This is a genomic window from Herbaspirillum sp. DW155, from assembly GCF_037076565.1.
Lineage (GTDB): Bacteria > Pseudomonadota > Gammaproteobacteria > Burkholderiales > Burkholderiaceae_D > Herbaspirillum.
Genome location: NZ_AP029028.1, coordinates 283,881 through 514,566, shown reverse-complemented (window position 1 = coordinate 514,566; position 230,686 = coordinate 283,881). Strand labels below are relative to the sequence as shown.

The following is a 230,686-nucleotide window of genomic DNA, read 5'->3' as shown; positions in this document are numbered from 1 at the left end:
ATCGACGTGGCTCTCGGCGGCGAAATGCACAATGGCGCGCGGCTTGTGCTCGAGAAACAGCGCATGCACCCGTTCACGGTCGACGATGTCGCCCCGTACAAAAAGGTGTCGTGCATCCTCCGCAACGCTCTTGAGGTTCTCAAGATTGCCGGCGTAGGTAAGCTTATCGAAATTAACGACAGGCTCATCAGAGGTTTTCAGCCAGTCCAATACGAAATTGGAACCAATGAAACCTGCGCCTCCAGTGACAAAAATCATCTCACGACCTTAATAGATTCAGCTTTTTTACAATGCGAATCTCGAATAATTACAAAATGGCAATGGTACAGCGGAAACGGGAGATTATCTCAGAAGTTAAGAGTGAAGGCGAGATTGAATGGCTGCCAAATTTACCCGAATTGCAACATGTAAAGACAGCCATGATGGTCCAAAAGCTAGATGCCGAGGCCATCACCGGTCAGCGCTGCACGGGCAACAACACTTGCAGCAGCGCCAGTGTCTTTCGGGTTGCGCCGCGATGCTGTTGCGCAAATCGGGATGCATTGCGTCCCATGGCGAACAGGCGAGCGGGGGCGTCCAGCAAGGCGGCGGCCTCTGCCAGCATCCTGCCGGCCGAATCGATACGCGATGCCGCCTGCATATCGATTGCCGACTCCGTAATGGATTTGAAATTGAAAGTATGCGTTCCGACCAGCACGGGCTTGCCGATTGCAAAGGCCTCAATCGGGTTCTGCCCGCCCAACGGCAACAGGCTGCCGCCGATGAATGCGAGTTCGCAGGCCGCAAAATAGGCGGACATTTCGCCCATCGAGTCGCCCAAGACAGCATCGATGCCGGTCATGTCCACACCGTCGCCCCATTGTGATCGCCGCTGCACCGCCAGGCCGTAGGAGCGCATCAATGCGGCCACCTCCTCGAAGCGCTGCGGATGACGCGGCACAATCATCAGGAGCCAATCCCGTCGCCCAAAATCGCGCAAGGCATCCAGGATCAGGACTTCTTCACCCTCTCTGGTGCTGGCGCATAACAACACCTGGCGCTTGCCGATAGCCCGCTTCCATTCGTGTCCGAGCGCGACCAGTTCGGGCGGCACCTGCACGTCGAACTTGAGACTGCCAGTCACCTCCACATGACGCGCGCCAAAAGCGCGCAAGCGCTCGGCATCCGCCTCGGACTGGGCCGCCACCACATCGATCGCCTCGGCCGCGGGGCGCAGCAACGCGGCAAAACGCAATCCACGCCGCAACGAACGTTCCGAAAGACGCGCATTGGCCAGCATCACCGGCACACCATGGCGACGGCATTGCTCAATCAGGTTGGGCCAGACTTCGGTTTCCATCAGCACGCACACGGACGGACGGAAATGACGCAGGAAGCGCGCGCACATCCATCCCGTGTCGTAAGGCAGGAAGCTCTGCACCACTCGCTGGCCATGCTTGCCATAGACCTGGGCGCCGGTGTCGCGGCCGGTGGCCGTCATGCAGGTGAGCAAAATAGAATGCTGCGGATACTGCTGCAACAAGGCGTCGATGAGCGGTTCGGCGGCACGGGTCTCACCCACCGATACCGCGTGCACCCAGATGAAACGCGCCTGTGGATCAGACAGGCGCGCATCGTGCGGATAAAAGCCCAGGCGTTCAGCCAGGTGCGCCCGATAACCCGGCTCCTTGCGACCACGCCGCCACAGGCGCAGCAGGACCAGCGGCAGCAGCAGCCACCAGAGGAAGGAATACAGCAGCCGCATCTCAGACCAGCGGGTGGCCGACCAGGCGCGTGAGAATGGCCAGCGGGCTCGACTGCGGATCGTATTGCAGTTCCGGCGCCAGGTGCAGGGTCTGTTCCATCATGTACTGGCCCGACATGACCGCATGCGAGGCCTGGTCCGAGAAGCAGATCCAGACCGAACCGGCGGCAAATGGCATGGTGACTTGCTGGGCGTCCTGCTGGTATTGCATGTCGCCTTTCATGCCGTCGTGCAGTTGCAGCATGAGGTGGTCGTATTCACTGCGGAAGGATTTGGTCACGTGCAGGGCCTTGAGCGCACTGGCCTGCCAGCGTACATAAGGCTTGGCACGCGGCAGGAAACGCCGTGCCACAGTCTCGAAGGGCTCGCCCACGCGCCAGACGCGCGGCACCCCGTCCGGATTCACATTGGTAAAGACGCGCAGGATGCGCTCACCATAGTTGGGGCGTGAGGGGAAGGCATCAACGTGCATACGCCGGTCATCGGCGCGCCAGGACTGGGAGCGCGTTTCCACTTGCATCGGACGATAGCTGGTGGGTGCGATGCGCAAGGCGTCACGGTATTTGGGCAGCAGCGTATGCACCAGGGACAGTGCCTGCTCGCGGAAGCGACCGACCATGGCGGCCAGAGCCAGTTGCTGCTCGGTGCCGCCAGCGGCGCCCTTGATATGGCCACGCGCGTCCAGGCTGATGTTGCGCGACTTGGGGGCGCGCACGGATGGATCCAGCAGCGCGCGCTCGGACTCCAGCAACTGAAAAGCCAGTTGCGGGAAGTACAGCACCTTGCCCGCTTCCAGCGCGGTAATCCATTCCGGATTGGGGTGGTCGACCTGCCATTCGGTCAGGCCAATCTCGATAATTTGCGATTCCATGGCGCGTATTATGCCCGCAAGCGCCCTGCCCGTGTGACCGGAACACCTGCCCTGTCTTGCCTGAAAGTCGCGTCGCACGGGGCTTCTACGGCAAAGTTGGCGCTTTGAGCGGGGCTTTTGATCTGCTTCAACATATGCCCAAGTGGTCCCCCGCCGCGTCAGATCAGTCCAGCAAGTCCAGTGCGGCCCGCAACACGTCCTCCTCGGGAGGCGGGTTGCCCAGGTCGCCCAGATTGAAGATGGAGGGAGACCAATTGCCTTCGGTCTTCCAGCGCGGGGAATCGCAGTAGAGCTCGACCGTGGGCTTGCCATAGGCGGCGGCGATATGGGTCAGCCCGGTATCGAGCCCGATCACCAGGCGCGCCTGCTGCACCAGCGCCACGGCCTGCATCATCGGCAGCGCCGGCAGCACGGTCGCGCCGGGGATACCGGCGGCGAGTTGGCGGGCAGCTTCCTGCTCGCTGACGCTCCCCCATGGCAACAGGACCGGCAAGCCGCGCGCGGCCAGGGCCTGGCCCAGCTTGACCCAGCGCTCCTGCGGCCATTGCTTGGCCGCACGCGCGGTGCCGTGGAAGAAGACGACATAAGGCTGCTCCGGCATCCAGTCAAATCGCGCCGGCTCCGGCGGCTGCAAGGCGAAGTCGGGCAATCCCTCGATCTGGTAGCCCAGCGCCCCCGCCGCTACCAGCCTGGCGCGCATGACCGCATGGGTGCGAATGCCGACCGGAATGCTCTGATCGTGAAAGATGCGCGATACCGGCTCATACCCCGAACCTTCGGTCGCATTGGCCAGGCCGATGCGGCGCCCCTGCGGCGCCAGGCGCGCCATGCGCATGACCACGCTGGTCTTGAGCAAGCCCTGGGTATCGAACACCACGTCATAGCACTCGGCCCGCAACTGCCGGCGGAACGCGCCGATCTCGGCGCGCGTGGCCGACGAGAACAGGGTCTTGCGCCAGCGGCGCAAGGCGATGGGGATGATCTTGTGCACGTGCCGATTGAGGCCGACCAGGCTGGTGTAGCCCTCTTCGACTACCCAATCGATCTGTGCGCCGGGGAAATGCCGATGGATGTCCGCCACCATCGGCATGTTATGAACGACGTCTCCGAGCGAAGAGACACGGACGATAAGAATTTTCAAGGCTGACCCACGTTGGCTGACTGAATGGTGGGCCAGCATCTTACCTCATCGGCTGCTCAGAACGGCAGCGTCACATCAGGACGGGCGGCCAGGATGACCTTGCGGAATTCGCCCTGGATGCGTTCCAGCGCCTGTGGCGTCTCGGCCTCGAAGCGCAGCACCACTACCGGCGTGGTGTTGGAGGAACGGGCCAGGCCGAAGCCGTCGGCGTATTCCACACGCAGGCCGTCGATGGTGATGATGTCCTGGGCGCCTTCGAATTTGGCATAGCTTTGCAGCTTGCCGATGAGCGCGAAGTTCTCGCCTTCCTGCAGTTTGAGCTGCAGTTCCGGGGTGCTCACCGATTGCGGCAGGGCATTGAGCACGGCCGACGGATCACTCTGGCGGGCCATCAGTTCCAGCATGCGCACGCCGGCATAGAGGCCGTCGTCGAAGCCGAACCAGCGATCCTTGAAGAAGATGTGGCCGCTCATCTCGCCGCCCAGCGGGGCGCCGGTTTCACGCAGCTTGGCCTTGACCAGGGAGTGGCCGGTCTTCCACATCAGCGGCTGACCACCGCGCGCGGTGATCCACGGGGCCAGGTGGCGGGTGCACTTGACGTCGTAGAGGATTTCCTTGCCCGGGTTACGGGTCAGCACGTCTTCGGCGAAGAGCATCAGCTGGCGGTCCGGATAGATGATCTGGCCATCCTTGGTGACCAGGCCGAGGCGGTCGCCATCGCCATCAAAGGCCAGGCCGAGTTCGTTGTCGGTTTCCTGCAGGCAGCGGATGAGATCCTGCAGGTTTTCCGGATGCGCCGGATCGGGATGGTGGTTGGGGAAGTTACCGTCCACTTCGCAGAACAGCTCGGTGACTTCGCAGCCCAGGGCCCGGTAGATCTCGCCGGCGAAGGCACCGGCCACACCATTGCCGCAGTCGACGGCGATCTTCAGGGGACGCGCCAGCTTCACATCCGAGATCATCCGCGCGATGTAGGCCGCCTTGATGTCATGGGTGCTGTAGCTGCCGGCGCCCTGAGGGAATTCGCCCTTGACGATGGCCTGGTACAGGCCCTGGATGGTCTCCCCATGGATGGCTTCACCCGCCAGCACCATCTTGAAGCCGTTGTAGTCCGGCGGATTGTGGCTGCCGGTGACCATGATGCCCGATTGCGTATCCAGCACGTGGGTGCCGAAGTAGACCATGGGGGTAGCCACCATGCCCAGATCGATCACGTCCACGCCGACGGCCTGCAAGCCCTTGGCCAGCGCAGCAGAAAGCGAGGGACCGGAGAGGCGGCCATCCCGACCGATCACGACCTTCTTCTGGCCCTTGGCCAAGGCCGCGGCACCGAAGGCCTGACCGATCTGGAAGGCGACCTGGTCGTCCAGGGTTTTGTCGATGATGCCGCGGATGTCGTAGGCTTTGAAGATGGAATTGGAGATCATGGAAAGGTGGTCCTCAAGGTACGGGTTGGATGGAATGCGCAATCAGAGTAAGCCGTCATGATTTGCTGACGACTTCGAAACGAGGGGCCTCCTGCCGCTGCGCGCCCTGGCGGCGCTTCTCGACAAAGGCCCAGTCCACGATCTCAGCCGCCGGCTGATAACCGCTGACCAACTTGTGCAGCAGGGCGCGGATCGCGCCGACATCATTGGCCTGCAAGGCATCGTGCAGATGGCGAAGCTCCTCCGCCAGACGATCCCAGGGGATGAAATCTTCATGCGCGGTCATGATGCGCGGATGTGCGGTTGGCTCAGGCTGTTCGCCGATGAGCAACTCTTCATAAAGCTTTTCACCCGGGCGCAACCCGACCGTCTGGATTTCTATGTCGCCCTCCGGGTTGTGCTCGTCGCGAATAGTCAGACCGGACAACTCCACCATGCGCCGCGCCAGGTCCAGGATGCGGACCGGCTCACCCATGTCGAGTACGAAGACGTCACCGCCTTCGGTCATGGCACCGGCCTGCAGGACCAGTTGCACCGCCTCCGGAATGAGCATGAAGTAACGCGTCACCTCCGGATCGGTCAGGGTGATGGGGCCTCCGGCCTTGATTTGTTCACGGAACAGCGGCACGACGGAGCCGGAAGAACCGAGCACGTTGCCGAAACGCACCATCGAGAATCGGGTCAGATTGCGCGTACCGGGGCCATTGGCCTCCTGACCGAGAAAACGCGGCACCACGTCGACATCGGACAGCGACTGCAAGACCATTTCCGCCATGCGCTTGCTGGCGCCCATGATATTGGTCGGCCGGACCGCCTTGTCGGTACTGATGAGTACGTAGTCACTGACCTGGTTCTCGATGGCCGCCCGCGCCACGCAATACGTCCCGAAGACGTTGTTGGTCACTCCCTCCACGGGGTTGTGCTCGACCAGCGGCACATGCTTGTAGGCCGCTGCGTGGTAGATGGTGCGCGGTTGCCAGGTACGGCAGACCTGGTTGATCCGCTCGAAATTGCAGACGTCGCCCAGCAGCGGAATCAGTTCGGTGCCGGGCGAGGTGCTAGCCTGCCGTTGCTGCAGATCACGATGGATCGTGTAGAGGTTGAATTCGTTTTGCTCGAACAGCAAGAGCTTGGATGGCCTGGAACTGAGGATCTGGCGGCAAAGCTCGCTGCCGATGCTGCCACCGGCGCCAGTCACCAGGACGACCTTGTTGCTGACGTTGCGACCGACCAGTGCCGGATTGGGAAGGACCGGCTCCCGCCCCAGCAGGTCGAGAATATCCAGCTCGTGAGCCTCCGTGACGGCCACTTTTCCTTGTGCCAGGTCCGCAAGATCCGGGACCGAACGGATGTGTACGTGGAAAGGACGAAGCTTCTCGATGATTTCCTTGCGGCGGGCACGACTGATGGAAGGCAGGGCGAGCAGGATATCGGTAATGGCAAACGTGTCGATGAGCCGTTCTGCCTCGCTGGCCGGATAGACCCGGCGGCCATTGATGGTCTTGCCGTAAAGCTCGCGGTTGTCTTCGAGGAAGCCGAAGAGGACCAGTTGGTGCTGGCGTTCCATGGCTTCGGCAATCTGTGCCCCCACCTGCCCGGCACCGTAGACCAGCAGTCGCGACTGGCGCAGGTGCTTGCGTTTGGAATCGGCCTGGCTCAGCCACAGCCGTGCAAAAGCGCGACTCCCTCCCACCATCACCAGCAACAGCAGCGGCTGCAGAACGCCGAGCGAACGCGGGATGCCGGGCAGGGCCAGCCACACCAGCAACGTGAAGAGCAGCAGGCCATAAAGGGCGACGGCCTTGGCGATGGTCACGATCGCGGCGATGCCCGTATAGCGGAATACCGAGCGATACAGCCCCATGCGGATGAAGATGGGCAACATCAGCACGGGGGCGATCTGGTAGACGTGCCATTGGTAGCCCTGCGGCCAGTGCAGGCTGTCCAGACGCAAGGAGAAAGCGATCCAGGTCGCCAGCAGGGAAATCAGGACGTCGATCGTGGCGACAATGGCTTGCTTGTTCAGCCGCGGCAAATCCAGCACATGGCGTCTCATGACTGCCTATCCTTCATTGTTGTTGGTTCCTTGCAAGATTGTCAGTGGGAGATGCCATCGCGCCCGAGCACCTTGACCACCGTCATCCACAGGATGCGCAGGTCGAAGAAAAAGGAGCGCATCCGCAGGTATTGCTCATCGAACTGCACCTTGACCGGGATGGGCAACTCGTCGCGGCCGTTGACCTGGGCCCAGCCGGTCAGCCCCGGTTTGAGCCTGCTGACGCCCAGCTCAGTACGCAGAGCAATCAGGTCATGCTGATTGTAAAGGGCTGGCCGAGGACCGACCAGCGACATGTCTCCCCGCAGAATGCTCCACAGTTGCGGCAGCTCATCCAGGCTGGTCTTGCGCAGCAGACCGCCGATGGGGGTCAGGTGCGATCCGGAGTCGGTCAGCAGATGCGTGGCCACCGCCGGGGTGCCCGTTTTCATCGAGCGGAATTTGGGCATGCTGAATATCCGGTTATCCTGCCCCACGCGATCCGACCAGTACAGGACAGGCCCCCTGGAGGTCACCTTGACCAGGATAGCCACCAGCAGCATGGGCAGCGCCAGTATCACGCCAGCCACGAGCACAACGAGAATGTCAAAGAAACGTTTCATCATGAAAATAGGCACAGACGTGCAAATACCGTCGTATGATAACTTTTATGTATGACGGCCGCTAACATTTCCTTGCCCAATCTTGCAGGCCAAGCAAGCTCTTTACTTCGTATGCACTCCTCTTCCACGACTTATATCATCGGCGATCTCCAGGGTTGCGCCGGTTCCCTGGAGCAACTCCTGACTCGCCTCAGTAACGCATCCAGTTCGCTCATCTTCGCCGGCGACCTCATCAACCGCGGCCCCCAATCCCTGCAAACCCTGCGCACCGTAATGCAGATGGGCGAGCGCGCCCGGTCAGTGCTGGGCAACCACGACCTGCACCTGCTGGCCGTGGCCTGCGGTATCCGTCCGGCACACCGCGACGACACCCTGGACGAGATCCTCAATGCCCCCGATCGCGAAGAACTGATCCACTGGCTGCGCCACCGGCCGCTGGCCATCCATGAACAGGGTCACCTGATCGTGCACGCCGGCGTGCTACCGCAATGGGATCTGCAACAGGCGCTGACGCTGGCCGGAGAAGCGGAAAGCATGCTGCGCAGCGACCAGTGGATCGACTTCCTGCGCCACATGTACGGCAACCAGCCCGACCGCTGGAGCGATGACCTGGCCGGCCACGAACGCCTGCGCTGCATCATCAATGCCTTCACCCGCCTGCGTTTCTGCCAGGCCGATGGCACGATGGATTTCGCCGTGAAGGAAGGCGCCGCAGCGGCGCCGGAGGGATTGATGCCCTGGTTCGACGTGCCAGGGCGGTGCACACAGGATGTGACCGTGGTCTTCGGTCACTGGTCTACGCTGGGGCTGGTGATGCGCCCCAACCTGATCGCTCTGGATACGGGTTGCGTGTGGGGCGGAAAGCTCAGCGCGGTGCGACTTGAGGATCGGGCACTGTTCCAGGTGCAGTGTCCGCAGGCACGCCGGCCGGGTTGAGCGACTCCGGCGAATAACCCAGCCCGATGGCAATCGCTTCACGTGCGGCGCGCGCGAGGTCGCGGCGATGCGCCCCCTCCGTGCTGATGAGTGACAATTGCTTCAGCTCGGCCGTCATCCCGCGTGCCTTGAGGATGGTGAGGATGCTCTCGGCAATGGACATGTCGCCGATGAAGTCAGCCGCCGCATGCAGTTTGCCCTCGGCATCCACATAGCGAAGCGCATAGGGTTGCACCGGCGCCTTTGCATCGATGGCGGCCTCGAACAGGTTCGCGTGAAATGGCAACAGGGTGCCTTGCGGCGCGGTGGTGCCCTCGGGGAAGAAGGCCACGTGTTCATCCTTCTCGATACTTTCCACCAGTCCCTTGAAGATGCGGCGCACGTCGCTGGCCTTGCCGCGCGAGATGAAGATGGTGCCGGTCTTGGCACACAGCCAGCCGATCAGCGGCCAGCTGCGGATTTCCGATTTGGCCACGAAGCGGCAGGGCTGCAGCGAATTGACCACGAAGATATCCAGCCAGCTCACGTGATTGGACACCAGCAGCGAACGCGGAATCGGCAGGGGGCTGTCGATCTTGATGGCGATGCCGCAGATGCGCAGCAGCTTGCGCGACCAGCGCCGGATATGCGCCTGCCTGCCCTTCTCGGAAGTGAACGGGAACAGGAAGGCACACACCGCCATGCCCTTGAAGAGATGCGCAATCAGGCGCAACAAACGAAAAACGAACATGGCGTATCGGCTTGTGATCGGGTCGTGAAGGGCAAATTCGACGTAAGCAAAAATCAAGACCGAGGTTACCCGAAAGTAACCATCGATCAAGCAGGAATCAAGCTGCAGCGGACATCAGCGTTCGAAAGCGATATGCCCCGACACGATGGTGGCCTTGACCACGCCCGGCAGCTCGTAGCCCAGGAAGGGCGTGTGCTTGCCCTGGCTGGCCAGCGCCGCCCCCTGCACCTTCCACATGGTGTTCGGGTCGAACAGGCAGAGGTCAGCCACGCTGCCCACGGCCAGGTTGCCGGCCTTCAGGCCCGCGACCCTGGCGGCGCGGTGCGTCACCTTGGAGATCGCCTTGGACAGCACTTCCTTGCCCTGGCCTTCGCTCTCCAGCGCCCATTTCAGCGACAGCGACAGCAGCAGTTCCAGGCCGGTGGCGCCTGGCGAGGCTTCGCCAAAAGGCAGCAGCTTCTCGTCATCATCCACCGGGGTGTGGTCGGAGCAGACCGCATCGATGGTGCCGTCCAGCAAGGCGGTGCGGATCGCTTCGCGGTCGCGCTGCGAGCGCAGCGGCGGCGTCAGGCGGGCGTTGGAATCGAAGAAACCGATATCCAGATCACACAGGTGGATGTGGTGCACACCCACGTCGCAGGTCACCGGCAGGCCTTCGCTCTTGGCCTGGCGCACCAGCTCCAGCCCTGCAGCGGAGGACATGCGGCAGAGGTGGACACGGGCGCCGGTGGCGCGCATCAGTTCGAAGAGGGTGTAGAGCGCAATGGTCTCCGACATCACCGGCACGCCCGACAAACCCAGGCGCGAGGCAGCCGGGCCGCTGTGGGCGATGCCGGAACGGCCCAGGTGCGGGTCCTGCGGGCGCAGCCAGACGGTGTAGTTGAAGGTCTTGGCATATTGCAGCGCCGACAGCAGCACGGTGGTATCGGTGATCGGCTCTTCGGCTTGCGAGAAGCCGATGCAACCTGCCTCGGTCAGCTCGGCCATCTCGGTCAATGCCTTACCCTTCAAGCCGGCGGTCAGTGCGCCCAGCGGATAGACGTGGGCCTGATTGAGCGAACGGGCGCGGTGCTTGAGCATTTCCACGAGGCCCGGTTCGTCCAGCACCGGATCGGTATCGGGCGGACAGACCAGGCTGGTCACGCCGCCCTGGATGGCGGCCTGCATCTCGGATTCCAGCGTGGCCTTGTATTCGTAGCCGGGCTCGCGCAGGCGCGCCGACAGGTCCACCAGGCCGGGGGCCACGATCAGGCCGGTGGCATCGATGGTCTTGTTGGCCACGAAGTCGGCCGGGGCCTGGCCCACACCGGCGATCTTGCCGGCGGCCACATACACATCCTGCTGGGCGTCGATGCCGTTGGCCGGGTCGATCAGGCGGCCGTTCTTGATATGCAGTTTCATCAGTTGAATGTCTTTTTAGCGAGTCGTCTTAATTCTTCAAAATTTCCTGCGAGCCAGGCTTCTTTTTTCCTGCGAGTCCAGCCCTTCAATTGTTGCTCCGCCGCCAGAGCCTCATCTCTGGTATCGAAGCTTTCAGTCTTCAGCAGCTGCACCGGTCGCCGCGTCGATGTATAGCACTTCAATGCAGCAGACTGATGCTGTGCCATCCGCGTCTCGATATTGTCCGTATGGCCTACGTAATAGCTTCCATCCGAACAGCGTAAAAGATAAACATAAAACGCCATGCTCACCTCTACTTCTGATCGCGCACACCGTGCGCTGGCTTCGATACGGCCCTGCGGACCTACTCAGCCCGAACGGGCTCAGATGGAACGGAATCGTCAAACATCGACTCCGTTCGCCCTGAGTAGCCGCGCAGCGGCGTATCGAAGGGCAGATTCAGGACATCTTGCTCAATTCAATTGCCAGCCACGATGCTCATGACCGCCATGCGCACCGCGATGCCGAAGGTCACCTGCGGCAGGATCACGGCTTGTGCGCCATCGGCCACGGCCGAGTCGATTTCCACGCCGCGGTTCATCGGGCCGGGGTGCATGACGATGGCGTCCGGCCTGGCCAGGGCCAGGCGTTCCGGGGTCAGGCCGTAGCTCTTGAAGAACTCCTGCGCCGAGGGCAGCAAGGCGCCGCTCATGCGCTCGTTCTGCAGGCGCAGCATGATGATGACGTCCACATCCTTCAAGCCCTCTTCCATGTTGTGGAAGACGCGCACGCCCATCTGCTCCAGGCCGCTGGGCAGTAGCGTGCGCGGGCCGATGGCGCGTACTTCCGGCACGCCCAGAGTGGTCAGCGCATGGATGTCCGAGCGCGCCACGCGGCTGTGCAGGATGTCGCCCACGATGGCCACCCGCAGGTTGGTAAAGTCCTTCTTGTAGTGGCGGATGGTGTACATGTCCAAGAGACCCTGGGTCGGATGCGCGTGGCGGCCGTCACCGGCATTGACCACGTGGACGTGCGACTGCTTCGTATCGATCAGGTGCTTGGCGATCAGGAAAGGCGCGCCCGATTGCGCATGGCGGACCACGAACATGTCGGCATGCATGGCCGCCAGGTTGTCGATGGTGTCCAGCAGCGACTCGCCCTTGCTGGTGCTGGAAGCCTGGATGTTGAGGTTGATCACGTCCGCCGAGAGACGCTTGGAGGCGATCTCGAAGGTGGTGCGGGTGCGCGTGGAATTCTCGAAGAACAGGTTGAAGACGCTCTTGCCGCGCATCAGCGGCACCTTCTTGACTTCGCGGTCGCCGATGCTGACGAAGGAGGATGCGGTATCGAGGATGTGCGTCAGGATCGAGCGCGGCAGGCCCTCGATGGTCAGCAGGTGTTGCAGTTCGCCGTTTTTGTTGAGTTGGGGATTAAGCATGGACCACCGTAAGGGAGAAGCGGCCGTCGTCGGCGCGTTGCAGTTGCAGGTTTTCTTGTTTGCTCAGGGTGACCGTGGCCGCTACGAAGTCGGCGGCAATCGGCAGCTCACGGCCGCCACGATCCACCAGCGCCGCCAGCAGCACGCGCGCCGGACGGCCATAGTCGAACAGTTCGTTGATGGCCGCGCGCGTGGTGCGGCCGGTGTAGAGCACGTCATCGACCAGCAGGAGGGTGGCGCCTTCGACATCGAAGGGCACCTGGCTGGGTTTCACATCGGCGCGCAATCCCTTTTCGGAAAAGTCGTCGCGATAGAAGGACACGTCGACAAAGCCCAGGCGGTCCGTCAGGCCCAGTTCCGCGGCCAGGCGTTCGGCCAGCCAGGCACCGCCCGAGTGGATGCCCACCAGCGCAAGCTCGGTTGCGCCCTGCAGGCCGGCTTTGATCTGCTGCACCAGGGTCTGGTACAGCGCTTCTGCATCAAGCTGGGAAGGTGTTGTGCTCATGAATGTGCGTCGTCAAAGTATTGCTGCAAAATGATGGCGGCGGCCTGGTCATCGATCTGTTCGCCGCGCTGGTGCCGGATCACCGCCGAACTGTAGCGTTCATCCACCAGCGTGACCTCGACGCCGTAGCGGCCGTGCAACTGGTTGGCAAAACGCCGGCAGCGCACGCTCATCTCGTGCTCGGCGCCGTCCGGATGCAGGGGCAGGCCGACCACGCAGCGCGCCGGTTGCCACTCTGCGATCAGGCGCGCGATCGCCGCGAACTTGCCGTCGTTGGTCGCTTCGCTAATCACCGCCAGCGGCTGCGCCTGCTTCAGGCCCGTATTGCCCACGGCCACGCCGATGCGCTTCAGGCCGAAGTCGAAGGCCAGGATGGTGTCCAAGTGCCCGTGCTCCTTCAGGCCCGTCCGGCATCGCCGGAGAGCATCACCGGATCGATGCCCAAAAGGGCCAGTGCCGCCGTGAAGCGTTGCTCCACCGGCAACTCAAAAATGATGGCCGGATCGGCCTTGACGGTCAGCCAGCCATTGCGGCCGATCTCGCCTTCCAGCTGACCCGGACTCCAGCCCGAGCAGCCCAGCGTGACCAGCACGCGTTCCGGGCCGTTACCGTGTGCCACTGCTTCGAGCACATCCTTGGAGGTGGTCAGCGCCACCTCATCGGTGACCTGCAGGGTGGAGGAATATTTTTCCGAGGTCGAATGCAACACGAAACCGCGCTCCACCTGCACCGGGCCGCCGAACATGACCGGGCGGCGATACAGTTCCGGCATGGCGTCGGGCGTATCGGGGCGGATCTCCAGCTTGAGGTTGATGCGGTCGAACAGCACGTCCATGGTCATGTCGGTGGGCTTGTTGATGACCACGCCCAGCGCGCCGTTGTGGTTGTGCTCGCAGAGATAGACCACGGTGCCGCCGAAGATCGGGTCCAGCATGGACGGCATGGCGATGAGGAAATGATTGGTCAGGTCCAGTTCCAGCGGTGGACGGACTTCCTCGGCGGAGTCATCCCCGCCCTCGGCGCGCTTGCCGTCACCGGCCGCGCTCGCCTGGCGCAAGGATGAGTCGGAATGGAATGGGTCGAAAGCGCCAAAGGAATCCATGGATTCATCGAAATCCTCGGCTGAGAAACTGAAGGGAGAATTGCGTCTCTTGATCATCCCGGCATTTTAGCAGTTTTGGCCGGGATCCCATGTGGCTCATGGGGAAGCGCCCGAAAAGCCGGCTCCTGCGAGCCGGTTTTACCGAGGCTTGCCCCACTTCAATTGCCGGCCAGCATGGTCTTGACGGCCTGCCGCGCCTGCGCCCCCAGCTCGGCCAGGTCCACACCGGGGATGGCGTCATCGCGCACCACTGCGCGGCCACCGACCCACATTGCCTTCAGGAAAGGCCGACCACCCGAAGCCACCGGACCGATGGCCGGATCATGCAAGCCAAAGTAGCGCGGATCGTCCAGCCGGTACAGCGCGATGTCAGCTTGCTGACCCACCTGCAAGCCATCCAGCGCCTTAAGTCCCAGCACGCGTGCGCCACCGGTGGTCCCCCAGCGCACCACATCCTCCACCGTCGCCTCGTCGGCCCCGCCTTCGAAGTGACCGCCCCGGAACGTGGGAGTCGCTTCCTGGCCGCGCCGGGCGCGCTGCATCAGCCAGGCGGCATGGGTTTCGGAGATCATGTCGGCCGCCTCGTTGGAGGCCGCGCCATCCACGCCGATGGAGACCGGCACACCGGCCGCCTCCAGCGCACGGATCGGCGCGATGCCACTGCCCAGCCGACCGTTGCTTTGCGGGCAATGGGCGATGCCCGTTTTGGTGCTTCCCAGCAATGCAATTTCCTCGGCATCGAGCTTGACCAGATGCGCAAACCACACGTCCGGCCCCAGCCAGCCGACGCGCTCGCAGAATTCCACCGGCCGGCAGCCGTGCATGGCATGCGCGCTGTCCTGGTAGCCGACCGTCTCGGAGAGATGGCTGTGCAGCCGCAGGCCCATGACACGCGCGGCCTGGGCGATCTCGCGCAGTTCACCGGGTGCGGCCGAATAGAGCGGCGTGGTCGGCGCCATCACCACGCGCCGCATCGACGCCGGTGATGGATCGTGGAAGCGGCTGGCCAGACCTTGCATGTCGGCAAGAAAGCCATCGAGCGTCTCCGGCCGCAAGGCGCTGGGCAATTCCGCTTCCAGCTGCCGCGTGCGCGTGGCCGTGCCCCGGCACAGCACGAAGCGCAGGCCCAGCCGCCCGGCTTCCTCGAAGAGGATTTCCGACGTATCGAAGGGCATGCCGGGGTAATACAGGTAGTTGTGATCGGCAATCGTGCCGCAGCCCGAGCGCATCAGATCGACCATGCCGATACGCGCGGCCAGGCGGAACAGCCCGGCATCGAAGCGGGCACGATAGCGATAGGGTGTGGCCGCCAGCCACGGTGTGAGCGTGGCATTGATGCCCAGCGGATCGCCCTTGAGCAGCGACTGGAACAGATGGTGATGGGTATTGACCCATGCCGGATAAGCAACGCAATCGCTGGCATCGATGACGCTTTCGCCGGGCAGCGCGTCGAGCTTTCCGATGGCGGCAATCACGCCGTCGGCCACGCGGATGTCGGGACCGGGATGGCGCGCGGCCGCGCCGGGCAAGCCGGTCATGATGGCCTGCAGGTTGCGGATCAGGAAGGTGTTCATGGAAATGCGGCTCCTCGGATAAACGTCGTCATGCCATCTCGCTCTCATGCCAGCCGGCCAGCACGGCGCGCGACAGCGCGCTCATCAGCCAGAACAGCAGGATGCCGGTCAGCGTGATCAGCAGCAAGGCCGCAAACAGGCGCGGAATGTTGAGCTGGAAGCCCGCCTGCAGGATCTGGTAAGCCAGTCCCGAACCGGTGCCGCCCGTGCCGGCCACGAACTCGGCCACCACCGCGCCGATCAACGCCAGTCCGCTGGAGATGCGCAGGCCGCCGAAAAAATAAGGCAAGGCGCTGGGAATGCGCAAGCGCCGCAGGGTCTGCCAGCGCGTCGCCTTGTTCAGCCGGAACAGGTTGAGCAGGCCCGGATTGACGCTGCGCAGTCCCAGCGTGGTGTTGGAGATGATGGGAAAGAGCGCCATGATGGTCGCACACACCGTCAGCGCCGCCGTCGTGTCCTTGACCCAGATGATGATCAGCGGGGCGATGGCCACGATGGGCGTGACCTGCAGGATGATCGCATAAGGAAAGAGACTGATCTCGATGAAGCGGCTCTGCACGAACACGAAGGCAATCGCCACCCCCAGGATCACCGCCAGCGCAAAGGCCAGGAAGGTGATCTTCAAGGTCACCAGCAGCGACTCCATCAGCATGCCCCAATCGGCCACCAGGGTCCTGGCGATCAGCACGGGACTGGGCACCAGGTAAGGCGGCACCTCCAGCAGCGTGCAGACGATCTGCCAGGTCAGCAGCAGGGCCATGCCGATGCCCAGCGGTGCGGCCACGCGCCAGAAACCGGGACGATTGACCAGCGGATTAGTGTTGGGCTGCATGGCCGTCTCCCTGCTGGTTGGCCAGCGTCAGGTAATCCGAAAGGGTCTTGCAATATTGCATGAAGGGCGCGGAAATGCGGAAAGCTTCATCGCGCGGCCCCGCTGCATCGATGGCCACATCCGCAATCACCCGCCCCGGGCGGGCCGCCATCACGATCACGCGCGAGGACAGGAAGACCGCTTCATAGATGCTGTGGGTCACGAAGACCACCGTCAGATCCTGCCTGCTCCAGATGTCGCGCAGGTCGGCGTCGAGCTTGTTGCGGGTGAATTCATCGAGCGCGCCGAAGGGTTCGTCCATCAGCAGCAGGTTGGGTGAAGTGGCCAGCGCGCGCGCAATCGAAGCGCGCATCTGCATGCCGCCCGAGAGTTCGCGCGGCAGCACCTTGTGGAATTTTTCCAGGCCCACCAGCTTCAAAGCCTCGGCCACGCGCGCATCGGCCTGCGTACGCGGTACGTGGCGCAGGTCCAGCGGCAGCCGTGCATTCTGCTCCACCGTGGCCCAAGGCATCAGGGTGGCCTCCTGGAACACCATCGCCAGGGTGCGCTCGGGCGTGCCCACCGTGGCCAGGTTGCCGCCCCACCAGCGGATGTGGCCGTGAGACGGTTCTTCCAGCCCGGCGAACATCTTCAGCAGGGTGCTCTTGCCGCATCCTGAGGGGCCCAGCAGCGAAACGAACTCGCCACGACCGATATCGAGCCTGACTTCATCGAGCGCACGGGTGCCGTTGCGATAGGTCTTCTCCACCCGCTGCGCCGACAGCACCGGCGGCGGACCGGCGGCTGCACCTTCCTGCTCTCTCACTTCCCATGCCGCAGCCTGCGACATGGCGTGTTCATCTCTGTCCATGGAATCTCCTGGCGCGTTCATGCAGCGGGGTGGATGCGGAACACTTCGGATTCGCCGTGCTCTTCCAGCAATTGCAGCAGCATGCGGCGCATGATGAGGCCGGGACGATCCGAGGCCATGTGGAATTCCTGGCGGCGGCGCACGTCGATGCAGGCATCGGGATCGGTGGCTTCCAGGATCTCGCGGTCTTCCACCAGGATGGGTGCATCCCAGGCGATCAGCTCGGCTTCGGAACACTCTTCTTCGGTGTCGTTGCGATACAGCCATTGCGACAGCATGATGGAACCATCATCGATGGGCGTGGCGCAGTTGTAGATGATGTGATGCCGCCCGCTCTCCGGATAGGTGCAGCCGAAGCGACGCACGAAGGGCAGGTACCAGCGGTTGAACATGTGGCGCACCGTGGTGTCGGCGGTGCTGCCGGTCACGCGATGGCTGGCCGGCACGTTCTTGATGGGCACGCGGGTTTCTGCTTCGAAGCCGTAGTCGGTTTCGGTGATCTCGTATTTCTCCGGCTTGGGCTGGTCGTACAGACCGAAGGTGGCGCGGTGCACGTAGCTGAAGTGGGAATTGTCGAAAGAATTTTCCATCATGCGCAGGGCACTGGTCTCCCAGCGCTCGTAGAACTGGAAGATGCGCCGATAGCCCGGCGCGCCCTCTTCGGGGAAATCCGGGATGTCGCGCAGCGGTTCTTCCAGCGCGACCCACACGTAACCGTAGCGCTCCTTGCAGAAATACGACTTCACGCAGGCGCCGGAGGGCACGCTGCCATCCACGCTCTGCGGCACGCGCACGCAGGCGCCCTCGCCGTTGAAGGTCCAGCCGTGATAGCCGCAGACGATGTTGCCGTTTTCAACGAAGCCCTTGGACAACTTCGCCGTGCGATGGCAGCAGCGATCCTGCAGGGCGGCGGGAGAACCATCCTCCCTGAGCCAGAGCACCAGCTTCTCGCCCAGCAGCGTAAAGGGTTGCGGACCATCCTTGAGATGCGAGACGGGCATGAGCGCGTACCAGAACTTGCGCAAGACTTTTTGTTGGGTGACCAGCATGTCGACTCCTTCTGCTTGGACTGCGAACGCCAGGGTCCGCAGTGGTCCGGCCGGCGTGCCAACACGGTCGCCTTCGCCGGAAAATCTGTTCAGGCCGCAGCCACCGCCCCGAAGGTCTGCCGCACCTTCATCTCCAGGTAGTCACCGATGGTGCAGGGCGCATAACGCGCCGGGTGCTCGGCGCTGCAGCAGCTGGGCAGGCAGGCCACCACGGCGGCCTGGTCGCCATCCTGGAAGAACGGCAGTGAATAGCGCGGCGCGCTGCCGGCATTGAGTACGCGATGCGCATTGCTGTGATACAGGTCATTGCTCCAGCGCTGCAGCAGGTCGCCGATGTTGACCACGAAGCTGCCGGCAACCGGCGGTGCGCTCACCCACTCGCCATCGGCATTGCAAATCTCCAGTCCGCCGATGGCATCCTGCGCGAGGATGGTGACCAGGCCCCAGTCGGTATGCGCGCCCGCGCCGATCTGGTTGCGCTGCGCCCCTGCCGGCTGCGGCGGATAGTGCAGCATGCGCTGGGTGGCAATGGGCGTCTGCAAGACCGGCTCGAAGAAATCCTCGGGCATCTCCAGCGACAGCGCGATCACGCCCAGCAGACGATGGGAAAGCGTGCGCACCGCTTCGTAATACCGCCGCGCATGTGCCTCGAATCCCGGCAGGTCCTGCGGCCACAGGTTGTGGCCATAGCGCAGCAGGCCGCGCTGCACGTAAGGATGATCGGGCGCGATGTCGAAACCGAACTGGAAGCCCTCCTTCAGGTCGGCCGGCGAACCTTCATCGAGCGCCTGAGCGCCCATGCGCTCATAGCCATAGCCGGAGGGAGAATGGCGCATGTCGATGGCCGATTTGCTGGCCTGCGGCAGCGCGAAGAAACGCCGCGCCCAGTCGAACTGCCCGTCGATGAGCGCCTGCGGCACGCCGTGGTTGACGAGGTAGAAGAAGCCGACGTCACGCGAGATCTTGTGGATCTCCCACGCCAGCGCCTCGCGGCGGGCCAGCTCGGGAGAAAACGCGTCAGCGAAATCGATCACCGGGATACGGCGCGCGGTCATCGGTGGAGTGTAGGGAATCATGGCGTCCTCACGCTAAGAAAGATGGCTGCCCGAACCTGCACAGCAGCAGCCATCCAGACCATCATCAGGCTCAGGGCATGACCTTCATGTCCTTGACGAACTGGGTGGTGTAGGCCTTGTGATAATCGGTCCCGGCCTTGAGCAGGCCGGTCGAGACCATGACGTCATAAGTCTGTTTCCAGCGCTCGTCGGTCATCACGCCGATGCCCAGCCTGGCCGCATCGCCACCGGTGACCACCTTCAGCTCCTTGAGTTTGCCCACGGCATAGGCCAGCTGTTCGTCGCTCATGTTCTTGTTGTCCGCCTTGATGAGGGCATTGGCCGGTGCCGGATCTTCCAGATAGCTCTTCCAGCCCTCGGCGGTGGCCTTGACGAAGCGCTGTACCAGATCGGGCCTGGTCGCCACTGTCTTCTGCAAGGTCACGATGGTGGTGCCATACGGCGGATAGCCTTCGCTGGCGAAGAGGAAGAACTTGCTCTTCACGCCTGCCTTGTCGGCCTGGAACAGTTCGGAGGACGGATAGGCCTGCTGCGCGATATTCGGATCGGCAAAGAATGGCTGCAGGTTGAAGGTATAGGCCTTGGACTGCGCATCGGTATAGCCGTACTTGGCCTTGAGCCACGGCCACCAGCTCGACTGGCCGGAACCGGCGACCAGGATGGTCTTGTTCTTCAGACCGCCCAGGCTGGTGACGTCCTCATGAGTCATCATGCCCTGCAGGTCGGACTGGAAGGAGGTGCCCACGGTCACCAGCGGCAGGCCCTGCTCGATTCCCTTCATCACCGCGAAGTCATAGCCCATGCTGAAGTCGGCCTGCCCCGCCACCAGGATCTGCATGTTGTTGACCTGCGGCCCGCCCATCTTGATGGTCACGTCCATGCCATATTTTTTATAGATACCTTTGGCCACGGCCTGATAGAAGCCGCCGTGCTCGGCCTGCGCATACCAGTTCGACAGCAGCGTCACCTTGTCTTCGGCGTGAGCCAGGCCCGTCATCGCCAGGGTCGCCGCGCCCAGCCACAGCGCGGCCATACGCCGCATGAACGTCCGCTTTTGCATCGCTTGCTTCTTCATAGCCTTCCTCTCCAGGTGGGTTGAACTTGCACTGACAAAACACAGACCGACATCACAGATCCAGCACCAGCCGCGCGCCCGCGCAGCGCGACACGCACGGCAGGATGCGGCGTCCGCTGGCACGCTCGGCCGCCGAGAGCACGCTGTCGCGATGCCAGGGCTGGCCTTCCAGCACGGTGCTCTCGCAACTGCCGCAGAAACCCTCGCCGCAGGAGGTGCCGATCACCACGCCCAGCTGCGCCGCTGCGGCGACGATGCTCTGGCCCGGCTGCACCTCGCAGCGCAGGCCGGAACGCTGCAGCACCAGCTCGAAGGGATGCTCTTGCATCGGCTCCGTTGATGGGGTATCCGCAGCGTCCTTCGCGGACGCGGCAAACAATTCGAAGTGGATGTCCTGCTCGCGCCACCCTGCCTGCTGCGCATGGCTGCGCGCGGCTCCGATGAAGGGCGCAGGTCCGCAGACATACAGCGGCGAGGAACGCGGCACCGCCGCCAGCGCCGCCGCAATGGCGCCTGCGGTCTGGGCGTCATCCAGGCCCAGATGCAGGGACATGCCTTGCGAGCAAGCGGCCAGTTCGTGGAAGAAAGCCGCATGCGCCAGAGTGCGTGCGAAGTAATGCAGGCGATGCCGGATGCCTTGCGCGGCCAGCTCGGCGGCCATCGCATGCAGCGGCGTGATGCCGATGCCGGCCGCCAGCAGCAGCGGCGCGCGCGCATCGGCGAGCAAGGGGAAGGCGTTGACGGGCGGCGCTGCCGTGAGCGTGGCGCCCTCCTCCACCTGTTCATGCAGGAAGGCGGAACCGCCACGCGAAGCAGGCTCACGCTTGACTGCAATGACATAGCAATCACGCTGTTGCGGGGTATTGCAGAGCGAATAGGCGCGTACCAGTCCGTGCGGCAGATGCAGCCGCAGATGCGCGCCCGGCGACCAGGGCGGCAGTGCATTGCCATCGGCCGATACCAGTTCGAACAGACGGATGTCCGCAGCAGCCTTGCGCACGGCCCTCACCCGCAAGGCCAGGGTGGAGGCGGCTGTACGGCCATCGAAACGGTCGATGACGGCGTTCATGGCGCACCTCGCAGGGCAGTGCGCCGACGCAGACGGATCAAGGGGAATGCCGCAGAAAACGGCAACAAGGAAAGAGCAAGCGCGTGGGCAATAGGCATGGTCTCGTGTCCTGTCCAAAGAGAGGGACCATCGGCGCATGCCGATGGCGTCACGAGCAATGCCCCGCAAGAAGGTAAGTGTTTTCGTTACCGACTGCTAGCCGCTTCTACTCAAAAGCTTGATTAGCAAACCGCGTGCCAAGGCCGGATCGCCTCTGATCGACTGGCTTTCACGTGGTATACCCATGTGTTTTTTTCCGCGTGCCAATGAAAAAGGGACGGCCATCACCGTCCCCTGCCTCATCGCGCTGCACATCTTGGTGCGCCCTGCCTTGATCTGCATCAGAAGCGCACCAACAAGAAGCTCGGCCACACTATCGCATCACGCTACCCCGTGCTGCCTGAAGAAAGCCACGACCTTGCTCCAGGCATCCCTGGCATCGGCCTCCACGTAGCTGGGACGGTAATCGGCATTGAAGGCATGGCCTGAATTCATATAGACGTGGAATTCCGACTGGTTGCCCGCCTTCTGCAGCGCTTCCTTCATCTGCTCCACGGTAGAGACCGGGATACCCTGGTCTTTGCCGCCATAGAGTCCGATGACCGGCGTCTTCAGCACCGGCGCGATATCGATGGGCTGCACGGGGAACAGTGGGCTCTTCTCGCCCACCAGGCGGCCATACCAGGCCGCGCCGGCCTTGACCTTGGGATTGTAGGCACTGTAGAGCCAGACGATGCGGCCACCCCAGCAAAAGCCATTGATGCCCAGATGGTTCAGGTCGCCGCCGTTTTCGCCGGCCCACTTTACATAGGCATCGATGTCGCCCATCACCTGCGCATCCGGTACCTTGGAAATGATGTCCTTCTGCAGCTCGGCAATGGAGGTATAGGCCATGGGATTACCCTGACGCACGAAGAAGTCCGGCGCAATGGCCAGATAGCCCAGCTTGGCGAAGCGACGCGCGATATCGGCGATGTGCTCATGCACGCCGAAGATCTCGGACACCACGATCATGACCGGCAAGCCGGTCTTGCCCTCGGGCTGGGCGCGATAGGCCGGCACGCGCTGGCCGTTGATCTCGATGGACACCTCGCCTGCGCTCAGGCCTTGGGTATCGGTCTTGATCATGGTCTGCGCACACACCGGCAGGACGGCCGCAGCAAAGCCGGTGCCCAGTGCGGTCTTGAGGAAGGTGCGGCGATCAGCGTTGCCGGACAGCTTGCTCTGCCCCAGCAGGCTGTTGAAATCATTGCGAAGATCGTTCATCGGGTTCTCCATCGTGATGGCACTTGGCCTCGTTGTGGTGGACATGATGCGGGAAGCGAGGGCATCCAGAAAAAACGGCCCGTGCGGACCGCTTTCATCGGGATCACCGGAGGCAATCCGGCGCATCCCTGCCGGAGTCTAACCGCAATCCGCGCGACGCGCCGGGCGGGCTTCAGCCCTGCGCCGCCAGCGTCGCGCTGCCGGCCGGCAGGCCAGGTGCCGCGGGCGTTACATCGATGATGCGCGCGGCCGCCTCAGGCTGACCGTATGAGGCCGTAGCCACCCGCGCCTGCGCCGGGTCGATGCGGAACACGCTCACCAGCTGCTGCAAACCGGCCGCCTGTTCCTGCAGCTGGCGGGCAGCGGCGGCGGCCTGTTCGACCAGCGCGGCATTCTGCTGCGTCATGTCGTCGATTTGGATGATGGCTTCGTTGACCTGCTCGATGCCGCTGCTCTGCTCGCGGTTGGCATGGGTGATCTCGGTCATCACGTCGGTGACGCGGCGGATGCTGGTGACGATCTCGGTCATGGTGCTGCCGGCCTGCTCGACCAGCTTGCTGCCGTTTTCCACCTTGCCCACGGAGTCGCCGATGAGCACCTTGATTTCCTTGGCCGCCGAGGCCGAGCGCTGCGCCAGCGAACGTACTTCGGAGGCGACCACCGCAAAGCCGCGCCCCTGTTCGCCGGCACGCGCGGCTTCGACCGCCGCGTTGAGCGCGAGGATATTGGTCTGGAAGGCAATGCCATCGATCACGCTGACGATATCGGCCACCTTCTGCGAAGAGGCATTGATGGACTGCATGGTCTGAACCACCTGCGACACGATGCTGCCGCCCTGCACCGCCACGTCGGAAGCGGCCAGCGCCAGATCGTTGGCCTGATGCGCATTCTCGGCATTCTGCTTGACGGTGGAATTGAGCTGTTCCATCGAGGATGCGGTTTCCTCAAGTGCACCGGCCTGCTGCTCGGTGCGGGATGAGAGGTCGAGATTGCCGCGGGCGATCTCGGTAGAGGCCGCGGTGATGGTCTCCGAGCCACGCCGCACTTCAGAGACGATGGCGGCGAGCTTGTCGCGCATCACGCCCATGGCGGCCAGCAGGCTGTCCTTGTCGCCGGCGCGGGTATCGATCACGACGGCCAGGTCGCCTTCGGCAATCTGGCCGGCGATCTGCACGGCGTAATCCGGCTCGCCGCCCAGCTTGTGCAGGATCTGCCGCGTGATCCAGAACGCCGCCAGGATGGCGGTGACCACGCCGATGGCGCTAAGCACCAGCATCAGCAAACGCGCATGACCGTAGGCAATGGCACTGCTGTCGGCGGCTTCGCGGTTGAGCTTATCTTCCAGCGCGGCCAGGGCCTTCAACTCGACCTGCCAGGATTTCTGCACCGGCAGGTATTGCTCCTTCAGGAATTGCGCCAGTTCATAGGCTTCGCGCCGCTTGCCGAATTCGACGGCCTCGTTGATGAGTTTTTCGGCAGTAGCCGCCTGCGCCTGGATCTTCGGCAGGGCCGCCTTTTCTTCCTCGCTGGTATCGGCGGAGTCGGCAAAGAGCTGTTGCAGCTTCTGCGCGGCGGCCTGGTATTGGAGGGTCTGGGCTTCGATGTACTTGGCCTCGATGTCCACGTCGTCGGGCGCGGCAGGCAGCATCAGGTTGCGCAGCGAGATGGAGCGCTCGCCGACCGTCTCCAGCATTTCCTTGACCAGCGCGCTCTCGGGGTTCTTGACCTCGACCACGTGGGTGAAGCGCCCCTGCACCTGGTGCATGTTGTAGATACCAAAGCCGGTCACCAGCACCAGCAGCAAGACCACCCACGCAAACCCGAGTCCCAGGCGCGTGCCCACTTTCATTGCTGACTTCATGACGTCTCCTCCCATGTGTTCATCGGAGGCCGGGCGCAAAGACAGAGATGACGAGCACCACAGACCGCGCGAGCGGTCATGGCCAGTAACGAATGTGCGTGTCCCCTACCCTGCTGCTTCCCTGCCTCAGCCTCGGTTGCCCGGTCTTCGTCCGGTTTCACCCAGGGCACCGTCCCGTCCTGGTCTGGCTGCGGTGATGGCGCCGGTCTGCTTGTCCTGATCGTTCAGTGCTGACATCGGCTGACTTGCTTGCCTGTCAATCTTGTATTTTTGCCTAATCCTTCACGCCCCTGCACTGCCAAGCGGCGCAATACCGCTTGCCCGTGTAAGGGTAGTGAAGATTAATGCACTTCGTCCTTAATGCGCTTCGTCCCAATTCTTACCGATTCCGACCTCGGCAAGCAAGGGAACTTTCAGCTCCGCAACATTTTTCATCAGTTCGGGCAGCTTTTCACGCACTGTGGCCAGCTCCTCTTGCGGGACTTCCAACACCAGTTCATCGTGCACCTGCATGATCATGCGGCTTTGCATGCCGGTCGATTCCAGCCAGTCCTGCACGGCGATCATGGCCAGCTTGATGAGGTCGGCCGCGGTGCCCTGCATGGGCGCATTGATCGCCGCACGCTCGGCACCCTGTCTGCGCGGACCGTTGGGCGAATTGATCTCGGGCAGCCACAGGCGGCGACCGAACACGGTTTCCACATAGCCGCGCGCCTTGGCCTGCAAGCGCGTCTCATCCATGTAGCGCTTCACGCCCGAGAAGCGCATGAAGTACTTGTCGATGTACATCTGCGCGGCCGCACGTTCGATGCCCAGGTTGCCGGCCAGTCCGAAAGCGCTCATGCCGTAGATCAGGCCGAAGTTGATGACCTTGGCATAGCGGCGCTGCTCGGACTCGACCTGCTCGGGCGCGATGCCGAAGATTTCGGCGGCGGTGGCGCGGTGGATGTCTTCGTTGTTGGCGAAGGCTTTCAACATGTTCTCGTCTTCGGAGATATGCGCCATGATGCGCAGCTCGATCTGCGAATAGTCGGCCGAGACGATCACGCTGCCTTCGGGCGCGACGAAGGCTTCGCGGATGCGACGACCTTCGGCGGTGCGGATCGGGATGTTCTGCAGGTTGGGTTCATTGGAGGACAGGCGACCGGTGACTGCCACCGCCTGCGCATAGTTGGTATGCACGCGGCCGGTGGCCGGATTGATCATCTTGGGCAGCTTGTCGGTGTAGGTGGACTTGAGCTTGGCCAGGCCGCGATAGTCCAGCAGCACCTTGGGCAGCGGATAATCCTCGGCCAGTTTCTGCAGCACTTCTTCATCCGTGGAAGGCGCGCCCGAAGCGGTCTTCTTGACCACCGGCAGTTCCAGCTTGCCGAACAGGATTTCGCCCAGCTGCTTGGGCGAATTCAGGTTGAAGGGCTGGCCGGCCAGCTCATAGGCCTGCTGTTCGATTTCCAGCATGCGCTTTCCGAGGTCGTGCGATTGCTGGCCCAGGCGGTCGCTGTCGATGAGCACGCCATTGCGTTCGATCTTCTGCAGCACCACCGAGGTCGGGACTTCGATCTTCTCGTAGATGAAACGCAGCTTGTCGTCATGCTCGATCTGCGGCCACATGGCGTGATGCAGGGCCAGCGTGACTTCCGCATCTTCGGCGGCGTATTCGGTGGCGCGCTCGATGGCCACTTCATTGAAGCCGATCTGGGACGCACCCTTGCCGCACACTTCGGCATAGGTGATGGTCTTGCGCTCCAGGTGGCGCGCGGCCAGGCTGTCCATGTCGTGCGGACGATGGGATTCGAAGACGTAGGATTCCAGCAGCGTGTCGTGCTTTACGCCTGCGAGGCGCACGCCGTAGTTGGCGAAGATATGGCTGTCGTATTTCAGGTGCTGGCCGAGCTTGGGCTTGCCGGCGTCTTCCAGCCAGGGTTTCAGCTTGGCCAGCACGTGGTCGCGCGACAATTGTTCGGGTGCATCCTGGTAGTTGTGCGCCACCGGAATGTAGGCGGCACGGCCCGGCTCGCAGCACAGCGAGATGCCGACCAGCTCGGCCTGCATGGCTTCGAGCGACGTGGTTTCGGTATCGACGGCGGTGAGTTCAGCGGCATTGATGCGTGCGATCCACTGGTCGAGCTGGGCATCGGTAAGCACGGTCTCGTACTCGACCTTGGGCGCGGCTGCGAAGAGGCCAGCTTGCGCGGGAGCCTCCAGCGCGGCAGCGGCCGATGCTCCCACCATGGGAGCTTTCGATGCCCCCGTCTCGCTGCCATCGCTGAGCTCGCGCAGCCAGGTGCGGAAGTTGTAGCGCGTGAAGAGATCCTTGAGTACCTCCTTGTCCTGTGGCTGCATGGTCAGCGATTCGAGGATGGACTTCATGTGCGCCGACAGATCGCAATCGGTCTTGACCGTCACCAGCACGCGGCCTTGCGGCAGCCAGTCCAGCGCACGACGCAAGTTCTCGCCGACCACGCCGGTGATCTTGTCGGCATTGGCCATGACGCCATCGAGCGAGCCATAAGCGGAGAGCCACTTCACAGCCGTCTTGGGGCCGCACTTTTCGACACCGGGCACGTTGTCCACGGTGTCACCGATCAGGCTCAGATAATCGACGATGCGCTCGGGCGGCACGCCGAATTTTGCGGTCACGCCGGCAATGTCGAGAACTTCATTGCTCATCGTGTTGACCAAGGTAACGTGTTCGTTGACCAGTTGGGCCATGTCCTTGTCGCCGGTGGAGACGATGGTGTCGAGTCCGGCGGCGGTGGCTTGTACCGAGAGCGTGCCGATGACGTCATCGGCTTCGATACCTTCGACCATCAGGATCGGCCAGCCCAGTGCACGCACGGCGGCGTGGATGGGCTCGATCTGCAATGCCAGGTCTTCCGGCATGGATTTGCGGGTGGCCTTGTAGTCGGGATAGAGATCATCACGGAAAGTCTTGCCCTTGGCATCGAACACACAGGCCACGTAACTTGCGGGATAATCGTTGCGCAGTCGGCGCAGCATATTGATGATGCCGTACAGCGCACCGGTGGGCGCGCCTTCCGCGTTACGCATATCGGGCAGTGCATGGAATGCGCGATAGAGGTAACTGGAACCATCAACTAACAACAAGGTTTTTTGCATATGGAACAGAGAGGAAAAAATGTCCCGCGTCTGCGGGAGGTAGGGGACATCGAACGCGCGACGGCCAAGAAGGCGCGCGAGTCGTGGCATGTACTCACGATTATGGCAGAATTCATCGAATCGACCGAACGTCTCTCCGAGCTGCGTCCTGCCGTTTCCATCTTTGGTTCTGCCCGGATCAAGCCCGACAATCCCCATTATCAACTATGCGTGGAGATCGCCCGTCTGATCTCCGACGCGGGCTACGCCGTCATCTCCGGTGGCGGGCCCGGCATCATGGAGGCTGCCAACAAGGGCGCCTACGAAGGCGCATCGCCTTCGGTGGGCCTGAACATCGAATTGCCGCACGAACAACACGGCAATCCCTGGCAGGACATCTCGCTGTCCTTCCGTCATTTCTTCGCGCGCAAGGTGGCCTTCGTCAAGTATGCCGATGCGTATGTGGTCCTGCCGGGCGGCTTCGGCACGCTCGATGAACTGACCGAAGCGCTGACCCTGATGCAGACCGGCAAGTCGCGCATGATGCCAGTGATCCTGGTGGGTAGTGAATTCTGGGCGGGCCTGGTGGACTGGATCAAGACCCGCCTGGTGGACGACGGCATGATCTCGCCCAAGGACGTCAATCTGCTACAGGTGATCGACGAGCCTGCGCAAGTGCTGGCGGCGATCCAGAAATTCCACGCCGAAAAGGCCAGGCCGGCGGAGACCCAGCAGGAAGCGGAGCGGCAGAGCGGGATGTATCTGTAAGCGGCTGCGGTTGTAGTCTTGAACCATGCGGGCGGGACGTGAGAGCGTTTCGCCCGCTTTGTTTTTGATGAGCGTTACAGGAGCAAAGCGAGGTCAAGTACGATTTTCACCCAAGTTTTTCGAGATGTGCCTGCAGTTCGATGCTCTGAGCCGCCGAAACATTGACCCAAGGAAACATCGACACGTACCGTGGCGGACTCTTCTTTTGACTAGAGCATCGCCATGGCAACGCGCAAGCTTCCTTACTATCGGATGGAATCCTCGTCGGTGCCGTTTCGGCCGGTTCGCTGGCAGCACTATGCTGGATCGCGCGGGTGCGTACCACTGGCCACGCAGGGCGCCGTATCGCTGGAGCGACCGGCACCGGGCGCAACACCCTTGCCGCCTCCGCCACCACCCCCGCCTGAGAGCAGACAGGCGGCCAAGGCACGCAAAGCGCAGGAGCGCCTGCAGAAACGACTGGATGCAGCCGCAGTCAAAAAACAGGCCGACAGCAAACACCCGCAACGCGACGATGGACTGGTGCTCGAAGAGTGCAAGGATCCGCCGGTGTTTGATCTGCAGGATATTCCGGGGGCGATGGAGAAGATGGGGTGGCCGATATCGGCCAAGTTTGCGCGGATGTGGTTTAACGGGCAGAAGCATGTCTACGATAATGACCCGAACTCAGTACAGCCAATTGTGGAGTCTGTGGTAACGCTGGATTGGGTGCTTCAGTTTGGTAACGTTCACAAAAAACTAACCGAACTTCTCGGCAATCGCGTTTACTCCATTGCCGCCAAAACTGAGCTCAAGCGCATATTGCATCGCCATCTCAACAGCGTTTTTCTGGCGCAAAGAAATCTGAGCTTTACTAGAATTCATTTCATAAATAGGGTCTGTTAACTTTTTATCGTGCGTGTTAACTTCTTCGTATGGCACGAAGAGAAGAACTAACAGACGAACAATGGGCGATTCTGGAGCCGCTGATACCAGAAACACCTAGACGTGATGATGGGCGTGGACGCCCGGAATTGCACAGCAACCGCGCCGTCATGAACGGGATTCTCTGGGTGCTACGCACCGGTGCGGCCTGGTGTGATTTGCCAGATCGGTTCCCCTCTGGCACGACATGCTTCCGAAGATTTTCGCGCTGGGTCAAGAGTGGCGTGCTACGGCACATACTCGAAGCACTGGCGCAACACCTCGAAGAGGTTGGCCAAATCAATCTTTCCGAATGCTTTATTGACGGCACGTTTGTGTTGGCAAAAAAAGGGGCCCAAAGGTCGGAAAGACCAAGCGGGGCAAGGGTACGAAGCTCATGGTTATTGCAGACGCTACTGGTCTTCCACTCGGCGTGCACACGTCTTCTGCTAGCCCACATGAAGTCACCCTTGTCGAGGCTACCCTCGATGAGATTGTCACAGTGGGACGACCCGAACGAATTATTGGGGATCGCGCCTACGATAGTGATCCGCTCGATCAAAGACTTGCTGCCAAAGGCATTGAACTGATCGCACCACACAAGAGCAATCGAAAAAGAGCGGTCACTCAAGACGGCCGGGCGCTGCGCCGATACCGGCGCCGATGGAAGATCGAACGACTGTTTGCCTGGCTTAATGCCTTCAAGCGTGTACTTACCCGATGGGAGCGTTGCGCCGATCATTACACAGGCTTCGTTCATCTCGCTTTCTCCGTCATCCTCATGCGGCGCTATTTATGAAATGGGTTCTACAGAGAGATTTCTTTCCGATCTCCGGCAGTTTCATATCAATTGGCACTTTCAACATCTCACTGTTTCAGAAGAAGATACGCTGACAAAAGCTTGGGGGATTACCGACCTTACCGGAGCATTGGCGAACTTCAATCTCTACGCGGCGATTGCTGATGTAACGGTATCAGGTGAGAAATACTTTAAATATGACAATCTCAAGAAAACCAAAACACTTTGCCAAGATCCTCGTGTCGCCATCACGCATCTGTTCGTTTACGTCAAAGACAATTACTCATTCAACGAAGGCAAAGACTCCCGGAAATCCCAATATCTGGGCCATTGGAACAGCACTGGCGCCATTATTACCTCTGGAGGATTGGTGAGTCAGGTAATAGATGGACGTGAGCGTGGCCTTTATAAAAAAATGGGCTTCAGTCTTCCGCTTGCCATTCATACGGACCTAGGAAATTCACCGGAAGACCGAAGTAGACTACATTTTCCCTATCTCACCAACGATGGCTTGGAGTTGGTAGTAGATACCAGGGAAGGAATGTTATCGAAATATCGTAAAGCGGATGTCTATTTTCCGATCTTTAACAAGACCTATAACGAATGGAGAGAGAAGCATCAACGCGGTGGAGACTTCATGATTTACTCATCGCCGGTTCGAATGAAACTGAATCGCCCTATCTACGTTGAACTCGACACAATATGCCGACCACCCGAACCTATGTATTGAAACTGCTACTAGGCATCTTTCTCGTAACACTTTTCTTGGTCGTTACTCCGATCATCCTCGGATTAATTGTTCTCGCGTTGCCCCCTTCACTGGCAGAGTATGCGGCCCCATTTTTCATGCGGCCACGCGAAGAATTCGTGACTCATTTTTTCTACTCGCTATTTGGTGTCTTGCTTCTGACCGCCACCCTTCTTTTTTATCGCATGCTCAATAGAGCCATCCCAGCAGAAAATCCAGTTCACATTGTTTGGTATCGGGCATTTTCTCTTCTGGCAACCATCTTTATGGTCTATGGATTTTCAATCATTATCGCTACCGCTTTCGGACCGAGTTATGGAAACTGCGAAGCAGTAGGCGAGAAGCTCAAGGGAGGCGTTCATGAGTTCTTCGGCAAAAAATATCGCATCCAGTTATGCGGCACCGATCCGGACGACAGTCATTACGTGAATGTCAGATTGCGCGTCTTCAACGAAGACAATCGCCTTCTCGCAAGCCGCTATTTCAAGGCGGACTGGGATTTCCAGTATCCCCATGGATTGGAGTATGCAAGTGATCGCATCCGGTATTTCGACGTCGACGATCCGGACTATGAGAAGACACTCTTCATGCCGCCCTCATGGGGTGATCGCGTCCGGACGGTAATACCACTGTTGCGGTAGGTATTGCACCCTCGCATCTAAAACGGTTTCCACGCCCGACCCGGCCCGAATGCCTGATATTTCACATTCCGCTTGCGTCCTGACACCGCCCCCCCTGCCACACGCTGCTCTCACCAACCCCACCACCACCCATCAGTGTAAAAACCTTCACTTCCCTCCCCAACGTACGATTTGAAACAACCCCACAAGAATTCATGATGCAAGGCAGATACATGAAGATTCATCCCATTTTTGCCCTTGCACTTCCATGCCCGTCGCCCGCGCCTATTTCACGCAGCTGCTTCTGGGGACGCTCTACGCGGTGCTGTTCGTGTGCCTGATGCTCATGGTCGCAGGTGCCGCCATGCTGTTGCTGCCCTCCACTGTGCTGCGGCAATGGGGACTGAACAACGCCGGGCCGGCCCTGCAACAACACCGGGAAACCGTCTACTGGCTGGCCGCTGGCCTCATGGCCATCACCCTGGGCTGGTTCTACACCGGCGTCAGCCGTGTCATCGCCCTGGCCATGCCGCGCTGGCGACCGATCTACCAGACCACGACCGTGCTCTACATGCTGGCCCTGAGCTATGGCGCGGCCATCGCGGTAGTGGCCGCCCTCCGGCCACACTACCAGCAGTGCGACATGTACACCCAGCGACTCAACGGCGGCACCCGCCAATACCGGGGACAGCAGCTGCGCATCGAGCTGTGCGGCAGCGGAGTCGCCTCCGGCCTGCAGGATCCCATCCGCCTGAGGATCTTCGATGAGCAGGGACGCTGGCGCGCGGTACGTTACTTCACCGTGCAATGGGGCGGCCACTATCCGCTGCTGCTCGACTACGCCCACGATCACTTCGCCTACTTCGATGCCAGCGAAGACGAAGATGAAGATTTCGTCAAGATCGTCCCCATGCCGCCTACCCTGGCCGACTGGCTCAGTACCCGCATCCCCCTGCTGGACTAGCGCCCGCGCCCGGCATGGGACGAAAGACCCCGCCTGCGCTCGCGTTTGGATGTTGCCTTATTGATCATTCCTATGAAGAAACGCGAGGGCCAGCCCTTGATGGTTTGCTACAATGAAGAAAACGACACTCCCTTTTTCTTCATACGATCATGAAACCATCCCAACTCCGGTTCAAAGAGTCCCTGGCAGCGTTGCTGCTGTGCGCATCGGCTGGCCTGGCCGCGCCCCTGGCCCTGGCGCAGACGCCTGCAGGCGTGACCGCCCAGCCGGCGCCGCCCCCGCCCGAACTGGAGAAGCTGGAAGAGGGCGAGCCGCCCGCCGTGACCATCCGCAAGCCGGGCGAAGACAGCCGCACCCAGGGCAACAGCATCAAGGAACGGCGCGACCACGGCCAGACCAAGGAAATCGAAGTCAAGTCCGGTCCCAGCACCTATTACATCCGTCCCAACCCGCAACTGGGCGGCTCCACCCCGGGCGATGCACAAAGTCCGCCGCCGAGCTCGGCCCAATGGAAGGTCGGCGAATTCGACTGGGGCGTCAAGAAGCCACAGGATGGCAGCACCGACGACACCACCAAGAAGTGATCCAGTGATCTTGCCCATCGCCCCACGGTGATGGGTACGCCATCCCGAACCGATGGCGCGCATGACCCGGCTGCCGAGGCGGCCGGTCCAGGAACAGGTAGGGCGGCGCATCTGCCGTCCGTCTCGCGCGGCTGCAGGACTTGCCTGCGGCGCGCCTCAGTCAGCATCCTCTTTTCATTTTCGTCATGGCAGTCTTTACACCGGTCAGTCTGGAACAACTCTCGGACTGGATTGCACAATTCCCGCTCGGCCGCGCGACCTCGATCAAGGGCATCTCCTCGGGCATCGAAAACAGCAACTTCTTCATCGGCACGGAACGTGGCGAATACGTGCTGACCCTGTTCGAAAAACTGCATATCGAACAGTTGCCCTTCTATCTCGAACTGATGCGCCACCTGGCCCAGCGCGGCATTCCGGTGCCCGCGCCGGTGGCCAATGACCAGGGGGCCATCGTCAACCTGCTCAACGGCAAGCCTGCCGCCATCGTCAGCAAGCTCGAAGGCCAGTCCCAGCTCGATCCGCAACCGGTGCACTGCGCCGCCCTGGGCGATATGCTGGCGCGCATGCATCTGGCGGCCAAGGATTTCAAGATCCTGCAGCCCAACCTGCGCGGCCTGGCCTGGTGGCTGGAAACCACGCCCGCGGTGCTGCCCTTCCTGCCGGCCGAACTGGGCGCGCTGCTGGCCAGCGAAGTGCAGTACCAGAAGGACTTCGCCGCCACCGCCGAGTACCGCGCCCTGCCGCGCGGGCCGGTGCATGCCGACCTGTTCCGCAACAATGCGATGTTCCTGGGCGAGCAGCTCTCGGGCATCTTCGATTTCTATTTTGCCGGCGTCGATACCTGGCTCTTCGACCTGGCCGTGACCGTCAATGACTGGTGCGTGGACCTGCCCACGGGCGTGCTCGATACCGCCCGCAGCGACGCCATGCTGGCCGCTTATGCCGCCGTACGTCCGTTCTCGGACGCCGAGCGCACGGCCTGGCAGCCCATGCTGCGCGCCGCCGCGCTGCGCTTCTGGCTCTCGCGCCTGTATGACTTCTACCTGCCGCGCGAAGCCGAGATGCTTACGCCGCATGATCCCACGCACTTCGAACGCATCCTGCGTCTGCGCATCCAGGATGCGCCCCCGGCGCTGTAACCACTGGAGCTATGGAAAAGATCCCCGCACACACCGGCTGGACCTGGGTCAAACAGGGCTTTGTCCTGTTCAGAAAGCAACCGGCCGAGATCTCCACGCTGTTTCTGGCCTACATGTTCCTGATGCTGGCCCTGGGCATCATCCCGGTGCTCGGCCAGATGCTGCCGCTGATCCTGATCCCGCTGTTCTCGATGTCCTTCATGCAGGCCTGCGCCCAGATCGAGCGCGGTGAACGGGTGTTCCCCAACCTGCTGCTGGTGGGTTTCCGCAGTCCGGCGCGCAATACGCTGCTGAAACTGGGCCTGCTGTATCTGCTGATGGCGACCGTGGTGGTAGCGGCCTCAGCACTGGCCGATGGCGGCACCTTCTGGAAGGCCATGATGGGCGGTGGCCTGTCGGCCGATGAACTGCAAAGCGCCGCCGGCAGCATGCGTATGGCCATGCTGGTGGCGGCCGCCCTCTACGTGCCGGCGGCGATGGCCTTCTGGTATGCGGCACCGTTGATCATGTGGCAGCAGATGTCGCTGGGGAAGGCGCTGTTCTACAGCTTCTTCACGGTGCGCCGCGCCGGGGGGGCGTTCCTGGTCTATGGCTTTGCGTGGATCCTGATCGCCATCGTGGTGCCGACCGTGATCAGCATGGTCATCACGCTCCTGACCGGGAGCCTCACGGCGGTCTTCTTCATTCTGCTGCCGATCTCGATAATCCTGACAGTCATCATGTACTGTTCCTTCTATCCGACCTACACTAGCGTCTTCGGAAAGCCCCGCAGAGGATCCGACGGCCCGCCCAACGGAGACAATCCCGTCGCCTGACGTCTGATTCCCGTCAGGCAGGACCTGCGCCAGGCTGTCGTTGCCTGGCGCGTCGGGCAAGAAGCGTTTGCAAGGAAGGGGGGAACGCTGCCTGTCCTCCCGCCGCCCCGCCAGCTGGACTTTCCTTCACCACGCAGCTTCTCAGCACAGGGGATACAAGATGCGCATGAACATGCCCGTCACGGGGCAGGAACGCCTGCTCATCGATGGCAAGGCCATCGTTTCCAAGACCGATCTCAAGGGCAACATCACCTACGTCAATCCCTACTTCATCGAGATCAGCGGTTTCGAGGAAGCGGAATTGCTGGGCGCCCCGCAAAATCTCATCCGGCATCCCGACATGCCGGCTGAAGCCTTCGCCGACATGTGGGCCACCATCAAGGGCGGCCTGCCCTGGACCGGGCTGGTCAAGAATCGCAGCAAGAACGGCGACCATTACTGGGTACGCGCCAACGTCACGCCCATCCGCGAGAGCGGCCAGGTGGTCGGCTACATGTCGGTACGGACCAAGCCCGAGCGCGCGGCGGTAGAGGCCGCCGACAAGCTCTACGCCAGTATCCGCCGCGGCCAGGCCAAGGGCATTGCCCTGCATCGCGGGGAAGTGGTACGTACCGGGCTGGCGGGATGGCTGGGCAGGCTCGCGCGCATGCAGCTCAATACGCGGCTGAATCTGTCCATGGGCGTGATGCTGGCCATCCAGATCGCCGTGGTGCTGGCCGGCATGGTGGCGCTGCATCAATGGTGGATCAGTGCGCTGGCGGCAGTCGCAGCGCTGCTGTCCATCGTGCAGTGGATCGCCCTGCGCGCGGCCCTCATCAAGCCGTTGCAGCAGGCGCTGGACATCACCCACGCCATCACCGGTGGGGACCTCTCGGTGCGCATCGAGACCAGCCGCCATGATGAGCTGGGACGCCTGCTGGCCTCACTACGCCAGATGAACGTGAACCTGACGGCCATCATCGGCGACGTGCGCTCCAACGTCGAGACCATCAACCAGGCCACGCGCGAAATCGCCACCGGCAACACGGACCTCTCGCGCCGCACCGAACAGCAGGCGGCCAACCTGGAAGAAACCGCATCGAGCATGCACCAGCTCGCCTCTACCGTGCGCCAGAACGCCGACCACGCCGGCCAGGCCAATACGCTGGCGGGCACCGCCTCATCGATTGCCATGCGCGGTGGTGAGGCCGTGGCCAGCACGGGCAGGACGATGAACGAAATCAGTGAATCTTCCAACAAGATCGTGGACATCATCAGCCTGATCGACAGCATCGCCTTCCAGACCAACATCCTGGCGCTCAACGCCGCAGTGGAAGCGGCGCGCGCCGGGGAACAGGGACGCGGCTTTGCGGTGGTGGCTGCGGAAGTGCGCATGCTGGCGCAGCGCTCGGCGGCAGCGGCCAAGGAGATCAAGCAACTGATCGATGACTCGGTGGCCAAGGTGGAAGTGGGCAATCGCCAGGTCGAGCAGGCCAGCAGCACCATGCGCGACATCGTGGCCTCGGTGCAGCGGGTCTCGTCCATCATGGGCGAGATCAACGAAGCGACCCAGCAGCAGAGCGCCGGCATCAACCAGGTTCACGAAGCCATCACGCAGATGGATGCCAGTACCCAGCAGAATGCCTCGCTGGTGGAGGAAGCCGCCGCAACGGCCACCAGCCTGGAAGAGCAGACCATGCGGTTGTTGCAGGCGATCTCGGTGTTCAAGTTCCAGCGCAAATAAACGCGCAGGGGAAACCGCTCAACCGCCTTCGGCCTGCAATGGCGCAAACGGCGCATAGATGGCCCGATAACGTTGCAGGCGCACCTGCAAGGCCGTATGACGGGCCGCATCGGGCTGGTACTGCGCCTGCTGCGCCGGCTTGCGGCACACCTCGGCTTCCTCGCCGCCATCGGCCAGCCAGGCCAGGCGCGCGGCACCCAGCGCGCCACCGGCCTCGCTGCCGACATGGGTGACGATGCGCACCTGCAGCGCATCGGCCAGCAACTGTGCCCAATAGGGGCTGCGCGCCCCGCCGCCTACCAGCGACAGTTCGGCCACATCGGTGCCGGCCGCGCGCAAGGCATCCAGTCCATCGACCATGCCGAAGGCCACGCCTTCGAGTACGGCATAGCCGAGCGCGGCGCGCTGGTGCTCCGGCGTCAATCCATGGAAGACGCCGGTGGCATAAGGATCGTTGTGCGGCGTGCGCTCACCGGACAGGTAAGGCAGGAACAGCGGCGCATTGTTGCGCGCTTCCTCGTCGAGTTGTTCGATCTCGGCCAGCAGGCTCTTCTCATCGACCGAACACAAGCGGCAGAACCAGCGCAGGCAACTGGCCGCCGAGAGCATCACGCTCATCTGGTGCCAGCGCTGCGGCAGGGTATGACAGAAGGCGTGGATGGCCCGTCCCGGATTGGGACGGAAGCGGTCATTGACCACGAACAGCACACCGGAAGTGCCCAGCGAGAGGAAGCCATCCCCCGGCTTGACCGCACCGATGCCCACCGCACTGGCCGCGCCATCGCCGGCACCACCGGCCACGATCACATCCGCACGCAAGCCCCAGGCCTGCGCCACCGCAGGCAGCAGCGGGCCGGAGAGCGCACTGCCATCGACCAGCGCCGGCATCTGATCGCGCCGCATGCCGGACGCGGCCAGCAATTCGTCGGACCAGTTGCGGCCTTCCACATCCAGCCACAGCGTGCCAGCTGCATCCGAAGGGTCGGAGACCTTGCGCCCCGTCATCATGAAACGCAACCAGTCCTTGGGCAGCAGCACGGTGGCAATGCGCGCAAACAGCTGCGGCTCATGGCGCGCCACCCACATCAGCTTGGGCGCGGTGAAACCGGGCATGGCCAGGTTGCCGGCGATGCCGTGCAGACGCGGCGCACGACGTTCCAGCTCGGCGCATTCGGGCGCACTGCGCGAATCGCTCCAGAGGATGGCAGGACGCAATACCTCATCGTGCTCGTCCAGCAGCACGGCCCCATGCATCTGGCCCGACAGGCCGATGGCGCGGATGCTGCGGAATCGCTCGCTGCCGAGCTGCGCGCGCAGCTTGTCCACGGTCGCACAGGTGGCCTGCCACCAGTCGGCCGGGCTCTGCTCGGACCAGCGCGGATGCGGACGCGAGACGTTGAGCGTGCTGCCGGCCAATGCCACCAGCGCGCCCGCTTCATCGATCACCACCGCCTTGACCTCGGACGTACCCAGGTCGATCCCAAGATACATGGTGCTCCTCGTTATTCGTTATTGAACGGCAATTCTATGATGCCTGGGCCACAAACGCAGCCTCACTGCGGCTGCGCCAGCCACTGCTGCACGCGCCCATAGGCCGCGCGCACCAGCGCCACCAGCCGCGCATCGCCAGCCAGTTCGCCCCACAGCACGGCATCCGCGCAGAAGGCCTGCACCACGTCATCGGCGCCCAGCATGCGGCGCGCAGCGGCGGCGTCGAAGATGCCGTCCTGGTATTCGTAAGGCAGCTGACCAGCGGCCCAGCGCTGCAGGAACACCAGGAACAAGGCCGGCAGCATGGCAGTGGCTTGCGGATCGCGGCCGGCGGCCAGGCTCTCCTGCAAGGTCGGACGGATGAAGCCGGGGATCTTGGAATAGCCATCGGCGGCCACGCGCTGGTTGGTATCCTGGATGGCCGGATTGGAGAAGCGCGCCAGCGTCGTATCGCGGTAGGCCGCCAGATCGATGGGGCTGGGCGTGAGGCAGGGGATCACATCCTGCGTTACATAGTCATGCGCCATCTGGCGGATGTCGTCGCGCAGCGTGCCTTCGTGGATGTATTGCAGCCCGGCCAGCGTACCGGCCCAGGCGATGCAGCTGTGGCTGGCGTTGAGGATGCGGATCTTGGCTTCTTCATAGGGCAACACCGATTGCACCATCTCCACGCCGGCCGCTTCCAGGCGCGGGCGACCGGCCTTGAAGTCGTCTTCGATCACCCATTGGATGAAGGACTCGCCCATCAGGGCGCAGGGATCGTCGATACCTGTCTTTTCTTTCACACGGGCCGCAACCGCCGCTGTGGGGCGGGGGGTGATGCGGTCCACCATCGCATTGGGACTGCTGGTGTACGCCTCCATCCAGGCCACCAGTGCGCTCTCGCCGCGCAGCGTCAGGAACTGGCGCAGGCCGTCCCGGAAACGCTCGCCGTTGTGGCGCAGGTTGTCGCAGTTCAGCAGGGTCAGTGCCGCCTGCGGATGGGCCTGGCTGCGCGCGCGCAGGATGGCGGCGATGGCGCCGTAGATGGTGCGCGGCGCGCCGCTGCCATCGAGGGCACAGCGCAGGTCGTCGGCCAGGTCGGCGTTGCTGGTGTCTAGCTGGTAGTGGTGATCGAGGTAGTAGCCGCCTTCGGTCACGGTGAAGGAGATGATGCGGGTGCGTTCTTCGGCACCGGCGGCGATCAGTTGCGTGAGCCGTTCATCCCACGGCAGGATGCGGCCGATGGCGGCGATGCGCTGATAGCTGCGCTCGCCCTGGGGCGTGACGGTCTCCAGCGTGTACTGGCCCTGCTGGCGGGCCAGCGCTTCGAGCAGCGGACTCATGTCGGCGCGGATGTTGGCCAGCGCCAGTTGCCAGCGGCGGTCGACGCCGCTCTCGCGCAGCGCATTCAGGTAGACCGCCTGGTGGGCGCGGTGGAAAGAGCCGGCGCCGATGTGCAGCCAGGTCAGGCTGTCGGCGGCGTCCTGGTCGATGGAGGTGGCGGTGCGGGTCATGCCTGGTCCTTGTCGATGAGGTGAAGATGCGGAGGAATCAATGCGGGCGCTGTGCCGCCACGCCCGACGCCAGGCGCGGCAAGGCCTGACCGTCGGCACCGAACAGATGGCAGCGCGCCGGATCGGCGGCCAGCGGCAAGACGCTGCCGTGCGGCGGATCCAGACTGTCGGGCACGCGCAGGATCAGCGCATCCTCGCTGCCTTCGCAGGCGGCATACAGGTAAGAGAAATCCCCCAGCAGCTCCAGTGCCGTACAACGCGCCTGCAATGCGGCCTGCCCTTGCGCGATGTTGAGATGTTCGGGCCGCACGCCCAGCGTGACCTTCTGGCCGACCTGCAACGCACTGCCATCAACGGCAGCCCATTGAAGACCGCCACCGGGCAATTGCACCTGCACGCCATCGGCCTGCACGGCGGCCACGGTGCCGTCGATGAAGTTCATCTTGGGCGAACCGATGAAGCCGGCCACGAAGCGATTGGCCGGATGGTGATAGAGCTGCTGGGGCGAGCCGACCTGTTCGATGCGGCCCTCGGAGAGCACCACGATCTTGTCGGCCAGGGTCATGGCTTCGATCTGGTCGTGGGTGACGTAGATCATGGTGGTCTTGAGCTCATCATGCAGCTTGGCGAATTCCAGCCGCATCTTCACGCGCAGCGCGGCATCGAGATTCGACAGCGGCTCGTCGAAGAGGAACACGCTGGGCTGGCGCGTGATGGCGCGGCCGATGGCCACGCGCTGGCGCTGGCCGCCGGAGAGCGCACGGGGCTTGCGGTCCAGCAGGTGATCGATGTGCAGGATTTTCGCGGCATGCTGAACGGCGGCATCGATCTCGGCCTTGGACTTGCCGGCGATCTTGAGGCCAAAGGCCATATTGTCGTACAGGCTCATGTGCGGATACAGCGCATAGGACTGGAACACCATCGCCACGCCGCGCTTGGAAGCGGGCACCTCGTTCATGCGGCGCGCGCCGATGTCGAGATCGCCATCGCTGATCTCTTCCAGCCCGGCGATCATGCGCAGCAAGGTCGACTTGCCGCAGCCCGAGGGGCCGACAAAGACGACGAATTCGCCGTCTTCGATTTCCAGATTAATGTCGCGCATGACTTCGTTGTCGTCATAACGCTTGGCCAGGTTCCTGATGCTCACGGCTGCCATGGGGTTCTCCTCGTTCTCTTGTAGGGGGACTGCGCGCTGCCTGCTCAGCGCAGCCAGATCAATTCACTCACCAGTTGCGGAAACTGCTGCATGTCCTCGAAGACGTGGTGCGCGCCGGCGTCCTTGAGCTTGCGCGCCATCGCCTTGCGGTCATGCGCCACGCCGGTGAAGCCCAGCACATGCATGCCAGCCGCCACGGCTGCGCGCACGCCGGTCACGCTGTCATCCACCGCCACGCAGCGCGCCGGATCGACACCGAAGCCGGCAGCGGCGGCGAGATACACATCCGGGGCCGGCTTGGGATGGGCCACGTCATGACCGCTGTAGATGCGGCCGGCGAATTGCGGATACAGGCCGCAGCGGCGCAGACCGGCTTCGATGCGCGGCACGTCGCTGTTGCTGGCCACTGCGCGCGGCAGGCGGATCGCCTGCAAGGCTTCGGCGATACCCGGCACCGGCTGCGCCTGCTCGCCGCAGGCCAGGGCCACGGTCTGGTGGATGCGCTCGGCCTGGGCCGCATCCAGCCCCAGTTCGAATTCCATATCGACTTCGCCCAGCAGGATGTCGGTGTACATCCCGAGACGATGGGCGATGGCGCTATGCAGGGCGTGGCTGCGCTGCGCTTCCTGCGCTTCATCGTCGGCCCCGCTCCAGGCGGGCAGCAGCGGCAAAAGTTCACGATGCAACACGCGCAGGGCGATGCTTTCGCTGTCGAGCAGCACGCCGTCGCAGTCGCAGATCAGATGGGTAATCGCGGGCCGCGCCGTCATCACTTCACCGCCCCGAAGGTCAGGCCCCGCACCAGCTGCTTCTGCGCCAGCCAGCCCAGCGCCATGATGGGCGCGATCGCCAGCAGCGACGCGGCCGACAGCTTGGCCCAGAACAGGCCTTCCGGATTGGAGTACGAAGCGATGAAGACCGTCAGCGGCGCGGCATTCACGCTGGTGAGGTTCAGGCTCCAGAAGGCCTCGTTCCAGGACAGGATGATCAGCAGCAAGGCGGTCGATGCCAGGCCCGGCATGGCGGTGGGCAGCAGCAGGTACAGCATTTCCTGCCAGGCGTTGGCGCCATCGATGCGCGCCGCTTCGAGGATTTCCTTGGGCACGTCATTGAAGTAGGTGAAGGCCATCCACACCGCGATGGGCAGGTTGATGAGCGTATAGATGATGGTCAAGCCGGTGACCGTATCGAGCATGCCGGTGTTCTTGGCCAGCAGATAGATGGGGATCAGCACGCCCACGGCCGGCATCATCTTGGTGGAGAGCATCCACAGCAGCAGCTTCTGCGTGCGGCCGGTCGGGAAGAAGGCCATCGAGTAAGCAGCCGGCACCGCCAACAGCAATGAGAGCAGCGTCGAGCCCAGCGAGACGATCAGCGAATTCTGCACATAGCCCAGGTAATGGCTGCGACTGAAGACTTCGCGGAAGGTGTCCAGCGTCGGCAGGAAGATCAGCGAGGGCGTATAGGCCTGGGATTCGGTCTTGAAGGCCGTCACCGCCACCCAGAAGATGGGGAAGAACAGCACGATGGCGCAGGCCCAGCCCAGCAGCGCCACCCACAGGGGGCTTTTCTTTGGATCGCTCATTTTTCGTTGACTCCCTTGAGGTTCCTGGCCAGCATGCGCACCAGGAAGAACGAGACGATGTTGGCCAGCACCACCGCAAAGATGCCGCCCGCCGACGCGATGCCGATATCGAACTGTTGCAGGCCAATCGAATAGACCAGGAAGGTCAGGTTGGTGGTGGCCGTGCCGGGACCGCCTGCCGTGGTCGTGAAGATTTCAGCGAACACCGACAGCAGGAAGATGGTCTCGATCATGATGACCACCGTGATGGCGCGCTTCAGGTGCGGCAGCACGATGTAGAAGAAGATGCGCACCGGCCCTGCGCCATCGAGCTGGGCGGCTTCCTTCTGGTCGGTATCGAGCGACTGCAGCGCGGTCAGCAGAATCAGGAAGGCGAACGGAATCCACTGCCACGCGACAATGATGATGACCGACAGCATCGGATACTCGGCCAGCCAGTCGATGGGTTCCAGTCCGAGATGGCGCATCACGTAGGCGAGGATGCCGTAGACCGGATGCATGATCATGTTCTTCCAGATCAGCGCGGCTACCGTCGGCATCACGAAGAAGGGACCGATGACCAGCAGGCGCGCAATGCCGCGTCCGCGGAAAGGCTGGTCGAACAGCACCGCCAGCAGGGTGCCGCCGATCACGCTGATGGCCAGCACCGAACCGATCAGGAGCGCCGTGTTGCCGATGGAGGGCCAGAAGGCCGGGTCCTGCAGCAGGAAGACATAATTTTCCAGACCGACGAAACCGGTCTGGTCGGGCGCCATCAGGTTGTAGCGATTGACCGAAAAATAGATGGTCATCGCCAGCGGTACGATCATCCAGGCCAGCAGGATCAGTACCGAAGGCGTCTGCATCAGGCGGATGGGATTGAAGCGCTCCTTGCGCGGCGCACTGTTGCGCTGCGTTCGCGCAGCGGGCTGGGAGGAACTCTGCATCATCGGTGAGGTGGACGACACCTGGGTGGAGTGGAGCGTGGACATGGCGGCCTCGGCATATCTGTGCGGCCGCCGCGCCAACAAATTGCGGGCGGCCGGGAGGACGGCGCGGATGAAGATCGACATGCAGGCATGCCGATCACATCGCGCAGGGGGCATGCATCGCTATGCATGCCAGGGATAGACAGCGCTTACTTGATGTAGCGGCCCTGACGCATCATCCGCACCGCCTGTGCCTGGGCGGCATCCAGCGCCGCATCCGCACTGGTCTTGCCAGCCAGCGCACCGGCGATGGCCTGGCCGGTCACGGTGCCGATCGACTGGAACTCGGGGATGGTGGCGAACTGCACGCCGGTATAGGGCACCGGTTTCAGAGTCGGCTTGTTGGCGTCGGCAGTCTGGATCGCATCGAGCACGAAGTCGGAGAAGGGCGAGACCTTCTTGTACTCGGCCGAAGCATAGGTCGAATTGCGCGTACCCGGCGGCACCAGCGCCCAGCCCGAATCCTTTGCCACCAGGTTGATGTATTCCTTGGAGGTGGCCCAGGCGGCGAACTTCTTGGCGGCTTCCTGCGACTTGGAGGACTTCGGCACGGCCAGCGACCAGATCCACAACCAGTGCGAACCCTTGTCGGTCACCTGCTGCGGCGCGGGCGCGAAGGCGGTCTTGTCGGCCACCTTGGAATCCTTGCCGTGATAGAGCATGCCGGCGGCCACCGTGGCATCGACCCACATGCCGCACTTGCCGCTGGAGAACAGCACCAGGTTTTCATTGAAGCCGTTGGAGCTGGCTCCCGGCGGGCCGTATTTGCGCATCAGGTCGACATAGAAGTTGACCGATTTCTTCCACTCCGGCGAAGACAGCTGCGGCTGCCACTGCTCATCGAACCAGCGGCCACCCCAGGCATTGGCCATGGTGGTGATGATGGCCATGTTCTCGCCCCAGCCGGCGCGGCCGCGCAGGCAGATGCCGTAGACACCCTTGGCCGGGTCATGCAGTTGCGCGGCCAGCCTGGCGACTTCGTCCCAGGTCGGATGCTGCGGCATGGTCAGCTTCTTCTGCTCGAAGAGATCCTTGCGGTAGTAGGTCATCGAGCTTTCGGCGTAGAACGGCAGCGCATAGAGCTTGCCGTCGACCGTCAGTCCTTCGCGCACCGGCTTGATGAGGTCGGCTTCATCATAGTCCGCCGGCAGGCCGCTCATCGGTGCCAGCCAGCCCTTCTTGGCCCAGATCGGCGCTTCATACGCACCGATGGTCATCAGGTCGAACTGGCCGCTGTTGGTGGCGATGTCGGTGGTCAGGCGCTGGCGCAGCACGCTCTCTTCCATGGTCACCCAGCGCAGCTTGATGTCGGGATTGGCCTTCTCGAACGCCGGTGCCAGCTTCTGCAGTTCGATCATGTCGGGATTGTTGATGGACGCGATGTTCAGCGTCACCGGCTCGGCTTGCGCCAGGCCGGCCGCAAACAGGGCCGAGACGGCCGCAGCGGCCAGGGTGAAGCGAAGGCGGGTGAAGCCGGACGCACGGGTGCGCACGAGTTTGGACATGCTGGTCTCCGAATGTTATGTGCCCTCCTGCACGTTCTTCCTGGGTGGCAACGGCCGGTGAGGCCCGTGCACACATGCAGGGGAAGGCGGTTTTCGTGAACGACTTTTTGAGCAAATATTATTTTATGGGCAAATATTCATCGATTCTCGAATTTGTGTCAAGCATTTGCTTTTTGATTGAGCAATTGCCCAAGCTTGGCAATAATGAAGTGGGCAACAAGCCGTAAAATGTCGACCCATCGGGGATTGACGACCATCAGCCACAATCAACCACAATCAATTTCAAGGACAGCACAAGCCCGCGCCCGCCAGCGCGGCCGGGCCGGCTGGCAAGGAGAACATGTCTAGCAGCGCCTCCAAACTGGACCTGGCCGCCCGCGCCGCGTGGATGTACTACGTGGCCGGCAACACCCAGAACGAAATCGCCGAACGGCTAGGTATCTCGCGCCAGATGGCGCAACGCATGGTGGCCTATGCGGCCGATGCCAACCTGGTCAGGGTGCAGATCACCCATCCGGTCTCGTCCTGCCTGGAACTGGCGCAGGGCCTGCAGGAGCGTTACGGGCTGGAAGTCTGCCGGGTAGTGCCGGGCGCTGGCGGTGCGGACAATCCCAACGAATCGCAGGAAGTGCAGCAGATGCTGGCCGTGGCCGGCGCCGAAGTGATGGAGCAATACCTCAGTTCGGAGGCACCGCTGGTGGTCAACGTCGGCTCGGGCCGCACGCTCAAGGCGGCCATCGAGCGCCTGTCGGAACTGGAGCGCCCGCAACACCAGATCGTCTCGATGATTGGCGCCTTCGCCTCCGACGGTTCGGCCAACCGCTACGATGTAGCCCTGCAGGCGGCCGAAAAACTGGGCGCGCGCTTCTACCTGCTGCCCGCCCCGCGCGTGGCCGAAAGCGAACGCGACCGCCAGCAATGGTGCAACCACCGCGCCTACAAGATCGTGACCGGCCTGGCCGAGCGCGCCGATGTGACCTTCCTCGGCATCGGCACCATCGCCCTGCAGGGTGCGATGCACGAAGACGGTTTCATCGACGATGAGGAAGTGGCCGACCTGCAGCGCCAGGGTGCCATCGGTGAAATGATCTGCCACGCCTTTGACGTCGACGGTGCCATGCTGCCCTCGTCGCTGGCGGCCCGTGTGACCACGCCGCCGCTGGCACAGCAGCCGCAGCGGCCGGTGATCGCCTTTTCCGGCGGCAGCAAGAAGGCCGATGCCGTGCGCGCAGCCCTGCGCGGCGGCTGGCTGACCGGCCTGGTCACCGATGAAACCTGCGCACGCCACGCCTTGCAGGATTGAACCGATTACGCCTTCCCTCCCTCACACAACGACAAACCCACGGAGACCAGCATGACCCAGAGCGCCGCATTCGTCGTCTTCGGCGAAGCCCTGACCGATTTCATCCGCCAGCCTGACGGCCAGTGGCGCGCCATTCCCGGCGGCGCCTGCTGGAACGTGGCGCGCGCCGCCGCCCGCCTGGGCGTGCCCACCGGCTATGCCGGCAGCGTCAGCACCGATGTCTTCGGCGCCGAGCTGTACGCCCTCACCGAAGCGGCCGGGCTGGACATGCGCTTCACCCAGCAGCACGCCAAGGCACCGCTGCTGGCCATGGTGACCTCGACCACGCCGCCCGATTATTTCTTCATCGGCGACGACAGCGCCGACCTGCATTTCGACCCGCAACGCCTGCCGGCCGGCTGGATGGACGAGGCCCGCGTGCTGCACTTCGGCTGCATCAGCCTGGCCCGCGAACCGCTGGCCTCGCGCCTCTTGCAGATCGCACAGGAAGCCGCGCTGCGCAACAAGAAGATCGCCTTCGATCCCAACTGGCGCAAGCTCATGGACAGCCCGTCCTATCGCATCCTGTTGCAGCAGTTGCTGTCGCTGTCGCATTACGTGAAGGTGTCCGACGAAGACCTGGAGCGTCTCTTCCCCGGTGACGGCAATGCGCTGGCCACCTTGCAATCGCTGGCCCCGCAGGCGGAGATCCTCTACACCCTGGGTGCCAGGGGCATGCAGTGGATCAAGGGGCAGCAGTTCATCGACCAGCCGGCCTATCGCGTCGATGTCGTCGATACGGTCGGCTGCGGCGACGCCTCCATGGGCGGCTGGATCGCAAGCCAGCTGCGCCAGCCGGAGGCACCGGCGCAGGTCCACCTGCAATGCGCGGCAGCCGGCGCGGCCATTGCGGCCTCCAAGGCCGGTGCCTATGCCGCCACCTGGGACGAAGTGCAGGCCATGATCGAACACGGCTGAATCGGCAAGAGCGCGACGGCGCTTGTCGGCGCGTCGTCCACTGCCTAGAATGCGGCATGCACTCCGTCCCCTCAGTCCATGAAAAAATCCACCGAACAAGCTGTCACGATCTCCGACTCGCAACAGAGCGCCCCCCTGTCGCCCGCGCAACGACGCTTCAACGATCTCATCGCCAAGATCAAAACACGGCGCGCACGACTCCTGGAATGGGACAAAAGCTCCTCGGACTTTCATAAGAAGTATGCAGAGCAATTCATTCCACTAGACCAGGAATTGCGTGAACTCCACATCCAGTCCATCCATCGCCTGCATGAAGCTTGGTCGCAAAAAGGGCTGACCAAGGGTGAGCGGGTGACGCTCTCGGAGATCATTGCCGATATGGCTTTCGCCACGCTTCGCCATACCGACGATATCGAATTGAAACTGATCTATAACCAGCACAGCGGCTCGGACTACGATGGCGAAGCAAGAGCCGACCTCGACGATATGAAGCAAGCGATGGAGGAAGCGCTGGATATGGATCTGGGGGACGAACTCGACGGCGCCTCGCCAGAGGAGATGATGGAAAAGCTGCAAGCCGTCCTCGATGAAAAGGAGCGCCAATATCTCGCTGCCGAGCAGGCCCGGGAAGAAGCCAGGCGCGCCAGCCGCAAGAAGTCGGCCCGCCAGCAGGCAGCAGAAACAAAGAAGGAAGCCGAACGCACCGAATTGAGCAAGTCCATCCGCGAGGTCTATCGCAAGCTCGCCAGCGCCTTGCACCCTGACCGCGAGCCCGACGCCAGCGAGCGTGAGCGCAAGACCATGCTGATGCAGCAAGTCAATCAGGCCTACGAGAAAAACGATCTGCTCAGATTGCTCGAACTACAGCTCGAACTGGAGCACATCGATCAGCATGCCCTCAACGGCATCCACGAAGAACGTCTGGTCCACTACAACCAGATCCTGAAGGAGCAACTGGGCGAGCTCGATCAGGAAATTCGTCATGTCGAAATGCACTTCAAACAGTCGTTCGGCCTCTCACCCCATGCGCGCGTCAATCCAGCCATGATCGTGCGCAACCTGAACAAGGACCTGACCGTGATGCGAGAGGAGCGACAGCATGTGCGAAGCCAGCTGGCTGACTTCGGCGATGTCCAGCACATCAAGCTGTGGCTCAAGCATGCCAAACGTCAACGCGCCCGCCTGTGGGATGAGGACGGGCTTTATTGACGCTCTCTGCGGCACTTGCTCAGATCTTGTCCAGCTTGGCCACCGACAGATCGAGCAACTTCATGCCGAACTTGCCGAAGTTGATCTGCGCCCGCGCCGCGCCGCCACCACCTTCGATGTTGACGATGACACCCTCGCCGAACTTGGCGTGCGACACGTTCTGGCCGATGCGCCAGCCGGAATCGGTCTGGCGCGTGAAGCTCTGGGCGATCCTGTTGTTGCCCGCTTCCGGCACTTCATCCCAGGCCGACTTGGGGTTGGCGAACCAGTGATGCTGGGCGATCTTGGGTGAGAGCCACTTGATCGACTGCTCCGGCATTTCATCGAAGAAGCGTGAGCGCATGTTGTAGCGCGTCTGGCCGTGCAGCATGCGGGTCTGCGAGAAGGTCATGAAGAGGCGCTTCCTCGCGCGCGTGATGGCCACGTACATCAGGCGGCGCTCTTCTTCCACACCGCCTTCTTCCTTGGCGCTGTTTTCATGCGGGAACAATCCCTCTTCCATGCCGGTGATGAAGACCGCATCGAACTCCAGCCCCTTGGCCGAGTGCACCGTCATCAATTGCAAGGCATCCTGGCCGGCCTGCGCCTGGTTGTCGCCCGCCTCCAGCGAGGCATGCGAGAGGAAGGCCGACAGCGGCGACATGATGGTCACCAGCGGCGCATCGGCATCGAGCACTTCCACGCCATCGGCGGTGGTGATGGCCGTGCCGGCCGAGGCCTGCGCCTGCGGGCCGAGGAAGGCCGGCGCATCGAGGCCATAGCCCTCTTCCGAGACGAAGAGCGTGGCCGCACTGACCAGCTGCTCCAGGTTCTCGATGCGGTCTGCGCCTTCCTTTTCGTTGCGGTAGTGGGTCATCAGGCCGGACAGGTCCAGCACCACCTTGACCATCTCCGGCAGCGGCAGATGCTGGGTCTCGAAGCGCGCGCCTTCGATCAGCTTGATGAAGGCGTTCAGCGACGAACCGGCCTTGCCCGCCACGTAAGGAACGGCTGCATAGAGCGAGCAACCGTACTGGCGCGCCGCATCCTGCAAGGATTCCATGGCCTTGGCGCCAATGCCGCGCGTGGGGAAATTGACCACGCGCAGGAAGGCCGAATCATTGTGCAGGTTGTCCATCAACTGCAGGTACGCAATCGCGTGCTTGATTTCGGCGCGCTCGAAGAAGCGCTGGCCGCCATAGACGCGATAGGGAATGGCCGAGCTGAACAGCGCATGTTCCAGCACCCGCGACTGCGCATTGGAACGATAGAGGATGGCGATCTCGCTGCGCGCCCAGCCTTCGGCGATCAGATCCTTGACCTGCTCAATGATCCACTGCGCTTCCTGCAGATCGCTGGTGGCTTCATAGACGCGCACCTGCTCGCCGTGGCCGGCATCGGTGCGCAGGTTCTTGCCCAGGCGCTTGCTGTTGTTGGCGATCAGTTCGTTGGCGGTGTCGAGGATGTGGCCGTGCGAACGATAGTTCTGCTCCAGCTTGATCAGGTTCTGGACATGGAATTCCTGCTCGAAGGCCTGCATGTTACCCACGTTGGCGCCACGGAAGGCGTAGATGCTCTGGTCATCGTCGCCCACCGCAAAGACGGCATTGTGCTGGCCGGCCATGAGTTTCAACCATTTGTATTGCAGGTCGTTGGTGTCCTGGAACTCATCGACCAGGATGTGACGGAAGCGGCTCTGGTAGTGCTCGCGCAGCGGCTGGTTGCGCGAGAGCAATTCATAGGTGCGCAAGAGCAGCTCGGCAAAATCCACCACGCCTTCGCGCTGGCACTGCTGGTCGTAGAGCTCGTAGAGTTCGACGAACTTGCGGTTGTAGTCGTCGTAGGCATCCACATCCTTGGCGCGCAGACCCTGGTCCTTGGCGCTGTTGATGAAGTACATCAGGTTGCGCGGCGGGTATTTCTCATCGTCCACGTTCATCTGCTTCAACAGGCGCTTGATGGCCGAGAGCTGGTCTTGCGTATCCAGGATCTGGAAGGTCTGCGGCAGGCCGGCATCCTTGTGATGCGCGCGCAGCAGGCGATTGCACAGTCCGTGGAAAGTCCCGATCCACATGCCGCGCGTATTGATGGGCAGCATGCCCGAGAGGCGCGCGGTCATTTCCTTGGCGGCCTTGTTGGTGAAGGTCACCGCGAGGATGCCCGCAGGCGAGACCTGCCCGGTCTGGATCAGCCAGGCGATGCGGGTAGTCAGCACACGGGTCTTGCCGGAACCGGCACCGGCCAGGATCAGCGCCGATTGCGCGGGCAGCGTCACGGCGGCGAGCTGCTCTTCGTTGAGGTTGTGGAGAAGATTTTGCATCCCGCGATTATAAAGGGCGCGTGCCATGACCGGGCGAGCAGGCGCAGCGCTATACTGCGGGGGCTTTGATTTATCCACAGCCGTTTTCAGCCCACGACTCTTTCACCCATGCGCCACCTGCCTTCCGCCGCCCTCCCCGCTCTCATCGCCCTGCTGCTCACCGCCTGCGCCACGCCGCCACCGGCCACGCGCAGCGACGTCGAACAATTGCTGACGCTGCAAAAGGCCCGCCTGGACGTGGCGGCCCCGGTGGCGCGCAGCAAGTGGAACTCGCATGCGCCCATCGATGACCCGGCGCGTGAAGGCGTGATCCTGGACGACGTATCCGCCCGTGCGCAGAAACTGGGCCTCGATGCCACGTGGACGCGCCGCTTCTTCCAGGACCAGTTCGAGGCTGGCAAGATCGTGCAGCGCGACCTGCATCGCCAGTGGCGCGTCGAGCAACGCCCGCCCTTCGCCAATCCGCCCGACCTGGCCCTGCAGGTGCGCCCGGTGCTGGACCGCCTCACGCCTGACCTGCTCAACGCCCTGGCCCGCCTCAACGGACACTGGTGCGAACCCGGCGTGCAGCGCGACCTGGCCGAGCTGGAACCGGAAATCCTCGGCGCCGACTATGCACCGGCCGTGCGCGAGCGGGCTGTCGAGGCCCTGCGTTGCGAGCGCTGAGTTGAAGCATTAGGGCAACATTACGTCGCACAAATACGACTAAGTTGCTGAATTGACAGGCAAAAATCTTTTGCTGTCCTGCAGCAATTTTAGGGCGGGAGTAAAATTCGGTCTGGCTGTTCACGTGCACATCCGCGCGCGCGGCCTCCCATGCCGGCCTGCGGTTCAGTTTCGCACTCCGGCTTCACATTCCGATTTCCCCGCCATGTCCGACGATTCCTGTAGTCCCAGTTCATCCGGCACGCCCGTGCCGCGCGCCCCATCACGTCCGCTCACGCCGGTCAAGGTGACCCGGCAGATCATCGCCACCGCCCTGTTCACCTTCCTGGTCTATCTGGCCATCGGCATCCCGATGGCGGTGCTGCCGGGCTACATCCACCTGGACCTGGGCTATAGCTCGGTGATCGCCGGACTGGGCATCAGCGTGCAGTACTTCGCCACCTTCGTCAGCCGCGCCAATGCCGGCCGCATGATCGACACCATGGGTGCCAAGCACACCGTCATGCGCGGCATGCTGCTGTGCTCGGCCAGCGGCGGCATGCTGCTGCTCTCGGCGCTGGCGCAGCCGCTGCCCTTGCTCTCGCTGGTGCTGCTGTTTGCCAGTCGCGGCTTGCTGGGCCTGGGCGAGAGCCTGGTCGGTACCGGCGCCATCATGTGGGGCGTGGGCCGCGTAGGTTCGGAAAACACCGCCAAGATGATTTCCTGGAACGGCATCGCCACCTATGCCGCGCTGGCCATCGGCGCCCCGCTGGGCGTGGTGCTGGACCGCTCGCTGGGCTTTGCCATGATCGGCCTGACGGGCATGCTGCTGACCGTGCTGGGTTACGTACTGGCCCGCGGCGGTCCGGTCACGCCGGTGGTGCAGGGCGAGCAGCTGTCCTTCAAGCTGGTGCTGCGCAAGGTCTTCGCCTATGGCATGGGCCTGGCGTTCGGCACCATCGGTTTTGGTTCGATCGCCACCTTCATCACCCTGTATTACGCCGACCTGCACTGGAGCGGCGCGGCCTTCGCGCTGACCGCCTTCTCCAGCGCCTTCGTCGGGGCGCGCCTGCTGTTTGCCGATTCGATTACGCGCTTCGGTGGCTATCGCGTGGCCGTGATCTGCTTCCTGACCGAGGCCGTCGGCCTGCTGCTGCTGTGGAGCGCCACCACGCCCGCACTGGCGTTGCTGGGTGCGGGCCTGGCCGGTTTCGGCTTTGCGCTGGTGTTCCCCTCGCTGGGGGTGGAAGCGGTCAATCTGGTATCGCCAGCCAATCGCGGTGCGGCGCTGGCGGCGTACTCCGTGTTCCTCGACCTGGCGCTGGGCATCACGGGCCCGCTGGCCGGTGCCATTGCAGGACAGCTCGGGTATGCGCAGGTATTCCTGTTCGCGGCCATTGCCGCTATCGGTGGGGTGGCCTTGTCGCTGTCCTTGTATCGCAGCGCGCAGCAGGCCGCAAAGCCTTGATCTGCTTACGTCAGAAGCGCACGAACATGGGGCCGATAGATTTTTGTCTATCGGCCCCATTGATTTATAACTGTGCATTTATCGGAAAAATCGATTGAAATACGGAACGCAGTCCTCACTCTCTTAACAATAATTGCGTAGTCGCAGTTTGTCCGTTTGCGATTTGCAATAGAATCGCGGAGTTGCGCAGTGTTATGTACCCCGCTTACGAACAACCGAACAGCTAAGGAGCGAATGATGGCAAAGAAGAATGTGGCAGCCCCCTCGATCAACATCGGCATCAACGACAAGGACCGCAAGAAGATTGCCGACGGCCTGTCCAAGCTGCTGGCCGACACCTACACCCTGTACCTGAAGACCCACAACTTCCACTGGAACGTGACCGGTCCGATGTTCAACACCCTGCATCTGATGTTTGAAGGCCAGTACAACGAACTGGCGCTGGCAGTGGACCTGATCGCTGAACGCATCCGCGCGCTGGGTTATCCGGCACCGGGTTCGTACAAGGAATTCGCCAAGCTGTCCTCGATCCCCGAAGCCGATGGCGTGCCCAACGCGCAAGAGATGATCGCCCAGCTGGTGGCCGGCCAGGAAGCCGTGACCCGCACCGCACGTTCGATCTTCCCGACCGTGGATGCGGCGGCCGATGAACCGACCGCCGACCTGCTGACCCAGCGCATGCAGCTGCATGAAAAGAATGCGTGGATGCTGCGCAGCCTGCTGGAAGGCTGATGATCGCCGGGCCTTGGCCCAATCAAAAATGCCGTTCACTCGAACGGCATTTTTTTTGCGAGCCGTTCGGATTGCCTGCCTCAGCGATAGAGATCAGCCAACTCCCGCGTCTTGCGCTCAGCCACGGGCACCAGATACACACTGCTGATGACGGCCACCATGTCCGCCCCCTGCTCCACCAGCGGCGGCGCGTTCTCCAGCGTGATGCCGCCGATCACCACCACCGGCAAGGGGATCTCGCGCTTGGATTGGGCGATGATTTCCGGTGCGGTCCGGAAATCATATTTTTTGACGCGCGAGGGATAGAAGCCGCCGAAGGCCACATAGCTTGCGCCGTCGCGATGCGCCGCATGCGCCAGTTCCAGCGTGCCGTAGCAGGAGGCACCGACGATGCGGTCCGGCCCGACCGCTTTGCGCACTTCAGCGATGGACGCATCGGTACCACCCACATGGACGCCATCGGCGCCAATCTCCAGGCACAGGTCCACGTGATCGTTGATGATCAGCGGCACATCATATTGGTGGCACAGCGCCAGCAGCGCCGAAGCCTGCGCAAGTCGCTGCCCGGCACTGGCGCTCTTGTGTCGGTACTGCACCAGCGCGGCACCATTTTTCAGCGCCAGCTCAGTCGCAGCCATCAATTGGGACAGATCATCCCAATCGGGTGTGACGATATAAAGGCCGCGCAGATGCTTTGCATACTCGGGTTTCATGTCATGCTCCTGCCGCAACGGCGGCATCTATAACGGGTTCAAAGGCAGGCACGCGATTGGGGATGCGCTGCCCTTCGGCAATCGCATAGGACGTCGACAGCGCATGCTGCGTGTACTGCTGCGCCAGCTCGATGGCCTCGCGCATGGGCAGGCCGCGTGCCAGGCAGGCCGACAGGGCGGCCGCCAGCGTGCAACCGCTGCCGTGGAATTCATCGCTCAGGCGGGGCCAGCACCAGCGCGCGCTTTCGATGGCCTCTTCGGCAAACTCGGAACGGAGCAATTGTCCGTACCAGCGATTGATCACATCCTGCTCCTGCGGACCATGGCCGCCCTTGAGCAGCACATGCGCACATCCGCGCTTCATCAGCAGGGCCGCCTGCCGCGCCGGTTCCACATCACCGCAGAGGCGCCGCGCCTCGTTGAGGTTGGGAGTGATGACGGTAGCCAGTTCGTAGAGCGGTTCGATCACGCGCGCGGCATCGTCGCGCGAGAGCTGGTCGCCCTTGCCATTGGCCAGCACGGGATCGAGTACCACCGGCAATTGCGGATCACGTGCGCGCAACTGACGAATCAATCCGGCGATCACTTCAGCATTCTCGTGACTGCCGGCGATGCCCAGCTTGACCGCAGCGATGTCGAAGCGATCGATCAGAACCTGGGCCTGATGCCGCACCAGTTCCGGATCGAGCGCATGCACGGCGAAGACGCTGACGTTATCCTGCACGGTCAATGCAGTGGGCACCGACAAGGGATGGCAGCCCAGCGCCGTGATGGCAGGGATATCAGCCTGCATGCCGGCCCCGCCGCTGGGGTCGGAGCCGGAGAAGACCAGCACGCAGGGTGGCGTGGCGCGATAGGCGGCCTGCATCGTCACGCCACGCGCCCGGCCATCGGCGAGGACGGCGAGGCAGCAAACTTGCGCGCGATGCGCCCGGCCAGGAAAGCTTCGCGGCCCGCTTCCACCGCCAGCTTCATGGCACGTGCCATGCGAATCGGATCGCGTGCACCAGCGATGGCGGTGTTCATCAGCACGCCATCACAGCCCAGTTCCATCGCAATGGCTGCATCGGATGCGGTGCCCACGCCGGCATCGACCAGCACCGGCACGCGCGCCTGTTCGATGATGAGCGAGAGATTCCAGGGGTTCAGAATGCCCATGCCCGAGCCGATCAGCGAGGCCAGCGGCATGACGGCGGCCACACCCAGGTCTTCCAGCATGCGCGCCTGAATCGGATCGTCGCTGCAATAGACCATCACGTCGAAGCCATCCTTGACCAGGGTCTCGGCGGCTTTGAGCGTTTCGGGCATGTTGGGGAAGAGCGTCTTTTCATCGCCCAGCACTTCCAGCTTGACCAGCTTGTGACCACCCAGCAGTTCGCGCGCCAGTTGCAGCGTGTAGACCGCATCGGCGGCGTTGTAGCAGCCGGCGGTGTTGGGCAGGATGGTGAATTCGGAAGGCGGCACCGCATCCAGCAGGCTGGGTGCATTCGGGTCCTGGCCGATGTTGACGCGGCGGATCGCCACCGTGATGATCTCGGCGCCGCTGGCGACAGTCGCCGCGCGGGTTTCGTCGAGGTCCTTGTACTTGCCGCTGCCCACCAGCAGGCGCGAGCGATAGGTCTTGCCGGCGATGGTCAGGCCCTTGTCGTCATTGACGAGCGGGGCGTCGTTCATGTTCATGTCGATTCCTTGTCTTTGAGAGCTGCGTGCCATGGGGTGCGGCCGCTGGCGGCACTCGCGCGCCGCAGCGGAACACTCTTTCATCCGCCCCCGATGGCGCGCACTACGTCTACCTTGTCGGCCTCGGCCAGCGCGCGCGAGGGCCATTGCGCACTGGGCACCACCTGGCGGTTGACCGCCACGGCCACTGCCTTGCCGGCCAATGACAGGCCGGCAATGAGCTGGTCCAGCGTGGCGCCGTCAGGCAGCGGATGCGGCTTGCCGTTCAGTTCGATCTGCATGGCGCTTACTGCTTCGAATAGATCTCGGCGCCCATCTTGACGAACTCGACCGATTTCACCTGCATGCCCTGCTTCAAGGCGTCGATCTCGGAGATGCCTTCCTTGGCCGCGTAATCACGCACTTCCTGGGTGATCTTCATGGAACAGAAATGCGGGCCGCACATGGAGCAGAAATGCGCCACCTTGGCCGAATCCTTGGGCAGGGTTTCGTCGTGGAATTCGCGTGCCTTGTCCGGGTCCAGGCCGATGTTGAACTGGTCTTCCCAACGGAACTCGAAGCGCGCCTTGGACAAGGCGTTGTCGCGGATCTGCGCGCCCGGATGGCCCTTGGCCAGGTCGGCGGCGTGAGCGGCGATCTTGTAGGTGATGATGCCGTCCTTCACATCGGTCTTGTTGGGCAGGCCCAGGTGTTCCTTGGGCGTGACGTAGCACAGCATGGCCGTGCCGTACCAGCCGATCTGCGCGGCACCGATGCCGGAGGTGATGTGGTCGTAGCCGGGAGCGATGTCGGTGGTCAAGGGGCCGAGGGTGTAGAACGGCGCTTCGTGGCACTGCTCCAGCTGCAGATCCATGTTCTCCTTGATGAGATGCATGGGCACGTGGCCGGGGCCTTCGATCATTACCTGCACATCGTGCTTCCAGGCGATCCGGGTCAGTTCGCCCAGGGTGCGCAGCTCGCCCAGTTGCGCTTCGTCGTTGGCGTCGTAGATGGAACCGGGACGCAGGCCGTCGCCCAGGCTGAAGCTGACGTCATAGGCCTTCATGATTTCGCAGATCTCTTCGAAGTGTTCGTAGAGGAAGGATTCGCGGTGATGCGCCAGGCACCACTTGGCCATGATGGAGCCGCCGCGCGAGACGATGCCGGTCATGCGCTTGGCGGTCAGCGGCACGTATTGCAGGCGCACGCCGGCGTGGATGGTGAAGTAGTCCACGCCCTGCTCGGCTTGCTCGATCAAGGTATCGCGGAAGATTTCCCAGGTCAGGTCTTCGGCCTTGCCGTTGACCTTTTCCAGGGCCTGGTAGATGGGCACGGTGCCAATCGGTACCGGCGAATTGCGGATGATCCATTCACGGGTTTCGTGGATGTTCTTGCCGGTGGACAGATCCATCACGTTATCGCCACCCCAGCGGATGGCCCAGGTCATCTTTTCCACTTCTTCGCCGATGGAGGAGGTCACCGCCGAGTTGCCGATGTTGGCGTTGATCTTGACCAGGAAATTGCGGCCGATGATCATCGGTTCGACTTCCGGGTGGTTGATGTTGGCGGGGATGATGGCGCGGCCGCGTGCCACTTCGTCACGCACGAATTCCGGCGTGATCTCGGCGGGAATCGAAGCGCCGAAAGACTGGCCGGGATGCTGGCGGCCCATCAGGTCGGCCAGCTTGTTGCCCATGGGGCCGGAGGCTTTGAGTTGATCCAGGTACTCCTTGCGGCGCAGGTTTTCGCGGATGGCGATGAATTCCATCTCCGGCGTGATGATGCCCTGACGCGCATAGTGCATCTGGGTGACGTTGGCGCCCGCCTTGGCGCGGCGCGGCTTGCGGTGCAGGTTGAAGCGCAGCTCGGCCAGGGCCGGGTCGTTCAGGCGCTGCTGACCGTATTCGGAGGTGGGGCCGGGCAGTTCTTCGGTATCGTTGCGCTCCAGGATCCACGGCAGGCGCGGCGTGGCGAGGCCGGCGCGGATATCGATCTTCACGTCCGGGTCGGTGTAAGGGCCGGAGGTGTCGTAGACGTAGATGGGCGGGTTCTTTTCCGAACCGAACATGGCGGGCGTGTCGGCCTGGCTGATCTCGCGCATGGGCACGCGGATGTCCGGGCGCGAGCCGGTCACGTAGATCTTGCGGGAATTCGGCAGAGGCTGGACGGCGGCCTCGTCGACGGTGGCCGTCGCGGACAGGAATTTCGGGTTGGCATTCATTTCGGCTCCTTTGCTTGATGACTCTTGGCTCGGAGCCAGCAAAGGAGGTTGCGGAAGAGGACGAACGGCGTGGAGGTAATACAGGGCCGTGGGTGCGTCATGCTGCCGGTTGCTTCCCTTCGCTGGCATTATCCAGATCAGGTTCAAGGGTATTTCTCACCCGGCTGCCAGAGCATGTGCTCCGGTGCCAGGACCCCTAGCGGTGCGACGCGGGCCGCTTGCGCGGTCGTTGTCGTGGGCCGGATTCTACTCCAAATATCGTGATGGACAAGGCTTCATTTCGGATGGGCTGGGTGTGCAGCGCAGCATTCGGACCAGGCAACATGCCCTGGGGCAATGGATTGGCGGGCTGCCAAATCCCGGCGTTGAGCGCGTCAATTTCGCGCCTGTGGCGAGATTTGCCCTGTCCGTCCCTTATAATGCTGGGTTTCGCAAAAACACACGTCAAATCATGGAATTAGCCAAGTCGTTCGAGCCTGCCGAGATTGAGAAATTCTGGCGCGAGGAGTGGGAAAAGCGCGGTTACTTCGCCGCCACCACCGACGCGGAGAAGCCCTCGTTTTCCATCCAGCTGCCGCCGCCCAATGTGACCGGCACCCTGCACATGGGTCACGCGTTCAACCAGACCATCATGGATGGCTTGACGCGCTACCACCGCATGCGCGGCTACAACACCGCCTGGATCCCGGGTACCGACCACGCCGGCATCGCCACCCAGATCGTGGTGGAACGTCAGCTGGATGCGCAAAAGGTCTCGCGCCACGACCTGGGCCGTGAGAAATTCGTCGAGAAGGTGTGGGAGTGGAAAGAAAAATCCGGCTCCACCATCACCGGCCAGATGCGCCGCATGGGCGCCTCCACCGACTGGGCCCGTGAATACTTCACGATGGACCCGAAGATGTCCAAGGCCGTCACCGAAGTCTTCGTGCGCCTCTACGAACAAGGTCTGATCTATCGCGGCAAGCGCCTGGTGAACTGGGATCCGGTGCTGGGCACCGCCGTCTCCGACCTGGAAGTGGTGTCGGAAGAAGAAGACGGCTCGATGTGGCACATCAAGTATCCGCTGGCCGATGGCAGCGGCCATATCGTGGTGGCCACCACCCGTCCGGAAACCATGCTGGGCGACGTCGCCGTGGCCGTAGACCCGACCGATGAGCGCTACGCCGCACTGGTGGGCAAGATGATCCGGCTGCCGCTGGTGGGCCGCGAAATTCCCATCATCAAGGATGAATACGTCGACAAGGAATTCGGCACCGGCTGCGTGAAGATCACCCCGGCGCACGACTTCAATGACTACCAGGTCGGCGCCCGCCACAACCTGGAAATGATCAGCGTCTTCACCCTCAAGGCCACCATCAACGAGAACGCGCCCGAGAAGTACCAGGGCCTGGACCGCTTCGAGGCGCGCAAGCAGATCGTGGCCGATCTGGATGCGCTGGGCCTGCTGGAACAGGTCAAGCCGCACAAGCTGATGGTGCCGCGTGGCGACCGTACCGGCGTGGTGATCGAGCCGATGCTGACCGACCAGTGGTTCGTGGCCATGAGCAAGCCGGCACCGGAAGGGACCTTCTTCCCCGGCAAGTCGATTGCCGAGACCGCGCTGGAAAAAGTCTCCTCGGGCGAGATCAAGTTCGTGCCCGAGAACTGGACCAACACCTACAACCAGTGGCTCAACAACATCCAGGACTGGTGCATCTCGCGCCAGCTGTGGTGGGGCCATCAGATCCCGGCATGGTACGACGAGGACGGCGGCATCTACGTTGCCCGCACCGAAGAAGAAGCCCGTGCGCAAGCCGGCGGCAAGGCCGTCAAGCGCGATGAAGACGTGCTCGATACCTGGTTCTCCTCGGCGCTGGTGCCCTTCTCCACCCTGGGCTGGCCGGAAGAAACGCCGGACTACAAGCTGTTCCTGCCCTCCTCGGTACTGGTGACGGGCTTCGACATCATCTTCTTCTGGGTGGCGCGCATGGTCATGATGACCACGCACTTCACCGGCAAGGTGCCTTTCGATACCGTCTACGTGCACGGCCTGGTGCGCGATGCCTCGGGCCAGAAGATGTCCAAGTCCAAGGGCAATACGCTGGACCCGATCGACCTGATCGATGGTATCGGCGTGGATGAACTGGTGACCAAGCGTACGGTCGGCCTGATGAACCCCAAGCAGGCGGCCAGCATCGAGAAGGCCACCCGCAAGGAATTCGCCGACGGCATCCCGGCCTTCGGCACCGATGCGCTGCGCTTCACCTTCGCCTCGCTGGCGACGCTGGGCCGCAACATCAACTTCGACCTGAATCGCTGCGAAGGCTATCGCAACTTCTGCAACAAGCTGTGGAACGCGACCCGCTTCGTGCTGATGAATACCGAAGGCCAGGACTGCGGTTTCGAGGGCCACGAGAAGGGTGTCTGCGACAAGGAGAAGCTGCAGTTCTCCAAGGCTGACCGCTGGATCGTGTCGCTCCTGCAGCGTACCGAAGCCGAAGTCGAAAAGGGTTTTGCCGACTACCGCTTCGACAACATCGCCACCGCCATCTACAAATTCGTCTGGGACGAATATTGCGACTGGTACCTGGAAATGGCCAAGGCCCAGATCCAGAGCGGCAACGAGGCGCAACAGCGCGCCACCCGCCGCACGCTCCTGCGCGTGCTGGAAAGCGTGCTGCGCCTGGCCCATCCGGTGCTGCCCTTCATCACCGAGCAGCTGTGGCAGAGCGTGGCCCCGCTGACTGATCGCAAGCCGGATCCGGCAGGCGACTCCATCATGCGTCAGGCCTATCCGCGCCCGGACCTGGAGAAGATCGATACCGAAGCCGAAGCCTGGGTCGCCCAGTTCAAGGCCTACACCGACGCCTGCCGCAACCTGCGCGGCGAGATGCAACTGGCGCCATCGCTGCGGGTGCCGCTGATTGTCGAAGCCGCCGATGCCTCGGCCGTCGAATCCTTCCTGCCCTACCTGCAAGGTCTGGTGCGCCTGTCGGAAACCACCGTGGTGGCGCAACTGCCGGAGTCGCCGGCACCAGTGGCCATCGTCGGCGAGGTCAAGCTGATGCTGAAGGTGGAGATCGATGTTGCCGCCGAGCGCGAACGCCTGGGCAAGGAAGTCACCCGCCTGACCGCCGAGATCGCCAAGGCCAACGGCAAGCTGTCCAACGAAAGCTTCGTGGCGCGCGCGCCCGAGGCGGTGGTGGCGCAGGAGAAGGAACGTGTGGCCAACTTCAGCGCTACGCTGGAGAAGGTCAAGGAGCAACTGGCCAAGCTGAAGTAGGCCAGCGTCATCCTGATGACGAAGCCGCCGTCCCGATGAGGGCGGCGGCTTTTTTCATGGTGCTGATCCGATTGCGCGAAACAAACCAGCTTCAGTGCGTCACCGTCAGGAGCACCTGGCCATTGCTGCTCTGACCGTTGGTCCAGCGTGTCTGCCCGGCCGAGGGCGGTGCAAAGGCCGCCATCGCCTGCACCAGCTTCTCGACGTCGCTGTCGTAGAGGGTCATGCCGTCGGCCGTGCTGATACGCTCGATGTGGTTGTCGGCTCCACTGGCGCCTCCTATGTACCAGTCCTTGACCCTGATCTGATCCGTCGTACCCAGCACATCGATCTGCAGATCATTGCCCACGTGACGGAACCATAGCTGGGTCTGGTCGATGTCCGTCAATGTCAGGAGGTCGATGTTGCCGCTGGCCGCATCGCGATCCACAAGAATGTCTTTCCCATCGCCCGCGCCGTACAGGTAAGTATCGTTGCCACTCCCCCCGATCAACATATCGTTTGCGCGCCCGCCGGACAGGATGTCATTCCCTCCGTAGCCTTCGATCCGATTGTCATTGGCGTCGCCGACGAGGCGGTCGGCTGCATCGGTACCGCCCAGGTTTTCGATGCCGATCAAGGTATCGACGCCACCGCCGAGAATGACCGTGCCACGGACCAGCGAGGCATCCATACCCATCCCCGCCCCTGCCAGATAGTTGGCCCGGTAGTCGACGGTATCATTGCCGGCATCACCGGCCAGCACCTTGTCGTCGCCAAAGGCTGGCAGGCCGTACAAGGTCATGCTGGCCAGCCCGTAGCCGCCGGCGGTGGTGCTGGTCGCCACATTGGTCAGCTTGCCTTGGGTATCCCAGTTGAAGAGACGGCCCAGTACGTTGCCGCGAGTGTATTTGGCATTGAGCACGCTGGCCGTGAAACCGCCCCCGGCCCGATCCGTGAACCGGACCTGGATCGCCTTGCTGTAGACGGCGCCGTCGTAGAAGCCGATCCATGCCGTGGCCTGGCCGGCAACGCGGGTGTCGAGCTGCAGCACCCGGGCGGCGTAGTTGCCGGCGACCGACGCGCCATTGAGCGTGAAGCGGCTACCAACCAGGTCAAGCGAGGCCAGCTTGCCGCTGGTGCTGATGAGGCTGGCATTTCTGGTCAGGAAGCTGTCCCACGTCAGGCTGCTGCGCTGGTAGTCGTGCGCCACCTCGATGCGATCGTCGCCATCGCCGCCGGAAACCTGATCCCTGCCTGCGCCGGTGTAAAGAACGTCGTTACCGGCATAGCCTTCGAGCCGGTTGTCGTTGGCGTCGCCGGCCAGGCGATCGGCGGCATCGGTGCCGCCCAGGTTTTCGATGCCGCTCAGCGTATCCGTGCCGCCGCCGACGAGGACGGTACCGCGCACGAGCGAGGCGTCGATGCCCACGCTGGCGCCCTCCGCATAGCCTGCCCGATAGTCGACCGTGTCGTTGCCAGCACCGCCCTCGAAGCGCCTGCCATCGACGAAGGTCGGCACACCGTTCAGGCGCATGCTGGCCAAGCCGTAACCGGCGCCCGAGTTGCTGGTCGCCACATTGGTCAGCTTGCCATTGGTGTCCCAGTCGAAGTCCGTGCCGAGGACATTGCCTGGGGTGTATTTGGCGTTGAGCACGGTGGCGGTGACGCCACCATCGGCCTTGTCGGCAAAGCGCACCTGGACAGCCTTGCTGTGGGCACCCCCGCTATAGAAGCCGATCCATGCCGTGGCCTGACCCGCGACCCGGGTATCGAGCTGGAGTACCCGGGCAGCGTAGTCGCCGCCAACTGAGGCTCCATTGAGGGTGAAGCTGCTGCTCATCAGATCCAGATCAGCCAGCTTGCCGCTGGTACTGATGACGCTGGCGTTCCTGCTGAGGAAGCTGTCCCGCGTCAGACTGCTGCGAGTGTATTGGTGCGACGCTTCGATATGGTCGTCCCCACCGTTGTCTGGCGCTTCAGATTGGGCGTGTGCGGCAAGCTCATCCGCAGTCCATCGCGTGCCATCCGCGAATACGACCTGCTCGATGCGGCCCGACGCGTCTGCCGCAAAGAAGGCATTCACGATCACGGCATCATCGCCGCCCCAATTGAGGATCAGATCATCGCCTTGGCGCGTCACCACCGTGGCAGCGGCTGTCAGCCCGCTACCGAGTTGCAGAATATCGACGTCGCTCACATTTCCTGCGGCTTCTCTGATGAAGTCGACGCCATCGCCGAGATGGAAGAGATAGGTATCACTGCCCGTGCCACCCTGCAGGATGTCGTTACCCCGTCCGCCCATCAGCGTGTCGTCTCCCGCGCCGCCGTCCAGCACATCGTTGCCACCCGGGGCGGCCTCATCGGCTTGATAGCGTTCGGCATAGCTGGACAGCGTGCCGTTGGCCAGTTGCGTTTGATAGAACCTGGCACTCCATTCGGTGGCGCTCACGTAGAGGTGCGTCCCCGCGTCGCGGTCCGCGGCCGATGGCAGGTCTCCCACCAGGCGGTCGTTTCCGTCTCCACCGTACAGCAGGTCATCGCCTTCGCCCCCTACCACCAGGTCATGGCCCTCGTCTCCGTAGGCGATGTCATCGCCGCCACCCGCATAGATCCTGTCATTGCCGGCCCCGCCTGAAATCCAGTCGTCACCGTGAAACTTGAGCGGCGTGAACGCATCATCGCCCCAGATCCGGTCATCCCCGTCGCCGCCCCAGAGATCGTCCTGCCCGCCGTTGCCGAACAGGGTGTCGTTGCCCGCACCACCGTCCACGAAGTCATCTCCATGCCGGGCACCGGCCGTATTGAGCGTGAGGTCGTCGCCTGACAGGATGTCGTCGCCGTCTCCGCCCGTGACCTCGTCCCGGCCTTCGCCACCATAGACCACATCGTTACCGGCATCGCCCGCCAGCACATCGTCGCCGCCCTCGCCCCACAGCCAGTCGTCACCCTGACCACCGGCATAGCTGTCCTTGGTATTGGTGTTGATGCGGTCAATGGTGCCGGTCAGCGTATGCATCACGATACCGGTCGTGCCCAGTGTGCGCTCCTGTCGCTCCACGTCGGGCACGTCGGGCTCGTCACGCCAGTAGCCCGGCCCCTGTGTCCAACCGAGGAAGGGGACGTAGTACTGATCGCCCTCCTGCCAGACCGGGCGCGAGATGTAGTCCAGCATCACGCCATCGGCCAGCACATCGTTGCCGTTGCCACCCTCGCCATAATTGTCGCCGTCGGTGGCGATGAAGACATCGTTGCCGTCCTCGCCGTAAAAGATATCTCCGCCCCCGACCGAGGCCACCTGATCATCGCCCGCTCCCATGCGAAAGGTCTCACGGCCGGTGGTCTCGTAGTAACCGACACCATAAATGCGCTGCCACTCCCAGATGTCGCGCAAGTTACTGCCGGTGTAGACCCTGCCATCGCCCGGCGGTGTCGCCACCTCGCCCGTCAGCGCCAGACCCAGCACGCCGCTCGGTGCGGCAAGACGGCGCAGATAGCCGTCCTTGATCGTGATGCGTTGGGCGTCCAGTGTGATGTCCAGATCATCGCCATTGCGGGTGTAGATTTCTCCGGCGGCACCCTGCCAGCGGTGTTCACTGAGCCGCTGCGTGGCACCGGTCAGGCGCTTGCCGGCCAGAATGACCACGCCCTGACTGTCAGCATCAAAGAGGATGTCGCCGTCCGCGGCCTGATAGATATCAGCACCATTGCCGCCCTCCAGATAATCGGCGCCGTCGCCACCGATCAGGGTGTCGTCGCCATCACCACCATACAGGTGGTCGCGTTGATCTTTACCCGTCAGGGTATCGGACGTGTCGGTGCCAAAGATGATCTGATGCGCCGTGCTGAACAGATCGCCGCGTCCATCCACCTTCATCGCGATCTTGGCGGCCATATCGGTGTAGTCCCAATCGCCCTCGGTGGTATCGCTGCTGATGACTTTGGCGTAGTCTGCGTCGGCATTGTTCTTACTGATTTTCCAGACGAGGAAGTTAGCCCGGTCACTGAGGTATTGCTGGGTCAGCTTGCCCGTGCCGCTGGTCTTATCAAAGAGATCCAGTTTGCCGTTTGTATTGACAGCGCTGTAGTCTGCGCCTGTGACGACGAAGGGGTTGCCGGTGACCAGGGCGTAGCGGTAGGCCACATCCATTAAGGCGTGCTGCACAAGGTTTTCGGCATTTCTTCCACCCAGATAGTCGATGGTCAGTCTGCCTTCAGCAGACTTGAACGCTGCTTTTTCAGCCAATGCTGAGATATTGACGTAAAAGGAATCTCTAGAAACTGGATCTGATTCCTTGTTAAGCGATGTCGGGGCAATACCCTCAGGGAAAAAGAGCCGCCTGAAATCATCAAGCAGCTCTTCGTAACTGTGAGCCGAAATATTGGAGACTGAATCAATCAGAGACTTGGCCAGTCTTGCATCGGCTGCGTAACGTGGATCCAGTTTCCCGATCAACTCCGTCAGAGCCAATCCATCGACGCTATTAACTTTGTCGTGGTTGACTGAAAATGGCGAAAATACACTCCGCTCACTTTCTTGCCCAAGCAGCACCCGCTTGCCTGGATACACTGTGCCGATTTCAGACACGCCATCGCCCGTTCCTTCCATGCGAAGTATTTTTTCGTCTTTCCAATTTGGACTGAAACGACTCAGCACAGATTCTGCTACCGGCAAAAAACCAGGTCCATTGAGTGTGACGACTTGGTCGGCGAGTTGTGGAAAAAAGCGCGACGCCAGGATGGCCAAATGGCCGCCCAAACTATGGCCTACAAAGTCAAGCAAGCTGCCTTCAGGAATCAGCGCGCCGCCCCCCTGATTTGCATTGATGCCTCTGTCTGCCAAGAGACTCGATTCGACGGACGTCCAGTTGAATACTCTTGCCGCATATTCCGACAGCGTATCGGCGGTATCAAAGTAAATGGCTTTGAGCCCTGACAGTTCGGCCTGCGAGTAGCGTACTGCTTGATCTGCCGGTGTCGTCAATCGCTTGATGTAGCGGTAGGTAGAGATTGCCTGAGGAGATGCGTACCCGCGTAATGGGGAAGTCCGTGCCGGTCACAATCCGACGCACTGCGTCGAGCACGCGCTCAAGGCTGGCCTGCATGTCATTGCTGGCCGCTTGCACAAGGGTATTGAGCTGCGAAAACGTGAGTGTCGGCGCAAGCTTCTCCAAGGCTGAGGCAAAGATTATCCGGACCTCTATCGTTGATTTTTATTAACTTACTCATGAAGTTAATATCATTTTTGCACATGGATGTATCAGGCATAGGCTGCCTGAATAAGCTGCGCGATCTCTTTGAGTTTTGTCGTTCTTTCCATGATATTTCCTAATAAAAAAGGACTAGGGTTCTCTAGAACCCATTTCATAAATAGCGCCGCATGAGGATGACGGAGAAAGCGAGATGAACGAAGCCTGTGTAATGATCGGCGCAACGCTCCCATCGGGTAAGTACACGCTTGAAGGCATTAAGCCAGGCAAACAGTCGTTCGATCTTCCATCGGCGCCGGTATCGGCGCAGCGCCCGGCCGTCTTGAGTGACCGCTCTTTTTCGATTGCTCTTGTGTGGTGCGATCAGTTCAATGCCTTTGGCAGCAAGTCTTTGATCGAGCGGATCACTATCGTAGGCGCGATCCCCAATAATTCGTTCGGGTCGTCCCACTGTGACAATCTCATCGAGGGTAGCCTCGACAAGGGTGACTTCATGTGGGCTAGCAGAAGACGTGTGCACGCCGAGTGGAAGACCAGTAGCGTCTGCAATAACCATGAGCTTCGTACCCTTGCCCCGCTTGGTCTTTCCGACCTTTGGGCCCCTTTTTTTGCCAACACAAACGTGCCGTCAATAAAGCATTCGGAAAGATTGATTTGGCCAACCTCTTCGAGGTGTTGCGCCAGTGCTTCGAGTATGTGCCGTAGCACGCCACTCTTGACCCAGCGCGAAAATCTTCGGAAGCATGTCGTGCCAGAGGGGAACCGATCTGGCAAATCACACCAGGCCGCACCGGTGCGTAGCACCCAGAGAATCCCGTTCATGACGGCGCGGTTGCTGTGCAATTCCGGGCGTCCACGCCCATCATCACGTCTAGGTGTTTCTGGTATCAGCGGCTCCAGAATCGCCCATTGTTCGTCTGTTAGTTCTTCTCTTCGTGCCATACGAAGAAGTTAACACGCACGATAAAAAGTTAACAGACCCTATTTATGAAATGAATTCTAGTAATTAAAGCGAACAAAGTATTTAGTTCATAAAAGATTGGCCCGCGTGGACCGCATCCGAAACTATCCCAGATGAAATCCCCCGTTTTGTAGCTGTAGGCGATAGTTTCAGCAACTAGCTGCTTTTCCTTCCTATGTAATGTGTAGTGGGTTTTGTATAAGCGATACGGCAAAATCTCCCTCGTCTCGTTGATCGTGTAATCTGCTTGAGAGGGCGCAGACTCGACAAGCATTAGCGAACCGTGAATTTCCTCGACCTTATCCATAGCAGTTGAAATCAACTTTCCATCCTCGCCCCTTTCATAAACTGCGTAGGCCGTTGGTCTGACATTGTTAAATTTTTCGTCGCGAACTTCGACCTGCTGTATCGATGGGAATTTATTGAATACATACCTAGGTGTGAGGAAGCTACCCTCCACCAATCTGATACGTCTCGCGGGGGGGAGGTCCTTTTCGTAGACCTTCAAACCGGCATCGGCATAGCAAGCCATCTTGAACCGGACATAACCGTATGGAATGTCCCATGTGAGCCAGACTACGGGGGACAGCACGACCGCAAACCAAAACAGTTTCCCCCATCGCGTCTTGGGCACTCGCAGCGCCAATATCATGAGCACGACAAAAACTGAGAGTGCGATCAGGAAAGCGGGAACGATGACTACGCCCATGCTTTAGGTCTCCTTTTTTCTGTGTCTGCAGTGTCGATTTCCAACGCGATCTGACGGCCCTTGGCGAACAGATCGCCGCGTCCATCCACCTTCAGCGCGATCTTTGCGGCCATGGTGGTGACTTCAGCGACATTGGCACCGAACAGAGGCGTGAAGGCAGTGGAGAGATATCCACCAAGGCTGTGACCGTTGACGCCTCTGATGGTATTGACCTGGCCGTAGAGTTCACCAGTCGCTTTGGCCGGAGTGTCGGCGATGAAGGTGTAGGAAGTCAGCAGCGGTGTGACTACGCTGTCCAGCTTGATCTGTTTGACCATTTCACCGGGCTTGGCGGTTGCTCGCATCCACCAGTTCACCATGTCGCGCACCTGCTCGTAAGGCCGACCGCAAGAGCGGAAGCGAGCAAGATCAGCCCGATCGGAAAGCGGCTTCTATCGCTGCTGAACATGCGATATAAAAATGACCCGTTAGATTGCATAGCAGTTGTGCTTGGAAGCTAAAAAATATTGGTCGAATAAATCAGGAGCCGGATTTCTATTGCCGTAACTACCTATATCAAAGATACGTATGGCAACGGGAGCCACTTGGGCGTAGCGCGTCTCTCTTGAAAGAGCTGGCCTTCTCAAGCATAAGCAGGCAGAAAATAATTTCTACAATCTTTCGCCTAATCTTCATTAGGAAAAATCTAGGAAATTAAATCTCGGGGAGGTCAGGAGGAAGGGATGGATCGTCCATTTCTGACGCTAAGTGACCGGGACAGAAATGAAATCAACGAATCGCAAGTCTTGAATGGATTGCGGACGTCCTCACTCAAAGAACGGACCTTCGAAACGGACGATCTATGAACCTGAGTAGATCTGATGCCGCTGACCTGTGCACGAGGCTCGCGCCAGACAGTCATCAAGCGAATAGGCCAAGGCTTGAAACAATAAGGAAAATTGCCGGGCAAAAGTTCATCGCTGGCCAGCCGAACTTTGCTGTGTTCGCTGGTGCAAGAAAAGCGTAGCCGGATCACGATTGGGTAGCCCGCACTCAGGCACACACTTTGCGGCACATCGATGGGGACGGGACGCCATCATGACCAAGGGAACGTGTCTCACGAAAACATCGCATCCACGCTGCGCATCAAACCTGCACTCGCTGACAGCGACTGGTGTAGACTAGCCCGATAAAAATTAGAACAATCGTGCTTTTTATCAGACAGTCCAACTTCATTACCAGGAGACAAGCATGCCCCGACTCAATCGGCCTTCCCGTCTGATGACCGCTCTCGCACTGATGGCCGGTCTCGCCTGCAGCGCCACCGCCTGGGCCGATGGCTCACCGGTGGGTCTGTGGAAGAGCATCGATGACGCCACCGGCAAGCCCAAGGCCTTGATCCGCATCAGCGAAAACAATGGCGAACTGAGCGGCAAGATCGAGAAGCTCTTCCGTGCGCCGGACGAAGACCAGAACCCGGTCTGCCAGAAGTGCGAAGGTGAGCTGAAGGACAAGCCGGTCATCGGCATGACCATCCTGTCGGGCCTGAAGAAGGATGGGGATGAGTACAACGGCGGCCAGATCATCGATCCGGCCAATGGCAAGGTCTACAAGAGCAAGCTGTCGGTCGTCGATGACGGGCAAAAGCTCAATGTGCGCGGTTATGTCGGCATGCCCATGCTGGGCCGCACCCAGACCTGGCTGCGGGAGCAGTGATATCCGCGGGATCAGGCCGGACGTGAAGCTTTGAGCACGTAGCGGTCCAGTTCGCGGGCGAAGGCGCGGCCGTCGCTGGCACTGAAGGCGGCGGGGCCGCCGGTCTCCACGCCGCTGCTGCGCAGCTCTTCCATGAAATTGCGGGTGCTCAAGTGATGGCCGATGTTCTGGGCCGTATACAGCTCGCCGCGCGGATTGAGTGCCACTGCGCCCCTGGCCACGACGTCGGCGGCCAGCGGGATGTCGGCGGTGATGACCAGATCGCCGGGCGCGACCTGACGGGCGATCTCCTGGTCCGCCACGTCGAAGCCGGCGGGCACCACCATGGATTTGATGTAGCGCGAAGGCGGCGTGCGCAAGGGCCGGTTGGCCACCAGCGTCACGAGGATCGTGGTGCGGTCGGCGACGCGAAACAGCATCTCCTTGATGACGCCCGGACAGGCATCGGCATCCACCCAGATGGCCATCAGCGCGGCAGGGCCGTGGTCAGACGAAGGAGACCGTCAGACCCGGCAGGGTCACGCCGGAGAAGGCTGTGATCCAGGTCTGGCCCGGCCCGATGGGACAGGCATCGGTCCAGGTGCCGGTGCTGATGATCTCGCCGGCCTGCAACTGGCGGAAGCGGGTCTGCTTCTGCAGCAGCTGGTGCAGGTGCCACAGGGCATGCAGGGGACTATCCATCTCGTCATTGCAGAAACCGGCCGCGCGCAGCACGCTGGAGGATTCGGTATTGCAGGACAGGGAAACACTGGCGCTGGCCAGGATCTGCGGCAGGTGGTGCTTGGTCGCAGAGGACAGCACGTGCGGCTCGCCCACGATCAGGGTGCCATGCAGGCCGAAGGCGGCAATCGAATCGGCCACCGTGAATTCCCAGTTGGGGAACGGGCAGACCACGATCTCAAAGCCATGCGCCATCCATTCCAGGCAATCGGCCAGCTCATCGAGCGAGGCGCCGGGCGCCGGGGTCTTGCCGAGCTTGAAGACGATTTCCGGTTCGATACGCGGCTGCACGGCTCCGGTCAGCGACTGGACGCCATGATTGTCTTCGGCGAAGCGTACCGTGGCGTCGTACATCGGTGCCCAGGTCGGGATGCGGCCATCGTCGAGGATGCCGTAACGTTCCCAGTTCTTGCGCACCACGAAACCGATCTTGCGGCCGATGGGCTGCTCGCCTTGGGCGACGCGGATGTTGCGGATGTTGTGGGCGATTTCGTAGGCGTCTTCGACCGACAGCGGTTCGGACTCGGAAATGCGCGGGATGATGCGAGACTGGGCGCGCGCATCCAGCAACTGATGCGCATAACGAAGGGCTTGGCTCGACATTAGCATGGGGCTCACATCGAAAGATAGTGAATAGCTATCCATTGTCGATGACGATTAATTTTTGCACAAGCAAAAACTCGCTTTTTGACGATATCTGACAGAAATTTCATCAGATTACACTGCTGTGCAGCACGCTGTTTTTCATCCCTGACAATAGTCATCCGGCCCATGAGAATGGCCGCGCTCAAGCTCCCCAGAGCTCGCCGTTGGGCCCGGTGCGCGGGGCCGTGACGCCAAAGTGCTGATAGGCCGCACCGGTGGCAATACGGCCGCGCGGGGTGCGCTGCAGGTAGCCTTGCTGGATCAGGTAGGGTTCCAGCACGTCTTCGATGGTGTCGCGCTCTTCACCGATGGCCGCTGCCAGGTTGTCCAGTCCGACCGGTCCGCCGCCGAACTTGAAGAGCACCGCTTCCAAGAGCTTGCGGTCCATCAGGTCGAAGCCGACCGGATCGACGTCCAGCATCACCAGCGCCGCATCGGCCATCTCGCGGGTGATGCGGCCCTCGCCCTTGACCTCGGCATAATCGCGCACCCGGCGCAGCAGGCGGTTGGCGATACGCGGCGTGCCACGGCTGCGGCGGGCGATTTCCAGGGCGCCATCCTCGACGATGGGCGCATTGAGCAAACCGGCGCTGCGCGTGACGATGCGTGCCAGTTCGGGCGGGGTATAGAACTCCAGCCGGGCGACGATGCCGAAGCGGTCGCGCAGCGGGTTGGTCAGCATGCCGGCGCGGGTGGTGGCGCCGACCAGTGTGAAGGGTTGCAGGTCCAGGCGCACCGAGCGGGCGGCCGGGCCTTCGCCGATCATGATGTCGATCTGATAATCTTCCAGCGCCGGGTACAGGATTTCCTCGACCACCGGCGACATGCGGTGGATCTCGTCGATGAAGAGCACATCATTGGCTTCGAGATTGGTGAGCAACGCGGCCAGGTCGCCGGCGCGTTCCAGCACGGGGCCGGAGGTCTGGCGCAGGTTCACGCCCATTTCGCGGGCGATGATGTGGGCCATGGTGGTCTTGCCCAGGCCGGGCGGGCCGAACAGCAGGGTGTGGTCGAGCGGTTCGCCGCGCTTGCGGGCGGCCGAGATGAAGATTTCGAGCTGGGCGCGCACCTTTTCCTGGCCGACGTATTCGTCCAGCTGCTTGGGCCGCAGGGCGCGTTCGATGGCTTCCTCGTTGGCCGAGGCCGGGGTGGCGGAAATGATGCGCTGTTCGGAGAAATCGTCGGTCTGGATGCTCATGCTCTAATCCTTGTCTGCCCGGGCTCAGCCCTTGGAGAGTGCCTTGAGGGCCAGCTTGATGCCGTCCGAGACGCTGCTGTCCTTGGGCACCTGCTTCATGGCCAGGGTCGCTTCCTTGTCCGAATAGCCCAGCGCCAGCAGGGCGTTGAGGATGTCGGCCGAGGCGTCGCTATGGACCACGCCGGCAACCGCGCCCAGGTCGGCGCCGAGCTTGCCCTTCAACTCCAGCAACAGGCGTTCGGCGGTCTTCTTGCCGATGCCCGGCACGCGCGTCAGGCGTCCTGCTTCCTGCAGGGTGACGGCCTGCGCCAGGTCGCTCACCGACATGCCCGAGAGAATCGACAAGGCGGTGCGCGCGCCCACGCCGGAAATCTTGATCAGCTCCTTGAACGTATTGCGCTCTTCGGCGGTCCCAAACCCGAACAGAATGTGCGCATCCTCGCGGATGGCCAGGTGCGTCAGCAAGGTGACCTTCTCGCCCAGGGACGGCAGGTTGTAGTAGGTGCTCATGGGCACAGCCACTTCGTAACCGACCCCCTGGCAGTCGACCAGCAGGTTCGGGGGGATTTTTTCCAAGAGAATTCCGGAGAGGCGACCGATCATGGCGTCAGGGATGTGCGCGGGAGGCAACGTCTGTGATAATCCCGCGATGATACAGCACTGTTCGGATGAACAGTATCCAAGCCCCCCTCAGATGAAGACAAAGGAAAAAACATGGCCGGCAGCGCCTTCTTCGCATTGATTGACGACATCGCCACCGTGCTCGATGACGTATCCCTGATGACCAAGGTGGCCGCCAAGAAGACGGCCGGCGTGCTGGGCGACGACCTGGCCTTGAATGCCCAGCAGGTCGCGGGCGTGCGGGCCGAGCGGGAGCTGCCGGTGGTGTGGGCGGTCGCCAGGGGTTCGTTGAAGAACAAGGCCATCCTGGTACCGGCGGCGCTGGCCATCAGTGCCTTCATCCCGTGGGCGGTGACGCCGCTGCTGATGCTGGGCGGCGCCTTCCTCTGCTTCGAAGGCTTCGAGAAGCTGGCCCACAAGTATCTTCCCCACGAGGAAGAACATCATGAAGTCGCCGCCAGGACCGCCGACGACATCGACCCGCTGGTCTACGAGCAGGAAAAGATCAAGGATGCCGTGCGCACCGACTTCATCCTGTCAGCGGAGATCATCGCCATCACGCTGGGCACCGTGGCCGGGGCGCCCTTGCAGCAGCAGATCACGGTGCTGGTGGGCATCGCATTGATCATGACGGCGGGCGTGTATGGGCTGGTGGCCGGCATCGTCAAACTCGATGACGGCGGCCTCTACCTGGTGCAACATGCGGGCGCAAGCGCCTGGGGACGCTTCAAGGCTGGCATCGGTCGGGCAGTCCTGGCGGCCGCACCGAAGATGATGCGCAGCCTGTCGGTGATCGGGACGATTGCCATGTTCATGGTCGGCGGCGGCATCCTGACCCACGGCCTGGCCTTCGCGCATCACGCCATCGAGGCGGCAGCCCAAGCCGTGGAGGGTATCGCGGTAGCCGGTCCGCTCCTCGGGGCGATCACCCCGGCGGTCTTGAATGCCATCTTCGGCGTAGTCGCAGGTGCAGTGGTGCTGATGGTGGTGAAGCTGGCGCAGCGTGTGCTGTCCCTCTTCAAGAAAAAGCACTAACCGATCAGACGCCCGCCGCGCATGCGGATGCCATTGCGCGCCAGCGCCGGGGCCAGCGCGCCCAGGCCGGACAAGACCCCTCCGCCATGCGCGTGGCAGATCGCCACGCCCAGCGCATCGGCCGCATCGGTGCCGGGCAGGCCGGGCAACTTCAAGAGCCGCGCCACCATCTCCTGCACCTGCGCCTTCTGGGCGCGTCCATGACCGGCCACGGCCTGCTTGACCTGCAGGGCCGTGTATTCGGCTACCGCCAGATCAGCCGCCACCAGCGCGCAAATGGCCGCGCCGCGCGCCTGCCCCAGCAGCAGCGTGGATTGCGGATTGACGTTGACGAACACCTTTTCGATGGCGGCGCAATCGGGTGCATAAGACTTCACCACTTCGCCGACACTGGCGAGGATGACTTTCAGGCGCGAGGGAAGGTCGCCGTCCGGGGTCTTGATGGTGCCGGAAGCGATATAGGACAGCGTGTTGCCCTGCTTGTGGATGACCCCGAAACCGGTGGTGCGCAAGCCTGGGTCGATACCGAGGATTTTCATGCCCGCCAGTCTAACCGATCAGGCGGACATGCCGCGTCAGAACAAGACACCCTGCCCCGGATCCTGAGTTTTCTGGCGCGGCGCGCGCCGGGTGGTCGATGGCAGGCCGCTCTTGCGCGAACCGTGCTTGTCCTGGATGGCCTCGGCTTCCGCACGCGCAGTACTGCTGCTGCGCTGGCCGTAGAGCGCCTCCTTGGCCCGCTTGAGCGCCGCCTTCTCATCAACGATGGGATCGGGATAAGCGGCCGTACCATACTCCGGCACCCAGCGCCGCACGTACTCCCCCAGCGGATCATGATCGCGCGCCTGCTTGGCCGGCGAATAGATGCGCAGCGTGTTGATGCCGGTGGTGCCGGACTGCATCTGCATCTGGCTCCAGTGGATGCCCGGTTCGAAATCCAGAAACTGCCGCGCCAGGAACAGCCCCGGCGCCCGCCAGTGCAGCCACAGGTGATAGGCGGCGAAGCTGACCAGCATGGCGCGCATGCGGAAGTTGAGCCAGCCGGTGGCGCACAGCTGGCGCATGCAGGCGTCGATCATGGGATAACCGGTACGGCCTTCGCACCAGGCATCGAAACGCGCCTGCGCCTCCACGCCCCACGGGCCGCCATCGCCGGGACGCAAGCCATCCAGCGAACGCGCCACGTTGCGCCATTCGATATCGGGCTGGTCTTCCAGCTTCTGCATGAAGTGGCAATGCCAGCGCAGACGGCTGGAGAACCCGCGCAAGCCGTAGGCCAGCTCGCGGTCGGCCGTGTGTTCGATGGCCAGCTCGGTGGCCTGATGCACGCTGCGCATGGAAATGGTGCCGAACGCCAGATGCGCGCTCAGACGACTGCAGGCCTCGGGTGCGGTCAGCGGACTGGACATGCCGCGCCGATAATCGCGCCCGCCGCCGCCGAGGAAGGCGCGCAGCGTATCCCACGCTGCCGCCTCGCCAGCGGGCGGTTGCAGGCGCACCTCGGGCAAACCCAGTTCGGTCAAGGTGGGCAGTCTGTCCGGCCGCATCCCTTGCGGTGCATGAAAGCCAGCAGGATTGGCAATCTGCGCCGCCTCCATGCGCTGCACCCAGCGCGTGGCCCAGCCATCGCGGCTGCGCAGGCGGCGCACCACGCCGGTTTGTAGAAACTCGTGCCACTGCACGCCCTGGATGCGGCTCCAGCGGTTCACCGAGATATCGCGCGCGTAGCTCCAGGCCGGGCCGGTTTCTTCGTGGCTGAAGAGGTGGGTCACGCCCCACTCGCGGCGCAGGGATTCCAATACCTGCACCGCCTCGCCCATGCGCACCAGCAAAGGCAGGCCGCGCTGCTGCAATTCGATCTGCAAGGGGGCAAGGGAACGCAACAGAAAATCCACATGCCGCGGATCGCATTCAAAGCTCTGCAGCCACGCCGGCTCGATGATGAAGACCGCAAACGCACGCTCGCATCGCGCAGCCTCGGCCAGCGCCGCGTGATCGCGCAAGCGCAGGTCGCGCTTGAACCAGACCAGGCCGACGGACATCTCAGCGGCGCTCCCGGCGGCGTTCCAGCCGCACCGCCAGCCGCTGCACGGCCGGCCGCACGCGCAGGAAGCCGCGATAGCTGCGCTCCATCAGCCACAGCATGCCCGGCAGGCGTGCCAGCCGGGCCAGCCAGCGCCATCCCGGCAAGGTGGCCCACAGTTGCACGAAGGCTTGGGCACCGCTGAAAACCATGCCATCCCCCCGCCGGACGTGGAAACGCGCCAGCAGCTGGTCGCGCGTGAGCCCGGTCGGCAGTTCGGCGGGGGCCGCATCGGCGCGGCTGATGTCACAAAAGCGCAGCGGCGCATCCCCGGCGCTGCGCTGGTAAAGGCCGATCTCGCGGCGGCACAGCGGACAGGCGCCGTCATAGAGCACCGTCAATTCATCCGCATCGGAATCAGCCATCACGCCGCTCCCTGCGCTCGGTGCGCGCCAGCAGTTCGGCGGCGGTCTGCAGGCCCTGGGTGCTGCGGCGCCACCATTGGGTGAAGAGGTCGCTGGGCTTGTCGACCACCGGGAACAGTTCCGCGGGCGCCACGCACTGCGCCCACAGAGGCAACCACGGCGCCAGATGCGGATCAGCCAGACAACGTACGCTGCGCGCAGACTTGAGCGCACGGCCGACAGTGGCGGCGTCACCGTGCCAGCACAGCGAGGTCAGCTCCCGCATGCGCGCGCCGACGAAATCCCAGCGGCGCTGGTCCCAGGGCCAGAGCAGATGGAAGTCCGACAGATACAGACCCACCACCACGGTATCGGCCGGCAGATCGGACGGCAGCTCGCCCAGGCTCCACGGATGGACCAGCCAGACATCGCGCCCGGCCACGGCCTGGGCCTGTGGCGTCAAACTGCACAAATGTTCAGGTGGCGCCTGGAGCAGCGCCGGCTCCTTGCAGCGTTCCCGCGCACGCTGGGCGGGTTCGGCGGCCACCGGGTCGGGATTGAGCGCGATTTCGCCTAAAGCTTCATATGAGGTATCTACCACCGTGCCCGGGCTATGCCACCCGGCCGGGGCGTACTTGGCCACGTTCTCGGCATTGAACAGATAGGGCTTGTGGCTGCCGGTACCGGCCACCCACTGCCAGCTCAGGTGATTGCTGCCCAGGTCGCCATCCAGCAGATGGCCGACCATCCAGTCCGCCCCGGCGCGCCAATGCACCTTGCGCAGGTGCACCACATAGCTGGCCAGCCACATGCGCGCGTGGTTGTGCAGGGTGCCGGTGGCGTACAGAGTGCGCACGGCCTGGTCGATCACGGGCAGGCCGGTGGCGCCTTCGCGGATGTCGGCCGGCAGTTCGCGTGCATAGGCCGACTCCGGCAGCGGACCGGCATGCAGCGAATCGAAGATGCGCGCCCCGCGCCTGGCCCAGACGTAGCGGTAGAAGGCGCGCCAGCCCAGCTCGTAGACGAACTTGTGCTGTACCTCCAACGCATGGCGGCTGCAGACGCCGGCCAGCACCTCGCGCAGGCTGACGATGCCGTGCGTGAGATAAGGCGAGAGACCAGTGACGGCGCCATCGAGGCTGTTGCGAGTGCGGGCGTAGGCGCCGGGGCGCACCGCCGCGATGCGCTCGCGGGCCGCTGCCAGAGTGGGCTGCAAGGGCAGCAGCGCCAGCGGTGCCAACGGTGCCGCAGCGCGCACGGCGGGGGCCGAAGCGGCGGCGGGTTCGTCTTCCGGGGAAGGCGCATCCAGCACCAGGTCGAATTGGTGTTTGCGATACATGGCTCGACTCCTCAAAGGCCGGGGTGGGCACGCTTGCGGCGACAGGCCTCGGAACAATAGCGGACCTCGGCCCAGTTTTTCGCCCAGGCGCGCCGCCAGGTCATGGGCCGGCCGCACACGGCGCAGGGCTTGCTGGGCAAGTGCGCCTTGTTGCCGCGATAGCCGGTGGCCGGGTTCCTGGGTTTCATGACTCAGGATTGTACTGAATAAATGCGTCACACTTGACTCATGAAGCCAAATTAGCGCCTATAATCTGCGTCAAACATGATTCAATGGAGAATCCTATGAGCCCTGCCCATCCGACCAATTCCCCTGCTCCGGCCACCGACAAGCCCGCCGGTGAAGCTTTGCGCCGCACCGGTGCGGTAGCGCGCATGCTGCGCATGCCGGTCGCCACCCTGCGTGTCTGGGAGCGCCGCTATGCGCTGACCCAAGGCAAGCTCTCACCCAGCGGCCAGCGCCTGTATTCGGAGGCGGACGTGCGGCGCCTGGCGCTGATCCGCCAGTTGACCGAGCTGGGCCACGCCATCGGCAGCCTGGCGGGGTTGGACATGGATCAGCTCCAGCAGGTCGCCGCCACCCATGCCGAACTGCATGCGGCCAGGCCGACGCCGCCGGAGGCCGCGCAAGGCCAGTGGCGCCTGGCCGTGATCGGCTCCACGCTGGCGCAGCGGCTGGACAAGCCGGGCCTGCTGCAGCGCCTGGGCCGTCCGCTGCAATTGCTGGGACCGTTCGAGAACATCGAACAGGCGGCCATGGCCCTAAAACGCGAAGAAGTGGATGCCCTGCTGCTGCACGAGCCGCAATTGCATGCCGGCTGGCTGGGCGCCTTGGAGAGTTCGGCACCGGCCCTGAGCGGGCTGCCGATGGCGGTGCTGTATGGATTTGCCAGCGAGGCCGTGTGCGAGACGCTGGCGACGGTGGGCATCAGCCTGTTGCGCGCGCCGCAGCCGGACGTGGTGATCCTGCAATGGCTGCGCGGCCTGGCGGCGCTGTCCCTGCCCGCACGCGCGGAGGAGGAAGCCGCCACGGCCCTGCCGGCGCGCCGCTGGGACGACAACGAACTGATCGCCTTCGCCAACCAGTCCACCACGGTGGCGTGCGAATGCCCGCGCCACGTGGCCGAGCTGCTGATGCAGCTGTCGCAGTTCGAGCGCTACAGCGCCCAGTGCGCCAACCGCAATGTGGCTGACGCGCAATTGCATCAATACCTGCAGCAGCTGACCTCGGAATCGCGCCAGCGTTTTGAAGCCGCGATGACGCGCATTGCCCTGCATGAAGGATTCATCACCGAGGACAGCTGAAACCAGCCTGCAGCGGCGCACGCGCCACCAACAAAAACGCCCGGCATGAAGCCGGGCGTCATTTTTTGGAGCAAGCCGCAATCAGTGACGGAAGTGACGGGTACCGGTCAGCAGCATGACGACATCGCGCTCATTGGCGGCATCGATGACTTCCTGGTCGCGCATGGAGCCACCCGGATGGATGACGCAGGTGGCACCGGCATCGACCACCACATCCAGGCCATCGCGGAACGGGAAGAACGCGTCGGAGGCCACGGCCGAACCGGCCAGGGTCAGGCCGGCATTCTGCGCCTTGATGGAAGCGATGCGGGCCGAATCGATACGGCTCATCTGGCCGGCACCGACGCCCAGCGTCATGCCATTGCCGCAGAAGACGATGGCATTGGACTTGACGAACTTGGCCACGCGCCAGGCGAACATCAGATCCTGCAGTTGCTGCTGGGTCGGCTGCTTCTTGCTGACCACCTTCACATCGGCCAGCAGCACGTTCTTGGCATCCGGCGACTGCACCAGCAGGCCACCGCCGACGCGCTTGAAGTCATAGCCGTTCAGACCCGTACCCAGCGGGATTTCCAGCAGGCGCACGTTCTGCTTGGCCGCGAAGATCTGCTTGGCCTCGGCGCTGAAGGACGGGGCGATCAGCACTTCCAGGAATTGCTTGGCCACGGCTTCAGCCGCTGCGGCGTCCACTTCGCGATTGAAGGCGATGATGCCGCCGAAGGCCGAGGTCGGATCGGTCTGCAGGGCCTTGCTGTAGGCTTCCAGCGGATTGGCACCGATGGCCACGCCGCAGGGGTTGGCGTGCTTGATGATGACGCAGGCCGCTTCCGTGGCGGGGTCGAAGCTCTTGACGCATTCCCAGGCGGCATCGGCGTCGGCGATGTTGTTGAAGGACAGTTCCTTGCCTTGCAGCTGGGTGTAGTTGGCCAGGGCGCCATCGACCTTCTTGATGTCGCGGTAGAAGGCGGCGCTCTGGTGCGGGTTCTCGCCGTAGCGCATGTCCTGGACCTTCTCGAAATGCAGGTTCAGGGTGGCGGGATAGGCGCTGCGGGTGCTGTGCTGCTTGTCTTCACCCAGCGAGGTGAAGTAATTGGTGATGGCGCCGTCGTATTGCGCGGTGTGGGCGAAGACCTTCTTGGCCAGCGCGAAACGCTTTTCATAGGGCAGGTCGCCGCCGGACTTCAGCTCGGCCAGCACGCCTTCGTAGTCGGTCGGATCGCAGATGACGATGACGTCCTTGTGGTTCTTGGCCGAGGAACGCAGCATGGCCGGGCCGCCGATGTCGATGTTTTCGATCGCGTCTTCCAGCGAGCATTCTTCCTTGGCCACGGTCTGCTGGAAGGGGTACAGGTTGACCACCACCATGTCGATGGTGGGGATGCCGTGCTGTTCCAGGGCGGCGACGTGCTCGGGGAAATCACGACGGGCCAGGATGCCGCCGTGCACCTTGGGATGCAGCGTCTTCACGCGGCCATCCAGCATTTCCGGGAAACCGGTGTAGTCGGCCACTTCGGTGACCGGCACGCCATTGTCGGCCAGCAGCTTGGCGGTGCCGCCGGTGGACAGGATGTTGACGCCCATGGCGGACAGCGCGCGCGCGAAGTCGAGCACGCCTGCCTTGTCGGATACGGAAATGAGTGCTTGTTTGATCATGGTAGGCAAGACTGGTAAGGAAAAGGAAACCTGAAAAACCGTGGAAGGAAGCTGCATCCGCGCACCCTCCCGACGCCCTCACTGGCGCGCCGGCAAGGACGGTGGCGGCTACAGCAGGCCGTGCTGCTGCAGCTTCTTGCGCAGCGTGTTGCGGTTGATGCCGAGGATCTCGGCGGCCTGGGACTGATTGCCCTCGGCACGCGCCATCACGGTCTCGAAGACCGGTTTTTCGACCGTGGCCAGCACCATGTCGTAGACATTGGTGGGCAGCTGTTCACCCAGATCCCGGAAATATTTTTCCAGGCTCTTCTTGACGACATCCTCAATACTTTCTTTGCTCATTGCTCTGCTGCTTCTGTTCTTGTCGGCGCCACCCCGCAAATCCAACGCGCCGTTTTCCCCCTGGGCGCGCTGCTGCATGATGAAGCCATGTTGTTGATCAATTGCGCCCGCCGTTGCTACCGGGGCCGGCGCATCCGATACCCTGTCCTGCCGTACGTGCTGCTCTCTTGCCGGACTGCCTCAGGCAGCCAGCGGCACCTCGTCGGCCAGTCCGTATTGCAGGCGTTCGCCATGCACGGCCTGAGCGGCAAAGAACTGCCGCACCGCCTGCAACTGCTGGTCGCAGTCTTCGATGCGGTTCATGCTGCGGCGGAACTGCTCGCCGCCCGGCAGGTCGCGCACATACCAGCCGATGTGCTTGCGCGCCGTGCGCACGCCCAGGTAGTCGCCATAGAAGGCGTAGTGGGCTTGCAGATGTTCGGCCATGAGGTGCTCCACTTCGCTCACCAGCGGTGCCGGCAGATGTTCACCGGTACGCAGGAAGTGGTCGATCTCGCGGAAGATCCAGGGCCGTCCTTGTGCGGCGCGGCCGATCATGACGGCATCGGCGCCGGTAATGCGCAACACTTCGCGCGCCTTCTCGGGCGTGGTGATGTCGCCATTGGCCACCACCGGAATCTTCACGGCCGCCTTGACGGCGGCGATGGTGTCGTATTCCGCTTCGCCGCTGTAGCCGTCGGCGCGGGTACGGCCATGCAGGGTGAGCATGGCGATGCCGGCGGCTTCGGCGCGGGCGGCGATCTTGAGAGCGTTCTTGTTGGCGCGGTTCCAGCCGGTGCGAAATTTCAGCGTCACCGGCACGTCCACCGCCGACACCACCGCGTCCAGGATGCGCGCCACCAGTTCCTCGTCCTGCAGCAGGGCCGAACCGCACCAGCTGTTGCAGACCTTCTTGACCGGGCAACCCATGTTGATGTCGATGATCTGCGCGCCGCGTTCGACGTTGTACTTCGCGCAATCGGCCAGCATGGCAGGATCGGCTCCGGCGATCTGCACCGCCTTGGGTTCCATCTCGCCATCGTGGTTGATGCGCCGCGAAGTCTTCTCGCTCTGCCACAACCGCGGATCGGACGCCGCCATTTCGGACACGGCATACCCCGCCCCCAGCTGCTTGCACAGCTGGCGGAACGGTCGGTCGGTCACACCCGCCATGGGGGCGACGAACACGTTGTTGCGCAGGGAATAGGGCCCAATGTTCACGACGTGGATCAGGGGGAGGTTCGGGGAAGGGCGCTATTTTAGCGCGATTGCCGGGGCCCGCCCAACAAGAATCGGGCGCGGTTACATCTTTGAGGCTGATTATTTATTGGGCAGCTTTGATTGTTGGTGAAATGCCAATGGCAAATATCACCGCACAGGAAATTCCGTCATCCTGGGCCGACAGCGAACCTCTCAGGTTGATGCCGGGCAAGGGAAGGCGGGCGCTAGCGATCCACCTCATCCAGCGTCTCCCGCTGGAGATGTCCGATCTCGCCCCAGGAGCGGATATGGGCGCGCTGGCCATCCCAGTGCAGGCGGTTGACGCTGGCGTTGAAGATGTCGAAGCTGCGCGGCTGGGCGAAGGAGCTCTGGCTGGCCCAGTGATGAACGCATTCCAGCACGCCGCCGTGGGTGACGATGGCCACCTTGCGATAGCGGCCCGTGGCCAGCACGCGCTGCATGGCCGCTACCGAGCGTTCATAGAATTCGCGCATGGTCTCGGCGATGCGCTCGCCGGCCGGATAACGGAAGTCCGGCTCGCGCGCCTTCCACTGTCGATAGGCCTCGGGATAACGCGCCTCGATCTCCACATGACGCAATCCCTCGAAGGCCCCGTAGCAGCGCTCGCGCAAACCCGCGTCGATCTGCACGGACAACCCCGCCGCGTCCGCCACGGCCTGCGCGGTATCGCGGGCGCGCTGCAGGTCGCTGGCGAAGACGGCATCGATGCCCTCCCCCGCCAGCGCCTCGCCCAACGCCAGCACCTGGCGCCGGCCCGCGGCATTGAGGCCGATGTCGATATGCCCTTGCAGGCGCTTGTCCACGTTCCAGTCGGTTTCGCCGTGGCGGATCAGCAGGATGTCGGTCATGCGGGCAGTTCAGCTACGCGGTACCGCGTTGGGGTTGAGGGTGTACAGGCCGGTGATCGAAGCCTGTTCCAGCACATGGTCGCGCAGCGCCGTGACCACCACCGAACCTTCCAGGTTGCCGGACACCGGCAGCTGTTCCACGTCCAGTGCATAGAGGGTGAAGATGTAGCGGTGCACCAGCGCATCGTTCCACGGCGGGCAGGGACCGTCGTAGCCGAAGTAGTCGCCGCGCATGTCGCCGTCGCCGGCAAACCAGCCGGTGTAGTCATTGATGCCCTGGCGCGCGCCCGGCATCACGTCGCCCAGCACCGCCGGGCCCGGCTTGCCGCGTGCGGTCACGCCATTGCTGAACTGACCGGCCTTGATCTCGCTGACATTGGCTGGAATGTCGACCAGGGTCCAGTGATAGAAATCCACCCGCGGCAGTTCCAGCGGCACGGTCTTGCCTTCCTGGTTCACATCGTCGCCGCGCGAGGGCACGTCGGGATCATGCACCACCAGCGCCAGCGACCGGGTGCCGGCCGGCAGGTCGCTCCAGGCGAAGTGCGGATTGCGATTGGCAGACAGGGCCACGTGGGTCTTGGGGTCCATCACCGCAAAGGCGAACTCGCCGGGGATGTTGGCACCGTCCTTGAAAGAATCGCTCCAGAATTTCATATCACCTCCTAAAGTAAGGCCACATTCAACACGCAGTACGAATCCATTTGGGGCCACGCCCACGGGCTTCAATGCCGGGATGAGATTTATACAGCAACGTTCATATCGGGCGCCGGCACCTTGGGCCTGATCTGCAGCCAGAAGGTCACCGGGCCGTCGTTGGTGAGAGAAACCTTCATATCGGCTCCAAAGCACCCTGTGCCCACCCGTTCCTGCCCGTGACGCGCACGCGCCTGTGCCACGAAGTGATCGAACAATTGCCGTCCCAGTTCCGGTGCCGCCGCCGGGGTGAAGGACGGTCGCGTGCCCGAATTGGTATCGGCCGCCAGCGTGAATTGCGGGATCAGCAGCAGGCCGCCTTGCACATCGGCAACACTGCGATTCATCTTGCCGGCCTCGTCGCCGAAGACGCGATAGGCCAGCAGCTTCTTCAACAAGGCATCGGCTTCGGCCACGGTGTCATGGCGCTCGGCGCAGACCAGCACCATCAGCCCGGTGCCGATGGCGCCCAGGGTCTGGCCCTCCACCACCACGGCGGCCTGGCTGACCCGCTGCAAGAGAGCGATCATGCGCGCTCCAGCTTACGCCAGGGTGACGCGGGCGAACTTGCGCTTGCCCACCTGCACCACGCACTGGCCGGCCTCGACCTTCAAACCCTTGTCGCTGATGACGGTGCCATCGATGCGCACGCCGCCCTGCTCGACCATGCGCAGCGCTTCCGAGGTGGAGGCGCACAGGTTGGCTTGCTTCAACAACTGGCCGATGCCCAGCGGGGCGCCGGTCAGCGAGACTTCCGGGATATCGTCCGGGATGCCGCCCTTGGAGCGGTTCACGAAGTCGGCCAGCGCATCTTCGGCGGCCTGCTGCGAGTGGAAGCGGGCGACGATTTCCTGGGCCAGCGCCACCTTGATGTCGCGCGGATTCTTGCCGGCTTCGACCTCGGCCTTGAAGCCGGCGATCTCGGCAATGGAACGGAAGGACAGCAACTCGTAGTAGCGCCACATCATCACGTCGGAAATGCTCATCACCTTGGCGAACATAGTGTTGGCCGGTTCGGTGATGCCGATGTAGTTGCCCTTGGACTTGGACATCTTTTCCACGCCGTCCAGACCTTCCAGCAGCGGCATGGTCAGGATGCACTGCGGTTCCTGGCCGAAGTCCTTCTGCAGTTCGCGGCCCACCAGCAGATTGAATTTCTGGTCGGTGCCGCCCAGTTCCAGATCGGACTTCAGGGCCACCGAGTCGTAGCCTTGCATCAGCGGATAGAGGAATTCATGCACCGAGATCGGCGTGCCTTCCTTGAAGCGCTTGGTGAAGTCATCGCGCTCCATCATGCGCGCCACCGTGTAGCGCGAGGCCAGCTGGATCATGCCGCGGCTGCCCAGGGCATCGCACCATTCGGAGTTGTAGCGGATCTCGGTCTTGCTCGGGTCCAGCACCAGGCTGGCCTGGGCAAAATAAGTCTTGGCGTTGACCTCGATCTGCTCGCGCGACAGCGGCGGACGGGTCGCATTGCGGCCGGACGGGTCGCCGATCATGGAGGTGAAGTCGCCGATCAGGAAGATCACCTGGTGGCCCAGGTTCTGCAGCTGGCGCATCTTGTTCAACACCACCGTGTGGCCCAGGTGCAGGTCAGGTGCGGTCGGGTCCAGGCCCAGCTTGATGCGCAGCGGCTGTCCACTTTGCTCGGCGCGCGCCAGCTTTTGCGCAAATTCGCTTTCGATGAGCAACTCATCGATACCGCGCTTGGTGATGGTCAGGGCCTCCTGCACCTTGTCGGTGAGGGGCAAACGGGAAGGAGCTGCGGCGGCGGGAGAGGTGGACTGATCGGCGTTCATCGATATAACTAAAAAATAGGCTTTTGTAGGACAGGACCGCTAAATCGTGTTGCTATAATTCCGACTTCGTTTTTTCTGCCCAGCGCCAGGACGCGGCCTCAGAAGCTCAGCAGCAGGAAAACGTTCTCGACCCGTAGGCGATGTTTCGCGGGCGCAACACGGCGAAGGGGACAGGAAACGCCGCATTGCAGCCATACCCGCCATCGGCCACGGAAACGTCAGATTTTAACGTATTCGGTTTGCATGTTCCCACAAGATAAACTCAAGCACGTCTGGTCCCAGTGCTTCTCCGCGTTGCAGTCCTGCCACCACAAAGTCGCCGCCTCCTCGCCCAAGACCCGCATCATCGGCGCCAGCGCCCTCTTCCTGGCCGCCTTCACCATCGGCGCCGCCGGCTTCGCGCCGGCCGAACCTGACCTGCGCGATGCCCCGGTCAACCCGATTTCCAAGGAACTGGCCCTGCCCGACCTGCAACAGCAGATCAGTGCGCTGGAGGAACGCTCGCAGTATTACGTCAATGAAGAGAAGGTGCGCAGCGGCGACACCCTGGCCACCCTGCTCAACCGCCTGGGCGTGGATGACGCCGAGGCCGCCGCCTTCATCAAGTCCGATACCCTGGCGCGCACGGTGATGCAACTGCGCGCCGGCAAGCGCGTGGTGGCCCAGACCGACGACAACGGTGAGCTCATCAGGCTGTCGGCCACGCTGGATGACGGCAGCGACACCCCCAAGAACCTGGTGATCTCGCGCCAGGACGGCAAGTTCACCGCCCAAGCCCAGCCCGCCGTGCTGGAACGCCGCGTGGAAATGCGCGCCGGCACCATCTTCTCCTCGCTCTTTGCCGCCACCGATGCCGCGCAGATCCCCGATGCGATCGCCATGCAACTGGTGGACATGTTCGCCACCAACATCAACTTCGCCTCCGACCTGCGCCGGGGTGACCGCTTCAACGTGGTCTACGAGACCTACTACCAGAACGGCGATCTGGTACGTACCGGGCGCGTGCTGGCCGGTGAATTCGACAATGCCGGCAACCGCTACCAGGCCGTGTGGTTCAGCGACCCGGCCAGCAAGACCGGCGGCGGTGGCTACTATGCCTTCGACGGCAAGTCGCTCAAGAAGGCTTTCTTGAAGTCGCCCCTGGCCTTCACCCGTATCTCGTCCGGCTTCTCGATGCGCCTGCATCCCATCCTGGGCAAGTGGAAGCAGCACACCGGCGTGGACTTTGCGGCCCCCACCGGCACCCCCATCCACGCAGCCGCTGACGGCGTGGTCGATTTCGTGGGCCAGCAGAATGGCTACGGCAACATCGTCATCATCAAGCACTGGAGCGGCTACTCCACCGCCTACGGCCACATGAGCCGCTTCGCGCCCAATATCAGGAAGGGCATGAAGGTCAGCCAGAACGACGTGATCGGTTTCGTCGGCATGACCGGCTGGGCCACCGGGCCGCACCTGCATTACGAATTCCGCGTCAACAACCAGCCGCGCGACCCGCTGTCGGTGGACGTGCCCAACAACCAGGCGCTGACCGGCCCGCAGTTGCAGCGCTTCCGCGCAGTGGCGGCCGACATGCAGCACCGCATGGTCATGCTGCGCGTGCCGGGTGCAACCGATGTGAAGCTGGCGGCGGCCAAATAAACGGCGGCTGTCACGTATCGCCTGTGGGGGCGGCCGCTGTAGAATCAGCGGCCGCCCTTTCTTTTTCTGCCCTGCCTGCCATGAACGATTCTTACGGTTCTTCCCTGTTGTATATCGGCCTGATGTCCGGCACCAGCCTGGATGGCGTCGATGGCGTGCTGGCAGAGTTTGACGGCCAGGCCATCTCGGCCACGCTGGCTGCGGCCTATGTCCCCTTCCCGGCGCATCTGCGCGCGGACCTGATGGCCTTGCAGTCGGCCGGCCCCAACGAGATCGAACGCGAAGCCCTGGCCGCCAATGCGCTGGCGGTGCACTACGCCGATTGCGTGGCGCAGTTGCTGCTGCAGGCGGGCAAGACGGTGGCGCAGGTGCGCATGGTCGGGGTGCATGGACAAACCATCCGCCATCGTCCCGAACTGGGCTTCACGCGCCAGACCAACAACCCGGCGCTGCTGGCCGAGCTGTGCGGCATCGATGTCGTGGCCGATTTCCGCAGCCGCGACGTGGCCGCAGGCGGCCAGGGGGCGCCGCTGGTGCCGGCCTTCCATCGCGCCCTCTTCGGCGCGGCGGAACAGTCGCGGGTCGTGGTCAACATCGGCGGCATCGCCAACATCAGCATCCTGCCGGCCGGGGAAGACGGCGCTTACGGCTTCGATACCGGGCCGGGCAATGCGCTCATGGATGGCTGGATTCATCTGCACCAGCAACGCGCTTATGACGCCAACGGCGACTGGGGCGCCTCTGGCCAGGTGCATGCGGGCCTGCTGGCGCAATTGCGCGACGAGCCCTTCTTCCGCGCGCCGCCACCCAAGAGTTCCGGACGCGACCTGTTCCACCTCGACTGGCTGCAGGCCGCGCTGCTGCGCATCGGCGAGCCGCTTGCACCGCAAGATGTGCAGGCCACCCTCGCCATGCTCACGGCCAGCACCATTGCCGATGCCATCGGCGCGCATGCGCCTGCGGCGCAACAGGTCTACGTCTGCGGGGGCGGGGCCGAGAATGCGTTGCTGATGCGGCTGTTGCAGCAACAACTGCAGGGCCGCGCGAGTGTGCAATCGACCGCAGCACTGGGCGTAGCGCCGCAGCATGTGGAGGCATTGGCCTTCGCGTGGCTGGCGCGCCGCTTCGATCTGCGCCTGCCGGGCAACCTGCCGGCAGTGACGGGCGCGCGCGGCTTGCGGGTGCTCGGTGCGCTGTATCCGGCCTGACACGCACAGACAGAAACGACAAAGCCGTCCGGTGTCGAACCGGACGGCTTTGTTTTTATTTCTTTGTTTTTATTTCGATACCGAACGGATCGGTATCAAAATACCAGCCCAATTAGTAACGGCTGATACGACCGTTATCGAGGCGCACACGATCCCCCACACGGAAATCGGTATTGTCTTCCTGCGCGAACGTTTGCAGCGAGCCGTCACTCATGCGCACGCGGATGTTGTAGGCCTGCTGGCCTGCAGCGCTGTTGCGCTGGACCTGGTTACCGGCATAGGCCCCACCGGCAGCGCCCGCCACCGTCGCCAGCACGCGCCCCGTGCCCCCGCCCACGGCGTTGCCGAGCAGGCCACCGGCCACGCCACCGACGACCGCACCGGCCACGCCGTTGCTTTCCTTGTGGGTGACTTCGATGGCCTCGACCACACCGGTGCCGGAATAGGCCGCCACGCGTTCATCGTTTTGCGAAGTCGGTGCGGCGCCGTAGGGGGCCTGTTGCGGGCTGGCGCAGCCGATCAGCAGGCCGGCGAAGCTGGCGCTGATCACGGCCAGCGAAATGTAGTGATGACGGACGGACATGGTGTTCTCCTCTGCATGAAGGCAATGGGCGATGAGAACAGTGTGCCGCCCGCAGCCCCTGTACGGAATCGGAGAAGTCCGGCAAGCGGTGTCGGAGAAATGAGGACGTCGCCGTCAGCAGACAGGGCTCAATTGAGCCAGCCGCGCCGACGGAAATACCAGAACGGCGCAATGGCCGAACCGACCATCATCAGGATGGCCAGCGGATAACCGACCACCCAATCCAGCTCCGGCATGACCTTGAAGTTCATGCCGTAGATGCTGGCGATCAGCGTGGGCGGCAGGAAGGCCACCGAGGCCACCGAGAAGATCTTGATGATCTTGTTCTGGTTGATGTTGATGAAGCCGACCGTGGCATCCATCAGGAAGTTGATCTTGTCGAACAGGAAGGCAGTGTGGCCATCCAGGGATTCGATGTCGCGCAGGATCTGGCGCGCATCCTCGAACTGCTCCGAACTGAGCAGGCGTCCGCGCATCAGGAAGCTCACCGCGCGGCGCGTGTCCATCATGTTGCGACGGATGCGGCCGTTCAGGTCTTCTTCGTGGGCGATGGTGTTGAGCACTTCGGCGGCGGCCTGGTCGGACAGGCTTTTCTTCAAGACGCTGGTGCTCACCGCTTCGAGTTTCTGATAGATGCCTTCGAGCGCATCGGCCGAATATTCGGCATCGGTCTCATACAGATCCAGCAGGACGTCGCGGTAGTCGCCGATGGAGCCGGGCCGCGAACGCGCGCGCATGCGCACCAGGCGGAACACCGGCAGGTCTTCGGCGTGCACCGAGAAGAGGATGTTGCGGGCCAGGATGAAGGCCACCGTCATGGTGGAGGACGAATCGTCGTCACCTTCGAAGAGGAAGTCGGTGCGCAGGTGCAGGTCGCCGTTCTCGGCTTCGAAGTAGCGGGCCGAGGCTTCGATGTCGCTGAATTCATCCTCGTCGGGCAGGGTCACGCCATAGATGCTCTTGACCCAGGCGCGCTCCTCGTCATTCGGTTCGGTCAGGTCCACCCAGACCGGCGCGGCCTGCTCCAGGTCGGTCCGGCTGTCGATGTTGACCTGGCTCAGTCGTCCGTTTTGCAACACGAATACATTGATCATGGGTTCTCGCTGGGTGGAACGCGGGGGGAGGTACAGGCGGCCCGTGACGACAGGCGCGAAACGTGCGCAAGTGTACGTTCAAGCCCAGCGCCAGGCAAGCGCAAAGCGCGCCCGCAGCAAGCTCGACAGGAGCGGCGGATTACTTGTGCGCAGGCGGCAGCGTGGCTGCGTTCATGCGGCGCAGGATCAGGCTGGTGCGGGCGGCCAGGTAACCGGAGCCGCGATTGCGGTCGTAGTAGCGCGGACGCGGCAGCATCACCGCCAGCCGTGCGGCCTGCTCGGCACCCAGGCTGGCGGCGCTGCTGCGATAGTAATGCTGGGCGGCCGCCTCGGCGCCAAAGACGCCATTGCCCCATTCCACCACGTTGAGGTAGATCTCGAAGATGCGTTGCTTGTCCAGCAGGAATTCCAGCATGTAGGTGATGATGAATTCCTGACCCTTGCGCAGATAGCTGCGCTCGCCCGACAGGAACAGGTTCTTGGCCAGCTGCTGGGTGATGGTGGAACCACCGGCCACCACCTTGCCCTTCTTCTCGTTCTTTTCGTAGGCCTTTTGCAGGGCGTCCCAGTCGATGCCGTCGTGCTCGGAGAAATTGGAATCCTCCGAGGCGATGATGGCGCGCTTGAGGTTGTTGGAGATGCGCGCATAAGGCACCCAGCGGAATTGCAGCTGGGCGTTCGGATCCTTCTCGCGCAACAGCGACAGTTGCTGGCGCATGAAGCTGGTGGATTCGGGATTGTGATCCTTCCACCACCAGATCTGCACGAAGAAGTACAGCTGCAGCAGCAATACCAGCGTGACGGGCAGGACGATGATCCAGAAGAGCAGCTTGCGGAGCGATTTCATGTACCGGTGGTCGTTCTGTTCCAGATTTCTATCGTTGCGGGATCATAGCGTCATGCAGACCTGCGGTCATCCACACCTGCAGTCCTCTACAGGTGTAGCGGACTGTCTTCATTGCGCCAGTTGCCGGCGCAGGCTGGCAAACACCTCGGCGGTCGCCGGCCGCACGCCGCGCCAGAGCAGGAAGGCTTCGGCGGCCTGCTCGACCAGCATGCCCAGGCCGTCACGCACGCTGGCGCCATGCTGCTGGGCGCTCTGCAGGAAGACCGTGGGCTGGCGGCCATACATCATGTCGTAGGCCAGGGTCTCGCTGCCGTAGACCGACACCGGCAGCGGCGGCAGATCATCCGACAGGCTGGCCGAGGTGGCGTTGATGATGACGTCGAACACGCCGCCCAGATCGGCATAGGCCGCACTGCGGACCGGGCCGTATTCGGCGAACTGCTGCGCCAGCTCGTCGGCCTTGGACTGCGTACGGTTGACGATCACCAGTTCGGCCGGCCGCTGCTGCAACAGCGGCAGCAAGGCCCCGCGCGCGGCGCCACCGGCCCCCAACAGCAGGATGCGGCGGCCCGCCAGGGCCTGGCCGGCATTGACCGTGATGTCGGTGACCAGGCCGGCGCCATCGGTGTTGTCGCCGAGGATGCGGCCGTCCTCGAACCTGAGCGTGTTGACCGCACCGGCCAGGCGCGCGCGCTCGCTCAGGTGATCGGCCAGGGCGTGGGCTTCCAGCTTGAACGGGACGGTGACGTTGGCGCCGCGTCCGCCGCGCCGCTGGAACACCTGCACCGCCGCCTTGAAGCCATGCAGCGGCACCAGCAGGCGATCGTAGTGCAGCGACTGGCCGGTCTGGGCGGCAAACTGCGCATGGATCTCGGGGGATTTGCTGTGGGCAATCGGATTGCCGATGACGACGTATTCATCCATGGTGTTCTAGGTGCTCCCTCGTTATCTGTTTTTGTAAGTGGCCGGGCCGCGCCGGTGTCAGCTGGCGCCCAGTTGTGCCTGCACACCCTGGTCGCGGGTGAAACGGAAGGTCACGATGACTTCCCACACGTCATCCTTGCCGCTGGTGCGCATATTCTCCGGAAAGCGGCCGAAGGGCGCTGCGCGCCGCACGATGTCGACCGCCGCACGATCCAGTGCCGCATTGCCCGAACTGGTACGCACCACTACGCCGCCCTCGCGCTCGTAGAGGCTGCCATCCTGGAACACCGGAATCACCACCAGCAATTCGCCATAGAGCTTCTTGCCGTCGCGGGTCGGGAAGTTCAGCGTGCCGACTTTTTCCACCTTGTCCTGCAAGGCCTTGAAGTACTGCGCATAGCCCACTTCGCGGGTGCTCGGGGTGATCTGGGTCTTCTTTGGCCGCTTGTTGTATTGCTCGATGTCCCTGGCCAGCTCGGCTTCCATGCGCGCCATCGCCTTGGCGGTTTCCGTCAGCTCGCGCGCGTTCGGTTGCGGTGTCTCGGCCGGTTTTTGCAGGTCGGCGCTGGCCACGTGCTGCCGGGCCTCCTGCAGTTGGGCCAGCATCTTGCGTTGCTGCTGTTCCAGTTCGGCCACCTTGCGCTGTGCGGCCTTTACGCTGTCACCGCTCTCCACGTGCTGCATGTCCGGCAGCGGCGACTTTGCGCGGCCCTCATCGGCATTGCCGCCGCCATCCAGATTGGCCTGTGCCAGCGCCTGCGCGTTGACCGGCTTCTTGTCATGCTTGGCGTTGACCAGGATGACTTCCAGTTCCGGGTCGGACGGCTTGAAGCGGAAGGCGTCGGGCGCGGCAAAGTGCACGGCCAGCAAGAGGCCATGCACCAGCAGCGAAATTCCGAGCGCCAGGCTCAGCAGACGGTGTTGGGCAAACAGATTCACAGCAAACGGGAAGCGACGACGATAGACACAGCGCCAATTCTACGCCAGCACTGCTTCATTGGGCCGCTTGGGCGGGCGGGTTTTCGCCGGCGTCGGCGGTATCGGGGGCATCTGGCACCGGCACATCGCCGGCCTGCTCCTGCGTCTGTTCTGCCTCAGCTTGTTCCCCCTGCTCTGCGCTGCCCATGGCGGCCATGCCTTCGAGCAACTCCTCTTCGTCCTCTTCTCCGATATCGGTGGCCAGGGCCTGGGCGGCAGCAGCTGGCACTTCCAGCAGGCGCGCCTCCACGCTCAGGTCGACCTCATCCCAGCGCAGCAGGTCCAGCTTGACCTGCAACCCGCGCGCCAGTTGCGGCAGGCCCGGCATGCGCAGTACCAGCGGAATCTCGACCAGTCGCAGGATTTCATCCTTCAACACCACGGCCTCCACGGTACGGGCGTTTTCCTGCGCCAGCCAGCGCAGGCACCAGTAGCGTTCCATGGTGGACTGGAAATCGGCATACCCCGAATAGGCCGCATCAAAGCCGGAGACGATGGCGAACAGCTCGGCATCGCGCGGCTTGAAGGGCGCCACCAGCGGCGCGGTCACGCCATGTTCGATGCAGGCCAGGATCTGCCACTGGTTCACCAGGTCGGTATAGCGGCGCAGCGGCGAGGTGCTCCAGGCATATTGATCCACGCCCAGCCCCTGGTGAGGCGCGGCGTGGGTCACCATGCGCACCTGCATCTTGGCGGCCCAGCCTCCAGCCCCGCCGCCCTGCGCGCGATAGATGCCGGGCACGCCGTGATCGGCCATGAGCTTGCCCCAGGTGCTGTTGGCGAAGATCATCAGCTCGGCCACGATCTTGTCCAGCGGCGCGCCACGACGGCGGCGCACGATGCTCACCACATCGTTCTCGACGTAGAAATTGAAATCGACGCGGTTGTTCTGTTCCGGGCGCAGACCGAAGCTCTCGCGCTTGGCCATGCGGCCCTGTTCCAGCAATTGCACCCACTGCCACAAGAGCGCGATCTCTTCCTTGTGCGGATACTCGCCGCGATTCTCGGCCAGGGCTTCCTCGGTGACCAGCTCGTCGAGATCGTTGTGGCGCAGGTTGGCCGCAATGGGTACCCGCTCGGCGCGGGTCTCGGTGGCCAGCACTTCCCAGCTGGCAGGGTCCAGCGTGGCATAGAGCGACAAGGCCGGACGGGCGGCACCGGCATCGAGCGTATAGGTGGCCACCAGGTCGTCCGGCAGCATGGTGATCTTTTCGCCCGGCATGTAGACGGTGGACATGCGCGCCCGGGCAATCGCATCGATGGCATCGCCGCGCTTGATGGCCAGGCCTGGCGCTGCGATGTGGATGCCCACGCGCAGCTTGCCATCCGGCAGGCGGGTGACGGACAGGGCATCATCGATTTCGGTGGTGGTCACGTCATCGATGGAGAAGGCCTGCACATCAGCCAGCGGCAGATCGGTGGTGGCCGGCGGGATGTCGATGGCCGGGAAGCCGGTGCCGCGCGGGAAGAATTCGTAGAGGAAGCGCGCGTAATGCAGATCCTTGGGCGAGGCCACGCCACCGGCGGCCAGCATCAGGCGCTGCGGCGTGGTCTGCAGCTCCTTGGCAGCGGCATCCAGGGCCTTGAATTCGATGCCGTTCTTGTCCGGCTTGAAGAGCAATTGCAGCGCGATGGGACGGAAGACGTCGGGCAGCCTGTGGGCCTTGAGCTCCTCGACATACACGGCCTGCGCAGCCAGTTGCTGCTTCTTCTTTTCCAGTCCGGCCAGCGCGGCCTGCAGCGAGGCTTGCGGGGCGGCCTTGTAGCGCCCACGCCCCTTCTTGTAGAAATAGATCGGCGCATGATGCAGGCACAGCAGCAGGCCGGCCGCCTCGGGCGGCAGCGGGGCATGGCCGAAGTACTCGGCGGCCAGGTCGGTGAAGCCGAATTCGTCTTCGCCGGCCACTTCCCAGAGGAAATCCAGATCGATTTCCTGCGCGATGGCTTGCGCCTGTTGCAGCAGTTCCTGCGGCGCCGGGGCAGCGAATTGCAGCAGCGCATCGCGCGACTTGACCTTGGCGCGCTTGCCGGAGGCCATCTCGACCTGGTAGGACTCGCCCTGCTGGGTCATGATGGAGCCGGCCTTGAAATCGCCGGATTCTTCGAACAATAAATTCATCTGCTTCTATCGCTTTTCAATCGGTACGTGGGCCGGCAACGGACGCATGAGCGCCTGCAATGCCGGCAGGAAAACATCGGTCACCATGAGCACGCCGCCACGCCGTGTAAACAGGGAGCGGCGCGCCAGCAAGGTAGCCGGCAATTCGGTCTCGGGCAGGGCCAGCGCGATGCGCTGCATCAGCGGGTGGCCGGCGGCCAGCCGAGCATACTGGATGGGGCTGCGCCCGACCAGCGGATCAAAGAACAAGTTGGCGCCCAGGGGCGTGGTGCCCAGCTTGCTGAAGAAGGGCCAGTCGGACTTGACCGAGCCGGTCGACAAGACCGTATGCCCGAACACCACCGGCTGCCCGTCGGCCAGCAGGATCACATCGCGCTCAACCACGCGGCTGCGGGGCGATATGCACAAGGCTTCATGCTCATCGGCCAGGATGCGGCCCGGGCGCTGGCGCAGCAGGCGCACGCTGAAGCTTTGGGTCCGATTCTTGAGTTTGAGCGTCATGGAACCGGGGTCCGACAGCCAGGCGCGGGTGCGGCGCATCAGGTCGCCATCAACCGCCAGCAGCGAGGCCAGCGCCTGCGGGTGCGCCCTCCAGCGCCCCATCCGTACAGCATGCGGCATCAGCGCACCGCCTTGCCGGGCAGGTCCACGCCACAAAAGCTCAGCACCGCGTCCAGATGATCGGCGAACTCGGCCATGCCGTGATCGCTGCCCTCGATGACGGTCTGGCGCGCGCCGGGGTAATGGGCCACCATCTCGCGCCAGTCCAGTACCTCGTCGCCGGTGGCGGCCAGCAGGAAATAACGCTCGGGACGCGTGATCGCCGGCACGGCCAGGGCCAGCAGCTCGGCGATGTACTCGCGCTTGAATTCGAAAGGTTCGTCGGAATGGTATTGCGTGGTCACGCCGACATAGGATTGCAGATCGCGCGGCGGCTTCACGGCCGGGTTGACCAGCACCGCGCGGCAGCCGGTGTGCTCGGCCAGCCAGGTGGCGTAATAGCCGCCCAGGGATGAGCCGACCACGGTCAGCTGCGCCGGGTCCACGCCGGCCACGAGCGAGCCGGCCAGGGCGATGGCGCCGGCCGGCGAGGCGGGCAGTTGCGGACAGACATACTGATCCTGCAAACCCAGTTCGGCCATGCGCTGTCCCATCACGCGCGCCTTGAAGGACTGCGGCGAGGAACGAAAGCCGTGCAGATAGAGGATCATGCCAGCGCGTCCAGCAGCTTCTGGTGCACGCCGCCGAAGCCGCCGTTGCTCATCACCAGCACGTGGTCGCCCGGCCGGGCCGCGGCCTTGACGGCCTGCACCAGTGCATCCAGATCGTCGAAGGCGGCGGCCTTGTCGCCCAGCGGGGCCAGCGCCTCGGCCAGGTCCCAGCCCAGCGCGTCGCGCCCGGACCGGGCGCCGAAACCGAAGACCAGATCGGCCTGCACCAGACTGCCCGGCAGGGCGTCCTTCATGGTACCCAGCTTCATGGTGTTGGAACGCGGTTCCAGCACGGCCAGGATGCGCGCCGCTCCGACCTTCTTGCGCAGGCCCGCCACGGTGGTGGCGATGGCGGTCGGGTGATGGGCGAAATCGTCATACACGGCCACGCCCTTGGCGGTCCCGCGCAGCTCCATGCGCCGCTTGACGCTCTGGAACGCACCCAGCGCCTCGATGGCCTGCGCTGGCGGCACGCCCACGTGGCGGGCGGCGGCGATAGCGGCCAGGGCGTTCATACGGTTGTGTTCGCCGGTCAGCGACCAGTCCACCGTGCCTTGCGACCGGCCCTCGAAGAAGACCTCGAAACGGCCATCCTCGCGGGTCTGCAGCGACCAGCCGGGCTGGCCGGTGGCCACGCCGAAATCTTCACGTTCGCTCCAGCAGCCGCGCGCCAGCACGCGCTGCAACGCGGCTTCGCGGCCATTGACGATAACCCGGCCGATGCCGGGCACGGTGCGTACCAGATGATGGAATTGCGTCTCGATGGCAGCCAGATCAGGGAAGATGTCGGCGTGATCGTATTCCAGATTGTTCAGGATGGCGGTGCGGCTGCGGTAGTGGACGAACTTGCTGCGCTTGTCGAAGAAGGCGGTGTCATATTCGTCGGCTTCGATGACGAAGAAGGGCGACGGCCCACCCTGGCCATCGCTGCCCAGGCGCGCCGAGATGCCGAAGTTCATCGGCACACCGCCGATCAGGAAGCCCGGCTGGTAGCCCGCGTGTTCCAGCACCCAGGCCAGCATGGCCGAGGTGGTGGTCTTGCCGTGGGTACCGGCCACCGACAGGACCCACTTGCCCTGCAGGATGTTCTCGCCCATCCATTGCGGACCGGAGACGTAGGGCAGGCCCCGGTTGAGGATCTCTTCCATCAGCGGATTGCCGCGCGAGACGACATTGCCGATCACGAACAGATCAGGCTGCAACTCCACCTGGGACGGCTCAAAGCCCTGGATCAGGGTGATGCCCTGGGCTTGCAGCTGGGTGCTCATGGGGGGATAGACGTTGGCGTCGCAGCCGGTCACGGTATGGCCGGCCTCTTTGGCCAGCACGGCCAGGCCGCCCATGAAGGTGCCGCAGATGCCGAGGATGTGTATGTGCATAGCGAATCTTGGGGTGTAATCCCGCGATTTTACCTGAGGCGGCGGGTGCTGCCGCTAACGCGTATGATGTCGCCCATGCCTGAATTCGAATTCACTTCCCCCACCGAGCAAATGCGCGCCGAAATCGCCGCTGCCGCCGCCCGCATGATCGCCGAAGATGGCGCCGACTACGGTACCGCCAAGCGCAAGGCCGCCAAACAGATCCTGGGTAGTCAGAAGATACGCGGCGAGATCATGCCGGATAACGAGCAGATCGAAGAAGAAGTGCGCCTCTACAACGAACTCTTCTTTGCCGACACCCAGCCGGCGCGCCTTTTGCACCTGCGCCAGGTGGCCTTGCAACTGATGCAGGACTTGCAACAGTTCAATCCTTATATTACCGGGGCGGTGTGGAACGGCACGGCAGGTGAACATTCTGACATCCACTTGCAGCTGTTCTCCCCCAGCGCCAAGGATGTCGAGATTTTCCTCCTGAACAAGAATGTGAACTTCGAGGTCGGGGAAACCAGTCACTTCCGCACCGGCCAGGCAGTGGAAACCCTGAGCTTCCTGCTGCCTCAGCGCGGTGCCGATCCCGAACTGGCCCATCTGGCCCTGTATGACGAAGACGATCTGCGCGGCAGCCTGCGCGCTGCCCCCGGCAAGCGCCCCGAGCGCGGCGATGCGGCCGCGCTGGCCGGGCTGATCGATGCCACCTCCGAGGATGAGAATTCATGACGAAACTGAAAAATGTGATCTTGTTGGCCGTGGTTGCAGTGGTGTGCGTGGGTGTTGGCTTGTATGCCAGCCATCGCGCCAACCCGCCCGTCTCTGCCCAAACCCAGGCCTTGAACCAGCTGCTCTCGCAATCGCTGCCCGACGCCAGCGGCCAGACGCAATCGCTGGCGCAATATAAAGGCAAGCCCCTGGTGGTCAACTTCTGGGCGACCTGGTGCGGCCCCTGTGTGGAAGAAATGCCGGAGCTGACTGCCCTGCAGAATGAGATCGCGCCGGTGCAAATCCTGGGAATTGGCGTCGATAGTCAGGAAAATATCGCCAAGTTTGCGCAAAAGTACCAAATCCGCTATCCTCTCTTCGTTGCCGGAACCGGCGCCACCGATTTGCTGCGGCAATTCGGCAATCAGGCGGGCGGTCTTCCGTTCACCGCTCTGGTGGGCAAGGACGGCAACGTCAAGAAGGTCTACCTGGGCCGCATCAAGTTCGACGAACTGCGCGCCGACCTCTCCCAGCTCTGACATCACCCTCTGCACCGGCGTAAATCCGTGAAAAGAAAGTTTTTCTTGCCAAATGAATGCATTTGACGGCAAAATGCGCGCATCGTCGTCAAACGGAGCTTAATCTCCATGGCAAAAAAGCTTCTCCTGCTCAATGGCCCGAACCTGAATCTGCTCGGAACCCGGGAGCCGGAAGTCTACGGAACTACCACGCTGGCCGACATCGAGCAGCGTGCACAAGAACAGGCGCGCGCCGCCGGCGCATCCCTGGCGACCTTCCAGAGCAACCACGAAGGTGCCCTGATCGACCGCATCCATCAGGCCCGCCAGGAAGGGGTGGACGGCATCATCATCAATCCGGGCGGATTGACGCATACCAGCGTGGCCCTGCGCGATGCCCTGGCCGGGGTGGCCATTCCCTTCGTGGAACTGCATATCTCCAATGTGCACCAGCGCGAGGAGTTCCGGCATTTTTCCTATCTGTCCGGCATCGCCCGGGCAGTCCTGTGCGGCTTCGGGGTCGATGGCTACCGTATGGCCGTCGATTTCTGGCTGCGTCAATCCTGAGGGCGGACCCGCCGCTTCGAACGGATCGCATCACGTACTGCAAGACCCAGACTGAACCCGCCGGCTGCGACACAGCGCCGGCGCTTCGTTAACAACACTACTCATCTACATTCCGAGGGATTCAAATGGATTTACGAAAACTCAAGACGCTGATCGACCTGGTTGCTGAATCGGCCATCGAAGAGCTGGAAGTCACCGAAGGCGAAAGCAAGGTCCGCATCGTCAAGTCTTCCCCGAATGCCCAGAACCAGGTGGTGATGGTGCCGCAACAGCAAGCCTACGCGCCCGCCGCCGCTCCCGTGGCCGCCGCTCCCGTGGCCGCCGCGCCCGCTGCTGCTGCTCCGGCGGCCGCCCCGGCTGCCCCGGCCGTGCCGGAAGGCCACATCGTCAAGTCGCCGATGGTCGGCACCTTCTACCGTTCCTCCGCGCCGGGCGCACCGGCCTTCGTCGAAGTGGGCAAGGAAGTCAAGGAAGGCGATACCCTGTGCATCATCGAAGCCATGAAGCTGCTCAACGAAATCGACGCCGACAAGGGTGGCGTGGTCAAGCAGATCCTGGTGGAAAACGGCCAGGCCGTCGAGTTCGGCCAACCCCTGTTCGTGCTGGGTTAAACTCCGCCGCAGTCCCTGGCCCGGCCGCAACGGCCGCCGCGCGGCAGATGCCCGCGGCCTGGCTTTGGAACCTATAACGCTTGAACCTGGCGACGCCTCATTCCTGTTATGTTTGAAAAAATCCTCATCGCCAACCGTGGCGAAATTGCCCTGCGTATCCAGCGCGCCTGCCGCGAACTGGGTATCAAGACCGTGGTCGTGCACTCCGAGGCCGACCGCGAGGCCAAGTACGTGAAGCTGGCCGATGAGTCGGTCTGCATCGGCCCGGCCCCGTCCACGCTGTCCTACCTGAACATGCCGGCCATCATCAGCGCCGCTGAAGTCACGGACGCCCAGGCGATCCACCCCGGCTACGGCTTCCTGTCGGAAAACGCCGATTTCGCCGAGCGCGTGGAGCAGTCCGGCTTCGTCTTCATCGGCCCGCGCGCGGAAAACATCCGCATGATGGGCGACAAGGTCTCGGCCAAGCAGGCCATGATCCGTGCCGGCGTGCCCTGCGTGCCGGGTTCGGAAGGCGCGCTGCCGGACAATCCCAAGGAAATCGTCCAGATCGCGCGCAAGATCGGCTATCCGGTCATCATCAAGGCCGCCGGCGGCGGCGGTGGCCGTGGCATGCGCGTGGTGCATACCGAAGCCGCGCTGATCAATGCCGTGACCATGACCAAGACCGAAGCCGGTGCCGCCTTCGGCAATCCGGAAGTCTATATGGAGAAGTACCTGGAAAATCCGCGCCACGTGGAAATCCAGGTCCTGGCCGACGAGCACAAGCAAGCCATCTGGCTGGGCGAGCGCGACTGCTCCATGCAGCGCCGCCACCAGAAGGTCATCGAGGAAGCGCCAGCACCAGGCATCCCGCGCAAGATCATCGAGAAGATCGGTGAACGCTGCGCCGAAGCCTGCCGCAAGATGAACTATCGCGGCGCCGGCACCTTCGAGTTCCTGTATGAAAATGAAGAGTTCTACTTCATCGAGATGAACACCCGCGTGCAGGTGGAACACCCGGTGACCGAAATGATCACCGGTGTGGACATCGTGCAGGAACAGATCCGCATCGCCGCCGGCGAAAAGCTGCGCTACCGCCAGCGCGACATCGAACTGAAGGGTCACGCCATCGAGTGCCGCATCAACGCCGAGGATCCCTTCAAGTTCATCCCGTCGCCGGGCCGCATCACGGCGTGGCACGTGCCGGGTGGTCCTGGCATCCGCGTGGATTCGCATGCCTATTCGGGTTACTTCGTGCCGCCCAACTATGATTCCATGGTGGGCAAGGTGATTTCCTATGGCGCCACCCGCGAGCAGGCCATCCGCCGCATGCAGATCGCGCTGTCGGAAATGGTGGTGGAAGGCATTTCGACCAACATCCCGCTGCACCGCGAACTGATGGTCGATGCGCGTTTCTTCGAAGGCGGAACCAATATCCATTATCTGGAACATAAGTTGTCGGAACGCCCGACGGCGCCGGAAGCGGACAAGTCCACCAAGAAGTAATCGCAGCACATCAGCATCAACGGTAACGCAACAGCAAAGGCAAACCAGCATGGCATGGGTAGAAATCGTCATCGAAGTGGCGCGGGAAGAGGCGGAGGCATTGTCCGACGCCCTGATGGATGCTGGCGCCCTGTCGGTGTCGGTGGAAGATGCCGATGAAGGGACGGACGCCGAGCGCCCGCTCTTCGGCGAGCCCGGCATGGAGCCCGAAGAAGCCGCCTGGGACCGCAGCCGTGTAGTGGCGCTGGCCGGCAAGGATGCCGACCACGCCACCATCGTCATGGATGCGGCCAAGGCCATCGGCCTGGACTATGCCCTGCCCTTTGCCACGCGCAACGTGGAAGAGCAGGACTGGGTGCGCCTGACGCAATCCCAGTTCGAGCCCATCCACATCGGCCAGCGCATCTGGGTGGTGCCCAGCTGGCACGAAGCCCCGGCCGATCCCGATGCCCTGGTGCTGGAACTGGACCCGGGCCTGGCCTTCGGCACGGGCAGCCATCCGACTACCCGGCTGTGCATGGAGTGGCTGGAAGCCAATGCGCCCCAGGCCCAAACCCTGCTCGACTACGGCTGCGGCTCGGGCATCCTGGCACTCGTGGCCGCCAAGATCGGCGTGCCCCAGGTGATCGGCGTGGACATCGATCCGCAGGCGCTGGAAGCGGCGCATCACAATACCGAACGCAACGGCTGCAGCGCTACCTATTACCTGCCGGAACCCTTCGCCGCCGCTCATCCGGAAGGCGAACGCTTCGACGTGGTGGTGGCCAACATCCTGGCCGGTCCCCTGCAACTGATGGCGCCGATGCTGGCCGGACGCGTGCGCGCGGGCGGTTCGCTGGTACTTTCGGGTGTGCTGGAGCGCCAGGCGCAGGAAGTCATCGCCAGCTACGCACCCTATATCGCCCTGACCGTGTGGGCCGAACACGAAGGCTGGGTGGCCCTGGCAGGCCGCCTGCCGGAGTAATCCATGGCGTTGGCGACGCAGTGTCCGCACTGTCTGACCATCTTCAGGGTCGCCAGCGACCAGCTCAAACTGCGCGGCGGACTGGTCCGCTGCGGCAATTGCCGCCAGGTCTTCAACGGTAACGAGTTCCTGGTCGAGCCCAGCGTGGCCGACGGCCACTACCAGCCCGCACCGGGCAGCAAGGCGCAGGCCGGCATGGCCAGCCCGTCCGTGGTACCGACGCCGGCATCGCAGACATCCCCGGTTTCCCCGGCTCCAGGCGCATATGAACGAAATATCGCGCCGCCAGCCTCCCAGCCCGTTTTCTCCGCGCCCCCTTCGCCGGCTCCACTGCCGGAGGTGAACGTTCCTGCTCCGGAGCCGACCATCGCTGCTGCTGCAGCGGCGGCACCCGCGGCCATTCCGGTGATCGCCGAACCCAAGGTATTCCGCTCGCCCGCCAGTCCGGGCTACATTCCCGACCTGGGTGCGGCGCTCAAACCCGCCGCGCCTGTGGACAAGATCAACCTAGCCGACCAGGCCGGCAGCTCGCCTGCCCCGTCGGAACACGACCCCGACAGCGGCGCCCTGCTGCAGCGCTCTTCCATCGATACCGATGAGATCGCCGCCCCGCCCGAGGTGGCTGCGGTGTTTCGCATCGACGACGAACCGCTGCCAGCTGTGGAAGAAGAACGGGAAATCCAGGACGAGAGCGAACCCGCCGACGCTCCCGGCTTCGTCAAGCACGCCGAGCGCCGCGCTCGTATCAGCCAGGTGATGAAGATGGTGATGATGGTGCTGGCCGGCGTCATGGTGCCGGTCCTGCTGCTGCAATCGCTCTATTACTGGCGTAATCCCCTGGCCGCCGCCGCGCCGCCTTTGCGTCCCCTGCTCAATGGCATGTGCGTAGCCTTGCATTGCACCGTAGGCCTGCCCACCGAGATCGACCGGCTCTCGCTGGAAGCCAACGAACTGCAGGTGGTGCCGCCCAACCAGAACGTCTATGCGCTCTCGCTGGTGATGCGCAATCGCGGCGACACTGCGCAGGCCTGGCCGCATATTGAACTCACGCTCAACAATGATGACGAGAAGGCGGTGGTGCGGCGGGTCTTCCGTCCGCGCGACTATCTGGCCGATCCGGCCCAGGTCGACAGCGGCATCGCGCCCGCGAGCGAGCAGCAGATCAGGCTCAACTTCGAGCTCAAGGAAGCGCTGGTCTCGGGCTATCGCATTTATCTGTTCTATCCCTGAGCCGCCCTGCTGCTCCGGCAACGCGGCGCTGCTTGCGCCAAGTCCAGCCTCCCGGCCGCTTTTCTTCTACAATGCGGCATCGTTCACTCACTTGTACCGACCACGCCATGAGCTCACTGATCTGCGGTTCCCTCGCTTACGACAACATCATGCAATACGAGGGCCGCTTCGCTGAAGCCCTGCTGGCCGACCAGTTGCACAAGGTCAACGTCTCCTTTCTGGTGCCGACCATGCGCCGCGAGTTCGGCGGCTGTGCCGGCAACATCGCCTACAACCTCAAGCTGCTGGGCGGCGAGCCCATCGTGATGGCCACGGTGGGACTCGATAGCGCGCCCTATATGGAGCGCCTGGCCACGCTGGGGATCTCCACGCAATGCGTGCGCCAGATCGAGACGTCGTTTACGGCCCAGTGCTTCATCACCACCGATGCCGACAGCAACCAGATCACCGCCTTCCACCCCGGTGCCATGACCTGGTCGCATGAAAACAAGGTGGCCGATGCCGGCAGGGTCAAATTCGCCATCGTCGCTCCCGATGGCCGCGATGGCATGCTGCAGCACGCGCAGCAGGCCGCCGAACTGAACATCCCGCTGATCTTCGATCCGGGCCAGGGCATGCCGATGTTCGATGGCAATGACCTCAAGAACTTCATCGACCTGGCCACCTACGTGGCCGTCAACGATTACGAAGCCGAGCTGCTGACCGCCCGCACCGGCCTGACGCTGGCGCAGATCGCCGAGCGCGTCACGGCGCTGGTGGTCACGCGCGGTGAGCTGGGAGCGGACATCTTCGTGGGCGGTAAGCACCACGCCATCCCCTGCGTGCGGGCCGACAAGATCGCCGATCCGACCGGCTGCGGCGATGCCTTCCGCGCCGGCATGCTCTACGGTCTGACCGAAGGCTATGACTGGGAAACCACCGGCCGCCTGGCCAGCCTGATGGGTTCCATCAAGATCGCTTCGCAAGGTCCGCAGAACCATGCGCCGTCCAAGGCAGAGATCGAGGAACGCTTCCACAAGGCTTTCGGTTATCGCTTCTGATGTCATTCCCGGCCGGTGCCGCGCAGCGTGACACCGGCAGCAGCACGCCACAAGGAGATTCGCCATGCTGAGCCATTCGTCGTCTGTCATGTCTGCCGGGGTCTGCTCGCGCCTGCGCCGTGTGGGTAACGCGTGCGTCTTGCTGGCTGCGGCACTGTGTTCGCAAGCCGCGCTGGCCGCACTCAAGCCCGGCGACAAGGCGCCCGAGTTCTCCGCGCCGAGTTCACTGGGAGGACAGGTCTCGACCTTCTCGCTCTCGGAAGCGCTCAAGAAAGGTCCGGTGGTGCTGTACTTCTATCCGGCGGCCTTCACCTCCGGCTGCACCATCGAAGCCCACCTCTTCGCCGAAGCGGTGGATCGCTACAAGGCACTGGGGGCCACCGTCATCGGCGTGTCGGGGGACAACATCGAGACGCTCAACAAGTTCTCCGTCAGCGAATGTCGCAGCAAGTTCGCCGTGGCTGCCGACGTCGACAAGAAGATCATGAAGGCCTATGACGCCCAGTTCCTGAAGGTGACCGGCTATGCCAGCCGCACCTCCTACGTCATCACGCCGGACCATGCCATCCTCTATGAATACACCGACATGAATCCGGAAAAACACGTGGAGAACACCATGCAGGCGCTGGAGCAATGGTCGGCCAGGCAGAAGCGCTGACCAGAGAAGCGCAGGCAGACATCAAAAATCAAAAGAGCCGGACGTGTGTCCGGCTCTTTTGCGTTGGGGCAAGGCCGCAGCGTCTTCAGTAGAGCGTGAAGAAGAGCGCGTCGATCACCCGTACCGCAATCTGCAGCAGGATCAGCAGTACCAGCGGCGACAGGTCGACACCGCCCAGCGGCGGGATGAGACGGCGCAGCGGGCGCAGCAGCGGGTCGTTCAGGGCGCGCACGAAGGGGGCTAGCGGCGCATGCGGATTGACCCAGCTGAAGACCGCTTCCATGATCAGCGTGGCCATGAAGCCGTAGCAGATCCACTGCAGCAAACGCTCCAGCGCCACCAGCAAGATGATCTTGAAGTTGAAGCCGGTCTGCAAACCGAGGATGGCGATGATGGACAAGAGCACGATGAGGAAGGCACCCACCAGGCTGGCCCAGTCGTAACCGCTGCCCGGCATCACCCGGCGCAGGGGACGCACCAGCCAGTCCGAGAGCTGGTAGACGAACTGCCCCACCGATTGGGGCGGACGCACGCGCACCACTTGCATCCAGAAACGCAGCAGCATGACGCCGGCCAGGATGCTGGCGACGGCGTTGACGATCATCGTGAAAATACTAAGCAGCACAGGGATCTCCATCAGTGAGAGGCAGGGCACATACTAGTGTGCCAGCGGCTGGGGCGCAATCGCCAGGTGCGGCGGCGACATCATCTGGCAGGCATGCACGCGCAGGGCGTGTGGGCATGCACCAGCTTCTTCATATTGTGCCATTGCGCCGGATTGCCAGAGCAGAGCTTGCGGCATCCTTCTGATCGCGGTGGCTATCTCTACGGCAAGACCAGAACGGTGAGGCATAAAAAAACCGCTGCATGGCGCGATGCCATACAGCGGCCTTCAGTCTGAGGGGATCAGACTGGACGCACGCCCGGATTACGGACGGCCAGCGCCGGTCGGGAACGGCCATGCTGCGGCCGGGTTCAACACGGTCTTGGCGGCGGCCGGAGCTGCAGCGGCTGCCGGCTTGGCGGCGGCCTTCTTGGGCGCAGCGGCCTTCTTCGGAGCAGCGACCTTCGGTGCTGCTGCCTTCTTGGCGGCGGCCTTCGGAGCTGCAACCTTCTTCGCTGCTGCCTTCGGTGCTGCGGCCTTCTTGGCGGCGGCCTTCGGAGCTGCAACCTTCTTCGCTGCTGCTGCCTTCGGTGCTGCGGCCTTCTTGGCGGCGGCCTTCGGAGCTGCAACCTTCTTCGCTGCTGCTGCCTTCGGTGCTGCTGCCTTCTTGGCGGCGGCCTTCGGAGCTGCAACCTTCTTCGCTGCTGCTGCCTTCGGTGCTGCGGCCTTCTTGGCGGCGGCCTTCGGAGCTGCAACCTTCTTCGCTGCTGCCTTCGGTGCTGCGGCCTTCTTGGCGGCGGCCTTCGGAGCTGCGACCTTCTTCGCTGCTGCCTTCGGTGCTGCGGTCTTCTTGGCGGCTGCCTTCGGAGCTGCAACCTTCTTTGCTGCCGCCTTCGGTGCTGCGGTCTTCTTGGCGGCTGCCTTCGGAGCTGCAACCTTCTTGGCTGCTGCCTTAGGAGCGGCTGCCTTGGTCGCTGCGGCCTTCTTCGGCGCTGCAGCCTTCTTGGCAGCTGCCGGCTTGGCGGCGGCCTTGGCCACGGTCTTCTTGGCGGCTGCGGCCTTGGGGGCTGCTACCTTCTTGGTGGTTTCCTTGGCGGCGACCGCCTTTTCCTTCTTTGCCGCCGGCTTCTTCGCCGCGGTCTTCTTTGCTGCTGTTGCCATTTTGTTTCTCCTTCTTCACGTGAATGGAAAAAATCAAGCTTGATATAAGCAACCCGCACGCGACATCGCGATGACGCGGGCGAGCTATTCATCGGCACAAGCCGCCTGTGGCTTGCGCTAATGAATTCGGCACCAGCTGAACTGCTGCATCCCCTCACCTATGCAGCGCTTCAGCTATCTTGGCGACGCCCCTCCGGTAGTGCCCGCGCAATGGCGCAGGAAGATGCGACTACGGGAGCAGGCGCGACACCAAAAAAAACGCCAGCGTGTTCAAACGCTAGCGTCGGAATCGCGTTCCTGAAAAACCTCGGTGTTTTTCAAAGGAAAAGCCGCCTGACCCGACACGAGGGGGTTAAGCGGCGATAACAGAGAAGATTGATTCGGTCTCTGACTGTTCATTAATTTGGCGTAGGCCTTTTCCGTTTCAGCAGCCGGGCATCTTGCAAGCTACCCGGCTACTGTTGTGCATCACGTCTCGATGAAGAGAACTTCGAGACTGCACATCATTCCCAACTCAGTGCGCCCCCGGTTTGGTATTCGATGACGCGGGTCTCAAAGAAGTTGCGCTCCTTCTTCAAGTCGATCATCTCACTCATCCACGGGAACGGATTTTCTTCTTGTGCGAACAGCGGATCCAATCCGATTTGCTGTGCGCGGCGGTTTGCGATGAATCGCAGGTAGCTCTTGAACATCGGTGCGTTCAACCCGAGCACGCCTCGCGGCATTGTATCCTCTGCGTAACGATATTCCAACTCCACCGCGCGTAAAAACAACGATTTGATCTCTTCGCGGAATTCAGGAGTCCACAGGTGCGGGTTCTCCATCTTCACGGTGTTGATCAGGTCGATGCCGAAGTTGCAGTGCATCGATTCGTCGCGCAGGATGTATTGATACTGCTCGGCTGCACCCATCATCTTGTTCTGTCGACCCAGCGCCAGGATCTGCGTGAAGCCGACGTAGAAGAACAGACCTTCCATGATGCAGGCGAAGACGATCAAGGACTTCAACAGCTTCTGATCATTCTCCATCGTGCCGGTCTTGAACTCGGGATCGGTCAGCGTATCGATGAAGGGAATCAGGAACTCGTCCTTGTCGCGGATCGATGCGACCTCGTGATACGCATTGAAGATCTCGGCTTCATCCAGGCCCAGCGACTCGACGATGTACTGGTAGGCGTGGGTGTGGATCGCTTCTTCGAAGGCCTGGCGCAGCAGGTACTGGCGGCACTCCGGCGCGGTGATGTGGCGATAGGTGCCCAGCACGATGTTGTTGGCGGCCAGCGAGTCGGCGGTGACGAAGAAGCCCAGGTTGCGCTTGACCAGACGGCGTTCGTCTTCGGTCAGGCCGTTCGGATTCTTCCACAGCTCGATGTCGCGCTGCATGTTGATCTCTTGCGGCATCCAGTGGTTGGCGCAGCCGGCCAGGTACTTGTCCCAGGCCCACTTGTACTTGAAGGGCACCAGCTGGTTGACGTCGGTGTGGCCGTTGATGATGCGCTTGTCGGCGGCATTGACGCGGCGGGTGGTGTCGACCTGCTCGCCGTTGCCGGCCATCAGCGCCGGGTTCAGCGCAGCGTTGGACTGGCCGAAAGCCTGTTGCAGTTGCGGCTGCAGGTTGGGGGTGCGCGGCGCCTGGGCCGGCTGCTTGACTTCATCATCCCAAGAAAGCATCTGTGGTTCCTCTTTACTTTATCGGTCGCTGCCGGCAGGTCGGATGACCGTGGCGCGGCGGGTGTCTATCAGGTGACAACGGCGCATCCGGTGAAGTTCACCGCGATGCGCCGGCTAGGGTGGGTGGGACTTGGACAGTGGTGCTGCCATCATCTCGGATGACCTTGATCATCCTCATCAGCAGGCCGTCCGGCCCCACCCGGATTGCTTGCTTACTGGCAGGCCTCGCACTCTTCAAAGCCCGGGTCGCCCGGACGCATGGTGCAGACCGGACCATCGGCTTCGATCGAAGCACCCGGGTTCGGCATCACGTAGGCAGCCGAGGCAGCGGCGGCCGAGGCGATCGGTGCAGCCGGCACGGCCGTACCGGAAGCCGATGCCATCGCACCTGCACCGCCGTCAACGGCCACGGCGTTCAGTGCGCCCGCACGGGAAGTAGACTTCTCGGTGTGGGTCGCGCCGATGGTGCGCAGGTAGTAGGTGGTCTTGAGGCCACGCAGCCAGGCCAGCTTGTAGGTCTCGTCCAGGCGCTTGCCGGAAGCACCGGCCATGTAGATGTTCAGCGACTGGGCCTGGTCGATCCACTTCTGACGACGCGAGGCGGCTTCCACCAGCCAGGACGGATCCACTTCGAAGGCGGTGGCGTAGATGTCGCGCAGGTCTTGCGGGATGCGGTCGATCTTGGCCAGGCTGCCGTCGAAATACTTGAGGTCGGCGACCATGACTTCATCCCACAGGCCACGGGCCTTCAGGTCGCGCACCAGGTACTCGTTGATCTCGGTGAATTCGCCCGACAGGTTCGACTTCACGTACAGGTTCTGGTAGGTCGGCTCGATGCAGGCGGACACGCCGATGATGTTGGAGATGGTCGCCGTCGGCGCAATGGCCACGCAGTTCGAGTTGCGCATGCCGTGTTCGGCGATGCGCGCACGCAGGGCGGCCCAGTCCAGGGTCTCGGTGGTGTCGGTTTCCAGATAGCCGCCGCGTTCTTGTGCCAGCAGCTTCAGGGAATCCTGCGGCAGGATGCCGCGATCCCACAGCGAACCGCGGTAGGAAGCGTAACGGCCGCGCTCTTCGGCCAGTTCGGTCGAGGCCATGTAGGCGTAGTAGCAGACGGCTTCCATGGAGCGGTCGGCGAACTCGACGGCATCCATCGAGGCGTAGGGCACGCGCTTGATGTGCAGGCAGTCCTGGAAGCCCATGATGCCCAGGCCGACCGGACGGTGGCGCAGGTTGGAGTCGCGGGCCTTCTTGACGGCGTAATAGTTGATGTCGATGACGTTATCCAGCATGCGCATGGCGGTGCGGATGGTCTTTTGCAGCTTGGCATGGTCCAGCTCGCCATTGACCAGGTGCGCCGGCAGGTTCACCGAACCCAGGTTGCAGACCGCGATTTCGCTGTCGTTGGTGTTCAGGGTGATCTCGGTGCACAGGTTGGAGCTGTGGACCACGCCCACGTGTTGCTGCGGCGAGCGGATGTTGCAAGGATCCTTGAAGGTGATCCACGGGTGGCCGGTTTCGAAGAGCATCGACAGCATCTTGCGCCACAGGTCGTTGGCCTGCACCTTCTTGAAGAGCTTCAGCTCGCCACGGGCGGCCTTGGCTTCATAGGCGGTGTAGGCTTCTTCGAAGGCACGGCCGAACTTGTCGTGCAGGTCCGGGGTGTCCGAGGGCGAGAACAGGGTCCACTCGCCCTTTTCCATCACGCGCTTCATGAACAGGTCGGGAATCCAGTTCGCGGTGTTCATGTCGTGGGTGCGGCGGCGGTCGTCGCCGGTGTTCTTGCGCAGTTCGAGGAATTCCTCGATGTCCATGTGCCAGGTTTCCAGGTAGGCGCAGACCGCGCCCTTGCGCTTGCCACCCTGGTTGACCGCCACGGCGGTATCGTTGACCACCTTCAGGAAGGGGACCACGCCTTGCGACTTGCCGTTGGTGCCCTTGATGTGGGCGCCCAGGGCGCGCACCGGGGTCCAGTCATTGCCCAGGCCGCCGGCGAACTTGGCCAGCAGGGCGTTTTCCTTGATGGCTTCGTAGATGCCGTCGAGGTCGTCGGCCACCGTGGTCAGGTAGCAGGAGGACAGCTGCGAACGCTGGGTACCCGAGTTGAACAGGGTCGGGGTCGAGCTCATGAAGTCGAAGGACGACAGCAGGTCGTAGAACTCGATGGCGCGCGCTTCGCGGTCGATTTCGTTCAGTGCCAGGCCCATGGCCACGCGCATGTAGAACGCCTGGGGCATCTCGATGCGGGTGCCGCCGATGTGCAGGAAATAACGGTCATACAGGGTCTGCAGGCCGATGTAGCCGAACTGCAGGTCGCGCTCGGGCTTCAGGGCTGCGGCCAGCTTGGCCAGGTCGAACTGGGCCAGCTTGGTGTCGAGCAGTTCGGCCTCGATACCCTTCTTCACGTATTGCGGGAAGTATTCCAGGTACTCGGCGGGAGCGTCGGCCTGCGCCACTTCCTTGCCGAAGACTTCCTTGCGGATGGTGTGCATCAGCAGGCGCGAGGTCACCTGGCTGTAGGCCGGGTCCTTTTCCATCAGCGCGCGGGCAGCCAGGATGGCGGACTTGTACAGCTCTTCGACGGGCACGCCGTCGTACAGGTTCTTGACGGTCTCGGCCAGGATGGCTTCGGCATCCACGTGCGCTTCCAGACCGACGCAGGCGGCGGCGATCAGGGCGCGCACTTCATTGATGTCCAGCGGACGGCTCTGGCCGTCTTCGGTCACGTGCAGCTGCGGTGCGGCCACTTCGGTCTTGGTGGCAGCGCCTTGCTGGGCGCGCTCTTCCATACGCTTGGCGCGATACAGCACATAGGCACGTGCCACGTCATGCTCGCCCGAACGCATCAGGGCCAGCTCGACCTGGTCCTGGATGTCTTCAATATGGAAGGTGCCACCGGTGGGCTGGCGGCGCACCAGCGCCGACACCACGTTGGTGGTCAGTTGCTCGACCATTTCGCGCACGCGCGCCGAGGCCGCACCCTGGCCACCGTTGACGGCCAGGAAGGCCTTGGTCACGGCGATGGAAATCTTGGAGGGCTCGAAACCGACCACCGCGCCATTGCGGCGGATGATGCGGTATTCGCCCAGGCCTGCAGTCTGGGACACGATGGACTGGCCTTCAGCGGAGCCATCCAGCTCGGCGGAGACGCCAAACGGGGCGGGCGATTTGACGGAAATTTCTTGGGTTGAGCGCACTTAGCCTCCTGAGGTACATGGGGGCAGACGGATGGGGTATGCCGTCTGCGTTGCTAATAACTTCATCCGGGCCGCGAACTGCACGGGCCCTGCGAACGACGGAAGCGTCCCACAATGAATGTCCCTTGCGTGGACATTCATGCTGACGCAAAACTGCTTGAAACTGATGTGTGGAACGGATTTAAAAGAAGGAGAACCGGGGGCGTTGTCATACTTGGTTACTGCCTCGCGGCTCTTGCACCTTCTGAAGCACTGCCTGGAACGGGCCTGCTGAGGATACAGACCCGACTACAACAACAAGTTCAACTGAGCACTACATCTAGTATCAAAACAACGATTGGGACTAATTCTAGTAGCGGACCTAGGCAGATGCAATCGCTATTTCGAGAATTTTTCTGCTCATCAAGCTTGACTTTTGTGAAGGCCAAGAGGGAAGCGCAATTGCGCCGCGTTAATAATTTTCGCCATTTCGTTGTGATAGCCGGCCCAGTCGAAGAAGGGACCGGGATCGGTCTTGCGTACCGGCGCGATGTGCTCGTGACCGGCCACGGCGGCCAATCCGTAACGCGTTACCAGGGCCTGGGAGAGCTTCACCAGCGTCGCATATTGGGCCTCGGTGAAGGGTTCGAAGTCGGTCCCCTCCAGCTCGATGCCGATGGAAAAATCATTGCAGCGCTCGCGTCCTTCGAAGCTGGAAACGCCCGCATGCCAGGCGCGGCGATGGGCAGGCACGAACTGCACCACCTCGCCGTCGCGGCGGATCAGGAAGTGGGCCGACACCCGCAGCGCACGCAGCTGGTCGAAATAGGGATGGGCGTCGAAGTCGAGGCGATTGCAGAACAGGTCAGCGATGTAGGGCCCGCCGAACTGGCCGGGCGGCAGGCTGATGTTGTGGATCACCAGCAGCTCCGTGGCCACGCCCTCGGGGCGGTCGTCGCAGTTGGGCGAGGGTTCGCGGCGGGCGTGATTGCACCAGCCGTCGCCATCGATGATCCAGGCGCCGGGCTCAGAGAAGGCAGTGTCCATGATCAGAAGGAGGCCAGGCGGCGATGCTCTTCGCAGCAGTAGTGCGCGCCGGAGGCATGCACCACCGCCTCGGAGGACGGGAAGTGGATGCCGCAATGGGCGCACTGCACCATGGTCTCGACGTTGCTGTCGCTACGGCGGCGAAAGCGCGAGGGCTTGGGACGCGGCATGCCGGGCTCGGCATTGCCATCAGCAGCGGGGTCGCTACCGGCCAGCATGGATTTCTTGGCGCGCTGGAACCACACTACCACGGCCAGCAGCACGACCAGCCAGATCAGATATTTCATGTCAAAACCCGATGCAGCACGACTTCAAGCACGAACCGGCTGCCCACATAAGCTAATAGAAGAATGGCGAAACCGGCCAGCGTGAAGCTCAGCGCAGTGCGCCCCCGCCATCCCTGCCAGCGACGGCCGGCCAGGAGCAGGCCGAACAGCAGCCAGGACAGCATGGTGAAGACCGTCTTGTGGTCCCACTTCAATGGCGTCCCGAACAACTGCTCGGAGAAGACCACGCCCGATAACACCGTCAGCGTCAGCAAGGTGAAGCCGAAGGCGATCAGGCGGAACAGCAATTTTTCCATGGTCAGCAGCGCCGGCAGGCGATCCAGCGCCAGCCCGAACCAGCTGGACTGGGCGGCCGGACCGGGGCGGGTATGCAGGCGCGACTCCTGCAGCACCATCAATACCGCATGGAAGGCGGCGATGGTCAGGGTGCTATAGGCCAGGATGGAGATGGCGATGTGTGCCAGGAACCAGTCGGACTTTCCGGTGAGCGCCACCATGTTGCCGGGGAATATGCTGGGCAGTACCACCGCCAGGGCCGCCACCGGCAGCACCAGCACACGCATGCTGTCGAGCGAGAAATTGCGATTTTCCAGCCAGTAGGCCGCAACGGAAATCCACAGCGTGGACGAGAGCATGACCGCAAAACCCACCCGCAGTGCCTCCGGCGCGAACATGTCCGACAGCAGCGCCGCACCATGCAGCACCCAGCCCGCGACGATGCCCAGTGAAATCGGCACGCGCCGCTCCGAGGGCATGAAGGCGCAGCCCAGATAGAGCAGCGCAGCCAGGATGAAAAAATAAGTTTGCATCGCCCGAGTTTACACTATCTCGGCCCCGGCCCGGCTTGTGCCGGGTCAGGCGGCGGGCAAATCGGCCCGGCCAAATGCGACACGGCAGGGAGCGCCTGCCGTGTCCGGGTACTGCATCAGGGACAACGCACTGCCTCAGTCGACGGCGGCCGCCTTCATCTCGGCGTTGTGATGGCGCTGCTGCTCTTCCATCACCAGCTGGCCGAGTTCGCGCTTGAGGGCATTGAACTCGGGCGCGGCCGGATCGCGCAGGCGCGGCAGGTTCACCAGCATATCGCGCTTGACCGTGCCGGGCCGGTAGGTCATGACCACGATACGGTCGGCCAGGTAGATGGCTTCCTCGATGCTGTGGGTGACGAAGACGATGGTCTTCCTGAACTCGTCCCAGATGCGCAGCAGCTCATCCTGCAGGTTGCGCCGGGTGAGCGCATCGAGGGCACCGAAGGGTTCGTCCATCAGGAGGATGGGCGAATCCAGCGCCAGCACCCGGGCAATGGCCACGCGCTGGCGCATGCCGCCGGACAAGTCCTTGGGGAAGCGGGTACGGAAGTCGATCAGGCCCAGCTTGTCCAGCAGCTGCGTCACACGCCGGGCGATCTCGGCCTTGGGTGTTCCCTTGATCTCCAGACCGAAGGCCACGTTCTGCTCCACCGTCATCCAGGGGAACAGCGCATATTCCTGGAATACCATGCCCCGATCCGGCCCCGGCTCGCTGACCACCTTGTCGCCGGTCAGGATCTGGCCGGACGAGGGCAGCGCAAATCCGGCGATGGCGTTCAGAAGCGTGGACTTGCCGCAGCCGGAAGGACCGAGCAGGCAGACGAACTGGCCATCGGGGATGTCGAGATTGATGTCCTTCAGGGCCACCACCTCGCGGTCATCGGTCTTGAAGACCTTGTTCACACTCTGTATACAGATACGGGGAGAGAAATCGGTCGGTTTCATGTCAGTTCTCCAGCCCGCGATGCCAGCGCAGCATGTAATTGTTGAGGCGGCTCATGCCCAGGTCGATGGCCAGGCCGAGCAGGCCGATGGTGATCATGCCGGCGATGATCTTGTCCGACCAGAAATACTCGCGCGCCTCCATGATGCGAAAACCCAATCCATTGCTGACCGCAATCATCTCCGCCACGATCACCACGATGAAGGCCGTGCCGATGCCGATGCGCACCCCCGAGAGGATGTAAGGCACCGAGGCCGGCAACATCACCCGCAAGAACAGCGTGGACTGGCTCGCCCCCAGGTTACGGGCGGCGCGCAGGTAGATGCTGTCGACCTGGCGCACCCCGGCGATGGTATTCATCAGCACCGGGAAGAAAGCGCCCAGCGAGATCAGGAACAGCGCCGGCGGATTGCCCAGCCCGAACCAGAGGATGGCCAGCGGGATATAGGCAATCGGCGGGATCGGGCGAATCACCTGCACCGTCAGGTTCATCAGCCCGTAGATGCGCTGGCTGGAGCCCATCAGCAAGCCCAGCGGCAGGGCCAGCCCGGCACCGATCAGGAAGCCCGCCACCACCCGGTAGAGACTGCCGATGGCATCCATCACCAGTTCGCCCGAGAAGGCCCAGGCCAGCCAGCTGCCGGACTCGGGGTCGTAGGGTTTCAGGGGCGTGGCGTATTCCACCCATTTCTTCAGCACCGCCCAGGGCGAGGGCAGGATCTGCGGATTGATCCAGCCCGCCCGCGAGGCCCCCTCCCACAGCGCGATCACGATGATCGGCACCAGCAGCCCCTGCAGGAAGCTGCCCTTGTTTTTCTTTGCCATGCGCGATTTCCCCTTGGCTTACTTCAGGTTCATGCTCTTCTTGGCCTGCTCCAGCAGATCGGTCTTCACCCAATCCTTGGCCACCGGCGGCTTGGCCATCTTGCCGGTGCCGTACTTGGCCATGGTGTCGGTGGTGATCTGGATGTGCTCGGCGGTGATGTCGTAGGCGTAGGGCGAATTGCCGATGGCGTCAAAGAAGTCTTCCTTGGTGATCTGGTTCTTGAAGATCACTTCACGCACGTATTTTTCGGCCACGTCCGGCTTGTCGATGAAGGTCTTGGTCGCCTCCAGGAAGCAGCGCATGAACTTTTCTGCCAGCGCACGCTTCTCCGTATAGAACTTCTCGGTCATCACCATGGTGCGATAGGGCTCGCCGATGGGAGTGTCATAAGGCTTCATCACTTCCACGCCGAAGCCCTTGTTGATGGCCTGCGAGGATTGCGGCTCGCTCTGCATCATGGCGTCGATGTTCTTGCCCAGCAGAGCCTGGTTCAGGTCGGCAAAGGCCAGGTAGACGATGGTGACATCCTTGGCGGTCAGTCCGTTCTGGCCCAGTTCGGCATCCAGCAGCACTTCATGGATACCACCACGGGTCACGCCCACCTTCTTGCCCTTCAGGTCCTTGACCGACTTGATGCCCGAGTCCTTGCCCGCCACCAGGCGCGCGCCACCCTTGGCGAAACCGGCCACCACATAGATCGGCGCACCGTTGGCGCGGCCCGAAATGGCCGCTTCGGAGGCGGTCGTACCCACATCGAGCTCACCGGCCAGGATGCCCTGCATCACATCCGGACCCTTGGCGAAGACCTTTTCATCGACCTTGATGCCGCATTTGGGGGCGATCTCCTTGATGTAGGACACCGCACCATAGTGGGCGAACTTCAAATTGCCCAGGCGGATCACGTCATCCGCCGCATGGCTGGTGGCCGAGAAACCGGCGCTGGCCAGCAGGGCCAGGGCGATCCATTGTGTTGGCTTTTGCATTTCCACTCTCCTCTTGTGTGTATCGTTGTTGATACGGCGCGCCGCGACCCGCAATGCAGTCCGGCTGTCTCGATGGCGTTTGGCCCCGGCTGCGTGGCGGGGGCCTTGATTGTTCTATGCGCTTGGAAATTCAGCGCCCATGTATACACAAAGAGTGCAAGCCGTACAAGCTGTTAATTTTACGTAGCATCCCCATCTGGACCGCACGCGCCAACCGGGGCGCAGCAGGGCTGATCGGTTAAAATGCAGGATTGCCCGCCGCCCTTGCTGCGTACGCCTGTGCGCCCTCGTGCCCTTGTGCAGGCCAGCGGCCCTCCGGCCCTTCACTCATTTGCAGATATCACCATGCTAGACAACCTGACCCAACGCCTCGCCAAAGTCGTCAAAACCATGCGCGGCGAGGCGCGACTGACCGAATCCAATACCGCCGAGATGCTGCGCGAAGTGCGCCTGGCCCTGCTGGAGGCCGACGTGGCCCTGCCCGCCGTACGCGAGTTCATCGCCAAGGTGAAGGAAAAAGCCATGGGCGAAGAGGTCATCGGCTCGCTCACCCCCGGCCAGGCGCTGGTGGGCGTGGTCCAGCGCGAGCTGGCCAGCCTGATGGGCGCCGACCTCGGTGCCGAAGCCTCGCAACTGAACTTTGCGACCCAGCCACCCGCCATCATCCTGATGGCCGGCCTGCAGGGTGCCGGTAAAACCACCACCGTCGGCAAACTCGCCAAGTACCTGCGCGAGAACAAGAAAAAGAAAGTCCTGACCGTCTCCGCCGACGTCTACCGCCCGGCCGCCATCGGCCAGCTGCAGACCGTGACCGGCCAGGCCGGTGCCGACTTCTTCCCCAGCCAGCCGACCGACAAGCCGGTCGACATCGCCCTGGCCGCGCTGGATTACGCCAAGAAGCACCACCATGAAGTGCTCATCGTCGACACTGCCGGCCGTCTCGGCATCGACCAGGCCATGATGGATGAAATCCGTGCCGTGCACGCCGCCATCAAGCCCATCGAAACCCTGTTCGTGGTCGATGCCATGCTGGGCCAGGACGCCATCAACACCGCCAAGGCCTTCAACGATGCCCTGCCGCTGACCGGCGTGGTGCTCACCAAGCTGGACGGCGACTCGCGCGGCGGTGCGGCGCTGTCGGTGCGCCACATCACCGGCAAGCCCATCAAGTTCGCCGGCGTGGCCGAAAAGCTCGATGGACTGGAAGCCTTCGATCCCTCGCGCATGGCTAACCGCATCCTCGGCATGGGCGACATCCTGGCCCTGGTGGAAGAGGCGCGCAAGGGTGTGGACATGGAAGCCGCGCAGGATCTGGCGCACAAGATCAAGGGTGGCGGCAAGTTCGACCTCAATGACTTCAAGGCGCAGCTGTCGCAGATGAAGAAAATGGGCGGCCTCACCAGCCTCTTGGACAAGCTGCCGGCCCAGATGCAGGCCGCTGCCGGCAACGCCAACATGGACCAGGCCGAAAAGCAGGTGCGCCGCATGGAAGGCATCATCAACTCCATGACCCCGCAGGAGCGCGCCAAGCCCGAACTGATCAAGGCCACCCGCAAGCGCCGCATCGCTGCCGGTGCCGGGGTGCAGGTGCAGGAAGTGAACCGCATGCTGTCCCAGTTCGAGCAGATGCAATCGATGATGAAGAAGCTCAAGGGCGGCGGCATGATGAAGATGATGCGCAGCATGAAGGGCATGCTGCCGGGCGGCATGCGCTGACATCACCGGCCGCAAAGCCTTTCTGGAACTGGCTTTGCGGCGAACACCCTGACTCCTTGCGGCGGTGCCTCTGCCGCCGCAGCCTCCCCTCCTCCGCAGCAGCTCTCCCCTTCCACATGCCTCGCCGCCGATGCGTTTTCGGCCGCTTCGACTGCGTGAAAACCTGCCCTTTTTTCATCGCTTTTGCGTGGGTAGCAAGCTGCCCGGAGCACCCCTTTTCCGGACTTCGGCGATCCGCCGCGATCCCTTCACCGGCGCGGCTTGACGCCGGATCGGGGCGGCTCGTTGTTTCCTGGCGCTTTGGCGGGAAAATCCGCTAAAAAATACTTGCATGGCCGTGCAAAGAGCACCACTATTAGCGGTGCGTAAATGACGCATTCATCTCATTCTTGTGAGGAGTCTTTCCGATGGCCACAGCAAAAAAAGCAGCAGCCGCAGTAAAGAAGCCAGCAGCAAAACCCGCCGCCAAACCGGCAGCCAAGGCAGCCGCCAAACCAGCCGCCAAAGCCGCCGCCCCCAAGGCAGCAGCGAAGGCAGCTCCCAAGGCAGCCAAGGCAGCGCCGAAAGCCGCACCGAAGGCAGCAGCGAAAGCAGCACCCAAGGCAGCGCCAAAGAAAGCCGCAGCAAAGCCCGCAGCAAAACGCACTCCCAATGCCGCCTTCATGAAGCCGCTGACCCCATCGGCTGCCCTGGGCGAAGTGGTCGGCGCCAAGCCGCTGCCGCGCACCGAGGTGACCAAGAAGGTGTGGGAATACATCAAGAAGCACAAGCTGCAGAACGCCGAAAACAAGCGCAACATCGATGCCGACGACAAACTCAAGGCAATCTTCGGTGGCAAGAAGCAAGTCACGATGTTTGAAATGACCAAGCTGATCTCGGCGCACCTGAGCTGATCGACGCCCGCGGTTTGCAAGCGACTTGCAAACAAAAACGCCCGCAGATGTCATGCGGGCGTTTTTGTTTCCGGATGTTTCAGCGCGCATGCGCACGGCCCTGCTGCGGCCCGCTGTTCCTCTTGTCTGACGTCTCTTGCAGCGCTTGACTGATGGCAGGCGGCCCTGTCGCCGCCTACCATGGCGGTTTGCAGGATGGGCCGACGGCCGCAAAGGCTTGTAACAAACTCTTTCGCTCACAATGCCGTCGGCAGAACTGAATAAAAGAACCGAAAACCGGAAAACGGGTCTACCCTGTGCCATTCACAGATGAGCTTGGACGCTCATGACCAAGAGAAAGGAAATGACCATGCCAAATCAAACCGCACCCACCGCATCCCTGCGCCACCAGCTGCTGCGCTCGGCCAGCGCCCTCGTGATCGGCCTGGCTGCCCTGGGCGGCGCCTCGCACGTGTTCGCCGCCGGCAAGGCGGGCAATTCGGAATACCAACAGCAGATCGCCGCCTGCAAGAGCGGCGCTTCCACCGAGGACCGCGCCACCTGCCTGCGTGAAGCCGGTGCCGCCCAGCAGGCCGCCGCACGCGGCACCCTGACCGATCCGGGCGCTGCCCAGCTGAAGGAAAACGCCTTGCGCCGCTGTGAAGGCCTGCCGCAATCGGACCGCATCGATTGCGAGAAGCGCGTCAACGGCCAGGGCAAAGTCGACGGCAGCGTCGCTGAGGGCGGCATCCTGCGCGAGACCGTGACCATCGTACCGGCCAAGTAAGCGCAGCTGATTTCCCTGCCCCAAAAACAAAGGCGGACGCCCATGGCGCCCGCCTTTGTCATTGCAGCCTGTGGAAAAATCAGGCGGCCAGCTTGCCCTGGATGAAAGCCAGCGCATCGGCCAGCGGCACTTGGGTGGCCTCGGTGTCGCGGCGCCCCTGGTATTCGATGTTGCCTTCCTTGAGGCCACGATCACCGACCACGATGCGATGCGGCACGCCGATCAGCTCCCAGTCCGCAAACATCGCGCCGGGGCGTTCGCCACGGTCGTCCAGCACCACGTCCACACCGGCTTCGGTCAGTTGCGCATAGAGCTTGTCGATCTCGGTCTTGACGGCTTCGCTGCGGTCGTAGCCCATCGGGCAGAGCACCACTTCGAAGGGCGCAATCGAGGTCGGCCAGATGATGCCGCGGTCGTCGAAATTCTGTTCGATGGCCGCGCCCAGGATACGGGTCACGCCGATGCCGTAGCAGCCCATCACCAGCGGTTGCGGCTTGCCGGATTCGTCCAGGTAGGTCGCCTTCATGGCTTCGGAATAGGTGGTGCCGAGCTGGAACACGTGGCCCACTTCGATGCCGCGCTGGATCGCCAGCACGCCCTTGCCGTCCGGCGAGGCATCGCCTTCGACCACGTTGCGGATGTCGGCCACCAGCGGTTCGGGCAGGTCGCGTCCCCAGTTGGCGCCGGTGTAGTGGAAATCGGCTTCGTTGGCGCCGCAAACGAAATCGGCCATGTTGGCCACCGTGCGGTCGGCCACGACCTTGACCGGCTTCCTGGTGCCGATCGGGCCGAGGTAGCCCGGCGGCGTGCCGAACCATTCGACGATCTCGGCTTCGTTGGCGAAGCGGTAGGTGGACAGGCCCGGGATCTTGCTGGCCTTCACTTCGTTCAGTTCGTGGTCGCCGCGCAGCAGCAGCAGCCAGATTTCCTTCTTGGCCGGGTCTTCGTTGTCCACGGCCAGGACGATGGATTTGACGGTACGTGCCAGCGGCAGGCCCAGCAGCTCGGCCACGGCTTCGCACTTGGACTTGCCGGGGGTGGCGGTCTTCTCCAGTGCCTGGGTGGCGGCGCCACGGGTGCTGTCCACGGCCAGCGCTTCGGCCGCTTCCATGTTGGCGGCGTAATCCGAAGTCGGGCAATAGACCAACGCATCTTCGCCGGTGGCCGCGATGACATGGAATTCATGCGAGCCGGAACCGCCGATGGCGCCGTTGTCGGCAGCCACCGCGCGGAACTCCAGCCCGAAGCGGGTGAAGATGCGCACGTAGGCGTCATACATGGCCTGGTAGGACTTCTTCAAGCCCTCGACATCGCGGTCGAAGGAGTAGGCGTCCTTCATCGTGAATTCGCGGCCGCGCATGAGGCCGAAACGCGGACGGCGTTCGTCGCGGAACTTGGTCTGGATATGATAGAAGTTGACCGGAAGTTGCTTGTAGCTGCGCAGCTCCGAACGTGCCACGTCGGTGACCACTTCTTCGGAAGTCGGCTGGATGGCGAAGTCGCGGCCATGGCGATCCTTCACGCGCATGAGCTCGGCGCCCATCTTGTTCCAGCGGCCGGTTTCCTGCCACAGCTCGGCCGGCTGTACCACCGGCATCAGCAGCTCGACGGCGCCGGCGCGGTTCATTTCCTCGCGCACGATGGCCTCTACCTTGCGAATCACGCGCAGACCCATCGGCATGTAAGTGTAGATGCCGGCGCCCAGACGCTTGATCATGCCAGCCCGCATCATCAGCTTGTGGCTCACGATTTCAGCGTCGGAAGGGGCTTCTTTCAGGGTGGAAATAAAAAAACGTGAGGCGCGCATGACGGTCGGTTCTTTTTAAAAAGAGGAGGGTTATAATCATTCCAATTTTAAAGGATTAGCTGGCTGATGCGCCCTTTCTTTGCAGATTTGCTCCTAGTTTCAATGACATCCGTGCATCGATGTGATTGCTCCTGACCCGCCTGGCGTACCGGTTTTCCCGCGTGCGCCCGCAGTCGCATGAGCCTGCCTGAAAGGGACTTCCAGCCGCAGAAAGTTTGAGGATCACCATGCTGGATCGAGAAGGCTTCCGCCCGAACGTCGGCATCATCCTGCTCAACGCCAATAACGAGGTGTGGTGGGGCAAGCGCGTACGCGAGCACTCCTGGCAATTCCCGCAAGGCGGCATCAAGCACGGCGAGACCCCCGAACAGGCGATGTTCCGGGAACTGGAAGAAGAAATCGGCCTGCGTGCCGAGCACGTCAAGATCATCGGCCGCACCCGTGACTGGTTGCGCTACGAAGTCCCCGACCATTTCATCAAGCGCGAAGTGCGCGGCCATTATCGCGGCCAGAAACAGATCTGGTTCCTGCTGCGCATGGTCGGGCGCGATTGCGACGTCAACCTGCGCGGCACCTCGCATCCGGAATTCGATGCCTGGCGCTGGCACGACTACTGGGTGCCGCTGGACGTGGTGATCGAATTCAAGCGCGAGGTCTATCAGCAGGCGCTGCAGGAATTGTCGCGCTTCCTGAATCGTCCCGGTCATGGCCCGCGCCGTGCCGAGCAAGCCGGGCGCATTGCGCATCCCCACAAGAATCCGGGCCAGGCCGCACAAGCCCAGCCCTGCAACGGCGCGAGCACGCCGGAAACCAAGTGAATTCCATGCCCTCTTTCCTGCAATCCGATACCCCACGTTCCCTGTTGACGGTGCGCAACCTGCGCCGCGCCGTGCTGGCCTGCTCGCTGCTGGCGGCTTGCGCCGGTACGCTGGCGCAGAGCTTCGATGAAGACTTCGACGACGAGGAAAAGCCCTGGCAGGAGATCGCCGTACACCTCCCGCCCACGCCACAAGAACAGAATCTCGCCGAGTTCTACCTCAGCCCGCAAGCCACCATGAAGGCGTACATCGATGTGAACTCGGTCTCCATCGGCACCGACAAGGTGGTGCGCTACACCGTCGTGACCAAGACCCAGGGCGGCGCGGTGAACGTGATGTATGAAGGCATGCGCTGCGAAACCTGGGAAAAGAAGACCTATGCCTTCGGTCATCCCGATGGCACCTGGTCGCGTTCGCGCCGCGACAAGTGGCAACCGATCCGCGATATCGGCGTGAACCGCATCGATGGCGCGTTGTTCAAGGATTATTTCTGCGAAGGCAAGATCATTGCCGACAATGAAAACGTCAAGAGCATTGTCGGTCGCCTCAAGAGCCAGACCCGCATCGATCCGGTGCGCCGCTGATACCGGTGCCGGCCGAGCCATAAAAAAACGCGGCCCTAGCCGCGTTTTTTACTTGAATCAACCATATCGTTTAAATTTTTTAAATGATTTAGAAGATTTAAACGATTTACAAACTTTCTCCGATCCCCATCACAGCAGCACCAGGTTATCCCGATGCACCAGCTCCGGCTCCTCGACGAAGCCCAGGATAGCCTGGATTTCGGACGAAGGATGGCGGATGATGCGCCGCGCATCCGAGCTGTTGTAGTTGCTCATGCCACGGGCGATGGCGCGTCCGCTCTCATCTACGCAGGTGATGACATCGCCCCGGCCAAACTCGCCCGAGACTTCCACCACGCCGATGGGCAGCAGCGACTTGCCTTCCAGGCTCAGTTTCTGGACCGCGCCTGCATCCAGCACCACGCGGCCGGCGGTCTTCAGGTGATCGGCCATCCATTGCTTGCGTGCGGTCAGTTGCGCCGTCTCCGCATTGAGCTGGGTACCAATGGCCTCCCCGGCGGCCAGGCGCGTCAACACCTGGTCTTCGCGGCCCCAGGCGATGACGGTATGCGCGCCGGATGTGGCGGCCCGCTTGGCGGCGAGGATCTTGGTCAACATGCCGCCGCGGCCGATGCCGGTACCGGTGCCACCTGCGATCAGTTCAAGCGACGGATCGCCGGCACGCGCTTCGGAAATCAGGGTGGCCGTCGGATCCTTGCGCGGGTCGGCGGTAAACAGGCCCGGCTGGTCCGTCAGGATGATCAGCGCTTCGGCTTCGATCAGGTTGGCGACCAGCGCCCCCAGCGTATCGTTGTCACCGAACTTGATTTCATCGGTGACCACCGTGTCGTTCTCGTTGATGACCGGCACCACGCCCAGTTGCAGCAGGGCGAACAGGGTGGAGCGTGCATTGAGGTAGCGTTCGCGGTCGGCCAGGTCGGCGTGGGTCAGCAGCACCTGGGCGGTGTGCAGCGCATGCTTGCGGAAACTGGTTTCGTAGATCTGGGCCAGGCCCATCTGACCCACGGCGGCGCAGGCCTGCAGGTGATGGATGCCGGTGGGACGCTTCTCGAAGCCCAGGCGCTGCATGCCTTCGGCGACAGCGCCGGAGCTGACCAGCACCACTTCCTTGCCCAGCGCGCGCAATTGCGCGATCTGCTCGGCCCAGCGGGCGATGGCGTTGGCGTCCAGGCCCTTGCCATCATTGGTGACCAGCGAAGAGCCAACCTTGATGATGAGTCGCTTGGCGCGTTGAATGACCGATTGCATAGTGTTCCGGGTTCTGATTCTTCTGGGGGCGATCGGAAAATCCGACAGGCTGAGATGATAGCCCGAACCGCCCCCCTTGCGCAGCCCCATCAAGGGCTGCGCAAGGGAGGAATCAGTCCAGGACCTTGAAGCGCGGATCGTCCGGATCGATGCTGGAAATGGCGCGGGCTTCCTCGGTCATCTGCGTTTCTTCGGCGCGATGCTCTTCGGCGCGTTTGGTTTCCAGATACTTGTAGATCTCGTTGATGAGTTCTTCGCAGCCATCGCGGTTCAGCGCCGAAATCTCGAAGACCGGCCCCTTCCAGCCGAAGCGCTTGACGAAATCCTTCACGCGCTTGGCGCGCTCGGCCTCGGGCACCACGTCCAGCTTGTTGAGCACCAGCCAGCGCGGCTTGTCGAACAGGGACTGGTCGTATTTCTTCAACTCCTGCACGATGGCCTTGGCTTCCTTGACCGGATCGACTTCCTCATTGAAGGGCGCCAGATCGACGATGTGCAGCAGCAGGCCGGTACGCTGCAGATGGCGCAGGAACTGCACGCCCAGACCAGCACCATCGGCCGCGCCTTCGATCAGGCCGGGAATGTCGGCGATCACGAAACTCTTTTCGTGGCTCACGCGCACCACACCCAGGTTGGGATGCAGGGTGGTGAAGGGATAGTCGGCAATCTTCGGACGGGCGTTGGAGACAGCCGTGATGAAGGTCGACTTGCCCGCATTGGGCATGCCCAGCAGGCCCACGTCGGCCAGCACCTTCAGTTCCAGGCGCAGTTCGCGGCGCTCGCCTTCCTTGCCTTCGGTCTTCTGACGCGGGGCGCGGTTGGTGGAGGTCTTGAAGTGGATGTTGCCCCAGCCGCCTTCGCCGCCCTTGGCCAGCATCACGGTCTGGCCGTGGAAGGTCAGGTCGGCGATGTGCTCGCCGGTGTTGATGTCGACGATCAGGGTGCCCACCGGCATGCGCAGGTAAACATCGTCGGCGCCCTTGCCGTAGCAATCCGAGCCACGGCCGTTTTCGCCGCGACCGGCGCGGTGCAGCTTGGCGTAGCGATAGTCGATCAGGGTGTTGACGTTGCGGTCGGCCACGGCCCAGATGGTACCGCCCTTGCCGCCGTCACCGCCGTCGGGACCGCCGAAGGGGCGGAATTTCTCGCGGCAGAAGCTGGCGACACCGTTGCCGCCATCCCCCGCCACGACTTCAATACGTGCTTCGTCGATGAATTTCATGATTTGGACGCCTCATGGGACATGGGAGCCGCTAACAAAACGTCGATGCATCCTCGATCCTGATCAGGACCACCCTGTACTCACCATGGAAGCCGGGGCTCGGCGCTTTGTTGACGGCTCTTCAAAAATCAAAAAGGCTCCACCATCGGCAGAGCCTTTTTTATGCCTGGTTTCCGGGCGAACCCGGATGACAGGAACGCTTACGCCGTAACGACGGTAGCGTATTGACGCTGTTGCAGGCCCTTGACAACGAACTTGACCTTGCCGTCCTTCAGGGCGAACAGGGTGTGGTCCTTGCCGACGCCGACGTTTTCGCCAGCGTGGACGCGGGTGCCGCGTTGACGGACGATGATGCCGCCAGCGTTGATCACTTGGCCGCCATAAACCTTGACGCCCAGGCGTTTCGATTCTGAGTCACGGCCGTTGCGCGTAGTGCCGCCGCCTTTTTTGTGTGCCATTTAAAACTCCTTGATGACTTTGGATGAGCAGTTCGTTTGGTTCAACGCTTAGGCGTTGATCGAGACGATTTGCAGTTCGGTGTAGTTCTGACGATGGCCTTGACGCTTTTGGTAGTGCTTGCGACGACGCATCTTGAAGATGCGGACCTTGTCATGGCGACCTTGTGCTACCACAGTAGCCAGCACCGTAGCACCTGCGACCAGCGGCGCACCGAACTTCACGGTTTCGCCTGCGCCCACTGCGAGCACTTGATCCAAAGTGATTTCGGAGCCAATGTCAGCCGGTATCTGTTCTACTTTGAGTTTTTCGCCAGCAGCAACTTTGTATTGTTTGCCGCCGGTTTTTATGACCGCGTACATGTGAAACCTCACGAATGAATGAATAAGAACGATTTTTCCCTTGCCGCGCCCGTCAAAAACCCATGGCGAAACAGGAAAACCGCAAATTATACAGGCACTTAGCCGCACGGTCAAAAGGCTTGACACTTCGGCCGGCCTCTGTACAACACAGTTTCCGACAGGACAACGCAAGCCAGCTTACCCATCTGACAACACGCGGTATGCAAGCATTTTCATTGCGGCAATGAAAAACCTGCAGTTTCTGCCCACATGCTCTTTGGCGTGCCGCCTGCTTGTCATCGTATAATCCGGGGAATAACCATTTTCCACAGGTTCCGCCTTGTCTGCCGCCGTACAAAACGCTTCGCAACAATCCATCATGCACCCGATCGTCGCCGACATGGAGGCGGTCAACGCAGTCATCCGCCGGCAGCTGTACTCGGAGGTGCCGCTGGTCAACCAGGTCGCCGAATACATCATCAGCGCGGGCGGCAAGCGCCTGCGCCCGGTGCTGGTGGTGCTCATCGCCAATGCCTTCGGCTACAAGGGCGAGCATCATCACGCGCTGGCGGCCGTGATCGAATTCATTCATACCGCTACCCTGCTGCATGACGATGTGGTCGACGAATCCTCGTTGCGTCGTGGCAAGCAGACTGCCAATGCCATGTTCGGCAATGCGGCCTCGGTGCTGGTGGGCGACTTCCTGTATTCGCGCGCCTTCCAGATGATGGTGGACGTCGACAATGCGCGCGTGATGAAGATCGTCGCCAACGCCACCAACGTCATCGCCGAGGGCGAGGTGTTGCAGCTGCTTAACATGCACAATCCGGATGTGGACGAAGCCGGCTACCTGCAGGTGATCCGCTCCAAGACAGCCAAGCTGTTCGAGGCCGCCAGCCAGATCGGCGCTCTGATTGCGGGTGCTGACGAAGCCGGCATCGAAGCCGCTGGCGAATATGGCCGCTCCATCGGTACCGCCTTCCAGCTGATCGACGACGTGCTGGATTATTCCGGCAACAGTGCCGAGATCGGCAAGAACGTCGGCGACGACCTGCGCGAAGGCAAGCCCACGCTGCCGCTGATCTGGCTGATGCAGCACGGCACGCCGCAGCAGCGCGAACTGGTGCGCACCTGTATCGAGAATGGCGATGAACAGCATTTCGACGAAGTGCTGTCGGCCATCACCCATTCCGGCGCACTGGCTTATACCCGTGAACAGGCAGAAATTGCTGCGCGACGCGCCGCGGATGCAATTATTTCACTTCCCGATAGCCAATTCAAAAAATCCCTGTTAGAATTATCGGCTTTCGCAGTAGATCGAAATCACTGACTTAGATCTCACTCGACGGGGTGTAGCTTAGCCTGGTAGAGCGCTACGTTCGGGACGTAGAGGCCGGAGGTTCGAATCCTCTCACCCCGACCAGAATTATCCAAGTAAAAACAGCGAGTTATTCAACTCGCTGTTTTTCTTTGTGGAGTATTAGTGGCAAATCAGTGGCAAATCGGCTTTAACAACCTCTTTGCACTTACCAACATCGCAATACAGGGTCGGCCAACTGCTATGTCTGTTGTGGCGCTATTTGGAACTATTCGACGCTGGTACATCAGAGACCGCATCTCCATTGGGAAAATTGCCCGCAACACACTTCGCCGCTACATCCGATCTCAGCGAACTCACCCGGTAGCCCGTAATCACGGACGCTAACAGCTTGATGTCCGTGAAAACGGACCCGCTTGTTGCTACTGGAAAAGCTAAATTATTTACAGTCGCGCGGCATCATGCCGACAACCGTGGCCCGATGCGCCCATGACGCACCGGACCATCTTCAACGACTTACCAATTGTCATCCTTGGCCGGTGCGCTGGCCTTGGGCGCTTCAGTGGCTGCCGCTGCAGGTCTGGCGCTCTTGGCCTTGGCCGGTGCAGCTGCCGCGGCACCAGCAGCCGACGTGGTCTCCGCCTTGCCCTCCGCTGCACCGGCCTCTACCGCCGCAGCCTTGGGCAGTTGCCCACGCAACTCGATGGCGCCGGCCACGAAGGGCTTGTCAGCCAGCTTGACACCCGCCTCCACGGTGCCATACGAGGTCTGCGCGGCAACGCGGTCAATGCGAATCGTGCCGACCGGCGTCTCCTTGCGGCCCAGCGAATTGCCGGTCTGCGGATCCTTGAGCTCCTCACCCAGATAGACCGCCTTCCAGCGCTGGCCCACCTGTAGTGATTCGCCACCCTGGCTCAACACCACCTGATCACCATCGAGCGACACCACCGACACCGGGAAAATCTCGGTGACGATGGCTCCGCCGATCTGGCCGGCCAGCGAATCCATCAACCCCGCCGCCATGCTCTTGCCATCGATCACGCGTGGCATGGTGCTCGGATCGGCACTGGCCAGCTTCTGCTCGAAGCTCTGCGACATCACGACCTGACCGGTCGCCGCATTGACCAGCCGCAGCGTGATGCGCCCGCCGCCCGAGTAAGACACCAGTTCGCGATCAGACATGCGCAGCTTGCGTACCGACTTGGGATATTCGAAACGCTCGATGGTCGGAATCAGCAACAGATCCGTGGCCAGCTGCTGGCCGATGCGCGCACTGTCCTGTGCACGCACGTTGCCACTGTTGATGTGATCGATCTCGGCTTGCAGGTCTGCACCGAATTCACGATCCAGCACAATGAAACGCTTGGTCTGCGTGAGGATGTCCGACAGGCGCCCACGCACCGCGCGTGCCACCTCGTCGGCCGGCACCTGGCTGTCGCCCACCGGATAGGTCTGCATCAGGGTCTTGGGCAAGACCACCACGATCTTCGGCTGCCCCTTTTCATCGGGCGCCTTGTACTGGGCGATCTCGGCGCGCAGCTTGACCTTCCAGTAGCTGCGCATCTTCTTGTGGCTCAGGTCGGATGAATAGGAACTGGCACCGCGCTTGACGTCGACGTTAGCCGATTCGCTGGAAGCAGCCGAACCGGAATAGGACGCCGAGGCACTGGCGCTCGCGTCACCACCACGGGCACTGCCTTCACCGCTGGCCTTGACCTTCATATTGCTTTCGGACGAGGCCGATGCCGAGTAGCTGTAGCCGCCATCGCTGGCACGCACCTTCGCCACCACCTCTTCATCGACCTTATCCACCTCTTCCTGGGACAGAATCTCGTAACCCAGCACCGTCCCCTGGGACCCGGCCACCATCTTCTGCACGAAGGCATCAGCCCGCACCGAGCCAGCATTCTGGCCATCGACACTGACGTCGAGCCCCTGCCGCAAGCCCTGCAACTGACTGGCAACCTTCACGCCATTGACCTGCGCCACCGCCGACTGCAAGGCAGAGACCACGGCCAGTTCCAGGGTACTGCCCACGGCCTCGGCCTCGCGGCTGACCTTGGTGACACCACCAAAGTCAGGCGCGCTACGCTTGGGCTGCTCCGGTGCGGCCGCGACGGGCTCGGCCACTTTCTTCGGTTCTTCCTTTTTATCGCACCCCGACAGCAGAGCCATCGTCAACGCAATAACACCTACTCCAATTCGTCGCTGCATATCAAACTCTCTTGTCGGATGCGATCATCGGGAATCAGAGCACACTGGTCGCGTCAGCCGGCACGGACACGCCATTGCTCTTGGCGAAGTCCACCGCGTTCTTGAGCACGTCGGTCAGCGCGGACACGTTGGAGGGCAGTGTCTTGGCCACATAGGCACCGGCCTGCAGGCCGGGCAGTTGCAGCGGCGATGCGCTGGTGAGGCCATTGGCGAAGCTCTGGGCATCATTGCGCAGGCCAATGTACTTCTTCAGACCGAGCGCCAGGGACAGGAGGCCCTGTGCGAATTTCTTCTTGGATTCGCCATCCTTCAGGGTGGCGCCCTTCTTGAGCGCATCCGAGACCGACTGGGCATTGGCGCTGATGGCCTTGTCCTTGGCTTCGAGTTCGCTGGCCGACAGGGAATCGGAGGTAGCCGAGGCATCAATGGATTGCAGCTTGATGCCCAGCGCATCGCCGATGTGGCTATTGGCCGTCACGACGTCCTGGCCGGCGGCGGCGTAGTTGCGCACCAGCTGGGTCTGCAGGCCGGACAGATCGGCGCCACCGGAGGCGGGCTTGCTGCCGCCCAGCAGATTGCCCAACTGAGCCGAAGCCGTCATGGGGAGGGTCACGGCGAGGGAAATGGCGACCAGGGCGAGGATTTTTTTCATGGTTTTTCTTCCTTGATGAGGTAAGGGATGGATGAACAAACGGGATCGAGAACGAGGGGAAACAAACGGACAGCAGAACGCCATCCGGGCGTGAACGACATCCATGCGTCAAGCCATCAGCGCATGGATGTCATCCCGCCAGACCGGCAAGCTCAGCGCAGACCCATGGTGGTCATGCGGCTGGACAATTCTTGCGCGGCATTGCTGGCAGCGGCCTTGAGGGCATTGCCGCGCGCTTCATCTTCGGTAGGTCCTACTCCGGCGTAAGCGACCGGACCGACTGCCAGGCGAGTGCGAGGAATGGGCTTGGTGACATCCCACACCTTGGCATTGACGGTGACGGCCACGCGCATGAGGCCGGTTTGTGGATCCTTGTCCGGCAAGCCGACATCGAGCGTGCCCAGGGCGATATAGGGAATCTGGTTTTCCTTCATGCCTGCCGCAATGGCGCGCAGTGTCTGCGGTTGCAGGTCATTGCCGGACTTGTAGTCCGCTTCGATGTTGGCGATCTTGAAGACAGCCGACTCCACCATGGCAGCCTCGATCACGTCATAGCCCGCTTCGGAAAACTTGGAGACGAACACCTGGTTCAGGTTGGCACTGGGCAGCACGCGCCAGGTGGTCTCGGTCGCCTTGCGGGTGGTGCTGCCACCGGTTTCGGAGGTCACCGTCGTCTTGACCGACATGTCCACGTTCTGACCTGTTTCGCGGGTGGCCGAGCCACTGGTGCTCACACGCGACTTGCCCACCGACTCACCTTCGCTGGTGGACTCCTTGTAACTATCCTTGCTCACTGCCGAACCTGCTACTTGCGCCGAATTGTCCTGGCGCTTGTAGACGCGGGCGTCATAGGACTTGGCCGATTCGACCTGGCGCGAGACGAAGACGAAGCTCATGGCCGACTTTTCGCCTTGTGCCGCCTTGCCGATAGCCGAGGATGCCTGCACCGCATTGCGCAGGTTGGCCACGTTCAGCGAGACGCGCACCGCGACGGTGTAGCGCAACTCCTTCGGATCATCGGTCTCGGAAAGCACTGTGGTATCGAGGATGTAGCGATCCTGGTTCTCCAGAATCCTGGCGCGGATCGCATCAAAGTTGGCCGACTCCGATTGCCCTGCCTCAGCATAGTAACTTTCGACTGCTTTGAGGGCCGCTTCCTGCCTGGCCTTCTGCTTGATCGGTGCAGGGACTTCCTTGCGGTCGAAGACGCCAAGCGCGTCCTTGTAACTGATCGAATACTGGCCGCGTGCCTGCTGGATCTGGGCGCTGGCCGGCAGCAGCAACATCGCCAGCATCAGCGCAATGAGGGTTCGGATTACTTGCATGACTTCATCAACTCCTTGGTTTGCACAATCTGCTGCTCGATGGCGGGGGCGGCGGCCGCACTCTTGATCCACTTGTCGTCGCCGGTGCCATCGATGACCTGCGCCAGCTTGACGAACATGCCGTTGAGGGCATCATAGAAATGCGAGAAGTCGTCCACGTATTGCTGGCTGGCCGGGATGATGCGGGTCTCGCCATTCTTCAGGGTCGTGTCGAGATAGACCTTGTTGCCCAGGGGCTCCACGATGCGGATCGCACCATAGGCGCCATAGACGTAGGTGGTGGCGCCACCCGCCACTTCGCTGAATTTGATCTTCTTGAAGTTGCTCAGGTCGACGCTGATTTCGTAGTCGGGCCTGGGCAGCTTGAGCTGCCATACGGCCCCATCGGAGACGCGCAAAGACATCACGTTGCCGATCGCATAGCCCTTGGAATACGGCACGATGGGCACGCCTGCACGGGTGGAAATGGCTTCCCCCACCAGGTCGGCAGCCCAGGTCTCGACCGCCCCCGGCTCGGAGCGGAGCGAAGCGGGAATCATCGCCTGCGCCTCGGGACTCACGCGCACATTGACCACCTGCAGGTATCGCGTGACCTGCGCCGGGATCTGCGCCTTGGCCACACTGTTGACGAAGCGTGCCAGGATGCCGGGCTTGTCGCCGGTCCCTTCGTAGACCATCCTGACGCGCGCCATGATTTCATTCTCGCTGGCGGCATGATCCAGGACATCGACATAAGCGAAACTGAGCGGATACGAGCGCACCACGTTCATCGACTTGAAGTCGAAGAACATCACTTGCGCGCGAATGACCACCATCAGCTTGTGCACGTTGCCGAAGGCCTCATCGGAAACGGTCTCATTACCCACGACCAGCGCCACGGCCAATGCCTGATCGCGCCCCTTGAGCTCATCGAGCTGGGTGGTGATGCGCAAGTGCGTCGGTGGATTGGTCTGCAACTGCTGCATCAGGGACTGGTAGACAGTCTTGCCGCCGCTCTGCTGCGCAGCTTCATAGCGGAGTGAATAAGGGAAACGCGCCTTCATGGTGCTCTCGCCGCCAGCATAGGCAAACCCGGCAAAGGCCACGTCCAGTGGCTGTTGCGCTCCCGCGAAGGACGAAATCATGGACACCAGCAGCAAGACCCCAAGTCGCTGCAGCATATATCTGAAGTAAATCACCCACCCCCCAGTGGTTGAAATCGCTCCTCCGAAATCCGGACTGAACGACGTGTTATCGCCAAGGATCCATGAATGGATGGAGGACGGCACTGCGCCACCGGCACGGCTTCATGTACTGCTCATGCCGCACTCCACCCCAAATGGATCGCGGCGTCACCGCACTCCCTGCGGTGGTTGAAGTCCTGCACGGACACATCCCCTGCTGCCCTGCTGCCCCCGACTCTGAAAATTTTTCGGTACATTACCACTGCGCATCATGTTTGCCAACAACATTGCGTAACTTAAACGTAATCGCTAATCAATCATCAGCAAACACCAAGCAAAACAAGAAAACGCAGGAACCTCCTTCCCAGAGGAGGTCTTGAATTTTCCCGCAGCAATATCTTATTTAGATAATACATTTAAATTCTATATCTAAATTAAGGGAATTTGACCGCGATCAACAAAACTTTTCGCACATGCTCGCAAAGCGATGGATCAATAGCCTTTCGGACGGCCGCGCTCAGCCCCCGGGACGCGCCTGAACAAGGCGATCAGCAATCGACAGAAATAGAGGACGATGAGGGTGCCGCTCAGGTCGCCAATGAACATGACGCACCAGCTCTCCGGCGAGGCATGTCCGTCCCGGCTCAGCCAGAACCAGAAGTGGTGCAGGCTGCTGCCGGCAAAGGCATAGAGTACGGCGGCAGTGAGCAGACGCAAGCCGGACAAACCCTTGAGGGAAGTGGCCAGTCCGTATCGGCGCTCCACGAAAAGATAGGAAAGATAGGGAGCCAATGCCGCAATCACCGCGCCGGCGACCGAGCGGATGAGATCGTCGGGAAAGAAATACAGGAAACACGCCAACCAGGATGCGATGAACAAGCCGACCGCGCCGGCTTCGGCAAAGAGCAGCGTGCAAAGCAGCCTGATGCCGGCCGGCAGGTAGATCCAGTTGACTCCGGTAATGAAGGCCAGACCGGGAAAGATGAGCTCATTGGCCAGCAGCGCGGTGAGGAACAGGAATGCCGACAACATTACGCCTAGACCGAAGCTACGAAAGCTTGTGGTATTCATGACCTGAAAGATCACCCCTTGATATGGATGCTGCAGCGGTAGTGGAGCGGTAGAATACACGCTCTATCTGCAGAGGGATCATTATGGGTGCTAACAAGCGAAAACGGCACATGGATATCTACGTGCGTTTTCTCGAACTCATCGAATCGATTCGCGACCTGCCCTCGCTGGAGCCGCTGGAAAAGAAGGTCTTCGACCATATCACCAGGGCACTGCATACCGATGCCAGCTTGTCGGTGACCGATGTGACCGGCGATGCCTCGCTGGGCTCGCCGGTGACCGTTCACCTGCGACTGAAGTCACTGGTGGCAAAAGGATGGATTGCCCTGTCCGAGACCGAAGACGGCAGGCGCAAGCAGATCAACCTGACCGAGGCAGCCCAGCAACATCTGGCCAAGGTATCGCAATGCCTGATCAAGGCGGCTGATAGCGGGCGCAGCCGCTAGGCTGCCCCAGGAAGGATCACGACCGGGGACGGCAGGGCTGGCACAGGCCGGCCTCATGCCAGCCAATCCTCATCCAGCGCCGGATCAAGATTATCGATCACCGCCCTGGCCCAAGCCATCCCGCGCTCGACGGCGAGCACAGCGCTGGCGGAACGGCCCGGCAAATGCCGGCGTGGAAACAGCGGTGGCACCAGCCCGCTGCCGTGGGCAATGTGCACCTCGCTGACCTCCCACAGATCACGCACGCCGCTACAGCGCAGCGAAATGTGAAAGCCCTTGTAGTGCTCCTGATGGATGAACGGAGCTTGCATATTCTTTTTCTTTCGCAAAACCGATCACGGGGGCCAGGTTCTCGCCCTGGACAGACGGGCCGAGGGGCCCGCGATGTCAGCGGCGACGGAAGCCCGGACGGGGACCGCTGGGGCCGCGCTGTTCCAGGTGACGGAAGATGATGCGGCCCTTGTTCAGGTCATAGGGAGACAACTCCAGCGTCACCTTGTCACCCGCCAGGATCTTGATGAAATTTTTCTTCATGCGACCGGCCGTGTAGGCGATCAGCGAATGGCCGTTGTCCAGTGCGACGCGAAAGCGCGAGTCGGGGAGGACTTCGGAAACTTGTCCTTGCATTTCGATCAGTTCTTCTTTTGCCATTTTCTCTTTCTTGTGCGTGAGCGCGCGACCTCGACAGAGGAAGGGCTCGGGGATTTGCAATCTCTGGCTTTGACGACTGGCCACGCCAAGTGGAGGCCGGGAGCGTTAAGGTCGGAGGACGGTCGAACACACTGGCGGCGAAGCCGGCAGCGCAGGTTCTTTACTCGGGGAAGCGGATGAAGATGCGAATCACGCGGATTGCAAGGTGCAGGGTCGACAAGGCGCGTGGGGATCAGGATTTCCGCTCTGTTCTTGAGCGATCGCGTTATTATACGCGCAATATGCACTTTCCGCCAATCCACGGCGGGCGCGGCGGAAATCCGGGACCAAAAAAAACGCCACCTCGAAGGCGGCGCAAAAACTACCAGAGGTCTTGCAAATCAGCTAAATCATTTACGCTTTTCGCCTGGCTCAGCGTTCGATGGTGCGGCTCCAGCGTGTATTCCAGACCGCACGGTTCTTGTTGATCTCATCCCAGTCCACCGCCCGTGCCGCTTTGACGAAGCCATTCATGCGCGCCTGCTCGGCCGCCGCTGCGCCAGTGACCTGGACCTTGGTATTGGTCGGGTTGTAGTTGCCGTTTTCCAGCGCCAGCGCCTGGGCCTGCGGCGAGAGCAGATAGGCCGCCAGCTCCTGCGCCAGTTGCGGTTCGCTGTTGTTGGCGATCACGCACTGCGCCACCATCAGCACGATGGCGCCTTCCTTGGGCTGCACGTATTCCACCGGCACGCCCTTGCTCTTGAGCAGCGTGGAGAGCGTGGGCGTGTAAGGGAACAGCGCGGCCTCGCCGGTCTGCGCCATCTCGGAAATCTTGGCGGAGTTGGAGATGTACTCCAGCACATTGGGGCCGATGGTGGAGGGCCAGGCCTTGAAGGCGGCATCGACATTGCCATCGGTGCCGCCCTTGATCTGGTTGAAAGCGAGGAAGGCGTGCAGGCCGAACGTGGACGAGGGCAGCGACTGGAACACCACGCGCCCCTTGAGCTTGGGATCGGCCAGGTCCAGCCAGGAGGTCGGCGGCGCCCAGCCCTTCTCGGCGTAGACCTTGGTGTTGTAGGCCAGGCCGGTGACGCTGATGGTCACCCCGGTGGCCATGTCATCCTTGATGTGCGCCACCGGCAGCAGGTTGGCGAGGTTGGGATTGGGCTTCTGCTTCTCGCACAGGCCCATGCCGACCGCGCGAACCATGACGCCATCGTCCAGGAACATCAGGTGCATCTGCGGCTTGTCCCTGGCCGCCTGGGCCTTGGCCAGGATGTCGGCCGAGCCGCCCGGCACCACGGCAATCTTGACGTTGTGCTTCTGCTCGAAGGGAGCAAATACCGCCTGCGTAAAAGTCTTCTCCATGCTGCCGCCGTTCATGCCGACATACAGCGTGCGGGTCTGCGCCTGCACCTGCAAGCCGACGGTGGCGGCGGTCAGCAACAGTCCGAGAGCAGCGGTGCGGGAAAGCGACGTCATGAGATCTTCCTTTCAGCGTGAGAGGACAACAGGTCGGGAGCATCGGCGCCTGCCGGGAGGAAGCGGCCAATGGAGAAGGCATCCAGCGCAATCGTGCTGCGCCCGTGCAGCACCAGCTCGGCCAGTGCTTCACCCGCGGCGGGGCCGATCTGGAAGCCGGCACCGCAGAAGCCGAAGCCGTGCAGCAGGCCCAGTTGGGTGGTGCTGGGGCCGATCACCGGATGCTGGTCCGGCAGATAGCCTTCCACGCCGCTCCAGGTGCGGATGATATGCACGTGGCGCAGCGCCGGCAGCAAGGCCGCCGCCTGCGGCAACAGACCCAGGATGGAATCGTGCGAAGCGCGTGCGCGCTGCTCGTCGAGCACGTAGCCGCGTCCGCCGCCCAGCACCACGTTGCCGCGCGCCACCTGGCGGCAATAGATGGAACCGCCCTCCACGCCCAGGCTCCAGGGCAGGAAGTGGGCAATCGGCTCGGTCACCACCATGCTGGGATGGCCGCTGGTCAGGGGCACGGTTTCGCCAAAGGCTTGTGCCACGCGATTGGCCCAGGCGCCGGCGCAATTGATGAGCACTTCCGCGCGCACCTGCAGTGTGTCGTCACCCTGCCGCGCTTCGGCCACGAAGTCGCGGCCATCGTGGCCCACCTGCAGGACTTCGCAGCGTTCGATGAGGGTGGTGCCCGCCGCTGCGGCCGCACGCGCAAAGGCCGGCGAGACCAGGCGCGGATTGGCCTGACCGTCTTCCGGACACAGCGAGCCGCCGACCGCCGCGCCGCCCAGCCAGGGACACTGCTGGCGCAGGCGTTCGCCGCTGATGAGTTCGATGCCCAGACCATAGGGGCGGCTCAGTTCGGCATAGGCGATCAACGACTGCATGTCAGCTTCGCTACGGGCCAGTTTGAAGTGGCCGCTGCGTTCGTATTCACCGGTCGTGCCGATCAGTGACTGCAGATTTCCCCATATCTCATGCGCTCGTTGCGACAACGGCAGCTGTACCTCGGGCCGCCCCTGGCGGCGCACGCCGCCATAGTTGATGCCGCTGGAGCGCGCACCACACAGGTCGCGTTCCAGCACGGTCACGCGACGTCCGGCCTTGGCCAGCACCAGCGCAGCAGACGCACCGACGATGCCGCCGCCGATGATGAGGACTTCGGTGTCAAGGCGCTTCATGAGGCATCCTCCTGCGCATGCAGCGCGATCACGCGCGCCGCGACCGGCTCGGGCGCCGGCACATGCATGCCCAATGGAATCGGCTTGATCGGCGCCTGGCCGCGCAGGCGTCCGACTTCCTGCACCGGCAGGCCGGCGGCATGCGCCAGGATTTCGGCGGCCGCTGCGCCACACATGCGGCCCTGGCAACGACCCATGCCCACGCGCGTGAGCGCCTTGAGCCGGTTCATTTCCGCCGCGCCTTGCTCGCGTACGGCAGCGCGCAATTCACCGGCGCGGATGTTCTCGCAGCGGCAGATCACCAGATCGTCCGATGCGGTCGCCGCCCAACGTTCGGGGAAGGGGAAGGCGCGTTCCAGTCCGAGACGGAAAGCGCCGATGCGTGCCAGCGCGCCTTCGATCTGCGCCACCCGGGCCGCATCGACGGTGATGCCGCGATCCTGCAGCAGCGCCAGCGCGGCGCGTTCACCGGCCAGTTCAGCCGCATCCGCGCCCATGATGCCGGCGCCGTCACCCGCGAGATAGACACCCGGCACGCTGCTGCGGGTACTCCGGTCGCGCACCGGCAGATGTGCCCGCTGCAGGGCATCGAACTGGAAACGGCAGCCCAGCAGATCGGCCAGTTGCGTCTCAGAACGCAGTGCATAACCGAAGCCGACGGCATCGCATTCAATGCGCTGCTCAAGGCCCGGCTTACCACCCGCGCGTGCCAGATTCTCGCGACGCCAGACCAGCGCATGCACACGGGCATCACCTTCCACACGCTGCACCTGGGCGTGGGTATGCACTGGTACGCCGTGCAGCTTGAGCCAGGCGAGATAGTAGATGCCCTTGGCCAGCAAGGCCGGCTGGCCCAGCATGGCCGGCAGCGCGGCGATGCGGTCGGCCAGGCTGCTGCTGTCGAGCACGGCGGCCACATGCGCACCGGACTTGGCATATTGATAGGCCACCAGATAGAGCAGCGGCCCATTGCCGGCCAGCACCACCGAACGGCCGATAGCGCAGCCCTGGAACTTGAGCGCCACCTGCGATCCGCCCAGCGTGTAGACGCCGGGCGTGGTCCAGCCGGGGAAGGGCAACACGCGGTCGGTCGCACCGGTGGCCACGATGATGTCGTCCCAATCCAGCGTGGAGGCCGATTGCGCCATGCCGTCCATCAGGTCGAGCAAACCCGGCTGGGCATTCCAGACCAGGGTGTTGGGCCGGTAATCGATGGCCTCGCGCAGTGCCTGAAAAGCGCCATGCACCGATTGCGCCCGGCCGGCTTCGAAACCGTAAAGTGTCTTGCGGCTGCGCAGGAATCCGCGCGGCGGCTGGCGATAGATCTGACCACCGGCCTGCGCCGCTTCATCGATGACAATCGGATGCAGACCATGCGCCAGCAGCGTCTGGGCCGCGCGCACACCGGCCGGGCCGGCACCGACGATGACGGGAGCGGGACGCGTCATGCGGCCTCCCCTGCACCGCTGCGCAATTGCATGCCGGCGCGGATGAAGGTGGAACAGGCACGCAGGCGCTCGCCGCTGTCGGTGGCGATCCAGCAATCCTGGCAGGCCCCCATCATGCAGAAACCGGCGCGGGGCTGACCGCTGAATTCATTGCGGCGCAGACTGGAAGTATTGGTCAGCACCGCGGTCAGCACCGTATCGCCTTCCAGCGCCGTGGCCGGCTGGCCATCGAGCGTGAAGCTGACCGTGGCGCGCTCGCGTTCGGCCAGCCGCACCAGCTGTGCGTTTGCGGACATCGGGTTCTGGCTCATGAACGCCCCACCAGCACGCGGTCCAGACCATAGACGCGATCCAGGATGATCATCGCCACCGCCGTGATGCCCACCATCAGCGCCGACACCGCGGCCATCATCGGATCGATCGACTCGGTGGCATACATGTACATGCGCACCGGCAGCGTCACCGTCGAGGGCGAGGTCACGAAGATGGACATGGTGACTTCATCGAAGCTGTTGATGAAGGCCAGCAGCCAGCCCCCGGTGATGCCCGGCAGGATCATCGGCAGCGTGATGCGCAGGAACACCGTCGAACGCGCGGCGCCCAGCGACAGCGCGGCCTGCTCGGCACTGCGGTCGAAGCCGACCAGCGCGGCCATGATCAGGCGCATGGTGTAAGGCGTCACCACCAGCGAGTGCGCCAGCACCAGCCAGCCGAAGCTGCCGGTGCCACCCACCACCGAGAACAGTTGCAGCAAGGCCACGCCCAGCACCAGGTGCGGGATGATCAGCGGCGACAGGAACAGGCCCTGCAAGGCAGCGGACCAGCGATGCGGATAACGCACCAGCGCCATGGCCGCCGGAATGGCCAGCGCCGTGGAGATGGTGGCGGCGGCCAGGGCCAGCCAGAGGCTGTTCCAGAAGGACGTCACGAAATCGGGGAATTCAAACACCGCCTTGAACCAGCGCAGCGAGAATTCCGGCCCGTTCATGGTCAGCGTGTTTTCGGGGGTGAAGGCGATCACGCACACCACCAGGATCGGGGCCAGCGTGAAGAGGATCACCAGCGCATTGAAGCACAATGCAATCGGTCCGTTCTTGTTCATGGTTCAGCCCAGCGCTTTCTTGTAGCGGCGTTCGATCATGCGGTTCCAGCCCAGCATGATGACCAGGTTGGCCACCAGCAGCAGCAACGCGATGGCCGCGCCCAGGGGCCAGTTCAGTTCGTGCAGGTATTCGTCATAGATGATGGTGGCCATCATCTTCAGGCGCCGTCCGCCCAAGAGACCCGGAATGGCAAAGGAACTGGCCGACAGGCCGAAGACGATCAGGCTGCCCGAGAGGATGCCGGGCATGATCTGCGGCAGCACGATTCGGCGCAGCACGGTGATGGGCGAGGCACCCAGCGACAGCGCCGCATTGGCTACACCACCATCGAGCTTCTGCAGCGAGGTCCATACCGGGATCACCATGAAGGGCAGCATCACATGCACCAGCGCAATGACGATGGCCGTTTCGGTATAGAGCAGCTTGACCCTGGCAAAGCCCAGCGCCACCAGCGTGCCGTTGATGAGGCCTTCGGGACCGAGCAGCATGCTCCAGCCGAAGGCGCGCACCACCACCGAGATCATCAGCGGGGCCAGCACCACCAGCAGCATGATGGAGCGCCAGGGCTTGCGCATGCGGTTGAGGATATAAGCCTCAGGCGCACCGACGACGATGCAGATCAGCGTGACCAGGCCCGAGATCCACAGCGTGCGCCAGAAGATGCCGTAGTAATACGGATCGGTCAGCACGGCCTGGTAGTGCTCCAGCGTGAAGGTGCCGGCCTTGGGGCCGGTCTCGGCATCATAGGCGTTGAAGGACAGCACGAAGGTCAGCACCAGCGGCACCAACAGCATCACCGTACACAGCAGGATGGCCGGGGCCGACATCAGCCAGGGCAGGCTGCGCTGGCCGGGAGCCTTGCCGCTCTCGACGGCACTCACCACGGGCGGGGCCACGGAAGTCGTGCCGGCCGCGCTCATGCCGCCACCCCTTCATCGCTGCGCGCGGTGGAGACCAGGCGCAGGCTGTAGTCGCTCCATGCCAGGCCGACAGCGGCGCCCTGTTCCAGCGCCTCGACGCCATCGTTGGCCGAGAGGACCGAGAGCGGGCCCAGCGGTGTCTCCACCTCATACATCCATTGGCTGCCGAGGAAGAAGCGGCGCACCACTTCGCCATTGCAGCGGCCCTGACCGGGCGCGGTACAGCGGATTTTTTCCGGACGCAGACCCAGCACTACGCGGCCACCGGTGCGCAGGCCGCTGTCGGCACTTTCCAGCGACAGCATCATATTGCCCACGACGATGTCAGCACGTTCACCTGCGGCGCGGACCACCTGGCCTTCCAGCAGGTTGGCCTTGCCCACGAAGGTGGAGATGAAGCGGTTGGCCGGATGTTCATATACGTTCAGGGGACGGCCGACCTGGGTGATGTGGCCGGCTTCCATCACCACCACGCGGTCGCTGATGGACATGGCTTCGCTCTGGTCGTGCGTGACCATGATGGTGGTGGTGCCGACCTTGCGCTGGATGTCGCGCAGTTCGAATTGCATCTCTTCGCGCAGCTTGGCATCGAGATTGGACAGCGGCTCGTCCAGCAGCAGCACGGGCGGTGCGATCACCAGCGCACGCGCCAGGGCCACGCGCTGGCGCTGGCCGCCGGAGAGTTCACGCGGATATCGCGCGCCATGTTTTTCCAGATGCACCAGGGCCAGCGCCTGCGCCACGCGGTCGCGCTTTTCACTGGCGTTGCACTTGCGCATCTCCAGGCCGAAGGCCACGTTCTGCTCCACCGTCATGTGCGGGAACAGCGCATAGGTCTGGAAGACGATGCCCAGACCGCGCGTGTTGGGCTTGGCATGGGTGATGTCGCGGCCGTCCAGTTCGATGCGGCCGCCGCTGACGGCTTCGAAGCCCGCGATCATCTGCAGGGTAGTGGTCTTGCCGCAGCCCGAGGGACCGAGCAGGGAGATGAACTCACCCTTTTCCACCGTGAGGTTGAATCCTGATACCGCCTGGGTATCGCCATAGAACTTACTGACATTGGTCAGCGTGAGAAATGACATTGCAAGCTCCCTGTCGCAAGGTTCGGGCGCTGCACGGCTGGCGGGCTTGTCGGCCGGCGGGCGCTCCGATGCATACTTTCAAGTACGCCGCCCCATCGTTGAGCGATGTGAGCGGCGCATCTCCTGTTTCGTTATTGATGCAATTTCGGTGCCAATTCTGCTATCGTATTTCGACAGTCGGGAAATTTTTTATATTTATTCCATTCAATGAAATCCATCGGCCAGGCAATCGCTGCCGATTCCACCCAGCAGACAAAGCCCCCTCATGAGCGAGCACAACGACGAGGCCACGGCCGCCAGCGCCCCCGCATCCCTGCCGGTCAACGGCATCCAGCGCACCTTTGCGGTGTTGCGCGCCCTGGCCGATGCACCAGCGCAAGGCATGCGCGTGACGCAAGTGGCCAAGGCCATCGGCCTGACCCAGGGCACCACGCACCGGCTGCTGCAATCGCTGGCCGGTGAAGGCGTGGTGGAACAGGATGAGCGCAGCAAGCTGTATCGCCTGGGCATGGACCTGTTCGCTCTGGCCGCGCGTGCCGGCAACGCGTCGGATGTGCGCAGCCTGTGCCGGCCGGCGCTGCTGCGGCTGTGCGGCAGCCTGGGCGATACGGTCTTCCTGCTGCTGCGCTCGCGCTTCGATGCGGTGTGCGTGGATCGCGTCGATGGTCCCTTCCCGATCCGCGCCTTCACCGGCGACATCGGCGGGCGCGTCGCCTTGGGCGTGGGACAGGGCGCGCTGGCCATCCTCGCCTTCCTGCCGGAAGAAGAACGCGAAGAAGTGATCCGCTACAACGTGCCGCGCCTGCGCGAGTTCGGTGTCTATGACGAGGTATACCTGCGCACCGAAATCGAACGGGTGCGCGAGACCGGCTACGCGGCACGGCAGGCCGGGCTGCTGGATGGGATGGCGGGCCTGGGCGTGCCCCTGTTCGATGCCTCTGGCGGCATCGTCGGCGCCTTGAGCGTGGGCACGCTGACCTCGCGCCTGACCGAGGAGCGCCTGCCGACCGTGGTGCAGATGCTGCAGCGGGAAGCCGCCGCCCTGTCGCGCCGGATCAATCCCTTCGACCCGGCCTTGCGCCGGCCCATGCACCAGGCCAATCCGGTGGAGCCGCATCCATGACCGCTTCCGCTTCTGCCGCCGCACCGGTGCTGCTGGTCAAGTCGGGCGGTGCTGCTGCCCTGCCCGAATGGCGCGCCAGCTTCCATGAGTTCGCGCCCGGGCTGGGGCTGGAAGTGCGCGCCTGGGATGATCCCGAGGTCGATCCCGGGCGCGTGCACTTCGTGCTGGTCTGGCAGCCCGAAGCGGGCCGGCTGGCGCAGTTTCCAAATCTGAAGGCCATCATCAGCGCGGCCGCCGGGGTCGATCACATCCTGGCCGATCCGCACCTGCCGGACCTGCCCATCGTGCGCATGGTCACGCCCGAGACCCAGCAGCGCATGGCTGAATTCACGCTCATGAGCAGCCTGATGCTGTTGAAGGACATGCCGCGCATCATCGCCCAGCAGGCGCGGGCGGAATGGCGCGAATTCTCCACGCCGCGCACCGCGCGCGAAACCCGCGTGGGCGTGCTCGGTCTGGGTGCGCTGGGCTTGTCAACGGCGCGCATGCACGCAGCGATCGGTTTCGAGACGGCCGGCTGGGCGCGCTCGCCGCGCAGCGAAACGGGCCTGGCCTGCTTTGCCGGAACCGATGCGTTGCCTCATTTCCTGGCCCGCACCGATATCCTGATCTGCCTGTTGCCAGAGACCCCCGATACCCGCCACCTCATCGATGCCGATCTGCTGCGCCAGTTGCCACGCGGCGCAGCGCTCATCAACGTCGGACGCGGCAGCCACGTCTGCCTGCCCGACCTGCTGGCCGCGCTCGACAGTGGACACTTGTCCGGTGCCGTGCTGGACGTGTTCGACGAAGAACCCTTGCCCGCCGACGCCGCCGTCTGGCACCATCCGCGCGTGCTGGTCACGCCGCATGCCGCGGCCACGCCCTCACGCCGCGAACGTGCGCGGCAGGCGGCCGTGGCGATTGCGGCCATGCTGGGCGGCCTACCGCCACCGCATTTGTACAATCGTGTACGGGGTTACTGAAGAGCAAGTCAGGTGCCCACGCGGCACCGGCTTGCGGGATACGCCCCCATCGTCTAGACTTTGGCGCTCGCTGGCCGCCCTGCCTTGCTGTCATGACGACAAGCAAACAGGCCCGCCGACTCCCTCCCGTGCGTGAGGGCAACCCACTGACGGCAACGTTTGGATACCGTACCCATATGGGTGCAAGCTCTTGCACTCCTGATCCTGATCCTGCTCTCGGCCTTCTTTTCCATGACCGAGACGGCGCTGATGGCCGCCAACCGCCATCGCCTGCGGCACCTGGCCAAACAGGGCAACCGTGCCGCCGTCACCATCCTGTGGCTGCTGGACCGCACTGAACGGCTGCTCTCGCTGATCCTCATCGCCAATACCGTCATCAATGCGCTGGCCACGGCGCTGGTGACCGCTCTGGCCATCGCCGCCTTCGGCAACCACCAGCGCGTCATCACGGCCGCGACCGCCTTCGTGGCGGCCCTGCTGATCGTCTTTGCCGAGATCGTGCCCAAGGTCATCGGCGCCACCCATCCCGAGCGTATTGCGCTGTTCACCAGCTTCATCCTCAAGCCGCTCATGCGGGTGGCCAAGCCGCTGGTGTGGTTCGTCAACCTGTTCGTCTCGGCCATCCTCAAGGTGTTGCACGTGAAGACCGGGGCGCGTGCAACCGAGCAACGCATTTCCCCCGAAGAGCTGCGTTCCATCGTGCTCGAAGGCGGCAGCTTCATTCCGCAGAAGCACAAGAGCATCCTGCTGAACCTGTTCGATCTGGAAAAGATTTCGGTGGAAGACGTGATGACCCCGCGCCCCCAGGTCGAGGCCCTGAACCTGGCCGCCCCGGTGGACGAGATCCTGCACCAGCTGGCGACCTGCTATCACAACAAGCTGCCGGTATTCGAGGGCGAGATCAACCACATCGTCGGCATCCTGCATGTGCGCAAGACGGTGGCGCTGTTCCGCCACGAAGACGAGATCACCCACGACGACCTGCGCGCGCTGCTCTCGGCGCCCTACTACGTGCCGGTGGAAACCGATGTCTTCACCCAGCTGCAATACTTCCAGGAAAACCATGAACGCCTGGGCATCGTGGTCGATGAATACGGCGAAGTGCAGGGGCTGGTGACGCTGGAAGACATCATCGAAGAGATGATCGGCGAATTCACCACCTCCTCGCCCGGCTCCTCCGGTGAAGGCTTCGGCTGGGACAAGGACGGCAGCTGCCTGCTCGAAGGCAGCACCACGCTACGCGACATCAACAAGCGCCTGGGCCTGAAGCTGCCACTGGATGGCCCCAAGACCATCAACGGCCTGCTGCTGGAAACCCTGCAGGACATTCCCGAAGCCAGCGTGGCCGTCAAGATCGACGGCTGCGTGATCGAGATCGTGCAGGTGCAGAACCAGGCCATCCGCATGGTCAAGCTCATTGCGCTGCCGTCCAAGGTGAACGCGCAGGACTGAAGACGCTCGTGCCGGCCCCGGCAGCGCATCGAACTCCGCCGATTTTGACCCACGCAAACCGCTGGCCCGCTTTTCGGCCAGCTGCAGAGCGTGGGAGACTTGCCCTCCCTGCGCGTTGCCCCATGGCGGCGCCCCTGCGCGAGAGGTCTCCCATGCAAGCTCCCGACACGGCCGTGGCCGACGACGATGTTCCGGTGGTGCGCCTGCTGCACAAGCTGCTGGCCGATGCGGTCGGCATGGGCGCCTCCGACCTGCATTTCGAACCCTTTGAACATCTCTTCCGTGTGCGCCTGCGTGTGGATGGCGTTCTGCACGAGCTGGCGCAGCCGCCGCTGAGCCTGCGCGACAAGCTGGCCACGCGCCTGAAGATCCTGGCGCGGCTGGATATCGCCGAAAAGCGCCTGCCCCAGGACGGCAAGATGCGCCTGGCGCTGGGCGCACGCACGGTGGACTTCCGCGTCTCGACGCTGCCCACGCAGTTCGGCGAAAAGATCGTGCTGCGCATCCTCGATACCACCCAGGCCGCCTTGTCGATTGCCGAGCTGGGTTATGAGCCGGCGCAGCGGGAAGCGCTGCTGCAGGCCATCAGCAAGCCGCACGGCCTGGTGCTGATGACCGGGCCGACCGGCTCGGGCAAGACGGTCTCGCTGTATGCCTGCCTGCAGCGCCTGAACCAGCCGGGCGTAAACATCGCCACCGCCGAGGATCCGGTGGAGATCAATCTGCCCGGCATCAACCAGGTCAGCATCAACGAACGCGCGGGACTGGATTTCGCGCTGGCGCTGCGCGCCTTCCTGCGCCAGGACCCGGACGTGCTGATGGTGGGCGAGATCCGCGACCAGGAAACCGCCGACATCGCCGTCAAGGCCTCGCAGACCGGGCATCTGGTGCTCTCCACCCTGCACACCAACGACGCTCCGGCCACGCTCACGCGGCTGCTCAACATGGGCGTGCCGGCCTACAACATCGCTGCCTCGGTCAGCCTGATCGTGGCCCAGCGGCTGGTGCGCAGGCTGTGCCACTGCCGTCGTCCGGCCGGTGGCACGTCGGCCAGCTTCGTGCCGCATGGCTGCCCGGCCTGCAACCAGACCGGCTTTCGCGGACGCACCGGGATCTACCAGGTCATGCCGGTCAGCGCCGCCATGCAATCGCTCATCCTGGCCCAGGCCGGCACGCTGGAGCTGGGCCGGCAGGCACAGGCTGAAGGCATCATCGACTTGCGTCGTGCGGGACTGCTGAAGGTCTTGCGCGGCGAAACCAGCCTGGGAGAGATCCTTGCCTGCACCTGAGCGCTTGCCTTCCGGCCCCCTCTTCCGCTGGGAGGGGCTGGACCGCCACGGCCGCCCGCAGCGCGGCGTCCTGAACGCTGCCGATGAAGCCCAGGCACGCGCCCGACTGCGCCAGCAGGGCATGCGGGTAGCGCGGCTGCGGCGCGATGACGGCCGGCGCACCGGCGAGATCACGCATGACAGCAGCAGCACGCCGATCATGCGCGGACGCATCACCGCCAAACAGATCGCCCTGTTCACCCGCCAGCTCGCCACCATGCTGCAAGCCGGCCTGCCGCTGCTGCAATCGCTGGACATCGCCATCCGCGGCGCAGCCAGAACCGCGCTGGCCGTGCTGCTGGCCGACGTGCGGCAAGCCGTGGCGCGCGGCGACAGCCTGCATGCGGCACTGGCGCGCCATCCACGGCAGTTCGATGCGCTCTTCTGCAATCTGGTGCGCGCCGCCGAGGAAGCCGGCATGCTCGACAGCATGCTGGAGCGTATCGCCCTCTACCGCGAGAAATCGCTGGCCTTGCGGGGCAAGGTGCGCGCGGCACTGGCCTATCCCTGCGCGGTGGTGCTGGTCGCGGTAGTGGTGACGGTGGTCATCATGCTGTGGGTGGTACCGGCCTTCGAGCAGATGTTCCAGCAGTTCGGTGCCGAGCTGCCCTTGCCGACGCGCATCGTGATGGGTATGGCGCATCTGCTGGGCCGCCATGGTCCGCTGTTGCTGCTGGGCTTGCTGAGCGCAGGCATCATGGCGACGCTGGCGTGGCGGCGTTATCCCGCGCTACGGCTGGCGGCGCAGCGCCTGAGCCTGTCGCTGCCGATCTTCGGCCGGCTGCTGCGGCAGGCGGCGCTGGCGCGCTGGAGCCGTACCTTCGGCACCCTCTTCGGCGCGGGCATCGCCCTGGTGGAGGCGCTGGAAACGGTGGCCGGTGCTGCAGGCAACGTGGTCTATGCCGAAGCCTCGCTGGCCGTACGCGACGCCGTGCGCAATGGCGCCTCGCTGCATGCGGCCATGCAGGCTGCGGGTGTGTTTCCCGATCTGGCGGTACAGATGACGGCCGTGGGCGAAGAGGCCGGCGCCCTCGACGCCATGCTGGCCCGCATCGCCGAGCTCAACGAGCGCGAGGTCGATGAAGCCGTCACCGCCCTCACCAGCCTGATGGAACCCGTTATCATGGCGGTGCTCGGCGTGGTGATAGGCGGCCTGGTGGTGGCCATGTACCTGCCGGTGTTCCGCATGGGTGCGGTGGTGTGAGCCCACAGGCTTGCCTTCCCTGCTGCGCTTGATGACCAACCCCAACCTGAACGACGCGACGATGCCCTTCCTGGATGCCCTGGCCCTCCCCGGCGACCCGGCCCTGGCCGCTGTGGCGGCACTGCTGGGCCTGCTGGTGGGAAGCTTCCTGAACGTGGTGATCCACCGCCTGCCGCTGATGATGCTGCGCGAGACCGCCAACTTCGTTGCCCAGGAACGCGGCGAAGCCTTGCCGCACAGCGCCCGCTACAACCTCTGGCTGCCCGCCTCGGTCTGCCCGCATTGCGCCCGGCCCCTGGCCCTGCGCCACAAGGTGCCGGTGCTGAGCTGGCTGCTGCTGCGCGGACGCTGCGGCTTCTGCCAGGGCAGCATCAGCGCGCGCTATCCGCTGGTGGAACTGCTGACGGCGCTGCTCTTTGCGCTGCTGGGCTGGCGCTTCGGGTTGGGCACACACGCTCTGGCACTGATGACTTGCGCCGCCTTCCTGATCGCGCTGGCCGTCATCGATGCCGAAACCATGCTGCTGCCCGATGACCTCACCCTGCCATTGCTGTGGCTGGGCCTGCTGGTCAATCTCGCGCATGGCGGGGTGCCGCTGCAGGATGCAGTATTGGGCGCGATGGCCGGCTATGGTGCGCTGTGGCTGGTGTTCTGGATCTTCAAGCTGGCCACCGGCAAGGAGGGACTCGGCTATGGCGACTTCAAGCTGATGGCCGCGCTGGGTGCCTGGCTGGGCTGGCAAGCCTTGCCGCTGGTGCTGCTGCTGGCCTCGGCCCTGGGCGCCGTGCTGGGGGCAGCCCTGATGGGCCTGGGGCGCCACCAGCGCGGCCAGGCCATTCCTTTCGGGCCTTGCCTGGCGGCGGCCGGCATGCTGACTTTGCTGATGGGCCATCACTGGCTGACACGGCTTCTTTACGATTTCTGACTCATGACTTCTCTGACTGAACGCTTCACCATCGGCCTGACCGGTGGCATCGGCAGCGGCAAGACCACCGTGGCCAACCTGTTCGGCGAACTGGGCGCCTCGCTGGTCGATACCGACGCCATCGCCCATGCCCTGACCGCACCGGAGGGCCTGGCCATCGCGCCCATCCGCGATCATTTCGGCGATGCCTTCATCGATGCGCGCGGCGCCATGGACCGCACCCACATGCGCCAGCATGTCTTTGGCAATCCTGCTGCACGCCATGCGCTGGAAGCCATCCTGCATCCGCTGATCCGCAGCGAAACCGTGCGTGAAGCCGAGGCTGCCACCGGTCCCTACATCATCTTCGTGGTGCCGCTGCTGGTGGAGTCCGGTACCTGGATCGGACGCGCCAGTCGCATCCTGGTGGTGGACTGTCCGGAAGAGGTGCAGATCGCCCGCGTCATGCAGCGCAACGGCCTGCAGCGCGAGGAAGTGGAAGCGATCATGGCCGCCCAGGCCAGCCGCCAGGCGCGGCTGGCGGTGGCCCAGGACGTCATCGACAACGGCGGCAGCAATGCCGATCTGCCGGCGCAGGTACGCGAGCTGCATGCGCGTTACCTGCAACTGGCGAAGGGGGCATGAGCCTTTGGGGGCCGTCCCTGCCAACGCGGCAGTATGCGCAGGCAGGCGGGCAAATACGATGCGGTACAGCATCTTCATTTGATGCCGGCTGCATTTGTAATTTTCTTCTGCATGGGTCAGAATCACAGACATTGCACATGTTGACGAGGTTATTGCACCCACGCGGCCTGTCAGCGGCCTAACAAGTCCGGTTCAACCAATAAAGGGATCATGCTTTGATCGTCTACGAATACCCTTTCAATGAGCGTATTCGCACGCTGTTGCGACTGGAAGACCTCTACGAGAAGTTTGTCTTCTTCCTGCACCAGGAAAGCCCGCATCAGCATCACATCGCCCTTGCCACCATTTTTGAAATGCTGGAGGTCGCCGGACGCGCCGACCTCAAGTCCGACCTGCTGCAGGAGCTGGAACGGCAGAAACAGATTCTGCTGGCCTACCAGTCCAATCCCAATGTCGAGCCCGAGATGCTCAACGCCATCCTGGCCGAAGTCGACCAGGCCAGCAGCGCCCTCGCGGCCGCCCAGGGCAAGACCGGCCAGAACATCCGCGACAACGAATGGCTCATGAGCATCCGCGGCCGCACCATCATCCCGGGCGGCGCCTGCGAATTTGACCTGCCGGCTTATTACGCCTGGCAACAGCATCCGTTCGAGCGCCGTTTCCAGGATATCTCCAACTGGTTCGCACCCCTGATCCCGCTGTTCGATGCCATCTCCATCGTCATGCGCCTGCTGCGGGAATCCGGACATGCCGTGAAAATCAACGCAGAAGGCGGCAGTTACCAGCAGATGCTGCAAGGCAAGGTCTACCAGATGCTGCGCTTGTCGCTCGACATCGAGCTGGGTGCCATCCCCGAGATTTCGGCCAACAAGTACATGCTGTGGGTGCGTTTCACCCAGCAGGATGGCGACGAGAAGCCGCGCTCCTTCGAAGGCGAAGTGCCCTTCGAACTGGCGCTGTGCGGCTTTTGACCTGTAATCTGAATCGAATGAAGTGAAGTAAAACGTATGGCAACGATCGTAGACTGCCCGACCTGCGGCACCAAGGTGGAATGGAGCGAGAAGAACAAGTACCGCCCCTTCTGTTCCGAACGCTGCAAGCAGATCGACCTGGGTGCCTGGGCGGAAGAAAAGTACACCATCCCCGCAGTGAACCTGCCCCTGGAAGACGAAGGGGACAAGCCCGTGCAGTGATGACGGGCTTTTTCCTTCATATCGCCTCAAACCGGCTTATCTTCAGGCTTTGTCCCCATACCTGAGCTGATCCAGCCACTGGAGCAGCGGGATGGTGGCCGGCAGCAAGGGCTCCACGCCCACGCTGCCCTGCCAGGCGAAGGCCTGGCCTTCCAGGCTCTGCGGCTCGCCGCGCCACTGGCGGCTGATATAGAAATGCAGGCGCACATGGGCATGCGGATAGACGTGCTCGACGCCGCACCAGGGCTCGCCGTCCAGCACCTCGATCCCCAGCTCTTCCTTGAACTCGCGCTGCAAGGCGGCGAAGATGCTTTCGCCCGGCTCGACCTTGCCGCCGGGGAATTCCCAATACCCCGCATAGGGCTTGCCCTCCGGACGCTGGCCCAGCAGCACGTCGCCATTGGGCTGCATCAGGATGCCGACAGCGACATCGACCGGCTTGGCGGCGGACTCAGAAGCAGCGCTCATCAGGCCTGCGCCTTGCCCGCGTAGTCGCGCGCAAACTGCCAGGCCACGCGGCCCGAGCGCGAACTGCGTTGCAGCGCCCAGCGCAGCGCATCGGCACGCGCATCGGCGATTTGCGCCTCATTGCAGCCGAAGTGGCGCAGCCAGTGGGCCACGATGTCCAGGAAATCATCCTGCTTGAAGGGGTAGAAAGTCACCCACAGGCCGAAACGCTCGGAGAGCGAAATCTTTTCTTCCACCGTCTCGCCGGGATGCAGGTCGCCATCCTCGGTGTGGGTGTAGCTGCTGTTGTCGGAGAGACGCTCCGGCATCAGGTGGCGGCGGTTGGAGGTGGCATAGATCAGCACGTTGTCCGACTGCGCGGCGATGCTGCCGTCCAGCGCCACCTTCAGGGCCTTGTAGCCGCCCTCGCCTTCCTCGAAGGACAAGTCATCGCAGAAGACGATGAAGCGCTCCGGACGCGAAGCCACCAGCTCCACGATGTCCTGCAGGTCGTGCAGGTCGTCCTTGTCCACTTCGATGAGGCGCAGGCCCTGGTCGGCATACTGGTTCAGGCAAGCCTTGATGAGCGAAGACTTGCCGGTGCCGCGCGCACCGGTCAGCAGCACGTTGTTGGCCGGACGGCCGGCGACGAACTGGCGGGTGTTCTGGTCGATCTGTTCCTTTTGCGGGCCGATATTGTGCAGGTCGGATAGCGCGATCTGCGAGATATGGCCCACCGCCTGCAGGTAACCGGGACGCTGGGCGGTGGCGCCGCGCCAGCGGAAGGCGACGGCGGCATTCCAGTCCGGTTCACGGGCGGCGGCATTGGGGAGGATGGCTTCGACGCGTGCCAGCAAGGCTTCGGCACGCTGCAGGAATTGGTCTAACTGGGTCATGAGCAGGCGATCAGGAACGGTAGTCGGCGTTGATCGACACGTAATCGTGCGACAGGTCGCAAGTCCAGATGGAAGCCTTGGCCGTGCCGCGCGCCAGCTTCACGCGCACCACGATTTCGGCCTTCTTCATGACGCGCTGGCCGTCTTCTTCGCGGTAATCCGGGTTGCGGCCACCATCCTTGGCGACCCACACATCGTCCAGCCACAGGTTGATCCTGGAGACATCCAGATCATCGATGCCGGCGTAGCCGATGGCGGCCAGGATGCGGCCCAGGTTCGGATCGGAAGCGAAGAAGGCGGTCTTGACCAGCGGCGAGTGGCCGATGGAATAGGCGATCTGGCGGCACTCTTCGACGCTCTTGCCGTCTTCCACGGCCACTTCGATGAACTTGGTGGCGCCTTCGCCATCGCGCACGATCTGGTGCGCCAGGTTCTGCGACAGGTCGGTGACGGCAGCGGCCAGTTGCTTGTACTCGTCGCTGTCGGCGCTGGTGATTTCCAGTTCGCCGGCACCGGTGGCCATCAGGATGAAGGAATCGTTGGTCGAGGTATCGCCATCAATGGTGATGCAGTTGAAGGAGTGGTCAGCGGCATCCTTGACCAGCTGGTTCAGCAATGCCTGCGGCAGCCTGGCGTCGAAGGCCAGGAAACCCAGCATGGTGGCCATGTTGGGCTTGATCATGCCGGCGCCCTTGCTGATGCCGGTCATCACCACTTGCTTGCCGCCGATGGTGAGGGTGCGCGAAGCAGCCTTGGGCTGGGTGTCGGTGGTCATGATGGACTCGGCCGCGTTGAACCAGTTGTCGGCCTTGAGGTTGCCGATGGCTTGCGGCAGGCCCGCGATGATGCGGTCGGCCGGCAGCGGCTCCAGAATCACGCCGGTGGAGAACGGCAGGATCTGCTGCGGCTCCACGCCCATCTGCTGGGCCAGCGCGGCGCAGACCGACCGGGCGCGCTGCAGGCCTTCTTCACCGGTGCCGGCGTTGGCGTTGCCGGTGTTGATCACCAGGGCGCGGATGGGCTTGCCGGCGCTCAGCTGGGCCAGGTTGGCCTGGCAGATCTGCACCGGGGCGGCACAGAAACGGTTCTTGGTGAAGACGCCCGCCACCGTGGCGGTCTCGGCCAGCTTCATGACCAGCACGTCCTTGCGATTGGCCTTGCGCACGCCCGCTTCGGCATGGCCGAGTTCGATGCCGGCGACGGCTTTGAGGTCGGAAGGAACGGGAATCGGGGAATTGACGGCCATGGCGAGCTTTCAGCGTAAAAATCGGAACGCGTATTTTAAACACTTTCCGTCACCGGCTGATGACGCAGGAACTCGCTTTCGATGATCTCGGCGCTCATCCTGGCCCATTCGGCATACTGCCCGTGACCGGGATGGAAGCGGTCGATGGCCATCTCATGCGGCAGCGCCCATTGCAGCGAGCAGTAGCGCAGCGCGGCGTCGCCGCCGATCCAGTCACGCAAGGCGCGGTCCAGCTTGCGCGCGTACCGTCCCAGGTACCAGCGCAGCGGCTGCGGCGCCACCGGCAACAGATGCATGGGCGGCAAACCCGAAAAGACGATGTGCTCCACCCCCGCCTGCGCCATCAGGCGTTCGCACAGCAGGCGCAGATTGGCCACGTAGCGTTTGGGAGGCATCTGCGAGGTCACGTCGTTCACCCCCAGCGCCACCACCAGCACGGCGGCCGGGCCGATCTCACTGCGTGCCAGCAGGTCCAGTGCTTCCAGCGAATTGACGCCGCTTTTTGCCACCAGCTGCCAGGCCACCGGACGGTCGGCACGCAGCGCCAGATGGCGCGCCAGCGGCTGGGCCAGGGCTTGCTCCTGATGCTCTACGCCCACACCGGCGGCCGAGGAATCGCCCACCACCAGCAGGCGCAGCGGTTCGGCCACCAGCTCGGGACGCAGCGCAGGAAACTCCACACCGCTGCGCGGCCCGGCCGCCTCCGGCAGGCGCAGCGCGGTCTTGCGCAGGCGCCTGGCCTGCGCCAGCAACAGCGGCGCCAGCAGCAGCTTGCCCAGGATCAGCATGGCGCTCTCCGTATCAGGGCAGCAGGTTCTTGACCACCACCAGCCACGGGCGCGCCGCAATGGGCTGGGCGACACCCCGGGCATCCACGGAGATCAGCGATTCGGAGACCGAATTGAAGACATTGCCACCGATCACGCCCGCCCAGCCGTCATCGGCATGCACCTCCACCACGATGTCGCAATGGCCGGCCAGGCCGGGGCGGATTTCGTCGATGGAGGTGATGTTGTTGTTGCCGCGCGGCGCGCAGATCAGGTCACCGGGCGCGATCGGCTCGCTCTCGGCCGGACGCAACACGAATTGCGGCGAGGGGCGCGACTGGCGCTCCTTGAGGAAGCTCAGGTAATTGAAGTGGGTTTCGTTGGGGGCGAAATCCTGCGGCGGCACGTTGGTCGTGACCATCAGCCAGGAAATGAAGGCGGCCGACCAGGCTTGCTGGCAGTCAGCGCCGGTCAGGTTCTTGCCCACCGCATGCCAGTATTCGGCCACCCGCTGGACGGCCTCGCCTTCATCTTCCAGCAGGCCCAGGCGCGGAGCGCTGAAGGGTTCGTGGCGCATGTCGATCTGCTGGTTACCGAAGAAGTCCCACTCGGCCTTGGCCGCCTCCACCAGCGCGGCGCGCGTGGGCGGGGCGGTGCTGATGGCCACGGCCGGCACGCTGGTATCGGTCACCGCAATGGAGGGCGTGACCGGGGCGTAACCGGGACCGCTGTCGCGCCATTGCGGCAGCGGCGACGAGGCGCAGCCGGCCAGCAGCACGGCAGCGGCGGCACAGCTCAGGCGGGAAGAGAGAGAAAACCGCAGAAAAGCACGCGGCAAGGCGCGGACCAGCTTGGCGAAGGGCATGTTCTTGTTCTCCTGGGCGGCAGGCGATGACTGACGGAGCAGCCATGATAAGGGCAGCCGGGCAAAATTTTGCAGAAGCCTTCACCTGGCAGATGTAAAAAAGGCTGTCCAAGCTTGCGATTGGACAGCCTCTTCACATCGGGCCAAAAAGCGGCTGAACCGGACCCCGGTCAGCTCAGTTCAGGCTCACGCCAGCTTGCCGTGGCACTGCTTGTACTTCTTGCCGCTGCCGCAGGGGCAGGGATCGTTGCGGCCGACCTTGGGGTATTCCGAACCGTCTTCTGTACCGGCCTGGGCGGTCGGTGCCAGCAGTTCTTCCGGTGCGGCCTCGGGGTCGAAGTCGGCGTGCTGGTAGTTGACGTTGATGGGCGAGCCACCGGACATGCTTTCCTCGGCCGCTTCGATTTCTTCGCGGCTCTGGATGCGCACGGTCATGACGACCTTGATGACTTCGTTCTTGATCAGGTCCAGCATCTGGGCGAACAGCTCAAACGCTTCGCGCTTGTATTCCTGCTTGGGGTTCTTCTGCGCATAGCCGCGCAGGTGGATGCCCTGGCGCAGGTGGTCCAGTGCGGCCAGGTGTTCGCGCCAGTGGTTGTCGATGCTCTGCAGCATGACACTGCGCTCGAAACCGGCGAAGGCGTCCACGCCGACCACGGCCACCTTGGATTCGTAGGCCTCCCTGGCGGCGGCGAGCAGGCGCTCCAGCAGGTCGTCGTCGGCCATGTCGGGTTCGGCCTTGAGCATGCCCTCCAGATCGACATCCAGCTGCCACTCGTTCTTGAGCACGGCTTGCAGGCCGGGGATGTCCCACTGCTCTTCCATCGACTCGGCCGGCACGTATTCGCGGAACAGGTCGGTGAAGACGCCATCGCGCAGCGAGGCGATCATCTCGGCCATCTCGGCCGACTCCAGCAGTTCGTTGCGCTGCTGGTAGATGACCTTGCGCTGGTCGTTGGCGACGTCATCGTATTCCAGCAACTGCTTGCGGATGTCGAAGTTGCGGGCTTCTACCTTGCGCTGGGCCGATTCGATGGAGCGGGTCACGATACCGGCTTCGATGGGTTCGCCTTCGGGCATCTTCAGGCGGTCCATGATGGCGCGCACGCGGTCGCCGGCGAAAATGCGCAGCAGTGCATCGTCCAGCGACAGGTAGAAGCGCGAGGAACCCGGATCGCCCTGGCGGCCGGAACGGCCACGCAGCTGGTTGTCCACCCGGCGCGATTCGTGACGCTCAGTACCGATGATGTGCAGGCCGCCGGCATTGACGACGTGGTCGTGCAGGGACTGCCATTCGTCGCGCAGTTGCTGGGACTTGGCGGCCTTGTCGGCATCCGACAGGGATTCATCGGCCTCGATCAGCTGGATCTGCTTGCCCACGTTGCCGCCCAGCACGATGTCGGTACCGCGGCCGGCCATGTTGGTGGCGATGGTGATCATCTTGGGACGGCCGGCCTGTGCCACGATCTCCGCTTCACGCGCGTGCTGCTTGGCGTTCAACACGTTGTGCGGCAGCTTGGCCTTGGTCAGGATGCCCGAGAGCAGTTCCGAGTTCTCGATCGAGGTGGTGCCCACCAGCACCGGCTGGCCGCGCTCGTAGCAGTCCTGGATGTCCTTGAGCATGGCCATGTACTTCTCTTGCGCGGTCTTGTAGACCTGATCCTGGCGGTCCTTGCGGGCATTGGGACGGTTGGGCGGGATCACCACGGTTTCCAGGTGATAGATTTCCTGGAATTCGTAGGCTTCGGTATCGGCGGTACCGGTCATGCCGGACAGCTTGGCGTACATGCGGAAGTAGTTCTGGAAGGTGATCGAGGCCAGGGTCTGGTTCTCGTTCTGGATCTTCACGCCTTCCTTGGCTTCGACCGCCTGGTGCAGGCCATCGGACCAGCGGCGGCCGGTCATCAGGCGGCCAGTGAATTCGTCGACGATCACCACTTCACCGTTCTGCACCACGTAATGCTGGTCGCGGTGATACAGGGTGTGCGCGCGCAGGGCGGCGTACAGGTGGTGGATCAGGGTGATGTTGGCGGCGTCATAGAGCGAAGCGCCTTCGGGCAGCAGGCCCATCTGGGTCAGGATTTCCTCGGCCTTGTCGTGACCGGCTTCGGTCAGCAGCACCTGGTGGCTCTTCTCGTCCTTGGTGTAGTCACCGGGGACTTCGATCTTGCCCTTGCCGTCCGGGGTTTCCTCGCCGATCTGCAGGGTCAGCAGCGGCGGCACGGCGTTCATCTTGTGATACAGCTCGGTGTGATTCTCGGCCTGACCGGAGATGATCAGCGGGGTACGCGCTTCGTCGATGAGGATGGAGTCCACTTCGTCGACGATGGCGAAGTTCAGGGCGCGCTGCACGCGGTCGTCGGCGTCGAAGACCATGTTGTCGCGCAGGTAGTCGAAACCGAATTCGTTGTTGGTACCGTAGGTGATGTCGGCGGCGTAGGCTTCCTGCTTGACGTCGTGTTCCATCTGCGACAGGTTCACGCCGGTGGTCAGGCCCAGCCAGCTGTAGAGGCGGCCCATGTCTTCGGCATCGCGCTGGGCCAGGTAGTCGTTGACGGTCACTACGTGGACGCCCTTGCCGGCGAGTGCATTGAGGTAGGCTGGCAGGGTCGCCATCAGGGTCTTGCCCTCACCGGTGCGCATTTCGGCGATTTTGCCGAAGTGCAGCGCCATGCCGCCGATCAGCTGCACGTCGAAGTGGCGCATCTTGAGCACGCGGCGGGAAGCTTCGCGGCAAACCGCAAAGGCTTCCGGCAGGATCGCGTCGAGCGTCTCGCCGCCGGCGATGCGTTGCTTGAATTCGGGCGTCTTGGCTTGCAGTTCGGCGTCGGTCAGCTTCTCGACCGAGGGCTCCAGCGCATTAATCTGGCGGACGATTTTTTGATATTGTTTGAGCAGTCGCTGGTTACGGCTGCCGAAAATCTTGGTCAGGAATGACATGCTTGGATTCTATAAAAGCGCCGATGAACGATCCGGCAGAGTGACGTTGGGCTCCCGGCCGCCGGGTTCCAGCCGGCCACGCCCGAAAATGAACCACGGATTTTAGCACGCAGGCCCCCTGCATTGGCTTGACGAAAGGCCTCGCGCCGCGTTCGCTTTAGATCGGGCGTGTTTACAAGGTTTCAATGGGAAGCCGGAATTTGGCTGAAACCGTCATGCCGGGCTTATCCGGTATGCAACAATTTGCCAGGAATGCGGCTTTCAGACCGCTTGCCAAGCCGGAAACGCCCGCCCGACGCTGCTCAGTGACCTGCCACGAAGACCGGCAACTGCTTGGGCTGATTGCCGCCGGTGGCGCCCAGCGCCAGGAACTTGCGCGGATCCTGGGCAATGCCGCGGATACGCACCTCGAAATGCAGGTGCGCCCCGGTCGAGCGGCCGGTCGAGCCCACATCGGCCACGTGCTGGCCACGCTTGACGATATCGCCCACCTTCACATACAGCCGCGAGGCATGGGCATAACGGGTGATGATGTTGTTGCCGTGGTCGATTTCCAGCATGTTGCCAAACTGGTAATGATATTCAGAGGCAATCACCACGCCGGCGGCGGCGGCGACGATGCGGGTGCCGACCGGGGCTGGGAAGTCCAGACCTTCGTGGAAGGCGTTGTGGCCGGTGAAGGGGTCGAGCCGCCAGCCGAAGCTCGACGAGTTGTAGGCCACGTTGACCGGTTGATTGGTGGGCAAGAGGCGCGACTTGATCTTGTCGCTCATCAGGGTGGATTCGACGGCGTTGAGGTAGTCGGTGCGATGGCCGGCGTCCACGGCCAGGTTGTCGAGCATGCGGCGCAGCTCGTCCATGCCGACGTCGCGGCCGGGACCGGCGATGCTGGAGACTTCGGCGCCGCCGCGACCGGGCAGTTCCTTGAAGTTGAACTCTTCGGGACGGATGCCGGCCAGGCCCTGCACCCGCTCGCCCAGCGCATCCAGGCGCATCATCTGGGCCTGCATCTCGCCGACCTTGACGGCCATCATGGCCAGGTTTTCCTTGAGGAATTTCTCGTTGCGGCCGTCTTCTTCCTGGCTCATCGAGACGGCCAGCTTGTGCAGCATCGGCGAGGCATCGGGGTTGCCCGCGCGGTTGAGCAGGAAGTAGGTAATCGACAGCGAAGAGCCGGCCACCAGCGTGACCAGCAGCAACAGCAGCAGCAGAATGTGCTTGGTGCCCAGCGTGACGGAGCGGGCTTTGGTGAGGCGGGGGTGCAGCAGGATAATTTGCATCTTTGCTCCTTGGTCTCCGGCCGGTCAGACACCGGATGTGATAAGGTTTAAAGATGAAGTACCCATCTACGTTCACCCCTTATCGGCCTGCTCCCACGAGCGCTCAACGCATGGCGAAGAGCACGAAGGGAGCCGCGGATTTCTTGCGGTCGAATTCGACGATGGCGGCGCTGTTGCCCGCCCTAGCTCGCATGGGCACGCTGCAGCAGTCGGTCGCCGCGAACTTGCCGGCGATGTTTGCCGCGTGTCAGATCTTACAGTTTGAAGCTGGCGTGCTGGTCATGAGCGCCCCCAATGCAGCGCTGGCGGCCCGGTTGAAGCAGCAAACCCCGAGGCTGCAGGACCGCCTGCTGAAGGACGGATGGCAGGTTAATTCAATCCGAATCAAAGTGCAAGTTGGCCGAACGGCCCCCCCGCCACCGCCAAAACGCGTGCTCGAACTGACCGACAACGCCCTCTCTTCCTTCGCCGAACTCAGCAGTACGCTGGCCAGCGATCCGCGCAGCCAGGGCCTGAAAGAAGCCATCGATGCCATGATACGGCGGCGCGACCAGCGCAGAATGGCCAAGGAGGCAGGTGAAGACCCGCCATTTCCTCAGGGAAAATAGCCGGATGGCGAAATCCATCTAAAAAATTTACAAGATATTTCCCATCAGATCGCCAGCAAGGCAAGAGCGCGCCAGAAAACCAAACGCCCCGGTCCAGGCCGGGGCGTTTTGCGTTGGGGCATCTGCCGCAGGGGCAAGCGTCAGTTCAGCGCCCACTCCTGCTGGGCTTGCATCACATAGGTCTGCGGTGCCTGTTCTAGCTGGTCGAAGCTGACGATTTCGTAGGCATCCGGCTGCGACAGCAATTCACGCAGCAGCAGGTTGTTCAGTCCATGACCGGACTTGTGGGCGTCGTAGCTGGCCAGGAGCGGATGGCCGATGATGTAGAGGTCGCCGATGGCATCCAGGATCTTGTGGCGCACGAACTCGTTGTCATAGCGCAGGCCATCGGCATTGAGGATGCGGTATTCATCCATGACGATGGCGTTCTCGAAGGAACCACCACGGGCCAGGCCCATGCCGCGCAGGGTTTCCACATCCTGCATGAAGCCGAAGGTACGCGCGCGGGCGATTTCCTTGACGTAGGAGTCGATGCCGAAATCGACCTCGGCCACTTGCCCGGTACCGTCCACGGCCGGGTGGTTGAATTCGATGAAGAACTTCAGGCGGAAGCCATCATACGGTTCCAGGCGGGCCCATTTTTCCTTGTCGCCGGTGCCTTCGCGCACTTCCACCGGCTTCAGGACGCGGATGAATTTCTTCGGTGCGTTCTGCTCCTGCAGGCCGGCCTGCTGCAGCAGGAAGACGAACGACGAGGCCGAGCCGTCCATGATGGGAATTTCTTCTGCGGTCAGATCAATGACCAGATTGTCGATGCCCAGGCCGGCGCAGGCCGACAGCAGGTGCTCGACGGTGGAGACCTTGGCGCCATCCTTGGTCAGGGTCGAGGCCATGCGGGTATCACCCACGCCGGTGGCGATCATCGGCAGCTCGACCACGGGATCGAGATCCACGCGGCGGAACAGGATGCCGGTATCGGGTGCGGCCGGACGCAGGGTCAGCTCGACCTTGGTGCCGGAGTGCAGGCCGACCCCTGTGGTCTTGACCAGATTCTTGATTGTGCGCTGTTTCAACATCCGGCCATTATAGCCAAGATGCCCTAGCCCCGCCCCGGCGGGCGCGGCTTTGTTGCAAATCGTTCCCATCTGCAAAGTGCCGTCAGGATCATGTCAGCCGGCCCGAAAACGGATAAATGATTTCCGCAAGAAAAAACGGCATGCCGCAGCATGCCGTCCTCTTCATGGCCGGGGATGCCTGGCCACCAGCCACTCATCAGCCCAGTTGCGCCAGCAGGGTCTCGGCGTTGGAGACTTCGAACTTGCCCGCTGCTTCCAGGTTCAGCTGCTTGACCACGCCATCTTCGACCAGCATGGAATAACGCTGCGAGCGTACGCCCATGTTGCGTTCGGTCAGATCGAATTCCATGCCCAGGGCCTTGGTGAAGGTGGCGCTGCCGTCACCGAACATGCGCACGATGCCGGTGGCTTTCTGGTCGCGGCCCCAGGCGCCCATGACGAAGGCGTCGTTGACCGACAGGCACCAGATCTCATCCACACCCTTGGCCTTGAACTGGTCGGCCAGGGCGATGTAGCCCGGAACGTGCTTGGCCGAACAGGTCGGGGTGAAGGCGCCGGGCAGGGCGAACAGCGCGATCTTCTTGCCCTTGACCAGCTCCGATACCTTGAAGGCGTTCGGGCCCAGGCTGCAGCCTTCGGTCTCGGTCTCGATGAATTCGGTCAGGGTGCCTTCGGGCAGGCGGTCGCCGATCTTGATGGTCATGGTGTTTCCTCGTCTGGTTGGTTGAATCAAATTGGGGGGAACAGATCAATCTGTGCCGATGAATCGATCGGGCAGATGAGCTGCCGGTGCGCTGCGCAAAAAAAAAAACGCCGCGCACCAGGCGCGGCGTTAGTATGCCTTGGAACCGACCGGCCTGCTGTGAAGCGGCCGGTCAGCCGTGGCAGAGGACGATCAGTCCGCCTGCTTGCGCAGGAAGGCCGGGATGTCGTAGGTTTCCATGCCGTTCTTTTCCAGCGCGCGCACGGTGTCGGATGCCGACTCGCGGCGCCACACGGCCGGCGCCTTCAGGCCACCGAAGGCCGCACCGGCCGGTTGCGCGGTGCCTTGCGGCATCACACCACCGACGGCCATCATCGGCTCGTTGTGGGTACCGGTGCGCATGACCGGGGTCTGCACCAGCTGCACGGCCTTGCGTGCGCGGCCCAGGCCGGTGGCCACGACGGTCACGCGGATCTCGTCACCCATGCTGTCATCGTAGGCGATGCCCTGGGCGATCGAGGCGTCCGGTGCGGCGAAGGCGCGCACGGTGGCCATGACTTCCTTGATTTCCTTACCCTTCAGGCTGCGGCTGGCAGTGACGTTGACCAGCACGCCGCGCGCGCCGGAGAGGTCGATGCCGTCCAGCAGCGGCGAAGCCACGGCCTGCTCGGCGGCCACGCGGGCGCGATCCACACCGGCCGCAGTAGCGGTACCCATCATGGCCTTGCCCTGCTCGCCCATGATGGTCTTGACGTCGTTGAAGTCGACGTTGATGTGGCCCGGCACATTGATGATTTCGGCGATACCGGCCACCGCATTGTTCAGCACGTCATCGGCATGCGACAGCCATTCGATCATGCTGTCATCTTCGTAGATCTCTTCCAGCTTTTCGTTGAGGATGATGATCAGCGAATCGACGTGCTGAGACAGCTCTTCCAGACCGGCGTCGGCGATGTCCATGCACTTCTGGCCTTCGTAGGAGAACGGCTTGGAGACCACGGCCACGGTCAGCGCGCCCAGCGACTTGGCCACTTGCGCCACCACGGGTGCAGCACCGGTGCCGGTGCCGCCGCCCATACCGGCCGCGATGAAGACCATGTGCGCGCCGCGCAGGGAGTCTTCGATGCGGGCGCGGGTTTCCTCGGCCAGACGGCGGCCGACTTCAGGCTGCATGCCGGCACCCAGACCGGTGTCGCCGATCTGGATGACGTTGTGTGCCTTGGATTGCTTCAGTGCCTGGGCATCCGTGTTGGCGGCGATGAATTCCACGCCGGACACACCCTTGTTAATCATGTGCTGAACGGCATTGCCGCCCGCACCGCCAACGCCCACGACCTTGATGATCGTACCCAGCGTCGCATTGTCGACCATATCGATTTCCATGATGACTCCTTAAAATATATGTGTCCTGCAGCTGGCAGTTGATAGGCATCACGCGGTGTGACGACTAGCAACTGATCACTGCTGTCTATATGCTCAATTACCGATGTTTCTTCTAATGCTGATACCGATGATGCCAATGATGCGACTGATGCCTTGATACCGCTATTCTAAGAAAAGCCAGCGTCAAATTTGCGGCCCTTCTCATCATTTTTTACTGCCAGAACCGTACAACTGAACCGCCAGAAACTCCCAATGCTTTTACATCCTGATGCATTCGCCGGCACCCGCCACTGGCGGCCGCCGGCAGGTATTCAGAAATTGCCGAGGAACCACTCCTTCATGCGCTGCCAGACCGCCTTCACCGAGCCTTCCTGGCGCGTCACGATGTAGCCGCGCAAGTATTGCTTCTTGGCTTCCTGCAACAGGCCCAGCACGGTCGAGTAGCGCGGGCTGCGCACCACGTCGGCCAGCTGGCCGCTGTATTCGGGCGTACCCAGGCGGGCGGGCTTCAGGAAGATGTCTTCGGCCAGCTCGGTCATGCCCGGCATCATGGCCGAGCCGCCAGTGAGCACGATGCCCGAGGACAGCACCTCTTCATAGCCCGACTCGCGCACCACCTGATGCACCAGCGCGAACAGCTCTTCCACACGCGGCTCGATGACCGCTGCCAGCGCCTGGCGCGACAGCGTGCGCGGATTGCGGTCACCCAGGCCGGGCACTTCCAGCGTCTCGCTCGGATCGGCCAGGATCTGCTTGGCCACGCCATAGCGCAGCTTGATCTCTTCAGCTTCCAGCGTCGGCGTGCGCAAGGCCATGGCGATATCGTTGGTGATCTGGTCACCCGCAATCGGAATCACCGCGGTATGGCGGATCGCGCCTTCGGTAAAGACCGCCACGTCGGTGGTGCCGCCGCCGATGTCGACCAGCACCACGCCCAGCTCGCGCTCGTCGGTGGTCAGCACCGAATCGGCCGAGGCCATCGGCTGCAGGATCAGGTCCGACACTTCCAGGCCGCAGCGGCGCACGCACTTGACGATGTTCTGCACGGCAGAGACCGCACCGGTGACGATGTGCACCTTCACTTCCAGGCGGATGCCGCTCATGCCGATGGGCTCGCGTACGTCTTCCTGGTTGTCGACGATGAATTCCTGCGGGACCGTGTGCAGCAACTGCTGGTCGGTCGGGATGTTGACCGCCTTGGCGGTCTCGATCACGCGCGAGACGTCGGCGGCGGTGACTTCCTTGTCCTTGATGGCGACCATGCCGCTGGAATTGAAGCTGCGGATGTGGCTGCCGGCAATCCCCGTGTAGACATTGCGGATCTTGCAGTCGGCCATCAGCTCGGCTTCTTCCAGCGCGCGCTGGATGGATTCGACCGTGGCCTCGATGTTGACCACCACGCCTTTCTTGAGCCCCTTGGATTCGGACTGCCCCAGCCCGATCACTTCATGGCGGCCGTCGGGCAGCACCTCGGCCACCACCGCCACCACTTTCGAGGTGCCGATGTCCAGACCGACGATCAGATTTTTTGCGTCTTTTGTCATAGCGTTCCGCTTATTTCTTTTTCCCGTTCATTGCCGCCAGCACCAGGCCATCCGCCTTCAAGGCCATCCCGTTGGGATAGCGCAAGTCGACGCTTTCTATCTTTCCTTGCAATCGTTCCAGCAGTTGCGGATAGACCGCCACCAGCCGCGCTACACGTTCCTTCAAAATCGCATCGCCCTGCTCACGACCCAGCTCGACCGTCATGCCATTGTCCAGCCGCACGGTCCAGGCATAGCGGTTCGACAGCACCACCGACTCCGGCTCCAGCTTGATGGGCGCAAACCACTGGCGGAACTGCGCCAGCCGGGTCACCACCTCTTTCTCGCTGCCGGGCGGGCCATCGAACTCCAGCAGGTCACCGTCATCCTCGGCCTCGGCCAGGTTGGCGGTGAACACGTCACCCTTTTGCGAGAGCAGCTTGCCATCTTCGCCCCAGGTACCCAGGGCCTTGTGTTCCTCGATCTTCACCACCAGCCGGTCCGGCCATTCACGCCGCACCATGGCCTTGCGCACCCAGGGCACGGCTTCGAAGGCCGCACGCACCGCCGTCAGGTCGGCCGTGAAGAAATTGCCGTGGATGCGCGGCACCGCAGTGGCCCGCACCGTCAACGCATTGACCTTCTCCAGCGGCATGTCGCTGGCCGATTCGATGCGTATCGTGTGCAGCGTAAACATCGGCCGCTGCGCCACCCACCATAAACCGGATGCCACCAGGGCCAGCAGCACCAGCGCAAAAAGCGCACTGCTGATGGCGTTGAGCATCTTGACGTCCTGCCACATCGACGCGTTCTTCCTTAAACCCGGACCATCACGGCTGGTCCGCCTGCGGCGTCCAATCCTTGGATGGCCTCATGTCCAGCGAGGCCATCGCCAGAATCTCGCAGCACAGGTCTTCATAGCTCATGCCCACCGCCTTGGCCGCCATCGGCACCAGCGAATGACCGGTCATGCCGGGCGAGGTGTTGATTTCGATCAGGTAAGGCTCAGCCTTTCCATCGGCCTCGCGCAGCATGAAATCCACGCGGCTCCAGCCACGGCAACCCAGCGCATTGAAGGCACGTACCGCCAGATCCTGGATATGGCGCGTCAGTTCCTCATCCAGCGGGGCCGGGCAGTAATATTTCGTGTCGTCGGTGAAATACTTGTTCTGGTAGTCGTAATTGCCGCCCGGGGCGCAGATCTCGATGATCGGCAAGGCCCGCGCATCGCGTCCCTGCCCCAGCACCGGCACCGTCAGTTCACGGCCACGGATGAATTCCTCGGCCAGCACCACGCTGTCATAGCGGGCGCACATCTCGAAGCTCGCCTGCATGTCGGAATAGCCGTTGATCTTGGCAATGCCGATGGTCGAGCCTTCATGCGGCGCCTTCAGCATCAGCGGCAGGCCCAGCTCATCGGGCACTACGCGCAATTGTTCGCGGGTAGCGGTCTTGGTATCCAGACTCAGGAAGCGCGGCGTGGTCAGGCCGTGCGAGAGCCAGATGCGCTTGGTCATGATCTTGTCCATGGCGATGCTGGAGGCCATCACGCCGGGACCGGTATAGGGCAAGCCCATCTGTTCCAGCGCCCCCTGCAGCGTGCCGTCCTCGCCATAGCGTCCATGCAGGGCGATGAAGACGCGATCGAACTTCTCGGCCTGCAATTCACCCAGGCTGCGTTCAGCCGGATCGAAGGGATGCGCATCCACTCCCTTGCTGCGCAGGGCCTGAAGGACGCCGCTGCCCGACATCAACGATACTTCGCGCTCGGCGGAGCGGCCACCGAAGAGCACGCCGACGCGGCCGAAACCCTTGATCTGTTCCTGGCTGATCATGCGACCCCCTGTTCGTTCTTGCCACCGGCTTGCGCCACCAGGCGGCCCGGCACGGCGGAAATCGAGCCCGCGCCCATGGTCATGACCACATCGCCATCGCGCACGACGTTACGGATGGTCTCGGGCATGTCGCCGATATCGTCCACGAAGACCGGCTCCACCTTGCCGGCCGCACGCAGCGCATGCGCCAGCGAACGGCCATCGGCGGCCACGATAGGGGCTTCACCGGCGGAATAGACTTCACCCAGGACCAGCACATCGGGAGACGACAGCACCTTGACGAAATCCTCGAACAGATCACGCGTACGGGTATAACGGTGCGGCTGGAAGGCCAGCACCAGACGGCGGCCCGGATAGGCGCCACGGGCGGCGGCGATGGTGGCAGCGGTCTCGACCGGGTGATGGCCGTAATCGTCCACCAGCGTGAAGTGACCAGCGGGATTGCCCTGCGCGTCGGTAATCGGCACTTCGCCGTAACGCGTGAAGCGGCGGCCCACGCCGTTGAATTCGGTCAGCGCCTTCTGGGTGGAGGCATCGTCCACATCCAGCTCGCGCGCAATGGCAATGGCCGCGCAGGCGTTCTGCACGTTGTGCATGCCGGGCTGGTTCAGGCTCACCTGCATGGGGGCGTAGCCGTCCTGGATCACGGTGAATTCCATCTTGCCGTCCACGGCGCGGGCCTCTGTGGCGCGCACGTCGGCATCTTCATGGAAGCCATAGGTGAGGATAGGCTTGGAGACCATCGGCATGATCTCGCGCACGTGCGGATCATCCAGGCAGAGCACGGCCACGCCGTAGAACGGCAGGCGCTGGGTGAACTCGACGAAGGCCTGCTTCAGGCGCGCGAAATCATGGTTGTAGGTTTCCATGTGATCGGCATCGATGTTGGTGATGACTTCGATCACGGGGGTCAGGTTGAGGAAGGACGCATCGGACTCATCGGCCTCGGCCACGATGAATTCGCCGGTACCCAGCTTGGCATTGGCGCCGGCGCTGGTGAGGCGGCCGCCGATGACGAAGGTCGGGTCCAGCCCGCCCTGCGCCAGCACGCTCGCCACCAGGCTGGTGGTGGTGGTCTTGCCGTGGGTGCCGGCAATGGCAATGCCCTTCTTCAGGCGCATCAGTTCACCCAGCATCACCGCACGCGGCACGATGGGGATGTGCTTCTTGCGCGCGGCCAGCACTTCCGGGTTGTCGCCCTTGACGGCGGTGGAGGTGACGATGGCGTCGGCGCCTTCGATGTTCTCGGCCGCATGGCCATAGCGGATGCAGGCGCCCAGCTGTGCCAGGCGCTGGGTGGCTGCGTTGCTGCCCAGGTCGGAGCCCGAAACGCCATAGCCGAGGTTAAGCAGCACCTCGGCGATGCCGCTCATCCCGGCGCCGCCGATGCCGACGAAGTGAATATTCTTGACGCGATGCTTCATGGTGTTACCAGTCCTTCCAGCACGCGCGCGATTGCCTCGTTGGCATCGCGCCGGCCTTGTTCGTATGCCGCCTGCGCCATGGCATGGCATGCAGCGCGGTCCAGTTTCTGCAGCAAACCGGCCAGATGTTCCGGCGTCAGTTCGCGTTGCGGCAGGTGAATCGCCGCCTTGTTCTGTGCCATCCACCTGGCATTGTCGATCTGGTGCGAGGTGGTCGATACCGCCAACGGCACCAGCACGCTGGCCACACCCGCTGCCGTCAGCTCGGACACGGTGATCGCGCCAGCGCGGCAGATCACCAGATCGGCCTCGGCATAGCGGCGCGGCATGTCGTCGATGAAATCGACCACTTCGGCCTGCACGCCTGCGGCCTCGTATGCCGAACGCAAGGCCGCGATATGCTGCTTGCCCGACTGGTGCGTCACCTGCGGGCGCAACGCAACGGGCAGCTTCGCCAGCGCAGCCGGCACGTTGTCATTCAACACCTTGGCGCCCAGGCTGCCGCCGACCACCAGGATCTTCAGCGGACCGCTGCGGCCGGCGTAACGCTGGACCGGCTGCGGCAGCGCGATGATTTCCTTGCGCACCGGATTGCCGGTGACCTCGGCCTTGCCGGCTGCACGACCGAAATCGGCAGGGAAGCCAAAGAGCACCTTGGTCGCCATCGGCGTCAAGGTCTTGTTCGACAACAACAGCGCCGCATCCGCATTGACCAGCACCAGCGGCTTGCCGCGCAGGCGCGCCATCATGCCGCCCGGCACGGTGACGTAACCGCCCATGCCCAGTACCACATCGGGGCGACGACGACCGAGGATGGCATGGCAATGCAAGAAGCTTGCCGCCAGCCGCCACACGCCCTTGACCGTATGCATCAGGCCCTTGCCGCGCAGGCCGGCGAAGACGATGCTGTCCATCTCCACGCCATGGCGCGGCACCAGCTCGCGCTCCATGCCGTGCGAGGTGCCCAGCCAGCTCACCTGCCAGCCGCGCGCGCGCATGGTATCGGCAATGGCCAGGCCCGGGAAGATATGGCCACCGGTACCGGCCGCCATGATCAGCAACTTGCGGGGCGCGCTCACAGGCGGCCTCCGCGCATGAGCACCCGGTTTTCATAATCGATGCGCAACAGGATGGCCAGGCCCACACAATTCAGCAGCACGCCCGAACCGCCATAACTCATCAGCGGCAGCGTCAGGCCCTTGGTCGGCAACAGGCCCAGGTTCACGCCCATGTTGATGAAGGCCTGCACACCCAGCCAGATGCCGATACCCTTGGCCACCAGGCCGGCAAAGGTCAGATCCAGGGCGATGGCCTGGCGGCCGATTTCGAAGGCATGCTTGACCAGCCAGTAGAACAGCAGCACCACCACCAGCACACCGGCGAAACCGAGTTCTTCGCCGATGACAGCCAGCAGGAAGTCGGTATGCGCCTCCGGCAGGTAATGCAATTTCTCCACGCTGCTGCCCAGGCCCACGCCAAACAGCTCGCCACGGCCGAAGGCAATCAGCGAGTGCGACAGCTGATAGGCCTTGCCCAGCGCGTTGTCTTCTTCCCAGGGATTCAGGTAGGCGAAGATACGCTCGCGCCGCCACGGCGAGGTCACGATGACCAGCGAGAACACGCCCACCAGCGTCGCGCCGATGCCGCCGAACCAGACACCGTTGATGCCGCCCAGGAACAGGATGCCCATGGCGATACAGACGATCACACCGAAGGCGCCCAGATCGGGCTCCAGCAGGAGCAACAGGCCGACCAGGCCGACGGCGGCGGCCATCGGGAAGAAGCCCTTGACCAGCTTGTGCATCACCGCCTGCTTGCGCACCGTATAGTCGGCGGCATAGAGCACGATGAAGAGCTTCATCAGTTCGGACGGCTGCAGGTTGATGATCTTCAGCGAGAGCCAGCGCTTGGCGCCGTTGACGCCCTTGCCCACGCCGGGAATGAGCACCATCAGCAGCAGGATCAGGGTAATGGCGAACAGATACGGCGCCCACTTCTGCCAGGTTTCCATGCGCACGCGGAACACCACCGCGCCGGTCATGATGGAGAGCACGATGAAGATCGCCTGACGGATCAGGAAGTGATAGTTCGAATAGGAAGCGTACTTGGGCGAATCCGGCAACGCCACCGAGGCCGAATAGACCATCACCATGCCAAAGAGCATGAGCAGCAGCACCACCCAGATCAGGGGCTGGTCGTATTCCATCATGCGCGAGCGCTGCTCGAATCCGATGCTGCCCGAGGCGCTGCCACGGCCGCTGCGCGCACGGCCGGCCGGCACCGGGGCGGCCTCCTTGCGGCCACCCAGCCAGCTACGCATCACGGACAGGCCCAGTTTCATGCCAGCACCTCACCGCGCGAGAGCGCCAGTTCACGCACCGCATCCACGAAGACTTCGGCGCGATGGGCGTAGTTGCGGAACATGTCCAGGCTGGCGCAAGCCGGCGAGAGCAGCACGATGTCACCCGCCTGGGCGATCTGCCCGGCCTGCTCCACCGCCTGCTCCAGCGTGGCGCAATCGATCAGTTCGACACCGCTGTCGGCCAGCGCGGCCCGCACGGTGGGGGCGTCACGGCCGATCAGCAGGACCGCGCGTGCATATTTCTGCACCGGCAGGTCCAGCGGCGAAAAATCCTGGCCCTTGCCATCGCCGCCGGCGATCAGCACGATGCGGTTGGGCCGGCCACCCAGCCCCAGGCCGTTCAGCGCCGCCACGGTGGCACCGACATTGGTGCCCTTGCTGTCGTCGTAGTACTCCACTTCCTGGATCACGCCGACCAGTTCCACGCGATGGGGCTCGCCGGTGTAGTCACGCAGGCCGTGCAGCAGCGGTGCCATCGGCAGATCGATGGCGCGGCACAGGGCCAGTGCGGCCAGGGCGTTCATGGCGTTGTGGGCGCCGCGGATCTTCAGGGCATCGGCGGGCATGAGGCGCTTGAGCGTCACGGGCGGCGGCAGCATGTCCTTCTGCTTGCGGCGGCGCTTGCCTTCCGGCACTTCATCGTCTTCATGCACGAAGGCATTGGCCAGCCATTGCATGCCGTTGTCGTTGACCAGACCGAAGCTGTTGGGCGTGGACGGTTCATCCAGGCCGAAGGTGGACAGCGGCGCGGCAGCGGAGGCCATTTCCATCACCAGCGCGTCGTCGCGGTTCAGAACGCGCACGGTGTCCGGGCCAAAGATGCGGGCCTTGTCGGCGGCGTAGTTTTCCATGCTGCCATGCCAGTCGAGGTGATCCTGAGTCAGGTTGAGGACGGTGGCGGCGTGCGGCTGCAGACTGTGCGTGGTATGCAGCTGGAAGCTGGACAGCTCCAGTACCCAGGCCTGCGGCATGGAGCCGCGATAGGTCGGCTCGGGCGGGGGCGGCGGCGGGACTTCGACCAGCGCATCTTCCTCGGCCTTGCGCGAGACTTCCATGAAGTCGCCCAGGTTCATCGCTTCGCCAGTGGTGGCAGGCGCGTTGGTATCGGCTTGCGGCACCACGTCGGAGGCCACGTCCAGGGTGGCTTCTATGGCGGGGGCGGGGGCGTCTTGCGGCGCGCCCTCTTCGGAGGCCGGTTCGCTGGCACTGGCTGCCTCGGCATCGTCGGATGAGACCTCGGTGGCGGGCTGTGCTGGCTCTTGCGCTGGCTCTTGTGCAGACTCAGCAGCGACCAGCAACTCCAGCTGCGGGGCGGGTTCAGGCTCGGCGGGTTCGGAGGGTGCGACGGCCTCGCCGGGCTGCTCCTGCAACACCGGCACGGCAATCGCGGCCGCTTCCTCGATGCGGGCGGCGGCGCGGCGGTGCTTCTCGGTCTCGGCGGCCTGCTGGGCGTCCAGCACGGCCTGCTGCGCCGCCTGTGCCTCGGCTTCGGCGGCGGCCTGTTCGGCAGCAATCGCATCCTGCTCGGCCAATTCGGCCAGGAATACCTTGTCCTTGATGACGGCTTCGCGCAGCACATCCAGGGCGGCCGGGCTGATGTTGCCGGCCACCTGCACCGACAGGCCGGCGCGCTGGCACAGCAGGCCGGTCAGGCGGGTCACGGTGGTCTTGCCGTTGGTGCCGGTGATGGCCAGCACCTTGGGTTGATACAGGGTTTCTTCGCGCAGCGCGGCCAGCGCCTGCGCAAACAATTCGATCTCGCCCCACAGCGGCAGGCCGCGTTCGGCGATGGCCGGCATCAGCGGCGCCAGCTCACCCTCGGGCGCCAGGCCCGGACTGACGGCGACGAAATCGATTCCATCCAGCAACGAGGGCGCCAGTGCCTGGCCCAGCACGGCTTCGGCTGCCGGCGCCTCGGCGCGCAAGGCGGCCAGGCGCCCGGCCAGCGCCGCTTCACTGCGGGTATCGGCCACGCGCACGCCGGCGCCGCAGTAGACCAGCCACCGCGCCATTGCCAGGCCGGACTCGCCGAGTCCGAGCACCAGAACGTGTTTGCCCGAGTAATTCATCTTGTTTTCCGACTCACTTCTTCATTAAGGTCTTGCCATGCAGGGCCCAGCCCTGCCAACCACAAAGGCGCCGCTTGCATTTCGTCACAAGGGGCGCCGTTTTTCTTCATATCGCCTGTTTACCGCAACTTCAGCGTCGACAGGCCGACCAGCACCAGCATCATGGTGATGATCCAGAACCGCACCACCACCTGGGTTTCCTTCCAGCCCTTCTGCTCGTAGTGATGGTGCAGCGGCGCCATCAGCAGCACGCGGCGGCCGGTGCCGAAACGCTTCTTGGTGTACTTGAAATAGGCCACCTGGATCATCACCGACAGCGTTTCCACCACGAAGATGCCGCCCATGATGAAGAGCACGATTTCCTGCCGCACGATCACGGCGATGGTGCCCAGCGCGCCGCCCAGCGCCAGTGCGCCGACGTCGCCCATGAACACCTGCGCCGGATAGGCGTTGTACCAGAGGAAGGCCAGGCCCGCGCCGCCCATGGCACCGCAGAAGATCAGCAATTCACCGGCGCCCGGGATGTGCGGGATGAACAGGTATTTGGCATAGGACGCATTGCCTGTCAGGTAGGCGAACAGACCCAGGGCCGCACCGACCAGCACGGTCGGCATGATGGCCAGGCCGTCCAGACCATCGGTCAGGTTGACTGCATTGCTGGTGCCGACGATGACGAAATAGGTCAGCGCAATGAAGCCCCACACGCCCAGCGGATAGGTGATGGTCTTGAAGAAGGGCACGATCAGGTCGGCCTTGGGCGGCAGGTCCAGGCTGAAGCCGGAACGCACCCAGGCCACGAAGAGGTCGAAGACCTTCATGTTGCTCACTTCGGAGACCGAGAAGGCCAGGTAGAACGCCGCCACCAGGCCGATCAGCGACTGCCAGAAATATTTTTCGCGCGAGCGCATGCCTTCGGGATCGCGATAGACCACCTTGCGGTAGTCATCGACCCAGCCGATGGCGCCGAAGCCGAGCGTGACGATCAGCACGATCCACACGAAGCGGTTGGACAGGTCCGCCCACAGCAGGGTCGAGATGCCGATGCCGATCAGGATCAGCACGCCGCCCATGGTGGGAGTGCCGGACTTGATCAGGTGGGTCTGGGGACCATCGGTACGCACGGCCTGGCCGACCTTCATGCGGGTGAGCATGCGGATGACGGCGGGTCCGGCGATCATGCCGATCAACAACGCCGTCAGCGTGGCGAACACCGCGCGGAAGGTGATGAAGTTGAACAGGCGCAGAAAGCCGAAGTCCTGTTGAAAATTCTGTGCGAGCCAGACCAGCATGCTAATGGGTCTCCTGTTGATGTTGCGTGAGTGATTCAACGTTGACCAGATGCTGTACAACTCGCTCCATCTTCATGAAGCGTGAACCTTTTACCAAAACGGTCGCGCCCTGCGGCGCGGCCTGCTCCACCGCCGCATTGAGTGCGCCGATGTCGTCGAAATGCATGGCCTGCGCTACGTTTTGCAGCGTGGGGCCATACGAAGTGACGGCGTATTTCGTCAATTCGCCCAATCCAAAGAAAAGCGGAATGCCACGGCTGCGCGCATAGGCACCGATCTCGGCATGGAACTGCGGACCCTGGTCACCGACTTCGCCCATGTCGCCCAGCACCAGCACGCGCGGGCCGGCGATGGCGGCCAGTACGTCGATGGCGGCGCGCACCGAATCGGGGTTGGCGTTGTAGGTGTCGTCGATCACCAATGCGCCGCTGCGCGCCACTTTGCGCTGCAGGCGCCCATTGACCGGGGCAAAGCTCTGCAAGCCACGCACCACGGCGTCCACCGGGATGCCGGCACCGAGTGCGCAGGCAGCAGCCGCCAGTGCGTTGCGTACGTTGTGCTCACCGACGGCGGCCAGTTCGACCTTGAACTGCGCGGGCGGCACGGCCAGCCCCTTGACGGTGACCTGCAGCGTGCTGCCGAAGGCGGTGGCCTGATAGCTGGCACTCACATCGGCTTGCGCATTCAGGCCGAAGGTCAGCACGCGGCGCGCACCGGCTTCTTCGCGCCAGAGCGGGGTGAAATCATCATCGGCCGGGAACACGGCCACGCCATCGGCGGGCAGGTGGCGGATCACGGCGCCGTTTTCGCGGGCCACCGCTTCCACGCTGGCCATGAATTCCTGGTGCTCGCGCTGGGCATTGTTGACCAGGCCCAGCGTCGGCGCGGCGATGCGCGAGAGCACGGCGATCTCGCCCGGATGGTTCATGCCCATCTCGATGACGGCGGCCTGGTGCTGCGCGCGCAGGCGGAACAAGGTCAGCGGCACGCCGATCTCGTTGTTGAAATTGCCGCGCGTGCCCAGGTAGCCGTCTTCACCGAAGGCGGCCGCGAGGATGGCGGCGATCATTTCCTTGACGGTGGTCTTGCCGTTGCTGCCGGTCACGCCGATGACCGGAATCTGGCGCTGCGCACGCCAGCCATGGGCGATCTGGCCCAAGGCCACGCGGGTGTCGGGCACCACGATGGCCGGCACGGCAAGGCCCGGCGGCACGCGCTCGACCACCACGGCGGCAGCGCCCTGGGCGGCCACTGCATCGAGGAAATCATGCGCATCGAAACGTTCGCCGCGCAGCGCGACGAAAACATTGCCGGGCTTGACCGCACGACTGTCGGTGAGGACATCATTGAGTTCGAGCACGCCCTGCGGCGCATTGACCACGCCCGGCACGGTGTGCGCGGAGGCGGCTTCCCCGGCGGTGCGGATCCATTCCAGCAACTGGTGGAAATCGAATCGCATCATGCGCCTCCCATCATGGTCGAGCGCGCGGCCAGGGCCAGCGCGACATGATCGGCATCGAGGAAGGGCAATTTCTTGCCGGCGATTTCCTGATAAGGCTCATGGCCCTTGCCGGCCAGCAGCACCACGTCGGACTTGGTGGCATGGCGGATCGCCCACAGGATGGCACCGGCGCGATCAGGCAGCACGGTCGGCTCGACGCGGCTCATGCCGGCACGGATCTGGTCGATGATGACTTGCGGATCTTCGGTGCGCGGGTTGTCGCTGGTCAGCACGACCTGATCGGCCTGCTCGGCGATCTGGCCCATCTGCGGGCGCTTGCCCGGATCGCGGTCACCGCCGCAGCCAAACACGCACCACAGCTGGCCACCGCGCTGGGTAGCGACCTGGCGCAGGGTGGAGAGGGTCTTGTCGAGCGCGTCGGGGGTATGGGCGTAATCAATCACGATCAGCGGCACATCGGGGCCGCCGAATTGCTGCATGCGGCCAGGGGCCGGGGTCAGTGCGGCAGCGGCGGCCACCACCGCATCCCAGGCCACGCCTTGAGTAAGCAGCACACCCATGATGCCCAGCACGTTGCTGACGTTGAAGCGGCCGACCAGCTGAGTCTTGACCTGGCCGCTGCCGAAGGGCGAGTCCACATGGAAAGTGGTACCGGTATGGCTGCTGCGCAGTTGGGTCGCGCGCAGGGTGGGTACGCCTTGCGTGTCGCCACCCAGCCCGTCGGCAATGGCGTAGCCGATCACCGGCAGCTTGCGCTCGGCCAGCAGCGGCAGCAGGCGCTGGCCCATGCCATCGTCCAGGTTGACCACGGCGTGCTTGAGGCCGGGCCACTGGAAGAGCTTGCGCTTGGCCTCTTCATAGGTCTGCATGTCACCGTGGAAATCCAGGTGATCGCGGGTGAAATTGGTCAGCAGGGCGACGTCGACGTGCATGCCATTCATGCGTCCCTGGGCCAGCCCGATGGACGAGGCCTCGATGGCCAGCGCCCCCACGCGGGCCTGCGACAGCTTGGACAGGCTGCGTTGCAGCAGCACGGCGTCCGGCGTGGTATAGCCGGTGACGTCGAAACCTTGCGGCTTGCCGTTGATGAAGGTACCCACGCCCAGGGTGCCGATCACGCCGGCAGCGCTGGCACCGGGCAGGCGCGAGAGCGCCGTGCCCAGCCAGTAGGCGCAGGAGGTCTTGCCATTGGTGCCGGTGACGGCCACCGTCAGCATGTTCTGGTCAGGCTGGCCGTACCAGGCGGCGGCGATCTCGCCGGCACGGGCCTTGAGATCGGGCACGGCCAGGTGCGGCTCTTCGATCTGGTCGGGCCAGGTATAGCCATCGGCTTCATACAGCACGGCGGCGGCGCCGCGCTCGACGGCATCGGCAATATAGGAGCGGCCATCGGCGTCGCCCACGTAGGCGAAGAACACGTCGCCCGGCGCCACGCGGCGGGAATCCGAGGTCAGCTGCGCAGACGGCGCCGCCTGGCGCAGCCAGGCGAAGATGTCTTGAAGGCTCAGAACGCGCTCGGACATTACATGCTCTCCTCAAGCGGTTCTTTGGGAATGATGATGTTGGTCACGCTGGAGTCCGGCGGTACGTTCAATGCGCGCAAGGCATTGGCGGCCACGTTGGCAAACACCGGACCGGCCACCGGGCCACCGTAGTGCTGGCCTTGCGGCTCGTCGATCATCACCGAGATGATCAGGCGCGGGTCCGACATCGGGGCAATGCCCGAGAAGGAGGCCACGTACTTGCGCACGTACTTGCCGTTTTCGATCTTGTAGGCCGTACCGGTCTTGCCGCCCACGCGATAGCCCGGCACCTGGGCCTGGGGCGCGGTGCCGCCCGGAGCGACCACAGTTTCCAGCATGCGCCGCATCTGCAGGGCGGTATCGGGCGAGATGACACGCTGGCCGATGGGCGAATCGGTGACCTTGGTGAAGGACAGCGGAATGATGTCACCATTGCGGGCAAAGATCAGGTAAGCGTGCGCCAGCTGGATCAGCGAAACCGAAATGCCGTGGCCGTAGCTCATGGTGGCCTGCTCGATCGGACGCCACGACTTGTAGGGACGCACGCGCCCGGCGACCGCACCTGGGAAGCCGAACTTCGGCTGCTGGCCGAAACCCACCGTGGTGAACATTTCCCACATCTCTTCCGGCGGCATGCCCAGCGCGATCTTGGCCGTACCGATGTTGGAGGACTTCTCGATGATCTGCGCCACCGTCAGGGCACCATGTGCATGGGAGTCGCCGATGGTGGCCGTGCCGATGGTCATCTTGCCGGGCGCGGTCTGGAACACGGTGGAGGGCGTGACGCGATGGGTATCCAGTGCCAGGGCCACGGTGAAGGGTTTCAGGGTCGAGCCGGGTTCGAAGGTATCGGTCACCACGCGGTTGCGCAGCTGCGCACCGGTCAGCACGGAACGGTCGTTGGGGTTGTAGGTCGGCAGGTTGGCCAGAGCCAGCACTTCACCGGTCTTGGCATCGACCACGATGATGCCACCGGCCTTGGCCTTGTATTTTTCCACCGCTTCCTTCAGTTGCGTGAAGGCGATGTACTGGATCTTGCTGTCGATGGAAAGCGTGAGGTCGCGGCCATCATGCGGTTCGCGGATGGATTCGATGTCTTCCACCACACGGCCCAGGCGATCCTTGATGACGCGGCGACTGCCGGTCACGCCGGCCAGCGTCTTCTGGGCGGCCAGTTCCATGCCGTCCTGGCCGGCATCCTCGATATTGGTGAAGCCGACCACGTGCGCCATCACCTCGCCTTCAGGATAGAAGCGCTTGTATTCCTTGCGTGTCTCGATGCCGGGGATGCCCAGCTTGACGATCTTGTCGGCGGTATCCTGCTCGACCTGGCGCTTCAGATAGACGAAGCTGCGATCCGAATCGAGTTTCTTGCGCAGCTCGGCATCACTCATCTCCAGCAGCTTGGCCAGTTGCACCAGCTTGTCCTTGGGCGCGGCCTGGACGTCATCGGGAATGGCCCAGATCGCCTTGACCGGCACCGAAGATGCCAGCACCTGGCCATTGCGGTCGGTGATCTTGCCGCGCGTGGCGGGCATTTCCAGCGTGCGGGCGTAGCGGGAGGCGCCCTGCTTCTGCAGGAAATCGGTGGATACGCCCTGCAACCACAGTGCCCGCAGCACCAGTGCCACGAAGGCCGCAAACAGCACGAACAGCACGAAGCGCGAGCGCCAGGCCGGCAGCTTGACCTGCAGGATGGGGTTGGAAGAAAACGCCACGCCTTTGGAAGCGGCCACACGACCGCCGGCGAGGTTGGTACGCGGAGGCATCTTGGTCATTGCGCCCCCACGGTCAGGTATTGGGTACGGGCGGCGGTCACCGGGACCATGCCCAGGTCACGCCGCGCCAGCTCTTCGATGCGGGCGTTCTTGCCCAGCGTGGACTGGTCCAGCTGCAGCTGCGCCCAATCGACGTCGAGCTGGCGGGCCGCGCTCTGCGCGCGTTCCAGCTCGATGAAGAGACTGCGGGCCTTGTACTGGGCGCTCACGACCGACAGCGCGCAACCCACCAGCATGATGGTCAGCAGGATGCACAGACGCCCGGTCATGCAGGCGCCCCTTGGGTGAGCGATGCAGCAGCCGTAGTGCGCTCGAGGCCGCGCATGACCGCCGAGCGGGCACGCGGGTTGGCTTCCACCTCAAAAGCGCTGGGCATGACACGCGGCAGCAGGCGCGCCGGCGCTTGCGGCAGGTCCACCGCACGAATCGGCAGGCGGCGGTCAGGCTGCGGCGCATGGGCTTTGGAGGCCATGAACTGCTTGACGATGCGATCTTCCAGCGAGTGAAAGCTGATCACGACCAATCTCCCGTGCTGCGCCATCTGGGCAAATGCCTTGTCCAGTCCTACTTCGAGTTCTTCAAGCTCTTGATTGACGAAAATCCGTACAGCCTGAAAGGTGCGAGTGGCCGGGTCTTTGCCTTTCTCGCGGGTTTTGACGGCTTGTGCCACGAGCGCGGCAAGCTGTCGTGTGCTTGAAATTGGCTCGATTGCCCGGCCAGCAACAATCTTCTTTGCAATCTGAAGAGCAAACCGTTCTTCCCCATAATCTCGTATCACCTTTGCAATCTGCTGTTCATCTGCCGTTGCCAGCCATTCCGCTGCCGACACGCCACGGGTGGTATCCATGCGCATGTCCAGCGGGCCATCGAGGCGAAAACTGAAGCCGCGCGCGGCGTCATCCACCTGCGGCGACGAGATGCCCAAATCCATCAATACCCCGTCGACCTGCGCGATGCCGCGTGCGGCGAGCGCTTCATCCATGGTCGCAAAACTGTCATGCACGATCTCGAAGCGAGCATCGGTGATCTTTTGCGCCGTGGCGATGGCCAACGGATCCTTGTCAAATGCGATCAGGCGCCCTTGCGGGCCCAGCCTGGACAGGATGGCGCGGCTATGACCGCCGCGACCGAAGGTTCCGTCCAGGTAAATGCCATTGGCGCGCTCGCCCTCGATGGCCAGCGCGTCCACGGCTTCTTCCAACAGCACGGTGCGGTGCTGCAGCTCGGGCACCGGTTGCAGATTCATCTTGTCCGGCCGTCAGAAGGAAAAATTACTCAACACATCCGGCATGCCACCCGCCACAGCCTCGGCTTCGCTTTCGGCCAGCTTGACGGCATCCCAGATTTCGAAATGACTACCCATACCCAGCAACATCACATCGCGCTGCAAACCCACGGCCGCGCGCAGCTCGGGCGCGATCAGGATGCGCCCGGCGCTGTCGAGCTCCACGTCCTGGGCATTGCCCAGGAAGATGCGCTGCCAGGCACGGGCCGACATCGGCCAGTTGGCAATTTGCTCACGGTGTGTCTCCCAGGTCGGGCGCGGGAAGAACAACAGGCAGCCATGCGGGTGGCGCGTCACGGTGGCGCGTCCCTCGCACTGCACAATCAGGGCGTCACGATGCTTGGCCGGAATGGTCATCCGTCCTTTGGCATCGAGATTGAGTGCTGACGCGCCCTGGAACACTGTGTTTTTTCCTTCGCCTGCGGCGAGTGAGTTTGCTGATCGGTTGCCTTGTCGTGCCAGGCAAATGCAAATGAACCCGCAAATGCCCCACAAAAAAACACTTTTTCACACTGCCGCCCACTTTAGTGGATGCACTATTGCAGGTCAAGCGGTATACGTTGTGAAAAACAGCGATTTTGCTAATAAAGTCAAAGACTTAGCGCACTTCCTTAAAATGCCCCCTTCATAACATTTGTGAAGAAAATGAAGGACTTAGCATTTACATTGAAGGTGCAACCTGAGCTATACACATGTGTTTCGCGCCAGAATTGCGCAACGGCGCGGATTTGCGGCGCATGGAAGAGCCGGCCTGCCCGATTTCGGGGCAGCGGGATGAGGAAAAAATGAGAGACACCTGAGGCGGTCGATTTGCGAGTGCAACAGACCAAGGGACATGGATTTTGCAGCGCAACTTAAGTTCAGCAAAAGTCGCTGAAAAGCGGAAAAATAACTCGGCCACCTTCCAGGGGATGGGTGAGCAATCCGGCTCAAACCCGAAACTTCATCAATTTCTTCATCAAATGAACAGCGCCAAGCGTTTTTGTTTTGACTTCCTCTGCGCGCAGCTTTTACTATCCGTGTCTTTGGGAAGATCGAACCGCAAAAATGGCGCTGCAAAATGCCGTTGGCGGGTGTTGAAAAGCACCTCGGTTTTTTTCAATCAAAGGCCGGTTCCGGCCAGGCCCGATCGGCTGAAAACGCAGATAGGGCTTGCGGATCCGCCTCATTCCAGTGCTAAAATCTGGGCACCTTAACAGTGAAAGGAATTTAAAAGTGAACAAATCTGAATTGGTTGACGTTATCGCCGCCGACACCGAGATCTCCAAGGCAGCAGCCCAGCGCGCGCTGGACTCCGTCATCGAGAACATCATCAAGGCCGTGACCAAGGGCGATACCGTGCAATTGGTTGGCTTCGGTTCCTTCTCGACCGGCAAGCGCGCTGCCCGCACCGGCCGTAACCCGCAAACCGGCGAAGAAATCAAGATCGCCGCTGCTACCACCGTGAAGTTCTCGGCTGGCAAGGCTTTCAAGGAAGCCGTGAACAAGAAGAAGAAATAATTTCACGCTTCGCGCATTTGAATGCCATGAACCAGGTTCATGGCATTCAAATCGAGGCCGATCCTGGCGGTCGGCCGTCTCCCTCCAGTCCTTCCCCGTCCTCCCCGGCAATACGCCATTCCCTTGGCCAGGCTTGCATCCCGGCCCGCACAGCACAGTTCCAAGTCAGTCCGTCACGCACAGCAGTGTCATGTCCCTGCACGGCCCGTCTTCGTTTGCCAACGCCTCGCGCTACGCCTAGAATTTTTTCGGCTTAACATCTGCCGCAGCCGCAGTCCCGCTTGCCATCCCGCTGACCACCAGACCTGCCGGCTCGTCCGGCGCACCCAAGGAGACCGTCGATGAATAGCCCCGCCCAGCGTCCGCCGCTGCCCCCGTTCACCCGCGAGACTGCCGCTATGAAGGCGCGTGCCGCCGAAGACGCCTGGAATTCCTGCGACCCGCAGCGCGTCTCGCTGGCCTATACCGAAGACAGCCGCTGGCGCAACCGTGCCGACTTCATCCACGGACGCGCCGAGATCGTCGCCTTCCTCACCCGCAAATGGGCGCGCGAACTGGATTACCGTCTCATCAAGGAAGTCTGGGCGCACGAAGGCAACCGCATCGCCGTGCGCTTCGCCTATGAATGGCATGACGATTCGGGAAGCTGGTTCCGCTCCTACGGCAACGAGAACTGGGAATTCGACGAGCATGGCCTGATGCGCCTGCGCCATGCCTCCATCAATGACCTGCCGATCAAGGAAGCGGACCGCAAATTCCATTGGGACCGTTCCGGTCCGCGTCCGGCCGACCATCCCGGCCTGTCCGAACTGGGCCTGTAAGACCAGGCCGCCGGCACGACCGGGGATGCGCTGCAGCGATTCAGGCGCCCAGGTCGGCCAGCGGATGGGCCGCGCGCGGCCAGGGGTCAGCGAAGAAACCTTCCACCCATTGCGGTGTGGCGCCAGCCAGCGAGGCCGGATTCCATTGCGGCTTCTGGTCCTTCTCGATGATCAGCGCACGGATGCCCTCGACAAAATCCGCACGCGCCGCACAATGCAGCGAGACCACGAATTCCAGCCGGAAAACCTCCGCCAGCGACAGCGCACGTACACGCTTCTGCAAGGCATACCCCAGCCAGGCCGAGCCCGGCGAGCCGGCGCGCAGCGTGGCCTGGGCCTTGATCAGCCAGGCATCCTCGGTCTCCAGCGCAAGGATGCCGTCGACGATTTCGGGCAGCGTGGGGCGGCGGCACAGGGCATCGATCAGGTCGAAATGCGTGCGCAGGTTGGCGGCGGCGAACGCTGCCGTCCCCTCCTGTAGCGAGGACGCCTGCGCCGCACCGAGGACGCGATCCAGCAGCTCGGCATCCTTGCCCTCCCCCCACGGCTGCAGGAGCAGCGCATCGATCACCGCCTGCTTGCCGGCATGCGCCACACGGTAGTCAGCCAGGCCGGCGAAGAGCGCATCGCTGGCATTGAGGTTGGCGCCGGTCAGCGCCAGGAAGAGACCGGTCTTGCCCGGCATGCGCGCCAGGAACCAGCTGCCGCCCACATCGGGATACAGGCCGATGCTGATTTCCGGCATGGCCAGGCGTGATTTCTCGGTCACCACGCGATGACTGCAACCGGCCATCAATCCGATGCCGCCGCCCATGACGATGCCATGCCCCCAGCACAGGATGGGCTTGGCGAAGCTGTGGAGAAGATAATCCAGGCGATATTCCTGTTCGAAGAACTCGGCTGCATAAGTATTGGCACGGATGTCGTCGCGCGTCGGCGAGGCGTGATGTTCGCGCATGGACCGATAGAGATGCTGCAGGTCGCCCCCGGCGCAGAAGGCCTTCTCGCCCTGCGCCTGCAGGATGACCATGGCCACCTCCGGATCGGCCTGCCACCGCTGCAGTTGCGGCGTCAACAGCCTGACCATCTCCAGCGAGATGGCATGCAGGGTCTTTTCGGACGCGAGGGTGGCGATGCCGATGCGGCGGCCATTGGCGGCCGTCAGTTCTTCGAAGAGCACAGGTGTGGCGGCTTGATTCATGGGTCTCCCGGGGTATCGTCTCTTGCGCGATCCCGCAGTGCCCACGGGCCGCAGTCTTGTGATGAATGATGGATGAATTCAGTGAAGCAGGCCGGTAGGCCGGATTCTGTTACGGCGGGAAACCCGCTATGACAGCCATTCCTCTAGGCGACGGATCGCTCCGCCGCTCAAGCTTTCTACCCGCACGCTCCGCGAGCCACATCAACGCGTGCCTATTTGAAATTGCTCCGGGTGGAGGTTACCGCGTTTCACCGTAACTTAATACGCTCGTCTCTGTGGCCCTGTTCCTCGCCTTATACCGGCTTGCGCCGGCTTTCAGCGGACGGCCGTTAACCGTCACCCTGCTCTGTGGAGTCCGGACCTTCCTCCCGCCGCCTCCTTGCGAAGGCGGCCAGCGGCTGTCTGGCCTGCATCGGGCGCTATTGTAGCCCAGCATGGCGCTTGCCCGGCCAACAGAAGGCGCAAAACGCTTGTGCATGCACGCAAATCTTCATGCCGATTCGGCATGTGACACCTGCGCGGCTCTTCGGTAGTCTGGCGCTGATCCGCTGCAGGCCGCGCGCCGCGCGGTTCTTGACTGACTTCAACGAAACACCATGCATATCTGCGTAATGGGCGCCGGCGTGATCGGCGTGACCACTGCCTACCGTCTCCTGCAGGATGGCCATCAGGTCAGCCTGGTCGATGCGCGCCAACAGCCCGGCGAAGGCACCAGCCAGGGCAATGGCGCCCAGCTCAGCTATTCCTATGTGGCGCCGCTGGCCGATCCTTCGGTCTGGACCAAGTGGGCTTACTACCTGTTCAGCAAGGACTCGCCGCTGACCATCAAGCCCACCGCCGATGTCGCCCAGTATCGCTGGCTGCTCGACTTCCTGCGCTGCTGCAACAGCCACCGCGTCAACCAGACCACCATCGACCTGCTGCAACTGGCCTTCTACAGCCGCGACCAGCTCACGCAATGGAATGCCGGGCTGCGGTTGTCCTTCGATCATCAGCGCTCCGGCAAGCTGGTCATGTTCACCGATGCGCCGGGGCTGGAAGCGGCGGCCCGCCAGGTGCAATTCCAGTCGCAATATGGTTGCCAGCAGCAGGTGCTGGGCGCGGCCGACTGCCTTCGTATCGAACCGGCACTGGCTCATTCGCAACGCGATTGGGTCGGCGGCGTCTACACGCCCAGCGAAGAGGCTGGCGATTGCCCGCAGTTCTGCCGCGCACTGGTGCAGACGATGCAGGGCGATCCGAACTTCCGTTTCCTGGGCGGCCGGCAGGTCTCTGCGGTGCGCCTTGAAGACCGCACGCTGCATGCGGTGCAGGCCGGCGGCGAATGGCTGGCCGCCGACCGTTTCGTGCTGGCGCTGGGCGCCGACAGCGTGGCGTTCGCCCGCCTGCTGGACTTGCGCCTGCCACTCTATCCGCTCAAGGGCTATAGCATCACCGTGCCGCTGGAGGATGAAGCCAGCCGCGCGGCCGCGCCGCAGGTCTCCATTACCGACATCGCCAGGAAGATCGTCTATGCGCGCCTGGGCCAGCGCCTGCGTGTGGCGGGCCGCATCGAACTGGTGGGGCAGGACCGCAGCATTGCCCCGTGCGCCATCGAGGAACTGAAGAACGGCCTGCGCGAACTCTTCCCCGGCTGCAGGCTGGGCGAGGACGCCACGCTGTCGCCGTGGATGGGGTTCCGTCCGGCTACGCCGAGCGGCGTGCCCATCGTCGGCGCATCGCCATTGGAGAATCTGCATCTGAACATCGGCCAGGGTGCGCTGGGCTGGACGCTGGCCTGCGGCAGCGCGGCGCTGGTGGCCGACCAGATCGCCGGCCGCAAGCGCGCCATCGATGACGCGCCCTTCCAGTACCGCGCCTGAAGAAGTTTCATGTCAGGCCCGCGCATTCGGACTTAACATGGCGCATCGCCAGCACCTGCGCTGGCCTGATCCACGGGAGACGAACGATGCGGGAAAACCGGCTGCGCACCCTCTTCGCGCAACAGCAACTGGCCATCTCGGGCTGGGTATCGATGGGCAACTCGCTGCTGGCCGAAGTGCTGGGCCACAGCGGTTACGACGCCGTAACGGTGGACCTGCAGCATGCTCCTTTCTCGATCGAATCGGCGCTGCCCATGCTGCAGGCCATCTCCAGCACCCCGGCCATGCCGCTGGTACGGTGCTCCGAAAACAGCCTGGGTGAAATCAACAAGCTGCTCGATGCCGGCGCCTACGGCGTGATCTGCCCGTTGATCAACACGGCGGCGGACGCCGAGCGCTTCGTGCGGGCCTGCCATTATTCGCCGCGCGGCGGGCGCAGCTATGGTCCGGCGCGCGGCTTCCTGTATGGCGGCGCGGATTACTTCGCGCACGCCAATGCCACCATCCTGACGCTGGCCATGATCGAGACGCGCGAAGGCTATGCCAATGCCGAGGCCATCCTGAAGACCCCTGACCTGGACGGCATCTTCATCGGCCCCAGCGACCTCGCCATCGAACTGGGCCTGGCGCCGGATGCCTACGATGATGCGCGCCTCAATGAGGCCATCGACCATCTGCTGGCGCTGGCGCGCAAGCTGGGCAAGTACGTGGGCATCTTCGCCGGCACCATGGACATGGCCCAGCGCATGAAGGCCATCGGCATGGACCTGGTGGTGCCGGGGACGGATATTCAGCAGATCAAGGCGGAGGGAATGAGACGGGTTGATGAATTACGGTAAGAAATAGGGCCTATTTAGCTCCCGCTTACGTTTGCCGGGATGCGATTCCGGGGCTCCGCTTGGATAATTGGAAACCCAAGATCGCACGCGACGGATCCCTCGCATGCGCGGGGGCCAAGGCACCACCACCAGAGCTACGCCGCAAATAAACGGTTCATCCCTGCATACGCGGGGACCAGCGCCTCTGCTCCAGCGCCAAGTAGTTTTTGTCCGGTTCATCCCCGCATACGCGGGGACCAGGCTTCTTTCCAGATGTTGTTGAACATCGATTGCGGTTCATCCCCGCATACGCGGGGACCAGTGTATGAAGCCAAAATGAAAGAAGCGCACAAGCGGTTCATCCCCGCATACGCGGGGACCAGGCGCGGCGCACGTCGGCCACCGCCAGCGGCGTCGGTTCATCCCCGCATACGCGGGGACCAGGCGGTTGCGTTTCGCGCCCGGCTCTTCACCGTCGGTTCATCCCCGCATACGCGGGGACCAGTTTTGCGCCGGAACGTTCGGCGCAACGGTTTGCGGTTCATCCCCGCATACGCGGGGACCAGAAATGCATCAATCTGCCATTGAGGGGAATTCACGGTTCATCCCCGCATACGCGGGGACCAGGGAATACAGATTGTTCTTGCCGTCCGCGATGACGGTTCATCCCCGCATACGCGGGGACCAGAACAGAGCCAGCAATCACGGCGCGTTTCACGGCGGTTCATCCCCGCATACGCGGGGACCAGCGATTACCGCCTGTTCCTGCGCGACCCGCAATCGGTTCATCCCCGCATACGCGGGGACCAGCGATGCCGGCGGCATGGAATCGGACTGGCTGCCGGTTCATCCCCGCATACGCGGGGACCAGCCGCTGTGCCGCAGTAAGTCGCCCGTCTTCGTCGGTTCATCCCCGCATACGCGGGGACCAGGTGCCGATTACTGGCGTCACCGGTTTGACGCTTGGTTCATCCCCGCATACGCGGGGACCAGGATAAAGCTAATCAATCGAGAGTTATTGACGCCGGTTCATCCCCGCATACGCGGGGACCAGTGTTTCTGCGCATGCACGCGGGCTTCGTGTTCCGGTTCATCCCCGCATACGCGGGGACCAGTTGTCATCGACAAATCCGCCCTGGCTCAGTTGCGGTTCATCCCCGCATACGCGGGGACCAGCGTTTCGCGGTCGGTTTGAACATTGGTTCCCTCGGTTCATCCCCGCATACGCGGGGACCAGATCGCCTCCCGCTCGCGCTTCTCGCGCTGGCGCGGTTCATCCCCGCATACGCGGGGACCAGGTGGGTGATTTGCCGGTTGAGCTGTACGGAACCGGTTCATCCCCGCATACGCGGGGACCAGGTTTCGAACGAAGTGCGGCCGCCGCGCTCGCCCGGTTCATCCCCGCATACGCGGGGACCAGTTCCCTTGCGAGAGGATCCGGTGAGCTATTGCCGGTTCATCCCCGCATACGCGGGGACCAGCCAAACATCCACGGCTGCACGATCTGGTCATACGGTTCATCCCCGCATACGCGGGGACCAGACTGGGCGCTCATTCAACAGCGAAGGGGAAATCGGTTCATCCCCGCATACGCGGGGACCAGGCCTGCCCTCATCAATCTGCGCCTGGCGGTGGCGGTTCATCCCCGCATACGCGGGGACCAGATGGCAGACTCAAGACCTGGCGGCCGCCGTCACGGTTCATCCCCGCATACGCGGGGACCAGGTTTGCCAATTTGCCGGACTGATATCCGACTGCGGTTCATCCCCGCATACGCGGGGACCAGGGAAAACAAAATAAATTTATACGTACAAAATGCGGTTCATCCCCGCATACGCGGGGACCAGGTTTCGTCTGCCGGTGTTGTGCAGGTCTCTCCCGGTTCATCCCCGCATACGCGGGGACCAGTGCTCCAATCTCCCAACCTTGTCGCGCAAATACGGTTCATCCCCGCATACGCGGGGACCAGGTCCCCTTTTCCGCGAAGGCGCCACAGTTCGACGGTTCATCCCCGCATACGCGGGGACCAGGTGGGCGGTCTTCCGGTCGAGTTGTACGGCACCGGTTCATCCCCGCATACGCGGGGACCAGAGCAGCAGGCCATCGACATGCTCAACTCGCTGCGGTTCATCCCCGCATACGCGGGGACCAGAGATGCGTTGGCGCGCGTGCGCAGCATGGTGGCGGTTCATCCCCGCATACGCGGGGACCAGGGTTCGCGTCTGCGAACTCACCTCGCAGGAATCGGTTCATCCCCGCATACGCGGGGACCAGGCAACCATTACCAGCAGCGGGCCGCCAATGAACGGTTCATCCCCGCATACGCGGGGACCAGGTCGGTGCGGTCTCCGATCAGATCAATCAACCGCGGTTCATCCCCGCATACGCGGGGACCAGGTTGGCGCAGATTTTGTCGTACCACAGTTGGTCGGTTCATCCCCGCATACGCGGGGACCAGTACTGCCGGCGCTCGGCCTCCAGGCGCACCAGCGGTTCATCCCCGCATACGCGGGGACCAGAAAGGCTTTGACCAGAACTGGCAATGCCGTGGCGGTTCATCCCCGCATACGCGGGGACCAGGTCGTGGAAGGCGTTGGCAATTTTGTCGCCCAGCGGTTCATCCCCGCATACGCGGGGACCAGTCGGTGACCGTTGGGCCGGACCTGCGCGGCTTCGGTTCATCCCCGCATACGCGGGGACCAGGCGCCTGTCACCTGGAACGGCGGCCAAGCCGACGGTTCATCCCCGCATACGCGGGGACCAGCAGACCCATGGCCACATCCGGAATCAGCAGGCCGGTTCATCCCCGCATACGCGGGGACCAGTGATCTCAAACGGGTCGTAGTCTGGATTTAAGCGGTTCATCCCCGCATACGCGGGGACCAGGCCGATTCCTTGGCCCAGATGTGCGGCTCGTACGGTTCATCCCCGCATACGCGGGGACCAGCTGGAGAGTGACTGGTCGGATGTGCTGGAGCACGGTTCATCCCCGCATACGCGGGGACCAGGGTGGTCGTGGCCAGCGACTTGATCAGCATGTTCGGTTCATCCCCGCATACGCGGGGACCAGAAGACCTATCGCGGTGTCTCCATGTGGGCCACCGGTTCATCCCCGCATACGCGGGGACCAGGTTATTAAAGCCCGGTCGCCCTTCGGCAATTGCGGTTCATCCCCGCATACGCGGGGACCAGAAGGACAAAAACGCATTTGCGGCGCGTCATGGCGGTTCATCCCCGCATACGCGGGGACCAGACGAATGCAACACGGTAGGATCAAACTCGACGCGGTTCATCCCCGCATACGCGGGGACCAGTTCTGTGCGCATTTCTTATCTCCTTTTGGAAACGGTTCATCCCCGCATACGCGGGGACCAGTGTGTATTGTGTTCTTGTTGTTCCTGTTAATCCGGTTCATCCCCGCATACGCGGGGACCAGTGATTCGTTTGATGTGAATGTGACTGCGTTTGCGGTTCATCCCCGCATACGCGGGGACCAGGAATAAACAGCGAAGCTGGCACATTTTTTGTCCTGGTTCATCCCCGCATACGCGGGGACCAGCCGCTGGCCCCGAAATTGATGTTGCCTGCGGTCGGTTCATCCCCGCATACGCGGGGACCAGCGGGGAAACCTGGTGCGGTTCGAGTCCGCAGCCGGTTCATCCCCGCATACGCGGGGACCAGTTTGTCCTTGTTGTAAATGTGCCCGGTGACACCGGTTCATCCCCGCATACGCGGGGACCAGTGGCCGCCACGTCATACGCCACATCAGCATCACGGTTCATCCCCGCATACGCGGGGACCAGCATATCGCACCGCCGAGGATGCCAACCAGTGGCGGTTCATCCCCGCATACGCGGGGACCAGAGATGCGTTGGCGCGCGTGCGCAGCATGGTGGCGGTTCATCCCCGCATACGCGGGGACCAGGGTTCGCGTCTGCGAACTCACCTCGCAGGAATCGGTTCATCCCCGCATACGCGGGGACCAGGCAACCATTACCAGCAGCGGGCCGCCAATGAACGGTTCATCCCCGCATACGCGGGGACCAGGAGTTTGGGTCATACTTATATTGGTGATGTTACGGTTCATCCCCGCATACGCGGGGACCAGCTGTGCGTTAAGCGTTGCCATCGCTGAAATTACGGTTCATCCCCGCATACGCGGGGACCAGTGAGTGCATTGTTCAAGGCCATCGCTACCGGCCGGTTCATCCCCGCATACGCGGGGACCAGCTAGAGTCCATCCCGAAAATCTAGAGCCCATCCGGTTCATCCCCGCATACGCGGGGACCAGTCGGTGATCTGGGAGCCCCGTGTTCCGAATGACGGTTCATCCCCGCATACGCGGGGACCAGCACATGGATTCCCAATTTTTGTTTCTCGGATTCGGTTCATCCCCGCATACGCGGGGACCAGCAAGGCATGCCGTCGCCGCCACCAGGCCGCGCCGGTTCATCCCCGCATACGCGGGGACCAGGGCACGATTCATCGCCTGGGCGCTGATTGGGGCGGTTCATCCCCGCATACGCGGGGACCAGTGAGTAGGTCTTGACCTGCTCGGCGATGGCGGCGGTTCATCCCCGCATACGCGGGGACCAGTTCGAGTGATGGCGACACCCGTCGATGAGCGACGGTTCATCCCCGCATACGCGGGGACCAGCCGTACATCGCCAGCGCAGAGGCCATTTCTGGCGGTTCATCCCCGCATACGCGGGGACCAGTCGCGGCCGTTGACCATTGCGCCCGAGCCGTACGGTTCATCCCCGCATACGCGGGGACCAGCCCGTTCCAGCTCATTGAGCAGCGCAATAGCAACGGTTCATCCCCGCATACGCGGGGACCAGACTAAAAACAAGTCATTGTTTTTAATCAGTTTTTTCAACACCCAAAAACTCACCAACTTTTCCAAGGAAAGCTGGCCCAACAATACATCGTTTAGATTGTTAAAAAACGGGGAGCAACTACATGCTCATCCCTGGTCAGCGACAGGAAAAAATGACACTAACCTCGCCCCGTCAAACTCAGCAGGCATGCGCCGGTTCTTTCCCAGGGTCAAGAATTCGAAACCGGATTCAGTATTCGCTTGCCAGGCCATGACAGCGTTGCCGTCCTCCAGTCCCTCGACGACCTGCTCCCAAAGGTATTCGCGGACCTTTCGGCTGTAATTGCCTACATAGACGCCAGCCCGCACTTCCAACAACCAGATCGCCATGCGGCCGCGCAGCCGTGGGGGTGCATTCTCAAGAACGATGACCAGCATCACCCAAGCCCTTCTCATTCGGTATGGCTGGCTCCACCACACCCTGCACCTCAGGTGGCTGCAGTCCACCGGCCGCCAAAATATCCTCGATGTCAGGAATGATGCGCTCCAGCAAGCGGCTCTTTCGAAACATGTCACGGCAATGCTGGCGCACCGTACGTTCATCGTTACTGCCGCTGGACCGGGATGCCACCGCAAAAGCGACCGGGACCACAGTTTCGAACTTGTAGATGTCGGCAATATCGTAGACGAAGGACAAGGGCTTGCCACTATGAATGAACCCGATGGCAGGCGCATACCCGGCAGCCAGAACGGCGGCCTCCGTCACTCCATACAAGCAGTGATTGGCCGCAGACAAACACCGGTTTACCACGTCAGCAGCATCCCAATCATTACGGTCGTAATTGCGGCCATGCCACTTCACGCCATATTGTTCGGCCAGGTGCTTGTACATGGCTCTCACGCGTGCACCCTCGATGCCACGTAACTGGTCCACGCTGCGCCGTTGCGGTGGCTCTTCGCCAAATCTGCGGCGATACATCTCGCGCACGACTTTCAACCTGGCCTCATCATCCAGCGCCAGCCTGGCCTGATGCAACAAGCGATCCGCACGCGCTCCGCCGGGCTGCCCGGCAGAGTACAGGCGTACACCGGCCTCCCCAACCCACACCAGCAAGGTACCGACCTCGGCGGCCAACTTGCACGCCGCATGTGAGGCCCGCACGCCTGGCTCCAGCATCAGGCAAGCAACACCACCCACGGGAATATGGGTACGCACTCCGGTCACATCAACCGCCACAAACGCGCCATCGAGCACGTCCAACTGACAACGCTCCACAAACAGAACGGAAAGCCGCTCCTTGATAGGAAGTGGCTTGAGTTTGGGCAGAAGATCAGCCACGACGTACAGGAGCCAGTGAGAGAAGACCCAGGCCCAAGGACTTCGCATGACCGATCCCCTGGACCATCACCGATTGCAATGAGGCCGGCTGCTCAAGCTGCAAGATGCCTTCAAAGCCCACGGCCTGCACCGTGATGAGATGGCCTTTTTTCCTGAGCACCCAACGTTCGCTACGGGTGCGCAGGACGTCACGCAGGGCGCAACCGGCTTTATTCATCTGTCTGTTGAGCCAGGCTATCTGCTCCTCTTCCTTGTTCAAGCCATAGCGCTTGCCTTCCCGGGAGACGGTCGGATTGGCCAAGAGGCGAAACCGGTAATGCCGCTGCTCTTGCAGCAACGCAGACAAATCCAGTGGCTTGGCGAGATGCTCGAGGACGTACCCGGCAGGCAAACTGTCCCAACGCCCTGGCTGGTCCGACTGCACCAGTAGGACCGCCTCGCCCCGCATCACATCCACGCTGTCAAGCCGCCATAGGAAACGTGCAGGACGGGCATCATCGCCTTCGACAAAAGCCCGCGTCAGCGTGCGATGCATTTCGTAAGCACTGGCCAGGTCCCGGCGGCCATGCGCAGTGCGGCCATCAAGCCTGAGTCTGGTCAGATACATGAATTACCTCCGGTTTGACAAAGCGCGGACCAAAGCGACGTTGGGCAAACGGTCCCACTGGCTGGTCGAGCCTGACCGCACCTTCCGAGGGATGCTCCAGCATCAACCGCAAGGGCTGACCGGCCTGCTCGCCCTGCACGGTGGCCAGGCGCGGCCAGGAACCCAATACCGTCAGCAGATCGCCCTGCTGCACGCCTTCAGGCAACCATACCGGCAGCGAAGGCGGCATGGCTTTGCGGCCCAGTGACAACGGCCAGACCGGTCTTTGCAAGGCGCGATGGATGGTGTCCAACAGGGAAGCATCCCCCTCCAAGCCGACCAGGAAAACCGCGTCGGACAAATAAAAGCGCGGACTGACCACGGTGCGATCGGGACGCAGCTTGCCAGTTGCCAACAGCACACCGGTCGCGGTCTGGTAGTCACGCATCAACAGGCCTTCCCGGTCCACTCTGACGGCCATGCGCAAGGCTGCCAGATCATCGACCGGCAGACCACGGTCACGTCCCAGGGCCGCGCAGATCAATCCGATGACGCCCGACTTGGAGGGCTCCATGCCGCTATCACGTTCGTCAAAGCGGCTGGTCGTTCCCCACGCCTGCATGGGACCGGCCAGTCGCAGCAACAAGGTCGCCATGTCATTGCTCCAGTTCGCGGCGCACTTGCTCCACAACCCAGTCGGCCAAGGCCGTCAACGTCGGCTTGACTTCGCCTTTTGCTTGCGGCCATGCGCCGGACAGATCGACGTAGGCCCACTGGTCGCGCTCATCGCCATAGACCGCCGCGAGCTGGCCATCATAGGCCGCCAGGGCCGATACCGATGGCCCCGTCAGTGCTTCGCCATTGCGGGCATAGACCGGCTTTTCAAAGGCATTGGCCAGATTGAGCGGACTGGCATGACGTAGTACCACACCGATGAAACTGGGCGGGTTGTGGGCCGCAAAGGTATTTTGCTTGCCTGTCGGGATGGCGCGGGCGATTGCGAGCGTTAACGCTCGCAATCCGGCCAGCGTCAACTCGCGGTCTCCTTGCAGGTTGCTCTCCAACTTGACGGGATCGACCACGGCATAGCGATAGAAGGTGGCCGAATTGAATTCCACCTGTCCGATCATGCCGGCCCCGGCTTCATCGGCACCGCCCTTGTCATCCACGGCGGTGAAATAATCAAACTCGCGCTCTACGCGGTGCGTGCTGATGGCGTGTGCCACCTGGCAGGCCGCATCCTGATTGACTTCCGGCATATCGGCCAGCATGCGGCCAAACAAGGCCACGTCGAGCGCCTTGCCACCATTCATGATCTGCCTGGCCTGCTTGACCAGTTCGGCTGGCGCACTCGCCTTGGCGTCCTTCTTGCTCTTCTTCTCGCTGCCGGCGGGAGCGGCCAGGGCATCCCAGTGCGCATGAATCAGTTCAGCGAAACCGTCGATCTCCTGCTGCCCGAGGAAGAGCAGATATTCGGTCTTGCCATCGTCCTTGAGCTTCAGGCCCGCCGCCGAGAGCGCCGTCTCGATGCGGCTATCCACATCATCAGCCTGGCGGCCATGCTGGTCGCGCAACTGGGTACGCAAAAGCTCCAGCAACTTCTTGGTGCGAATACCCTGATGCTGCGCCGGGAATTCGATCGTCAGGCGAGTGGCCCGCTTGAAACACTGGCTACTCACACGGGCACGGCGATAACCGCCGAAGACAGCATCCTTGGGCGCGCCCGTATCGTCACGATTGAGATTGGAAGGGGCGAAGTTCTGGATCAGGTGGAACTCGAGAAACAGGCTCATGGTGGATTCTCTCAAGAGGACAACAACATTGAAAAATAAGGAATTAATGCTCTTGCAGGCTGGGCTGGCGATAGAAATCCCGCGCCCAGCGCTGACGGATGCGGTCACGCGCCTCGAACTGATAGGGATGCAAATAACGGAACAGATCCTCCAGCAACGCTTCGTAATTGATGGCATGACCATCGGCTGCCACCAGGGTGATGATCTGGCGCAGATAGTGCGGCAGGTCTTCGGGATCAGCCGCCAGCAAGGCGACAAAGCGCTGTTCGATACTGCCGCTCTGGCGCTCCTGCATCAGCTTGCCTAAGGCTGCTGCCAGGCTTTGTGCAGGTCCATGCTGGGGGTGGCGCGCATACAGTGCGGCCGTCACATACAGGGCCAGGCGCGCACTGTCCTGGGCATGACTATCGACGGGAACGAATCGCTCCACGTAAGGAAAGGCGGGCGGATAAGCGCCCGGCGCGAAGCCGGCGCTACGGCGCAAGATCGCCATCGCGCCACGGTTGTGTTGCTGCAGATCTTGCAAATGCTGGATAAACGCCTGCGTATGGTCAGACATGGGAGGTCTCCTCGGAGGGGGATGCGAGATGGGCACGCAAGGGCCGGATCAGCCCCAGATAGAAAGATTCAGACTGGGCACGGGCGCGCAATGCACGGGCGCTGTCGCCCAGTTGACGGCAGACCGTGCGCCACCCTATCTCGGCGGCCTCCAGTCTGGATGCCTTCCAATAACTATCGGCTTGCTCAATCTGATCTGTGGCCAGGATTTCCAGCAGCTCAGGCAAGCGCCGCTCCAGCGTGGAGAAATACGCAGCGGCGGTGGGGCCATTGTCGAACAGGGTTCTGGCGCGACTGCGCGTATCCTTGTGGTCCGGGTCGGGCATGGCTTTGGCGAGCATGATGCTGGCCGTCTTCCTGAGGCTGGCATAGAGTTCTTCGCTCTCGCGCAAATAGCAGCGTAGCAACTCGCCCGCATCTGGCTGGGCCAACAGGCGCTGTGGCAATTCGAAGCAGTCCACTCGCCAGCGCAGGAGTTTGGCCTGATCGCTGGCCAGACCGAGGACCATGACATTCAACCAGGGGTCGTCGTCACCCAATTTTTCCAACAGCACATTGGCATAACCCAGCACCGCCGCCGGCAGAGCATGCTTGCCGCTGGCATCGGGAACCAGGCTGGGCAGATCGCGCCATATCGCCCTGCCTTCGCTGAAGCCCAGACGTACCATGCCCACGCTACCGGCACGGTAGCTCGCCATGGTATCGGGTGCGTGTTCGTCATCGGCCAATGCCAGACCAGCGGCAAAACGTATCTGGCTGACCGTGCGCCCGGTCTCATCATCGGCGAGCAAGAGGATTGCACGGCTCAAGCGCGTATATCGGTCGTTGGGGCCAGCGGCCAAGGTCGGCTCGCCACGCAGCGCGGGCATCTGCGGCTGCGCTTTCTCCCAGGCTGGCAAGTCGCCTGCGCTATCGGCTTTGGCGGGATGCAAGGCAAGACATAGCGTCTGCGCCAACGTCTTCCCCAGCGGCAAGACCGCAGCCGTATTGGCCAATGCGCCGGCCTTGTCGGAGTCGCGCAGCGTCTTGACCAGGCCACCGGGGGTATATTGCAGAAAGCCAAGCATCTGGCATATCAAGCGCGAGACCGGCATGCTGCTGGGTTGCGTGTCGACGGCATGATCGAACAATACCGGCGCATTGCCGTTGCTACTCTCCAGAGCAATTTGGGTCCAAGGTTTGGTCTTGTTGCGCGTTTCCTCGGCGGTGGCCAACAAGGCCACCTGCATGAAGGGATATTCCGGATGAAACACGTAGAAGCGTTCACGCCAATGCTCCAGATACGCATGAATTGCCTCAGCCGGCAGTCCCTCGCGGTAATAACGCACCATCTCCTTCACCGTCCAGCTACCCGACTGCCGCGTCAAGGCCCGATGGGTGATGGCCAGCAGCAAGCGATACAGCGCGATCAGATTGGGCGGCGCCGTTTCTGCCAGCGCCGCAATCCGGCCCGCGTCGGCAAACAACTGCAACAAACCAATCTCTCTGACCTGTCCGTCGGTATAACGCACCGGCAGCCAGGGCTCATCCAACAAGTTATAAGACTTCATGGTGATTGCCTTGCAGGTTGGGTGGAATAGACCAGACCCAATGCCGGGTCCAGGGAAACGCAAAGTGTGCCGACCTGGCAGATGCCGTCGCGCAGGAGCAATGGCTGAAAGTGACTCAGCAAGGGATGTTCGGACAGGGCCGGATAGGCCTCTTGCGCGAGCAAGTGCCTGAGCAGGGCTTGACGGGAAATCTTGATCTGGCGCGCATAGAGCAGGCGTGCCAAGGCATCATCGAGCGGCGCGTGCGGATCGAATGCGGCGCCGTCTTCATGCAGGCTCCAACGGCCATCGGCGTTCACGCAGACGGGGATGGCAGTAACGCTCTCACCACCCAGCCGGGTCTGATTGCGCAGGGCCAAGGTATCGTCTTCGTCTGCGCCATGGGGCTTGTCTTGATAGGCATAGTCGGGCGAGTCACGCGGATCGATGGCTACATGGCGGGCCAGTTGTGCCTGCCAGTCGATGAGCGACTTGTGCTCAATACGGCTGACATCCTCGATTTTCTCGACGATCTCGGTCGCCAACGGAGGCAACACAGGCCACGGCGCATAGACCGCCTGCACCAGCCGGTCGATATCATCTGGCAGATGCCACAACGGTTCGTTGAGCAAAAGAGCCCAGGTCACCAGGCACAGGTAATCGCCATAGATCCGGCCCCAACCGGTACTCAGCAAATCCGGTAGGCGCTCGGCCAACAGGCCGGCGACATACAGCCGTGGCTGCTGATGCGCCAGCGGACGTGCATCGCGCTGATGACGATGCAAGCGACCGGCGCGCTGCAGTAACAGGTCGACCGGGGCCAGATCGGAAATGAGAAAGTCGAAGTCGATGTCCAGGCTTTGCTCGGCCACCTGAGTAGCGATCAGCAGGGCGCGAGCGGGCCGGGTGGCACCCGATCCGAAGATGTTGAGGACCTTGTTTTCGATCTGCTGGCGTTCGTCAGCCGGAAAACGGGCGTGAAATAGTTGCACCACAGTCTCTGGCGCGACAGCGCCAGCCAGACGCATGTAAAGCTGCTGCGCACGATCCACCGTATTGACCAGAATCGCGCCGCAACCGCCCTGCTCCAATGCAGCCATCGCTTGGGCGGCAATACTGTCGAGCGACTCATCGAGCCCCTTCACCGCAATGGGAGCCTGCTGACGTGCCGGAAAACTATCGCCCCGCACGCCGACGGCATCGGCCACCAGCACCCTTGGATAAGGACAATCGGGAATGTCATCGCTGACATTCCAGGCACGCAGCAGCGCTTCACGTTTCTTGTCGGGCAGGGTGGCGCTCATCAGGATCACCGAGCAGCCCAGTTCCTTCAACCAGCGCAGGAGCATTTCGATGAGACCACCCGTATAGGCATCGTAAGCGTGCACTTCATCGAGCACGACGACCTTGTTGGCCAGCCCCCATAGCCGCACGAAATGATGCTTGACGTTCATGACCCCGAACAGACCCTGATCGACCGTACCCACGCCATAGGGAGAAAGCAGTCCACGCCGTTTCTGTGCGAACCAGGCCGAAGATCGCACGGTATCCTCGGGCGAATCTCCCCAGATATCGCGCAAGCGCGCCACCGTGGCATTCATCGCCGCGCCCCCATGGGCGAGCTGGAGATCGACTGTCAAATCGTCGGCAAAGGCGCGGAGAAACTTCAAAGTCCGCTCGAACATCGCATTGCCTGTAGCCTGGGTCGGCAAGGCGAGATAGAGGCCGCGATGAGCCTGGCGCGCCTGCAGGCGCAAGCTGGCGAGAAAGGCCAGTTCGGTCTTGCCCTCCCCCATCGGCGCCTCCACGACGATCAGCGAAGGCCCCTGCCCTTGCGCGAGCAGACGATCAGCGACTTGTTGCAGCGGGCGCGCCGTGACGTTGCCAGGGATATCCAGAATCTGGGCGATAAGCTGGTCGGTAGAGGCCTCTGGTTGCCGCAGCAAAGGCGCAAACGAAGGCCAGGCCAGTTTGTCCGGATCGGCCAGTACCCGAGCGGCTATCTCGCGTGATCGGGCGTAATGTTCGTCAGGGGTCTCGCCGCGCTCGACCGGAGCAAACCAGTCGGCGTTGGAACCTATCCAGTCGCACACGCTGGTCAGGCCCGCGAGCCATTGCACAGCACTCAATGAGAGGGGTTGATCTCGGGGAAGAGAGGATGGGGCCAGCACCGCCCAATAGGCATCGAATATTTCCTGGCGAACTTGTTTCCATAGGGCAGGCTCGCCCGCAGGCTTGGCGGTTTGTCCGGGCAAGAAATTGAAACCATGATGCGCACTGACGGCTTGCGCGACCGCTGCGGCCCAGTCGTGCTGCACGCCTCTGCCCGTCAACAAGGGGACGAGCAGTTTTGCCGTGGCCGCGTCATGACGATCAAGCTTCAGGCAAGCATCCGGAGAAAAGGAGAGGCCGGCATTGCGGTCGCGCTGCATCCCGGCATCCCACTTGGCCTGGAAGCCGGGAATGGCCTTGCCCAGATCATGCAGGCCAACGAGACAGGCCAACCATCGTCGCACATGGGATTGCGGCAAGGCGAACCACTGTCCGAGCCAGGCTTGATCCACCGGACAATGCTCCAGAAGAGCGGCAGCCACAGCAGCCACGTCCAGCATGTGGCACAGCAGACCGTAACCCTGCGGATCACCGCTTTTGGCCCAGATACTCCTGACGGCCGGATGAAGCGCATCGAAGCGCTGAGAAGGCGTGATGTACGGCAACTGTCCCCCAACAGTAAGTCATCGCGTTCGATGACCTGTGCCGCCCCATCCGACTTGGATTGATGAATTTCACGTACCGGTCGGTCAAGCAAGAGTCAAGTAGTCTTCGCGATGAACAGCAAGCAATAGCTGATCATCTTATTCGATTGGAGAAAATTCGATGACAAAATTTCCTGACCCGACCTGACTTTGATCAAGCCAAAAAATCAATCCTTCACCACCCGCCCAAAGAACGGATAATTCGGATCGTTATACCCATGCGTGGAAGCATGCCCCGGCGTGACCAGTTCATCCACCAGCGCCTCTTCCTCTGCACTGATCTTCAACTCAACCGCATCGTAGTAATCCTCCATCTGCGCCAGCGTGCGCGGTCCGGCGATCACACTGCTGATAGCCGAATTGGCCAGCACCCAGGCGGTGGCGAACTGGCCCAACTTGATGCCGCGCCCTTCGCAGTGCTGTTGCAGGCGCTGCGCGATCAAGAGTGATTCTTCGCGGAATTCGGTTTCCATCATGCGCTTGTCACCGCGCCCTGCGCGCGTGCCTTCGGGGGGCTTCTGGCCGGGCTGGTACTTGCCGGTGAGCACGCCGCGCGCAATCGGGCTGTACGGCACCACGCCCAAACCATAGTGCGCGCAGGCCGGCAGGATTTCCACTTCAGGCTGGCGGTTCAGCAGGTTGTAATACGGCTGGCACACCAGCGGCAGCGGTACCTTGTTCTTCTCGCACAGGCGCACGATCTCGGCTATGCGCCAGCCACGGAAGTTGGAGACGCCAAAGCCGCGGATCTTGCCCGCACGTATCAGGTCGCCCAGCGCCTGCACCGCTTCTTCCAGGTTCTCGTCCTGGTAGTCACGGTGCATGTAGAGGATGTCCAGGTAATCGGTATCGAGACGCCTGAGGATGTTCTCGGTCTCGCGCACGATCCAGCTGCGCGAGTAATGCGATTCATTGGGCCTGCCACTCATGGCGTTGCCCAGCTTGCTCGCCAGCACCCACTCGTGGCGCTGCCCGGCCAGCAGCTTGCCGACGATTTCCTCGGACTTGCCCTTGGTGTAGACGTCGGCCGTATCAATGAAATTGATGCCGTGCTCGCGGGCCGAAGCCACGATGCGGCCAGATTCCTGCACATCGGTCTGGTCGCCGAACATCATGGAACCCAGACACAGGGCCGATACCTTCAGGTTGCTCTTGCCGAGGCGACGATAATGCATGCTCTCTCCAAATCGAAAAAAGGGTGTGGATAAATCAACTGCCCGTCTGCTGCGTGCACTGGCAATCACAACATCGGCGCTTCCTCTTCCTGCCAGCGCCGCTTGTCGCGCAGCGGCGGTGCGCCGAACAAGCGGCTGTATTCGCGGCTGAACTGGGATGAACTTTCATATCCCACGCGATGCGCTGCGGTGGCCACGCTGGCATCGGCGGTGAGGATCAGTTTGCGCGCTTCCTGCAGGCGCAGGTTCTTCTGGTATTGCAGCGGGCTCATGGCCGTCACCAGCTTGAAGTGATGGTGCAGCGAGGACACGCTCATGTGGACGTCGCGCGCAATATCCTCGATGCGCAAGGCCTGGTCATAACCCTCCTTGATGAGCCTAATCGCCTTGGCCACGCGGTTCATCTGGCTGTCCTGCAACACGGTCTGGCGCAACAGTGCACCCTGCCCGTTCATCAGCAGCCGGTACAGGATCTCGCGCCGGATCATCGGCGCCATGATGGGCACGTCGCGCGGCGTCTCATGCAGGCGCAACAGGCGCAGCACCGCATCGAGCAACGCCACGTCGAGCCGGTTCACGTACAGCCCACGCGCAGCGCCTTCGCCCGGATGGGCGGCAGCCGGCAGGTTCTCGTCGCCGATCAGTTCACCGATTTCCTGGGTATCCAGCTCCAGCCGCAAACCCAGGTAGGGTTCATCGGGACTGGTCACCGTGACCTTGCCAACCACCGGCAGATCCACCGAGGCGACCAGGTAATGCATGGGATCGTATTCGTAGATTTCATCACCCACGAAGATGCGTTTGGACCCTTGCGCAATCGCGGCAAACACCGGTTTTTGCACCGCGTGTTTAGGCCCCGTCGGACAGGTGATCCGATAGATTTCCAGATTGGGGATGGCCGTTTCGAGTATGCCCTCGACACCGGCGGTATAGCGTTCCAGCAGTTGCAGCAGCTCCTGCTGCATGGCCTGGAAGCGCGGATCATCGCGCTCGCGGGCGGGTTCGCTAACAACGGTATCGGACAGCAGCGGGGCCGCCTCCTGGATGGAATGCAGATCGAGCTCCATAAGCTCCTCTCTCTTTGAAAGACAGACGCGACTTTAGCGCGGACCGGCAATTGCCTGATCCTCCGCGATTCATGCACAGAGAATCAGGCAAGAAGTTTGCAGAATCAGGTATGCCCTTGCACGATCAGACGCAACGATGATCGAGCCGTCACGGGGAAACACCAGACCCAGCGCGATTCCACCTGAAAATCCAAACAGCAGATACAGAGAATCGGGCAAAAAATCAGCAGCTTTCGGCACGCGGAAAAGCGCGCCTGCCCTGCATAATCCTCGCCGAACCCCGTACCTGCCTGGACGCCATCAGAACACGCTTTCGGCGATGTTGTACTGCTCCACGACGCTGCGCACGGTAGTGGATTCGGTCTTGTTGACGAAGTGGCACTCGTTCTCTTCCATGCCCATGGTGCAGGCCTTGTGCAGCGGGCAGGTGGCAAACAGTTCGGCCACCCAGTCCACGAAGGCGCGCACCTTGGGCGAGAGATGGCGATTGTGCAGATAGACCACCGAAATGGGCAGCGGCGCCGGCTTCCATTGCGACAGCAGCTCGACCAGGCGGCCCTCTTCGATGTGGCGCGTGACCATATAGAGCGGTGCCTGCACGATCCCGAAACCTTGCAGCGCGCATTCGACATAAGCGTCGCCGTCATTGACCGAGAGCCTGCCGTTCATCTTGACCTCGCGGGTGACGCCATCGACCACGAAGTCGCTGTCGATGACGCGGCCGGTGCGGCTGGAGAAGTAATGCACCGCCTGATGCTGCTGCAGATCTTCCAGCGTATGCGGTACGCCGTAACGCTCCAGGTAGGAAGGCGCGGCGCAGGTCACGGTCTGGAAAGTGCCGATGCGGCGCGCCACCATCGAGGAATCCTGCAGCGTGCCCACGCGGATGACGCAATCCACCGCCTCCTGCACCAGGTCCACCGGACGGTCGCCCATGCCCATGACCAGTTCGATGTCGGGGTACTTGCTGTAGAAGTCGCACAGGTTGGGCAACAGCATGAGGCGGCCGATGGAACCGGGCACGTCGATGCGCAGCCGCCCTTGCGGACCACGGGTGACGTTGCGGAAGGATTGTTCGGTCTCGTCAATGTCGGCCAGGATGCGCACGCAGCGCTCGTAATAGGCCGCGCCATCGGGCGTAAGGCTGATGCGGCGGGTGGTGCGATTCAAGAGGCGCACCTGCAGCAGGCTCTCCAGCCCCTGGATCAGGGTGGTGACGGTGGTGCGCGGCAGGTTCAGGTTGTCGGCAGCGCGCGTGAAGCTGTTGGCATCCACCACAGCGGTAAAGACTTGCATGGCCTGGAAACGGTCCATCGCTCTCTCCTTGACGCCACATCCGGATGGATTCCGGTGCGGCAAACGGGGGCCAGACGATCCACGCAAGGCAGGCGCCGCCCCCGGCGCGCCGTCTTGCCATGATGGGATGGTCCCGCACTGCAGTGCCAGCCTCATCCCAATTTAAATCAAATAACGACAAAAGCCAGCCAAGTTTGCGCAACAGGTGACAACGACGGCGATTTCACATCGATGCCACGTCCGTCCGGATCAGCTGGAATTGGCTTTTCAAGTCAGCAAAAGGAACGCAAAGTGAACGAATTGATCGTCCTGATTGTTCAGACTTACCGAACAGTGTTGTTGGATTATAGGTGTTTATTCGACACCCTGCTGTGGCGCACAATCCGCTCCATTCTTGGACAAGTGGCTTCGGCCCAGGCGCTCATCATGCAAGGCTCACCTACGCTGGACATCCGCAATTTCTTCGTTCCCGGCCCGCTGGGACGCATCCCGGTGCGCCTGTACCAGCCCGCCGAGGCGCTGCCCAAGGGCGAGAAACGCCCGCTGGTGCTGTATTTCCACGGGGGCGGTTTCACTGGCGGCTCGCTGGACGATGCCGATGCACCGGCCAGCTTCCTGGCGCAGCACAACCAGGCGGTGGTGCTCTCGGTCGGCTACGCGCTGGCCCCGGCCAAGCCTTTCCCGGCCGCACCCGAAGACGCTTTCGCGGCCGCCACCTGGGCCTGCAAGAACGCGGCCGACCTGAAGGTGGACCTGGACCGCATGGTGGTCGCCGGTGACGACGCCGGCGGCAGCCTGGCCGCCAGTCTCACGCTGATGACCCGCGACCGCTGCGGCAAGCCGCTGGCCGCCCAGGTGCTGATCAGTCCGATGCTGGACCCGAGCATGCGCCTCTTGGGAGATGCCGCCCGGCTGCAATCGGACGTCACCGCCGAGACTTGCGCGGCCAGCTACCGCCAGTACCTGCCGCAGACCATGCAGCGCCTGCATCCCTATGCCGCACCGCTGGAAGTGAGCCGTCTGGCGGGCCTGCCGCCGGCCTTCATCGCCACCGCCGAACGCGACGTGCTCTGCCCGGAGGCCGAGAAATACGCCTCCAGCCTGATCCGCGCCGGTGTGCCCACGCAAGTCTCGCGCTTTGTCGGCATCACGCATGGCGCGCTGCGTACGCACCTGCCCTTGCTGACCGAGATCGTCAATTTCCTGCGCTGCCGCTTCGCCACCTTGCGACGCGATGCCGCGCTCCCTGAATTCCTGCCGCATCCGCTTCACCCCTCCACTTCACTCTGAGGACAAGAAAATGAATACTCCCGCTCCCCTGCGCAAACGCTTCGCTCTCACTGCCACGGTCCTGGCCGTCATCGCCCTCTCGGTCGGTGGCGCCATCTCGGTGGTAGGCCTCTCGGCCAATGCCACCACCGCTCCGACTGCCGCCGCAGCCGGCGCCCCGGTGGATGTGGCCGAAGTGGTCCAGCGCCAGATCATCGACTGGCAATCCTATTCCGGCCGCATCGAAGCGGTCGATCGCGTCGAGGTCCGCCCGCTGGTCGGCGGCACCCTGACCGCCGTGCACTTCAAGGATGGCGCGCTGGTCAAGAAGGGCGACGTGCTCTTCACCATCGACCCGCGCCCCTACGAGGCCGAAGTCGCCCGCGCCGAAGCGCAACTGGCCGGCGCCGAAGCACGGGCCGGCTATACTGCCTCTGACCTGACGCGCGGCCAGCGCCTGCTGGGTGACAACGCCATCGCCAAGCGCGATTTCGAAGAAAAGCAGAACGCCTCGCGCGAAGCCTCGGCCAATGTCGCCGCCGCCCGCGCCGCCCTGCGCGCGGCCCGCCTGAATCTGGAATACACCCGCATCACCGCGCCGGTCTCGGGACGTATTTCACGCGCCGAAGTCACGGTCGGCAACGTCGTGAACCCCGGCGCAGCCAATGCGCCGCTGACCACGTTGGTATCGGTGGCCAAGGTCTACGCCTCCTTCGACGTGGATGAACAAAGCTTCCTGAAGTACGTGAACCCGGCGCGCGCCGCCGGCGCCTCCGTGCCGGTGGAACTGGGCCTGGCCAATGAAGACGGCTACTCCCGCAAGGGCCGCGTCGGCTCGGTCGACAACCGCCTCGACACCGCCTCCGGCACCATCCGCGTGCGCGCCATCTTCGACAATGCCGATGGCCAGCTGGTCCCGGGCCTGTATGCCCGCGTGCGCCTGGGCGGTGGCGAGCCGCACCCGGCCGTGCTGATCGATGAAAAGGCCATCGGCACCGACCAGGACAAGCGCTTCGTCATGGTGGCCGACAAGGACAACAAGGCCAATTACCGCCAGGTGGTGGTGGGCGCCGGACATGACGGCCTGGTGGTGATCGAAAAGGGTCTGCAGCCGGGTGAACGCATCGTGGTCAATGGCCTGCAGCGCATCCGTCCGGGTGACGCCATCACCCCGACCGTGGTGCCGATGCAGGTGCAGACCGCGACGGCGGCACCGGCGCCTGCCGCTGGCAAGGCCTGATCCGGCCCAGACCTCTCTCGCATTCAAGGAAGAACAAGTCGCAGGGGCGCAAGCCGCCCGCTGCACGGGCGTTTGCATCCTGACGACTGACAAGGAACCTACATGAATATCTCAAAATTCTTCATCGACCGCCCGATCTTCGCGGGTGTGCTGTCGGTACTGCTCTTGCTGGGCGGCGTGCTGGCCATGCTGCAGCTGCCCATCTCCGAATATCCGGAAGTGGTGCCGCCCTCGGTGGTGGTGCGCGCGCAGTATCCCGGCGCCAACCCCAAGGTGATCGCCGAGACCGTGGCCTCGCCGCTGGAAGAGCAGATCAACGGCGTGGAAAACATGCTCTACATGCAGTCGCAGGCCAACAGCGACGGCAACCTCACCATCACCGTCAACTTCCGCCTGGGTGTCGATCCCGACAAGGCCCAGCAGCTGGTGCAAAACCGCGTCTCGCAAGCGCTGCCGCGCCTGCCGGAAGACGTGCAACGGCTGGGCGTGACCACGCTCAAGTCCTCGCCCACGCTGACCATGGTGGTGCACCTGACCTCGCCCGACAACCGCTACGACACCACCTACCTGCGCAACTATGCGGTCCTCAACGTCAAGGATCGCCTGGCGCGTATTCAGGGCGTGGGCGAAGTGGGCCTGTTCGGCTCGGGCAACTACGCCATGCGCGTCTGGCTCGATCCCAACAAGGTGGCCCAGCGCGGCCTGACCGCCACCGACGTGGTGCGCGCCATCCGCGAGCAGAACGTGCAGGTGGCCGCCGGTGTGATCGGCGCCTCGCCCAGCTCGCCGGACACGCCGCTGCAACTGTCGGTGAACGCACAAGGCCGCCTGAAAACCGAAGGCGAATTCCGCGACATCATCCTGAAGGCCTCGCCCGATGGCGCCACCACCCGCCTGGGCGACGTGGCCCGCGTCGAACTGGCCGCCTCCGAATACGGCCTGCGCTCGCTGCTGGACAACAAGCCGGCCGTGGCCATCCCCATCTTCCAGGCACCGGGCGCCAATGCGCTGGATGTCTCGACCCAGGTGCGCGCGGCGATGAAGGAGTTGTCGGCCGACTTCCCCAGCTCGGTCAGCTACAGCATCGTCTATGACCCGACCCAGTTCGTGCGGGCCTCCATCGAAGCGGTGGTGCATACCCTGCTCGAAGCCATTGCGCTGGTGGTGATCGTGGTGATCATCTTCCTGCAGACCTGGCGCGCTTCCATCATTCCGCTGCTGGCGGTGCCGGTCTCCATCATCGGTACCTTCTCGCTGATGCTGGGCTTTGGCTACACCATCAATGCGCTGTCGCTGTTCGGGATGGTGCTGGCCATCGGTATCGTGGTCGATGATGCCATCGTGGTGGTGGAAAACGTCGAGCGCAACATCGGTGCCGGCCTCTCGCCGCGCGACGCCACCTATCGCGCCATGCAGGAAGTCTCCGGCCCCATCATCGCCATTGCCCTGACGCTGGTGGCGGTGTTCGTGCCGCTGGCCTTCATGACCGGCCTCACCGGCCAGTTCTACAAGCAGTTCGCGATGACCATTGCGATCTCCACCGTCATCTCGGCCTTCAATTCGCTGACGCTCTCGCCGGCGCTGGCGGCCCTGCTGCTCAAGGGCCACGGCGACAAGCCGGACTGGCTGACGCGCCAGATGGACCGCTTCCTCGGTGGCTTCTTCATCCGCTTCAACCGCTTCTTCAACCGCGCCTCCGACAACTACGGTCATGGCGTCACCGGTGTGATCAAGCGCAAGGGCGCCACCATGGGTGTGTATGTGCTGCTGCTGGCGGCGACCCTGGGTGTGTCCTACATCGTCCCCGGCGGCTTCGTGCCGGGGCAGGACAAGCAATACCTGGTGGCCTTCGCCCAACTGCCCAATGGCGCCTCGATCGACCGCAGTGAAGAAGTGATGCGCAAGATGAGCGACATCATGTTGAAGGAACCGGGCGTGGCCAGTGCGATCGCCTTCCCTGGTCTGTCCATCAACGGCTTCACCAACAGCTCCTCGGCCGGTATCGTCTTCGTGGGCCTGAAGCCTTTCGAAGAACGCAAGAGCAAGGAACTGTCGGGCAATGCCATCGCCGCCTCGCTGAACCAGAAATTCGGCAGCATCAAGGAAGCCTTCACCGCCGTCTTCCCGCCGCCGCCGGTGATGGGCCTGGGTACGCTGGGTGGCTTCAAGATGCAGATCGAAGACCGCGATGCGCTGGGCTACGCCGAACTGGACAAGGCTGCACAAGCCTTCATGAAGGCCGCTGCCAAGGAACCGGCGCTGGGCCCGATGTTCTCCAGCTACCAGATCAACGTGCCGCAACTGGATGTGGAACTGGATCGTGTGAAGGCCAAGCAGCTCGGCATCCCGGTGACCGACGTGTTCAATACCATGCAGATCTACCTGGGTTCGCTGTATGTGAACGACTTCAACCGCTTCGGCCGCGTCTACCAGGTGCGTGCCCAGGCTGACGCGCCCTTCCGCGCCAAGGCCGAGGACATCGCGCAACTGAAGACCCGCAACGATGCCGGCGAGATGGTGCCGCTGTCCTCCGTGGTGAAGGTCAAGCAGACCTTCGGTCCGGAAATGGTGGTGCGCTACAACGGCTATACCGCCGCCGACATCAACGGTGGCCCGGCCCCGGGTTATTCCTCGGACCAGGCGCAGGCTGCTGCAGAACGTGTGGCTGCGGCGACCTTGCCGCGCGGCATCAAGTTCGAATGGACCGACCTGACCTACCAGAAGATCCTGGCCGGCAATGCAGGCGTGTGGGTGTTCCCGATCAGCGTGTTGCTGGTGTTCCTGGTGCTGGCGGCACTCTATGAAAGCCTGACCCTGCCGCTGGCCGTGATCCTGATCGTGCCGATGAGCATCCTGGCAGCCTTGACCGGGGTGTGGCTGACCCGTGGCGACAACAACATCTTCACCCAGATCGGCCTGATGGTGCTGGTGGGACTCTCGGCCAAGAACGCCATCCTGATCGTGGAGTTCGCCCGCGAACTGGAAATGCAGGGGCGCAGCGCGGTGCAGGCCGCCATCGAAGCCAGCCGCTTGCGTCTGCGTCCGATCCTGATGACCTCCATCGCCTTCATCATGGGTGTGGTGCCGCTGGTGACCTCGACCGGCGCCGGTTCGGAAATGCGCCATGCGATGGGGATTGCGGTGTTCTTCGGCATGCTGGGCGTGACGCTCTTCGGCCTGTTCCTCACGCCGGTGTTCTATGTCCTGCTGCGTACCATCGACCGCCGCGCGCTGCACTCGGCCTCGCATCACGAAGCCCCGATGACCGCCGGCACGCACGTCGCCCATGCTGCACCGGGCGCACAGGATGATCGCTGATCTGCGGATCAGCCTATGAATGGAGCAAGAAAAATGATGACCCAAACTCACTCGATGAGCCGCCTGTTGCGCCCCGTGCGCATCGGCTCGGCCCTCTTGGCAGCGCTGCTGGTGCTGGCCGGCTGCTCGGTGGCCCCGACCTACGAACGTCCTTCGGTGGACACTCCGGCCGCCTTCAAGGAAGCCGCCCCGGCCACGAAGACCGGCGAAAACGGCAGCCAGTGGAAGACCGCGCAACCGGCCGAAGACATCGCGCGTGGCCAATGGTGGAAGATCTTCGGTGACGACAAGTTGAACGCCCTCGAAGACACCGCCCAACAAGCCAACCAGGACCTCAAGGCCGCCGCCGCCCGCCTGGGTCAGGCACGCGCCCTGACCCGCGATGCGCGCTCGGGCTACTTCCCGCAGGTGGATGCAGGGGTCGGTGCGACCCGCCAGCGCACTTCGCCCGCCTCACAAGGTTTACCGGCCGATGCCAATACACAGCCGTTCACTCTGTATCGTGCACAGCTGAATGTTTCTTACGAAGTTGACCTGTTCGGCCGGGTCGCCTCCACGGTCGATGCCGCCACGGCGGACGCCCAGCGCAGCGAAGCCCTGTTCCATTCGGTGCTGCTGGCCCTGCAGGCCGACGTCGCACAGCAGTACTTCCAGGTACGTGAACTGGACGCCGCCGCCGAGTTGTATCGCGGCACCGTGGAGCTGCGCCAGGAATCGCTGCGCCTGGTGCAGCGCCGCTTCGATGAGGGCGACATCAGCGAAGTGGATGTCGCCCGCGCCCGCGCCGAACTGGCCTCGGCGCAATCGGAAGCGCTGGGCATCGCGCGCCAGCGCGCCACCGCCGAGCATGCGCTGGCGATCCTGCTGGGCCGCACGCCGGCCGAGTTTTCGCTGCCGCCGCAACCGCTTACGCGCCTGAAGGTCTCCATTCCGGCCGGGCTGCCCTCGACGCTGCTGGAGCGCCGCCCCGACATCGCCGCTGCCGAACGCGCCATGGCCGCCGCCAATGCGCGCGTGGGCGTGGCCAAGTCGGCCTTCTTCCCGGCCCTGAACCTGACCGGTGGCCTGGGGTATGAGTCGGCGCAACTGGGGGATCTGTTCAACTGGTCCAGCCGTACCTTCCTGCTGGGCCCGCTGGTGGGCACGGCGCTGTCGATGCCGCTGTTGGATGGCGGACGCCGGCAGGCCGGTGTGGATCGTGCGCGCGCCAGCTATGAAGAACAGGTGGCGACCTATCGCGGCACGGTCTTGAACGCCTTCCGCGAAGTGGAAGACAACCTGGCCAACCTGCGCATCCTGGACGACCAGAACCGCGCCCAGGATGAAGCCGTGGCCGCTTCCGCACGCGCGGCCAAGCTCTCGCACACGCAGTATCGCGAGGGTGAGGTGAGCTTCTTCAACGTCATCGACGCCGACCGCACCGTGCTGCAAACCCGGCGCGCCTCGGTCACGCTCGATGGCGAGCGCGCCCGCTCCACCGTCAACCTGATCCGTGCACTGGGCGGCGGATGGGGTGGACCGGACACGCAATTATCGTCGGCCAAGTAAGATGTCAGCGCTCTGACTGCATACCTGCTGTCGGAGCGCTGATGCCCCATCCTCCCGTTCACCCTACTTAAACAGAAAACCGCCATGTCCATCAACTTGTATCAGGTCAGCATCCCGATGCTGATCCACAGTCTCAACACCTTGTCTACGTTACTGGAGAAGGCCGAGCAACATGCCGAAGAACGCCGGCTGGATCCCCAGCAATTGCTGGGGGCGCGCCTGTACGAAGACATGTTCCCGCTGACCGGCCAGATCCAGCGCGCCAGCGATACCGCCAAGGCCACGGCCAGCCGCCTGTCGGGCGTGACCGCGCCGGTCTTCGCGGATGAAGAAGCCAGCTTCGACGAATTGCAGGCGCGCATCAACAAGACCATCGTCTTCCTGGAAGCGATCCCGGCTGATGCCATCAATGGTCAGGAAGAGCGCCCGGTGATCATGAAGCTGCGCGGCGAGGAACGCACCATGACGGCACAGCAATACCTGACCAGCTTCGGCCTGCCCAACTTCCTGTTCCACGTCACCACGGCCTACGCCATCCTGCGCAACCAGGGCGTGAAGCTGGGCAAGCTGGACTTCCTCGGTCTCTGATGCCCATGCAAAACCGGCCCGCATCCTGCGATGCGGGCCGGTCATGCAACACGATTGACGATTTTCCCGTGGTACTTTGGCCCGCCCCGCGCTATCTCCCGATGCGCTGGCGGGCTTTTTTACGCCCCCTGCGGCGAGCCCGCGCGCTCCAGCAACTGGCTGCAGCGCTGCGACAAGGCCACCACACGCAACTGCTTGCCCGCGCGCACGTAGCGCTCGGCCAGGGTCTGGACGGCGGCGATGGCGGAGTGGTCGGCCAGGCGCAGATGACGGCAATCCAGAGTGACCTGCTGCGGATCGCCAGCGGGATCGAACAAGTCGAGGAAGTGCGTGGTGGACGCAAAGAACAGCGTCCCATGCGGCACATAGGTGCGGCTGCCATCGGCCTCGTCGCGCCGCTCGGCGCGCACTTCGCGGGCATGCTGCCAGGCGAAGTTCAGCGCGGCGATGACGATGCCGCACAACACCGCCACGGCCAGATCGGTCAGGACCGTGATGATGGTCACCGCGACGATGACCAGGGCATCGCTGCGCGGCACCTTGCCCAGCACGCGCAAGGAACCCCAGGCGAAGGTTTCCTGCGCCACCACGAACATGACACCGGCCAGCGCTGCCAGCGGGATACGCTCGATGGCCGGCGACAGGAACAGGATGAAGAGCAGGATCATCGCCCCCGCCACCACGCCCGAGAGGCGCGACCGGCCGCCCGAGCCCAGGTTGATCATGGTCTGGCCGATCATGGCGCAGCCACCCATGCCGCCGAACAGCCCCGAGACGATGTTGGCCGCCCCCAGCGCCAGGCATTCCCGATTGGGCTGGCCCCGGCTGGCGGTGATCTCATCGGTGAGGTTGAAGGTCAGCAGGGTTTCCAGCAGACCGACGATGGCCATCAGCACTGCATAGGGACCGATGATGCGCAGCGTCTCCAGGTTCATCGGCACGGCCGGCCAGTGCAGCGATGGCAGGCCGCCGGCAATCTGCGCCATGTCGCCCAGCGTGCGGGTGTGCAAGCCGCTGGCATAAGTCAGCAGGCCGACCCCGAGAATGGCCGCCAGGGCCGGAGGAATCGCCCTGGTCACGCGTGGCAGCAGCCAGACGATCAGCATGGTAGCCAGGGTCAGGCCGATCATGATGAACAGCGCCGGGCCCTCCAGCCATTGCGCTCCGGCAGCACTGGCGACACGGAAATGTTCCAGCTGCGACCAGGCGATCACGATGGCCAGGCCATTGACGAAGCCCAGCATCACCGGATGCGGCACCATGCGCACCAGCTTGCCCAGGCGCAGCGCGCCGAAGGCCAGCATGATCAGACCGGAGAGCACCACCGTGGCCAGGAAATATTGTTCACCATGCTGTACCACCAGCGCCACGATCACCACCGCCATCGACCCGGCGGCCCCGGAAATCATGCCGGGCCGGCCGCCGAAGAGTGCGGTGAGGGTGCAGATGAAGAAAGCGCCATACAGGCCCATGAGCGGGTTCAACTGCGCCACCAGCGCAAAGGCGATGCATTCGGGCACCAGCGCAAAGGAAGTGGTGAGGCCGGCCAGTACGTTCTGGCGCAGGTCGCGCAGGCGCGAAGGAGAAGTGGCGATGGTCGTCATGGGCAGGAAATCAGCAGGCGCACCCAGGTACGCTGCGGGAAAAGCGATAGATCAGGAGAGACACGCCGACAGGTCACGCGCGGCAGGTTGCGCGACTGGCATGAGGTGAAGACGACATTTTACCGCAATGCAGCATGGGCGCCTCCGGGTGGTCGTTTCTAGGGACGGGAATACAACACCCGCAGGGCCATGCGCTTATCCCCGGGGGGTAACTCGTTGACCGCCTGCAGGTAGGCAATGGAAGCGTCACAGGTCGCATCGGGGTCGGCCTGGCGGCGCAGCGGCGAGGACAGCAGTTTGAGCTGCTCCTGAGTCAGCGGGGCCAGCGCCTTGCGGATGACACGGGTGCGCTCGGCCAGGCTGTAGCGGCTGGCGTTGGCGGGATCGGCATCGCGCAGCAGGCGCTGTGTCATCTGTTGTTCGCGGTTGGCGAATTCCTGCGGCAGCACCGATTGCGGAGCCTCCCGCCCGGCCGCCGCATCGGCGCGCGAGCGCGGATAGATCAGTTCGGTGCAGGCCGCCGCACTGATGCCGCGCAGCGCCACGGCTTCATCCAGCAGCAACTGCTGGAACTCGGCCAGCGATTCATCCGAGGCAATCGGCAACAGGCGCCGGCTCAGCAGCCCGACCTGCTCGCGGCCTACGGCCAGGATCTCGGCATCCGACGCATGTGCCTGCACCTTGGCCCAGGCCAGGTCGATGGTGCGGGCGAAGGCGGCCGGATGATAGCGCGCCATGATGTCGAACAGCGCGCCCTTCTTGAATTCGGCTTCCAGCACATCGCGCGAGGTGGCGATGGTAGCGATCTGCGCAGTCTCGCCGCCTGGCGCCAGGCGGGTCAGTACGCCCGCCTGCAACAGCTGGCCCAGCTCGGGATACCAGCTCTGCGCGGCCGGCGTGTCGGCGATGCGTTCGATGAAATCATGCGGCAGGCCCAGCTTGCCATAGGTGTCGAAGGTCAGCTTGCGGTCGAAACTCTTGTTGATGCGGTCATCGCCCCCGACCGTGTAGAGCGTATGGAAACCGATGTGCGCGCGCGGGTCCATGGCGCGGTCACGCCCGGCCAGGAAGGCCAGCGTGCAAGAGGACGAGCACTCCTGCTCCACATAGGTATTGAGCCGGTGGCGGCGGATCACGTCGCCCACCAGCTTGCCCTCGCGCACCCAGCCACCGGCCGAATACAGCACCACGGTGCGCACGCCGGGATGCTGCCGGAGAATGGCATCCAGGCCGTCGGCGGCACCATCGTTCATCCCGCCTTGCAGCAGCACCGATTTGCCATCCACCCGGACCTGGTACACCACGGGCGGGCCCAGCTGCTTGCCCAGCGCGATGTCCAATTGTTCACGTACCGAATAAGCCGCGCGCCAGGTGCTGGTGACCATGCTGATGACGCCACAGACGATGAGGAACTTGACCACCACCTCGGCCCAGCGCCGCCCGCCGCGTGCCACGTGCTTGCTGGCCGAGCGCCAGCATCCGCACACGCCCCAGGTCCAAGCCAGGTAGCTGAATGCAGCGATGCCCAGCACCCCGGCCATGCCATAGCGTGCCGGCATGTCGTTGGTCAGGCGGGCCAGGACGGAGATGGCCAACGCCGGCACCAGCGAGGTCAGCAGGACCGTATGCAACCAGTAGGAACGCCCCAGTGAATAATCCCCGCGCCAATGACGGCGCAGGAAACTGGCGGGTGGGCGGGCGGGAGCGGAAGATCGGGTTACTGCCTGGGACACGTGTTGCTTTTCCTCGATGCGCCGTCGCGCGGCGCGACAGCTCTTCAATGACGGACTTTATGAAACCATCAGCATAACCCAGCTTGGCCCGGCCGTTGTGCTTTCAACCGCCGTGGCCGGGGATGCGCGAGAGGTCAACCTCGTCGATCTGGCTGGGATGCATGAATTGCGCAGCATACTTTTCATAGATGCGTTCGCGCACGAACAGGTCGAACAGATCGGGATCGATATGGTTGCGCGCCTTGAAGCCGGCCAGGATTTCCACCGCCTCGTTGAGCGTGTTGCCGCGCTTGTAGGGCCGGTCGGCCGCCGTCACCGCCTCGAAGATGTCGGCCACCGCCATGATGCGCGCCTGCACCGACATCTGCTCCCCCGTCAGTCCCTTGGGGTAGCCCTTGCCATCCATGCGCTCATGGTGGCCGCCGGCAAATTCGGGCACGCGCGCAAGCTGCCTGGGCCAGGGCAGCGACTCCAGCATGCGGATGGTGATGACGATGTGGTTGTTGATGATGGCGCGCTCGGCATCATTCAAGGTGCCCGCGCGAATGCGCAGGTTGCCCGCTTCTTCCTCGTCCAGCAGCTTGCGCACCTGGCCATCGGGGCCGCGCCAGCTGCGCTCGGCGATGTCCAGCACGCGCTGCTGGTCTTCGGCGCGCATGCCTTCGTTGCCATAGTTGATCTTGCGCAGGAAGGTGCGCTCCTCGTCCATCTGCAACAGTTCGGCCTGCAGGGCGGCGTCCAGTTCGGCCGATTTTTCCGCCGTGAGGGCCGCGCCCAGGGCCAGCTTTTCCTGCAGGACGCGGATCTCGGCATCGCGCTTGAGGACTTCGAAGCGGGTATCGACCAGATGGATGCGGTCGAAGATGGTTTCCAGCTTGGTGGCCTTTTCGACGATATGGGTGGGCGTGCCGATCTTGCCGCAATCGTGCAGCAACCCGGCCAGCCACAGTTCGCGGCGGTCGGCGTCGGTCATGCGGAAATCGGCCAGCGGACCTTCGGTGGCGTTGTGCGCTGCCTCGGCCAGCATCATCGCCAGCTGCGGCACCTGCTCGCAGTGACGGCCGGTGTGAGGAGACTTCTCGCCGATGCCGATGTTGATCAGCTTGATCAGGCTTTCGAACAAGTGTTCCAGGCGCCCGATCAACTGCTGGTTGGTCATCGCCACGGCGGCCTGGGCGGCCAGTGCCTCGATGAAGCGCTGATCGGTCTGCGAGAAAGGGACGGGCTTGCCGCTGTCCGGGTCGATGGCATTGATGAGCTGCAGCACGCCCACCAGTTCGCCCTCATGATCGTGCATGGGCACGGTCAGGATGGACTGGGAACGGTAGCCGTAGGTCTCGTCGAAGAGCCGCATGCCATTGAAATTGAATTCGCTGGCCTGGTAGACATCGGCGATATTGACCGAATGCCGGGTGTTGGCCGCATAGGCCGCCACCGCCGCCAGGTTGGGCTGGCCATCGGGCAGGGTCAGGGCGATGTCGGGAATCGAGATGGCCTGGCCGCTGCTGCCACCCTGGTGCATCTTCAACGTCTGGTTGACCGAGATATCGAAGCGCAAGGCCTGGCCGTTGTCGGTGCTGCGGTAGAGCGTGCCGCCATCGGCGCGGGTGATATCGCGCGCCGTCAGCAGGATATGTTCCAGCAACTGCGGGATGTCGCGGTTGCTGCCCAGCTCGCGGCACAGGTCGGTCAGGCGCTCCAGCCGATAGGCGATGTCGCGGTGCTCGCCGGTGCTGGGGGCCAGCTCATGCATGTTTGCCGGAGCGCTCATGCCACCAGCCTCCCGAGGCAGTGAGGCAGGTACCGGGCGGTCAGCCAGTGATGGGCTGCTGGATGGACGGCTTGCAACATGCGGCTCCCTGAAGCGTTGGCGTATGGATACGGCGCGGTCATTGCGACACGGCAACTCCGGCGCGCTTTTTTTACGAATGCTTTTTGCTGATGCTTTTTGCCGATGCTTTTTCGGCATCGTCGTGATTCTAGGACGATTACGCACGCTGTCTTGCAGCGAACTTGGGGGGAATTGACCGCCAATTCTACGCTTGTCCGGGGCGCGCCGGCGCATTGTGCACCGCTACCGGTCGCTGATCCTGCGATTGCGCGGCGGTGCCGAATCCCTTAACATCCGGGTGTGTTGCATAACTTGCCACATCGTACGCAAAGCCAGTCCCAACAAGGGTTTCCGGACTGCAACAAGCTTCCTTTTCAGCCAGCACCTTGGGGGACGGCGCGGGAAGCCACAACCTATGAGCGGCAATCACAATGCGTGTAGAAATCCTGGGCTGCAGCGGGGGCATCGGTGGCAATGGCATGCGCACCACCTCTCTGCTCATCGATGACGATATCCTGATCGACGCCGGTACCGGCGTGGGCGACCTGCCGCTGGCGCGGCTGGCGCGGATCGATCACGTCTTCATCACCCATGCGCACCTGGATCACATCGCCTGCCTGCCGCTGATGATCGACAGCGTGGGCGACATGCGCAGCACGCCGCTGACCATGCACGCCAGCGCAGCGACGCTGGAGATCATCCGCAAGCACATCTTCAACTGGCACATCTGGCCCGACTTCAGCCTCATTCCGAATGCCGAACAGCCCTTCCTGCGCTATGCCACGGTCGAGCTTGGCCAGGCGGTGCAACTCGGCCAGCGCAGCATCACGCCGCTGCCCGCCGCGCACACCGTGCCGGCCATCGGGTACCAGATACGCAATCACGCCAGCGGCGCCTCGCTGGCCTTCAGCGGCGACACCTGTCTGTGCCCACCGCTGTGGGAAGCGGTCAATCGCATCGAGCAGTTGCGCTATCTCATCATCGAAGCCGCCTTCGCCGACCGCGACCGCGAACTCGCCCTGCTGTCCAAGCACCTGTGCCCCAGCCTGCTGCTGGAAGAACTGCAGCATCTGCAAGGCCGGCCCGAGGTCTTGATCACCCACGCCAAACCCGGACAGCTGCAAGAGATCGCCGAACAGATCGCGGCAGGCAGCGGCCCGCATCAGCCGCGCATGCTGGCGACCGGCACCGTTCTGGAATTCTGAGCAGTCAGCGCCACCCGGCTTACTGCGTCACGCAGGCATCCAGCTTGGCCGCGCCGATCTTCTGCGTGCCGGTGTTGCCGTTGCTGCTGATGGCCGGCGGCATGGTCACCGTCACGCCCTGGGTCGCCGGCACGATCACCGGGGGCTGATTCGCCGCGGGGACGAAACCGAACTGGCCGGCGCTGTAGACTTGCGTTCCGCTCGGATTGGAAACCTGGATGGCCCCGGTCACCACGTCGACGTGCAGGCCATTGGCCGGCGGCTGGCCGCTGGGCGTGGGCACGCTGGCGCAATCATCCTGGCAGTACAGGGCACCGAAGTGGGTGCCGCGAATGCCGATGGTGGCCGTCGGCGTATCGAAATTGACGGCATCATGGTTGCGCTTGCCGACCAGACCGGTAACCGCCCGCAACCCGCCCTTGACCAGGCCGATGGCTACCGAATCGTTCTTGGGTTCTTTCTCGTCATAGAGGTATTTGCTCACGGCCACCTCGGTGCCGGGCCGCAGCACGATCTCGCCGTTGTCGATGAACTTGACGCGGGCATAGGTTTCGCGCTCGGTGATGAGGGTGTCGCCCTGCAGGATCGCCGATTTCACCGAGAGGACCATGCGCGCGCCATCGGCATGGCGTACGCTCAGTACACCCGACAGGTGGGTCACCTGGCCCACCACCGTCTGCGATTGGGCAAAGGCCGGGGTGGCCGCCAGCAGCCACAGCAGTACCAGGGCCAGCGCCCGGTGCGGCCACAGCGGCCCCGGCAGGTTGTATTTGAAGAAGTTCATGGAGCTCACATCATCCGGTTGGTCAGGTACACATCGGCAGCGGTTTCTTGACCTGCTTGCGGTTATCGCCCTCGTCACCGAAGTGGTCCGTGGTGCCCCCCACGGTCTGGTTGCCCGTGCCGGTCTGCTGCACTACGTTGACGGTGCCCTGCAGCTGCACCGGACTGTCGGACACCTGCACATTGTTGAGCGTGGCCTGCAGGTTCTTGGTCTGCTGGTTCTGCTGTTGCTGCACCACCTGGGCGGTCTGGCTAGGCTCTGCAACGACCGTGCTGTTGACCGTATTGCTGACTGTATTGCTCACCGTGTTGTTGACCGGGTTGCTCACCGTGTTACTAACCGGGTTGCTAACGTTGCTGGTGCCAAGCACCGGCGTGCGCACGCCATTGGCATCGGTAATGGTCACCCCCTGGGCATAGCCGATCAACTGTCCTGAGGCGACCGAGAACAGCGCCACGCCAGGAGCCGCCGTCGAGATGTTGGCATTGATGGTCATCGAATCCCCCGCCGACAGGGTAATGTTGCCGCCGGTGGTCACCAGCACCCCGTTGATGGTCAGCGTATCGTTGCTGCCGGAAGAAGCACTGGCGGTGAGCGTGATGGTGCCCGAGGCATTGACGCCACCGCTGCCGATGGTCAGCGGACTATGCGTGACCACGCTGATCGAACCGTTGGTACTCTTCAACTGGCCACTGGCATCGATCCCCAGCGATGCCAGCAGGTCCGAAGTATTCAACGTACTGCCCTCGGCGCTCAGGGGCAGATTGCCGAGGAAGCCGGCCTTGCTGCCGAGGGCCGAAGTCACTACGCCACCGGTATTGTCGATGCTGATGTTGCCATTGGCCGCCGTTACGCCATTGACCGCTACCGCCGTTGCATCGCTGGTGTTGAGCCGGTTGACGAGCGTGATGTCGCCGCTGCCGCTGTTGCTGGCGGCAAACCCGGCGATCTGGTTGGCCGAACTGTTGAGCGTGATGCCGCGGCTGGCCGAGGCGATCAGTTGCGAACTTACGTGCAAGCTGCTCTGGTCGTTCTGGGTGATGTTGCCCTGGCGCGCTTGCAGCAGCAGGTTGGCGGCGCTGATATTGCCTACCGACAGGTTGCCGCTGTCCTGCACCAACGCCGCATCGGCCAGTGTCATGTTGCCGCTGCCCTGGCTGAAGGAGCCGGCCACCACCAGGCGTGAGCCGACATTGCCGGTGACCTGGCCGTCGTCACCCACCGCCAGGCTACCCAGCCGCACGTTGCCGCCTACGGTCAGGCTGCCGTGCAGCAGGTCCACCGAAAGCGCCGACTGCGACGCATTGTTGATCGTCACGCTGCCCGACGAACTGGTCAGGCGTGGCATGACCCTGAAACTCTCTTCATTGCATCCGCCATCGCAACCATCACCGCCGCCGCCCTCGCTACCGATGCTGATGCTGCCTGCACCCCGGGTGTCGCCATTGAGGGCCATCGTCCCGGAGGAGACCAGCACGCTGCCGCTCACATTGTTGGTGCCATTGAGGGTGAGCGCATCACTGACATCGACCTGACCGGCCAGGTTGTTGATGCCGTTCATCGTCACCGTGCCATAGGACACATTGAGCGATCCGTTGATGTTGGTGGTGCCGTTGGTGGTCAGAGAACCGCCCCCATCGACCAGGATGCTGCCCTCCACGTTGTTGGTGCCGTTGAGCGTGACGGTACCGGTGCCGAGCCAGAGCTGGCCGCCGTTGTCGATGCCGGTGGTACCGTTCAGGCTGAGGTTGCCGCCACCGACGCGGACATTACCGGCGATGCTGGTGGAATTGCCCACGCTGAGGCTGCCATTCCAGACGTTCAGCGAGCCATTGACGGTGGCACTGTTGCGTACGGTCAGGCTGCCGCCATTCTGGTACAGGCTGCTCCCCTCGTTGACGATCAGGTTGGCCACCACATCGTCGCCGTCCTGGTGACTCAGGCTGCGCCCGGAACCGATGATGACGGTATCGATCCGGGTCGGCAGCGCGGTGTTGCTGTTGCTGACCCAGTTGCGCGAATCGCCCCAGCCGATTTCTGACTGGGTGGCGGCCAGCGTGAAGGTATCCGGTCCACGCAGGGCCAGGCTGACGGAGCCATCGCTGTAGATGGTCTTGACCATTTTTTCGGTGCCGCCGTCATTAACGATGTCACCGGTGACGTAACGGAAATTGTTGTGGCTGCCCAGTTCGTTGGCAAAACTGAAGACCCCCAGCGGTGCCGCAGAGTTATAGGCATTGAGCAGATGCGTCTCCAGCGTGCCGCCCAGGGTCACGGAGCGGGTATTGAAGACCACCCGGTCATAGCCGTCCTGGGCGTCGGAAGCGATGTCGATGAGGATCCTGCCGCTGTCGGCCTGCTCGAACTTGCCGCCGCTGAGGGTGAGTGCACCGATTGCGCCAGCACCACCGGGCGAGAGCGTACCGGCGTTGTAGAAGGTACCGCTCGCCCTCAGCGCACCATTGCCGGTGATGGTGGCATTGGCGTTGTTGTCGATATTGCGGAAGCGCAGACTGCCATTGGCCAGCGTGATGGTGCCGTTGTTGCTCAGGCCGCGCGACCCGGACAGGAGGAAAGATGACTCCTCGCCGGACCCCACCAGGATGCGCCCGTTGGCGGTGTTGACGACATTGCCGCGTGAGCGCAGCCGCCCGGCGCCGTTCAGGCTGATGTTGCCATCGTTGAGGATTCCCCCGCTACCGATGCGCACGCTGCTGTAGCCATCGCCGCCCAGGCTCACCGTGCCATTGTTGGTCAGCCCGCGCAGAGTGATCTCGCTACCCCCGGACGCCTGCAGCAGCCCGCCGCTGCCCACGACGACCTGACCAGCGCTCAAGCCGCCGGAATTGCCCAGGTCGAGCGTGCCATTGATCGCCAGCGAGCCATTGGCATAGCCGCCGGTATAGCCATTGCGGGCGACCAGATAGCCACCGTTGAGCGTGACGGTGGCACCGCTGCTGATGGTGCTCAGGTGCGAGGTATTAGCGTTGCCGAGACCGGTATTGAGGTTCAGGTTCAAGCTGCCTGCCACGGCGGTGATGTTGGCGTTGATGCTGATGTTGTTGGCGGCATTGAGCGTGAGCGTGCTGACCGACTCTCCGCTCTTGATGATGTCGGCACTGACCGTGATGTTGCCTGCCTGGCTGCCGCCGCTGCCGGTCACCAGCTGGATGCTGGTACCGTTGCTGAGCTGATTGGAAATGGTCTGGGCCTGGATCTGCGAGCCATTGGCCGTGGAGGTGATCGCATAATCGGTCGAGCAGGCGACCGGCTCCAGGGTAGCGTTGTGCTGCGGGGGATCGCGCACCACCTCCAGATCATAGGGATCGATCAGCCAGGTGCCTCCCGCGCCGACCTTGGGCACCTTCACCACGTCAAGCTGCTGCAGGCCCGAGGTATCAACGAAGCCACCCTGCGCGGAAGCGCCCTGGGCCGAGACATCGCCATCGATGAACGCCTTGTTTTGCGCATAGAGCGTGATGTTGCCGCCCTTGGTCCCGTCGGCGCCGATGCTGGAGGTGGCGGTCGTGGTCAGGTTGCCCGAGGCCCGCAGGAAGATGCGCCCGCCCTCGCGCACCACGCTGGAAGCATTGATGACGCCGCTGTTGGTGATGAGGCCGGCGGCCACCCCGATGCGGCCCGCCTCGGCCGTGATGCTGCCCAGGTTGGTGACATCGCCGGCGCTGCCGGTGATGTTGACGGTCACGCCCGGCGTGGCCGTATCGGCCAGGGTGACGGTCTGGCCGGCCGCGAGGATGACTTCGCCTTGCGGGCTGGTGATGAGTCCGCTGTTGGAAACGCTACCGCCGATCAGGTACACGCTGCCACCCGTTGCCGAACTGATCTTGCCCTGGTTATCCACCAGACCGGCCGTGCCGTCTCTGGTGAAGTTGAGCTTGCCGGCCAGGAAATCGCTGTCACTGATGGCCAGCGAGGTCGCAATGAAGCGTGCCGCGTCTACCGTACCGCTGGGGCCGATCACCACGCCATTGGGGTTGTACAGCACCACCGTGCCGTTGGCCGAGAGCTTGCCGTAGATCTGCGAGATGTCGGCCCCGCTGACCTTGGCCAGCAAGGCCGCCGATGCACTCGGCTGGGCCACGTTGACCGCTGCATCGGCGCCGATGCTGAAGGACGCGAAACGGGCGATGGCCTGGGGCGAGCCCTGGTTGATGTTGAGGGTATTGCCGTTCTGGTTGAAACCGAGATTGCCGTTGACCACGCTCCAGCCCGTGGGCAAGGTGTTGGCGGCGGGAGCGGCCGCCAGCACCGGCGCCTGCCAGGCCGCGCCCACGGCAGCGGCCGTCAGCGACAGGCGCAAGCCCGGTGCCAGCAGGCGCACCCACGCCCGCTGCAACAGGCGCGAGAGCAGCCCCGGCAGTGGCTTGCGCGCACGCCACGCGAGGGTCAGCCGGCGTTTGCCCACGCGCACCGTGAGCGAGGGCGGCAGCAGTTCGATGACCGGTGGCGCCGGCACTTGCGAGGGAGTGGATGTGGATGTCGATGTCATGTCAGAACCCCAGGGTAGCGCTCAGATGGGCGTTGATATCGCCCCGCTGTTCGGTGGACGAATTGCCGTTGAGCAGCACCCGCGCCACGTCCATGCGCAGGCTGAAATCACGTCCAAGCGTATAGCGCAGGCCCGCGCCGATACTGGCCAGCGTCACCGTCGAGGGCAGCGTCGAGGCGGCAGTGACGTTGTTATTGGCACCGCGGCCGGCATCGATGAAACCGAGCAGGCGCAGGTTGCCGCGCGTCTCGCGTTTGGCCATCAGGTCGGGCGTATAGAGTTCGCTGTTGAGTACCGCTCCGCTGTCTGCAGCCACGGCGCGCTCGGTGAAGCCGCGCACGGCACCGGCCCCGGCAAGACCGAATTGTTCCACCGCAGGCAAGGCGTGCGGTGACACCTGCATCGCACTGGCCAGGCGCACCTGCCAGTCATTCTGATAGACCTTGAACCAGGAGACCCCGCCACGGATGACGATGAAGTTGTCCATGGACTGACGCGACCCGGTGAAGAGCGAATAGCGGTCCGTCACCTGCAGGGTATCGTTGCGGCGCGCCTCGCCGGTGGCCATGTTGCGGGCGATGCCGATGTTGTAATCCAGCACCTGGCCCACGCCCTGCTGCTGGGCGCTGTAGCTCACCGACAGCGGCAGCGTGGAATACGGCAGGCAGGTATTGAGCGAGGCGCCGTTGAGCAGGCCACCGTTGATGTTGCAGGAAGAGTCGACCTTCTTGTAATCGGCGCCGAACACCAGTTTGCTGCTCCACTCGCCGCTGCGCGCAAAGTAGTGGTTCCAGCGCAGCGCATAGATGTCGCCGCGTCCGGTGATGTTGAGGGTGGAGTTCACCGCCAGCGTCTGCCCCGAGCTGACGTTGGACTTGCCGTAGATCAGATCGAGGCTGTCACCCAGCCCATACAGCGGCACCCGATAGCCGAGCGAATAGAGATCGACCTTGGCACCCGATGGACTGTCGGGCGAGGTGGTATAGGCCACGGTAGCGACGTGATCACGGTTGAACAGGTTGGCGTGCTGCAGGGCAACGCCGGTACGCCAGTGGCCGGTGTCGGCGCTGCCGCTGTTGTCGACGTTGAGCATCACGCGCAGGGGCGCATCATCCTTGACGGCGATGGCGGCATCGATCTGGTTGGTGGTTTCGGAGGCGGACAGGGTCACGTTGACCTGCTTGGCCGGATTGTCGTTGGCCAGTTGCACCGACTCGGAGATGCGGCGCAGATTGGGCGCGCTGCCCTCCACCAGTTGCGGGATGCTGGCGCGGATGTTCTGTTCGCTGAAATGGCGGTTGTCGTTGACCACCACCTTGCCCACCACCGTCTCCAGCACCTGCAGCCGCACCACGCCACCGGTCAGCTCCTGCTCGGGCACGCTCACTTGTACGGCGGTGTAACCGGCACTGCGATAAGCGTTTTCCAGCGCTTCCAGCGCCCGCTGAATATCGCCGTAGACGCGGCCGCGGCCGCTGAAAGGGGCGACCGCTTCCTCCACCTGGGACTGCGCCAGCAAGGTATTGCCTTCGACGGCAAAGCGGGCGATGTCAAAACGCTCGTCGTTATGCACCTGCGCGCCATTGTCCGGCGCAGCGGCAGGCCCTGCCGGCTGCGCGAACGCGGTCACGGCACCGCCCAGCAGCGCCATGCCCATCAGAGAATGCTGAAAGCATCGAATCATTGTCCAAGTGACCTGCCCCCCGGCAGGCCCTCCCAGTTTTTTTGTTGCGAAGCGCGGTCATGACCTTGCGCTCCCTGCCACCTTTTCCCGTCTTGCGCGCGTGCGCCGTCCCCAGGATGGCGCACGCGCAAGCGATGACCGGCACGCGCTGCGCCCTGACCACGGAAACGAAAAACAAAAACGAAGACGAACGACGAAAGACGAACGACGAAAAGGAACCCCTGAAGCAGACATACCCGGCACCGATTTTCCCTTTCTTGCAGGAGGGATTGCATCGCTGCCGTTGGCGCCACCGCCTTGCCAGGCGGCATCGCATTTGATGCCCGCAAAGTATACTGACTAGACCTGTCCTAGTCGACAACTATCGTCCAAAAACCGCGCCTGGCGGGCGTTTGCGGACGATTGCACAGCGCTTTTTTTGCCGTACGGAAATAATTTATACCATCAGCCTGCAAACAATTTCAGTCAAGACCACACCACACGAACGTTTGTGCCGACGGTCAGGTGCAAGCTCAGCAAAATCGATTGCCCGAGGGAAATGAATGCAAGCAGGCAAGTCCCCGCTCAGGTCCGTGCGCCCCTCACTTGGTCTCGAACGTGGTCACGCCATCCCAGTCGGCAGGCGGCGGTGTCTGGCGGTAATGCGCGATGCGTTCCAGATAGAGCACGTAGAGCCCGCGTGCATGGCGGGACTGCAGGTGCCCGATGGCGGCTTGTGCCTCATCCCAGCGTTGCGCGCGCACCAGGGCCAGCGCCGTGTGCCATTGCTCGACTTCGGCGCGCAATGCGGCATCGAGTTCGTTCTCGATGGCCAGCGGTTCGAAGATCGGCACCGGTTCGTTCTTGCCCTTCACGCGCACCCGGTCCAGCTCGCGATAGGCGAACTGCGGCGCAGCCTGGCGCGTGGCATCGCCCACCAGCACGCCCACGCCATAGACCTTGGTGATCGATTCCAGGCGCGAAGACAGATTGACCGCATCCCCCATCACCGTATACGCCTTGCGAATGCGCGAACCCATGTCGCCCACGCGCATCTGGCCGCTGTTGAGGCCGATGCCGATCTTCAGCGGCGGCCAGTTGCGACGCGCGAATTCCTCGTTCAGATGCACCGTGGTCTGCTGCATCTTCAGGGCCGTCGCCACTGCCCGCGCGGCATGGTCGGGCACATCCAGCGGCGCGCCCCAGAAGGCCATCACGGCGTCGCCGATGTATTTGTCCAGCGTGCCGCGATTGCCCCGGATGTCTTCCGACATGGCCGTCAGGTAGGCGTTGATGTATTCGCGCAGTTCGTTAGGCTGGAGGCTTTCCGAGATGCTGGTGAAACCGCGCACGTCGGAGAACATCACGGTCAGTTCGCGGATCTCGCCTTCCATGTTGTAGCTGGCCGGATTGGCCGCCATCTCGGCCACCAGTTCCGGCGCCACGTATTCGCCGAACAGGTTGACGATGGCCTTGCGATTGCGATATTCGAACAGATAGCCCCAGGCCAGGTTGCTGATGAACAGCAACAGCACCAGCAGCAAGGCCGTGGCCAGGGGCAACACCATGCCCGCGCTGTCATAGAGCCAGAAGTTGAGTCCGCCCAATGCCGCCGCGCTGCCCAGCGCAAGCAGCACCGAGGCCAGCGGCCCCAGCATCGGCAGCAGCAGGCCCAGCAGCAGGCCGGCCAGTGCCACCTGCATGCCGTCGTAGCCGGTCGCATAATCCGGCCGCGTCTTGAAGTCGTCGTCGATGATGGAGGCGATCAGGTTGGCGTGGATCTCCACCCCCGGATAGACCGGGTTCACGGGCGTAGCCCGCAGGTCGTTCAAGCCCGGCACGGTGGTGCCCACCAGCATGATGCGGCCATCGAGCTTTTCGTGTGGATAGGTGCCACGGATCACGTCCACCGCCGGTACGTAGCGATAGGCCCCACCCTGCGGACCACCGGAGCCCCGGTAGGTGACCAGCGTGGTCAGCTTGCGCTCCACCGGGATGATCAGCGGCTGCGGACGCGCCTCCACCGCGATGGCGGCCAGGGCGTCATAGTTGTCCTGTTGCCGGCCCAGGAGTCCGTCAGCACTGGTCAGGAAGACCGGCTTGATACGCTTGCCACCGACCGCCACGCGGGCCGTGGCCAGGGCCAGTGATTCATAGAATTGGTCGCCATGACGCACCAGCAACGGCACGCTGCGGATGAGCCCATCGTCATCAGGGACCGGATTGAAGAAGCCGCCCGCGCGCGCCGCCGCTTGCAGTTGCGGCAGGTTGGCGCCATAGGCGCGCCAGCGGATCGCCTCGACGGCGCGGCCGCCCAGGTCCGCCACGGCGAAGGCAGCGGGCGGCAACTGTCCCTTGACCACGGCACCGGCTTCATTGGAAAAGGCATAGCCCATCACCACCGGCTGGCCGCGCAGGGCGTCTGCCAGGCGCGCATCGTAATCCATCTCGGGCTTGAGCAGGCGCAATTGCCGGGCCAGTTGCGGTACGTCCTTGAGCGGCCCGCGCGCCAGGTCTTCCAGGCGGCCATAACCGGAGCTGGTATCGGGCTCGGCGAATACCACGTCGAAGCCGACCGACTGCGCCTGATAAGTGCGGGTCATCTGCTCGACCAGCCTGGCCACCACATCGCGGCTCCAGGGCCAGCGGCCCAGTTCGGCGATGCTGCGCTCGTCGATGTCGACGATGACGATGCGCGGGTCCAGCGCCGGCTTGGTCACGCGCATGCGCAAGTCGTAGAAGAACAGGTCCAGGCGCTCGACCAGACGATTGGGCAACACGTCGTAGACCACCGCTTCGGCCAGGCCGATCAGCAACAGTGCCAGCAACCAGCGCGCCCAGTAATTGGCGAAGGCGGTACGCAAACGACGCAGCATGAACTTTTCCCCGATGAGCTTTTTGTTTTGAGTGGCTGCGATCATGCCAGTTGTTGCGGGCCCCGCCAACGTTTCCCGGTGGCATCATCAGGGTGCGGTGAACCGATGCGCAAAATGGGTTCTAATGGTTTCCCCACCACCCATGAAGGAAGCCCGCATGAAGCCGATTCCCCTGCTCACCCTGCGCAATGGCGCGCATGTCCCGGCCCTGGGCCAGGGCACCTGGAACATGGGCGACTCTGCGGCGGCCGCCGGCGCCGAGGTGCGTGCCCTGCAGGTCGGCATCGACTTGGGCATGACCCTGATCGATACCGCAGAGATGTACGCCGACGGGCAATCAGAACGCATCGTCGGCCAGGCCGGCGCGAACAGGTGTATCTGGTCAGCAAGGTGCTGCCGCACAACGCCAGCGAACGCGGCACCATCGCCGCCTGCGAGGCCAGCCTCAAGCGCCTGGGGACCGATCATCTCGACCTCTACCTGCTGCACTGGCGCGGCCCGCATCCGCTCTCGGCCACCATCGCGGGCATGCAGACGCTGATGGCGCAAGGCAAGATCAGGGGATGGGGCGTGAGCAATCTCGATACCGATGACATCGATGAATTGATGCAAGAGCCCGGTGGCGATCAGTACCTGTGCAACCAGGTGCTCTACAACCTCTCGCGCCGGGGCATCGAACATGACCTGCTGCCGCAGGCGGTAGAAAACGGGGTGGCCGTGATGGCCTATTCGCCCATCGAACAGGGACGCATCCTGAAGCACCCCGCTATCAAGGCGGTGGCGCAACGCCACGGCGTGACACCGGCCCAGGTGGCGCTGGCCTGGGTATTGCGACGGCCAGGTGTGATCGCCATTCCCAAGGCCGCTGATACGGCCCATGTGCAGGCCAATCGTGCCTGCCTGGAACTGCAACTGAACGAGAACGACCTCAAGGAACTGGATGCGGCCTTCCCGCCGCCACGGCGCAAGCAGCCGCTGGCGATGCTGTGAGTGGCCCGTAACGGGCAGCGCGGCGCCCCCAAAATTCGGTGGAAAGCTTCACGCTGCTGCAGGGCCGGTTCTGCGATGCCGCTCAGCACGGGCGCTCCGATGTGCCGGCCTGCATTCTGTTTCACCTCGCCGCAAACCAGCGTCAGTCGGGCTTCCTACGGGCCTCAGCCGAACTTGCGCGCCGCGTCGATCGCCAGCCCGCTGCCGATGCTGCCGAACAGGTCACCCTCCACATGCCTGGCCTGGGGAGCCAGCGCACCGATGCGTTCGCGCAGCAGGCGCACACCGCTGGAGCCGCCGGTAAAGAACACGCTGTCGATGTCGTCGGCGCGCAGACCCGCCTGCTGCAACAGCGCCAGCACGGTCTGCTCGACCGATTGCACCAGGTGATCCACCGCAGCGTCGAAGTCGCTGCGCAGTAGCGGCAATTGCTCGGGCTGACGCAGGCGGTCCAGGTCCAGCAGGGTCTGGTCGGCCGAGGACAATGCGATCTTGCCGGCCTCCACCTGCAGCGCCAGCCAGTGGCCGCAACGCTGCTCGACCACATCCAGCAGTCGCGCAAAACGTTCGCGGTCGGCCACTTCGCGGGCCACGTCCTGCAATTGCTGCCAGGCCTTGCGGGTGTAGAGCTGGTTGATGGTGTGCCAGGTCGCCAGGTTGAAGTAATAGCTCGACGGGATCTCGGCATTGCCGCGCAGACGGCCACCCAGGCCCAGCAGCGGCATCACGCAGGCCAGACTGAAATACTTGTCGAAGTCGGTACCGCCGATATGCACGCCGCCATTGGCCAGGATATCGTCGCGCCGCTCGCTGCGGGCCGCACGCTGGGGCGACAGACGCACCAGCGAGAAGTCGGAGGTACCACCGCCGATGTCGACGATGAGGACCAGTTCTTCCTTGTCGATGCGCGATTCATAATCGAAGGCGGCGGCAATCGGTTCGAACTGGAAGGCGATGTCCTTGAAGCCGACGTCGCGCGCGATTTCTTCCAGCGTGTCCTGGGCCAGCTGGTCGGCCGCCGCATCCTCGTCGACGAAGTGCACCGGACGTCCCAGCACCACCTTGGAGAAAGAGGTACCGGCCGCCCGTTCGGCGCGCTGCTTCAGTTCGCCGATGAACTGCGAGAGCAGGCCGCGATAGGGTAGCGCGCGGCCACCCACTTCGGTCTGACCATCGATGGCGCCAGAACCCAACAAGCTCTTCAGGGAGCGCATCAGGCGTCCTTCGTAGCCGGCCAGGTATTCACCCAGCCCGGCGCGGCCGTAGCTGAAGCTGTTTTCATCGGCATTGAAGAACACGACCGAGGGCAGCGTGGCGCGGCCGTCTTCCAGTGGCAGCAGCAGGGAATCCCCGGCCTGCGGGCGCTGCCAGCCAACCGTGGAATTGGAGGTGCCGAAATCCACACCGCACGCGTTCGCCATCGATCACTCCTTCTTTTTTCGGCCGGCAATCATATAGAAAAGCACCGGGCTTGTCTGCACGGCGTCATGGCGGCGTTTGAAGCAAACAACATGCCGCACCCGATGCATTGCCGGCCCGGCAATGGCAGGATGACAAGCAAAGACAGTGGAAGAAGACGGGGCGCAGGGCTGCGGCCGGCCAACATCAGCCACCGCAAGAAGGAGCAGAGAAAAGGGGAAAGCCGGCGCTGCAAAGCCGTGCCGCGCAGCGGGCCGGTGTTTTCGGACGATGACAGCCGGGCGCGGCAGGCGCGCTTACTTGTCGCGCGTGGCCTGGAGCAGGCACTTGGAGAGCTTGTCGAAATGCAGCCAGGCGGCCTGGCTCAGTTCGACCTGTTTGCGGCGCGGGTCTTCGGTATCGGCCAGTACGATCCAGCCCT

The 230,686-nt window shown here is 63.1% G+C and carries 198 protein-coding genes, 1 tRNA gene, 1 other RNA gene, 3 pseudogenes, 1 CRISPR repeat array and 1 riboswitch (2 of these 205 only partly in view); of the genes and pseudogenes, 62 read left to right on the top strand and 141 right to left on the bottom strand.

From position 1 onward, the window contains the following. From rfbB to AACH55_RS02295, 7 genes are all read right to left on the bottom strand, one after another. Positions 1-258 carry the beginning of a dTDP-glucose 4,6-dehydratase gene (gene rfbB, locus AACH55_RS02325; RefSeq protein ID WP_338717798.1) on the bottom strand. The gene continues 822 nt to the left of window position 1, outside the view, so 258 of the gene's 1,080 nt are visible here — the first part of the coding sequence; it begins with the start codon at positions 256-258; its stop codon lies off the left edge, out of view. Between the two features lie 199 nt (positions 259-457). Further along, positions 458-1,744, bottom strand: coding sequence for a lipid IV(A) 3-deoxy-D-manno-octulosonic acid transferase (gene waaA / locus AACH55_RS02320; RefSeq protein WP_338717797.1), 1,287 nt, complete (start codon positions 1,742-1,744; stop codon positions 458-460). A gap of 1 nt (position 1,745) precedes the next feature. Further along, positions 1,746-2,615, bottom strand: coding sequence for a Kdo hydroxylase family protein (locus AACH55_RS02315; RefSeq protein ID WP_338717796.1), 870 nt, complete (start codon positions 2,613-2,615; stop codon positions 1,746-1,748). Positions 2,616-2,778: 163 nt separating this feature from the next. Then, positions 2,779-3,756 (bottom strand): lipopolysaccharide heptosyltransferase I, encoded by a 978-nt coding sequence (gene waaC / locus AACH55_RS02310; protein WP_338717795.1) that lies wholly within the window; start codon positions 3,754-3,756, stop codon positions 2,779-2,781. 56 nt (positions 3,757-3,812) lie between these two features. Continuing rightward, positions 3,813-5,183 carry a phosphomannomutase/phosphoglucomutase gene (locus AACH55_RS02305; RefSeq protein ID WP_338717794.1) on the bottom strand — a complete coding sequence of 457 codons (1,371 nt, stop codon included), beginning with the start codon at positions 5,181-5,183 and terminating at the stop codon, positions 3,813-3,815. A gap of 55 nt (positions 5,184-5,238) precedes the next feature. Continuing rightward, complete coding sequence (locus tag AACH55_RS02300; protein ID WP_338717793.1) at positions 5,239-7,239, bottom strand: nucleoside-diphosphate sugar epimerase/dehydratase; 2,001 nt, start codon at positions 7,237-7,239, stop codon at positions 5,239-5,241. A 41-nt stretch (positions 7,240-7,280) separates the two neighbouring features. After that, positions 7,281-7,841, bottom strand: coding sequence for a sugar transferase (locus AACH55_RS02295; RefSeq protein WP_338720145.1), 561 nt, complete (start codon positions 7,839-7,841; stop codon positions 7,281-7,283). A 111-nt stretch (positions 7,842-7,952) separates the two neighbouring features. Between AACH55_RS02295 and AACH55_RS02290 the strand changes: the two genes are divergently transcribed. Beyond that, a complete protein-coding gene (locus AACH55_RS02290; RefSeq protein ID WP_338717792.1) occupies positions 7,953-8,777 on the top strand; it encodes a symmetrical bis(5'-nucleosyl)-tetraphosphatase in 825 nt (274 codons plus the stop codon). On the opposite strand, the gene AACH55_RS02285 is transcribed toward AACH55_RS02290, so the two are convergent. The 17 genes from AACH55_RS02285 to polA form a co-directional block, all read right to left on the bottom strand. Further along, positions 8,707-9,507 (bottom strand): lysophospholipid acyltransferase family protein, encoded by an 801-nt coding sequence (locus AACH55_RS02285; protein ID WP_338717791.1) that lies wholly within the window; start codon positions 9,505-9,507, stop codon positions 8,707-8,709. The genes AACH55_RS02290 and AACH55_RS02285 overlap by 71 nt on opposite strands. Positions 9,508-9,621: 114 nt before the next feature. Continuing rightward, positions 9,622-10,908 carry a dihydroorotase gene (locus AACH55_RS02280; protein ID WP_338717790.1) on the bottom strand — a complete coding sequence of 429 codons (1,287 nt, stop codon included), beginning with the start codon at positions 10,906-10,908 and terminating at the stop codon, positions 9,622-9,624. Beyond that, positions 10,908-11,192 (bottom strand): GIY-YIG nuclease family protein, encoded by a 285-nt coding sequence (locus tag AACH55_RS02275; RefSeq protein ID WP_338717789.1) that lies wholly within the window; start codon positions 11,190-11,192, stop codon positions 10,908-10,910. Before AACH55_RS02275 ends, AACH55_RS02280 begins: the two co-directional genes overlap by 1 nt. Before the next feature lie 173 nt (positions 11,193-11,365). After that, positions 11,366-12,325, bottom strand: coding sequence for an aspartate carbamoyltransferase catalytic subunit (locus AACH55_RS02270; RefSeq protein WP_338717788.1), 960 nt, complete (start codon positions 12,323-12,325; stop codon positions 11,366-11,368). Then, the gene (pyrR, locus tag AACH55_RS02265; protein ID WP_338717787.1) at positions 12,318-12,830 is read right to left on the bottom strand and encodes a bifunctional pyr operon transcriptional regulator/uracil phosphoribosyltransferase PyrR; all 513 of its coding nucleotides are present in this window, start codon (positions 12,828-12,830) and stop codon (positions 12,318-12,320) included. Before pyrR ends, AACH55_RS02270 begins: the two co-directional genes overlap by 8 nt. Then, on the bottom strand, positions 12,827-13,213 hold the full coding sequence (ruvX, locus tag AACH55_RS02260; RefSeq protein WP_338717786.1) for a Holliday junction resolvase RuvX: 387 nt from the start codon (positions 13,211-13,213) through the stop codon (positions 12,827-12,829). Before ruvX ends, pyrR begins: the two co-directional genes overlap by 4 nt. Positions 13,214-13,227: 14 nt before the next feature. Next, complete coding sequence (locus tag AACH55_RS02255; RefSeq protein WP_338717785.1) at positions 13,228-13,989, bottom strand: YqgE/AlgH family protein; 762 nt, start codon at positions 13,987-13,989, stop codon at positions 13,228-13,230. Between the two features lie 101 nt (positions 13,990-14,090). Beyond that, entirely contained in the window at positions 14,091-15,506 is a 1,416-nt protein-coding gene (locus tag AACH55_RS02250) for an amidohydrolase family protein (protein WP_338717784.1), read from the bottom strand. A gap of 28 nt (positions 15,507-15,534) precedes the next feature. Then, positions 15,535-16,338, bottom strand: coding sequence for an ABC transporter permease (locus AACH55_RS02245; protein ID WP_338717783.1), 804 nt, complete (start codon positions 16,336-16,338; stop codon positions 15,535-15,537). Next, positions 16,322-17,188 (bottom strand): ABC transporter ATP-binding protein, encoded by an 867-nt coding sequence (locus AACH55_RS02240; protein ID WP_338717781.1) that lies wholly within the window; start codon positions 17,186-17,188, stop codon positions 16,322-16,324. The genes AACH55_RS02245 and AACH55_RS02240 overlap by 17 nt, the downstream gene beginning before the upstream one ends. A 17-nt stretch (positions 17,189-17,205) precedes the next feature. Then, complete coding sequence (locus AACH55_RS02235) at positions 17,206-18,237, bottom strand: aromatic ring-hydroxylating dioxygenase subunit alpha (RefSeq protein WP_338717780.1); 1,032 nt, start codon at positions 18,235-18,237, stop codon at positions 17,206-17,208. A gap of 89 nt (positions 18,238-18,326) precedes the next feature. Then, complete coding sequence (locus AACH55_RS02230; protein ID WP_338717779.1) at positions 18,327-19,313, bottom strand: 2-oxoglutarate and iron-dependent oxygenase domain-containing protein; 987 nt, start codon at positions 19,311-19,313, stop codon at positions 18,327-18,329. Between the two features lie 70 nt (positions 19,314-19,383). Beyond that, a complete protein-coding gene (locus AACH55_RS02225; RefSeq protein WP_338717778.1) occupies positions 19,384-20,388 on the bottom strand; it encodes an ABC transporter substrate-binding protein in 1,005 nt (334 codons plus the stop codon). A 52-nt stretch (positions 20,389-20,440) separates the two neighbouring features. Beyond that, on the bottom strand, positions 20,441-21,457 hold the full coding sequence (locus AACH55_RS02220) for a PDR/VanB family oxidoreductase (protein ID WP_338717777.1): 1,017 nt from the start codon (positions 21,455-21,457) through the stop codon (positions 20,441-20,443). A gap of 420 nt (positions 21,458-21,877) precedes the next feature. After that, positions 21,878-22,762 carry a dienelactone hydrolase family protein gene (locus AACH55_RS02215; RefSeq protein ID WP_338717775.1) on the bottom strand — a complete coding sequence of 295 codons (885 nt, stop codon included), beginning with the start codon at positions 22,760-22,762 and terminating at the stop codon, positions 21,878-21,880. A 172-nt stretch (positions 22,763-22,934) separates the two neighbouring features. After that, complete coding sequence (locus tag AACH55_RS02210; RefSeq protein ID WP_338717774.1) at positions 22,935-24,623, bottom strand: methyl-accepting chemotaxis protein; 1,689 nt, start codon at positions 24,621-24,623, stop codon at positions 22,935-22,937. A 357-nt stretch (positions 24,624-24,980) separates the two neighbouring features. After that, positions 24,981-27,743, bottom strand: a complete 2,763-nt coding sequence (gene polA / locus AACH55_RS02205; protein ID WP_338717772.1) for a DNA polymerase I — start codon at positions 27,741-27,743, stop codon at positions 24,981-24,983. On the opposite strand from polA, the gene AACH55_RS02200 reads away from it, so the two are divergent. The 10 genes from AACH55_RS02200 to AACH55_RS02155 all read left to right on the top strand — a co-directional run bounded on the left by AACH55_RS02200 (position 27,744) and on the right by AACH55_RS02155 (position 36,785). Continuing rightward, on the top strand, positions 27,744-28,490 hold the full coding sequence (locus AACH55_RS02200) for a TIGR00730 family Rossman fold protein (RefSeq protein ID WP_338717771.1): 747 nt from the start codon (positions 27,744-27,746) through the stop codon (positions 28,488-28,490). Between the two features lie 222 nt (positions 28,491-28,712). Then, complete coding sequence (locus AACH55_RS02195) at positions 28,713-29,375, top strand: DUF6402 family protein (protein WP_338717770.1); 663 nt, start codon at positions 28,713-28,715, stop codon at positions 29,373-29,375. Positions 29,376-29,404: 29 nt separating this feature from the next. Further along, a protein-coding gene (locus AACH55_RS02190; protein ID WP_338717769.1) for an IS5 family transposase occupies positions 29,405-30,192 on the top strand; the annotation gives its coding sequence in 2 pieces (ribosomal slippage) (positions 29,405-29,756 and positions 29,756-30,192; 789 coding nt in all). A gap of 1 nt (position 30,193) precedes the next feature. Beyond that, complete coding sequence (locus tag AACH55_RS02185) at positions 30,194-30,922, top strand: DUF6402 family protein (protein WP_338717768.1); 729 nt, start codon at positions 30,194-30,196, stop codon at positions 30,920-30,922. Then, complete coding sequence (locus AACH55_RS02180) at positions 30,895-31,581, top strand: hypothetical protein (protein ID WP_338717767.1); 687 nt, start codon at positions 30,895-30,897, stop codon at positions 31,579-31,581. Before AACH55_RS02185 ends, AACH55_RS02180 begins: the two co-directional genes overlap by 28 nt. Positions 31,582-31,828: 247 nt before the next feature. Next, complete coding sequence (locus AACH55_RS02175; protein WP_338717766.1) at positions 31,829-32,524, top strand: hypothetical protein; 696 nt, start codon at positions 31,829-31,831, stop codon at positions 32,522-32,524. A 149-nt stretch (positions 32,525-32,673) separates the two neighbouring features. Beyond that, entirely contained in the window at positions 32,674-33,108 is a 435-nt protein-coding gene (locus AACH55_RS02170; protein ID WP_338717765.1) for a hypothetical protein, read from the top strand. Between the two features lie 185 nt (positions 33,109-33,293). Then, a complete protein-coding gene (locus AACH55_RS02165) occupies positions 33,294-34,247 on the top strand; it encodes a homoserine kinase (protein WP_338717764.1) in 954 nt (317 codons plus the stop codon). Between the two features lie 11 nt (positions 34,248-34,258). Continuing rightward, the gene (locus AACH55_RS02160) at positions 34,259-35,062 is read left to right on the top strand and encodes a BPSS1780 family membrane protein (protein ID WP_338717763.1); all 804 of its coding nucleotides are present in this window, start codon (positions 34,259-34,261) and stop codon (positions 35,060-35,062) included. Between the two features lie 160 nt (positions 35,063-35,222). Next, the gene (locus AACH55_RS02155; RefSeq protein ID WP_338717762.1) at positions 35,223-36,785 is read left to right on the top strand and encodes a methyl-accepting chemotaxis protein; all 1,563 of its coding nucleotides are present in this window, start codon (positions 35,223-35,225) and stop codon (positions 36,783-36,785) included. An 18-nt stretch (positions 36,786-36,803) separates the two neighbouring features. Here AACH55_RS02155 and xylB read toward each other — a convergent pair whose 3' ends face one another. The 7 genes and pseudogenes from xylB to AACH55_RS02120 form a co-directional block, all read right to left on the bottom strand. Beyond that, complete coding sequence (gene xylB / locus AACH55_RS02150; RefSeq protein WP_338717761.1) at positions 36,804-38,276, bottom strand: xylulokinase; 1,473 nt, start codon at positions 38,274-38,276, stop codon at positions 36,804-36,806. A 62-nt stretch (positions 38,277-38,338) separates the two neighbouring features. Continuing rightward, positions 38,339-39,772: a D-arabinitol 4-dehydrogenase gene (dalD, locus tag AACH55_RS02145; RefSeq protein ID WP_338717760.1), complete on the bottom strand. Its 1,434-nt coding sequence runs from the start codon at positions 39,770-39,772 to the stop codon at positions 38,339-38,341. 37 nt (positions 39,773-39,809) lie between these two features. Beyond that, positions 39,810-40,928, bottom strand: coding sequence for a sn-glycerol-3-phosphate ABC transporter ATP-binding protein UgpC (gene ugpC / locus AACH55_RS02140; RefSeq protein ID WP_338717759.1), 1,119 nt, complete (start codon positions 40,926-40,928; stop codon positions 39,810-39,812). Positions 40,929-40,972: 44 nt separating this feature from the next. Beyond that, entirely contained in the window at positions 40,973-41,698 is a 726-nt protein-coding gene (locus tag AACH55_RS02135; RefSeq protein ID WP_338717758.1) for an HAD-IA family hydrolase, read from the bottom strand. Then, a pseudogene (locus AACH55_RS02130) lies at positions 41,698-42,477 on the bottom strand (carbohydrate ABC transporter permease); the annotation flags it as partial. The gene AACH55_RS02135 and the pseudogene AACH55_RS02130, both read right to left, overlap by 1 nt. Positions 42,478-42,509: 32 nt before the next feature. Continuing rightward, entirely contained in the window at positions 42,510-43,484 is a 975-nt protein-coding gene (locus AACH55_RS02125; RefSeq protein ID WP_338717756.1) for a sugar ABC transporter permease, read from the bottom strand. A 146-nt stretch (positions 43,485-43,630) separates the two neighbouring features. Further along, positions 43,631-44,986 (bottom strand): sugar ABC transporter substrate-binding protein, encoded by a 1,356-nt coding sequence (locus AACH55_RS02120; RefSeq protein ID WP_338717755.1) that lies wholly within the window; start codon positions 44,984-44,986, stop codon positions 43,631-43,633. A gap of 340 nt (positions 44,987-45,326) precedes the next feature. Here AACH55_RS02120 and AACH55_RS02115 point away from each other — a divergent pair, with 340 nt between their 5' ends. From AACH55_RS02115 to AACH55_RS02105, 3 genes are all read left to right on the top strand, one after another. Continuing rightward, positions 45,327-46,289 carry a sugar-binding transcriptional regulator gene (locus AACH55_RS02115; protein WP_338717754.1) on the top strand — a complete coding sequence of 321 codons (963 nt, stop codon included), beginning with the start codon at positions 45,327-45,329 and terminating at the stop codon, positions 46,287-46,289. Positions 46,290-46,340: 51 nt separating this feature from the next. Continuing rightward, positions 46,341-47,246 carry a carbohydrate kinase gene (locus tag AACH55_RS02110; RefSeq protein ID WP_338717753.1) on the top strand — a complete coding sequence of 302 codons (906 nt, stop codon included), beginning with the start codon at positions 46,341-46,343 and terminating at the stop codon, positions 47,244-47,246. A 78-nt stretch (positions 47,247-47,324) separates the two neighbouring features. Then, complete coding sequence (locus AACH55_RS02105; RefSeq protein ID WP_338717752.1) at positions 47,325-48,455, top strand: molecular chaperone DnaJ; 1,131 nt, start codon at positions 47,325-47,327, stop codon at positions 48,453-48,455. A gap of 19 nt (positions 48,456-48,474) precedes the next feature. On the opposite strand, the gene AACH55_RS02100 is transcribed toward AACH55_RS02105, so the two are convergent. Then, on the bottom strand, positions 48,475-50,754 hold the full coding sequence (locus AACH55_RS02100) for a UvrD-helicase domain-containing protein (RefSeq protein ID WP_338717751.1): 2,280 nt from the start codon (positions 50,752-50,754) through the stop codon (positions 48,475-48,477). 108 nt (positions 50,755-50,862) lie between these two features. On the opposite strand from AACH55_RS02100, the gene aroQ (AACH55_RS02095) reads away from it, so the two are divergent. The 3 genes from aroQ (AACH55_RS02095) (at position 50,863) to AACH55_RS02085 (ending at position 53,599) form a co-directional block, all read left to right on the top strand. Continuing rightward, on the top strand, positions 50,863-51,420 hold the full coding sequence (gene aroQ, locus AACH55_RS02095) for a gamma subclass chorismate mutase AroQ (protein WP_338717750.1): 558 nt from the start codon (positions 50,863-50,865) through the stop codon (positions 51,418-51,420). 205 nt (positions 51,421-51,625) lie between these two features. Beyond that, positions 51,626-52,867, top strand: a complete 1,242-nt coding sequence (locus tag AACH55_RS02090; protein ID WP_338717749.1) for an MFS transporter — start codon at positions 51,626-51,628, stop codon at positions 52,865-52,867. A gap of 237 nt (positions 52,868-53,104) precedes the next feature. Continuing rightward, a complete protein-coding gene (locus AACH55_RS02085) occupies positions 53,105-53,599 on the top strand; it encodes a Dps family protein (protein ID WP_013232475.1) in 495 nt (164 codons plus the stop codon). Between the two features lie 80 nt (positions 53,600-53,679). Here AACH55_RS02085 and thiE read toward each other — a convergent pair whose 3' ends face one another. The 5 genes from thiE to thiC form a co-directional block, all read right to left on the bottom strand. After that, the gene (thiE, locus tag AACH55_RS02080) at positions 53,680-54,312 is read right to left on the bottom strand and encodes a thiamine phosphate synthase (protein WP_338717748.1); all 633 of its coding nucleotides are present in this window, start codon (positions 54,310-54,312) and stop codon (positions 53,680-53,682) included. 1 nt (position 54,313) lies between these two features. Continuing rightward, on the bottom strand, positions 54,314-55,180 hold the full coding sequence (locus tag AACH55_RS02075) for a hydroxymethylpyrimidine/phosphomethylpyrimidine kinase (protein WP_338720143.1): 867 nt from the start codon (positions 55,178-55,180) through the stop codon (positions 54,314-54,316). A 2-nt stretch (positions 55,181-55,182) separates the two neighbouring features. Then, the gene (locus AACH55_RS02070; protein ID WP_338717747.1) at positions 55,183-55,992 is read right to left on the bottom strand and encodes a thiazole synthase; all 810 of its coding nucleotides are present in this window, start codon (positions 55,990-55,992) and stop codon (positions 55,183-55,185) included. An 80-nt stretch (positions 55,993-56,072) separates the two neighbouring features. After that, a complete protein-coding gene (thiS, locus tag AACH55_RS02065; protein ID WP_338717746.1) occupies positions 56,073-56,273 on the bottom strand; it encodes a sulfur carrier protein ThiS in 201 nt (66 codons plus the stop codon). Positions 56,274-56,278: 5 nt separating this feature from the next. Then, positions 56,279-58,192: a phosphomethylpyrimidine synthase ThiC gene (gene thiC / locus AACH55_RS02060; RefSeq protein WP_338717745.1), complete on the bottom strand. Its 1,914-nt coding sequence runs from the start codon at positions 58,190-58,192 to the stop codon at positions 56,279-56,281. Positions 58,193-58,289: 97 nt separating this feature from the next. Then, positions 58,290-58,400, bottom strand: a riboswitch (TPP riboswitch). Between the two features lie 243 nt (positions 58,401-58,643). Between thiC and AACH55_RS02055 the strand changes: the two genes are divergently transcribed. Beyond that, positions 58,644-61,454: a valine--tRNA ligase gene (locus AACH55_RS02055; protein WP_338717744.1), complete on the top strand. Its 2,811-nt coding sequence runs from the start codon at positions 58,644-58,646 to the stop codon at positions 61,452-61,454. Positions 61,455-61,545: 91 nt separating this feature from the next. Here AACH55_RS02055 and AACH55_RS02050 read toward each other — a convergent pair whose 3' ends face one another. The 4 genes and pseudogenes from AACH55_RS02050 to AACH55_RS02035 form a co-directional block, all read right to left on the bottom strand. Further along, positions 61,546-66,417 carry a calcium-binding protein gene (locus tag AACH55_RS02050; protein WP_338717743.1) on the bottom strand — a complete coding sequence of 1,624 codons (4,872 nt, stop codon included), beginning with the start codon at positions 66,415-66,417 and terminating at the stop codon, positions 61,546-61,548. Between the two features lie 380 nt (positions 66,418-66,797). Then, positions 66,798-67,585, bottom strand: a pseudogene (locus AACH55_RS02045) (IS5 family transposase). A 29-nt stretch (positions 67,586-67,614) separates the two neighbouring features. Next, positions 67,615-68,313, bottom strand: coding sequence for a hypothetical protein (locus tag AACH55_RS02040; RefSeq protein ID WP_338717742.1), 699 nt, complete (start codon positions 68,311-68,313; stop codon positions 67,615-67,617). Next, positions 68,304-68,672 (bottom strand): hypothetical protein, encoded by a 369-nt coding sequence (locus AACH55_RS02035; RefSeq protein WP_338717741.1) that lies wholly within the window; start codon positions 68,670-68,672, stop codon positions 68,304-68,306. The genes AACH55_RS02040 and AACH55_RS02035 overlap by 10 nt, the downstream gene beginning before the upstream one ends. A gap of 871 nt (positions 68,673-69,543) precedes the next feature. Between AACH55_RS02035 and AACH55_RS02030 the strand changes: the two genes are divergently transcribed. After that, the gene (locus tag AACH55_RS02030) at positions 69,544-70,008 is read left to right on the top strand and encodes a DUF2147 domain-containing protein (RefSeq protein WP_338717740.1); all 465 of its coding nucleotides are present in this window, start codon (positions 69,544-69,546) and stop codon (positions 70,006-70,008) included. 11 nt (positions 70,009-70,019) lie between these two features. On the opposite strand, the gene AACH55_RS02025 is transcribed toward AACH55_RS02030, so the two are convergent. The 4 genes from AACH55_RS02025 to ruvA form a co-directional block, all read right to left on the bottom strand. Then, a complete protein-coding gene (locus AACH55_RS02025) occupies positions 70,020-70,475 on the bottom strand; it encodes a YaiI/YqxD family protein (protein WP_338717738.1) in 456 nt (151 codons plus the stop codon). Positions 70,476-70,494: 19 nt separating this feature from the next. After that, positions 70,495-71,337: a 4-oxalocrotonate decarboxylase gene (locus AACH55_RS02020; protein ID WP_338717737.1), complete on the bottom strand. Its 843-nt coding sequence runs from the start codon at positions 71,335-71,337 to the stop codon at positions 70,495-70,497. Positions 71,338-71,515: 178 nt separating this feature from the next. Continuing rightward, positions 71,516-72,571: a Holliday junction branch migration DNA helicase RuvB gene (gene ruvB / locus AACH55_RS02015; RefSeq protein WP_338717735.1), complete on the bottom strand. Its 1,056-nt coding sequence runs from the start codon at positions 72,569-72,571 to the stop codon at positions 71,516-71,518. 24 nt (positions 72,572-72,595) lie between these two features. After that, positions 72,596-73,174: a Holliday junction branch migration protein RuvA gene (gene ruvA, locus AACH55_RS02010; RefSeq protein WP_338720141.1), complete on the bottom strand. Its 579-nt coding sequence runs from the start codon at positions 73,172-73,174 to the stop codon at positions 72,596-72,598. 111 nt (positions 73,175-73,285) lie between these two features. Here ruvA and AACH55_RS02005 point away from each other — a divergent pair, with 111 nt between their 5' ends. Then, complete coding sequence (locus AACH55_RS02005; protein ID WP_338717734.1) at positions 73,286-74,227, top strand: DUF808 domain-containing protein; 942 nt, start codon at positions 73,286-73,288, stop codon at positions 74,225-74,227. Here the strand turns inward: AACH55_RS02005 and ruvC are convergent. Genes ruvC through AACH55_RS01980 form a run of 5 tightly spaced genes read right to left on the bottom strand, consistent with a single transcriptional unit; the run spans position 74,224 to position 78,181 of the window. Beyond that, entirely contained in the window at positions 74,224-74,766 is a 543-nt protein-coding gene (gene ruvC, locus AACH55_RS02000; RefSeq protein WP_338717733.1) for a crossover junction endodeoxyribonuclease RuvC, read from the bottom strand. The two genes, AACH55_RS02005 and ruvC, sit on opposite strands and share 4 nt — an antisense overlap. A gap of 36 nt (positions 74,767-74,802) precedes the next feature. Further along, complete coding sequence (locus tag AACH55_RS01995; protein WP_338717732.1) at positions 74,803-76,269, bottom strand: FAD-binding domain-containing protein; 1,467 nt, start codon at positions 76,267-76,269, stop codon at positions 74,803-74,805. Between the two features lies 1 nt (position 76,270). Further along, the gene (locus tag AACH55_RS01990; RefSeq protein WP_338717731.1) at positions 76,271-76,675 is read right to left on the bottom strand and encodes a DUF393 domain-containing protein; all 405 of its coding nucleotides are present in this window, start codon (positions 76,673-76,675) and stop codon (positions 76,271-76,273) included. Then, positions 76,668-77,993 carry an FAD-binding domain-containing protein gene (locus AACH55_RS01985; RefSeq protein ID WP_338717730.1) on the bottom strand — a complete coding sequence of 442 codons (1,326 nt, stop codon included), beginning with the start codon at positions 77,991-77,993 and terminating at the stop codon, positions 76,668-76,670. Before AACH55_RS01985 ends, AACH55_RS01990 begins: the two co-directional genes overlap by 8 nt. A gap of 11 nt (positions 77,994-78,004) precedes the next feature. Further along, positions 78,005-78,181: a DUF2256 domain-containing protein gene (locus AACH55_RS01980; protein ID WP_338717729.1), complete on the bottom strand. Its 177-nt coding sequence runs from the start codon at positions 78,179-78,181 to the stop codon at positions 78,005-78,007. Between the two features lie 96 nt (positions 78,182-78,277). On the opposite strand from AACH55_RS01980, the gene AACH55_RS01975 reads away from it, so the two are divergent. Further along, positions 78,278-79,297, top strand: a complete 1,020-nt coding sequence (locus tag AACH55_RS01975) for a MerR family transcriptional regulator (RefSeq protein ID WP_338717728.1) — start codon at positions 78,278-78,280, stop codon at positions 79,295-79,297. Between the two features lie 81 nt (positions 79,298-79,378). Here the strand turns inward: AACH55_RS01975 and purH are convergent, their stop codons facing one another. The 7 genes from purH to tyrS all read right to left on the bottom strand — a co-directional run bounded on the left by purH (position 79,379) and on the right by tyrS (position 85,856). Further along, a complete protein-coding gene (purH, locus tag AACH55_RS01970; RefSeq protein ID WP_338717727.1) occupies positions 79,379-80,950 on the bottom strand; it encodes a bifunctional phosphoribosylaminoimidazolecarboxamide formyltransferase/IMP cyclohydrolase in 1,572 nt (523 codons plus the stop codon). Between the two features lie 108 nt (positions 80,951-81,058). Continuing rightward, positions 81,059-81,292 (bottom strand): Fis family transcriptional regulator, encoded by a 234-nt coding sequence (locus AACH55_RS01965; RefSeq protein ID WP_006463627.1) that lies wholly within the window; start codon positions 81,290-81,292, stop codon positions 81,059-81,061. Between the two features lie 180 nt (positions 81,293-81,472). Next, on the bottom strand, positions 81,473-82,492 hold the full coding sequence (gene dusB, locus AACH55_RS01960; protein WP_338717726.1) for a tRNA dihydrouridine synthase DusB: 1,020 nt from the start codon (positions 82,490-82,492) through the stop codon (positions 81,473-81,475). A 224-nt stretch (positions 82,493-82,716) separates the two neighbouring features. Beyond that, positions 82,717-83,361 carry a histidine phosphatase family protein gene (locus AACH55_RS01955; RefSeq protein WP_338717725.1) on the bottom strand — a complete coding sequence of 215 codons (645 nt, stop codon included), beginning with the start codon at positions 83,359-83,361 and terminating at the stop codon, positions 82,717-82,719. A gap of 9 nt (positions 83,362-83,370) precedes the next feature. Continuing rightward, on the bottom strand, positions 83,371-84,018 hold the full coding sequence (locus AACH55_RS01950; protein ID WP_338717724.1) for a YbhB/YbcL family Raf kinase inhibitor-like protein: 648 nt from the start codon (positions 84,016-84,018) through the stop codon (positions 83,371-83,373). An 86-nt stretch (positions 84,019-84,104) separates the two neighbouring features. Further along, positions 84,105-84,587 carry a D-aminoacyl-tRNA deacylase gene (dtd, locus tag AACH55_RS01945; RefSeq protein WP_338717723.1) on the bottom strand — a complete coding sequence of 161 codons (483 nt, stop codon included), beginning with the start codon at positions 84,585-84,587 and terminating at the stop codon, positions 84,105-84,107. Between the two features lie 12 nt (positions 84,588-84,599). Then, positions 84,600-85,856 (bottom strand): tyrosine--tRNA ligase, encoded by a 1,257-nt coding sequence (gene tyrS, locus AACH55_RS01940; protein WP_338717722.1) that lies wholly within the window; start codon positions 85,854-85,856, stop codon positions 84,600-84,602. Between the two features lie 243 nt (positions 85,857-86,099). On the opposite strand from tyrS, the gene AACH55_RS01935 reads away from it, so the two are divergent. Continuing rightward, positions 86,100-87,497, top strand: a complete 1,398-nt coding sequence (locus AACH55_RS01935; protein ID WP_338717721.1) for a M23 family metallopeptidase — start codon at positions 86,100-86,102, stop codon at positions 87,495-87,497. An 80-nt stretch (positions 87,498-87,577) separates the two neighbouring features. Continuing rightward, positions 87,578-88,705, top strand: coding sequence for an anhydro-N-acetylmuramic acid kinase (locus AACH55_RS01930; RefSeq protein WP_338717720.1), 1,128 nt, complete (start codon positions 87,578-87,580; stop codon positions 88,703-88,705). 112 nt (positions 88,706-88,817) lie between these two features. On the opposite strand, the gene AACH55_RS01925 is transcribed toward AACH55_RS01930, so the two are convergent. From AACH55_RS01925 to mpl, 9 genes are all read right to left on the bottom strand, one after another. Beyond that, a complete protein-coding gene (locus AACH55_RS01925) occupies positions 88,818-89,288 on the bottom strand; it encodes a glycine zipper 2TM domain-containing protein (RefSeq protein WP_338717719.1) in 471 nt (156 codons plus the stop codon). Between the two features lie 128 nt (positions 89,289-89,416). Next, a complete protein-coding gene (corA, locus tag AACH55_RS01920) occupies positions 89,417-90,382 on the bottom strand; it encodes a magnesium/cobalt transporter CorA (RefSeq protein WP_039789235.1) in 966 nt (321 codons plus the stop codon). Positions 90,383-90,521: 139 nt separating this feature from the next. Next, on the bottom strand, positions 90,522-91,229 hold the full coding sequence (gene mtgA, locus AACH55_RS01915; protein ID WP_338717718.1) for a monofunctional biosynthetic peptidoglycan transglycosylase: 708 nt from the start codon (positions 91,227-91,229) through the stop codon (positions 90,522-90,524). Positions 91,230-91,337: 108 nt separating this feature from the next. Continuing rightward, positions 91,338-92,153, bottom strand: a complete 816-nt coding sequence (gene aroE / locus AACH55_RS01910; RefSeq protein ID WP_338717717.1) for a shikimate dehydrogenase — start codon at positions 92,151-92,153, stop codon at positions 91,338-91,340. Between the two features lie 57 nt (positions 92,154-92,210). Next, positions 92,211-93,092, bottom strand: a complete 882-nt coding sequence (locus AACH55_RS01905; RefSeq protein WP_338717716.1) for a TonB family protein — start codon at positions 93,090-93,092, stop codon at positions 92,211-92,213. A 55-nt stretch (positions 93,093-93,147) separates the two neighbouring features. Then, on the bottom strand, positions 93,148-95,250 hold the full coding sequence (locus tag AACH55_RS01900) for an RNB domain-containing ribonuclease (RefSeq protein WP_338717715.1): 2,103 nt from the start codon (positions 95,248-95,250) through the stop codon (positions 93,148-93,150). Between the two features lie 6 nt (positions 95,251-95,256). Then, entirely contained in the window at positions 95,257-95,871 is a 615-nt protein-coding gene (locus AACH55_RS01895) for a chorismate lyase (protein WP_338717714.1), read from the bottom strand. Beyond that, positions 95,871-96,461 carry a YqiA/YcfP family alpha/beta fold hydrolase gene (locus tag AACH55_RS01890; protein WP_338717713.1) on the bottom strand — a complete coding sequence of 197 codons (591 nt, stop codon included), beginning with the start codon at positions 96,459-96,461 and terminating at the stop codon, positions 95,871-95,873. Before AACH55_RS01890 ends, AACH55_RS01895 begins: the two co-directional genes overlap by 1 nt. Beyond that, positions 96,458-97,840: a UDP-N-acetylmuramate:L-alanyl-gamma-D-glutamyl-meso-diaminopimelate ligase gene (gene mpl, locus AACH55_RS01885; RefSeq protein ID WP_338717712.1), complete on the bottom strand. Its 1,383-nt coding sequence runs from the start codon at positions 97,838-97,840 to the stop codon at positions 96,458-96,460. Before mpl ends, AACH55_RS01890 begins: the two co-directional genes overlap by 4 nt. 66 nt (positions 97,841-97,906) lie before the next feature. Here mpl and AACH55_RS01880 point away from each other — a divergent pair, with 66 nt between their 5' ends. From AACH55_RS01880 to AACH55_RS01840, 9 genes are all read left to right on the top strand, one after another. Then, positions 97,907-98,557, top strand: coding sequence for a hypothetical protein (locus tag AACH55_RS01880; RefSeq protein ID WP_338717711.1), 651 nt, complete (start codon positions 97,907-97,909; stop codon positions 98,555-98,557). Next, positions 98,554-99,075, top strand: a complete 522-nt coding sequence (locus AACH55_RS01875) for a TlpA disulfide reductase family protein (protein WP_338717710.1) — start codon at positions 98,554-98,556, stop codon at positions 99,073-99,075. The genes AACH55_RS01880 and AACH55_RS01875 overlap by 4 nt, the downstream gene beginning before the upstream one ends. Positions 99,076-99,183: 108 nt before the next feature. Then, positions 99,184-99,621 (top strand): type II 3-dehydroquinate dehydratase, encoded by a 438-nt coding sequence (gene aroQ, locus AACH55_RS01870; RefSeq protein ID WP_338717709.1) that lies wholly within the window; start codon positions 99,184-99,186, stop codon positions 99,619-99,621. A 125-nt stretch (positions 99,622-99,746) separates the two neighbouring features. After that, positions 99,747-100,232 (top strand): acetyl-CoA carboxylase biotin carboxyl carrier protein, encoded by a 486-nt coding sequence (gene accB, locus AACH55_RS01865; protein WP_338717708.1) that lies wholly within the window; start codon positions 99,747-99,749, stop codon positions 100,230-100,232. 108 nt (positions 100,233-100,340) lie between these two features. Beyond that, positions 100,341-101,720 carry an acetyl-CoA carboxylase biotin carboxylase subunit gene (gene accC / locus AACH55_RS01860; protein ID WP_338717707.1) on the top strand — a complete coding sequence of 460 codons (1,380 nt, stop codon included), beginning with the start codon at positions 100,341-100,343 and terminating at the stop codon, positions 101,718-101,720. Positions 101,721-101,769: 49 nt separating this feature from the next. Beyond that, positions 101,770-102,684: a 50S ribosomal protein L11 methyltransferase gene (prmA, locus tag AACH55_RS01855; RefSeq protein WP_338717705.1), complete on the top strand. Its 915-nt coding sequence runs from the start codon at positions 101,770-101,772 to the stop codon at positions 102,682-102,684. A 3-nt stretch (positions 102,685-102,687) separates the two neighbouring features. Then, on the top strand, positions 102,688-103,914 hold the full coding sequence (locus AACH55_RS01850) for a DUF3426 domain-containing protein (RefSeq protein ID WP_338717704.1): 1,227 nt from the start codon (positions 102,688-102,690) through the stop codon (positions 103,912-103,914). A gap of 107 nt (positions 103,915-104,021) precedes the next feature. Next, a complete protein-coding gene (locus AACH55_RS01845; RefSeq protein WP_338717703.1) occupies positions 104,022-104,954 on the top strand; it encodes a carbohydrate kinase family protein in 933 nt (310 codons plus the stop codon). 64 nt (positions 104,955-105,018) lie between these two features. Continuing rightward, positions 105,019-105,612 (top strand): peroxiredoxin, encoded by a 594-nt coding sequence (locus AACH55_RS01840; protein WP_338717702.1) that lies wholly within the window; start codon positions 105,019-105,021, stop codon positions 105,610-105,612. 85 nt (positions 105,613-105,697) lie between these two features. Here the strand turns inward: AACH55_RS01840 and AACH55_RS01835 are convergent, their stop codons facing one another. The 10 genes from AACH55_RS01835 to AACH55_RS01790 all read right to left on the bottom strand — a co-directional run bounded on the left by AACH55_RS01835 (position 105,698) and on the right by AACH55_RS01790 (position 117,118). After that, positions 105,698-106,237 (bottom strand): YggT family protein, encoded by a 540-nt coding sequence (locus AACH55_RS01835; RefSeq protein WP_338717701.1) that lies wholly within the window; start codon positions 106,235-106,237, stop codon positions 105,698-105,700. Positions 106,238-106,540: 303 nt separating this feature from the next. Next, positions 106,541-107,377 (bottom strand): histone H1-like repetitive region-containing protein, encoded by an 837-nt coding sequence (locus AACH55_RS01830; protein ID WP_338717700.1) that lies wholly within the window; start codon positions 107,375-107,377, stop codon positions 106,541-106,543. Between the two features lie 503 nt (positions 107,378-107,880). Further along, a complete protein-coding gene (locus AACH55_RS01825) occupies positions 107,881-109,047 on the bottom strand; it encodes a ribonucleotide-diphosphate reductase subunit beta (RefSeq protein WP_338717699.1) in 1,167 nt (388 codons plus the stop codon). A 212-nt stretch (positions 109,048-109,259) separates the two neighbouring features. Continuing rightward, on the bottom strand, positions 109,260-112,244 hold the full coding sequence (locus AACH55_RS01820) for a ribonucleoside-diphosphate reductase subunit alpha (protein ID WP_338717698.1): 2,985 nt from the start codon (positions 112,242-112,244) through the stop codon (positions 109,260-109,262). Positions 112,245-112,646: 402 nt separating this feature from the next. After that, entirely contained in the window at positions 112,647-113,270 is a 624-nt protein-coding gene (ampD, locus tag AACH55_RS01815; RefSeq protein ID WP_338717697.1) for a 1,6-anhydro-N-acetylmuramyl-L-alanine amidase AmpD, read from the bottom strand. 2 nt (positions 113,271-113,272) lie between these two features. Further along, positions 113,273-113,557, bottom strand: a complete 285-nt coding sequence (locus tag AACH55_RS01810; protein ID WP_338717696.1) for a PP0621 family protein — start codon at positions 113,555-113,557, stop codon at positions 113,273-113,275. After that, the gene (ccsA, locus tag AACH55_RS01805) at positions 113,554-114,366 is read right to left on the bottom strand and encodes a cytochrome c biogenesis protein CcsA (RefSeq protein WP_338717695.1); all 813 of its coding nucleotides are present in this window, start codon (positions 114,364-114,366) and stop codon (positions 113,554-113,556) included. Before ccsA ends, AACH55_RS01810 begins: the two co-directional genes overlap by 4 nt. A 135-nt stretch (positions 114,367-114,501) precedes the next feature. Then, a complete protein-coding gene (locus AACH55_RS01800; RefSeq protein ID WP_338717694.1) occupies positions 114,502-115,311 on the bottom strand; it encodes an ABC transporter ATP-binding protein in 810 nt (269 codons plus the stop codon). A gap of 1 nt (position 115,312) precedes the next feature. Beyond that, on the bottom strand, positions 115,313-116,134 hold the full coding sequence (locus AACH55_RS01795) for an ABC transporter permease (RefSeq protein WP_338717693.1): 822 nt from the start codon (positions 116,132-116,134) through the stop codon (positions 115,313-115,315). Positions 116,135-116,152: 18 nt separating this feature from the next. Continuing rightward, entirely contained in the window at positions 116,153-117,118 is a 966-nt protein-coding gene (locus AACH55_RS01790) for an ABC transporter substrate-binding protein (RefSeq protein ID WP_338717692.1), read from the bottom strand. Positions 117,119-117,463: 345 nt separating this feature from the next. Between AACH55_RS01790 and ffh the strand changes: the two genes are divergently transcribed. From ffh to AACH55_RS01775, 3 genes are all read left to right on the top strand, one after another. Further along, positions 117,464-118,834 (top strand): signal recognition particle protein, encoded by a 1,371-nt coding sequence (gene ffh / locus AACH55_RS01785; RefSeq protein ID WP_017451974.1) that lies wholly within the window; start codon positions 117,464-117,466, stop codon positions 118,832-118,834. A gap of 407 nt (positions 118,835-119,241) precedes the next feature. Next, a complete protein-coding gene (locus tag AACH55_RS01780) occupies positions 119,242-119,727 on the top strand; it encodes an SWIB/MDM2 domain-containing protein (protein WP_338717691.1) in 486 nt (161 codons plus the stop codon). 349 nt (positions 119,728-120,076) lie between these two features. Then, entirely contained in the window at positions 120,077-120,493 is a 417-nt protein-coding gene (locus AACH55_RS01775; protein WP_338717689.1) for a hypothetical protein, read from the top strand. Positions 120,494-120,572: 79 nt separating this feature from the next. Here the strand turns inward: AACH55_RS01775 and AACH55_RS01770 are convergent, their stop codons facing one another. Beyond that, complete coding sequence (locus AACH55_RS01770) at positions 120,573-122,300, bottom strand: proline--tRNA ligase (RefSeq protein ID WP_338717688.1); 1,728 nt, start codon at positions 122,298-122,300, stop codon at positions 120,573-120,575. A 227-nt stretch (positions 122,301-122,527) separates the two neighbouring features. On the opposite strand from AACH55_RS01770, the gene AACH55_RS01765 reads away from it, so the two are divergent. Together AACH55_RS01765 and AACH55_RS01760 are read left to right on the top strand one after the other, a co-directional pair. After that, positions 122,528-123,118, top strand: coding sequence for an RNA pyrophosphohydrolase (locus AACH55_RS01765; RefSeq protein ID WP_154133069.1), 591 nt, complete (start codon positions 122,528-122,530; stop codon positions 123,116-123,118). Between the two features lie 5 nt (positions 123,119-123,123). After that, positions 123,124-123,702: a CNP1-like family protein gene (locus AACH55_RS01760; protein WP_338720139.1), complete on the top strand. Its 579-nt coding sequence runs from the start codon at positions 123,124-123,126 to the stop codon at positions 123,700-123,702. A 129-nt stretch (positions 123,703-123,831) separates the two neighbouring features. Here the strand turns inward: AACH55_RS01760 and proB are convergent, their stop codons facing one another. From proB to rplU, 4 genes are all read right to left on the bottom strand, one after another. Further along, a complete protein-coding gene (gene proB / locus AACH55_RS01755) occupies positions 123,832-124,950 on the bottom strand; it encodes a glutamate 5-kinase (protein WP_338717686.1) in 1,119 nt (372 codons plus the stop codon). Between the two features lie 112 nt (positions 124,951-125,062). Next, positions 125,063-126,172, bottom strand: a complete 1,110-nt coding sequence (gene cgtA / locus AACH55_RS01750; RefSeq protein ID WP_338717685.1) for an Obg family GTPase CgtA — start codon at positions 126,170-126,172, stop codon at positions 125,063-125,065. Between the two features lie 200 nt (positions 126,173-126,372). Then, positions 126,373-126,630 carry a 50S ribosomal protein L27 gene (gene rpmA / locus AACH55_RS01745; RefSeq protein ID WP_006713216.1) on the bottom strand — a complete coding sequence of 86 codons (258 nt, stop codon included), beginning with the start codon at positions 126,628-126,630 and terminating at the stop codon, positions 126,373-126,375. 48 nt (positions 126,631-126,678) lie between these two features. Beyond that, the gene (rplU, locus tag AACH55_RS01740; RefSeq protein ID WP_006713215.1) at positions 126,679-126,990 is read right to left on the bottom strand and encodes a 50S ribosomal protein L21; all 312 of its coding nucleotides are present in this window, start codon (positions 126,988-126,990) and stop codon (positions 126,679-126,681) included. A gap of 358 nt (positions 126,991-127,348) precedes the next feature. Here rplU and ispB point away from each other — a divergent pair, with 358 nt between their 5' ends. Together ispB and AACH55_RS01730 are read left to right on the top strand one after the other, a co-directional pair. Next, positions 127,349-128,299: an octaprenyl diphosphate synthase gene (gene ispB / locus AACH55_RS01735; RefSeq protein WP_338717684.1), complete on the top strand. Its 951-nt coding sequence runs from the start codon at positions 127,349-127,351 to the stop codon at positions 128,297-128,299. A 16-nt stretch (positions 128,300-128,315) separates the two neighbouring features. Further along, positions 128,316-128,392, top strand: a tRNA-Pro gene (locus AACH55_RS01730). A gap of 411 nt (positions 128,393-128,803) precedes the next feature. Here the strand turns inward: AACH55_RS01730 and AACH55_RS01725 are convergent. The 5 genes from AACH55_RS01725 to AACH55_RS01705 all read right to left on the bottom strand — a co-directional run bounded on the left by AACH55_RS01725 (position 128,804) and on the right by AACH55_RS01705 (position 134,772). Continuing rightward, positions 128,804-130,417, bottom strand: coding sequence for a CsgG/HfaB family protein (locus AACH55_RS01725; RefSeq protein ID WP_338717683.1), 1,614 nt, complete (start codon positions 130,415-130,417; stop codon positions 128,804-128,806). 118 nt (positions 130,418-130,535) lie between these two features. Next, positions 130,536-131,153 carry a hypothetical protein gene (locus AACH55_RS01720; protein WP_338717682.1) on the bottom strand — a complete coding sequence of 206 codons (618 nt, stop codon included), beginning with the start codon at positions 131,151-131,153 and terminating at the stop codon, positions 130,536-130,538. A gap of 152 nt (positions 131,154-131,305) precedes the next feature. Continuing rightward, positions 131,306-132,478, bottom strand: coding sequence for a hypothetical protein (locus AACH55_RS01715; protein WP_338717681.1), 1,173 nt, complete (start codon positions 132,476-132,478; stop codon positions 131,306-131,308). Next, positions 132,469-133,638, bottom strand: coding sequence for a hypothetical protein (locus tag AACH55_RS01710; RefSeq protein ID WP_338717680.1), 1,170 nt, complete (start codon positions 133,636-133,638; stop codon positions 132,469-132,471). Before AACH55_RS01710 ends, AACH55_RS01715 begins: the two co-directional genes overlap by 10 nt. Before the next feature lie 495 nt (positions 133,639-134,133). Continuing rightward, positions 134,134-134,772 (bottom strand): hypothetical protein, encoded by a 639-nt coding sequence (locus AACH55_RS01705; protein WP_338717679.1) that lies wholly within the window; start codon positions 134,770-134,772, stop codon positions 134,134-134,136. A gap of 23 nt (positions 134,773-134,795) precedes the next feature. Here AACH55_RS01705 and AACH55_RS01700 point away from each other — a divergent pair, with 23 nt between their 5' ends. After that, on the top strand, positions 134,796-135,158 hold the full coding sequence (locus AACH55_RS01700; protein WP_338717678.1) for a winged helix-turn-helix domain-containing protein: 363 nt from the start codon (positions 134,796-134,798) through the stop codon (positions 135,156-135,158). A gap of 53 nt (positions 135,159-135,211) precedes the next feature. On the opposite strand, the gene AACH55_RS01695 is transcribed toward AACH55_RS01700, so the two are convergent. The 9 genes from AACH55_RS01695 to AACH55_RS01655 all read right to left on the bottom strand — a co-directional run bounded on the left by AACH55_RS01695 (position 135,212) and on the right by AACH55_RS01655 (position 142,992). Continuing rightward, on the bottom strand, positions 135,212-135,469 hold the full coding sequence (locus tag AACH55_RS01695; protein WP_338717677.1) for a hypothetical protein: 258 nt from the start codon (positions 135,467-135,469) through the stop codon (positions 135,212-135,214). 76 nt (positions 135,470-135,545) lie between these two features. Continuing rightward, on the bottom strand, positions 135,546-135,809 hold the full coding sequence (gene infA / locus AACH55_RS01690) for a translation initiation factor IF-1 (RefSeq protein WP_006713209.1): 264 nt from the start codon (positions 135,807-135,809) through the stop codon (positions 135,546-135,548). A 411-nt stretch (positions 135,810-136,220) separates the two neighbouring features. Then, positions 136,221-137,270 carry an ABC transporter substrate-binding protein gene (locus AACH55_RS01685; RefSeq protein WP_338717676.1) on the bottom strand — a complete coding sequence of 350 codons (1,050 nt, stop codon included), beginning with the start codon at positions 137,268-137,270 and terminating at the stop codon, positions 136,221-136,223. Then, entirely contained in the window at positions 137,267-138,439 is a 1,173-nt protein-coding gene (locus AACH55_RS01680) for an FAD-binding oxidoreductase (protein WP_338717675.1), read from the bottom strand. Before AACH55_RS01680 ends, AACH55_RS01685 begins: the two co-directional genes overlap by 4 nt. Continuing rightward, a complete protein-coding gene (locus AACH55_RS01675; protein WP_338717673.1) occupies positions 138,436-139,887 on the bottom strand; it encodes an FAD/NAD(P)-binding oxidoreductase in 1,452 nt (483 codons plus the stop codon). Before AACH55_RS01675 ends, AACH55_RS01680 begins: the two co-directional genes overlap by 4 nt. Then, on the bottom strand, positions 139,884-140,183 hold the full coding sequence (locus tag AACH55_RS01670) for a (2Fe-2S)-binding protein (RefSeq protein WP_338717672.1): 300 nt from the start codon (positions 140,181-140,183) through the stop codon (positions 139,884-139,886). The genes AACH55_RS01675 and AACH55_RS01670 overlap by 4 nt, the downstream gene beginning before the upstream one ends. Positions 140,184-140,194: 11 nt before the next feature. Beyond that, entirely contained in the window at positions 140,195-140,989 is a 795-nt protein-coding gene (locus AACH55_RS01665; protein WP_338717671.1) for an ABC transporter permease, read from the bottom strand. A gap of 3 nt (positions 140,990-140,992) precedes the next feature. Next, entirely contained in the window at positions 140,993-141,817 is an 825-nt protein-coding gene (locus AACH55_RS01660; RefSeq protein ID WP_338720137.1) for an ABC transporter permease, read from the bottom strand. An 89-nt stretch (positions 141,818-141,906) separates the two neighbouring features. Then, a complete protein-coding gene (locus AACH55_RS01655) occupies positions 141,907-142,992 on the bottom strand; it encodes an ABC transporter ATP-binding protein (protein ID WP_338717670.1) in 1,086 nt (361 codons plus the stop codon). 265 nt (positions 142,993-143,257) lie between these two features. Between AACH55_RS01655 and AACH55_RS01650 the strand changes: the two genes are divergently transcribed. From AACH55_RS01650 to yacG, 9 genes are all read left to right on the top strand, one after another. Next, positions 143,258-144,115: an IclR family transcriptional regulator gene (locus AACH55_RS01650; protein ID WP_338717668.1), complete on the top strand. Its 858-nt coding sequence runs from the start codon at positions 143,258-143,260 to the stop codon at positions 144,113-144,115. Next, positions 144,112-145,080, top strand: a complete 969-nt coding sequence (locus tag AACH55_RS01645) for a glyoxylate/hydroxypyruvate reductase A (RefSeq protein ID WP_338717667.1) — start codon at positions 144,112-144,114, stop codon at positions 145,078-145,080. The genes AACH55_RS01650 and AACH55_RS01645 overlap by 4 nt, the downstream gene beginning before the upstream one ends. 159 nt (positions 145,081-145,239) lie before the next feature. Continuing rightward, a complete protein-coding gene (locus AACH55_RS01640; RefSeq protein ID WP_338717666.1) occupies positions 145,240-146,532 on the top strand; it encodes an HlyC/CorC family transporter in 1,293 nt (430 codons plus the stop codon). A gap of 152 nt (positions 146,533-146,684) precedes the next feature. Further along, the gene (locus AACH55_RS01635) at positions 146,685-147,821 is read left to right on the top strand and encodes an ATPase, T2SS/T4P/T4SS family (protein WP_338717665.1); all 1,137 of its coding nucleotides are present in this window, start codon (positions 146,685-146,687) and stop codon (positions 147,819-147,821) included. Further along, a complete protein-coding gene (locus tag AACH55_RS01630) occupies positions 147,808-149,064 on the top strand; it encodes a type II secretion system F family protein (RefSeq protein ID WP_338717664.1) in 1,257 nt (418 codons plus the stop codon). The genes AACH55_RS01635 and AACH55_RS01630 overlap by 14 nt, the downstream gene beginning before the upstream one ends. A gap of 61 nt (positions 149,065-149,125) precedes the next feature. Beyond that, on the top strand, positions 149,126-149,989 hold the full coding sequence (locus AACH55_RS01625; protein WP_338720135.1) for an A24 family peptidase: 864 nt from the start codon (positions 149,126-149,128) through the stop codon (positions 149,987-149,989). A gap of 3 nt (positions 149,990-149,992) precedes the next feature. Continuing rightward, positions 149,993-150,613, top strand: coding sequence for a dephospho-CoA kinase (gene coaE, locus AACH55_RS01620; RefSeq protein WP_338717663.1), 621 nt, complete (start codon positions 149,993-149,995; stop codon positions 150,611-150,613). A 215-nt stretch (positions 150,614-150,828) separates the two neighbouring features. Next, a complete protein-coding gene (gene zapD, locus AACH55_RS01615) occupies positions 150,829-151,584 on the top strand; it encodes a cell division protein ZapD (protein WP_338717661.1) in 756 nt (251 codons plus the stop codon). A gap of 36 nt (positions 151,585-151,620) precedes the next feature. Continuing rightward, entirely contained in the window at positions 151,621-151,806 is a 186-nt protein-coding gene (gene yacG, locus AACH55_RS01610; RefSeq protein ID WP_034336666.1) for a DNA gyrase inhibitor YacG, read from the top strand. A gap of 42 nt (positions 151,807-151,848) precedes the next feature. Here the strand turns inward: yacG and AACH55_RS01605 are convergent, their stop codons facing one another. From AACH55_RS01605 to AACH55_RS01575, 7 genes are all read right to left on the bottom strand, one after another. Further along, positions 151,849-152,274 (bottom strand): NUDIX domain-containing protein, encoded by a 426-nt coding sequence (locus AACH55_RS01605; protein ID WP_338717658.1) that lies wholly within the window; start codon positions 152,272-152,274, stop codon positions 151,849-151,851. Then, positions 152,274-153,149 carry an ATP-binding protein gene (locus AACH55_RS01600; RefSeq protein WP_338717657.1) on the bottom strand — a complete coding sequence of 292 codons (876 nt, stop codon included), beginning with the start codon at positions 153,147-153,149 and terminating at the stop codon, positions 152,274-152,276. Before AACH55_RS01600 ends, AACH55_RS01605 begins: the two co-directional genes overlap by 1 nt. Positions 153,150-153,159: 10 nt before the next feature. After that, the gene (gene argJ, locus AACH55_RS01595) at positions 153,160-154,395 is read right to left on the bottom strand and encodes a bifunctional glutamate N-acetyltransferase/amino-acid acetyltransferase ArgJ (RefSeq protein WP_338717656.1); all 1,236 of its coding nucleotides are present in this window, start codon (positions 154,393-154,395) and stop codon (positions 153,160-153,162) included. A 35-nt stretch (positions 154,396-154,430) separates the two neighbouring features. Further along, positions 154,431-155,183: an SGNH/GDSL hydrolase family protein gene (locus AACH55_RS01590; RefSeq protein ID WP_338717655.1), complete on the bottom strand. Its 753-nt coding sequence runs from the start codon at positions 155,181-155,183 to the stop codon at positions 154,431-154,433. Between the two features lie 13 nt (positions 155,184-155,196). Next, positions 155,197-156,027 carry a DUF2272 domain-containing protein gene (locus AACH55_RS01585; RefSeq protein ID WP_338717654.1) on the bottom strand — a complete coding sequence of 277 codons (831 nt, stop codon included), beginning with the start codon at positions 156,025-156,027 and terminating at the stop codon, positions 155,197-155,199. Positions 156,028-156,213: 186 nt separating this feature from the next. After that, a complete protein-coding gene (gene secA, locus AACH55_RS01580) occupies positions 156,214-158,967 on the bottom strand; it encodes a preprotein translocase subunit SecA (protein WP_338717652.1) in 2,754 nt (917 codons plus the stop codon). 302 nt (positions 158,968-159,269) lie between these two features. Further along, positions 159,270-160,247: a M23 family metallopeptidase gene (locus tag AACH55_RS01575; protein WP_338717651.1), complete on the bottom strand. Its 978-nt coding sequence runs from the start codon at positions 160,245-160,247 to the stop codon at positions 159,270-159,272. A 53-nt stretch (positions 160,248-160,300) separates the two neighbouring features. On the opposite strand from AACH55_RS01575, the gene AACH55_RS01570 reads away from it, so the two are divergent. Beyond that, complete coding sequence (locus tag AACH55_RS01570; protein ID WP_338717650.1) at positions 160,301-160,855, top strand: DciA family protein; 555 nt, start codon at positions 160,301-160,303, stop codon at positions 160,853-160,855. Between the two features lie 140 nt (positions 160,856-160,995). Here the strand turns inward: AACH55_RS01570 and lpxC are convergent, their stop codons facing one another. The 17 genes from lpxC to mraZ all read right to left on the bottom strand — a co-directional run bounded on the left by lpxC (position 160,996) and on the right by mraZ (position 180,969). Continuing rightward, positions 160,996-161,931, bottom strand: coding sequence for a UDP-3-O-acyl-N-acetylglucosamine deacetylase (gene lpxC / locus AACH55_RS01565; RefSeq protein WP_338717649.1), 936 nt, complete (start codon positions 161,929-161,931; stop codon positions 160,996-160,998). Between the two features lie 196 nt (positions 161,932-162,127). Next, positions 162,128-162,634: a peroxiredoxin gene (locus AACH55_RS01560; RefSeq protein WP_338717648.1), complete on the bottom strand. Its 507-nt coding sequence runs from the start codon at positions 162,632-162,634 to the stop codon at positions 162,128-162,130. Between the two features lie 192 nt (positions 162,635-162,826). Continuing rightward, the gene (ftsZ, locus tag AACH55_RS01555) at positions 162,827-164,017 is read right to left on the bottom strand and encodes a cell division protein FtsZ (protein ID WP_338717647.1); all 1,191 of its coding nucleotides are present in this window, start codon (positions 164,015-164,017) and stop codon (positions 162,827-162,829) included. Between the two features lie 311 nt (positions 164,018-164,328). Continuing rightward, positions 164,329-165,561: a cell division protein FtsA gene (ftsA, locus tag AACH55_RS01550; RefSeq protein ID WP_338717646.1), complete on the bottom strand. Its 1,233-nt coding sequence runs from the start codon at positions 165,559-165,561 to the stop codon at positions 164,329-164,331. Positions 165,562-165,571: 10 nt separating this feature from the next. Then, positions 165,572-166,342: a cell division protein FtsQ/DivIB gene (locus AACH55_RS01545; RefSeq protein WP_338717645.1), complete on the bottom strand. Its 771-nt coding sequence runs from the start codon at positions 166,340-166,342 to the stop codon at positions 165,572-165,574. A gap of 28 nt (positions 166,343-166,370) precedes the next feature. Next, complete coding sequence (locus tag AACH55_RS01540) at positions 166,371-167,375, bottom strand: D-alanine--D-alanine ligase (RefSeq protein WP_338717644.1); 1,005 nt, start codon at positions 167,373-167,375, stop codon at positions 166,371-166,373. Then, positions 167,372-168,799: a UDP-N-acetylmuramate--L-alanine ligase gene (gene murC, locus AACH55_RS01535; protein WP_338717642.1), complete on the bottom strand. Its 1,428-nt coding sequence runs from the start codon at positions 168,797-168,799 to the stop codon at positions 167,372-167,374. The genes AACH55_RS01540 and murC overlap by 4 nt, the downstream gene beginning before the upstream one ends. Beyond that, positions 168,796-169,878 (bottom strand): undecaprenyldiphospho-muramoylpentapeptide beta-N-acetylglucosaminyltransferase, encoded by a 1,083-nt coding sequence (murG, locus tag AACH55_RS01530; protein ID WP_338717641.1) that lies wholly within the window; start codon positions 169,876-169,878, stop codon positions 168,796-168,798. Before murG ends, murC begins: the two co-directional genes overlap by 4 nt. After that, the gene (ftsW, locus tag AACH55_RS01525; RefSeq protein ID WP_338717640.1) at positions 169,875-171,140 is read right to left on the bottom strand and encodes a putative lipid II flippase FtsW; all 1,266 of its coding nucleotides are present in this window, start codon (positions 171,138-171,140) and stop codon (positions 169,875-169,877) included. Before ftsW ends, murG begins: the two co-directional genes overlap by 4 nt. Next, on the bottom strand, positions 171,137-173,230 hold the full coding sequence (gene murD, locus AACH55_RS01520; RefSeq protein WP_338717639.1) for a UDP-N-acetylmuramoyl-L-alanine--D-glutamate ligase: 2,094 nt from the start codon (positions 173,228-173,230) through the stop codon (positions 171,137-171,139). Before murD ends, ftsW begins: the two co-directional genes overlap by 4 nt. Positions 173,231-173,349: 119 nt before the next feature. Further along, positions 173,350-174,519: a phospho-N-acetylmuramoyl-pentapeptide-transferase gene (gene mraY, locus AACH55_RS01515; protein ID WP_338717638.1), complete on the bottom strand. Its 1,170-nt coding sequence runs from the start codon at positions 174,517-174,519 to the stop codon at positions 173,350-173,352. A 1-nt stretch (position 174,520) separates the two neighbouring features. Further along, positions 174,521-175,981 (bottom strand): UDP-N-acetylmuramoyl-tripeptide--D-alanyl-D-alanine ligase, encoded by a 1,461-nt coding sequence (murF, locus tag AACH55_RS01510; protein WP_338717637.1) that lies wholly within the window; start codon positions 175,979-175,981, stop codon positions 174,521-174,523. Beyond that, positions 175,978-177,504, bottom strand: a complete 1,527-nt coding sequence (locus AACH55_RS01505; protein ID WP_338717635.1) for a UDP-N-acetylmuramoyl-L-alanyl-D-glutamate--2,6-diaminopimelate ligase — start codon at positions 177,502-177,504, stop codon at positions 175,978-175,980. Before AACH55_RS01505 ends, murF begins: the two co-directional genes overlap by 4 nt. Then, entirely contained in the window at positions 177,504-179,282 is a 1,779-nt protein-coding gene (locus AACH55_RS01500; RefSeq protein ID WP_338717634.1) for a penicillin-binding protein 2, read from the bottom strand. Before AACH55_RS01500 ends, AACH55_RS01505 begins: the two co-directional genes overlap by 1 nt. Beyond that, the gene (gene ftsL / locus AACH55_RS01495) at positions 179,279-179,551 is read right to left on the bottom strand and encodes a cell division protein FtsL (protein WP_338717633.1); all 273 of its coding nucleotides are present in this window, start codon (positions 179,549-179,551) and stop codon (positions 179,279-179,281) included. The genes AACH55_RS01500 and ftsL overlap by 4 nt, the downstream gene beginning before the upstream one ends. Continuing rightward, positions 179,548-180,528: a 16S rRNA (cytosine(1402)-N(4))-methyltransferase RsmH gene (rsmH, locus tag AACH55_RS01490; protein ID WP_338717632.1), complete on the bottom strand. Its 981-nt coding sequence runs from the start codon at positions 180,526-180,528 to the stop codon at positions 179,548-179,550. Before rsmH ends, ftsL begins: the two co-directional genes overlap by 4 nt. Positions 180,529-180,540: 12 nt before the next feature. Beyond that, entirely contained in the window at positions 180,541-180,969 is a 429-nt protein-coding gene (gene mraZ, locus AACH55_RS01485; protein WP_006465511.1) for a division/cell wall cluster transcriptional repressor MraZ, read from the bottom strand. Positions 180,970-181,409: 440 nt separating this feature from the next. On the opposite strand from mraZ, the gene AACH55_RS01480 reads away from it, so the two are divergent. From AACH55_RS01480 to AACH55_RS01470, 3 genes are all read left to right on the top strand, one after another. Continuing rightward, complete coding sequence (locus AACH55_RS01480) at positions 181,410-181,763, top strand: hypothetical protein (protein ID WP_338717631.1); 354 nt, start codon at positions 181,410-181,412, stop codon at positions 181,761-181,763. A gap of 19 nt (positions 181,764-181,782) precedes the next feature. Next, a complete protein-coding gene (locus AACH55_RS01475; protein WP_006465510.1) occupies positions 181,783-182,067 on the top strand; it encodes an HU family DNA-binding protein in 285 nt (94 codons plus the stop codon). A gap of 341 nt (positions 182,068-182,408) precedes the next feature. Next, entirely contained in the window at positions 182,409-182,888 is a 480-nt protein-coding gene (locus tag AACH55_RS01470) for a nuclear transport factor 2 family protein (RefSeq protein WP_338717630.1), read from the top strand. A 40-nt stretch (positions 182,889-182,928) separates the two neighbouring features. Here AACH55_RS01470 and AACH55_RS01465 read toward each other — a convergent pair whose 3' ends face one another. Both AACH55_RS01465 and rnpB read right to left on the bottom strand, forming a co-directional pair. After that, positions 182,929-184,089 carry an enoyl-CoA hydratase/isomerase family protein gene (locus tag AACH55_RS01465; protein WP_338717628.1) on the bottom strand — a complete coding sequence of 387 codons (1,161 nt, stop codon included), beginning with the start codon at positions 184,087-184,089 and terminating at the stop codon, positions 182,929-182,931. 79 nt (positions 184,090-184,168) lie between these two features. Continuing rightward, positions 184,169-184,503: RNase P RNA component class A (gene rnpB, locus AACH55_RS01460), an RNA gene on the bottom strand. Between the two features lie 182 nt (positions 184,504-184,685). On the opposite strand from rnpB, the gene AACH55_RS01455 reads away from it, so the two are divergent. Further along, positions 184,686-185,951, top strand: coding sequence for a D-amino acid dehydrogenase (locus AACH55_RS01455; RefSeq protein ID WP_338717627.1), 1,266 nt, complete (start codon positions 184,686-184,688; stop codon positions 185,949-185,951). An 86-nt stretch (positions 185,952-186,037) separates the two neighbouring features. Next, on the top strand, positions 186,038-186,790 hold the full coding sequence (locus AACH55_RS01450; protein ID WP_338717626.1) for an aldolase/citrate lyase family protein: 753 nt from the start codon (positions 186,038-186,040) through the stop codon (positions 186,788-186,790). A 150-nt stretch (positions 186,791-186,940) separates the two neighbouring features. Next, positions 186,941-191,610: direct repeats of the CRISPR family, unit length 29 nt; unit sequence CGGTTCATCCCCGCATACGCGGGGACCAG. Between the two features lie 125 nt (positions 191,611-191,735). Here the strand turns inward: AACH55_RS01450 and cas2e are convergent. The 11 genes from cas2e to AACH55_RS01395 form a co-directional block, all read right to left on the bottom strand. Beyond that, positions 191,736-192,026, bottom strand: a complete 291-nt coding sequence (gene cas2e / locus AACH55_RS01445; RefSeq protein WP_338717625.1) for a type I-E CRISPR-associated endoribonuclease Cas2e — start codon at positions 192,024-192,026, stop codon at positions 191,736-191,738. Further along, the gene (gene cas1e, locus AACH55_RS01440) at positions 192,007-192,891 is read right to left on the bottom strand and encodes a type I-E CRISPR-associated endonuclease Cas1e (RefSeq protein WP_338720437.1); all 885 of its coding nucleotides are present in this window, start codon (positions 192,889-192,891) and stop codon (positions 192,007-192,009) included. Before cas1e ends, cas2e begins: the two co-directional genes overlap by 20 nt. Positions 192,892-192,919: 28 nt before the next feature. Next, positions 192,920-193,534, bottom strand: coding sequence for a type I-E CRISPR-associated protein Cas6/Cse3/CasE (gene cas6e, locus AACH55_RS01435; RefSeq protein WP_338717624.1), 615 nt, complete (start codon positions 193,532-193,534; stop codon positions 192,920-192,922). Then, complete coding sequence (gene cas5e / locus AACH55_RS01430; protein ID WP_338717623.1) at positions 193,509-194,168, bottom strand: type I-E CRISPR-associated protein Cas5/CasD; 660 nt, start codon at positions 194,166-194,168, stop codon at positions 193,509-193,511. The genes cas6e and cas5e overlap by 26 nt, the downstream gene beginning before the upstream one ends. 1 nt (position 194,169) lies before the next feature. Next, positions 194,170-195,306, bottom strand: coding sequence for a type I-E CRISPR-associated protein Cas7/Cse4/CasC (gene cas7e / locus AACH55_RS01425; protein ID WP_338717622.1), 1,137 nt, complete (start codon positions 195,304-195,306; stop codon positions 194,170-194,172). Positions 195,307-195,349: 43 nt separating this feature from the next. After that, entirely contained in the window at positions 195,350-195,865 is a 516-nt protein-coding gene (gene casB, locus AACH55_RS01420) for a type I-E CRISPR-associated protein Cse2/CasB (protein ID WP_338717621.1), read from the bottom strand. After that, complete coding sequence (gene casA, locus AACH55_RS01415) at positions 195,858-197,414, bottom strand: type I-E CRISPR-associated protein Cse1/CasA (protein WP_338717620.1); 1,557 nt, start codon at positions 197,412-197,414, stop codon at positions 195,858-195,860. Before casA ends, casB begins: the two co-directional genes overlap by 8 nt. After that, entirely contained in the window at positions 197,411-200,110 is a 2,700-nt protein-coding gene (gene cas3 / locus AACH55_RS01410; RefSeq protein WP_338717619.1) for a CRISPR-associated helicase Cas3', read from the bottom strand. The genes casA and cas3 overlap by 4 nt, the downstream gene beginning before the upstream one ends. A 206-nt stretch (positions 200,111-200,316) precedes the next feature. Then, on the bottom strand, positions 200,317-201,324 hold the full coding sequence (locus AACH55_RS01405) for an aldo/keto reductase (protein WP_338717618.1): 1,008 nt from the start codon (positions 201,322-201,324) through the stop codon (positions 200,317-200,319). A gap of 65 nt (positions 201,325-201,389) precedes the next feature. Beyond that, positions 201,390-202,391 (bottom strand): AraC family transcriptional regulator, encoded by a 1,002-nt coding sequence (locus tag AACH55_RS01400; RefSeq protein WP_338717617.1) that lies wholly within the window; start codon positions 202,389-202,391, stop codon positions 201,390-201,392. 300 nt (positions 202,392-202,691) lie between these two features. After that, on the bottom strand, positions 202,692-203,705 hold the full coding sequence (locus tag AACH55_RS01395; protein ID WP_338717616.1) for a LysR family transcriptional regulator: 1,014 nt from the start codon (positions 203,703-203,705) through the stop codon (positions 202,692-202,694). Positions 203,706-204,113: 408 nt separating this feature from the next. Between AACH55_RS01395 and AACH55_RS01390 the strand changes: the two genes are divergently transcribed. From AACH55_RS01390 to AACH55_RS01370, 5 genes are all read left to right on the top strand, one after another. Continuing rightward, complete coding sequence (locus AACH55_RS01390) at positions 204,114-204,977, top strand: alpha/beta hydrolase (protein ID WP_338717614.1); 864 nt, start codon at positions 204,114-204,116, stop codon at positions 204,975-204,977. 10 nt (positions 204,978-204,987) lie between these two features. Continuing rightward, a complete protein-coding gene (locus AACH55_RS01385) occupies positions 204,988-206,196 on the top strand; it encodes an efflux RND transporter periplasmic adaptor subunit (RefSeq protein WP_338717612.1) in 1,209 nt (402 codons plus the stop codon). 102 nt (positions 206,197-206,298) lie between these two features. Further along, a complete protein-coding gene (locus AACH55_RS01380) occupies positions 206,299-209,514 on the top strand; it encodes a multidrug efflux RND transporter permease subunit (RefSeq protein WP_338717611.1) in 3,216 nt (1,071 codons plus the stop codon). A 33-nt stretch (positions 209,515-209,547) separates the two neighbouring features. Then, the gene (locus tag AACH55_RS01375; protein ID WP_338717610.1) at positions 209,548-211,062 is read left to right on the top strand and encodes an efflux transporter outer membrane subunit; all 1,515 of its coding nucleotides are present in this window, start codon (positions 209,548-209,550) and stop codon (positions 211,060-211,062) included. Positions 211,063-211,146: 84 nt separating this feature from the next. Next, entirely contained in the window at positions 211,147-211,650 is a 504-nt protein-coding gene (locus AACH55_RS01370) for a DUF1993 domain-containing protein (RefSeq protein WP_338717609.1), read from the top strand. A gap of 119 nt (positions 211,651-211,769) precedes the next feature. On the opposite strand, the gene AACH55_RS01365 is transcribed toward AACH55_RS01370, so the two are convergent. From AACH55_RS01365 to AACH55_RS01355, 3 genes are all read right to left on the bottom strand, one after another. Further along, entirely contained in the window at positions 211,770-213,254 is a 1,485-nt protein-coding gene (locus tag AACH55_RS01365) for a SulP family inorganic anion transporter (protein ID WP_338717608.1), read from the bottom strand. A 158-nt stretch (positions 213,255-213,412) separates the two neighbouring features. Continuing rightward, a complete protein-coding gene (locus tag AACH55_RS01360) occupies positions 213,413-214,987 on the bottom strand; it encodes a hypothetical protein (protein WP_338717607.1) in 1,575 nt (524 codons plus the stop codon). Positions 214,988-215,090: 103 nt separating this feature from the next. After that, positions 215,091-216,758, bottom strand: coding sequence for an HD domain-containing phosphohydrolase (locus AACH55_RS01355; RefSeq protein WP_338717606.1), 1,668 nt, complete (start codon positions 216,756-216,758; stop codon positions 215,091-215,093). Between the two features lie 491 nt (positions 216,759-217,249). Here AACH55_RS01355 and AACH55_RS01350 point away from each other — a divergent pair, with 491 nt between their 5' ends. Then, complete coding sequence (locus AACH55_RS01350; protein WP_338717605.1) at positions 217,250-218,023, top strand: 3',5'-cyclic-nucleotide phosphodiesterase; 774 nt, start codon at positions 217,250-217,252, stop codon at positions 218,021-218,023. Between the two features lie 19 nt (positions 218,024-218,042). Here AACH55_RS01350 and AACH55_RS01345 read toward each other — a convergent pair whose 3' ends face one another. The 4 genes from AACH55_RS01345 to AACH55_RS01330 form a co-directional block, all read right to left on the bottom strand. Continuing rightward, on the bottom strand, positions 218,043-218,807 hold the full coding sequence (locus AACH55_RS01345; RefSeq protein WP_338717604.1) for a FecR domain-containing protein: 765 nt from the start codon (positions 218,805-218,807) through the stop codon (positions 218,043-218,045). Between the two features lie 22 nt (positions 218,808-218,829). Further along, positions 218,830-223,317, bottom strand: coding sequence for a filamentous hemagglutinin N-terminal domain-containing protein (locus AACH55_RS01340; RefSeq protein ID WP_338717603.1), 4,488 nt, complete (start codon positions 223,315-223,317; stop codon positions 218,830-218,832). Between the two features lies 1 nt (position 223,318). Then, positions 223,319-224,974: a ShlB/FhaC/HecB family hemolysin secretion/activation protein gene (locus AACH55_RS01335; protein ID WP_338717602.1), complete on the bottom strand. Its 1,656-nt coding sequence runs from the start codon at positions 224,972-224,974 to the stop codon at positions 223,319-223,321. A gap of 608 nt (positions 224,975-225,582) precedes the next feature. Next, positions 225,583-227,856: an adenylate/guanylate cyclase domain-containing protein gene (locus tag AACH55_RS01330; protein WP_338717600.1), complete on the bottom strand. Its 2,274-nt coding sequence runs from the start codon at positions 227,854-227,856 to the stop codon at positions 225,583-225,585. Positions 227,857-228,013: 157 nt separating this feature from the next. Here AACH55_RS01330 and AACH55_RS01325 point away from each other — a divergent pair. Continuing rightward, positions 228,014-228,846, top strand: a pseudogene (locus AACH55_RS01325) (aldo/keto reductase). Between the two features lie 164 nt (positions 228,847-229,010). Here the strand turns inward: AACH55_RS01325 and AACH55_RS01320 are convergent. Continuing rightward, positions 229,011-230,267 carry an Hsp70 family protein gene (locus AACH55_RS01320; protein ID WP_338717599.1) on the bottom strand — a complete coding sequence of 419 codons (1,257 nt, stop codon included), beginning with the start codon at positions 230,265-230,267 and terminating at the stop codon, positions 229,011-229,013. Between the two features lie 294 nt (positions 230,268-230,561). After that, positions 230,562-230,686 carry the final stretch of a helix-turn-helix domain-containing protein gene (locus AACH55_RS01315; protein ID WP_338717598.1) on the bottom strand. The gene runs 232 nt beyond the window's last position, so the window shows 125 of its 357 coding nt (coding positions 233-357); the start codon falls outside the window, past its right edge — the gene reads right to left on this strand; it ends in the stop codon at positions 230,562-230,564.

What these genes read in the sequence shown, in the direction of transcription:
- purH (WP_338717727.1), bottom strand. Translation starts at nt 80,950, where the DNA reads ATGATCAAACAAGCACTCATTTCCGTATCCGACAAGGCAGGCGTGCTC.
- AACH55_RS02200 (WP_338717771.1), top strand. Translation starts at nt 27,744, where the DNA reads ATGGAACAGAGAGGAAAAAATGTCCCGCGTCTGCGGGAGGTAGGGGAC.
- AACH55_RS02235 (WP_338717780.1), bottom strand. Translation starts at nt 18,237, where the DNA reads ATGCTGGTCACCCAACAAAAAGTCTTGCGCAAGTTCTGGTACGCGCTC.
- AACH55_RS01455 (WP_338717627.1), top strand. Translation starts at nt 184,686, where the DNA reads ATGCATATCTGCGTAATGGGCGCCGGCGTGATCGGCGTGACCACTGCC.
- AACH55_RS02120 (WP_338717755.1), bottom strand. Translation starts at nt 44,986, where the DNA reads ATGTCCAAACTCGTGCGCACCCGTGCGTCCGGCTTCACCCGCCTTCGC.
- AACH55_RS01710 (WP_338717680.1), bottom strand. Translation starts at nt 133,638, where the DNA reads ATGCTGCAGCGACTTGGGGTCTTGCTGCTGGTGTCCATGATTTCGTCC.
- thiS (WP_338717746.1), bottom strand. Translation starts at nt 56,273, where the DNA reads ATGCAGATCGAACTGAACGGCAAGCCGCATCCGCTGCCTGACGGCGCC.
- AACH55_RS01975 (WP_338717728.1), top strand. Translation starts at nt 78,278, where the DNA reads ATGAGCCCTGCCCATCCGACCAATTCCCCTGCTCCGGCCACCGACAAG.
- AACH55_RS02075 (WP_338720143.1), bottom strand. Translation starts at nt 55,180, where the DNA reads ATGCAGGCCGCCTATCGCGCCACGCCACCCTGCGTGCTGGTCTTCTCC.
- AACH55_RS02100 (WP_338717751.1), bottom strand. Translation starts at nt 50,754, where the DNA reads ATGCAAAATCTTCTCCACAACCTCAACGAAGAGCAGCTCGCCGCCGTG.
- AACH55_RS01625 (WP_338720135.1), top strand. Translation starts at nt 149,126, where the DNA reads ATGCCCTTCCTGGATGCCCTGGCCCTCCCCGGCGACCCGGCCCTGGCC.
- infA (WP_006713209.1), bottom strand. Translation starts at nt 135,809, where the DNA reads ATGGCAAAAGAAGAACTGATCGAAATGCAAGGACAAGTTTCCGAAGTC.
- rsmH (WP_338717632.1), bottom strand. Translation starts at nt 180,528, where the DNA reads ATGAATCTGCAACCGGTGCCCGAGCTGCAGCACCGCACCGTGCTGTTG.
- AACH55_RS01900 (WP_338717715.1), bottom strand. Translation starts at nt 95,250, where the DNA reads ATGAATTTATTGTTCGAAGAATCCGGCGATTTCAAGGCCGGCTCCATC.
- AACH55_RS02070 (WP_338717747.1), bottom strand. Translation starts at nt 55,992, where the DNA reads ATGAACATGAACGACGCCCCGCTCGTCAATGACGACAAGGGCCTGACC.
- ccsA (WP_338717695.1), bottom strand. Translation starts at nt 114,366, where the DNA reads ATGCAAACTTATTTTTTCATCCTGGCTGCGCTGCTCTATCTGGGCTGC.
- AACH55_RS01600 (WP_338717657.1), bottom strand. Translation starts at nt 153,149, where the DNA reads ATGACCCAGTTAGACCAATTCCTGCAGCGTGCCGAAGCCTTGCTGGCA.
- AACH55_RS02305 (WP_338717794.1), bottom strand. Translation starts at nt 5,183, where the DNA reads ATGATCTCCAATTCCATCTTCAAAGCCTACGACATCCGCGGCATCATC.
- AACH55_RS02125 (WP_338717756.1), bottom strand. Translation starts at nt 43,484, where the DNA reads ATGTCCACGCTCCACTCCACCCAGGTGTCGTCCACCTCACCGATGATG.
- AACH55_RS01355 (WP_338717606.1), bottom strand. Translation starts at nt 216,758, where the DNA reads ATGAGCGCTCCGGCAAACATGCATGAGCTGGCCCCCAGCACCGGCGAG.
- AACH55_RS01330 (WP_338717600.1), bottom strand. Translation starts at nt 227,856, where the DNA reads ATGCTGCGTCGTTTGCGTACCGCCTTCGCCAATTACTGGGCGCGCTGG.
- ispB (WP_338717684.1), top strand. Translation starts at nt 127,349, where the DNA reads ATGCACCCGATCGTCGCCGACATGGAGGCGGTCAACGCAGTCATCCGC.
- AACH55_RS02160 (WP_338717763.1), top strand. Translation starts at nt 34,259, where the DNA reads ATGGAAAAGATCCCCGCACACACCGGCTGGACCTGGGTCAAACAGGGC.
- AACH55_RS02290 (WP_338717792.1), top strand. Translation starts at nt 7,953, where the DNA reads ATGCACTCCTCTTCCACGACTTATATCATCGGCGATCTCCAGGGTTGC.
- AACH55_RS01760 (WP_338720139.1), top strand. Translation starts at nt 123,124, where the DNA reads ATGCCCTCTTTCCTGCAATCCGATACCCCACGTTCCCTGTTGACGGTG.
- AACH55_RS01850 (WP_338717704.1), top strand. Translation starts at nt 102,688, where the DNA reads ATGGCGTTGGCGACGCAGTGTCCGCACTGTCTGACCATCTTCAGGGTC.
- AACH55_RS02215 (WP_338717775.1), bottom strand. Translation starts at nt 22,762, where the DNA reads ATGAACGATCTTCGCAATGATTTCAACAGCCTGCTGGGGCAGAGCAAG.
- AACH55_RS02040 (WP_338717742.1), bottom strand. Translation starts at nt 68,313, where the DNA reads ATGGGCGTAGTCATCGTTCCCGCTTTCCTGATCGCACTCTCAGTTTTT.
- AACH55_RS01810 (WP_338717696.1), bottom strand. Translation starts at nt 113,557, where the DNA reads ATGAAATATCTGATCTGGCTGGTCGTGCTGCTGGCCGTGGTAGTGTGG.
- AACH55_RS01715 (WP_338717681.1), bottom strand. Translation starts at nt 132,478, where the DNA reads ATGCAAGTAATCCGAACCCTCATTGCGCTGATGCTGGCGATGTTGCTG.
- AACH55_RS01320 (WP_338717599.1), bottom strand. Translation starts at nt 230,267, where the DNA reads ATGGCGAACGCGTGCGGTGTGGATTTCGGCACCTCCAATTCCACGGTT.
- AACH55_RS02210 (WP_338717774.1), bottom strand. Translation starts at nt 24,623, where the DNA reads ATGAAGTCAGCAATGAAAGTGGGCACGCGCCTGGGACTCGGGTTTGCG.
- AACH55_RS01675 (WP_338717673.1), bottom strand. Translation starts at nt 139,887, where the DNA reads ATGACGCGTCCCGCTCCCGTCATCGTCGGTGCCGGCCCGGCCGGTGTG.
- AACH55_RS01540 (WP_338717644.1), bottom strand. Translation starts at nt 167,375, where the DNA reads ATGATCAGCCAGGAACAGATCAAGGGTTTCGGCCGCGTCGGCGTGCTC.
- ugpC (WP_338717759.1), bottom strand. Translation starts at nt 40,928, where the DNA reads ATGGCAGCCGTGAGCATCAGGAACCTGGCCAAGCGTTATGACGACAAC.
- xylB (WP_338717761.1), bottom strand. Translation starts at nt 38,276, where the DNA reads ATGTATCTTGGGATCGACCTGGGTACGTCCGAGGTCAAGGCGGTGGTG.
- AACH55_RS01380 (WP_338717611.1), top strand. Translation starts at nt 206,299, where the DNA reads ATGAATATCTCAAAATTCTTCATCGACCGCCCGATCTTCGCGGGTGTG.
- AACH55_RS01890 (WP_338717713.1), bottom strand. Translation starts at nt 96,461, where the DNA reads ATGATCCTCTATCTGCACGGCTTTCGTTCCTCGCCGCAGTCCTTCAAG.
- mtgA (WP_338717718.1), bottom strand. Translation starts at nt 91,229, where the DNA reads ATGAAATCGCTCCGCAAGCTGCTCTTCTGGATCATCGTCCTGCCCGTC.
- lpxC (WP_338717649.1), bottom strand. Translation starts at nt 161,931, where the DNA reads ATGTTGAAACAGCGCACAATCAAGAATCTGGTCAAGACCACAGGGGTC.
- AACH55_RS01775 (WP_338717689.1), top strand. Translation starts at nt 120,077, where the DNA reads ATGCCAAATCAAACCGCACCCACCGCATCCCTGCGCCACCAGCTGCTG.
- AACH55_RS02255 (WP_338717785.1), bottom strand. Translation starts at nt 13,989, where the DNA reads ATGATCAAGAGACGCAATTCTCCCTTCAGTTTCTCAGCCGAGGATTTC.
- AACH55_RS01575 (WP_338717651.1), bottom strand. Translation starts at nt 160,247, where the DNA reads ATGCAAATTATCCTGCTGCACCCCCGCCTCACCAAAGCCCGCTCCGTC.
- AACH55_RS01780 (WP_338717691.1), top strand. Translation starts at nt 119,242, where the DNA reads ATGGCCACAGCAAAAAAAGCAGCAGCCGCAGTAAAGAAGCCAGCAGCA.
- polA (WP_338717772.1), bottom strand. Translation starts at nt 27,743, where the DNA reads ATGCAAAAAACCTTGTTGTTAGTTGATGGTTCCAGTTACCTCTATCGC.
- yacG (WP_034336666.1), top strand. Translation starts at nt 151,621, where the DNA reads ATGGCAACGATCGTAGACTGCCCGACCTGCGGCACCAAGGTGGAATGG.
- corA (WP_039789235.1), bottom strand. Translation starts at nt 90,382, where the DNA reads ATGATCAATGTATTCGTGTTGCAAAACGGACGACTGAGCCAGGTCAAC.
- AACH55_RS02090 (WP_338717749.1), top strand. Translation starts at nt 51,626, where the DNA reads ATGTCCGACGATTCCTGTAGTCCCAGTTCATCCGGCACGCCCGTGCCG.
- coaE (WP_338717663.1), top strand. Translation starts at nt 149,993, where the DNA reads ATGACTTCTCTGACTGAACGCTTCACCATCGGCCTGACCGGTGGCATC.
- AACH55_RS01500 (WP_338717634.1), bottom strand. Translation starts at nt 179,282, where the DNA reads ATGACCAAGATGCCTCCGCGTACCAACCTCGCCGGCGGTCGTGTGGCC.
- ftsL (WP_338717633.1), bottom strand. Translation starts at nt 179,551, where the DNA reads ATGACCGGGCGTCTGTGCATCCTGCTGACCATCATGCTGGTGGGTTGC.
- ampD (WP_338717697.1), bottom strand. Translation starts at nt 113,270, where the DNA reads ATGGACACTGCCTTCTCTGAGCCCGGCGCCTGGATCATCGATGGCGAC.
- AACH55_RS01365 (WP_338717608.1), bottom strand. Translation starts at nt 213,254, where the DNA reads ATGACGACCATCGCCACTTCTCCTTCGCGCCTGCGCGACCTGCGCCAG.
- AACH55_RS02220 (WP_338717777.1), bottom strand. Translation starts at nt 21,457, where the DNA reads ATGAACGCCGTCATCGACCGTTTCGATGGCCGTACAGCCGCCTCCACC.
- AACH55_RS01665 (WP_338717671.1), bottom strand. Translation starts at nt 140,989, where the DNA reads ATGAACAAGAACGGACCGATTGCATTGTGCTTCAATGCGCTGGTGATC.
- AACH55_RS02270 (WP_338717788.1), bottom strand. Translation starts at nt 12,325, where the DNA reads ATGCTTAATCCCCAACTCAACAAAAACGGCGAACTGCAACACCTGCTG.
- AACH55_RS02025 (WP_338717738.1), bottom strand. Translation starts at nt 70,475, where the DNA reads ATGGCCATCTGGGTGGATGCCGATGCCTGTCCGGGCGTCATCAAGGAG.
- ruvA (WP_338720141.1), bottom strand. Translation starts at nt 73,174, where the DNA reads ATGATCGGTCGCCTCTCCGGAATTCTCTTGGAAAAAATCCCCCCGAAC.
- AACH55_RS01795 (WP_338717693.1), bottom strand. Translation starts at nt 116,134, where the DNA reads ATGGCAAAGAAAAACAAGGGCAGCTTCCTGCAGGGGCTGCTGGTGCCG.
- rplU (WP_006713215.1), bottom strand. Translation starts at nt 126,990, where the DNA reads ATGTACGCGGTCATAAAAACCGGCGGCAAACAATACAAAGTTGCTGCT.
- murF (WP_338717637.1), bottom strand. Translation starts at nt 175,981, where the DNA reads ATGATGCGATTCGATTTCCACCAGTTGCTGGAATGGATCCGCACCGCC.
- AACH55_RS01680 (WP_338717675.1), bottom strand. Translation starts at nt 138,439, where the DNA reads ATGAAGCGCCTTGACACCGAAGTCCTCATCATCGGCGGCGGCATCGTC.
- AACH55_RS01585 (WP_338717654.1), bottom strand. Translation starts at nt 156,027, where the DNA reads ATGCCCTTCGCCAAGCTGGTCCGCGCCTTGCCGCGTGCTTTTCTGCGG.
- AACH55_RS01995 (WP_338717732.1), bottom strand. Translation starts at nt 76,269, where the DNA reads ATGTCCGTCGGCCTGGTCTGGTTCAAGCGCGACCTGCGCTTGCGCGAT.
- AACH55_RS02280 (WP_338717790.1), bottom strand. Translation starts at nt 10,908, where the DNA reads ATGAAACTGCATATCAAGAACGGCCGCCTGATCGACCCGGCCAACGGC.
- prmA (WP_338717705.1), top strand. Translation starts at nt 101,770, where the DNA reads ATGGCATGGGTAGAAATCGTCATCGAAGTGGCGCGGGAAGAGGCGGAG.
- AACH55_RS01375 (WP_338717610.1), top strand. Translation starts at nt 209,548, where the DNA reads ATGATGACCCAAACTCACTCGATGAGCCGCCTGTTGCGCCCCGTGCGC.
- AACH55_RS01790 (WP_338717692.1), bottom strand. Translation starts at nt 117,118, where the DNA reads ATGCAAAAGCCAACACAATGGATCGCCCTGGCCCTGCTGGCCAGCGCC.
- AACH55_RS01700 (WP_338717678.1), top strand. Translation starts at nt 134,796, where the DNA reads ATGGGTGCTAACAAGCGAAAACGGCACATGGATATCTACGTGCGTTTT.
- AACH55_RS01965 (WP_006463627.1), bottom strand. Translation starts at nt 81,292, where the DNA reads ATGAGCAAAGAAAGTATTGAGGATGTCGTCAAGAAGAGCCTGGAAAAA.
- AACH55_RS01990 (WP_338717731.1), bottom strand. Translation starts at nt 76,675, where the DNA reads ATGGCTGATTCCGATGCGGATGAATTGACGGTGCTCTATGACGGCGCC.
- AACH55_RS01340 (WP_338717603.1), bottom strand. Translation starts at nt 223,317, where the DNA reads ATGACATCGACATCCACATCCACTCCCTCGCAAGTGCCGGCGCCACCG.
- AACH55_RS02005 (WP_338717734.1), top strand. Translation starts at nt 73,286, where the DNA reads ATGGCCGGCAGCGCCTTCTTCGCATTGATTGACGACATCGCCACCGTG.
- ffh (WP_017451974.1), top strand. Translation starts at nt 117,464, where the DNA reads ATGCTAGACAACCTGACCCAACGCCTCGCCAAAGTCGTCAAAACCATG.
- AACH55_RS02250 (WP_338717784.1), bottom strand. Translation starts at nt 15,506, where the DNA reads ATGAACACCTTCCTGATCCGCAACCTGCAGGCCATCATGACCGGCTTG.
- AACH55_RS01405 (WP_338717618.1), bottom strand. Translation starts at nt 201,324, where the DNA reads ATGCATTATCGTCGCCTCGGCAAGAGCAACCTGAAGGTATCGGCCCTG.
- AACH55_RS02170 (WP_338717765.1), top strand. Translation starts at nt 32,674, where the DNA reads ATGAAACCATCCCAACTCCGGTTCAAAGAGTCCCTGGCAGCGTTGCTG.
- AACH55_RS01895 (WP_338717714.1), bottom strand. Translation starts at nt 95,871, where the DNA reads ATGCCGCATGCTGTACGGATGGGGCGCTGGAGGGCGCACCCGCAGGCG.
- AACH55_RS02175 (WP_338717766.1), top strand. Translation starts at nt 31,829, where the DNA reads ATGCCCGTCGCCCGCGCCTATTTCACGCAGCTGCTTCTGGGGACGCTC.
- ruvC (WP_338717733.1), bottom strand. Translation starts at nt 74,766, where the DNA reads ATGAAAATCCTCGGTATCGACCCAGGCTTGCGCACCACCGGTTTCGGG.
- AACH55_RS01645 (WP_338717667.1), top strand. Translation starts at nt 144,112, where the DNA reads ATGACCGCTTCCGCTTCTGCCGCCGCACCGGTGCTGCTGGTCAAGTCG.
- AACH55_RS01335 (WP_338717602.1), bottom strand. Translation starts at nt 224,974, where the DNA reads ATGGGCATGGCGCTGCTGGGCGGTGCCGTGACCGCGTTCGCGCAGCCG.
- AACH55_RS01545 (WP_338717645.1), bottom strand. Translation starts at nt 166,342, where the DNA reads ATGTGGCAGGACGTCAAGATGCTCAACGCCATCAGCAGTGCGCTTTTT.
- AACH55_RS01720 (WP_338717682.1), bottom strand. Translation starts at nt 131,153, where the DNA reads ATGAAAAAAATCCTCGCCCTGGTCGCCATTTCCCTCGCCGTGACCCTC.
- AACH55_RS01400 (WP_338717617.1), bottom strand. Translation starts at nt 202,391, where the DNA reads ATGGAGCTCGATCTGCATTCCATCCAGGAGGCGGCCCCGCTGCTGTCC.
- proB (WP_338717686.1), bottom strand. Translation starts at nt 124,950, where the DNA reads ATGCAATCGGTCATTCAACGCGCCAAGCGACTCATCATCAAGGTTGGC.
- AACH55_RS02195 (WP_338717770.1), top strand. Translation starts at nt 28,713, where the DNA reads ATGGCAACGCGCAAGCTTCCTTACTATCGGATGGAATCCTCGTCGGTG.
- aroE (WP_338717717.1), bottom strand. Translation starts at nt 92,153, where the DNA reads ATGGATGAATACGTCGTCATCGGCAATCCGATTGCCCACAGCAAATCC.
- AACH55_RS01825 (WP_338717699.1), bottom strand. Translation starts at nt 109,047, where the DNA reads ATGCTTTCTTGGGATGATGAAGTCAAGCAGCCGGCCCAGGCGCCGCGC.
- AACH55_RS01985 (WP_338717730.1), bottom strand. Translation starts at nt 77,993, where the DNA reads ATGTATCGCAAACACCAATTCGACCTGGTGCTGGATGCGCCTTCCCCG.
- cgtA (WP_338717685.1), bottom strand. Translation starts at nt 126,172, where the DNA reads ATGAAATTCATCGACGAAGCACGTATTGAAGTCGTGGCGGGGGATGGC.
- AACH55_RS01345 (WP_338717604.1), bottom strand. Translation starts at nt 218,807, where the DNA reads ATGAACTTCTTCAAATACAACCTGCCGGGGCCGCTGTGGCCGCACCGG.
- AACH55_RS02105 (WP_338717752.1), top strand. Translation starts at nt 47,325, where the DNA reads ATGAAAAAATCCACCGAACAAGCTGTCACGATCTCCGACTCGCAACAG.
- AACH55_RS01670 (WP_338717672.1), bottom strand. Translation starts at nt 140,183, where the DNA reads ATGTCCGCAAACGCACAGCTGGTGCGGCTGGCCGAACGCGAGCGCGCC.
- AACH55_RS01695 (WP_338717677.1), bottom strand. Translation starts at nt 135,469, where the DNA reads ATGCAAGCTCCGTTCATCCATCAGGAGCACTACAAGGGCTTTCACATT.
- mraY (WP_338717638.1), bottom strand. Translation starts at nt 174,519, where the DNA reads ATGCTGGTCTGGCTCGCACAGAATTTTCAACAGGACTTCGGCTTTCTG.
- AACH55_RS02135 (WP_338717758.1), bottom strand. Translation starts at nt 41,698, where the DNA reads ATGACGGCGCGGCCCGCGATTACCCATCTGATCTGCGACTGCGACGGC.
- AACH55_RS01770 (WP_338717688.1), bottom strand. Translation starts at nt 122,300, where the DNA reads ATGCGCGCCTCACGTTTTTTTATTTCCACCCTGAAAGAAGCCCCTTCC.
- ruvB (WP_338717735.1), bottom strand. Translation starts at nt 72,571, where the DNA reads ATGAGCATCCAGACCGACGATTTCTCCGAACAGCGCATCATTTCCGCC.
- AACH55_RS01660 (WP_338720137.1), bottom strand. Translation starts at nt 141,817, where the DNA reads ATGTCGGCCCCGGCCATCCTGCTGTGTACGGTGATGCTGTTGGTGCCG.
- AACH55_RS01800 (WP_338717694.1), bottom strand. Translation starts at nt 115,311, where the DNA reads ATGAAACCGACCGATTTCTCTCCCCGTATCTGTATACAGAGTGTGAAC.
- cas7e (WP_338717622.1), bottom strand. Translation starts at nt 195,306, where the DNA reads ATGAGCCTGTTTCTCGAGTTCCACCTGATCCAGAACTTCGCCCCTTCC.
- AACH55_RS02230 (WP_338717779.1), bottom strand. Translation starts at nt 19,313, where the DNA reads ATGATTCCCTACACTCCACCGATGACCGCGCGCCGTATCCCGGTGATC.
- murD (WP_338717639.1), bottom strand. Translation starts at nt 173,230, where the DNA reads ATGAATTACTCGGGCAAACACGTTCTGGTGCTCGGACTCGGCGAGTCC.
- AACH55_RS02055 (WP_338717744.1), top strand. Translation starts at nt 58,644, where the DNA reads ATGGAATTAGCCAAGTCGTTCGAGCCTGCCGAGATTGAGAAATTCTGG.
- ftsA (WP_338717646.1), bottom strand. Translation starts at nt 165,561, where the DNA reads ATGACAAAAGACGCAAAAAATCTGATCGTCGGTCTGGACATCGGCACC.
- AACH55_RS01830 (WP_338717700.1), bottom strand. Translation starts at nt 107,377, where the DNA reads ATGGCAACAGCAGCAAAGAAGACCGCGGCGAAGAAGCCGGCGGCAAAG.
- AACH55_RS02315 (WP_338717796.1), bottom strand. Translation starts at nt 2,615, where the DNA reads ATGGAATCGCAAATTATCGAGATTGGCCTGACCGAATGGCAGGTCGAC.
- AACH55_RS01505 (WP_338717635.1), bottom strand. Translation starts at nt 177,504, where the DNA reads ATGTCCGAGCGCGTTCTGAGCCTTCAAGACATCTTCGCCTGGCTGCGC.
- AACH55_RS02085 (WP_013232475.1), top strand. Translation starts at nt 53,105, where the DNA reads ATGGCAAAGAAGAATGTGGCAGCCCCCTCGATCAACATCGGCATCAAC.
- AACH55_RS01880 (WP_338717711.1), top strand. Translation starts at nt 97,907, where the DNA reads ATGTCGCCCATGCCTGAATTCGAATTCACTTCCCCCACCGAGCAAATG.
- AACH55_RS01655 (WP_338717670.1), bottom strand. Translation starts at nt 142,992, where the DNA reads ATGTCATTTCTCACGCTGACCAATGTCAGTAAGTTCTATGGCGATACC.
- ftsZ (WP_338717647.1), bottom strand. Translation starts at nt 164,017, where the DNA reads ATGGAAATCGATATGGTCGACAATGCGACGCTGGGTACGATCATCAAG.
- AACH55_RS01350 (WP_338717605.1), top strand. Translation starts at nt 217,250, where the DNA reads ATGCGTGTAGAAATCCTGGGCTGCAGCGGGGGCATCGGTGGCAATGGC.
- thiE (WP_338717748.1), bottom strand. Translation starts at nt 54,312, where the DNA reads ATGAAACCCGAGTATGCAAAGCATCTGCGCGGCCTTTATATCGTCACA.
- AACH55_RS01955 (WP_338717725.1), bottom strand. Translation starts at nt 83,361, where the DNA reads ATGACCGACATCCTGCTGATCCGCCACGGCGAAACCGACTGGAACGTG.
- thiC (WP_338717745.1), bottom strand. Translation starts at nt 58,192, where the DNA reads ATGAATGCCAACCCGAAATTCCTGTCCGCGACGGCCACCGTCGACGAG.
- AACH55_RS01950 (WP_338717724.1), bottom strand. Translation starts at nt 84,018, where the DNA reads ATGAAATTCTGGAGCGATTCTTTCAAGGACGGTGCCAACATCCCCGGC.
- AACH55_RS02285 (WP_338717791.1), bottom strand. Translation starts at nt 9,507, where the DNA reads ATGTTCGTTTTTCGTTTGTTGCGCCTGATTGCGCATCTCTTCAAGGGC.
- AACH55_RS02155 (WP_338717762.1), top strand. Translation starts at nt 35,223, where the DNA reads ATGCGCATGAACATGCCCGTCACGGGGCAGGAACGCCTGCTCATCGAT.
- AACH55_RS01685 (WP_338717676.1), bottom strand. Translation starts at nt 137,270, where the DNA reads ATGACGTCGCTTTCCCGCACCGCTGCTCTCGGACTGTTGCTGACCGCC.
- AACH55_RS02110 (WP_338717753.1), top strand. Translation starts at nt 46,341, where the DNA reads ATGACCCAGAGCGCCGCATTCGTCGTCTTCGGCGAAGCCCTGACCGAT.
- AACH55_RS01385 (WP_338717612.1), top strand. Translation starts at nt 204,988, where the DNA reads ATGAATACTCCCGCTCCCCTGCGCAAACGCTTCGCTCTCACTGCCACG.
- mpl (WP_338717712.1), bottom strand. Translation starts at nt 97,840, where the DNA reads ATGCACATACACATCCTCGGCATCTGCGGCACCTTCATGGGCGGCCTG.
- AACH55_RS01470 (WP_338717630.1), top strand. Translation starts at nt 182,409, where the DNA reads ATGAATAGCCCCGCCCAGCGTCCGCCGCTGCCCCCGTTCACCCGCGAG.
- AACH55_RS02225 (WP_338717778.1), bottom strand. Translation starts at nt 20,388, where the DNA reads ATGAAGAAGCAAGCGATGCAAAAGCGGACGTTCATGCGGCGTATGGCC.
- AACH55_RS01395 (WP_338717616.1), bottom strand. Translation starts at nt 203,705, where the DNA reads ATGGACCGTTTCCAGGCCATGCAAGTCTTTACCGCTGTGGTGGATGCC.
- AACH55_RS02185 (WP_338717768.1), top strand. Translation starts at nt 30,194, where the DNA reads ATGGGTTCTACAGAGAGATTTCTTTCCGATCTCCGGCAGTTTCATATC.
- ftsW (WP_338717640.1), bottom strand. Translation starts at nt 171,140, where the DNA reads ATGAAACTGGGCCTGTCCGTGATGCGTAGCTGGCTGGGTGGCCGCAAG.
- AACH55_RS02275 (WP_338717789.1), bottom strand. Translation starts at nt 11,192, where the DNA reads ATGGCGTTTTATGTTTATCTTTTACGCTGTTCGGATGGAAGCTATTAC.
- waaA (WP_338717797.1), bottom strand. Translation starts at nt 1,744, where the DNA reads ATGCGGCTGCTGTATTCCTTCCTCTGGTGGCTGCTGCTGCCGCTGGTC.
- AACH55_RS01840 (WP_338717702.1), top strand. Translation starts at nt 105,019, where the DNA reads ATGCTGAGCCATTCGTCGTCTGTCATGTCTGCCGGGGTCTGCTCGCGC.
- AACH55_RS01980 (WP_338717729.1), bottom strand. Translation starts at nt 78,181, where the DNA reads ATGAAACCCAGGAACCCGGCCACCGGCTATCGCGGCAACAAGGCGCAC.
- aroQ (WP_338717709.1), top strand. Translation starts at nt 99,184, where the DNA reads ATGGCAAAAAAGCTTCTCCTGCTCAATGGCCCGAACCTGAATCTGCTC.
- AACH55_RS02115 (WP_338717754.1), top strand. Translation starts at nt 45,327, where the DNA reads ATGTCTAGCAGCGCCTCCAAACTGGACCTGGCCGCCCGCGCCGCGTGG.
- AACH55_RS01765 (WP_154133069.1), top strand. Translation starts at nt 122,528, where the DNA reads ATGCTGGATCGAGAAGGCTTCCGCCCGAACGTCGGCATCATCCTGCTC.
- AACH55_RS01875 (WP_338717710.1), top strand. Translation starts at nt 98,554, where the DNA reads ATGACGAAACTGAAAAATGTGATCTTGTTGGCCGTGGTTGCAGTGGTG.
- AACH55_RS01930 (WP_338717720.1), top strand. Translation starts at nt 87,578, where the DNA reads ATGAACGATTCTTACGGTTCTTCCCTGTTGTATATCGGCCTGATGTCC.
- AACH55_RS02295 (WP_338720145.1), bottom strand. Translation starts at nt 7,841, where the DNA reads ATGAAACGTTTCTTTGACATTCTCGTTGTGCTCGTGGCTGGCGTGATA.
- AACH55_RS01590 (WP_338717655.1), bottom strand. Translation starts at nt 155,183, where the DNA reads ATGCTGATCCTGGGCAAGCTGCTGCTGGCGCCGCTGTTGCTGGCGCAG.
- dtd (WP_338717723.1), bottom strand. Translation starts at nt 84,587, where the DNA reads ATGATCGCTCTCTTGCAGCGGGTCAGCCAGGCCGCCGTGGTGGTGGAG.
- dalD (WP_338717760.1), bottom strand. Translation starts at nt 39,772, where the DNA reads ATGACCCGCACCGCCACCTCCATCGACCAGGACGCCGCCGACAGCCTG.
- AACH55_RS01605 (WP_338717658.1), bottom strand. Translation starts at nt 152,274, where the DNA reads ATGAGCGCTGCTTCTGAGTCCGCCGCCAAGCCGGTCGATGTCGCTGTC.
- AACH55_RS01450 (WP_338717626.1), top strand. Translation starts at nt 186,038, where the DNA reads ATGCGGGAAAACCGGCTGCGCACCCTCTTCGCGCAACAGCAACTGGCC.
- AACH55_RS01390 (WP_338717614.1), top strand. Translation starts at nt 204,114, where the DNA reads ATGCAAGGCTCACCTACGCTGGACATCCGCAATTTCTTCGTTCCCGGC.
- AACH55_RS02035 (WP_338717741.1), bottom strand. Translation starts at nt 68,672, where the DNA reads ATGGTGAACTGGTGGATGCGAGCAACCGCCAAGCCCGGTGAAATGGTC.
- aroQ (WP_338717750.1), top strand. Translation starts at nt 50,863, where the DNA reads ATGCGCCACCTGCCTTCCGCCGCCCTCCCCGCTCTCATCGCCCTGCTG.
- secA (WP_338717652.1), bottom strand. Translation starts at nt 158,967, where the DNA reads ATGTCATTCCTGACCAAGATTTTCGGCAGCCGTAACCAGCGACTGCTC.
- cas2e (WP_338717625.1), bottom strand. Translation starts at nt 192,026, where the DNA reads ATGCTGGTCATCGTTCTTGAGAATGCACCCCCACGGCTGCGCGGCCGC.
- murC (WP_338717642.1), bottom strand. Translation starts at nt 168,799, where the DNA reads ATGAAGCATCGCGTCAAGAATATTCACTTCGTCGGCATCGGCGGCGCC.
- AACH55_RS01845 (WP_338717703.1), top strand. Translation starts at nt 104,022, where the DNA reads ATGAGCTCACTGATCTGCGGTTCCCTCGCTTACGACAACATCATGCAA.
- pyrR (WP_338717787.1), bottom strand. Translation starts at nt 12,830, where the DNA reads ATGAGCACAACACCTTCCCAGCTTGATGCAGAAGCGCTGTACCAGACC.
- casB (WP_338717621.1), bottom strand. Translation starts at nt 195,865, where the DNA reads ATGTCTGACCATACGCAGGCGTTTATCCAGCATTTGCAAGATCTGCAG.
- cas5e (WP_338717623.1), bottom strand. Translation starts at nt 194,168, where the DNA reads ATGGCGACCTTGTTGCTGCGACTGGCCGGTCCCATGCAGGCGTGGGGA.
- rpmA (WP_006713216.1), bottom strand. Translation starts at nt 126,630, where the DNA reads ATGGCACACAAAAAAGGCGGCGGCACTACGCGCAACGGCCGTGACTCA.
- accC (WP_338717707.1), top strand. Translation starts at nt 100,341, where the DNA reads ATGTTTGAAAAAATCCTCATCGCCAACCGTGGCGAAATTGCCCTGCGT.
- argJ (WP_338717656.1), bottom strand. Translation starts at nt 154,395, where the DNA reads ATGGCCGTCAATTCCCCGATTCCCGTTCCTTCCGACCTCAAAGCCGTC.
- AACH55_RS02180 (WP_338717767.1), top strand. Translation starts at nt 30,895, where the DNA reads ATGCCGACCACCCGAACCTATGTATTGAAACTGCTACTAGGCATCTTT.
- AACH55_RS01650 (WP_338717668.1), top strand. Translation starts at nt 143,258, where the DNA reads ATGAGCGAGCACAACGACGAGGCCACGGCCGCCAGCGCCCCCGCATCC.
- AACH55_RS01925 (WP_338717719.1), bottom strand. Translation starts at nt 89,288, where the DNA reads ATGTCCGTCCGTCATCACTACATTTCGCTGGCCGTGATCAGCGCCAGC.
- AACH55_RS02165 (WP_338717764.1), top strand. Translation starts at nt 33,294, where the DNA reads ATGGCAGTCTTTACACCGGTCAGTCTGGAACAACTCTCGGACTGGATT.
- AACH55_RS01935 (WP_338717721.1), top strand. Translation starts at nt 86,100, where the DNA reads ATGTTCCCACAAGATAAACTCAAGCACGTCTGGTCCCAGTGCTTCTCC.
- casA (WP_338717620.1), bottom strand. Translation starts at nt 197,414, where the DNA reads ATGAAGTCTTATAACTTGTTGGATGAGCCCTGGCTGCCGGTGCGTTAT.
- AACH55_RS02020 (WP_338717737.1), bottom strand. Translation starts at nt 71,337, where the DNA reads ATGCTAATGTCGAGCCAAGCCCTTCGTTATGCGCATCAGTTGCTGGAT.
- cas6e (WP_338717624.1), bottom strand. Translation starts at nt 193,534, where the DNA reads ATGTATCTGACCAGACTCAGGCTTGATGGCCGCACTGCGCATGGCCGC.
- AACH55_RS02240 (WP_338717781.1), bottom strand. Translation starts at nt 17,188, where the DNA reads ATGGACAGAGATGAACACGCCATGTCGCAGGCTGCGGCATGGGAAGTG.
- AACH55_RS02300 (WP_338717793.1), bottom strand. Translation starts at nt 7,239, where the DNA reads ATGAGACGCCATGTGCTGGATTTGCCGCGGCTGAACAAGCAAGCCATT.
- tyrS (WP_338717722.1), bottom strand. Translation starts at nt 85,856, where the DNA reads ATGAACGCCGATCAGTCCACCTCTCCCGCCGCCGCAGCTCCTTCCCGT.
- AACH55_RS01570 (WP_338717650.1), top strand. Translation starts at nt 160,301, where the DNA reads ATGAAGTACCCATCTACGTTCACCCCTTATCGGCCTGCTCCCACGAGC.
- AACH55_RS01465 (WP_338717628.1), bottom strand. Translation starts at nt 184,089, where the DNA reads ATGAATCAAGCCGCCACACCTGTGCTCTTCGAAGAACTGACGGCCGCC.
- AACH55_RS02245 (WP_338717783.1), bottom strand. Translation starts at nt 16,338, where the DNA reads ATGCAGCCCAACACTAATCCGCTGGTCAATCGTCCCGGTTTCTGGCGC.
- AACH55_RS01370 (WP_338717609.1), top strand. Translation starts at nt 211,147, where the DNA reads ATGTCCATCAACTTGTATCAGGTCAGCATCCCGATGCTGATCCACAGT.
- accB (WP_338717708.1), top strand. Translation starts at nt 99,747, where the DNA reads ATGGATTTACGAAAACTCAAGACGCTGATCGACCTGGTTGCTGAATCG.
- AACH55_RS01635 (WP_338717665.1), top strand. Translation starts at nt 146,685, where the DNA reads ATGCAAGCTCCCGACACGGCCGTGGCCGACGACGATGTTCCGGTGGTG.
- AACH55_RS02030 (WP_338717740.1), top strand. Translation starts at nt 69,544, where the DNA reads ATGCCCCGACTCAATCGGCCTTCCCGTCTGATGACCGCTCTCGCACTG.
- AACH55_RS01560 (WP_338717648.1), bottom strand. Translation starts at nt 162,634, where the DNA reads ATGACCATCAAGATCGGCGACCGCCTGCCCGAAGGCACCCTGACCGAA.